At 70.4% G+C, this 230,686-nt stretch carries 193 protein-coding genes, 4 tRNA genes, 1 pseudogene and 1 riboswitch (2 of these 199 running past the window's edge); of the genes and pseudogenes, 91 read left to right on the forward strand and 107 right to left on the reverse strand.

The annotated features are described in order from the left end of the window. Window positions 1–745 carry the 3' portion of a M28 family peptidase gene (locus BZB76_RS11570; protein ID WP_211342946.1) on the forward strand. Its footprint begins 200 nt before the window's first position, so the window shows 745 of its 945 coding nt (coding positions 201–945); its start codon lies beyond the left edge, outside the window; the stop codon is at window positions 743–745. A 10-nt stretch (window positions 746–755) separates the two neighbouring features. Then, window positions 756–2,033 (forward strand): M14 family metallopeptidase, encoded by a 1,278-nt coding sequence (locus tag BZB76_RS11575; RefSeq protein ID WP_121434651.1) that lies wholly within the window; start codon window positions 756–758, stop codon window positions 2,031–2,033. An 80-nt stretch (window positions 2,034–2,113) separates the two neighbouring features. On the opposite strand, the gene BZB76_RS11580 is transcribed toward BZB76_RS11575, so the two are convergent. The 5 genes from BZB76_RS11580 to BZB76_RS11600 all read right to left on the reverse strand — a co-directional run bounded on the left by BZB76_RS11580 (window position 2,114) and on the right by BZB76_RS11600 (window position 12,402). After that, a complete protein-coding gene (locus tag BZB76_RS11580) occupies window positions 2,114–3,505 on the reverse strand; it encodes a hypothetical protein (RefSeq protein WP_121434258.1) in 1,392 nt (463 codons plus the stop codon). Between the two features lie 2 nt (window positions 3,506–3,507). Further along, entirely contained in the window at window positions 3,508–4,893 is a 1,386-nt protein-coding gene (locus tag BZB76_RS11585; RefSeq protein WP_170180588.1) for a transaminase, read from the reverse strand. A gap of 32 nt (window positions 4,894–4,925) precedes the next feature. Beyond that, on the reverse strand, window positions 4,926–5,888 hold the full coding sequence (locus tag BZB76_RS11590) for an LLM class flavin-dependent oxidoreductase (protein ID WP_170180589.1): 963 nt from the start codon (window positions 5,886–5,888) through the stop codon (window positions 4,926–4,928). Window positions 5,889–6,189: 301 nt separating this feature from the next. After that, window positions 6,190–6,819 carry a hypothetical protein gene (locus BZB76_RS11595; RefSeq protein WP_121434261.1) on the reverse strand — a complete coding sequence of 210 codons (630 nt, stop codon included), beginning with the start codon at window positions 6,817–6,819 and terminating at the stop codon, window positions 6,190–6,192. An 87-nt stretch (window positions 6,820–6,906) separates the two neighbouring features. Further along, window positions 6,907–12,402, reverse strand: coding sequence for an ATP-binding protein (locus BZB76_RS11600; RefSeq protein ID WP_121434262.1), 5,496 nt, complete (start codon window positions 12,400–12,402; stop codon window positions 6,907–6,909). Window positions 12,403–12,590: 188 nt separating this feature from the next. Between BZB76_RS11600 and BZB76_RS11605 the strand changes: the two genes are divergently transcribed. Then, the gene (locus BZB76_RS11605; RefSeq protein WP_121434263.1) at window positions 12,591–12,932 is read left to right on the forward strand and encodes a HEAT repeat domain-containing protein; all 342 of its coding nucleotides are present in this window, start codon (window positions 12,591–12,593) and stop codon (window positions 12,930–12,932) included. Window positions 12,933–13,044: 112 nt separating this feature from the next. Here the strand turns inward: BZB76_RS11605 and BZB76_RS11610 are convergent, their stop codons facing one another. Beyond that, complete coding sequence (locus tag BZB76_RS11610) at window positions 13,045–14,310, reverse strand: RNA polymerase sigma factor (RefSeq protein WP_121434264.1); 1,266 nt, start codon at window positions 14,308–14,310, stop codon at window positions 13,045–13,047. 207 nt (window positions 14,311–14,517) lie between these two features. After that, window positions 14,518–15,684 carry a serine hydrolase domain-containing protein gene (locus BZB76_RS11615; protein WP_121434265.1) on the reverse strand — a complete coding sequence of 389 codons (1,167 nt, stop codon included), beginning with the start codon at window positions 15,682–15,684 and terminating at the stop codon, window positions 14,518–14,520. Window positions 15,685–15,897: 213 nt separating this feature from the next. On the opposite strand from BZB76_RS11615, the gene bioB reads away from it, so the two are divergent. Further along, window positions 15,898–17,031, forward strand: a complete 1,134-nt coding sequence (gene bioB, locus BZB76_RS11620) for a biotin synthase BioB (protein ID WP_211342947.1) — start codon at window positions 15,898–15,900, stop codon at window positions 17,029–17,031. A gap of 6 nt (window positions 17,032–17,037) precedes the next feature. On the opposite strand, the gene BZB76_RS11625 is transcribed toward bioB, so the two are convergent. From BZB76_RS11625 to BZB76_RS11635, 3 genes are read right to left on the reverse strand one after another with little or no spacing between them, the layout of a single operon-like run. Continuing rightward, window positions 17,038–17,952 carry an ABC transporter permease gene (locus BZB76_RS11625; protein ID WP_211342948.1) on the reverse strand — a complete coding sequence of 305 codons (915 nt, stop codon included), beginning with the start codon at window positions 17,950–17,952 and terminating at the stop codon, window positions 17,038–17,040. Beyond that, window positions 17,949–18,893 carry an ABC transporter permease gene (locus BZB76_RS11630; protein WP_121434267.1) on the reverse strand — a complete coding sequence of 315 codons (945 nt, stop codon included), beginning with the start codon at window positions 18,891–18,893 and terminating at the stop codon, window positions 17,949–17,951. Before BZB76_RS11630 ends, BZB76_RS11625 begins: the two co-directional genes overlap by 4 nt. A gap of 6 nt (window positions 18,894–18,899) precedes the next feature. After that, a complete protein-coding gene (locus BZB76_RS11635; protein ID WP_121434268.1) occupies window positions 18,900–20,543 on the reverse strand; it encodes an ABC transporter substrate-binding protein in 1,644 nt (547 codons plus the stop codon). Between the two features lie 256 nt (window positions 20,544–20,799). Here BZB76_RS11635 and BZB76_RS11640 point away from each other — a divergent pair, with 256 nt between their 5' ends. The 6 genes from BZB76_RS11640 (at window position 20,800) to BZB76_RS11665 (ending at window position 29,730) form a co-directional block, all read left to right on the forward strand. Continuing rightward, complete coding sequence (locus BZB76_RS11640; RefSeq protein ID WP_121434269.1) at window positions 20,800–22,749, forward strand: ABC transporter ATP-binding protein; 1,950 nt, start codon at window positions 20,800–20,802, stop codon at window positions 22,747–22,749. A gap of 18 nt (window positions 22,750–22,767) precedes the next feature. Beyond that, a complete protein-coding gene (locus BZB76_RS11645; RefSeq protein ID WP_121434270.1) occupies window positions 22,768–23,745 on the forward strand; it encodes a helix-turn-helix domain-containing protein in 978 nt (325 codons plus the stop codon). 58 nt (window positions 23,746–23,803) lie between these two features. Continuing rightward, on the forward strand, window positions 23,804–26,383 hold the full coding sequence (locus BZB76_RS11650; protein ID WP_121434271.1) for a N,N-dimethylformamidase beta subunit family domain-containing protein: 2,580 nt from the start codon (window positions 23,804–23,806) through the stop codon (window positions 26,381–26,383). Next, a complete protein-coding gene (locus BZB76_RS11655) occupies window positions 26,376–28,127 on the forward strand; it encodes a CocE/NonD family hydrolase (protein ID WP_121434272.1) in 1,752 nt (583 codons plus the stop codon). The genes BZB76_RS11650 and BZB76_RS11655 overlap by 8 nt, the downstream gene beginning before the upstream one ends. A 2-nt stretch (window positions 28,128–28,129) precedes the next feature. Beyond that, entirely contained in the window at window positions 28,130–29,128 is a 999-nt protein-coding gene (locus BZB76_RS11660) for an aldo/keto reductase (RefSeq protein WP_246006884.1), read from the forward strand. 131 nt (window positions 29,129–29,259) lie between these two features. Then, window positions 29,260–29,730 (forward strand): cupin domain-containing protein, encoded by a 471-nt coding sequence (locus BZB76_RS11665; protein ID WP_121434273.1) that lies wholly within the window; start codon window positions 29,260–29,262, stop codon window positions 29,728–29,730. A gap of 108 nt (window positions 29,731–29,838) precedes the next feature. On the opposite strand, the gene BZB76_RS11670 is transcribed toward BZB76_RS11665, so the two are convergent. From BZB76_RS11670 to hemE, 5 genes are all read right to left on the reverse strand, one after another. Continuing rightward, complete coding sequence (locus BZB76_RS11670) at window positions 29,839–30,549, reverse strand: permease prefix domain 1-containing protein (protein ID WP_121434274.1); 711 nt, start codon at window positions 30,547–30,549, stop codon at window positions 29,839–29,841. Further along, complete coding sequence (locus tag BZB76_RS11675; protein WP_121434275.1) at window positions 30,524–30,862, reverse strand: PadR family transcriptional regulator; 339 nt, start codon at window positions 30,860–30,862, stop codon at window positions 30,524–30,526. The genes BZB76_RS11670 and BZB76_RS11675 overlap by 26 nt, the downstream gene beginning before the upstream one ends. Then, on the reverse strand, window positions 30,859–33,006 hold the full coding sequence (locus BZB76_RS11680) for an MMPL family transporter (RefSeq protein WP_246006923.1): 2,148 nt from the start codon (window positions 33,004–33,006) through the stop codon (window positions 30,859–30,861). The genes BZB76_RS11675 and BZB76_RS11680 overlap by 4 nt, the downstream gene beginning before the upstream one ends. A gap of 144 nt (window positions 33,007–33,150) precedes the next feature. Next, window positions 33,151–34,095 carry an oxygen-dependent coproporphyrinogen oxidase gene (gene hemF, locus BZB76_RS11685; protein ID WP_121434277.1) on the reverse strand — a complete coding sequence of 315 codons (945 nt, stop codon included), beginning with the start codon at window positions 34,093–34,095 and terminating at the stop codon, window positions 33,151–33,153. Next, on the reverse strand, window positions 34,092–35,183 hold the full coding sequence (hemE, locus tag BZB76_RS11690; RefSeq protein ID WP_211342949.1) for a uroporphyrinogen decarboxylase: 1,092 nt from the start codon (window positions 35,181–35,183) through the stop codon (window positions 34,092–34,094). The genes hemF and hemE overlap by 4 nt, the downstream gene beginning before the upstream one ends. A 242-nt stretch (window positions 35,184–35,425) precedes the next feature. Between hemE and hemA the strand changes: the two genes are divergently transcribed. Genes hemA through BZB76_RS11715 form a run of 5 tightly spaced genes read left to right on the forward strand, consistent with a single transcriptional unit; the run spans window position 35,426 to window position 41,862 of the window. Then, window positions 35,426–36,700 carry a glutamyl-tRNA reductase gene (hemA, locus tag BZB76_RS11695; RefSeq protein ID WP_121434279.1) on the forward strand — a complete coding sequence of 425 codons (1,275 nt, stop codon included), beginning with the start codon at window positions 35,426–35,428 and terminating at the stop codon, window positions 36,698–36,700. Beyond that, window positions 36,697–37,731 carry a hydroxymethylbilane synthase gene (gene hemC / locus BZB76_RS11700; protein ID WP_121434280.1) on the forward strand — a complete coding sequence of 345 codons (1,035 nt, stop codon included), beginning with the start codon at window positions 36,697–36,699 and terminating at the stop codon, window positions 37,729–37,731. The genes hemA and hemC overlap by 4 nt, the downstream gene beginning before the upstream one ends. 34 nt (window positions 37,732–37,765) lie before the next feature. Beyond that, complete coding sequence (hemB, locus tag BZB76_RS11705) at window positions 37,766–38,776, forward strand: porphobilinogen synthase (RefSeq protein ID WP_121434281.1); 1,011 nt, start codon at window positions 37,766–37,768, stop codon at window positions 38,774–38,776. Then, window positions 38,773–40,200: a protoporphyrinogen oxidase gene (hemG, locus tag BZB76_RS11710; protein WP_170180591.1), complete on the forward strand. Its 1,428-nt coding sequence runs from the start codon at window positions 38,773–38,775 to the stop codon at window positions 40,198–40,200. The genes hemB and hemG overlap by 4 nt, the downstream gene beginning before the upstream one ends. A 24-nt stretch (window positions 40,201–40,224) precedes the next feature. Beyond that, window positions 40,225–41,862 carry an MFS transporter gene (locus BZB76_RS11715; protein ID WP_121434282.1) on the forward strand — a complete coding sequence of 546 codons (1,638 nt, stop codon included), beginning with the start codon at window positions 40,225–40,227 and terminating at the stop codon, window positions 41,860–41,862. Window positions 41,863–41,872: 10 nt separating this feature from the next. Here the strand turns inward: BZB76_RS11715 and hemL are convergent, their stop codons facing one another. From hemL to BZB76_RS11750, 7 genes are all read right to left on the reverse strand, one after another. Continuing rightward, a complete protein-coding gene (gene hemL / locus BZB76_RS11720) occupies window positions 41,873–43,165 on the reverse strand; it encodes a glutamate-1-semialdehyde 2,1-aminomutase (RefSeq protein ID WP_121434283.1) in 1,293 nt (430 codons plus the stop codon). 19 nt (window positions 43,166–43,184) lie between these two features. After that, the gene (locus BZB76_RS11725; protein WP_121434284.1) at window positions 43,185–43,820 is read right to left on the reverse strand and encodes a hypothetical protein; all 636 of its coding nucleotides are present in this window, start codon (window positions 43,818–43,820) and stop codon (window positions 43,185–43,187) included. After that, complete coding sequence (locus tag BZB76_RS11730) at window positions 43,817–44,299, reverse strand: transcriptional regulator (protein WP_121434285.1); 483 nt, start codon at window positions 44,297–44,299, stop codon at window positions 43,817–43,819. Before BZB76_RS11730 ends, BZB76_RS11725 begins: the two co-directional genes overlap by 4 nt. Further along, a complete protein-coding gene (locus tag BZB76_RS11735; RefSeq protein ID WP_170180592.1) occupies window positions 44,292–45,428 on the reverse strand; it encodes an IS701 family transposase in 1,137 nt (378 codons plus the stop codon). Before BZB76_RS11735 ends, BZB76_RS11730 begins: the two co-directional genes overlap by 8 nt. A gap of 548 nt (window positions 45,429–45,976) precedes the next feature. After that, complete coding sequence (locus BZB76_RS11740; protein ID WP_121434287.1) at window positions 45,977–46,654, reverse strand: LuxR C-terminal-related transcriptional regulator; 678 nt, start codon at window positions 46,652–46,654, stop codon at window positions 45,977–45,979. Between the two features lie 561 nt (window positions 46,655–47,215). Continuing rightward, the gene (locus BZB76_RS11745) at window positions 47,216–47,569 is read right to left on the reverse strand and encodes a hypothetical protein (protein WP_121434288.1); all 354 of its coding nucleotides are present in this window, start codon (window positions 47,567–47,569) and stop codon (window positions 47,216–47,218) included. A 135-nt stretch (window positions 47,570–47,704) separates the two neighbouring features. Next, window positions 47,705–48,304: a TetR/AcrR family transcriptional regulator gene (locus BZB76_RS11750; RefSeq protein ID WP_170180593.1), complete on the reverse strand. Its 600-nt coding sequence runs from the start codon at window positions 48,302–48,304 to the stop codon at window positions 47,705–47,707. 83 nt (window positions 48,305–48,387) lie between these two features. On the opposite strand from BZB76_RS11750, the gene BZB76_RS11755 reads away from it, so the two are divergent. From BZB76_RS11755 to ccsB, 3 genes are read left to right on the forward strand one after another with little or no spacing between them, the layout of a single operon-like run. Further along, window positions 48,388–49,416 carry an ABC transporter ATP-binding protein gene (locus BZB76_RS11755; RefSeq protein ID WP_121434290.1) on the forward strand — a complete coding sequence of 343 codons (1,029 nt, stop codon included), beginning with the start codon at window positions 48,388–48,390 and terminating at the stop codon, window positions 49,414–49,416. Then, window positions 49,413–50,195: an ABC transporter permease gene (locus tag BZB76_RS11760; protein ID WP_121434291.1), complete on the forward strand. Its 783-nt coding sequence runs from the start codon at window positions 49,413–49,415 to the stop codon at window positions 50,193–50,195. The genes BZB76_RS11755 and BZB76_RS11760 overlap by 4 nt, the downstream gene beginning before the upstream one ends. A gap of 9 nt (window positions 50,196–50,204) precedes the next feature. Continuing rightward, window positions 50,205–51,227 carry a c-type cytochrome biogenesis protein CcsB gene (gene ccsB, locus BZB76_RS11765; protein ID WP_121434292.1) on the forward strand — a complete coding sequence of 341 codons (1,023 nt, stop codon included), beginning with the start codon at window positions 50,205–50,207 and terminating at the stop codon, window positions 51,225–51,227. Here the strand turns inward: ccsB and BZB76_RS11770 are convergent. Next, window positions 51,212–51,460: a hypothetical protein gene (locus tag BZB76_RS11770; RefSeq protein WP_121434293.1), complete on the reverse strand. Its 249-nt coding sequence runs from the start codon at window positions 51,458–51,460 to the stop codon at window positions 51,212–51,214. The genes ccsB and BZB76_RS11770 overlap by 16 nt on opposite strands. A 95-nt stretch (window positions 51,461–51,555) precedes the next feature. Then, entirely contained in the window at window positions 51,556–52,461 is a 906-nt protein-coding gene (locus BZB76_RS11775) for a LysR family transcriptional regulator (RefSeq protein WP_121434294.1), read from the reverse strand. Between the two features lie 61 nt (window positions 52,462–52,522). Here BZB76_RS11775 and BZB76_RS11780 point away from each other — a divergent pair, with 61 nt between their 5' ends. Genes BZB76_RS11780 through BZB76_RS11790 form a run of 3 tightly spaced genes read left to right on the forward strand, consistent with a single transcriptional unit; the run spans window position 52,523 to window position 54,508 of the window. Continuing rightward, window positions 52,523–52,978: a nuclear transport factor 2 family protein gene (locus BZB76_RS11780; protein ID WP_121434295.1), complete on the forward strand. Its 456-nt coding sequence runs from the start codon at window positions 52,523–52,525 to the stop codon at window positions 52,976–52,978. Further along, the gene (locus BZB76_RS11785) at window positions 52,975–53,655 is read left to right on the forward strand and encodes an SDR family NAD(P)-dependent oxidoreductase (protein WP_121434296.1); all 681 of its coding nucleotides are present in this window, start codon (window positions 52,975–52,977) and stop codon (window positions 53,653–53,655) included. The genes BZB76_RS11780 and BZB76_RS11785 overlap by 4 nt, the downstream gene beginning before the upstream one ends. A gap of 22 nt (window positions 53,656–53,677) precedes the next feature. Further along, complete coding sequence (locus BZB76_RS11790; RefSeq protein WP_121434655.1) at window positions 53,678–54,508, forward strand: NAD(P)H-binding protein; 831 nt, start codon at window positions 53,678–53,680, stop codon at window positions 54,506–54,508. A 113-nt stretch (window positions 54,509–54,621) separates the two neighbouring features. Here BZB76_RS11790 and BZB76_RS11795 read toward each other — a convergent pair whose 3' ends face one another. Next, the gene (locus BZB76_RS11795; protein ID WP_121434297.1) at window positions 54,622–55,038 is read right to left on the reverse strand and encodes a winged helix-turn-helix transcriptional regulator; all 417 of its coding nucleotides are present in this window, start codon (window positions 55,036–55,038) and stop codon (window positions 54,622–54,624) included. Window positions 55,039–55,428: 390 nt separating this feature from the next. Between BZB76_RS11795 and BZB76_RS11800 the strand changes: the two genes are divergently transcribed. Continuing rightward, window positions 55,429–57,117, forward strand: coding sequence for an MFS transporter (locus tag BZB76_RS11800; RefSeq protein ID WP_246006885.1), 1,689 nt, complete (start codon window positions 55,429–55,431; stop codon window positions 57,115–57,117). 7 nt (window positions 57,118–57,124) lie between these two features. On the opposite strand, the gene BZB76_RS11805 is transcribed toward BZB76_RS11800, so the two are convergent. From BZB76_RS11805 to BZB76_RS11830, 6 genes are all read right to left on the reverse strand, one after another. Next, window positions 57,125–59,983, reverse strand: coding sequence for a DUF5682 family protein (locus tag BZB76_RS11805; protein ID WP_246006886.1), 2,859 nt, complete (start codon window positions 59,981–59,983; stop codon window positions 57,125–57,127). A gap of 11 nt (window positions 59,984–59,994) precedes the next feature. Further along, a complete protein-coding gene (locus tag BZB76_RS11810; protein ID WP_121434298.1) occupies window positions 59,995–61,113 on the reverse strand; it encodes an ATP-binding protein in 1,119 nt (372 codons plus the stop codon). 189 nt (window positions 61,114–61,302) lie between these two features. Continuing rightward, window positions 61,303–62,634 carry a vWA domain-containing protein gene (locus BZB76_RS11815; RefSeq protein WP_121434299.1) on the reverse strand — a complete coding sequence of 444 codons (1,332 nt, stop codon included), beginning with the start codon at window positions 62,632–62,634 and terminating at the stop codon, window positions 61,303–61,305. Further along, window positions 62,631–64,025 carry a hypothetical protein gene (locus BZB76_RS11820; RefSeq protein ID WP_121434300.1) on the reverse strand — a complete coding sequence of 465 codons (1,395 nt, stop codon included), beginning with the start codon at window positions 64,023–64,025 and terminating at the stop codon, window positions 62,631–62,633. Before BZB76_RS11820 ends, BZB76_RS11815 begins: the two co-directional genes overlap by 4 nt. Continuing rightward, entirely contained in the window at window positions 64,025–64,603 is a 579-nt protein-coding gene (locus BZB76_RS11825) for a hypothetical protein (protein WP_246006887.1), read from the reverse strand. The genes BZB76_RS11820 and BZB76_RS11825 overlap by 1 nt, the downstream gene beginning before the upstream one ends. Window positions 64,604–64,948: 345 nt before the next feature. Beyond that, on the reverse strand, window positions 64,949–65,581 hold the full coding sequence (locus tag BZB76_RS11830) for a pyridoxamine 5'-phosphate oxidase family protein (RefSeq protein ID WP_121434301.1): 633 nt from the start codon (window positions 65,579–65,581) through the stop codon (window positions 64,949–64,951). Window positions 65,582–65,662: 81 nt separating this feature from the next. On the opposite strand from BZB76_RS11830, the gene BZB76_RS11835 reads away from it, so the two are divergent. From BZB76_RS11835 to BZB76_RS11855, 5 genes are all read left to right on the forward strand, one after another. After that, on the forward strand, window positions 65,663–66,436 hold the full coding sequence (locus tag BZB76_RS11835) for a helix-turn-helix domain-containing protein (RefSeq protein ID WP_121434302.1): 774 nt from the start codon (window positions 65,663–65,665) through the stop codon (window positions 66,434–66,436). Window positions 66,437–66,665: 229 nt separating this feature from the next. After that, complete coding sequence (locus tag BZB76_RS11840; protein ID WP_246006888.1) at window positions 66,666–67,697, forward strand: iron-siderophore ABC transporter substrate-binding protein; 1,032 nt, start codon at window positions 66,666–66,668, stop codon at window positions 67,695–67,697. Window positions 67,698–67,729: 32 nt separating this feature from the next. Then, window positions 67,730–68,761: a FecCD family ABC transporter permease gene (locus BZB76_RS11845; RefSeq protein WP_246006924.1), complete on the forward strand. Its 1,032-nt coding sequence runs from the start codon at window positions 67,730–67,732 to the stop codon at window positions 68,759–68,761. After that, window positions 68,758–69,807, forward strand: coding sequence for a FecCD family ABC transporter permease (locus tag BZB76_RS11850; protein WP_121434304.1), 1,050 nt, complete (start codon window positions 68,758–68,760; stop codon window positions 69,805–69,807). The genes BZB76_RS11845 and BZB76_RS11850 overlap by 4 nt, the downstream gene beginning before the upstream one ends. Then, a complete protein-coding gene (locus BZB76_RS11855; RefSeq protein WP_121434305.1) occupies window positions 69,804–70,616 on the forward strand; it encodes an ABC transporter ATP-binding protein in 813 nt (270 codons plus the stop codon). The genes BZB76_RS11850 and BZB76_RS11855 overlap by 4 nt, the downstream gene beginning before the upstream one ends. 24 nt (window positions 70,617–70,640) lie before the next feature. On the opposite strand, the gene BZB76_RS11860 is transcribed toward BZB76_RS11855, so the two are convergent. Further along, window positions 70,641–71,855, reverse strand: coding sequence for an MFS transporter (locus tag BZB76_RS11860; RefSeq protein WP_246006889.1), 1,215 nt, complete (start codon window positions 71,853–71,855; stop codon window positions 70,641–70,643). 84 nt (window positions 71,856–71,939) lie between these two features. Here BZB76_RS11860 and BZB76_RS11865 point away from each other — a divergent pair, with 84 nt between their 5' ends. Beyond that, window positions 71,940–72,392 carry a winged helix-turn-helix transcriptional regulator gene (locus BZB76_RS11865; RefSeq protein WP_121434307.1) on the forward strand — a complete coding sequence of 151 codons (453 nt, stop codon included), beginning with the start codon at window positions 71,940–71,942 and terminating at the stop codon, window positions 72,390–72,392. Between the two features lie 68 nt (window positions 72,393–72,460). On the opposite strand, the gene BZB76_RS11870 is transcribed toward BZB76_RS11865, so the two are convergent. The 4 genes from BZB76_RS11870 to BZB76_RS11885 all read right to left on the reverse strand — a co-directional run bounded on the left by BZB76_RS11870 (window position 72,461) and on the right by BZB76_RS11885 (window position 77,961). Next, entirely contained in the window at window positions 72,461–73,456 is a 996-nt protein-coding gene (locus BZB76_RS11870; protein ID WP_121434308.1) for a sigma-70 family RNA polymerase sigma factor, read from the reverse strand. Window positions 73,457–73,581: 125 nt separating this feature from the next. Continuing rightward, complete coding sequence (locus BZB76_RS11875) at window positions 73,582–74,574, reverse strand: NADPH:quinone oxidoreductase family protein (RefSeq protein ID WP_121434309.1); 993 nt, start codon at window positions 74,572–74,574, stop codon at window positions 73,582–73,584. Between the two features lie 470 nt (window positions 74,575–75,044). Beyond that, a complete protein-coding gene (locus tag BZB76_RS11880; RefSeq protein WP_211343001.1) occupies window positions 75,045–76,040 on the reverse strand; it encodes a hypothetical protein in 996 nt (331 codons plus the stop codon). A gap of 388 nt (window positions 76,041–76,428) precedes the next feature. After that, on the reverse strand, window positions 76,429–77,961 hold the full coding sequence (locus BZB76_RS11885) for an ABC transporter substrate-binding protein (protein ID WP_121434310.1): 1,533 nt from the start codon (window positions 77,959–77,961) through the stop codon (window positions 76,429–76,431). A 383-nt stretch (window positions 77,962–78,344) separates the two neighbouring features. Here BZB76_RS11885 and BZB76_RS11890 point away from each other — a divergent pair, with 383 nt between their 5' ends. Both BZB76_RS11890 and BZB76_RS34730 read left to right on the forward strand, forming a co-directional pair. Continuing rightward, a complete protein-coding gene (locus tag BZB76_RS11890) occupies window positions 78,345–79,094 on the forward strand; it encodes a DUF4286 family protein (RefSeq protein WP_121434311.1) in 750 nt (249 codons plus the stop codon). A 26-nt stretch (window positions 79,095–79,120) separates the two neighbouring features. Continuing rightward, window positions 79,121–79,285, forward strand: coding sequence for a hypothetical protein (locus BZB76_RS34730; RefSeq protein WP_170180595.1), 165 nt, complete (start codon window positions 79,121–79,123; stop codon window positions 79,283–79,285). A 312-nt stretch (window positions 79,286–79,597) separates the two neighbouring features. Here the strand turns inward: BZB76_RS34730 and BZB76_RS11900 are convergent. The 5 genes from BZB76_RS11900 to BZB76_RS11920 all read right to left on the reverse strand — a co-directional run bounded on the left by BZB76_RS11900 (window position 79,598) and on the right by BZB76_RS11920 (window position 81,855). Next, a tRNA-Lys gene (locus tag BZB76_RS11900) sits at window positions 79,598–79,670 on the reverse strand. Between the two features lie 71 nt (window positions 79,671–79,741). Further along, window positions 79,742–80,311: a response regulator transcription factor gene (locus BZB76_RS11905; protein ID WP_121434313.1), complete on the reverse strand. Its 570-nt coding sequence runs from the start codon at window positions 80,309–80,311 to the stop codon at window positions 79,742–79,744. Window positions 80,312–80,426: 115 nt separating this feature from the next. After that, window positions 80,427–80,499: transfer RNA gene (locus BZB76_RS11910), tRNA-His, on the reverse strand. A 56-nt stretch (window positions 80,500–80,555) separates the two neighbouring features. Continuing rightward, complete coding sequence (gene orn, locus BZB76_RS11915) at window positions 80,556–81,152, reverse strand: oligoribonuclease (protein WP_121434314.1); 597 nt, start codon at window positions 81,150–81,152, stop codon at window positions 80,556–80,558. A 52-nt stretch (window positions 81,153–81,204) separates the two neighbouring features. Next, on the reverse strand, window positions 81,205–81,855 hold the full coding sequence (locus BZB76_RS11920; RefSeq protein ID WP_121434315.1) for a pyridoxamine 5'-phosphate oxidase family protein: 651 nt from the start codon (window positions 81,853–81,855) through the stop codon (window positions 81,205–81,207). 117 nt (window positions 81,856–81,972) lie between these two features. Here BZB76_RS11920 and pdxR point away from each other — a divergent pair, with 117 nt between their 5' ends. Next, the gene (pdxR, locus tag BZB76_RS11925; RefSeq protein WP_121434660.1) at window positions 81,973–83,403 is read left to right on the forward strand and encodes a MocR-like pyridoxine biosynthesis transcription factor PdxR; all 1,431 of its coding nucleotides are present in this window, start codon (window positions 81,973–81,975) and stop codon (window positions 83,401–83,403) included. On the opposite strand, the gene BZB76_RS11930 is transcribed toward pdxR, so the two are convergent. The 4 genes from BZB76_RS11930 to BZB76_RS36360 form a co-directional block, all read right to left on the reverse strand. Next, on the reverse strand, window positions 83,352–84,047 hold the full coding sequence (locus BZB76_RS11930; protein ID WP_147449412.1) for a hypothetical protein: 696 nt from the start codon (window positions 84,045–84,047) through the stop codon (window positions 83,352–83,354). The two genes, pdxR and BZB76_RS11930, sit on opposite strands and share 52 nt — an antisense overlap. A gap of 477 nt (window positions 84,048–84,524) precedes the next feature. Further along, complete coding sequence (locus BZB76_RS11935) at window positions 84,525–85,997, reverse strand: sigma-70 family RNA polymerase sigma factor (protein WP_170180596.1); 1,473 nt, start codon at window positions 85,995–85,997, stop codon at window positions 84,525–84,527. Window positions 85,998–86,221: 224 nt separating this feature from the next. Further along, window positions 86,222–87,709, reverse strand: coding sequence for a sigma-70 family RNA polymerase sigma factor (locus BZB76_RS11940; RefSeq protein WP_121434318.1), 1,488 nt, complete (start codon window positions 87,707–87,709; stop codon window positions 86,222–86,224). A gap of 285 nt (window positions 87,710–87,994) precedes the next feature. Next, window positions 87,995–90,508, reverse strand: a complete 2,514-nt coding sequence (locus BZB76_RS36360) for a substrate-binding domain-containing protein (protein WP_121434319.1) — start codon at window positions 90,506–90,508, stop codon at window positions 87,995–87,997. Window positions 90,509–90,707: 199 nt separating this feature from the next. On the opposite strand from BZB76_RS36360, the gene BZB76_RS11950 reads away from it, so the two are divergent. Continuing rightward, window positions 90,708–91,520, forward strand: coding sequence for a TrmH family RNA methyltransferase (locus tag BZB76_RS11950; protein WP_121434320.1), 813 nt, complete (start codon window positions 90,708–90,710; stop codon window positions 91,518–91,520). A gap of 10 nt (window positions 91,521–91,530) precedes the next feature. Here BZB76_RS11950 and BZB76_RS11955 read toward each other — a convergent pair whose 3' ends face one another. The 4 genes from BZB76_RS11955 to BZB76_RS11970 form a co-directional block, all read right to left on the reverse strand. Further along, on the reverse strand, window positions 91,531–92,544 hold the full coding sequence (locus BZB76_RS11955) for a hypothetical protein (protein WP_121434321.1): 1,014 nt from the start codon (window positions 92,542–92,544) through the stop codon (window positions 91,531–91,533). A 112-nt stretch (window positions 92,545–92,656) separates the two neighbouring features. Continuing rightward, a complete protein-coding gene (locus tag BZB76_RS11960; protein ID WP_121434322.1) occupies window positions 92,657–93,025 on the reverse strand; it encodes a hypothetical protein in 369 nt (122 codons plus the stop codon). Then, window positions 93,022–96,789: an SseB family protein gene (locus tag BZB76_RS11965; protein ID WP_121434323.1), complete on the reverse strand. Its 3,768-nt coding sequence runs from the start codon at window positions 96,787–96,789 to the stop codon at window positions 93,022–93,024. The genes BZB76_RS11960 and BZB76_RS11965 overlap by 4 nt, the downstream gene beginning before the upstream one ends. A 72-nt stretch (window positions 96,790–96,861) precedes the next feature. Further along, on the reverse strand, window positions 96,862–98,169 hold the full coding sequence (locus BZB76_RS11970; protein ID WP_121434324.1) for an aminotransferase class V-fold PLP-dependent enzyme: 1,308 nt from the start codon (window positions 98,167–98,169) through the stop codon (window positions 96,862–96,864). A 41-nt stretch (window positions 98,170–98,210) separates the two neighbouring features. Continuing rightward, a riboswitch (SAM riboswitch) is annotated at window positions 98,211–98,328 on the reverse strand. Window positions 98,329–98,377: 49 nt separating this feature from the next. Here BZB76_RS11970 and BZB76_RS11975 point away from each other — a divergent pair. Next, window positions 98,378–98,755 (forward strand): hypothetical protein, encoded by a 378-nt coding sequence (locus tag BZB76_RS11975; RefSeq protein WP_121434325.1) that lies wholly within the window; start codon window positions 98,378–98,380, stop codon window positions 98,753–98,755. Window positions 98,756–98,809: 54 nt separating this feature from the next. Here BZB76_RS11975 and BZB76_RS11980 read toward each other — a convergent pair whose 3' ends face one another. Then, on the reverse strand, window positions 98,810–101,065 hold the full coding sequence (locus BZB76_RS11980) for a transglycosylase domain-containing protein (RefSeq protein ID WP_170180597.1): 2,256 nt from the start codon (window positions 101,063–101,065) through the stop codon (window positions 98,810–98,812). A gap of 463 nt (window positions 101,066–101,528) precedes the next feature. Beyond that, the gene (locus tag BZB76_RS11990; RefSeq protein WP_121434328.1) at window positions 101,529–102,692 is read right to left on the reverse strand and encodes an FKBP-type peptidyl-prolyl cis-trans isomerase; all 1,164 of its coding nucleotides are present in this window, start codon (window positions 102,690–102,692) and stop codon (window positions 101,529–101,531) included. 279 nt (window positions 102,693–102,971) lie between these two features. On the opposite strand from BZB76_RS11990, the gene BZB76_RS11995 reads away from it, so the two are divergent. Then, complete coding sequence (locus BZB76_RS11995; RefSeq protein ID WP_121434329.1) at window positions 102,972–103,811, forward strand: exodeoxyribonuclease III; 840 nt, start codon at window positions 102,972–102,974, stop codon at window positions 103,809–103,811. Between the two features lie 42 nt (window positions 103,812–103,853). On the opposite strand, the gene BZB76_RS12000 is transcribed toward BZB76_RS11995, so the two are convergent. From BZB76_RS12000 to BZB76_RS12025, 8 genes are all read right to left on the reverse strand, one after another. Further along, entirely contained in the window at window positions 103,854–104,615 is a 762-nt protein-coding gene (locus tag BZB76_RS12000) for a class I SAM-dependent methyltransferase (protein WP_158581600.1), read from the reverse strand. A 26-nt stretch (window positions 104,616–104,641) separates the two neighbouring features. After that, window positions 104,642–105,688: a hypothetical protein gene (locus tag BZB76_RS34735; RefSeq protein ID WP_170180598.1), complete on the reverse strand. Its 1,047-nt coding sequence runs from the start codon at window positions 105,686–105,688 to the stop codon at window positions 104,642–104,644. A gap of 176 nt (window positions 105,689–105,864) precedes the next feature. Continuing rightward, window positions 105,865–106,032, reverse strand: coding sequence for a hypothetical protein (locus BZB76_RS34740; protein ID WP_170180599.1), 168 nt, complete (start codon window positions 106,030–106,032; stop codon window positions 105,865–105,867). Beyond that, complete coding sequence (locus BZB76_RS12010) at window positions 106,029–106,547, reverse strand: ATP-binding protein (protein WP_158581602.1); 519 nt, start codon at window positions 106,545–106,547, stop codon at window positions 106,029–106,031. The genes BZB76_RS34740 and BZB76_RS12010 overlap by 4 nt, the downstream gene beginning before the upstream one ends. Before the next feature lie 225 nt (window positions 106,548–106,772). After that, entirely contained in the window at window positions 106,773–108,935 is a 2,163-nt protein-coding gene (locus BZB76_RS12015; protein WP_246006891.1) for a transcriptional regulator, read from the reverse strand. Window positions 108,936–108,955: 20 nt separating this feature from the next. Then, window positions 108,956–109,027, reverse strand: a tRNA-Gly gene (locus BZB76_RS34745). Between the two features lie 47 nt (window positions 109,028–109,074). Further along, entirely contained in the window at window positions 109,075–110,136 is a 1,062-nt protein-coding gene (locus BZB76_RS12020; RefSeq protein ID WP_121434333.1) for a restriction endonuclease subunit S, read from the reverse strand. Next, a complete protein-coding gene (locus BZB76_RS12025; RefSeq protein WP_121434334.1) occupies window positions 110,129–111,547 on the reverse strand; it encodes a type I restriction-modification system subunit M in 1,419 nt (472 codons plus the stop codon). Before BZB76_RS12025 ends, BZB76_RS12020 begins: the two co-directional genes overlap by 8 nt. Before the next feature lie 69 nt (window positions 111,548–111,616). Between BZB76_RS12025 and BZB76_RS12030 the strand changes: the two genes are divergently transcribed. The 7 genes from BZB76_RS12030 (at window position 111,617) to BZB76_RS12065 (ending at window position 121,456) form a co-directional block, all read left to right on the forward strand. Then, the gene (locus BZB76_RS12030) at window positions 111,617–112,780 is read left to right on the forward strand and encodes a glycosyltransferase (RefSeq protein WP_121434335.1); all 1,164 of its coding nucleotides are present in this window, start codon (window positions 111,617–111,619) and stop codon (window positions 112,778–112,780) included. A gap of 71 nt (window positions 112,781–112,851) precedes the next feature. Continuing rightward, window positions 112,852–113,226, forward strand: coding sequence for a DUF6221 family protein (locus BZB76_RS12035; RefSeq protein WP_147449413.1), 375 nt, complete (start codon window positions 112,852–112,854; stop codon window positions 113,224–113,226). 179 nt (window positions 113,227–113,405) lie between these two features. After that, window positions 113,406–117,008 (forward strand): methionine synthase, encoded by a 3,603-nt coding sequence (metH, locus tag BZB76_RS12040; RefSeq protein ID WP_121434337.1) that lies wholly within the window; start codon window positions 113,406–113,408, stop codon window positions 117,006–117,008. A 19-nt stretch (window positions 117,009–117,027) separates the two neighbouring features. Continuing rightward, window positions 117,028–118,338, forward strand: coding sequence for a HEAT repeat domain-containing protein (locus BZB76_RS12045; RefSeq protein ID WP_170180600.1), 1,311 nt, complete (start codon window positions 117,028–117,030; stop codon window positions 118,336–118,338). 75 nt (window positions 118,339–118,413) lie between these two features. Beyond that, window positions 118,414–119,262 (forward strand): hypothetical protein, encoded by an 849-nt coding sequence (locus tag BZB76_RS12050; protein ID WP_147449414.1) that lies wholly within the window; start codon window positions 118,414–118,416, stop codon window positions 119,260–119,262. Between the two features lie 284 nt (window positions 119,263–119,546). Then, window positions 119,547–120,365: a hypothetical protein gene (locus BZB76_RS35255; protein WP_211342952.1), complete on the forward strand. Its 819-nt coding sequence runs from the start codon at window positions 119,547–119,549 to the stop codon at window positions 120,363–120,365. Between the two features lie 122 nt (window positions 120,366–120,487). Then, window positions 120,488–121,456, forward strand: coding sequence for a suppressor of fused domain protein (locus tag BZB76_RS12065; RefSeq protein WP_121434340.1), 969 nt, complete (start codon window positions 120,488–120,490; stop codon window positions 121,454–121,456). Between the two features lie 586 nt (window positions 121,457–122,042). Here the strand turns inward: BZB76_RS12065 and BZB76_RS12070 are convergent. Next, window positions 122,043–122,471: an ATP-binding protein gene (locus tag BZB76_RS12070; protein ID WP_337959747.1), complete on the reverse strand. Its 429-nt coding sequence runs from the start codon at window positions 122,469–122,471 to the stop codon at window positions 122,043–122,045. A gap of 104 nt (window positions 122,472–122,575) precedes the next feature. On the opposite strand from BZB76_RS12070, the gene BZB76_RS12075 reads away from it, so the two are divergent. Genes BZB76_RS12075 through BZB76_RS12095 form a run of 5 tightly spaced genes read left to right on the forward strand, consistent with a single transcriptional unit; the run spans window position 122,576 to window position 124,133 of the window. Next, window positions 122,576–123,391 carry a helix-turn-helix domain-containing protein gene (locus tag BZB76_RS12075; protein ID WP_170180601.1) on the forward strand — a complete coding sequence of 272 codons (816 nt, stop codon included), beginning with the start codon at window positions 122,576–122,578 and terminating at the stop codon, window positions 123,389–123,391. Beyond that, window positions 123,388–123,570 carry a DUF397 domain-containing protein gene (locus BZB76_RS12080; RefSeq protein ID WP_121434343.1) on the forward strand — a complete coding sequence of 61 codons (183 nt, stop codon included), beginning with the start codon at window positions 123,388–123,390 and terminating at the stop codon, window positions 123,568–123,570. Before BZB76_RS12075 ends, BZB76_RS12080 begins: the two co-directional genes overlap by 4 nt. Window positions 123,571–123,572: 2 nt before the next feature. Then, on the forward strand, window positions 123,573–123,746 hold the full coding sequence (locus BZB76_RS12085) for a DUF397 domain-containing protein (protein WP_121434344.1): 174 nt from the start codon (window positions 123,573–123,575) through the stop codon (window positions 123,744–123,746). A gap of 2 nt (window positions 123,747–123,748) precedes the next feature. Next, window positions 123,749–123,937 carry a DUF397 domain-containing protein gene (locus BZB76_RS12090; protein WP_121434345.1) on the forward strand — a complete coding sequence of 63 codons (189 nt, stop codon included), beginning with the start codon at window positions 123,749–123,751 and terminating at the stop codon, window positions 123,935–123,937. A 4-nt stretch (window positions 123,938–123,941) separates the two neighbouring features. After that, entirely contained in the window at window positions 123,942–124,133 is a 192-nt protein-coding gene (locus BZB76_RS12095; protein WP_121434346.1) for a DUF397 domain-containing protein, read from the forward strand. Between the two features lie 1,364 nt (window positions 124,134–125,497). Here the strand turns inward: BZB76_RS12095 and BZB76_RS12100 are convergent. Next, a complete protein-coding gene (locus BZB76_RS12100) occupies window positions 125,498–126,412 on the reverse strand; it encodes a hypothetical protein (RefSeq protein WP_147449415.1) in 915 nt (304 codons plus the stop codon). Window positions 126,413–127,368: 956 nt separating this feature from the next. Between BZB76_RS12100 and BZB76_RS12105 the strand changes: the two genes are divergently transcribed. Continuing rightward, entirely contained in the window at window positions 127,369–127,740 is a 372-nt protein-coding gene (locus tag BZB76_RS12105; protein ID WP_121434348.1) for a hypothetical protein, read from the forward strand. A 309-nt stretch (window positions 127,741–128,049) separates the two neighbouring features. On the opposite strand, the gene BZB76_RS34200 is transcribed toward BZB76_RS12105, so the two are convergent. The 3 genes from BZB76_RS34200 to BZB76_RS12115 are packed head-to-tail and all read right to left on the reverse strand — an operon-like array spanning window position 128,050 to window position 130,503. Beyond that, window positions 128,050–128,463: a hypothetical protein gene (locus BZB76_RS34200; protein WP_147449416.1), complete on the reverse strand. Its 414-nt coding sequence runs from the start codon at window positions 128,461–128,463 to the stop codon at window positions 128,050–128,052. After that, window positions 128,460–128,909, reverse strand: coding sequence for a hypothetical protein (locus BZB76_RS12110; protein WP_121434349.1), 450 nt, complete (start codon window positions 128,907–128,909; stop codon window positions 128,460–128,462). The genes BZB76_RS34200 and BZB76_RS12110 overlap by 4 nt, the downstream gene beginning before the upstream one ends. Next, window positions 128,893–130,503: a hypothetical protein gene (locus BZB76_RS12115; protein WP_121434350.1), complete on the reverse strand. Its 1,611-nt coding sequence runs from the start codon at window positions 130,501–130,503 to the stop codon at window positions 128,893–128,895. Before BZB76_RS12115 ends, BZB76_RS12110 begins: the two co-directional genes overlap by 17 nt. 484 nt (window positions 130,504–130,987) lie before the next feature. Between BZB76_RS12115 and BZB76_RS12120 the strand changes: the two genes are divergently transcribed. After that, a complete protein-coding gene (locus BZB76_RS12120) occupies window positions 130,988–131,515 on the forward strand; it encodes a macro domain-containing protein (RefSeq protein WP_121434351.1) in 528 nt (175 codons plus the stop codon). 83 nt (window positions 131,516–131,598) lie between these two features. Here the strand turns inward: BZB76_RS12120 and BZB76_RS12125 are convergent, their stop codons facing one another. Then, complete coding sequence (locus BZB76_RS12125; RefSeq protein ID WP_121434352.1) at window positions 131,599–132,441, reverse strand: hypothetical protein; 843 nt, start codon at window positions 132,439–132,441, stop codon at window positions 131,599–131,601. Window positions 132,442–132,772: 331 nt separating this feature from the next. Between BZB76_RS12125 and BZB76_RS12130 the strand changes: the two genes are divergently transcribed. The 4 genes from BZB76_RS12130 (at window position 132,773) to BZB76_RS12145 (ending at window position 136,967) form a co-directional block, all read left to right on the forward strand. Next, window positions 132,773–133,129, forward strand: coding sequence for an effector-associated constant component EACC1 (locus BZB76_RS12130; protein WP_147449417.1), 357 nt, complete (start codon window positions 132,773–132,775; stop codon window positions 133,127–133,129). Continuing rightward, window positions 133,113–134,582 (forward strand): caspase, EACC1-associated type, encoded by a 1,470-nt coding sequence (locus tag BZB76_RS12135; RefSeq protein WP_121434354.1) that lies wholly within the window; start codon window positions 133,113–133,115, stop codon window positions 134,580–134,582. Before BZB76_RS12130 ends, BZB76_RS12135 begins: the two co-directional genes overlap by 17 nt. Window positions 134,583–134,915: 333 nt before the next feature. Beyond that, window positions 134,916–135,467 (forward strand): hypothetical protein, encoded by a 552-nt coding sequence (locus tag BZB76_RS12140; protein WP_246006892.1) that lies wholly within the window; start codon window positions 134,916–134,918, stop codon window positions 135,465–135,467. A 96-nt stretch (window positions 135,468–135,563) separates the two neighbouring features. Then, window positions 135,564–136,967, forward strand: a complete 1,404-nt coding sequence (locus BZB76_RS12145) for an MFS transporter (protein WP_121434355.1) — start codon at window positions 135,564–135,566, stop codon at window positions 136,965–136,967. A gap of 126 nt (window positions 136,968–137,093) precedes the next feature. Here the strand turns inward: BZB76_RS12145 and BZB76_RS12150 are convergent, their stop codons facing one another. The 6 genes from BZB76_RS12150 to BZB76_RS12175 form a co-directional block, all read right to left on the reverse strand. Then, complete coding sequence (locus BZB76_RS12150) at window positions 137,094–137,672, reverse strand: snapalysin family zinc-dependent metalloprotease (protein WP_121434356.1); 579 nt, start codon at window positions 137,670–137,672, stop codon at window positions 137,094–137,096. An 84-nt stretch (window positions 137,673–137,756) separates the two neighbouring features. Next, window positions 137,757–138,503 carry a S1 family peptidase gene (locus BZB76_RS12155; RefSeq protein ID WP_170180602.1) on the reverse strand — a complete coding sequence of 249 codons (747 nt, stop codon included), beginning with the start codon at window positions 138,501–138,503 and terminating at the stop codon, window positions 137,757–137,759. A 311-nt stretch (window positions 138,504–138,814) separates the two neighbouring features. After that, window positions 138,815–140,041 carry an acyltransferase family protein gene (locus tag BZB76_RS12160; protein WP_211342953.1) on the reverse strand — a complete coding sequence of 409 codons (1,227 nt, stop codon included), beginning with the start codon at window positions 140,039–140,041 and terminating at the stop codon, window positions 138,815–138,817. 327 nt (window positions 140,042–140,368) lie between these two features. Continuing rightward, window positions 140,369–142,663, reverse strand: a complete 2,295-nt coding sequence (locus BZB76_RS12165) for a hypothetical protein (protein ID WP_121434358.1) — start codon at window positions 142,661–142,663, stop codon at window positions 140,369–140,371. Beyond that, the gene (locus tag BZB76_RS12170) at window positions 142,660–143,052 is read right to left on the reverse strand and encodes a hypothetical protein (RefSeq protein ID WP_121434359.1); all 393 of its coding nucleotides are present in this window, start codon (window positions 143,050–143,052) and stop codon (window positions 142,660–142,662) included. The genes BZB76_RS12165 and BZB76_RS12170 overlap by 4 nt, the downstream gene beginning before the upstream one ends. After that, the gene (locus BZB76_RS12175) at window positions 143,053–143,664 is read right to left on the reverse strand and encodes an AfsR/SARP family transcriptional regulator (protein ID WP_170180603.1); all 612 of its coding nucleotides are present in this window, start codon (window positions 143,662–143,664) and stop codon (window positions 143,053–143,055) included. It abuts the gene before it with no gap. A gap of 162 nt (window positions 143,665–143,826) precedes the next feature. On the opposite strand from BZB76_RS12175, the gene BZB76_RS34750 reads away from it, so the two are divergent. Continuing rightward, on the forward strand, window positions 143,827–144,132 hold the full coding sequence (locus BZB76_RS34750) for a DUF397 domain-containing protein (protein WP_170180604.1): 306 nt from the start codon (window positions 143,827–143,829) through the stop codon (window positions 144,130–144,132). 70 nt (window positions 144,133–144,202) lie between these two features. Here BZB76_RS34750 and BZB76_RS12185 read toward each other — a convergent pair whose 3' ends face one another. The 7 genes from BZB76_RS12185 to BZB76_RS12215 all read right to left on the reverse strand — a co-directional run bounded on the left by BZB76_RS12185 (window position 144,203) and on the right by BZB76_RS12215 (window position 154,399). Then, window positions 144,203–145,153: a helix-turn-helix domain-containing protein gene (locus BZB76_RS12185; protein ID WP_121434362.1), complete on the reverse strand. Its 951-nt coding sequence runs from the start codon at window positions 145,151–145,153 to the stop codon at window positions 144,203–144,205. 361 nt (window positions 145,154–145,514) lie between these two features. Further along, a complete protein-coding gene (locus tag BZB76_RS12190) occupies window positions 145,515–148,079 on the reverse strand; it encodes a glycosyl hydrolase family 18 protein (protein WP_121434663.1) in 2,565 nt (854 codons plus the stop codon). A gap of 9 nt (window positions 148,080–148,088) precedes the next feature. Then, on the reverse strand, window positions 148,089–148,721 hold the full coding sequence (locus tag BZB76_RS12195) for a DUF305 domain-containing protein (protein ID WP_170180605.1): 633 nt from the start codon (window positions 148,719–148,721) through the stop codon (window positions 148,089–148,091). A gap of 190 nt (window positions 148,722–148,911) precedes the next feature. Next, a complete protein-coding gene (locus tag BZB76_RS12200; RefSeq protein ID WP_121434364.1) occupies window positions 148,912–149,784 on the reverse strand; it encodes a lytic polysaccharide monooxygenase auxiliary activity family 9 protein in 873 nt (290 codons plus the stop codon). Window positions 149,785–149,890: 106 nt separating this feature from the next. After that, window positions 149,891–151,657, reverse strand: a complete 1,767-nt coding sequence (locus BZB76_RS12205) for a chitinase (protein WP_121434365.1) — start codon at window positions 151,655–151,657, stop codon at window positions 149,891–149,893. A 28-nt stretch (window positions 151,658–151,685) separates the two neighbouring features. Next, window positions 151,686–153,233: a chitinase gene (locus BZB76_RS12210; protein WP_170180606.1), complete on the reverse strand. Its 1,548-nt coding sequence runs from the start codon at window positions 153,231–153,233 to the stop codon at window positions 151,686–151,688. Window positions 153,234–153,508: 275 nt separating this feature from the next. Then, window positions 153,509–154,399 carry a phosphorothioated DNA-binding restriction endonuclease gene (locus BZB76_RS12215; RefSeq protein WP_121434664.1) on the reverse strand — a complete coding sequence of 297 codons (891 nt, stop codon included), beginning with the start codon at window positions 154,397–154,399 and terminating at the stop codon, window positions 153,509–153,511. Between the two features lie 240 nt (window positions 154,400–154,639). On the opposite strand from BZB76_RS12215, the gene BZB76_RS12220 reads away from it, so the two are divergent. Then, window positions 154,640–155,113, forward strand: coding sequence for a nitroreductase family deazaflavin-dependent oxidoreductase (locus BZB76_RS12220; RefSeq protein WP_121434367.1), 474 nt, complete (start codon window positions 154,640–154,642; stop codon window positions 155,111–155,113). 105 nt (window positions 155,114–155,218) lie between these two features. Here the strand turns inward: BZB76_RS12220 and BZB76_RS12225 are convergent, their stop codons facing one another. Next, window positions 155,219–156,166, reverse strand: a complete 948-nt coding sequence (locus BZB76_RS12225; protein ID WP_121434368.1) for a chitinase — start codon at window positions 156,164–156,166, stop codon at window positions 155,219–155,221. Between the two features lie 441 nt (window positions 156,167–156,607). Here BZB76_RS12225 and BZB76_RS12230 point away from each other — a divergent pair, with 441 nt between their 5' ends. Then, window positions 156,608–157,447, forward strand: a complete 840-nt coding sequence (locus tag BZB76_RS12230) for an N-acetylmuramoyl-L-alanine amidase (RefSeq protein WP_337959748.1) — start codon at window positions 156,608–156,610, stop codon at window positions 157,445–157,447. Between the two features lie 57 nt (window positions 157,448–157,504). On the opposite strand, the gene BZB76_RS12235 is transcribed toward BZB76_RS12230, so the two are convergent. Further along, window positions 157,505–157,942 carry a MarR family winged helix-turn-helix transcriptional regulator gene (locus tag BZB76_RS12235; protein ID WP_211342954.1) on the reverse strand — a complete coding sequence of 146 codons (438 nt, stop codon included), beginning with the start codon at window positions 157,940–157,942 and terminating at the stop codon, window positions 157,505–157,507. Window positions 157,943–158,007: 65 nt separating this feature from the next. On the opposite strand from BZB76_RS12235, the gene BZB76_RS12240 reads away from it, so the two are divergent. From BZB76_RS12240 to BZB76_RS12250, 3 genes are all read left to right on the forward strand, one after another. Beyond that, on the forward strand, window positions 158,008–159,057 hold the full coding sequence (locus tag BZB76_RS12240) for a substrate-binding domain-containing protein (RefSeq protein WP_121434370.1): 1,050 nt from the start codon (window positions 158,008–158,010) through the stop codon (window positions 159,055–159,057). A gap of 48 nt (window positions 159,058–159,105) precedes the next feature. Next, window positions 159,106–160,113 carry an alpha/beta fold hydrolase gene (locus tag BZB76_RS12245; RefSeq protein WP_121434371.1) on the forward strand — a complete coding sequence of 336 codons (1,008 nt, stop codon included), beginning with the start codon at window positions 159,106–159,108 and terminating at the stop codon, window positions 160,111–160,113. Between the two features lie 134 nt (window positions 160,114–160,247). After that, complete coding sequence (locus BZB76_RS12250) at window positions 160,248–160,916, forward strand: peptidylprolyl isomerase (RefSeq protein WP_121434372.1); 669 nt, start codon at window positions 160,248–160,250, stop codon at window positions 160,914–160,916. A 62-nt stretch (window positions 160,917–160,978) separates the two neighbouring features. Here BZB76_RS12250 and BZB76_RS35260 read toward each other — a convergent pair. The 5 genes and pseudogenes from BZB76_RS35260 to BZB76_RS12280 all read right to left on the reverse strand — a co-directional run. Then, window positions 160,979–161,311: pseudogene (locus BZB76_RS35260) on the reverse strand (aldo/keto reductase); the annotation flags it as partial. Window positions 161,312–161,390: 79 nt separating this feature from the next. Beyond that, window positions 161,391–162,854: an aldehyde dehydrogenase family protein gene (locus tag BZB76_RS12260; protein ID WP_121434374.1), complete on the reverse strand. Its 1,464-nt coding sequence runs from the start codon at window positions 162,852–162,854 to the stop codon at window positions 161,391–161,393. Window positions 162,855–162,893: 39 nt separating this feature from the next. Further along, on the reverse strand, window positions 162,894–164,009 hold the full coding sequence (locus tag BZB76_RS12265; RefSeq protein WP_121434375.1) for an NAD(P)-dependent alcohol dehydrogenase: 1,116 nt from the start codon (window positions 164,007–164,009) through the stop codon (window positions 162,894–162,896). Next, window positions 164,006–165,343 (reverse strand): amidase, encoded by a 1,338-nt coding sequence (locus BZB76_RS12270; protein ID WP_121434376.1) that lies wholly within the window; start codon window positions 165,341–165,343, stop codon window positions 164,006–164,008. The genes BZB76_RS12265 and BZB76_RS12270 overlap by 4 nt, the downstream gene beginning before the upstream one ends. Before the next feature lie 253 nt (window positions 165,344–165,596). Beyond that, complete coding sequence (locus BZB76_RS12280; protein WP_246006893.1) at window positions 165,597–166,430, reverse strand: IclR family transcriptional regulator; 834 nt, start codon at window positions 166,428–166,430, stop codon at window positions 165,597–165,599. A gap of 107 nt (window positions 166,431–166,537) precedes the next feature. Between BZB76_RS12280 and BZB76_RS12285 the strand changes: the two genes are divergently transcribed. Then, window positions 166,538–168,028, forward strand: coding sequence for an aldehyde dehydrogenase family protein (locus BZB76_RS12285; protein WP_121434377.1), 1,491 nt, complete (start codon window positions 166,538–166,540; stop codon window positions 168,026–168,028). 4 nt (window positions 168,029–168,032) lie between these two features. Here the strand turns inward: BZB76_RS12285 and BZB76_RS12290 are convergent, their stop codons facing one another. Together BZB76_RS12290 and BZB76_RS12295 are read right to left on the reverse strand one after the other, a co-directional pair. Further along, window positions 168,033–169,331 carry a sulfite oxidase gene (locus tag BZB76_RS12290; RefSeq protein ID WP_121434378.1) on the reverse strand — a complete coding sequence of 433 codons (1,299 nt, stop codon included), beginning with the start codon at window positions 169,329–169,331 and terminating at the stop codon, window positions 168,033–168,035. A gap of 193 nt (window positions 169,332–169,524) precedes the next feature. Then, entirely contained in the window at window positions 169,525–169,872 is a 348-nt protein-coding gene (locus BZB76_RS12295; protein ID WP_211342955.1) for a hypothetical protein, read from the reverse strand. A gap of 346 nt (window positions 169,873–170,218) precedes the next feature. Between BZB76_RS12295 and BZB76_RS12300 the strand changes: the two genes are divergently transcribed. The 8 genes from BZB76_RS12300 (at window position 170,219) to BZB76_RS12335 (ending at window position 180,909) form a co-directional block, all read left to right on the forward strand. After that, the gene (locus BZB76_RS12300; RefSeq protein ID WP_121434379.1) at window positions 170,219–170,989 is read left to right on the forward strand and encodes a uracil-DNA glycosylase family protein; all 771 of its coding nucleotides are present in this window, start codon (window positions 170,219–170,221) and stop codon (window positions 170,987–170,989) included. Continuing rightward, entirely contained in the window at window positions 170,989–172,539 is a 1,551-nt protein-coding gene (locus BZB76_RS12305) for an amidohydrolase family protein (RefSeq protein ID WP_121434380.1), read from the forward strand. The genes BZB76_RS12300 and BZB76_RS12305 overlap by 1 nt, the downstream gene beginning before the upstream one ends. 503 nt (window positions 172,540–173,042) lie before the next feature. Further along, the gene (locus BZB76_RS12310) at window positions 173,043–173,888 is read left to right on the forward strand and encodes a hypothetical protein (RefSeq protein ID WP_121434381.1); all 846 of its coding nucleotides are present in this window, start codon (window positions 173,043–173,045) and stop codon (window positions 173,886–173,888) included. Then, window positions 173,885–174,889 carry a hypothetical protein gene (locus BZB76_RS12315; protein WP_121434382.1) on the forward strand — a complete coding sequence of 335 codons (1,005 nt, stop codon included), beginning with the start codon at window positions 173,885–173,887 and terminating at the stop codon, window positions 174,887–174,889. The genes BZB76_RS12310 and BZB76_RS12315 overlap by 4 nt, the downstream gene beginning before the upstream one ends. 135 nt (window positions 174,890–175,024) lie before the next feature. Next, window positions 175,025–178,591 carry a CHAT domain-containing protein gene (locus BZB76_RS12320; RefSeq protein ID WP_121434383.1) on the forward strand — a complete coding sequence of 1,189 codons (3,567 nt, stop codon included), beginning with the start codon at window positions 175,025–175,027 and terminating at the stop codon, window positions 178,589–178,591. A 4-nt stretch (window positions 178,592–178,595) separates the two neighbouring features. Continuing rightward, on the forward strand, window positions 178,596–179,285 hold the full coding sequence (locus tag BZB76_RS12325) for a hypothetical protein (protein ID WP_121434384.1): 690 nt from the start codon (window positions 178,596–178,598) through the stop codon (window positions 179,283–179,285). Beyond that, on the forward strand, window positions 179,285–179,932 hold the full coding sequence (locus BZB76_RS12330; RefSeq protein ID WP_121434385.1) for an RES family NAD+ phosphorylase: 648 nt from the start codon (window positions 179,285–179,287) through the stop codon (window positions 179,930–179,932). The genes BZB76_RS12325 and BZB76_RS12330 overlap by 1 nt, the downstream gene beginning before the upstream one ends. A 335-nt stretch (window positions 179,933–180,267) precedes the next feature. Continuing rightward, entirely contained in the window at window positions 180,268–180,909 is a 642-nt protein-coding gene (locus BZB76_RS12335) for an NPCBM/NEW2 domain-containing protein (protein WP_170180607.1), read from the forward strand. Window positions 180,910–180,913: 4 nt separating this feature from the next. On the opposite strand, the gene BZB76_RS12340 is transcribed toward BZB76_RS12335, so the two are convergent. The 6 genes from BZB76_RS12340 to BZB76_RS12365 all read right to left on the reverse strand — a co-directional run bounded on the left by BZB76_RS12340 (window position 180,914) and on the right by BZB76_RS12365 (window position 189,844). Next, window positions 180,914–182,059: a macro domain-containing protein gene (locus BZB76_RS12340; protein ID WP_121434387.1), complete on the reverse strand. Its 1,146-nt coding sequence runs from the start codon at window positions 182,057–182,059 to the stop codon at window positions 180,914–180,916. A 36-nt stretch (window positions 182,060–182,095) separates the two neighbouring features. Next, window positions 182,096–182,878, reverse strand: a complete 783-nt coding sequence (locus tag BZB76_RS12345) for a hypothetical protein (protein ID WP_121434388.1) — start codon at window positions 182,876–182,878, stop codon at window positions 182,096–182,098. A gap of 278 nt (window positions 182,879–183,156) precedes the next feature. Next, window positions 183,157–186,759, reverse strand: a complete 3,603-nt coding sequence (locus BZB76_RS12350) for a CHAT domain-containing protein (RefSeq protein ID WP_121434389.1) — start codon at window positions 186,757–186,759, stop codon at window positions 183,157–183,159. A 77-nt stretch (window positions 186,760–186,836) separates the two neighbouring features. Then, on the reverse strand, window positions 186,837–187,577 hold the full coding sequence (locus BZB76_RS34205) for a hypothetical protein (protein WP_147449418.1): 741 nt from the start codon (window positions 187,575–187,577) through the stop codon (window positions 186,837–186,839). A gap of 426 nt (window positions 187,578–188,003) precedes the next feature. Next, window positions 188,004–188,138, reverse strand: coding sequence for a hypothetical protein (locus BZB76_RS36365; RefSeq protein WP_281273866.1), 135 nt, complete (start codon window positions 188,136–188,138; stop codon window positions 188,004–188,006). 1,629 nt (window positions 188,139–189,767) lie between these two features. Beyond that, window positions 189,768–189,844 (reverse strand) — tRNA-Arg (locus BZB76_RS12365). Window positions 189,845–190,069: 225 nt separating this feature from the next. Here BZB76_RS12365 and BZB76_RS12370 point away from each other — a divergent pair. From BZB76_RS12370 to BZB76_RS12385, 4 genes are read left to right on the forward strand one after another with little or no spacing between them, the layout of a single operon-like run. Further along, window positions 190,070–190,753 (forward strand): aminoglycoside phosphotransferase family protein, encoded by a 684-nt coding sequence (locus tag BZB76_RS12370; protein ID WP_246006894.1) that lies wholly within the window; start codon window positions 190,070–190,072, stop codon window positions 190,751–190,753. Further along, window positions 190,737–191,624 (forward strand): cobalamin biosynthesis protein, encoded by an 888-nt coding sequence (locus BZB76_RS12375; RefSeq protein ID WP_121434391.1) that lies wholly within the window; start codon window positions 190,737–190,739, stop codon window positions 191,622–191,624. Before BZB76_RS12370 ends, BZB76_RS12375 begins: the two co-directional genes overlap by 17 nt. After that, window positions 191,621–193,123 (forward strand): cobyric acid synthase, encoded by a 1,503-nt coding sequence (locus BZB76_RS12380; RefSeq protein WP_121434392.1) that lies wholly within the window; start codon window positions 191,621–191,623, stop codon window positions 193,121–193,123. Before BZB76_RS12375 ends, BZB76_RS12380 begins: the two co-directional genes overlap by 4 nt. Before the next feature lie 39 nt (window positions 193,124–193,162). Then, window positions 193,163–193,837 (forward strand): DUF1444 domain-containing protein, encoded by a 675-nt coding sequence (locus BZB76_RS12385; RefSeq protein ID WP_121434393.1) that lies wholly within the window; start codon window positions 193,163–193,165, stop codon window positions 193,835–193,837. Here the strand turns inward: BZB76_RS12385 and BZB76_RS12390 are convergent, their stop codons facing one another. Further along, window positions 193,838–195,379 carry an ArnT family glycosyltransferase gene (locus tag BZB76_RS12390; RefSeq protein ID WP_121434394.1) on the reverse strand — a complete coding sequence of 514 codons (1,542 nt, stop codon included), beginning with the start codon at window positions 195,377–195,379 and terminating at the stop codon, window positions 193,838–193,840. Between the two features lie 146 nt (window positions 195,380–195,525). On the opposite strand from BZB76_RS12390, the gene BZB76_RS12395 reads away from it, so the two are divergent. Next, window positions 195,526–196,167, forward strand: coding sequence for a LysE family translocator (locus BZB76_RS12395; RefSeq protein WP_121434395.1), 642 nt, complete (start codon window positions 195,526–195,528; stop codon window positions 196,165–196,167). A gap of 17 nt (window positions 196,168–196,184) precedes the next feature. Here the strand turns inward: BZB76_RS12395 and BZB76_RS35835 are convergent, their stop codons facing one another. Then, window positions 196,185–197,879 carry a serine/threonine-protein kinase gene (locus BZB76_RS35835; RefSeq protein WP_121434396.1) on the reverse strand — a complete coding sequence of 565 codons (1,695 nt, stop codon included), beginning with the start codon at window positions 197,877–197,879 and terminating at the stop codon, window positions 196,185–196,187. Between the two features lie 129 nt (window positions 197,880–198,008). On the opposite strand from BZB76_RS35835, the gene BZB76_RS12405 reads away from it, so the two are divergent. Next, complete coding sequence (locus BZB76_RS12405; RefSeq protein ID WP_211342956.1) at window positions 198,009–198,962, forward strand: alpha/beta hydrolase; 954 nt, start codon at window positions 198,009–198,011, stop codon at window positions 198,960–198,962. Window positions 198,963–199,129: 167 nt separating this feature from the next. Here BZB76_RS12405 and BZB76_RS12410 read toward each other — a convergent pair whose 3' ends face one another. From BZB76_RS12410 to BZB76_RS12425, 4 genes are all read right to left on the reverse strand, one after another. Beyond that, window positions 199,130–200,854 carry a serine/threonine-protein kinase gene (locus tag BZB76_RS12410; protein WP_121434397.1) on the reverse strand — a complete coding sequence of 575 codons (1,725 nt, stop codon included), beginning with the start codon at window positions 200,852–200,854 and terminating at the stop codon, window positions 199,130–199,132. A gap of 92 nt (window positions 200,855–200,946) precedes the next feature. Then, on the reverse strand, window positions 200,947–202,299 hold the full coding sequence (locus tag BZB76_RS12415) for a DUF4389 domain-containing protein (protein WP_121434398.1): 1,353 nt from the start codon (window positions 202,297–202,299) through the stop codon (window positions 200,947–200,949). A gap of 72 nt (window positions 202,300–202,371) precedes the next feature. Next, window positions 202,372–203,334, reverse strand: a complete 963-nt coding sequence (locus BZB76_RS12420; RefSeq protein ID WP_121434399.1) for a quinone oxidoreductase family protein — start codon at window positions 203,332–203,334, stop codon at window positions 202,372–202,374. Between the two features lie 85 nt (window positions 203,335–203,419). After that, the gene (locus BZB76_RS12425; protein ID WP_121434400.1) at window positions 203,420–204,097 is read right to left on the reverse strand and encodes a TetR family transcriptional regulator; all 678 of its coding nucleotides are present in this window, start codon (window positions 204,095–204,097) and stop codon (window positions 203,420–203,422) included. 346 nt (window positions 204,098–204,443) lie between these two features. Between BZB76_RS12425 and BZB76_RS12430 the strand changes: the two genes are divergently transcribed. From BZB76_RS12430 to BZB76_RS12440, 3 genes are all read left to right on the forward strand, one after another. Beyond that, window positions 204,444–204,716 carry a hypothetical protein gene (locus BZB76_RS12430; protein WP_246006896.1) on the forward strand — a complete coding sequence of 91 codons (273 nt, stop codon included), beginning with the start codon at window positions 204,444–204,446 and terminating at the stop codon, window positions 204,714–204,716. A 114-nt stretch (window positions 204,717–204,830) separates the two neighbouring features. Beyond that, window positions 204,831–205,106: a DUF6504 family protein gene (locus tag BZB76_RS12435; RefSeq protein ID WP_121434402.1), complete on the forward strand. Its 276-nt coding sequence runs from the start codon at window positions 204,831–204,833 to the stop codon at window positions 205,104–205,106. A 1-nt stretch (window position 205,107) separates the two neighbouring features. After that, window positions 205,108–208,485, forward strand: coding sequence for a DNA polymerase III subunit alpha (locus tag BZB76_RS12440; RefSeq protein ID WP_246006897.1), 3,378 nt, complete (start codon window positions 205,108–205,110; stop codon window positions 208,483–208,485). A 439-nt stretch (window positions 208,486–208,924) separates the two neighbouring features. Here BZB76_RS12440 and BZB76_RS12445 read toward each other — a convergent pair whose 3' ends face one another. The 4 genes from BZB76_RS12445 to BZB76_RS12460 all read right to left on the reverse strand — a co-directional run bounded on the left by BZB76_RS12445 (window position 208,925) and on the right by BZB76_RS12460 (window position 212,003). Next, window positions 208,925–209,629 carry a DUF4328 domain-containing protein gene (locus tag BZB76_RS12445; protein ID WP_121434404.1) on the reverse strand — a complete coding sequence of 235 codons (705 nt, stop codon included), beginning with the start codon at window positions 209,627–209,629 and terminating at the stop codon, window positions 208,925–208,927. 100 nt (window positions 209,630–209,729) lie between these two features. Then, window positions 209,730–210,053: a hypothetical protein gene (locus BZB76_RS12450; RefSeq protein WP_246006898.1), complete on the reverse strand. Its 324-nt coding sequence runs from the start codon at window positions 210,051–210,053 to the stop codon at window positions 209,730–209,732. 90 nt (window positions 210,054–210,143) lie between these two features. Then, window positions 210,144–210,791: a response regulator gene (locus BZB76_RS12455; RefSeq protein ID WP_121434406.1), complete on the reverse strand. Its 648-nt coding sequence runs from the start codon at window positions 210,789–210,791 to the stop codon at window positions 210,144–210,146. Window positions 210,792–210,809: 18 nt separating this feature from the next. Then, window positions 210,810–212,003: a sensor histidine kinase gene (locus tag BZB76_RS12460; protein WP_121434407.1), complete on the reverse strand. Its 1,194-nt coding sequence runs from the start codon at window positions 212,001–212,003 to the stop codon at window positions 210,810–210,812. A 113-nt stretch (window positions 212,004–212,116) separates the two neighbouring features. On the opposite strand from BZB76_RS12460, the gene BZB76_RS36370 reads away from it, so the two are divergent. From BZB76_RS36370 to BZB76_RS12470, 3 genes are all read left to right on the forward strand, one after another. Then, window positions 212,117–212,248: a hypothetical protein gene (locus BZB76_RS36370; protein ID WP_281273867.1), complete on the forward strand. Its 132-nt coding sequence runs from the start codon at window positions 212,117–212,119 to the stop codon at window positions 212,246–212,248. Between the two features lie 166 nt (window positions 212,249–212,414). Then, complete coding sequence (locus tag BZB76_RS12465) at window positions 212,415–212,645, forward strand: hypothetical protein (protein ID WP_147449419.1); 231 nt, start codon at window positions 212,415–212,417, stop codon at window positions 212,643–212,645. Window positions 212,646–212,787: 142 nt separating this feature from the next. Next, the gene (locus tag BZB76_RS12470; RefSeq protein ID WP_121434409.1) at window positions 212,788–213,588 is read left to right on the forward strand and encodes a methyltransferase domain-containing protein; all 801 of its coding nucleotides are present in this window, start codon (window positions 212,788–212,790) and stop codon (window positions 213,586–213,588) included. Between the two features lie 165 nt (window positions 213,589–213,753). On the opposite strand, the gene BZB76_RS12475 is transcribed toward BZB76_RS12470, so the two are convergent. The 3 genes from BZB76_RS12475 to BZB76_RS12485 all read right to left on the reverse strand — a co-directional run bounded on the left by BZB76_RS12475 (window position 213,754) and on the right by BZB76_RS12485 (window position 216,639). After that, window positions 213,754–215,439: an acetolactate synthase large subunit gene (locus BZB76_RS12475; RefSeq protein ID WP_121434671.1), complete on the reverse strand. Its 1,686-nt coding sequence runs from the start codon at window positions 215,437–215,439 to the stop codon at window positions 213,754–213,756. A 157-nt stretch (window positions 215,440–215,596) separates the two neighbouring features. Next, window positions 215,597–215,797 (reverse strand): DUF397 domain-containing protein, encoded by a 201-nt coding sequence (locus tag BZB76_RS12480; protein ID WP_121434410.1) that lies wholly within the window; start codon window positions 215,795–215,797, stop codon window positions 215,597–215,599. Further along, a complete protein-coding gene (locus tag BZB76_RS12485) occupies window positions 215,794–216,639 on the reverse strand; it encodes a helix-turn-helix domain-containing protein (protein WP_117401833.1) in 846 nt (281 codons plus the stop codon). Before BZB76_RS12485 ends, BZB76_RS12480 begins: the two co-directional genes overlap by 4 nt. A 259-nt stretch (window positions 216,640–216,898) precedes the next feature. Here BZB76_RS12485 and BZB76_RS35270 point away from each other — a divergent pair, with 259 nt between their 5' ends. The 10 genes from BZB76_RS35270 (at window position 216,899) to BZB76_RS12535 (ending at window position 228,798) form a co-directional block, all read left to right on the forward strand. Then, window positions 216,899–217,621, forward strand: coding sequence for an ATP-binding protein (locus BZB76_RS35270; protein WP_211342957.1), 723 nt, complete (start codon window positions 216,899–216,901; stop codon window positions 217,619–217,621). 68 nt (window positions 217,622–217,689) lie between these two features. Continuing rightward, a complete protein-coding gene (locus tag BZB76_RS12495) occupies window positions 217,690–219,066 on the forward strand; it encodes a cobyrinic acid a,c-diamide synthase CobB (RefSeq protein WP_121434411.1) in 1,377 nt (458 codons plus the stop codon). Continuing rightward, on the forward strand, window positions 219,063–219,659 hold the full coding sequence (locus BZB76_RS12500) for a GNAT family N-acetyltransferase (RefSeq protein ID WP_121434412.1): 597 nt from the start codon (window positions 219,063–219,065) through the stop codon (window positions 219,657–219,659). Before BZB76_RS12495 ends, BZB76_RS12500 begins: the two co-directional genes overlap by 4 nt. Then, complete coding sequence (locus BZB76_RS12505) at window positions 219,659–220,183, forward strand: hypothetical protein (RefSeq protein WP_121434413.1); 525 nt, start codon at window positions 219,659–219,661, stop codon at window positions 220,181–220,183. Before BZB76_RS12500 ends, BZB76_RS12505 begins: the two co-directional genes overlap by 1 nt. A gap of 19 nt (window positions 220,184–220,202) precedes the next feature. Continuing rightward, complete coding sequence (cbiE, locus tag BZB76_RS12510) at window positions 220,203–221,510, forward strand: precorrin-6y C5,15-methyltransferase (decarboxylating) subunit CbiE (RefSeq protein WP_121434414.1); 1,308 nt, start codon at window positions 220,203–220,205, stop codon at window positions 221,508–221,510. Window positions 221,511–221,586: 76 nt separating this feature from the next. Then, window positions 221,587–222,624: an Rv2231c family histidinol phosphate aminotransferase CobC gene (gene cobC, locus BZB76_RS12515; RefSeq protein ID WP_121434415.1), complete on the forward strand. Its 1,038-nt coding sequence runs from the start codon at window positions 221,587–221,589 to the stop codon at window positions 222,622–222,624. A 10-nt stretch (window positions 222,625–222,634) separates the two neighbouring features. Next, entirely contained in the window at window positions 222,635–223,714 is a 1,080-nt protein-coding gene (cobT, locus tag BZB76_RS12520) for a nicotinate-nucleotide--dimethylbenzimidazole phosphoribosyltransferase (RefSeq protein WP_121434416.1), read from the forward strand. Between the two features lie 154 nt (window positions 223,715–223,868). Continuing rightward, window positions 223,869–225,107: a uroporphyrinogen-III C-methyltransferase gene (cobA, locus tag BZB76_RS12525; RefSeq protein ID WP_246006900.1), complete on the forward strand. Its 1,239-nt coding sequence runs from the start codon at window positions 223,869–223,871 to the stop codon at window positions 225,105–225,107. Beyond that, entirely contained in the window at window positions 225,104–227,089 is a 1,986-nt protein-coding gene (locus BZB76_RS12530) for a dynamin family protein (protein WP_246006901.1), read from the forward strand. Before cobA ends, BZB76_RS12530 begins: the two co-directional genes overlap by 4 nt. Beyond that, a complete protein-coding gene (locus BZB76_RS12535) occupies window positions 227,086–228,798 on the forward strand; it encodes a GTPase family protein (RefSeq protein WP_121434418.1) in 1,713 nt (570 codons plus the stop codon). Before BZB76_RS12530 ends, BZB76_RS12535 begins: the two co-directional genes overlap by 4 nt. Window positions 228,799–228,810: 12 nt before the next feature. On the opposite strand, the gene BZB76_RS35275 is transcribed toward BZB76_RS12535, so the two are convergent. After that, complete coding sequence (locus BZB76_RS35275; protein WP_211342958.1) at window positions 228,811–229,116, reverse strand: hypothetical protein; 306 nt, start codon at window positions 229,114–229,116, stop codon at window positions 228,811–228,813. A 373-nt stretch (window positions 229,117–229,489) separates the two neighbouring features. Between BZB76_RS35275 and BZB76_RS12545 the strand changes: the two genes are divergently transcribed. Next, complete coding sequence (locus tag BZB76_RS12545; protein ID WP_121434419.1) at window positions 229,490–229,954, forward strand: single-stranded DNA-binding protein; 465 nt, start codon at window positions 229,490–229,492, stop codon at window positions 229,952–229,954. Window positions 229,955–230,238: 284 nt separating this feature from the next. Next, window positions 230,239–230,686, forward strand: the 5' end (the start) of a protein-coding gene (locus BZB76_RS12550) for a sensor domain-containing diguanylate cyclase (RefSeq protein WP_121434420.1). Its footprint extends 842 nt past the window's final position; only the first 448 of its 1,290 coding nucleotides appear in the window; its start codon is at window positions 230,239–230,241; the stop codon falls past the right edge of the window.

The raw sequence follows: 230,686 nt of genomic DNA on the forward strand, positions 1-230,686 counted from the left end.
CCGGGCGCACGGCAGGCCCGGCTACCGCGCCTCGGCCGACTACGTGAAGGCCAAGCTGGACGCGGCCGGGTTCCAGACCACGCTGCAGTCCTTCACCCACCAGGGCGCCACCGGCTACAACGTGATCGCCGACTGGCCGCACGGGGACGCCAACCAGACCGTGTTCCTCGGCGCGCACCTCGACGGCGTCACCGCCGGGCCCGGCATCAACGACAACGCCTCGGGCTCCAGCGCCGTCCTGGAGGTCGCGCTCGCCGTCGCCCGCGCCGACGCCAGGCCCACCAAGCGGCTCCGCTTCGGCTGGTGGGGCGCCGAGGAACTCGGCCTGATCGGCTCCAAGTACTACGTCTCCAGGCTGCCCGCCGCCGACCGGCGGAAGATCAGCTCCTACCTCAACTTCGACATGGTGGGCGCGAAGAACACGCGGACCTGGGGCATCTACACCGAGTCGGCGTCGCTCGGCGCGACGTTCCGGGAGTACTTCACCGCCAAGGGCCTGGCCACCCGCGGGATCAACGTCGCCGGACGGTCCGACCACTCCTCGTTCGCCAACGCCGGCGTCGAGGTCAGCGGCATCTCCAGCGACAACGACCCCTGCTACCACCAGCGCTGCGACGACATCAACAACATCGCGGAGTCGGTGCTCGGGCACGCCACCAACGCCGCCGCCCACGCGGCGTGGAAGCTCGCGGGCATTCCCGGCCGCGTCCCGGTACCGGTGACGCCGCTGCGGCCGGCCGCCTGAGGTGCCCGTGATGAGGACACCGACCCTCAAGGCCGCGCTGCTCGCGGCCTGCCTCGTCGGCGCGCTGCTGCCCGCCGTCCCGGCGTCCGCGACGTCCGCGTCCGGATCTCCGGCGACGGCCGCGCAGGCCGCACCGGCGAGCGCCGCGAAACGCTACCTCGTGACCGGGCCCGACTCGGCGCGGGAACGGTCGCGGGTCGCCCGTACCGGCGCGTCGATCGACCTGCTGCGCCCCGACGGCGCGCTGGAGGTCAGCGCCATCCCGGCCGAGGTCGCCGCCATCAAGCGGCTCGGCTTCACGCTCACCCCGCTGGAGGGCTTCCCCCGGTACCGGGAGACCGCGCAGTCGTACCACACCCACGCGGAGACGATGGCCGAGCTCGACCGGGTCGTGGCCGCCTACCCGCAGATCGCGAAGAAGTTCAGCATCGGCCGTACCTACGAGGGCCGCGACATCGTCGGCGTCAAGATCAGCGACAATGTCGCCACGGACGAGGACGAGCCCGAGGTCTTCTACCAGGCCAACATCCACGCCCGCGAGCGCATCACCAACGAGCAGGCGCTGTACTTCATCGACGTCCTCACCAAGGAGTACGCCACCACCGCGCGGATCACCAAGCTGGTGAACGAGCGGGAGTTCTGGATCATCCCGATCCTGAACGTCGACGGTCAGATCTACGACATGACCAGCGACACGCAGGCGGGCCGGATGTGGCGCAAGAACCGCCAGGGAGTCGACCTCAACCGCAACTACCCCTACAAGTGGGGGTGCTGCGGCGGCTCTTCCGGCACCCCGTCCAGCGAGACCTACCGGGGTCCGTCGGCGGGTTCGGCGCCCGAGGTCAGGGCCGTCACCAGCTTCATCCGGAGCCGGAACATCGGCGGCAAGCAGCAGATCAAGATGTTCCTCGACATCCACTCGGTGGCGAACCTGGTGCTGTGGCCGATGGGCTACACCTACAACGACACCGTGCCCGGTGAGTTCACGGCCGACGACGAGGCGGCCCACCGGACCATCGGTCGCGAGGTCGCGCGGCACAACCGCTACACCCCGCAGCAGTCGAGTGACCTCTACATCACCGACGGCAGCTCCAACGACTGGACGTGGGGAGACCAGCGCATCTTCTCCTACACGTTCGAACTCGGAGGCGGCAGCTTCTACCCGGCGCCTTCGCAGATCGAGTCGCTGACCCAGGTCAACCGTGAGCCGCTGCTGCTCCTCGCCGAGTACGCGGACTGCCCGTACCGCGCCATCAACAAGCAGGACCAGTACTGCAAGTCGCTCTGAACCGCTGAGAAGCGGTAGGTGACAAGGCCGCGGCCCGGGTCTTCTGGACGAACCGTCCAGAAGACCCGGGCCGCGCTCGTTCAGCCCGCGAGGACGTCGCGCGCGACGGCGCGGATCTCCTCGTCGGTGAGCGGCCGCCCCCCGCGTGCGCCGAGTTCCGCGCGGCACCGTTCCGCGATGGCCGGGACCAGCGCCGGGTCCACGTCGACGCCGAGGCGTTCCAGTGCGGCGGCGGTGGCGCGGGGACCGCTCTGCGAGGTCAGCGGGATCCGGCGTTCGTTGCCGAACAGGGCCGGTTCGACGCTGTTGTGCAGCAGCGGGTCCACCTCGCGTTCCACGAGGACCCAGTCGGCGCCGCCCCAGCAGAACGCGTCCCGTCCGGTGATCGGCTGGTTCGCCGCGGAGGCCCGGCCGGTCAGCCCCGCCGCGGCCCGTGCCAGCCCGGTCAGCGTGTCGAGCCGGAGGCCGGTGCGCACCCCGTACAGCGCCTCGAACGCGGCCGCGGTCGCGGCGAGATCGGCGTTGCCGGTGCCGCTGCAGTATCCGTTCACCGACGACTCGACGACGGCCGCCCCGGCCCGCGCCGCGCTCACGGCGCACGCGACCCCGAGCCCGAACGTGTTGTGCGGGTGGACGCCCACGCGAAGGTCCGGCGCGGCCGACCGGGCGACCTCGACGAGCCGACCGTACGCCTCCGGGCCGACACCGCCCGGTCCGTCGAACAGGATGACCTCTTGCGCGCCCGCGTCCGCCATGGCCGTCACCGTCTCGGCCAGCGTCTCCTCCGAGAGGAAGGACACCATGGTGATCGGGGCGGCGACCCGCAGCCGCCGGGCGCGCGCGTACCCGACCAGTTCGGCCGTCTCCGCGACGAGCTCCGTCCGGGACGCCGGAGCGGACGCGCGGTAGATCCCCGCCGCCGGTCCGAAGGGGGGCACGGGGACCTGGACGGCGTCGAACCCGACGTCCGCCGCACGGTCGATCCCGTCCATGGTGGACACGAACGGGCAGTGCACCACGCAGTCCGGGTGTTCCTCCCTGATCACGGCGACTTCGGCGCGGACCGCGTCGGCGTCGCGGCCGGCCGGATGCGCGCCGCGGCCGCCCGGACGCCGGCCGTGTCCGCGCGGATGCCGACCGCGTGAACCGGCCTGCCGCTCGCGTCCACCGGCCTGCCGCGCGCGGCCGCCCGGCCCCGGCGCGGCGAGCACGATCTCCGGCACCCGGGACCGCGCCAGCATCCGCAGGAACGCCAGCTTCGCCTCCGCGGACGGGGCCACCCCGGGCAGCGACTCGATCGCGCGCATCGAGGCGTCCCGTAGCCGGATCTGTTCGGGCAGGTCACCGGTCACCGCCGGGTCCCGGTTCGCCGGGGCCACCGACCAGCGGCCCGGCTCGTACGCGCCCGGTGTCCGCGACCGGTCGACGTCCTCGCGGAACCGTGCGATCTGCGCCTCGGTCACGTCGTCCACGGCTACCGCCCGCTCCTTCCGGTGAGCGCGCCGATCGCCTCGGCGAACAGCGCGCCGTGCCGCTCCACGTCCGCCTCGGCGGTCAGCGGCGACATCAGCCCGCCGCCGCTCATGGCGTTGACGACGATGCCCCGGTTGGCCATGTACAGCCACAGTGCCTTGCGCGCCGCGGAGCCGACGCTCGGATACAACCGACCGGCGTTGCGCGGGGGCCCGGGCGTGAACGCGTACGACACGCGACCGCCGAGCCGTCCGACGTGCCAAGGCAGGTCGTACCGGGCGATGACCGCCGCGATGTCGCGTTCGTAGCGCTCGCCCAGCCGGTCCAGGCGGGCGTAGGTGTCGTCGGTCATCACCTCGCCGAGGACCGCCCGCATCGCCCGCACGGCCAGCGGTCCGCTCGCCATCGTGCTGCCGAGACCGCCGTCTCCGTGTTCGGTGTAGCGCGCCGCGGCGGCGGCCACCGTGTCGGACATCCCGTACAGACCGGCCGGGACGCCGCCCGCGATGCACTTGCCCATGGTGATCAGGTCGGGTTCCAGCCCGAACTCGCGGGTGCAGCCGCCGGGACCGGCCGGGATCGTCTGGGTCTCGTCGATGATCAACAGGGTGCCGGTGCGGCGGGTGAGGTCGCGCAGCGCGGCATGGAACCCCGGCTCCGGGCGGATCACCGCACCCCCGTTGGTCATCACCGGTTCGGCGAGGACCGCGGCGACGTCACCGGGGGCAAGGGCCCGTTCCAGCGCGTCGAGGTCGTTGAACTCCACGACCTTCGTGGTCTCCCGGACGTCCACGCCGTTCGGTTCGACGCCGGGTTGCGGGATCACCTCGCCGTCCGGGGACAGGACGGCGGCCGTCTGCTCCAGGGACCCGTGGTAGGCGCGGTTGAAGATCAGGATCCGCCGCCGTCCGGTGGTCACCTTGGCCAGTAGCAGGGCGAACCGGTTCGCGTCGGACGCCGACACGGTGAACTGCCAGAACGGGAGCCCGAAGCGGTGCCGGAGCTCCTCGGTCACCCAGACGTGGTCCTCGTGCGACCAGAGCGTGACGCTGCCCCGGCCGAGCTGGTCCCGCAGCGCCGTGACCACCGCCGGATGGTCGTGGCCCCACAGCGCGGCCGTGCCCGCCAGCCCGAAGTCGGCGTACTCGTGCCCGTCGACGTCGTACAGGCGGGCGCCCGCCGCGCGCTCCACCGTCAGCGGCACCGGCGGCGGGAACTGGTTGATCCAGTGCTGCGGGGTGCCGTGGATCTGGGAGCGGCGCGCCCGTTCGCGCAGCGCCGCGGATCTCGGCCGGGCCTCGATCCAGCGGGCCCGTTCCTCGTCCAGCAACTCGCCGAGCCGCTTCGGATCGAGCCCCGGAGGTGCCTCGGTCGGCTGGTCGCCCATCGTCGCTCCCGGACGGCGTGCCCGCGTCGTCATCAGCGGCGTGCCGCGGTCAGCGCGGACGCCACGTCCCCGAACGCCTCCAGTTGGGTCGTCCGGTCGTACATCGGGTAGAGGATCAGCTCCTCCGCCCCGGCGTCGAACAGTTCACTCAGCTGCCGGGCGCAGCGGTCCGGTGGGCCGTACACCGCGACCCGGTCGACCATGCTGGACGCGTCGTACACCGGGTTGCCGCCGAAGGCGCGGTCGAACGCGGGGACCAGGTGCCGCCGCGCCTCCTCCTCGGTGTCCTCGACGGCGATGTAGACGCTCTTGGAGACGGTGAAGGTCGCGGGGTCGCGTCCCTGCTCCTCCATGGCCTGATGGACGATCTTCAGCTGGTCCAGGAAGTCCTCGGTGGCGGCGGGCCCGGCGCCGGTCCAGCCGTCGGCGATCCGCACGGCGCGCCGCAGCGCCGGTTCGGCGCGGGCACCGATCCAGATGGGCGGGGCGGGCCGCTGGACCGGCTCCGGCTGCGACCGGATGCCGGAGAACTTGTAGATCTCACCGTCATAGTCGGCCTCGGTCCCGCTCCACAGGGCCCGCATCACGCCGATGCCCTCGATCAGACGGCGGACCGGCCGATCGGTCGGAATGCCCAGTGCGCTGAGGGTCTCCCGGTGGTAGTCGAGGCCGACGCCGAGCCCGACCGTGAGCCGCCCGCCGGAGAGCTGGTCGATGGTGGCGAGCTCGCGGGCCTGCACGGCCGGGTTCCGCCGGCCGGAGTACAGCACGCCGATGCCCAGCCGCAGCCGGGAGGTGACGGCGGCCAGGTACGACAGCACGTGCAGCCCGTCGAGGGAGAAGTTCTTGGCGCTCAGGGTGTCCTGCGTCCAGATCCCGGTGAATCCGAGTTCCTCGGCGCGCCGTGCGAACGGCACCAGCGCCTCGGGGTCGGTCGGCGCCCCGACCGACAATCTGGGCGCCCGCGACTCGGCCTCGTTCGTTCCGGACTTCACTACCCACCGCCCCGTCTCGTCTGTTTTCGTGGGAGCGGCTCCGAGTATGCGAGCGCACTGTTGTGATTGTCAACAGTAAGGGCTGTGGGAATTTGATCGGTTTCGCCAAGAATCCGCTGCGGACTGGTTGGGGCGATGTTCGTGAAACGCCCGTGTGTCAGCGGTTTCGCGCGTTCTCGTGGATCTTCGAATATATCTCTGTTGGTGCTTCGGAAGGGTCTACGGCCGTCTCAGGACCGAGACGCTTTTCCCTGGCCAACTGTTGACATCGGCAACACAATGGAGCTTTTGTGTCGGTGGATCACTCCGGTGACTGCAACCAGAAATCGCGCAGATCGTAGAACTCGGCCTCCTCGTCGAAATGCGTCATCTGCTCGTCCCGCCAGGCCTTGTAGTCCGGTGGCATCTGCGTGCGCTCGCCCTCGCGGGCCGCGTCCCGGGAGGTGAAGTAGGCCACGCCGGTGACGAAGCCGTCCGGACGGACGCAGAACATGCCGCCGATCATGTCGGGCCGCAGCCGGTCCAGGGTCCGCTGGGCCTCCTCGGGCACGAACGGGCGCACCGCCTCCCGGTCGCGGAGCCGTGTCTCCAGGATCTGCACGAAGCCCGTCCGGTACGTGCCGCGCCGCCCGAACGTCTCCACGTCGGTGCACTCGTGGACGTCGACGTCGCCGTCGGACAGCTCCTGGAGCCGGTTCCACCACCAGACCTGCTCGCGCCGCCTGTCGTTGCGCCGCGCCGCCCGCTCCGAAGCGAAGCGCGCCAGGTTGAAGAAGACGCCGTCGTCGGTCACCCCGCCGGTGGTGCCCAGCCATCCCCGCGCGCCCGGCGCGGCCTCCCGGTGCCAGCGTTCGGCGGCCTCCTTGAGGGCCGCCGCGTCCCGCGTCCGGCCCTTGATGACCTGGACGCACGGCTTACGCTGGCCGAACACCGCTCACCCCCGGCCCCACGATACCGATCGGCGGGCAAACCGGAGGCCATCGCCGGTCGACGATCGCGCCGACCGGCGATGGCGCGTTCAGCGCAGCCGGGCCTCGATGGCCTCGATGATCCGGGGACGCAGTTCCGCGGCGCGGACCACGGCGTCGACGGAGCCCACCTCGACCGCGCGCCGGATGTCGTGCACGCGGTCGAACTCGGCGGCGACCTCGCCGAGCTTCTCCGCGCGGACCGACGAGCGCAGCTCGTCCAGCTCGGCGGTCAGCGCGGCACGGTCGGCGCCGGTGGCCGTGGCGACCCGTGCCTCGAGGTCCCGGACGCGGGGATCGGTGGCGGTGCGGGCGTCGACGTCGCGGGAGAACACGACGGCGGCGGCCGGGGCGCCGCCCAGCACCGAGGCGAAGGAGCCGTCGACGGCCAGGACCGTCATCGTGGGGTTGAGGGTCTTGGAGAACACCACGAACGCGCCGCCGTGGTAGCGGGAGATGACGCAGAACACGATCGGGCCGCGGAAGTTGACGATGGCCCGGCCGATCTCGGCGCCGTACTCGAGCTGGAGCTTGCGGAGCGACTCGGGCGAGCCGTCGAACCCGGACAGGTTGGCCAGGACGACCAGCGGACGGTTGCCGGACGCGGCGTTGATGGCGCGGGCGGCCTTCTTCGACGACTGCGGGAACAGGGTCCCGGCGGTGTAGGAGTCGGGGCCGTCGGTGGGCGGGAAGCCGCGGCGTGGGACGGGCCGCGACTCGATGCCGAGCAGGCAGACCGGGATGCCGCCGAGGTGGACGTCCTGGACGACGGCGGTGTCGGCGTCGGCCATGGCGGCCCAGCGTTCCAGAACGGGATGGTCCTGGTCGGACAGCGCGCGCATCACGGTGCGGATGTCGAAGGGCTTCTTGCGGTCCGGGTTGGTGTCGGCGGAGAAGATCTCGCCGACGGTGGTGAAGTCGCTGCCCTCGACGGTGTGCGGGAAGTCGCGGATGTCGCGGTCGACGGGGTCGGTGGTCGGCGCGCGGCGGGGCGTGCTCTCCCCGGGCGCGATGTAGGTGTGGTCGTAGTGGGACATCAGGATGTCGCGGGCGCCGGTCAGGTTGGGGGCCCAGTACTGGGCCTGGCCGTTGGGGCCCATGACCCGGTCGTGACCGCCGATGCCGAAGTTGTCCTCGGCGGACACGCCGCCGGAGAAGTCGAGGGCCTGCTTGCCGGTCAGGACCATGGCCGAGTCGGGCGTCATGACGAGGACGCCCTTGGTGTGCATGAGCATGGTCGCCTCGGCGTTCCAGTAGGGTTGCGCGCCGACGTTGATGCCCGACACCACGACGTTGATCTCGCCGCCGTCCTGGGTGAACTCCACGATCCGTTTGAGCGCGGCGGCGACCCAGTCCATGTTCTCGGTGCCCGAGTCCATCGAGATCCGGGCGCCCGACGACAGCGCGTACCACTCCACCGGGACCCGCATCCGCTCCGCCAGGTCAAGCGCCGCGATCACCCGGCGGCACTCCGGCTCCGACAACGCCCCCAGCGACTTCGTGGGGTCCCCGAGCAGCACGACCCGCGTGACGCCCTCCGGGTAGCGCGGGGTCGGCGTGCTGACCACACCGGCGACCATCGCCGCGGTGTTGCGTCCCTTCGGCCGGTCGACCGGCACCAGCGCGTTCGCGTCGTCGAGGTCGTGCTCGACGAAGTCGCCGAGCAGGCCCGTCAGCTCGTACGGGTACACGGTGTTGCGGCTGCTCGCGCCGAGGACCTTCTGCCGGTAGGCGTCGACGGGTTCGACCGGCTCGTCCGACGGCGCCCCGACCGTCAGCTCGGCGCCCCCGGTGACGTCGAACGCGATCCGCACCGCGATCTTGTCGAGCCCGCCGGTCCGCGGATCGCGCTGCCGCGCGATGAACAGGATCTCCTCCAGCCCGGCGCCCACGGTCGTCGGCAGCACCCGTCCGGCGATCATCTCCAGCTCGGTGCGGGCGAGGTGGCTCGGCGGCCACACGTAGACGACGATGCGGTTGGTGTTGAAGCGCTTCTTGGACGGACGCAGCGCCTGCGCCCGGCGGATCGAGTCGAGGCAGGCCGCGACCGTGTACTCGGCCGTCGGCAACGCCAGCAGCCTGCCCTCGTGGTCGCGCAGCTCGGTCAGGTTGCGCACCTGCGCGAACGCCACGAGCCGTTCGTCCGACGGGTTCTCCCGCGCCACGCCCCGGAAGAGGTAGACCTCCTCGTCCGCCGACGGCAGCCGGGTGAGGTCGAACCCGCTCCACCGCTCCATCTGCATCCGCTGCGCGATGTACGGGTGCAGGCCGCGGATCAGCCGCTCCTCGACCATCCCGCCGGCCCCCGGACGGAACGTGAAGTGGTGGTGCATCACCGCGCCGCCGCTGCCCGCGACGGTCGTGGTCACCCTGCGGACCCGGTCGGGCAGCGGATGCGCGTTGACGACCTCGTGCAGCGCGGCCGCCATCGCGTCGAAGTCCTCCGGCTGGTTCTCCCAGGCCACATAGATGTCGGCGTCGGTGTCGGCGCGGGAGGCGTCCGCGCCACCGGTCAGCTCCGCGAGCCCGCGCAGCGCCCCGCCGAGCGCGTCGAAACCGACCGCGGCGGAGACCACCCGGTCGTCCGCGCGATCGGCGACCACGAACGCGCAGCCCCCGACCTCGCGGGTGCGGACGCCGGTGAGGCCCTTGTTGCCGTAGTAGCGCCGGGTCAGGACCTCCAGCATGACCGTGTTGTCCCGGTCCTGGCGGACGATCCGCCGGCCGAGCAGCCGGACCAGCGGCTCGGTGCTGCGCACCATCTCGGCGATCCGGTCGGCGCGGTCCGGCGCGTCCGGGTGCGTGTCCAGATGGTGCAGGTGCCTGCGGACGTCGGCGTACACGCGGGCGCGGTTGCGGCGCAGCAGCGGTTGGGCGAACCAGGCGAACACGACACCGCGGGCGAGGTCGGCGACCACGGGGAAGCGGACCTGTGTCGCGGCCACCAGCCGCTCCAGGGCGAGCCCGATCGGCTCGTGCATGGCCTGGTCGGGCGGCGGCTCCCGCAGCCAGGTGCGCAGCAGCGCCGCGAGCACCCTGACGTCGGCGGACGTGCGCTGCTGGGCGAGGAAGAGCCGGAACACCGCGGTCTCCAGCTCGGGCGAGCGGTCCAGCCCGGTGACGCCGTAGTGCCCGAGCGCCCTGGCGAGCTTGACCTGGAACGCCTCGGGGAGCCCGGCCCGGTCGACGTCCAGGCTCTTCAGATAGGTGTGGAAGTACTCGCGGTCGCTGTGGACGTGGCTGCCGTCCCCGCCGCCGGGCCCACCGACCTCGATGCCCGCCGGACGGTTGCGGCCCAGCTCGGCGAGGTCGGTGAACACCTCGACGAGTTCGAGTTCCCCGGCGAGGGTGCGGTCGCCGGCGCTCTCCGCCCGCGTGGCGAGATAGTCGTCCAGCACCCGGCCCTCGTCATGCGGGTCGACGTCGAAGCCGAGGAGCAGGCTGCGCAGTTCCTCCTGGCAGCGGGCGGCGCGTTCCCCGGCCGAGACCGTTTCGGGCGCGTCCGGCAGGTCCAGTTCGACCGTTCCGGTCGCCGTGTCGTCGGCGTCCTCGGCGTCGTCGGCGAGCGGCTCCAGCCGCAGCAGCGCCGCGCCGGTCTCCACCTGGGCGCCCACGGACACGACGCATTCCTTCAGCCGCGCCTTGAAGGGCGCCCGCAGCACCGTCTCCATCTTCATGCTCTCCAGCACCAGCACCGGAGCGCCCGCCTCGACCTCGGCGCCGACCTTCAACGGGGTGGCGACGACCAGCGCCGGGGCGGGGGAGCGGACGACGCCGCCCTCGTCGCGGCTGACCCGGTGCGTCACGCCGTCCACCTCGACCAGGTGGACGGGCCCGTGCGCCGCGGTGAGCAGCCGGTACCGGGTGCCGTTGACGACGATCTGCCCGGTGTGCCGGTCGAAGCGGTCGAGTTCGACGACGGCGGTACGGGACGTCCCCTCGCCGCCGCCCACGACCTCGACGCCGACGCGGAACCGGTGCGCGCCGACCCGCGCGACGCGCAGGCGGTAGCCGACGCCGCGCAGCTTGAGGTCCAGCGGCCGGCCGCTCTCGTGCCGGACCTGCGGACGTCCGCCGAACGCGGTCGACAGCAGCCGCTGCCGTTCGGCGCGCTCCTCCTCCTCGTACGCGTCGATGGCGGCGGCGGCCAGCGCGACGGCGGAGTGCCGGTGCGAGACGAGTTCGCCCTCGGCGCGAACGCGGTCGATCCAGCCGGTGTCGGCGGTGGCGTCGATGACCTCGGGCCGGTCGAGCAGGTCGAGCACGAAGCTCTTGTTCGTCGCGCCGCCCTCGATGACCACCGTGGTCTGCGCCATGGCCCGGCGCAGCCGGGCGAGCGCCTCGGCCCGGTCCCGGCCCACCGCGATGATCTTGGCGATCATCGAGTCGAAGTCGGCGGGAATGGTGTCGCCCTCGCGGACGCCGGTGTCCACGCGGACGCCAGGCCCGGCGGGCAGGGCCAGCTTGGCGATCCGGCCCGGGGACGGCGCGAAGTCGCGGTCGGGGTCCTCGGCGTTCAGCCGGGCCTCGATGGCGTGCCCGCGCTCCACCGGCGGCCCCCCTTCGAGCCGTCCGCCGGACGCCACCCACAGCTGCGCCCTGACCAGGTCGAACCCGGTGGTCGCCTCGGTGATCGGATGCTCCACCTGCAACCGGGTGTTGACCTCAAGGAAGGCGAACAGCCGGTCGCCCGGGTGGTACAGGAACTCGACGGTCGCCGCGCCGCGGTAGCCGACCGCGACGGCCAGCCGCTCGGCGGACGCCTTCAGCTCGGCGGCCTGCTCGGCGCTCAGCACCGGCGAGGACGACTCCTCGATGACCTTCTGGTTGCGGCGCTGCACCGAGCAGTCGCGGACGCCGAGCGCCCACGCGGTCCCCGCGCCGTCGGCGATCACCTGGACCTCGACATGCCGGGCGCCGGTGACCAGCCGCTCCAGGAACACGACGCCGCTGCCGAACGCCCGCGCCGCCTCCTGGCTGGTGCGCTCGTAGGCGTCGATCAGCTCGGCCTCGTTGGAGATCACCCGGATGCCCCGGCCGCCGCCGCCCGCGGTCGCCTTCAACATCAGCGGGTAGCCGACCTCGGCCGCCGCCCGCAGCGCGTCCTCCAGGGTCTCCACCGCGCCGCGGCTCCACGGCGCGACCGGCACCCCGACCTCCTCGGCGATCAGCTTCGCGCCGATCTTGTCGCCGAGCTTGCGCATCGCCTCCGCGCTCGGGCCGACGAAGGTCACCCCGATCCGGTCGCACAGCTCCGCGAACGCCGGGTCCTCCGCGACGAAGCCCCAACCGACCCATGCCGCGTCCGCCCCGGTCTCCACCAGCGCGCGCTCCAGCACCTCCAGATCGAGGTAGGGGCGTGCCGCCGCGGGACCGAGGTCGTAGGACAGGTTCGCCTCGCGGACGAAGGTGGCGGTGCGGTCGACGTCGGTGTGCAGCGCCACCGTCTCGATCCGTGTCCCGGTCTCCGCTGCGATGTCCCGTACGGCATGGATGAGACGCATGGCGGCCTCACCACGGTTGACGATGGCGACACGACTGAACACCGGACAGGCCCTCCAGTAGACGACGAAGCGCGCGCCGGGACGCGGGGACCCCCGACGATGATGTTCACTGTTCCGCGAACCGCCCTCCGGCGCCATGTCGGAGACATCGCACACTGAGCGCCTTCAGTTGTGGGAAACGTGCAAAAGCCACGTCAGCGCGCCCGCCCGCGCCCCCTAAGATCTTGGCCATGTCGCGGCGCCGTTTCGAGCTCGCCATGCAACGCATGCGGGAGCGGGATCCACAGACAAGGGAGAACGCGTTCGATTTCCTCCGCGAGCACGCCGACGCCTACGTCGACGACCTGATCGCGGAGTTCGCCGCCGAGGACGACGACCACGACCTGCGCTGCCGGTTGCTCGAACTGCTCGCGGAGGCCAGGTCGCCGAAGGCGCTGCCGGTCTTCGGCGACCAGTTGGAGTCCTCGGACGAGTCCCTGCGGTTCTGGGCGGTGCGCGGTCTGGAGATGCTCGACAGCCGCGAGGCCGACCAGGTCCTCGACGAGGCGCGCGCGGACGGCTGGATCCCCTGAGCGGACCGACGGAGCGACCGAACGGCGACGGGTCTTTTGGAGGGATTCCACAGCGAAACCGGGCCCCTCGGACGGTCGTCCCGTCCGGGAGGCCCGGTCGCCTTCGGTGGCCCTAGCTCGCCAGCCCCCCGAAGAGCGGGGAGGTGACGGAACCGATGGTGTCGATGACGGGCTCCGACGGGGCGCTCGTCGGGTTGGTGTCGTCTTCCGGCGGCTCCAACGGCTCCTCCGGGGTAGGGGTCTCCTCCGGGCCCGGTGTGGACGGTGTGGGCGTCGGGGTGCCGTCCGTCGGTATCGGCGGGGGAGTCCGCTCCGGGCGGGTGGGCGTGCCGCCGCCGCCGGGAACCCGTGACGGCTGGGTGCCCGGGGCGGGGGGCCGCGCCGTCGGGGAGTCCCCGGTCTTCGCCGGCGGCGCCTGCGGGACGACCGGTGCCGGGTTCAGCACCTGTTGTGTGCCGCCTCGCGGGGCCACGGCGCTCGGATCGCCGGCGTCGCCGTCCGTCGGGGCGGGCGCGGCGCGGGTGCTGCCGCCCGCCGGGCCGGAGCCGGTGCGGCCGTTGCCGTCGAACGGTCCGAGGGCGTTCAGCGAACCCTCGCCGGCGGACGGCCAGGTCATCATCAGCCCGACCGTGATGGTGGCGGCCACCCCGGCCATGCCGCCGACGCCCTTGAGGGCGGTCCTGCGGCGGCGGGCGCGGTCCCGTCCCCGGTCGGCGAACTCGGAGTCGGGGCCGATCACCACGAGGAGGTCGTCCGGGGCGGCGGGGACCACGGGCTCGTCGGGGATCGGCTCGGGGTCGGGTTCCCGGTCGAGGTCGGCGGTGGCCAGCACCCGGTCGCGCAGCGGCGCGGGGGCCAGGGCGGGCGCCCGGCGGGCCAGCAGGTGCGGGAGCCTTCCCTTCTCGAACGCCGTGATGACGTCCATGTGCTTGGCGGCCTCGGCGGTGCCGCGCATGAGCGCGTCCAGGACGAGGCGTTCCAGCGCGGTGCGCGCCTGGTGCAGGAGCTTGCGCACATCGTCGGGCGTGACGCACAGGACCCGGGCGATGTCGCGGATCTCCAGCCATTCGCCCGCGTACAGCAGCAACGCCTCGCGGTGGTCGGGGGCCAGATGGCCCGCGGCGTTCAGCAGCGGGTCGGTGGCGGACTGGGCGAAGGCCAGGTGGCCGTGGTGGTTGAACGCGCCGCGCTCGGAGCAGACGGTACGGGCCAGGTGGTGGAGCCACAGCACCGTCTCACCGCGGGGCGGATGCCGCAGCGCTTCGAGGAAGACGCTCGTGAGCGCGTCGGCCGCGCCCTGGTCGCCGACCAGGGACCAGCAGTGCGCGTAGAGGCGGTGGGCGTGAGCGTCATAGAGAGTTTCCAGGTCCCCAGGCATGTGACCTCCTCGTGAGGGGCCGTGGGAGCAGCCGTTCTGGAGAGCGGACAGGGGGACGGCCCGTTCGGGGCACGCCAGGGCACAGGACTCTAGTGCAATGTATGTCGGCTGAGAAGAGAATGATGTCTGAGAGTAGTGATATTCCACGCAGAGTAAGGCGATGATCGTAATCTGTGATCTCCGACACATCGCCCGGCCGAATAACGTTCAGTCGCGGGCGTGTCGTTCGATTCCGAACGTCAGCTCCTTGTTGCGTTCCACCAGGTTCCATTCGCCCTCGCGAAGCGCGTGATTGCTGATCCAGAACACCATCACGCGATGGTCGGGGAAGCGGGCGAATTCGCCGAACGACCAGTCGTTGCCGCCATCATGTTCATTGATGACGCGGCCGTTGGCACGTACCACTCCCCAGCCGTAGCCATAATGCATTTCTATACCGTCCGCGGCGCCGACGAACACGTGCGGCGTGAACATCTCGCGCTTGGCCCGTCTGGACAGGACGCCGTTCCCCGCCAGGGCCCGGTGCCAGCGGAACATGTCGCGCGGGGTGGACAGCAGCCCACCGTTGCCGCGCAGGAACCAGTAGGGCCCGTCGGCGGCCCAGGGATGCTCGTACGGCCTGCCCTGCGGGACGCCGCGCTCGTCGTACTCGACGGCCACCTCGTCCCGCTTCCAACGCGGCAGCACGTACCCGGTCCGTGTCATCCCCGACGGCTTGAACAGGTGCTCGGCCAGGAAACGTTCGTAGCCGACGCCGGAGACCTTCTCGATGATCGCCGCCAGAACGCTGTATCCCAGGTTGGAGTAGTGGAACTCGGCACCCGGGGCGGACCGGAGCCCGGACCTCAGCGCGACCTCCAGCATCCGGTCGCGCGAGACCGGGTCGTAGTCGTCGCCGCCGGCGCCCTCGTCGTCGAGCCCCGCCGTGTGCGTCAGCAGGTGATGCAGCGTGATCCCGCGCTTGTCCGCGGGAACCCCGTCGAGATGGGCGCCGATCGGGTCGGACACCCGGAGCCGGCCCGTCATCTCCAGTTTCATGACCGCGGCGGCGGTGAACTGTTTGGTCATCGACATGATGTCGTAGACGGTGTCGCAACGCGCCGGAATCTTCTTCTCGCGGTCGGCGAGGCCGAATCCCCGGCAGTGCACGAGTCCGCCGTCGCGGGCGGCGACGACAGTGCCGCCGGGCCCTTCGGGCAGGGCGCCGTCCAGGAAAGTCCGAATGGACCGGTCGACGGGTTCCCGCGTTTGCGTCGCGAGCGGACGACCGTCGCCCTGAAGTGCGGCGTCGCGACCGTCGACGCGGAGGCCTTCACCGCATCCGCCGATCGCCACGACGCCGATGACGGCGACCGTCGCGATACCGATTTTCATACCTGGTGCGAAATGGTTGGCTCTCACCCGCCGAAACGCTACGGAGATCGGCGCCTGGAGTCGTCCCTCGACCGGGGGAAATACGCGTCCATCTCACCGGGGACACCGTGCCCCCCGCGCCGGTGAACCGGGTCCGGTCACCAAGGCGACCCCGGCTGATTTGTCGGGTGCCGTCCTTGTGGTCGGGACGAGCGCCGACCGATCATGACGGCCATGACGACGACCGCGCTCGACGCGCTGCTCGACTCCCTGGTCCGCAAGGCCCTCGCCGGTGAACGTCCGACCCGGGAGCAGTTGCTGGAGGTGTTGCGCGCGCCCGACGAGGACGTGCTCGACGTGGTGACGGCCGCGTCCAAGGTGCGGCGGCGCTTCTTCGGACGGCGCGTCAAACTGAACTACCTGGTCAACATGAAGAGCGGTCTGTGCCCGGAGGACTGCGGCTACTGCTCGCAGCGGCTGGGATCGACGTCGCAGATCCTCAAGTACTCGTGGATCTCCACGGCGGAGGCGACGGAGAACGCGACGCGCGCCGTCGCGGCGGGCGCCCGGCGGGTGTGCCTGGTGGCCAGCGGGCGCGGACCGTCCGACCGCGACATCGACCGGATCGGCGACACGGTCGCCGCCATCAAGGAGGCCGCGCCGCGGGTCGAGGTCTGTGTGTGCCTCGGACTGCTCAGGTCGGGCCAGGCCGAGCGGCTCAGCGAGATCGGCGCGGACGCCTACAACCACAACCTCAACACCAGCGAGCAGACCTACGGCGACATCTGCTCGACCCACACCTTCGACGACCGGGTCCAGACCGTGGAGCAGGCCAAGCGGGGCGGACTCTCCCCGTGCTCCGGCGCGATCTTCGGGATGGGGGAGAGCGACGACGACATCGTGGACGTCGCCTTCGCCCTGCGGAAGCTGGACCCCGACTCGGTGCCCGTCAACTTCCTGATCCCCTTCGAGGGCACGCCGATGGCGGGACGGTGGGAGCTGACCCCGCTGCGCTGCCTGCGCATCCTGGCGATGTTCAGGTTCCTGTTTCCCGACGGCGAGGTCCGGGTGGCCGGGGGGCGCGAGATCCATCTGCGCGGGCTCCAGCCGCTGGCCCTGCACCTGGCCAACGCCATCTTCCTCGGCGACTACCTCACCAGCGAGGGCCAGCCGGGCGAGCGCGACCTCGCGATGATCGCCGACGCGGGGTTCGTCGTCGAAGGCGCCGAGGAGACCGGCGAGACCGGGGAGGCCGGGGAGGCCGGGGACGCCGGGCGCGGCGACGACGGCGCGGGCCCCGCCGCGCGGCACGACCTCGTCGCGCTGCGCAGGCGGGGCCCGGGCTCCTCGCTGCCGGCCAACACCTGACGGGTGTTACGCCCTGACCTTCCGGCGCCGCCGCTGCTGCGTGAGCAGCAGCCGGGCCCGGGGGTCGACGAACGCGCGCAGGCTGCCGCCCGCCACGTTCAGCAGGAACACGAAGATCGCGATGGACAGGCCGGGGAACAGCACCATCGTCGGATGCTCCTGTAGGTACGTGCGCCCGTCCGCGACCATGTTCCCCCAGGTCGCGGTGGGCGGTGAGATGCCGAGCCCGAGGAAGCTCAGCGTCCCGTCGATCAGCATCGTGCCCGCCGACAGCAGGACGCACTGGACGACGGCGAGCGGCAGCGTGTTCGGCAGAACGTGCACCGCCAGCGTCTTCCAGGGCCCCATCCCGGACACCCGTGCCGCCTTCACGTACGTGCGGGTGGCCAGGCTCAACGTGCGGCTGCGGATGATGCGCGCCGTGTAGGGCGTGAAGATGATCGTCACGGCGAGCAGTTCGCTGAGCATGCCCGGTCCGATGACGACCGCGAACACGATCGCCAGGATGATGGACGGGAACGCCATCCACGCGTCCACGATCCGCATGATCACCGAGCCGAAGCGGACGAAGTAGCCCGCCACCAGCCCGATGAACGTGCCGAGACTCGCCGCGCACAGCGTGATCAGCAGGGTCATGCCGATCGACACCCGTCCCGCCGCCGCCCACCGGGCGAACAGGTCCCGACCGAACTTGTCGGTGCCCATGGGATGGTCCAGCGACGGTGACAGCAGCCGCCGCGCCGGGTCCGTGGCGTTCGGGTCGGTCAGCGCCAGCGGCAGTAGCAGCACCAGCACGGTGATCGACACGAGCAGGGTTCCGGCGACGACGAGCGTCTTGTTGTGCCGGGCGAAGGACGCGACCGGCGCGAGGGGACGCCGCCGTGGCGGCGCCCCGGCCTTCTTCACGAGGGTCGCCGTCACGCGACACGCACCTTCGGGTTGACCAGCGAATAGGTGAGGTCCACCAGCAGGTTGACCGCGACGAACAGGAACGCGATGAACATGACCACCCCCTGGATGAGCGGGAAGTCGCGGGCGTACACGGCGCCGAGCAGCGTCGTGCCGAGCCCGGGGATGACGAAGATGCTCTCGATGACGACCACCCCGCCGATCAGCGAGGCGAAGTTGAGCCCCACCGTGGTCAGCACCGGCAGCATCGCGTTGGGCAGCACGTGCAGGATGGCGATCCGCCGCTCGGTGACGCCCTTCGCCCGCGCGGTGCGCAGGTACGGCTGGCTCAGCTCACCGAGCACGCCCTCCTCCATCGTGATGGTGAAGAACGCCGTCTGGCCGATGACGAGCACCGCCACCGGGAGGACGAGTTGCGGGACGGCCGCGACCGGATCGGCGAAGAACGGCGTGTAACCGCTGGTCGGGAACCACCCGAGGTTCAGCGCGAACACGTACACGACCAGCAGGGCCAGCCAGAACTCCGGCAGGGCGAGGCCGAACTGGGTCGCCCGGTTCACGAACCGGGCGGCCCAGTTGTGCGGCGACACCGCGGCCCAGCTGACGATCAGCACGGTCAGCACGAAGCTGATCGCGGTGCTCGTCACGGCCAGCGTCAGTGTCGGCGCGATATGGTCCCCGATCACCTGGAGCACCGGTTGCTGGTAGTGGATCGATGTGCCGAAGTCACCGGTGACGACGTTGCCCAGCCAGTTCAGATACTGCTCGTACTTCGGTCCGGTGAGCCCGAGGTCCGCCCGCAGACGTTCGAGTTGTTCCGGCGAGGCCTTGGTGCCGAGCAGCACCTGGGCCGGGTCGCCGGGGATCGACCGCAGCAGGAAGAACAGGGTCGTGCCGACGACGAACAGCACCAGTACCAGGTCACGCAGTCGACGCAGGATGACGAGGACCATGGCCGCCTACTTCTTGATCCACACGTCGGCGAACTCCATGCCCCAGCCGTCGTAGCCACCGACGTTCGGCCGGTGCGCGACATAGTTCTTCGCCATGTAGAGGGTGATGGTCGGCAGGTTCTGGCTGGTGAAGCCCTGGATCGCGTCCACCGCCCGCTTGGCCTCCTCCGGTGTCGTGGCCCGGTCGTAGGCCTCCAGCAGCGGCGCGAGCTTGTCACGCGGGTAGCCGGAGTTGTCGAGGCCGTTGACGTTGTCGGTGTACGAGGGCACCGGCGGGTTGCCGTCGTCCATCAGGGCGAGGACGTCCCAGCTGTTCGGCTTGTTGTTCTTCCTGCCCATCAGCGTGGCGAAGTCGTAGCTCTCGATGCTCGACTTGATGCCGATCTTCTTCAGCTGGTTCTGGATCACGAGCAGCGCGTCCTTGAACTGCGGGAACTCATCGGTCGTGATCATGCGGATGGTCTGGTCGGGACGCAGCCCGGCGGCGGCGAACATCTGCTTGGCCTGCTCGGGGTTGTTCTGCTCCCACTTGGCCTTGCCCGCGTCGGAGTACAGGTTCTTGTTGGTCTGCGTGGCGAAGGCCCCGTTGCTGGGCTGGGTCAGTTCCGGCACGCCCTGCGCGGCCATGATCGCCTTCTTGTCGATGAGCAGGTTCATGGCGTCCCGGGCCTCCGCCTTGGAGAAGATCGACCCGGAGTTGTGGTTCAGCGCCACGTACTGGACGTTGGCCGCCGCCTCGACCTTGATCTTCAGTTGGGCGTCGTTCTTGATCTGGTCGTACTGGTCGTGCGAGGGCTCGGCGACGTCCCACAGCCCGGTCTTCAGACCGTTCAGCACGGCGTCCTCGTCCGCGACGATCTTGTAGGTGATCGTGTCCAGGAAGGCGCGCTTGGCACCCGCGTACCCGCTGGACGGGCCCTTCGGCGGCTTGTAGTTCGTGTTGCGTTCGAGGACGATCTGCTGCCCGCGCGTCCACGACTTGACCTTGTAGGGGCCGGTGCCGATGATCCGCTCGTTGGGGATGCCCGTCGGACCGGAGGCGGCGATGTCGGCGGCCTTGTGGATCTCCGAACCCGCGCTCGCGGCCATCAGCGCGATGAGGTTGAACGGCCGCTTGAGCGAGACCTCGACGGTCGCGTCGTCCTTCGCGGTGACGTCCTTGAGCACCGGCTTGAGCGATCCGGCGTAGCTGCCGTTCTCCACCCAGTACTTCAGCGAGGCCACCACGTCGGCGGCCTTCAGCGGCGTCCCGTCGGAGAACGTGACGCCCTGACGCAGGGTGAAGGTGAAGGCCAGCCCGTCGTCGCTCTTCTTGTACGACTCGGCCAGCACGGGTTGCGGCTGGTAGTTCTTGTCGATGGTCACGAGCTGTTCGAACACCTCGTGGCTGATGTAGCTGACGCCCGCGTTGGTGTTCTTGACCGCGTCCAGCGAACCGGGGTCCTGGGCGATGCGCACCGTGAGGTTGCCGCCCTTGACCGGCGGGCCGTCGGCACCGTCCTTCGTTCCCGTCGCCTGTGAGTTGCAGGCCGACGCCAGTCCGGCGGCGACCAGGACGGCCGCCGTGGCGGCCAGGATGCGGCGAGGAAGTTGGCGCTTCCGGTGCCGTCGTGAGGGGAGCTGTTGGTTGAGGGGGGTGTTACTGATCATGGGTGGGCTCCTCACCCCAAGTCCGGCCTCGTGGCGGTAAAAGGTAATCGCGGTCACGCCGCCGCAGTAGGCGCCAGCTTCCGTGATTCTGTCACTGATGAGAACTTTCGCCTGTCCAGTAAATCCTCGTCCGGTTCGCCCCTTGTCGGCACGGTAGCGGTTGGCGCAAACTTGCCCGTACTCAGAGTTTTCGCTGCTCATGGCGCGCGCCCGTCGGATGGTGCGCGGTGCCGGTCGGGCGGGAGGGATGGCACACATGTCGTTGCTTGAGATCGATGATTTCTGTGTCGGAGTGGACACGGGGGACGGCAGTGTGGAGCTGGTTCGCGAACTCTCGCTGAGTCTGGAACGAGGCGAGACCCTGTGCATCGTCGGCGAGTCCGGCAGCGGCAAGACGGTCACCGCGCTGTCGGTGATCCGGCTGTTGGAATTCGTCACGCCGACCCGGACGACCGGCGAGGTCCGGCTGGAGGACGTCGATCTCACCGCGCTGACCGCCGAGCAGATGCGCGCCATCCGGGGCCGGCGCATCGGCATGGTGTTCCAGGAGGCGATGGACTCCCTCAACCCGGCGCAGCGGATCGGCGCGCAGCTCGTCGAGGCGTACCGTCCGGCGGGCGGCCCGGTGGGCACCTCCGCCCGCGACCCGCGTCGGCGCGAACTGCGCGAGAAGGCCGAGGCCCGCGCCCTGGAGCTGCTCGGCGAGGTCGGGTTCCCCGACCCGGCGGGGATCATGAACCGCTATCCGCACCAGCTGTCGGGCGGGATGCAGCAGCGGGTGATGATCGCGATGGCCCTGATGTCCGGGCCCGACCTGCTGCTGGCCGACGAGCCCACCACCGCGCTGGACGCGACCACGCAGAAGGAGATCCTGCGGCTGTTCCGCGACGTACAGCGCGCGCACCAGATGGCCTGCGTGTTCATCACCCACGACATGGGCGTCGCGGCGGAGATCGCCGACCGGATCGCCGTTCTGTACGCGGGCCGGCTCGTCGAGATCGGTCCGGCCGCGCAGGTGCTCGGCGCGCCGCGACACCGCTACACCCGCGCGCTGGTGGAGTGCGTCCCGCAGGCACGGGTGCGCCGCACCGAGAACCTGCCGTCGATCTCCGGCTCGGTGCCGGGGCCCGCCGAGACGCTGCCCGGCTGCCGGTTCGCGCCGCGCTGTGCGCACTCCGTGGACCGGTGTGTCAGCACCGAACCCGTGCTGAGCCCGCTGGACGAGCCGGGCGGCGGCGAGGTCGCCTGCTGGAACCCCGGCGACGGCCCGGTGATCGCGCTGGACGCTCCCGCCACCGACGCTCCCACCACCGACGCCCCCGTCACGGAAGCCCCGGCCACGGACGCCCCGGCCACGGAGACCGCCGAGCCGGTCCTGGTGGTCGAGGACGTGCGCAAGACGTTCACCACCCGCGGTGGTCGTGGAGGTCTGCTCGGGCTGCGCCGCCGTGAGGAGGTGGCCGCGGTCGACGGGGTGAGCCTGGAGATCCGTCCGGGAGAGTTCTTCGGCCTGGTCGGCGAGTCGGGCAGCGGCAAGACGACGCTGGGCCAGCTCGTCACCGCCCTGGACGACCCGACCAGCGGTCGGATCACCGTCGCCGGATGGCGGCACGATCCGAAGGGCGTGGACGGTGGCACCCGGGACTTCCGCCGCACCGTGCAACTGATCTTCCAGGACCCGGGGAACTCCCTCGACCCCCGGCACACCGTGGAACGGATCATCGGCGAGCCGCTGCGCGAGCTGACCGGCCTGCGCGGGGAGCCGCTGCGCCGCCGGGTGGCCGAACTGCTGGAGGAGGTGGGACTGCCCGCGTCGATCAAGGACCGGATTCCCGCCCAGATCTCCGGCGGCCAGTGCCAGCGGGTCGCGATCGCCCGCGCCATCGCGCCCGAGCCGCGCCTCATCGTGGCGGACGAGCCGACCTCCGCGCTGGACGTGTCCGTCCAAGGGCAGGTCATCAATCTGCTCTTGGAGCTGCGCCGCGAACGCGACCTCGCCTACCTGTTCATCTCCCACAACCTGAGCCTCGTCCTGTCGGTCGCGGACCGGGTCGGGGTGATGAAGGACGGCCGCCTCATCGAGGTCGGCACCGCGGAGGAGATCGCCTCCCGTCCCCGGCACGAGTACACCAGGCGGCTGCTGGCCGCGAGTCCGGACCTGGCGCCACGACAGGACCGAGCCACACCGGACGCCGCACGGTCCTGAACACGGAGGTGACGGAGGATGCGTGAGCGAAGGCCCCTGCCGACGCACAAGTTCGACGACCCGTTGATCGCGTCCGGGCCGCCCGGTTTCGCGATCGCCTCGTTCGGCGACCTGGCGCCGTGGTCGTACGCGTCGTTCCCGCACCGGCACGAGTTCTACGAGCTCGTGTGCGTGACACGCGGATCCGGCACCCATGTCATCGACTTCGTGCCCTACGAGGTGGCGCCGGTGACGCTGTACTTCGTCGCCCCCGGCCAGGTGCAGTTCTGGGAACGGCGCTCCCCGCTCGAAGGGTTCATCATCGTCTTCCTGGAGGAGTTCCTGGCCGCCCAGTACGGCGACCGGGTGTCTCCGCGCCGGTTCCTCGCGCTCGACCCGCTGGAGGTCGGGCACGCGCTCCGGCTCGAACCCGACCAGGTCGAACCGATCATGGGGTTGTTCGCCTCGATGGACCGCGAGTACCGGCGCGCCGCGGGCGCCGACGTCTCGGTGCTCCAGGCGTACCTGCACATCCTGCTGGTCGAGATGCGCCGGGCGCACAAGGAGGCGGGGGTCGGCACCGTCGAGGACCGCCGCACCGCGCTGGCCCGCAGGTTCCTGCGCCTGGTCAGCGACGAGATCATGCAGGAGCAGACCGTCGGCGGGTACGCCGCGCGCATCGGCATCACCCCGAAGTACCTCGCGGACGTGGTGAAGCGCTCGACCGGCAGGACCCCCGCCGAGATCATCCGGGCGGCGCTGACCGTCGAGGCCAAACGGCTGCTCGCGCACACCGATCTGAGCATCGCGCAGATCTCCAAGCGGCTGTCGTTCGACAACCCGTCCTACTTCGGCCGGTTCTTCAAGCGCGAGGTCGGCACGAGCCCGGGGCAGTTCCGGCGCCAGGCGGCGGCCACCGCGGGCGGGGCGGTCCTGGCGTCCGCGCCGTCCATGGCGGCCATGCCTCCGATGTCACCGATGTCGGTCAACGGCGCAGGTGTGACCTCGGTTCCGTGACACACTCACCGACCCCAGTAGCTGTCAGGGCCACGACGCCCGCGCTTAGCGTGACCACATGGAATCGACAGTTCCGGCCGTCGAGGCCCGGTTCGCCGAGCGCCGCGCGGCACGGCTCCGCACACTGATCACCGACGACCTGGTCACCGCGTGGGTGCGTGACCCCGACACCGGCAACCGCGAACCGATGTCCTGGATCCTGCGGTTCCTCGACCGGCGCCCGCCGGGTGAACGGACCACCGTGTACGAGGCGGTCCCCGGCGCCGAATATCTGCTGGTCCACCCGCCGGCGCGGCGCGGTGGGCCGTTCCGGATCGCCGACCGGCGCCGCTTCACCGACCTGGACGCGGCGCGCGAGGCGCGGCTGCGCCGCGAACTGCACGAGGTGTTCGGCTGGGGCGAGGCCCCCACGGACACCGTCGACGGCCCCGACCTGGTGTCGACGGAGCCGGTTCTTCTCGGCTACCCCGACCGGGTCAGCGTCGCCCCCGGCGAGGACATCACGTTCATGGTCAGCGCGGAGGGCGTCGAGGAGTACACCACCGAGCTGGTCAGGCTCCGGCACGTCGACGACGACCCCGAAGGTCCCGGCGTCCGCGTCGACGTCGTGCCCGGGGCGTGGCGCGGACGGCACCGGGGACGCGCGCAGGTCATCCGGCCCGGCGCGCACATCGTCGTGACGGACCCCGGCGGCGTCACCGGGGGCGCCGCCGGCTTCACCATCGCCGCCGCCGTCCACCCCACGATCGTCACCGGCGCGCGGCAGGCGATCGTGGCCCGCTGGGGCGACGGCCCGCGCGGCCACGCCCTCGGCCTGGACGGGGAGGGACGCCTCACGCTGTGGCTCGGCGACGGCACCGCCGAGGAGGCGGCCCGTCTCGACGAGCCGCTCGACCCGCACCTGTGGTGGGGCGTCGGCGCGAGCTACGACCCGGCGACCCGGCAGGCGACACTCGTCGCCCGACCGCTCGTCACCAGCGTCAACAGCCGGGTGAGCCCGATCGTCGTGGACGACCGGCCGCGGGTCGCGCGGCACCGGTTCGACCTGGAGATGGCCCCGGCGACGGGCGGCGAGCTGCTGTTCGGCACCCTCACCCCCGAGGAGGGCCATTTCAACGGCAAGATCGAAAGTCCCGGTCTGTGGCCGTATCCGCTCACCCGGGAGGCGCTGCTCATCGCGGTGGACGAGCACGAGGCGCCGCTGCGCTGGTGGTTCGGCCCGCCGGAGGGCAGCGGCAACGCCGCGTCCCTCACCGTGCCGTGCCTTGGGCACCCCGGCCTGGACGGGCGTCTCGTCAACCTGCCGGTGCGCGGGGTGACCGGACGCCACTTCACCGGACGGGCCGAACACTACGCCGTCGACCCGCGCGGCTACGGCGCCGTCCACTTCCACGACGACGCCGTCACCGACGTGGACTGGGCGCCGTCCCACGAGCTGACCGTGCCCGATGACCTGCGCAGCGGCGTGTACGCGCTGAAGATCACGGCCGCCGACGGCTCCTGCGAACGCTCCGTTCCGTTCTTCGTCCGGCCACCCCGTGGGCAGGCCACCGGAGACCTGGCGTTGCTGATGCCCACCGCCACCTACCTGGCCTACTCGAACGAACGCGGCCTCGGCTATGTGCCGCTCGTCCCGCCGGGCACGGCGTTCCTCGAACACCGCTACGACCTCGGCCTCTCCATGTACGCGAGCCACACCGACGGCAGCGGCGTCTGCTACGCGTCCTGGCGGCGGCCGATCCTCACGCTGGCGCCGGGCTTCGACATCCACCTGTCGCCGTTCACCCTGGCCAACGACCTGTACGTGCTCGACTGGCTCACCGAGCAGGGCTACTCCTTCGACGTCATCACCGACCACGACCTGCACGCCGAGGGGGTCGAGCTGCTGCGCCGCTACCGGGGCGTGCTCACCGGCGCGCACCCGGAGTACGCGTCCGAGCAGATGCTGGACGCGCTCGAACAGTACGCGGACGGCGGCGGCAACATCGGCTACCTCGGCGGCAACGGCTACTACTGGATCGTGTCGTTCCACCCGGAACTGCCGCACGTGATGGAGTTGCGGCGCGGCGAGGGCGGCACCCGGAGCTGGCAGGCCCGCCCCGGTGAGTACCACCACGCCACCACCGGCGAACGCGGCGGGCTGTGGGTCAACCGCAACCGCGCCCCGCAGAAGCTGTTCGGGGTCGGCTTCAGCGCCCAGGGCGGCGTGCCGTCCGGGCACTACCGGCTCGGCCCGGACCTCGACGACGACACGGCCAAGCGGCTGGTCGACGGGGTCCCCGACGTGTTCGGCGACGCCGGTCTGGACGGCGGCGGCGCGGCCGGCGGCGAGATCGACCGGTACGAGCCGTCCCTCGGCAGCCCACCGAACGCGCTGGTGATCGCCACCTCCGAAGGGATCGGCGACGGCTACCAGTTCGCCGTCGAGGAACTCGGCGGCACCAATCCCGGGCAGGGCGCCACCGAACACCCCGGCGTGCGGTCGGACATCGTGTACTTCCGCACCCGCGGCGGCGGCTCGGTCTTCTCCGCCGGATCGATCGCCTACATCGGCGGGCTGTCCGCGAACGGCTACGACAACGGCGTCTCCCGACTCACCCGAAACGTCATCGAGCATTGGTTGGCCGCCCATGACTGAAATCCACAGCATCACCGTCGACCGGATGGTCCCGGTCCCGATGCGCGACGGCACCGTCCTGCGTGCCGACGTGTACCGGCCCGCCGGGCAGCGCTGCCCCGCGCTGATCTTCCGCACCCCCTACGACCGCACCGGCCTCGGCATGTACGGCACGTTCGCCATGCGGGCCGCGTCCGCCGGATACGCCGTCGTCTTCCAGGACACGCGCGGACGCGGCGCCTCCGGGGGCAAGTTCACCCCGTTCTTCCACGAACGCGAGGACGGGTACGACACCATCGACTGGGTCGCCGGCCAATCGTGGTGCGACGGCGGCGTCGGAATGTTCGGCGGCTCGTACGACGGTGTCACTCAGTGGCAGGCCGCCATGTCGGGGCATCCGGCACTGAAGGCCATCGCGCCGAACGTGACCGCCGCCGACTACCACCACGGCTGGGTGTACCGAGGCGGCGCGTTCCAACTCGGCTTCAGCCTGGGCTGGACGCTGTCACTCGCGGCGCACAACGCGGCCCGCGACCCGAACTTCGCGTCGATCCGCGGCGGCATCACCGACGCCCTCGACGACCTGCCCGGAAGCGCGCTGCGGCTGCCCCTCGACGACCACCCCTATCTCGAACGCGTCGCGTCCTACTACCGGGACTGGCTGGACCACCCCGCGTACGACGAGTACTGGGAACGAATCGACGTGTCCCGCGCCTTCCCCGACATGGACGTGGCCGCGTTCAACATGGGCGGCTGGTACGACACGTTCCTCGTCGGGACGCTCGCCAACTTCACCGGCCTGCGCGAACAGGGCCGGGACCCGGTCCGGTCACGGCAGCGGCTGCTGGTCGGGCCGTGGCCGCACGAAGGACTGTTCTCCGGCAACCCGGTCGGCGAATGGAACTTCGGCGGGCGCTCGACCGGCCCCGCCATCGACGCCGACGGCCTGCAACTGCGCTGGTTCGACACGTGGCTGCGGGACGCCGACACCGGTATGGCCGACGAACCGCCCGTCCTGCTGTACACCATGGGCGCGGCCGAATGGCGCGTCGCCGACTCCTGGCCGCTGCCCGGCACCGAGTTCCAGGACTGGTACCTGCACAGCCGCGGCCGAGCCAACACCCTCGACGGCGACGGCGTGCTGCGCCGCGACAAGCCGGACGGTCAGCAGCCCGACACCTTCCTCTACAACCCGCTCAACCCGGTGCCGACGCTCGGCGGCGCCCTGTGCTGCAACTCCGTCCACTCCCGCGCCGGGGTCTTCGACCAGCGGCCGATCGAGGCCCGCGAGGACGTGCTCGTCTACACCTCGGAGCCGCTGACCGAGCCGCTGGAGGTCACCGGGCCGGTCAGCGTCGTCCTGCACGCGAGCACGTCCGCACCCGACACCGACTGGACCGCCAAACTCGTCGATGTCGAACCGTGCGGGTACGCGCGCAACCTCACCGACGGCATCATCCGGGCCTCCTACCGCGACTCCACCCGGGAGCCGCGTCCGGTCACGCCGGGCGACGTCGTGGAGTACCGGATCGATCTCGGCGCGACCAGCAACGTCTTCCTGCCGGGGCACCGCATCCGGCTGGAGGTGTCGAGCAGCAACTTCCCGCACTTCGACCGCAACCCCAACACCGGTGAACCGGCCGGCCGTTCGGACCGCGTGGTGAGCGCGTTGCAGACCGTCCACCACGACGGCCCGTACCTGTCGCGCGTGGAGCTTCCGGTCGTCCCGGAAGGCGCGGCGACCCCGTACAAGAGGGAGTCCTGACCATGCGCACCAGGCCGTTCGGCAAGACCGGCATGGACATCACCGTCATCGGGTTCGGCAGTTGGGCCGTCGGGGGACCGGGGCTCATGGGCTGGGGCGCGCAGTCCGACGACGAGTCCGTCGCCGCGATCCACCACGCCGTCGCCCTCGGCGTGAACTGGGTCGACACCGCCGCCGTCTACGGCTTCGGCCACTCCGAGAAGGTCGTGGGGCGGGCACTCGCGGAGCTGCCCGCCGCCGACCGTCCGCTGGTCTTCACCAAGTGCGGACTCGTCTGGGACGAGAACGGCGTGGAGAGCAACGACCTGCGGCCCGAGTCGATCAAGCAGCAGTGCGACGACTCGCTACGACGACTCGGCCTCGACCACATCGACCTGTACCAGATCCACGACCCCGACCCGGACGTCCCGATCGAGGACTCCTGGGGCGCGATGCTGGAACTCGTCGAAGCCGGAAAGGTCCGCGCCGCGGGCGTCTCCAACTTCGACGTCGCGCTTCTGGACCGCTGCGCGGTCCTCGGTCCCGTCGAGTCCCTGCAACCGCCGCTGTCGCTGCTGCGCCGGGAGGCCGCCGCGGACGTCATCCCCTGGTGCGCGGATCACGGCGCCGGGGTCATCGTCTACAGCCCGCTGGCGTCCGGGTTGCTGTCCGGGTCGTTCACGCGGGAACGCGCCGAGCGGTTGCCGGACGGCGACTGGCGGTCCCGCGCCGCCGCCTTCAGGCAACCCGCGCTCGACCGCAACCTCGCCCTCCAGGACGCCCTGCGCCCGGTGGCGGCCCGGCACGGCGTGTCCGTCGACGCGGTCGCGATCGCCTGGACGCTGGCCTGGCCCGGTGTCACCGCCGCGATCGTCGGCGCCCGCACGCCCGCCCAGGCGGACGGCTGGCCCGAGGCCGCGGCGCTGCGCCTCACCGGCGAGGACCTGGCCGAGCTGGCGGCGGCGGTCGAGACCACGGGCGCGGGCGGCGGCCCTGTCACACCCGGCGCTCGAAACGAGTGACAGGGCGCCGGGACGAGTGACAGGGCCGCTGTCACCAGTGCCTTACCGCAAAAGCGCACTCCCAGAAGACTTGTCAGTAACGGTCGGGTAGGCGAGGCGCCACCCGTTCGGTCCGTAGATCGAGGAGAGGCATGGGCAAGTACGACCACCTGTTCATCACGGAGATGCTCGAGTGCGGCGACGACCTCGTGAACGAGGGCGCCGCCGCGGGCGGAGAGCGCCCGGCGAACATCGGCCTCCCGTTCGGCCTGATGCGCGGCGCCGACGTCGAGGCCAGCCAGGTCCACATGGCCTACAGCTGGATCAACCCCACGTCCAGCAAGATCCACTGGGTGAACGACCATCAGCACACCTACGACGAGGTGCTGATGTGGATGGGCAACGACCCTGACGACGTCCACGATCTGGGCGCCGAGTTGTACCTCGACATCGAGGGCGAGCGGCACACCGTCACCACCACCGGCGCGGTGTACATCCCCGCCGGGATCAGGCACTGTCCGCTCGGGTTCAACTACGTCAACAGGCCCTTCACGTTCATCTCGCTGTCGCTGAGCCCGACGTACTCGTCGGACGAGAACATGCCTCGTCCGGCGCACACGTAGCCCGGCGGCACCCAACGGCCTCCCGGCCGTCGCCCCGAATTTTCGCGGGGAGGGCGGCGGCCGGGACTCCACCGGCCAGGCGCCGCGTCTCGCCTCGCTGACCGTTGCTCAGCGGGATCGGACGAGGCATCGGCGAGCCGAGACGGCGAGCAGGAGACACAGCGTCACGGTCACCACGGTCGCCGCGGCCACGGCGGGAGCGAGGAGCGGCTCCCAGGAGACCCGGGCCGTGGTGGCGGCGATCAATGTCATGGCCGCCGTGTAGCAGCCGAGCGCGGCCAGCACGAACACCCCCAGCAGCCGGCGACCACGTGACGGCCGCCGGAACGGGCGCGGGTGACGGTCGACGATCAGCCGGACGTACCACACCACGCCGATCGCGACGAGGTTGACGGCGTCGGCGCCGTGACCGAGCGCCCTGATCACGTCCGCCCACGCGGGTTCGATCGCGGGCCAGTGCGTCGTCCAGTGCGCGAGCCGCCACACGACGAGCAGCAGCGGAAGACCGGCCGAGGCGTGCAACGCGGTCCTGCGCCCCTGGACGACGTCGAGTTCCTCCTGGAACTCCGCGGAGACGACGTCCAGGCCACCGAAGTCGGCGACGGCCAGGCGCTCCGCCTCCCCGGCGGGACGGCCGCCGAGCCGGTACGCCTCGGCGGCGTCCGCGAGACCGTCGCCGGCCTCCCGCAGCAGTTCGTCCTTGACGCGGCCCGGCCCGGTGAGCCGGTCGCGCAATTCCAGGAGATAACCGTCGATCGACGGAGCGTCGTCCCCGGCGACCGCGCGGCGCGGCTCAGGTCGGCCGGGTTCGGAGTTCATTGCCGAGAATGCCCTCCATGGCGCCCGCGAGGGAACGCCACGACTCGCGTTCCTTCGCCAGCGCCCTGCGGCCTTCGGACGTGAGCGTGTAGGTGCGGCGGTCGCGTCCCGCCACGTTGCTCCACGCGCTCCGGACATGGCCGACGCGCTCCAGCCGCCGCAACGCCGGATAGATCGTGCCCGCGGGGAGGTCCACCACTCCGCCGCTACGCCGGTGCAGCGCCTCCATGATCGCGTAGCCGTGCCGGGGTTCGTGTTCGATCACGGCCAGGATCATGGCGTCGAGATGTCCGCGCACCGCATGCGGCTTCACGCGAGCGAGTCTACCGGCGCCTCCTCGGGGACCGGCTTCCTCGTGCCCTCGACGTGCAGGTCCGGAAGCCGGCGCAGGGCTCGGGGCAGCCACCACGCGCGGGAGCCGAGGGCGCCCAGCACGGCCGGTGCCACGGTCAGCACCAGAACCGCCTGGACCAGGATGGCGACGGCCAGCCCGAGGCCGAACTGCTTCATGATGCGGTCGGGCGACAGTGTGAAGCCGCCGAAGACGGCGGCCATGATGAGCGCGGCGGCGAGGATCACCCGGCCGGACGCGCGCAGCCCCTCGGTGACGGCGTCGCGGGCGTCCCGCGCCGTCCCGGCCGCCTCCTTGATCCGGGAGAGCAGGAACATCTGGTAGTCCATGCTCAGGCCGAACAGGAGCGCCATCAGCGTCATCGGCGTGTAGCTCTCCAGCGGCCCGGTGCGTCCGAGGCCGAACAGGCTCATGGCCCATCCCCACTGGAACACCGCGACCAGCACCCCGTACGCGGCGCCGAGCGACAGCACGGTGAGCGCGACCGCGAGCACGGGCACGACGACCGATCGGAACACCAGGATCAGCAGGACGAACGACAGGCCGAGGACGGCGGCCACGAAGACCGCGAGCCGGGAGGCCATCCGGTCGGCGAGGTCCTCGAAGGTGGCGGTCACCCCGCCGACATGGAGCCGTGCCCCGGTGCTCGCGGCCGCCCAGGGCAGGATCTCCTCGCGCACCTCCCGCACGAGGGCGGCGGTCTCGGGGTCCTGGGCGGCGGTGTCCGGCTTCACCGTGAACATCACGGCCCGGCCGTCCGCGCTCGTCACGGGCCGGCTCACGGCGTCGACGCCGGGGGTGGCCGCCAGGCGCCGCACGACGGGGTCGAGGGCGCGCGGGTCCGTCCCGTCGAGTTCGGCGGCGACCGTGAGGGGCGCGGTGGAGCCGAGGCCGAACGCCGCCTGTTTGAGGTCGTGCGCCCGCCGGGTGGTGTCGGACGTCGGCAGGTTGCCCGCGTCGTTGCTGCCGAGCCGCATGGCCAGGGCGGGCAGGGCCACCGCGCCGGTGACGACGACGCCGAGCACGACGAGCACGGCCGCGCGGCGCTGGACGAACCCGTTCCAGCGCACCCAGCCCGCGCCGGAACCGTCGCGGCGGTCGGCCCACCGCCGCAGCCGCCGCTCCCCGAACAGGCCGAGCAGGGCGGGAACGAGCGTGACCGCGACGATCATGGTGATCAGTACGCCCAGCGCGCAGCCGAGGGCCAGCCCGTGCACGAAGCCGACGCCCATGAAGAGCATGCCCATCAGCGAGATGATCACCGTGACGCCCGCGAACAGCACGGCGCGGCCCGCGGTGGCGGTGGCCTCGCCCGCGGCCTCCTCGGGAACGCGGCCCGCCCGCAGGGCGGTCCGGTAGCGGGTGACGAGGAACAGCGCGTAGTCCACCCCCACCCCGAGGACGATCATGATGGCCACCGACATCGTGAAGTCGGGCACCTCCATGACCTTGGTCAGCAGCATGACCAGCCCGAGGGAGCCGAACAGGCCGACCAGGGCGGTGAGGAGCGGCATGCCGACGATCAGCAGGGAGCCGAAGGCCACCAGCAGGATGACGACGGCGGCGGTGAGGCCCACGGTCTCGCTCAGCGAGGTGTCCGGTACGGGGGCGAACATCGTGCCGGACAGTTCGACCTGGAGCCCGTTACCGTTCTGCTCGGCCGCGCGGGCCCTGAGTTCGTCGCGCACCTCGTCCGGTACCTCGGTGCGCGCGGTGGAGAACCAGATCTGGGCCCGTCCGGTGCGTCCGTCGACGCTGGTCGTTCCACCTCCGGCCTCGTCGAACGGGCTGACGACGCCGGTCACCGTGGGGTCGGCGGCGCCGAAGTCGCGGACGATCCGCTCCACCCGCGACCGCACGGTGGGGTCGGCGAGCCCGGATGGGGCATGGAAGACGATCTCTCCCATGCCCGTGGACCGGTCGGGGAAGTGCTCGGCGAGCACCTCGTAGGCGCGCTGGGAGTCGGCGTCCCGGAGCGCGAACTCGGAGTCGAAGTCGGGTTTGACCATGCCTCCGACGCTCACCAGCGTGAACGCGAGCAGGATCCAGGAGACGACCACGGTCTTGCGTCGTCGGTGACACCAGCGCCCGAGCCGTTCGAGCATCGTCCGCACACCTCCACCACAGTCTGGTACTACGGGCTGTAGTACTACTACAGGTAAAGGGTGTATGTATAGGAGACGCATATATAGCGTGTCTACACATCGCGGAACGAGTGCATGGAAACCTTGCTCGGACGACTCGAACGATCAGCCGGTCTGCATCAGGGACGGAGCCTCCCGCTCCGCCCAGTCATGTGGTTGCAGGAACCGCGCGACATCGCTCTCCGGACTGCCCGGCGGCGGCTTGATCTCGAAGCCCCAGCGCGCCAGCGGCGGCATCGACATCAGCACCGCCTCGATGTTCGCCTTGGTCTGGAGGCCGAACAGCGTGCCGCGGTCGTAGACGAGGTTGAACTCCGCGTACCGGCCCCGCCGGGCCAGTTGCCACGCCCGTTCGCGCTCGCCGTACGTCATGACCGAACGGCGCCGGACGATCGGAAGGTAGGCGTCGAGGATGGTCCGCAGCCCGTCCTCGACGAAGGGAAGGTACCTGAGCGGCCCGTCCGGCGCCCCGTCGGTGATCCGATCGAAGAAGATGCCGCCGATGCCGCGCATCTCCGCCCGGTGCTTGATGTAGAAATACTCGTCGCACGCGGCCTTCCATTCCGGATACCGGGCGATCTCGTGCCGCCCGCACCACTTCTTGAGCGAACGGTGGAAGTGGACGGCGTCCTCCTCGAACCCGTACATCGGAGTGAGATCCATTCCGCCGCCGAACCACCATTCCTCGCCGTCGATCTCGAAATAGCGGAAGTTGGCGTGGAACGACGGCGCGTACGGGTTCAGCGGATGCAGGACCATCGAGATCCCGGTCGCCCGGAACGGCTTGTCGGCCAGCCGGGGCCGCGACCGGCTGACCGCGGACGGCACGTTCGAGCCCGCGACCAGGGACACGTTCACACCGGCGCGTTCGAACACGCGCCCCTGCTCCAAAATCCTGGCCCGCCCGCCGCCCAGGTTCGGGCGCGTCCATTCCGAGGTCAGGAAGCGTCCCATGCCGTCCTGTTCCTCGAAGGCGGCGACCAGACGGTCCTGGTGCTCGCGCAGCGCCTTCGCGATCGTCTCCGCGTGCGCGGGTCCCGCGTGACTCATCGCTCCTCGTCCTCTCCGTCCTTCCCTTCCGCGTCCGCTTCCTCGTGCGTGGCGGTGTCGGTGTCGCGGGGGAACTCGTGAACGAGATCCACGAGGCGGGCGACGTTGTCGGGTGGCGTGCCCGGCAGGACGCCGTGACCGAGGTTGAAGATGTGGGCGCCGCCGAGCCCGTCGCGCAGGACCTGGCGTCCGGCGGCGAGGACGGTCTCCCGGTCGGTGAGCATCACGGTCGGGTCGAGGTTGCCCTGCAACGCCTTGCCCGGAAGCGCGGCGCGGCTCACGTCCAGGGGCTGCCGCCAGTCGACGCTGATGACCTCGGCGGGCAGCCGCGCGATCTGCGGGTACAGGTGCGAGGCGCCGACGGCCAGGTAGATGCGGGGAACGCCGGTGTCGGCGAGTTCGTCGAGGACGCGCCGCGCGTACGGCATCCCGAACGTCGCGTAGACCCGGCGGTCGTGGATGCCCGCCCAGCTGTCGAAGAGCTGCACCGCCCCGGCCCCGGCGGCGATCTGTTCCCGCAGGTACGCGGCCGTGACGGCGGCGAGCTTGTCCAGCAGCCCGTGCGCGGCGAGCGGCTCCCGGCGCAGCCACGACCGGAACTCGGCGTAGTCGGCGGAACCGGCGCCCTGCACCGCGTACCCGGCGACGGTCAACGGGGCTCCCGCGAACCCGATCACCGGGACCGGAATCCGCTCGCGGACCAGCCGGATCGCCTCCCCGACGAAGGGCGCCAGCTCGGCGCCCGGCGGAACGGCCAGCCGCGCGACGTCCTCGGCCGTACGGACCGGCGTCCGGATCACCGGCCCCGGCGCGAAGTCGACCGGCACGCCCATCGGCGGCAGCGGCGTCATGATGTCGCTGAAGATGATCGCGGCGTCCAGCGGGAACCGCCGCAGCGGCTGGACGGTCACCTCCGCGGCGATCTCGGGGGTGCGGCACATCTCCCAGAACGAGTGGCGCTCCTTCAACGCCCGGTACTCCGGCAGGTAGCGCCCGGCCTGCCGCATGAGCCAGATCGGCGCCCGCGGCGTGGACGCGCCGCGGGCCGCGTCCAGAAAGACGCTCGTCGCCTGTTCGGTGGTGGTCACCCGGCCCTCCAGGAATTCCGTTGGATCGTCGCGACGCTAACAAGCGCGCCGATGCGGAATCCATACGGCGCATCGCATTACCGCACTTAGTCCCCTTTAGTACGGGGACCGCGGGCGACTACGGCGGTTACCTGGACGGCGCCGAAAACGCCGACCTACGTTCGGGTGGCCCCGCCCCGGTATTTCGCCGCTCCAGCGAACAGGGCGGCGGTCCAAGAAATGTGAGGCTGATTGAAGTCGTGATGCGTATTCACAACATCGGGATCGATCACAGGACCGCGCCCATCGCGCTGCTCGAACGGTTGGTGATTCCACGGGCCCGGCTCCCCGAGGCGCTGCGGCGGATCTCCGCTCATCCGGCGATCGGGGAGGTCGTGCTCCTGACGACCTGCCACCGGCTGGAGGCGTACGTCGCCACCGACCGGCACAGCGAGGCCACCTGCCATGTCGTCGACGCCTTCGCCGAACTGGCGGACGTCCCCGCCCACGCGGTCTGGGAGTCGGCGTCGATCCGCCGCGAGACCGAGGCGGTCACGCACCTGTTCCGGGTCGCCTGCGGGCTGGAGTCCATGGCGGTGGGGGAGGAGCAGATCGTCGCGCAGGTGCGGGCGGCGCTGCGGAGCGCGCGGGCCGCGTCGACGGCGGGCCCGGTCCTGACGGTACTGACCGAGAGCGCGCTGCGGGTGAGCAAGCAGGCGCGCACCGAGACCAGGGTGGGGCAGGCGGGGGTGTCGCTCGTCCACGCCGCCTTCGACGTCGCGGCCAGGGAGCACGGCGGCCTGGCGGGCCGCACCGCGCTGGTCGTCGGGACCGGGACGATGGGCGCGCTCGCGGCTCGGCTGCTGCGCGAACGGGGCGCCGGGGAGGTGCACGTCACCAGCCGGACGCCCGCCAACGCCGCGCGCCTCGCCGCGGAGATCGGCGGCACGGCCACGACGTCCGACGCGTGGGACCCCGTGCTGGAACGGTGCGACCTCGTCGTCACCTCGACCGGGGCGCAGGGGCACGTGCTGGACGCCGACCGGCTCCGCGTCGCCCGGAAAGCGGCGGGCAACCGGCCGATGGTCGCCCTCGACCTGGCGATGCCGCGCGACATCGACCCCCTCTGCGCCGACGTCGAAGGCGTACGGCTCATCGACATCGAGGAACTCGGCCGCCTGCTCACCGGCCACGGCGCCGCGGGCGACCTCGCGCGGACCGAGGAGATCGTGACCGGGCAGGCGGCGGACTTCCTCGCCCGCCGCCTGGAGGCCACGGTCAAGCCCCTGATCGTCGCCCTGCGCGGCCGGGCCCGCGAGGTCGTGGACCAGGAGCTGGCCCGGCTCGCGCACCGGCTGCCCGACATGGCGGACCGGGAGCGCGCCGAGACCGTCGCCGCCGTCGACCGGATCGTCGGCAAGCTCCTGCACACCCCGATCGTCCGGGCGAAACAGCTGTCCACCACGCCCGAGGGGCGCCTCTACCTGGAGGCGCTGTTCCGACTCTTCGACCTGGACGTCAGTGAGGCGAACGCATGACCAGCAACGACACCGCCAACCACACCGCGTTCGGCGACCGCCGCCCGCTGCTGCTCGGCACGCGCCGCAGCAAACTCGCGGTCGCGCAGGCCGGCTGGGTGGCCGACCGCGTCACCACCGCGACCGGACGTCCCGTCCGGCTGGTGACCCTGTCCACGGAGGGAGACGAGACGACCGCCCCGATCGAGCGGATCGGGTCGACGGGCGTGTTCGTCACGGCGCTGCGCCGCGCGCTGCTGGCGGACGAGGTCGACTTCGTCGTCCACTCCTACAAGGACCTGCCGACGGCGCCGGAGCCCGGCCTGTGCGTGGCGGCCGTCCCGGAACGGGAGGACCCCCGTGACGCGCTCGCGGGTCCGGCCGGGCTGCCCGGCTCCCTTCCCGAACTGCGGGCGGGCGCCAGGATCGGCACCGGCTCGCCGCGCCGGGCCGCGCAGTTGCGCGCCTACGCCCCCCACCTGGACATCGTCCCGCTGCGGGGGAACGTCGACAGCCGGTTGCGCAAGACCGTCGACGGTGAACTGGACGCGGTCGTCCTCGCCATGGCCGGGCTGTCACGGCTCGGCCGCCTGGACGACGTCGCCGCGCCGCTGTCCCCCGACGTGCTGCTGCCCGCCCCCAGCCAGGGCGCCCTCGCCATCGAGTGCCGGGCGGACGACCCGGGCACCGTCGCGCTCCTCGGCACCATCGACGACCCGCGTTCCCACCGGGTCGTGGCCGCCGAACGCGCCTTTCTCACCGAACTCGCGGCCGGCTGCACCTCCCCGGTCGCCGCCCTCGCCGACCACACCGGCGCCGGGACGCTGCGCCTGGAGGGCCTGATCGCCGCCCCCGACGGTTCCGCCGTCGTGCGCCGTGCCGTCTCCGGTTCCGCCGCCGACCCCGGCGAGCTGGGCAGGAGCCTCGCCCGGACGCTCCTCGCGGACGGCGGCGCGGAACTGCTCGCCCTTCCCGGCGAGGTCGCCGCCGATCCCCACGGCGACCCCCGCGCCCGACCCGTGCACGTCTCGCAACCGCTCGGCCGGAGATGACCGGCCGACGTCGACAGCGCTGGAGGACCGACACATGACCAGCCCACCGTCCCCGACCCCGTCCGAGTCCGTGACCCGTCCCCGCGTCAGGCCGAGGCGGCTGCGCCGGACCGCTCCGCTGCGCCGCCTGGTCGCCGAGACCCGGCTGTCGGCGGCCGACCTCGTCCTGCCGCTGTTCGTCAAGGAGGGGGTGAGCGCGCCCGTCCCGGTCGGCTCGATGCCCGGCGTCCTGCAGCACACGCGCGACTCGCTGCGCAAGGCCGCCCGTGAGGCCGTCGAGGCGGGAGTGGGCGGGCTGATGCTGTTCGCCGTCCCCGCGACCAAGGACCCCGTGGGTCGGGCGGCCACCGACTCCGACGGAATTCTGAACGTCGCCGTGGCCGACCTCGTCGCCGAGGTCGGGGACGCGACGACCGTGATGGCCGACCTGTGCCTGGACGAGTTCACCGACCACGGGCACTGCGGCGTCCTCACCGACGACGGGCACGTCGACAACGACGCGACGCTGGACCACTACGCGCGGATGGCCGTCGCCCTCGCCGAGGCGGGCGCGCACATGGTCGGCCCGAGCGGCATGATGGACGGCCAGGTCGCCGCCATCCGCGCGGCCCTCGACGCGGCCGGGCACACGGACGTGTCGATCCTCGCCTACGCCGCCAAGTACGCCTCCGCGTTCTACGGGCCGTTCCGCGAGGCCGTCGACTCCTCCCTCACCGGGGACCGCAAGACCTACCAGATGGACCCGGCGAACGCCGCGGAGGCGCTGCGGGAGATCCGCCTCGACGTCGCCGAGGGCGCCGACATCGTCATGGTCAAACCCGCCATGGCGTACCTGGACGTCGTCCGCCGCGCCGCCGAGACCGTCGAGGTCCCCGTCGCCGCGTACCAGGTGTCCGGCGAGTACGCCATGATCGAGGCCGCCGCCGCCAACGGCTGGATCGAACGGGACCGCGCCATCACCGAGACGCTCACGTCCATCCGCCGGGCGGGCGCCTCGATCGTCCTCACCTACTGGGCCACCGAGGTCGCGAGGAGGCTGCCGTGACCGCTCCGAACGGATCCCACGACGTCGTCGTCATCGGCGGCGGGATCACCGGACTCACCGCCGCGTACCAGATCACCAAGCAGGCGCCGGGACGTTCCGTCGTCGTCCTGGAAAGCGCGGAACGGGTCGGCGGCATCGTCGGCTCCCGCCACCAGCAGGGCTTCACGGTCGACACCGGCCCGCACGGCTTCGTCGTCTACGGCCCCGGCGGCGTCGGCGACCTCGCCGACGAACTGGATCTCGGGAACGAACTGCTGCTCGCCACCGACGAGGCGCAGAAACTGTTGCTGCTCCGCAACGACGCGGAACTCCTCACGCTGCCGACCACACCGCGCGAGTTCCTGCGCAGCCCGCTGCTGTCGGCGCGCGGCAAGCTGCGGGTGGCCCTCGAACCGTTGGTCCGGCGGGACCTGCGCGAGGAACCGGTGTACGAGTTCACCGCGCGGCGCTTCGGGTGGGAGCTGGCCCGGACGCTCGCCGTCCCCGCGGTCCTCGGCGTCACCGGCGGCGACGCGCGGCGGCTCAGCATCGACGCCAAGTTCGCCTACGTCCGCTACCTGGAGGAACGGTACGGCAGCATCCTGCTCGGCGCGCTGCGCGTCCAGTTGCGCGGGACGCAGACCGGGCGGTTCTACATTCCGCGGCTGCCCAAGTTCGGCGAGTTCGGCATGCGGCTCCACACCTTCCGCGGCCACGGCATGCAACGGCTGATCGACGCGCTGGAGAAGGCGCTCGCCGGGCAGATCCGCCTCGGCACCCGGGCGGAGCGGCTGGAACGCGGGACGGCGGCGGACGGTCGCCGCTGGAAGATCGCCCTGGAGGACGGCACCGCACTGGAAGCCGACCACGTCATCCTGGCGCTGCCCTCGTACACGACCGCCGGGTTCCTCGAACCGCACCTGCCGGACGCGGCGTCCGCGCTGGCGTCCGTCCCGCATCCGGACGTGCGCGTCGTCGCGCTGGCCTACCGGCGCGCCGACGTCCGGCGCGAACCCGAGGGCATCGGGTTCCTGACGATCCCCACCGACCGGACCCGCATCCTCGCCACCATCCACACCTCCACGATCTTCCCCGAGCAGGCGCCCGAGGACATGGTCCTGATCCGCACGCTCGCCGGCGGCGTCCAGGACCCGGCGTTCTCCTCGCTGTCGTCGGACGAGGCCGTCCGCATGGTGCACCAGGACCTGGTCCACATCTTCGGCGTCCACGGCGAGCCGGTGTTCGCCTTCGACCACCTGTGGCGCCGCGCCATCCCCGAGTACCCACTCGGGCACCGCGACCGGATCGCGGACGTGCTGCGCGACGTCGCCGGGAGCGGCGGGCTGCATGTGGCCGGGAACACCTACCACGGCGTGGGTATCAACGACTGTGTCCGCGACGCGCGCCGTGTCGCCGCGGACGTCGCCGGAGAGTTGACCGGCTGACGAACCGTGTCCGGGAGGGCAGCAGTGTCGCGACCTCGCCCCGCTCACCGGTGGCTGTGCCTGGCCACGCTCAGCGTCGGCATCTCGTTGATCATGGTGGACGGCACGATCGTCAATGTCGCGCTGCCCACCCTGATCACCGACCTGCGGATCACCGCGACCGAGGCCGAATGGGTCAACGCCGGATACATGCTGGTGTTCGCGGCCCTGCTGCTTCCGGCCGGACGGCTCGGCGACGTCCTCGGGCACCGCCGCCTCTTCGGCCTCGGCGTGGTGACGTTCGTCGTGGCCAGCGCCCTCGCCGGGCTGGCCCAGGGCGGAGCGACCCTGCTCACCGCGCGCCTCCTGCAGGGCGTCGGCGCGGCGATGATCCTGCCCGCCACCCTCTCCACGATCAACACCGCCTTCCGCGGCCGGGACCGGGCCATGGCCTTCGGGGTGTGGGGCGCGGCCATCGGCGCCACCGTGGCGATCGGCCCGGTCCTCGGCGGCTGGCTCACCGACGCCTTCGGCTGGCGCTGGATCTTCGTCGTCAATGTGCCGCTCGGGCTGCTGGTCCTGGCGGGCACCGCGCTGTGGGTGCCGGAGAGCCGCGACCGCACGGCGGCGCTGCGCACCGGCGTCGTGGGCACGCTGTCGGCGAGCGCCGGTTTCGCGGCCCTGGTCCTCGTGCTGATCGAGGGGCAGCGGTACGGCTGGTGGACGCCGACGCGTCCCTTCGAGGCCGGTTCCTTCACCTGGCCGTTCGACGCCGTCTCGCCCATCCCGCCGGTCGCGGCGCTGGGCGTGCTGCTCATCGGCGTGTTCGTCGTCGCGACCCGGCGGCGGCGCCGGCGCGGTGACCCGGTGCTGCTGGACGTGACGTTGTTCGCCATTCCGAGTTTCCGTATCGGCAACGTCGCGATCGCCATCGTGGGTCTCGCCGAGTTCGGGCTGGTGTTCGTCCTGCCGCTGTACCTCCAGGCCGCCCTCGGGCTGAGCCCGTTACGCGCCGGGGTGATCATCCTCGCGCTCGCCCTGGGATCGTTGCTCGCCGGGCCCGGCGCCGGGCCGCTCACCCAGCGGTACGGCCCCCGCAGGGTCGTGCTGGCCGGGCTGCTCCTGGAGACGGTCGCGATCGCGGCCATCGGCGTCGTGATGAGCCCGTCCGGCAACCTGTGGCCGATGGCGCTGCTGCTGTTCGTCTACGGCGTGGGCGTCGGTCTGGCCAGCGCCCAGCTGTCGAACATCGTGCTGGCCGACGTTCCCGTCGAACGCTCCGGGCAGGCGTCCGGAGCGCAGAACACCACCCGGCTGCTCGGGTCCGCGCTGGGCATCGCCGTGCTCGGCACCGTCCTGGTCTCCCTGCTCGGCACCAACGTCGACGACCGGCTCCGCGCGATGGAGAACCTGCCGCCACAGACGCGGGAGGCCGTGTCGGCGTCCGTGCGCGACAGCCTCGGCGCCACGATCCCGGACCTTCGGGACGCTCCCGAGACCGCCCCGGCCGCCGTCGAGGCCGAGCGCGCGCTCACCCGGGCGGCCCGGACGGTCACGTTCCTGACGGCGCTGTTCATGCTCGCCGGGTTTCTGCTGAGCCTGCGGCTGCCCCGCGACGCCGGACTCCGCGGACACGCGGGGAAGGCGCCGGGGGGCACGCTCGAAAAGACCGCCGAACACTGACTTGGCAAGGTCATGCAGTCTGCGCCGCCGCGCGGGCCGCGTGCGGCAGGGCGTCGACCACCCGCTCCAGCGCGGCGTCGTCGTGCGCGGCCGACACGAACCACGCCTCGAAGCTCGACGGCGGCAGGTACACGCCGCGTTCGAGGGCGGCGTGGAAGAAGGCCGCGTACCGTGCCGTGTCCTGCGCCCGCGCGTCGTCGTAGTCGTGGACGTCCGCGTCGCGGAAGAACACCGAGAACAGGTTGCCGCCCCGCTGGACGCGGTGCGGGACGCCCTCCTTGTCCAGGGCCTCGGTCACGGCGGACGCCAAGGTCGCCGAGGCCCGGTCCAGGTGGGCGTAGACGTCGGGGGTGGCGTGCCGCAGCGTCATCAGCCCCGCCACGGTCGCCAGCGGATTCCCCGCCAGGGTCCCCGCCTGGTAGACGGGCCCGGCGGGCGCCACGGCGTCCATCAGGTCGGCGCGGCCGCCGAACGCGGCGGCCGGGAGCGCGCCGCCCATGACCTTCCCGAAGGTCATCAGGTCGGCGTCGACCGGGTCCAGGCCGTGCCAGCCGGACGGCGACACCCGGAAGCCCGTCAGCACCTCGTCCATGACGAGCAGGGCGCCGTCGCGGCGGCACAGGTCACGCAGCAGCGCGTTGAACCCGGGCCGTGGCGGCACCACGCCCATGTTCGCCGGGCACGCCTCCGTGATCACGCATGCGATCTCGCCCGGGTACCGGGCGAAGGCCTCCGTCACCGTCGCCTCGTCGTTGTAGGGCAGGACGATCGTGCCCGCCGCGGCCGCCGCCGGGACGCCCGGCGAGTCGGGCAGCCCGAAGGTCGCGACCCCGGAGCCCGCCGCGGCCAGCAGCCCGTCGGAGTGGCCGTGGTAGCAGCCCGCGAACTTCACCAGCCTGGCCCGGCCGGTGACGCCCCGGGCCAGCCGGATCGCCGACATCGTCGCCTCGGTCCCCGAGCCGACGAGCCGGACCTTCTCCACGGGGGTACGCCGCACGATCGCCTCGGCCAGCTCGACCTCCTCGCCGGTCGGCGCGCCGTACGACGTCCCCCACAGCGCGGTGTTGCGCACCGCCTCCACGATTACCGGATGGGCGTGCCCGAGCAGCGCCGCGCCCCAGGAGCAGACCAGGTCGACGTACTCGTTCCCGTCGACGTCCACCAGGTACGGTCCGCGCCCGGAGGCGACGAACCGCGGGACGCCGCCGACCGCTCCGAACGCCCGGACCGGGGAGTTGACCCCGCCGGGGATCACCCGCCGCGCGCGGTCCCACAACCTCTCCGAACACTCCGTCCGGCTCATCGCGTCTCTCCCGTCCGTCCTACTCGTCGGCGTCCGCGACCTTGACCGTGCCGGGCGGCGTCCGGTACCAGTCGTGGACATCGGAGATCTCGGCGATATGACCCTTGACGACCTCGCCGGGCCGCTCCTCCTCGCCCACGGCGAGCACGAACCGCGCGGGCACCGGACCGGTGATCTCCATCGTGTAGGTGCCCTGCTCGGCCGACATGCGCCCGACGCTGTAGCTGATGTACGACGTGTCGGTGTACGGCTCGTCGAACACCTCACTGCGGTTGGCGGTGAACATCTGCGTCTCCCCGGACGGCGACACCAGCGTGAGCGTGGGCAGCCGCTCCGGCGGGACGTCGGTCTCGGGCGGGAGCTTCGGAATGAGCATCTCCACGTAGAGGACGTCGTCCTTTTCCAGGTCGGCCTGGACGGCGCGCTTCTCACCGGGCTCGTCGATGACCCCGTAGAAGGCGAAGGACACCTTTCCGTCCGGGAGCTTCGGCGCGGCGAGCGCGTCCTTGTTGAGGCTGGTCAGCACCACCGGCAGATGGGCGGCGAGGACGCCGCCGCGCACATCGCCCGCGGCGGCGACCAGGGCCCCGAATCCGGCGACGGCCGCCTGCGCCCACCAGCCCAGCCGACGGGGGATGGTCAGTTCGAACTTCATGATGTCTCCTCCAGATCGGGGGTGTCGCGGGAGTAGCGGAAGACACAGACCCGGGCGCCCTCGGCCCGCCGCGCCAGCGCGCGGACGCGCAGTCGCGGGAACGCCCGCCGGGTGGCCTCCAGTTCGAGGTCGCACAGCAGGGGTTCGGTCTCCGCCGCGGCGAGGCCCAGTTCCTCGGCGGCGGTCACACAGGTGCAGGTCAACGCGATCTCGATGGCCGCGTCCTCGTCGGGGCGGGAGTCGTCGACGACCTCGTGGACCAGGCCGGCGGCCGCCAGCCAGGGCAGGGCGCGGGCCATGCCCTCGGCGAGCGAACCGGCCGCCACTGCGGGGCCGAGCCGGGCCGCCTGTTTCTCGGGCAGACCGTCCAGCATCGCCTCCCGGGCCCGCTCCGGGCCCTGTTCGGCGCGCAGTTCGAGGTGGCGGCGCAGCTGGTCGCAGAGCCCGCGCCGGAGTCTCGGGTCGGTGATCTCAGGCAAGGCGAGCCCCTCTCAGTCGAGCCGTGTTCAGGGAGGTCGCGTTCAAGGGCAGGGCGTCGTCGGTGGCGAGCGTGACGCAGGCGTGGGCGAGGAGCGCCAGGGTGATGTAGCGGTACCAGGCCTTCCACAGCCGGACCTCGTAGTGGTCCAGGCCGACCTCGTGCCTGGCGGACTCCACGCATGAGGGCGCCCGTTCCGCGCGGCGCGCCACGTCGGCCAGTTCGCGCAGGGACGCGGACGGGGGAGCCGAGCAGAGGTACAGCCGCGTCCGGCGGATGTCCCTGCGGACCAGCAGCCACTGCGCGGGACGCCGGTCGCCGCCGCGCCGGAGCAGGGCACGCGCCGAGTAGCACGCGCTGCTGCGCCGTACCGGGTCGTCATGGTCCGGGGTCGGCAGCCAGTCACGCGGCGGGATGCCCGCGATGATCTCCTCGGGCACGACCTGGACCGTCCGGCCGTCCAGCGGCAGCGGCAGCCGCTCGTCGGGCCGCACGCCGAGGACGTGGGGGACGCCGCGTTCGGTGAGCCACCGGCGCAGCTCGGCGTCATGGCCGTACGGGCTGGACGCGGCCACCCAGGAGGCGGGCGTGCGCGCCGCCACGGCGCGGCGGATCATCTCCCGGCCCAGCAGCCCCCGGTCGCGGTACGGCATGTCGGCCGGTACCCGGGCACGGGCCCGCCGGGCCGGGTCGCGCGCCCACTGCGGCGGCAGGTACAGCTCGCGGTCGACGATCGCCTGCGCGCGGGGGGCGGAGTAGGTGAGAAACACGGCGACCTGGCAGTTCTCCACGACGCCCGTGGACGGGGAGAGCTGTGGTGACACGCCGACCGAGCGGTCGCCCTTCTTGCTGAACCCGGCCTCGTTCAGGACCAGCACGGATCGTGGGTCACCGAGGTGTTCCACGATGATGTCGCGCAGGTCGTCCCTGAGCGCGTCGGCGCTCCACCGCGCCGAGGTCAGCAGCCGCTGCATGCCGTCCGGCCGTGGTTCCCCGGCGTTCTCGGCGAGCCGCCGGCCGTTGCGGCGTTCGGCCGAGGACACCATTCCGCGGAGGAAGGCGAAGGCGCGGTCACGCGGTTCGGCACGGGCGAAGCGGGGGGCGATCGACCGGTGCAGGCGTCGCAGCATCAGCTCCGTCCGGTCGGCGTACGCCCCGTGCGGCACCGGCGCCCGAGCCGGGCCGAGGCCGCGGAGGGCTGCGGGACGAACCCATAACCGGTCCGCGGCGGGTGCGGAATTCCCTGGAGTCGAATGTGGGGGAAGGTCTTCCTTACAAGAGCCCGTTTTCACAGTTTCAACCATTCACCCTGACGGTTTCGTTGTTCGCCTGTGAAGGCGGCTTCGTCATAGTAATCTGGCCGGCGATCAGCTGTCTTCCGTCAGAGGTTGATCTTTGGTTGGGGAAATCGGACCGCCATGGACGCGCCGGCGAATCGCCGTGGAATGCGGGGCGAAGTTGATCAACGCGCGGTTCGCGTGCGCCGCGCCGAGTTCCTTGTTCGTGGAGCGGGCGCGGGGTATGGATCAACATATGTGGATCGCGGCCCGGCTGGCCGGGGCGCCCGTCGGCGCGCGAACATATATGCAGACTAAACGCATTTGCGAACCATTTGCAATAGCGATCGCGCGGCAGTCGGCGCGCCAAGACGGTTCTGAAGATTCTTCGGCGTCTTCGATCAGCACGCGGTGGACGGCGCCTCCACCACCAGGCCCTGCCGGTAGGCGAAGGCGACGACCTGCGTCCGTCCGGACATGCCGAGCTTGGAGGTGATGTGATGGATGTGGGAGCGCACGGTCGCCGTGGAGACGTGCAGTTCGGCGGCGACCTCCTCGTCGGACATCCCGCTGGAGACCAGTTCCAGGACGGTCCGTTCGCGCCGGCTCAGGGCGTCCACGACCGAGTTCTGCGCCCGGGAGGCCATCGGCACCCGCGACGCCCACTCCAGCAGATGCCGCGTCATCGTCGAGGTCAGCACGGCCCCGCCCGCCGCCACCGACCGGATCGTGTGGACGAGCTCGGACGGCGGGCTCTCCTTGCTCGCCACCCCCCGGACACCGGCTCGCAGCGCGTCCAGCAACGAATCCTCATGCGTGGGCGTCGTCATCACGATGACGCCCGGAGCGCGCTCCTCGCCCTCGTCGAGGATGCGGCGCACCAGGTCAAGGACGTCGGTGCCCTGTAACGGCAACCCGACGAGGACCACGTCGGGAGCGTGCTCGCGCGTGAGCGCCACGAGCCGGCGGGCGTCGCGGGTCTCCCGGACGACCTCGATGTCGCGTTCCGCCTCCAGAACGGTGCGCACGCCGAGCAGGGTGAGCGTCTGCTGGTCGTGGACCAACACGCGCACGGTCATGCGCGCCTCCGACGAAGCCCCCGTGGAGGCCTCCGAAGAAGCCCCCGCCCGCCGTCCCCGCACGGCGCCCCCCGACGCCTTGGTCGGGCCGCGACCCCCATGGACGGTCGCGGCCCGCGTTCACCGGCATGGTTCATCTTCCCCGGCCGCGTTCCGCGCGCCACGATGGTCGCCCCTCCGCACGATGCCCCTGGCCATATCCGTCCGGCTCAGCCCGGACCTTTGCCGAGAACACGGTGGGCGACCACTCCTTGCACCCCCGAGTCACTTTCCGTAATCACCCCTGTCGTGCCCCTTGTCACTGTGTATACATGCCGGTCAGTGCATAGGCAATGCGTTCGAGGGTGCGGGACGCCTGTCCGAAAGTCGATCAAGAGAATGGCGATTTGGATCCCATGGTCATGTGCGGGACCCGAGGGGTGTGATGGCGGGCGAGGGCCTTGTGCCGCGTTGGGGGCCGCTGCCGCAGATGTGCTCCACTGCCGCACATCCGCGGCTCTCCGAAGGAGATGGTTGGCTTTTGAAACATCCCGGGAAGGGATTCTCCGGCCGTGCGGATGTTCAGGTCCAGAAAACCGCCACCGCGACGTTCGCGACGGCGAGTGCCCCGATCGCCATGAAGACCGGCTTGTCGAGCGGGCGCCTGCGTCCCAGCAGAATGAGGCCGAGCGCGACGAGTACGACCAGCAGTTTCACGCTGATCTTGAATTGGTTCATATCGTTGTCGAGCGCGCCCTCGTTCACCCCGACGAGGGCGACGCCGGTCACGAACTGGGTCAGCGCGCCGTGCAGCATCCCGGTGCCCGGCCGGACCTTGCCCGACCGCGCCTCGGAGAGCTGGGCGAGGAAACCGCCGATGAGGACCGACAGACCGACGAAGTGAAAGAACAGCAGCAGGAGCCGGACGAACTCCATGGCGACCTCCGTTGGGCGGCACGGCGAGAACGCGGATCAACGCGGGCAGGGCGACACTACAACACGTAGTACTTCGATGCGCCCCCGACGCCGTACGACCGACCGGCGACGGGAGGCGACCCTACGGATGCGTTCTCAGGACTTGTCGGCCCCCAGGCTCCTGAGCACGAACGTGGTGACCCTGTCGGTCGTCTCGTCCACGTCCCTGGTGCCCTGCCCCAGCGGGTAGCGTTCCGCGCCGAGGCAGGCGTGGATCAGATGCGCCGTCGCCGTCGGGTCGCACGGAGCGAACTCCCCGCTCTTGACCCCGTCGTCGATGATGTCGGTGAGAAGCCGCCCCAACGGGCTCACGTGCGCGTGCATCTGCCGGTACCCCTCGGGGCCCAGCAGCGTGGCGAGCTCCGGCCCGGCGGGCTGCGGGTAGGCGGCGAAGTCGGCCAGTTGCCGCCGCACGTAGACGACGATCCGCTCGGTCGGTGACCCCGCCGGCTCCAGGGCGCGGTGCAGTTCCTCGGTGAACCGGGTCGTCTCGTACTCGGCGTGCGCGATGAGCAGTGCCCGGACGTCGGCGAAGTAGTTGTAGACGACGCTGCGGTTCAGTTCCGCGCGCCCCGCGACCTCCGCCATGGACAGTTTGTCGACGCCGTCCGTCGTCATGATCTCGCGCACCGCGATCAGGATGCGCTCGCGCATGGCGGCGCGATGTTCGTCCAGGGAACCGGAGATTCGAGGCACGATCTGCATGGTAGGCGAAGTCTTTGGGGGATCCGGAGCGGCCGACAACTCGGTACTACAACACGTAGATACAAGATGTCGGTATGGTGTCCCTCGTGCTGATCAACGGCAGGGCGGCCCTCCGGCCGCCGTCCCCGCCGCCGTCCAGGCCGCCCGACACCGGCGGACCGGACGGCGACCGCGCGGCGGCCGTCTGCGTGGCCGACGGCCTGACCAGGAGTTTTCCCGGCGCGTCCCGGCCCGCGGTCGAGTCGGTCACGCTCGCCGTACGGCCCGGCGAGGTGTTCGGCGTCCTCGGACGCAACGGCGCGGGCAAGTCGACGCTGGTCAAGATGCTCATGGGGCTCCTGCGTCCGGACCGTGGCACGGTCCGGCTCATGGGCGCCGACGTCACCGCGCACGCCGCCCACGCCGCCGCGCACGTCGCGTACCTGCCGCAGCGCGAGTCCGCGCTCGGCGACATGGACGTGCGCACGGCGGTGGAGATCACCGCGCGCCTGCGCGGGTTGTCCCGGGCCAGGGCCCGCGCGCAGCGCGCCGACGTGCTCGCCGAGCTCGGCCTCACGGGCCTCGCCGGGACGCGGGTCGCGCGGCTGTCGGGCGGGCAGCGCAGGCTCGTCGGTGTCGCCACCGCCCTCGTCGCCGACCGTCCCCTGCTCGTCCTCGACGAACCGACCACCGGACTCGACCTCGACGCCCGCCGCGCCGTCTGGGACGCCCTCGAACGCCGCCGCGACGGCGACGGCACCGCGGTCGTCCTCGTCACCCATGACGTCCGGGAGGCGGAGACGGTACTGGACCGCGTGCTCGTCCTGAGCACCGGCCGGACCGCCGCCTGCGACACGCCCGGCCGGTTGAAGGAGCGCCTCGGCGGATCAGTACGCCTCGAACTCGCCTGGCGGGACGACCCGCCGATCGACGCCCGCGACATCGCCGACGACATCGCGGTGCGGGGGCGGCGCTGGTCCGTCCGGCTCCCCGTCGACGAGGCGCGGCGCGTCCTCGACGAACTGCTGGCGGGCCCCGCCTACGCGGCACTCGACGACTTCGCCCTCGCCCCGCCCTCCCTGGAGGACGTGCTCCTCGCCGACGGCACCGAGGAGGACCGTTGACGATCGCCTGCCGCCGGAGCCCGGCGCCGAAGGCCCGCACACCCCTGCCCACCACGCTCGCGGCCGTCTACGTCGCCCAACTCGGACGGGCCCGCGCGGGCGGCGGCGCCGTCGTCGTCATCGCCACCGTGCAGTCCCTCGCGATCCTCGTCCTGCTGCGCGGACTCGGCGGCACCGCCGCGCCGGACGCCCGGGCCGCCATCGTCTCGGGCGCGATCCTGACCGTCGTGGCGTTCATCGCCTGGAACCTGCTCGCCCAACGCCTCTCCGCCTTCAAGGCCGGTGGGGGACTGGAATACTTCGGCGCCCTTCCCGTCCGGCCGTCCGCGGTCATCCTCGGGTTCTGCGCCTGCTACACGACGTTCGCCATCCCGGGCGTCGTCGTCACCGCCGTCGCCGGAACCGCGATGTTCTCGCTGCCGATCACCCATCTGTGGGTCCTCGTCCCGGCGGTCCTCGCATCCGGGGTGGCCCTCGGCGGGCTCGGCGCGCTCAGCGGGCTCGGCCCGTCCCGCCCGGAGTTCGCCGCGCTGGCGGGCCAGTTCGGGCTGACGCTCGTCATCTTCTTCGGGCTCGTCCCGCCGCAGACGCTGCCGGACTGGTTGCGGGCCGCGCGGGCCGTCGCCCCCCTCGCCTACGACATCGACGCGCTGGCCTCGGCGCTCACCGCGACCCCCGACTGGCCGGGAATCGCCCTCCGGCTGGTCGGGTCCGTCCTGTTCGGCGCGTGCTGCCTGGCCGCCGCCGCCCGCTCCTACCGCATCTCACTCGACCGCTGAGGAGAACCCATGCCATCCGACTCGACCCTGGCGACGCTGAGCGACAACCTCACCAACGGCGCCACCGCGCTCTACCTGTTCGCCGCGCTGGCGTTCGCCGCCGTCTTCGCCTACCGCCGCACCCGGGAGACCGTCCAGGCCGAGGCGCCCGCGGAGATGTCCGCCGAACGGGTCCTCGTCGGCGTGGGCGGCGGCGTGGGCGGCGGCGCGGCCCCCGCCGAGAGCCCGCCACCACCGCCCGAGGTCCCCGAGCGGGGCACCGTGTTCACCGCCGACTCCCTGAGCCGCTGGGCGGTCGGCCTCACCGTCGTGGGCTGGGCCGTCCACCTGGGCGCGCTCGCCGCACGCGGGTTCGCCGCCGACCGCGCGCCGTGGGCGAACATGTACGAGTTCGTGTGCTCGGTGGTCTTCGCCGCCGTGACGGCGCTGCTCGTGCTGTTCACCCGGAACCGGGCGTACTACCTCGGCGTCTTCGTGATGTTCCCCGCCGTGCTCGGCATGGGTCTGGCCACCACCACGCTGTACACGCCGGTCAGCGCGCTCCAGCCCTCACTCCAGTCGTACTGGCTGGCCGTCCACGTCCTCGCCGCCATCGTCGCCAGCGGCGCGTTCACCGTGGCCACCGCCCTGACCGCCCTGTACCTGTACCGCGACAGGAACGCCGGAGCCGAGCCCGCCACCGGCCTCTCCACGCTCGCGTCCCTGGCCACCCGGCTTCCGTCCGCCCGGACCCTCGAACGGCTCGCCCGCCAGACCGTGGTGTTCGCCTTCCCCATCTGGACGTTCGCCATCATCGCGGGCGCCATCTGGGCCGACAGCGCCTGGGGCCGCTACTGGGGCTGGGACCCCAAGGAGGTCTGGGCCTTCATCACCTGGACCGTGTACGCCGCCTACCTGCACGCGCAGGCCACCACCGGCTGGCGCGGACGCCGGTCCGCCATGATCTCCCTCGCCGGTTACGGCTGCCTGATGTTCAACCTCGTCGGCATCAACATCTGGGGTTCGGGCCTGCACTCCTACGCGGGCCTGTGACGACCACGGCTGCCGCCCCACCACGGGGCGGGGCGGCAGCCGTGCCGAAGTCGCCGGACGGAATTCAGCCTGCGGGCCGGTAGGTCACGAGGATCGTGCCGCTGCTCCAGCGCCGCGGACAGCGCCGCGGACAGCGACGCGGCCATCTCCTCGTCCCACGCGAACTGCCACGTGTCCGGAGACTCGACGACACCGTCCACCGTGCTGAACAAGATCGACGAAATGCTGCGCATGGTGCGCACCTTCCTGACCGAACCCCGATGTGTGCACCAGGGAGGTCAGGAGGACGCGCGGAGCCGTGGCTTGTACGGAAGCGACAACCGTCCCCTCAGGCGCGGGCGGTGGAGGGGCGCGGCTCCGGTGCCAGGGCGTCGATCAGGTCGCGGATGAGGCCGCGATGGTCGTCGGCGCGCCAGGCGACGGCGAGTTCGGTCGGGGACAGGTCCGTGACCGGGACGGCCTTGATCCCCGGCCGCCGGTAGATCTCGGCGTTGCCGGCGGCGAGCAGGACGACGGCGCCGCTGCCCTCCAGCGCGGCGAAGGTCTCCTCGGCGTTGGTCACGGTCGCGCAGACGATCGGCGGACGGCCGCCGCGCTCGTCGATCGCGAGCCAGTGGTCGCGGAGCGGGCCGGCGCTCTCGGGGAGCGCCAGGAACGCCTCGTCCAGGAGTTCGGCGAACTCGACCTCGCTGCGTCCGGCCAACCGGTGGTCGTGCCGGAACGCGACCCAGCGCGGCTCCCGGGCCACGACCCGGACGTTGAGGTCGTCCTGGCCGGGGAACGGCAGCCACACGAACGCCACATCGACCTCGCCGTCGGCCAGGCCCGCCGTGGGATCGGTCCAGTTGACCTGCCGCACCCGCAGCTCGCAGCCGGGACGGCGCTCGGTGAAACGGCTCCGCAGCGTTCCGAGGAGGCCGCGTCCGACGCTGGTCGACATTCCCACGGTCAGCCGTGCGGACTCGGCCGCCGCGACGTCGCCGACGGCGCGCTGCACCTCGTCCCACCGCTGGAGCAGTTCGCGGGCGGCGGGCAGCAGGGTCTCGCCCGGCCCGGTGAGCCGCACCTCGCGCCGGTCGCGGTCCAACAGCCGCACCCGCATCAGCTCTTCCAACTGGCGGATCTGCTTGCTGAGCGCCGGCTGTGAGATGAACAGGCGCTCGGCCGCGCGGGTGAAGCTGAGCTCCTCCGCCACGGCCACGAAATATCTCAGGTCCCGCAGATGAGCATCCATAACCGCTGGTTATTACACCAGGTATTGGACGTGTCCGGAAACTCGACGCCAGGATGGCCGCATGAGCGACACCGCGGATCGCCTTGCGATCATCGAGACCTGCACCCGGCTGGCATGGCACGCCGACCAGCGTGAATGGGACCGGCTGGGCGAGGTGTTCGCGGACTCGGTGACCCTGGACTACACCAGCCTGAACGGCGGCGAACCAGCGGTCCTGACTCCCGCGCAGATCGTCGAGGCGTGGTCGGGCGTCCTCGGCGCCTTCGACGCCACCCAGCACCTGATCACGAACCATCTGGTCACCGTCGACGGGGACACCGCCGTCTGCACGGCCGCGTTCCAGGCCACCCACCGCCGCACCGACCCCTTCGGCTCGTCGCTGTGGACGCTCGGCGGCACCTACCGCTTCGAGCTGGTCCGGTCGGACGGCACATGGCGGATCGGCGTCGTGGTGATGACCGCCACCTGGGGCGACGGCAACAGGCACCTGATGACCCTGGCGGCGGGACAGGGATGATCGCGCTCGTGACCGGCGGCAACCGGGGGATCGGCCGGGAGGTGTGCCGCGCCCTCGCCGCGCTCGGGCACACCGTCCTGCTCACCGCCCGATCGCCGGGGGCGGCCGAGCGCGCGGCCGGGGAACTCGACGGCGATGTCGTCCCGCTCCGCTTGGACGTGACCTCCGCGGTCGGCATCGAGGAGGCCGCGGCCACCGTCGCGGAACGGTACGGACGCCTGGACGCCCTGGTCAACAATGCCGCGATCACCTACGACACCTGGCAGGGCGCCGTGTCGGCCGACCTGGACGTCGTCCGCGAGGCCGCCGAGACGAACCTGTACGGGCCCTGGCGACTGACCCAGGCGCTGCTGCCGCTGCTGCGCGGCAGCGCGCATCCCCGGATCGTGAACGTGTCCAGCGAGGCGGCCTCGCTGACCAACATGGGCGGCGGCACCCCGGCGTACAACACCACGAAGGTGGCCCTCAACGCGCTGACCCGGATGCTCGCGGCCGAACTGCGCGGCGACGGCGTCCTGGTGAACGCGATCTGCCCGGGGTGGGTCGCGACGGACATGGGCGGCCCCGGCGGCCGTCCCGTCTCCGCGGGCGCGGCCGGTGTCGTCTGGGCGGCCACGCTCCCCGACGGCGGCCCGACCGGCGGCTTCTTCCGCGACGGCCGCCCCCTCCCTTGGTGACCCCCTGATGAAGGACGATGCGATGATCTTGGTGACGGGCGCGACGGGCAATGTCGGCTCCGAGGTGGTCCGGGCCCTGGCCGCGGCCGGTCGACCCGTCCGGGCGCTGGTGCGTGACCCGGGCGCTGCGCGGCTGCCGGACGGCGTCGAAGCCGTGACCGGCGACCTCAACCGTCCGGAGAGCATGACCGGGGCCCTCGACGGCGCCCGCGGGGTGTTCCTGCTCCCCGGGTACGCGGACATGCCGGGCCTGCTGGCCGAGGCTCGCCGCGCGGGAGTCGAGCACGTCGTGCTGCTGTCGGGCGGCTCCGCCGGACTCGGCGACATGACCAACGCGGTGACCCGGTACATGGCCGCGTCCGAGGCCGCCGTGCGGGAGTCCGGGCTGCCGTGGACGTTCCTGCGGCCGAGCGCGTTCATGTCCAACGCTCTGCGCTGGCTGCCACAGTTGAGGTCTGGTGACCAGGTGAGAGTCCCGTTTCCGGACGTTCCCACGGCGAGCGTCGACCCGTACGACCTGGGCGCCGTGGCCGCCCGCGCGCTGCTGTCGGACGAGTACCACGGCGAGATCCTCCGGCCGACCGGCCCGGTCGCGATCCGCCCCGCCGAGCAGGTCGCGGTACTGGGCGAGGTCCTCGGCCGCGACCTGACGTTCGTGGGCCTGACGAACGACGAGGCACGCGCCGACATGCTCACCGAAATGCCCGCCGAATACGTGGACGCGTTCTTCGACTTCTACGTGAACGGCTCGCTCGACGAGTCGATCGTCCGTCCGACCGTCCGCGAGGTCACCGGCCACGAGCCCCGCACCTTCGAGCAGTGGGCCCGAGCCCACGCGGACGACTTCCGCTGAAACCCCTCGCCACCCACAAAGAATCTCGATTTACGTCCGCGACTGACCGGAACCATGGTCACCCGCGGACGTAATGCCTTTGTGGGGGCGGGTGTATTTCGAGTGTGCTCGGGTCAGCCCGCTCCGTCGCCGACGGCGACGGGCTTCGCGCGCGCCCGGTCATAGGCTTCCCGGGCGGCTCCGATCGCCTCCTGGTGGCGTAGCGCCCACGCAGCCAGTTGTTCGAAGGCGCCCTTCAGTTCGCAGGCCATTTCGGTGGCGCTGTACTCGACCTTCGGTGGGACGGTCGGGTACACGGTGCGGATCAGCAGCCCGTCCCGTTCCAGGTTGCGCAGCGTCAGGGTCAGCATGCGCCGGCTGATGCCCTCGATCGCCCGCTCGAACTCGGTGAAGCGGACGGGCCCCTTGGACACCGCGAGCAGCACGATCTGTACGCTCCACTTTCCCGCGACGCTGTCGATGATCTCACGGATCGGGCATGCCACCGGGTGCACGTCCTCCGGGGAAACACGCGAATTCCTCTGTGGCAAGAAAATGCCTCCTTCCGTCTCCGCACAGACTGCCAGAGCACGAAGGACGTAACAAGGGATGCCCTGAGGGTAGAAATGGTGACCCTCGACCTCGCTCGGTGCGACTCGGATGCCCCACGCGTCCCGTGGGCGGCCGTTCGCATACGAGAAGATGATCTTTGGAATCCGATCCTCCACAGTTGGGATGTCCTGGTCGGTCACATGGGAGTTCCTCTGTGACAGGAAACTTCCTCCTTCCGCGTAGCGCCGACGGTGACGGAAGATGTGCCGAGCCCGGCCCCGCGCGGCGGGAGCACGCGCGGCCACCAGGACGCGCGGACTTCGTTCACACCACCGCCACCGGAATTCACAGACAGAGACGGCGCAAACGGAAGAGGAAGAGGCAGACCAGTGGTCGCTTCCACCGACTCGGCGAAAAGCGGGCCAGGGCAGCGGATAGCGCTCCTGGCGCTGGCCCAGTTCGTCATCACGCTCGATTTCAACATCGTGTTCGTCGCCCTGCCCGATATCGGCAGGGAACTGAATTTCGACGCGCACAATCTGCAGTGGGTGGTCAACGCCTACGTGGTCGCGCTCGGCGGCCTGCTGCTGTTCGGCGGCCGCGCGGCCGACCGGCTCGGCGCCCGCCGCATGTTCATCGTCGGCCTGCTGGTCTACGCGGTGTCCTCGCTGGTCGGCGGGCTCGCCGGGGGGACGGGCGTGCTCGTCGCCGCGCGCGCCGCGCAGGGGCTCGGCGGCGCGCTGCTCACCCCCGCCACCCTGCGGCTGATCTTCATCGGCTTCGACGAAGGGCCCATGCGCAACCGCGCGCTCGTCGTCTACGGCTCGATCGGCGGCGCCGGGCTGTCGGCGGGCGCGCTGCTCGGCGGCGTCCTCACCGACTACGCCGGCTGGGAGTGGATCTTCTTCGTCAACATCCCGCTCGCGGTCGCCGGCGCGCTGCTCGCACCCGCCGTGCTGCCCGCGTCCCCGCCGCTCGGAGCGGGCCGCGACTTCGACGTCGTCGGCGCCCTGCTGGCCACCGCGGGCGCGACGCTGATCGTGTTCGGCCTGGCCAGCGGCCCGGACGTGGGCTGGGGAACGCCGGAGGGCGCCGGCGCGGTCGCCGCGGGCCTCGCCCTGCTCGCCGCCTTCCTCATCGTGGAGGGCCGCAGCCGGGACGCGCTGATGCCGCTGCGGCTGCTCAAGCACCGCAGCCTCGCCGTCACCATGGGCGCCGCGTTCTTCTACCAGGGCAGCCTCGTCGGCGTGTACTACCTGTTCACCACCTACCTGCAGGACGTCCTGAACTACAGCCCGATGTCCGCCGGCCTGGCGTTCCTGCCGCCCACGATCATCTCCATGGTGTTCGCGCTGAAGTTCAGCACCGTCATCATGAACAAGCGGGGGCTGCGCACCACGATGTTCCTCGGCGTCCTCGTGACGGGCATCGGCGCGGCGATCCTCGCCACCGCGTTCGTCGCCGACGGCTCGTACTGGCTGCTGCTGCCGGGGCTCGCCGTCTGGTCCATCGGCGGCGCGCTGGCCATCCCCGCCGTGCTGGCGGGCGCGGGCGCGGGCGTCTCCCCGCTGGAGCAGGGCGTCAGCGCCGCGATGGCCATGACCACGCGGCAGGTCGGCGGCGCGGTGGGCCTGGCGGCGCTGATCGCGGTCGTCACCGACGGCCTGCACGCCGGGCCGGACGGGCGCCTGCCCACGGCGGACGTCCTGGACGGCCTGCGAGCCGCCGGCTGGGTGGCCGGCGGCGCCGTCGCCGCCGCGGCGTTCCTGTGCCTGCTGCTGAAGAAGCCCGAGCCCGCTCCGGCGCCCGTCCAGAAGTCCGCGGAGCCCTCGGACGCCGCCGCGCCTCCCGGCCGTCGCCCCCCCCGTCGCGGCCGGGACCCCTGGACCACCGGCTCCGTCGTCCCCGGACGAAGCCGGTGGTCCCGCTCCAGGTCAGGTGCTCGACGCGGACACCGAGGTGAACTCCTCGATGCCGCCGACGCCGAGTTCGCGGCCGTAGCCGTTCGCGTCGAAGCCGCCGAACGGCGCCGTGGGTCGTGGCCGCGCCCGCGAGGCCGTAGGGCGGTCGACCCGTGACAACGGATCAGGAGTCGGCAAGGAGTGCGGCGGTCGCTTCGGCGGTTTCCGGGTGGGCGCGTATCAGCGAGTCGACCGCGGGTGAGTGTGCGGTCGTCGTGGGTTCCGCCGGGTCCGGCCAGGACGGGTCGTAGCCCAGCAGAGTCGCTGTCGCGGAAACGGGCTCGCCGTACGTGGCCAGGAACGATGCCATCGCCGTGTTGGTCGGCGCGGGTCGCCGGGACTCGGGAGGTTCTGGAGAAGTAGTCCAGGGAGGTGTCCAGGCGTCCACGGCCGGGAGGGTGGCCGGGAAGGTGCGGTCGGCCTCGCGGATCAGGACGGGGAGCATCTCCGCGGCCTGGTCCTTGAGCGTGGTGATCAACCTGGGCAGCCAGGGCAGCAGGACCGTGTCGGGCAGGCGTCCGAACGCCTTGGACAGCAGCTCCACGACCAGCGGGGAGAGCGACGGGACGGCGTCCAGGGCCTGCACGAAGCCGCTCAGGTACTGCGGGAACGCACCGACCAGCATGGGGTTGTCCAGCAGTTCGTCGCAGCGCCGACGCAGGTCGGCGAGCGGGAGCAGGCCCAGCTGCGACTCGGCCGCCCACAGCAGGGCGACCTTGGCCGGATCCTCGGGATGGGACTGCTTGACCGCCAGTTCCAGCTGGGTGTGGTCGCACCCCAGCGAGATCGCCAGGCTTTCCAGGCTGACCAGGAAGCCCAGCATCGCCGCGACCTGCCGTACGCCGGTGTCGTCGGCGGTGAACGCCGTGGGCAGCAGCGTGCAGTAGTGGGCGTAGCCGGTGGTCACAAAGTCTTCGCACCAGCGCGGAAGAGCCGGTTCCGTCGCCCTGTAGTGGGTGAGGAGCCGCCGGACACGGCGCAGGACCTCGGGGGCGTCGTCCACGGTGCGTTCGCTCGAGAGCAGCTCGACCGCGCGGGTGCCGAGCTCGTTCGTGAAGCGGCGACTGCGCAGGTAGAGGAGGGACTCCTCGACCGCTTCCAGTGCCGTGGCGGCCGTCGCCTTCGGGCTGTGGACGGACTTGCGCAGTCGCTGCTCCAGAACCTGCTCGACGGTGACGCCCTCGTAGCCGAGTTCGACGAGATGGCGCTGGTTGCGGCCGATCGCCAGGTCCCAGCTCTCCTGGACCGGGCGTTCGCCCAGGCGGCGCGAGCCCATGATCGGGCGGACGGCGTCGTCGGGCAGGAGGCGACGCAGCACCCACAGAAGGTCGGAGCAGGGTGCGAGGTCGGGTTCGGTCGCGAAGTCGAGCAGGGCCCGCTGGATCTGGCGTTTGTCCAGGGCGAGGCCCAGCGGACGGAGCCGGTCGAAGACGTCCTTCGCCAGTGGCGGCAGCGCCTCGTAGCCGACCTGGCCGATCCGGTCGCCGCCGAGCAGGATCTCGCACAGCCGCCGGACGTCGCGGCGGCCGGGCACGGAGTCCTTCTCGATACAGGTGATCGCCGCGTCCTGGAAGTCGTACGGCGTGGGACGGGCGCGCCCCCGCAACGCGGCCAGCAGCATCGACGTCTCGTACACCGCGATCGCGTCGGCCGTGCTGGACAGGTAGCCGTTACGGCGCGCCAGCCGGACGATGTCCACGCACCAGCCGAGCAGCTCGGCCTCGTCCGGGCCGTCCGGCGCGGGCGCGTTCGACAGGAACCCGCTCAGCCGGTCGGCCACCGGAGCCGCGGGAACGGGCGCCGCCGGCTTCGGCGCGGCGGTCTTGCGCGTGCCGCGCTGCCCGGCCAGGCGGAACGGCTTGACCCGCGTACGCTTGAGCGCCTTCTCCCAGGTCGTCGCGGCGACCGACACCGAACCCGGCGCCAGCCCGAACTGCGCCTCGATCGCCGAGTGGCTGGACGGGATCAGCCCGTACTGCCACCGGGTCGCGGTGCGCGGCGTGATGTCGAAGCCCGCCGTGGACCGGAGCCCGAACTGCTCCACACGGCTGGCGGCGTGGAAGGCGCCGCACACGTGCAGGCAGCGGGACGGGTCGGCGCCCGACGAGGCGAGATGCTCGCGGATCCGCGTCCACATGTACCGCTCGCGGTCCTCGTCGGTGGCCAGGCGCCGGTCGTCGCCGGGCCGCAGCCGCCGGAACAGGCTGCCGATCAGGACCATGACCTGCCGGTAGGTGTCGTGGTCGGCGCCGGTCAACGGCTGCTCGACGTACTGGTCCCACCATTCGGACCAGTGCCGCACCTTGCCGTGCCGCAGCAGATGCTCCTCCAGTTCGGCGAACCCGGGACGCAGCTCGCCGATCTCGATTCCGATCGCGTCACCGTGCAGGGCCCCGTCCTCCTCGTCCTCACCGGCTCGGGCGGGCGACTCGTCGGGACGCTCCAGAGGTTCCCACTGGAAGACGTGGTCGGACGAACGGTCGACCAGCACCAGCTCCACGTCCGGGGTCTCCAGGGCGTAGGCGATCGCCTGGTACTCGGCCGACGCCTCGGTGATCGGCGCGACCACGCTCAGCGGCGCCTGGTCCTGCGGGAAGCCGTCCACTTCGGACGCGAACGCCTGCAGCGCCACGGGCAGCCGGCAGTTGCGCAGCTCGTCCAGCAGGGGGCGCAGGTCCTCGCACAGCTCCAGGTAGATCACCCGCGGCTGCTTCTCCCGCAGCCGCCGTGCCATCGCCAGCGCCGAGGCGGGCGAGTGGTGGCAGACCGGGAAGATCTCCAGCTCCTCGCGCAGCGCCCGGTCGACGTCGTCCACCAGCCCGGCGAGAATGTCCGGCAGCCCGCGCGGCCCACCGGCGAACTCCTCGGCGGCCCCCAGCAGCTGCTCCCGCAGCGCCCCGAACGGCCCCGCGGTCTCGACGGCTCCGACCTCGCTCACACCCGCCCCACTCTCCCCGGCCCTGCTCGTGTCGTTCTCGGTCATGTGGGGCCCGGTCACGACAGCTTCGCGATCGCTTCGCGGCCGCCTTCCAGGAAGCCCTCCCAGGGGCCGCCCTCGTCCTTGCGGCCACGGGGCTCGACCACGCCGTGCCAGAACTTGTTGAGAATGGCCAGGTCCTCGGGGGAGCGGCGGGCGAGCGAGCCGACGAGGGAGCTCGCCAGGGTCTCGGCCTTCAACGCGCGGTCGCCGAAGAACTGGCTGTGCAGGATCGCGTCCTCCAGCACGCCGATCTGCTCGGCCGTGGACAGCGCCGACTCCAGTTTCTCGTCGTCGCTGGTCGCCGAGGTGGACGCGGCGCGCAGGTCGGCGAAGCTCTGCAGCAGGATGTCCAGCAGCGTCGGCGGGACGTCCAGCTCGATCGAGTGCCGCCGCATCAGCTCCGCCGTGCGGAACCGGACGATCTCCGCCTCGCTCTTCTTGTTGGTCACCACCGGGATGCGGACGAAGTTGAACCGCCGCTTCAGCGCCGACGACAGGTCGTTGACGCCGCGGTCCCGGCTGTTGGCCGTCGCGATGATCGAGAAACCGGGCTTGGCGAAGACGATGTTGTCATCGTCCAGCTCCGGGATCGAGACGTACTTCTCCGACAGGATCGAGATCAGCGCGTCCTGGACGTCACTGGTGGAACGGGTCAGCTCCTCGAACCGGCCGATCACGCCCTGCTCCATCGCGGTCATGATCGGGGACGGGATCAGCGACTCCCTGGACTGCCCCTTGGCGATCACCATGGAGACGTTCCACGAGTACTTGATGTGGTCCTCGGTCGTGCCGGCCGTGCCCTGGACGACCAGGGTGGAGTTACGGGAGATCGCGGCGGACAGCAGCTCGGCCAGCCAGCTCTTACCGGTGCCGGGGTCGCCGATCAGCAGCAGGCCGCGGTCGGACGCCAGCGTCACGATGGCGCGCTCGACGAAGCTCCGGTCGCCGAACCACTTCTGGTCGATCTCCCGGTCGAGGCCGTCCGAGCGTTCGGACCCGAGCACGAACAGCCGCACCATCCGGGGGCTGAGCCGCCACGCGAACGGCTTGGCACCGTCGTCGACCGACTCCAGGTAGTCGAGCTCCTCGGCGTACTTGGCCTCGGCGGGCGCGCGCAGCAGTTCGTCGGACATGGCTCTCCTCGTCTTTCGGGACGTCGGGCAGATCAGGTTTCCCGGTGCGGCGGCGTTCTCCGGCAGGTCGGGCCTCCGGATACGGCAGCGCTCTCGGGCGGTCAGGGTTCTTGCAAGGCTGGTTCTTGTTCGGGACGGTTCTTGCCCGGCGGCGCGAGCACGCGGCTCAGGGCCCGGCCGCCGCGGGGGTCACGGGAGGAAGTTCTTCAGCTCGTCCACCAGCTTCTGGATACGGCCGGAGATCACCGGGGTGCCGAGCCTCTTGAAGCGCTCCCGGAACCACGGATTCACGATCTGGGTGCCCGAGCTGGTCACCGACCCGACCGGGATGAACTTCACCCCCGACCGGTGCACCGCCTCGATCCACTCGAAGAGCTGCGGGGGGTCGGACTCGTAGAAGTCCGAGATCCACACCATCACCGTGTCGCGCGGATCGGTGATCTTCGGACGGGCCATGTTCATCGCCACCCGCCCGTCGGTGCCACCGCCGAGTTTGGTGCGCAGCAGCATCTCGAACGGGTCGTGGACCCATGGCGTCAGGTCCAGCGCACGCGTGTCGTAGGCGACCAGGTGGACGTCCACCTTCGGCAGCCCGGCGAAGATCGACGCCAGGATCGTGCAGTTCACCATCGAGTCGACCATCGAGCCCGACTGGTCCACCACCACGATCATCTTCACGGGCGTGGTGCGCTTGGCGGTCTGCTTGTAGAACAGCCGGTCGACGTAGAGCCGCTCGTCCTCGGGGCTCCAGTTGGTGAGGTTCTTCCAGATCGTGCGGTCGATGTCGAGGTTGCGGAACACCCGCTTGGGCGGGACGGAGCGGTCGATGGTCCCCGACGAGGACTTCTCCACCTGTGTGCGCAGCACCTGGGCGACCTCGTCGACATACCGGCGGATCAGCGACTTGGCGTTGGCCAGCGCCACCCCCGACAGGTTGGCCTTGTCCCTTAGCAGCTGCTCGATCAGCGACATGCTCGGCGAGAGCTTGCCCGCCAGCTTCGGATCGGCCAGTACCTCGCGCAACGCCATCCGCTTGACGAGGTCACCCTCCATCTCCGACAGGGGCCCCGCGAGTTCCTGCGCGCCCTCCTCACCGAGCGCCGCCTTCAGACATGAGGCGTCCTTCTGCCAGGCCGCGAGCTGGGTCGCCGTCACATTGCCGTTGTCATTACCGGGCCCGAACACGTTGAGCAGCAGCTTCGACACCAGCGCGGCCCGCCGCACCTGCATGGCGGAGCCACCGGAGTCGTCCGCGGGCGCCATCAGGCCGTCGAACTCCGGCTCCAGCTCGGGGAACCGCTGGAAGACGTTGTCCATCGAGACGCCCGGGTCGAGCAGCGCCGGAGGCAACCCGAGGTCGTCGACGATCGCGACGCTGGCCGATTCGAGCGCGGGCTGCTCATCGGACGCGAACAGCCGCGCCATCAGCCGCCAGTAGAGCACCTGCCGCCGGTTCGCGTCCGGCCCTTCCCCGGCCGCGGACGTGCGGACTCCGTGCGTCCCGTCTTCACCGCCGGTCATTTCCGCAGCAGCCTTCCCGCGCGTTCGCGCAGCACGGCCACGGCGTCACCGGCGCGGGCCTCGGCCTTCACGACCTTCGGATCCGTCGGGCCGAGCGCCCAGTCACCCGTGTGCGCCTCGACCGGCTTCTTCTTGATCGTGGCCTGGAGCGCGAGGGGCTGGAGCAGCCACCGGCCGCCGTCCCGGCGCACCAGCCCGATGCAGGCCGTGGACGCCTTCACCAGCGCTGGTGTGATCGGTCCGCACGCCGGCAGCCGACCGCCGTCGATCTCCAGGGTGGTGCCGTCGAGCGAGACGGCGCCGTCGCCGTACTTATAACCCTCCAGCAGCACCGGCTCGGCGATGCGCACCGGATGCCGGTCCAGCGGCGGGACGGGTGGAGCGGTCGCCTCGCCCAGCCGGACCCGGGCCGTGGTGAACGGGTCGGCGGGCTCTCCGGCCCGCGCCGCGTCCTCTCGCCAGAGGAGGTCGCCGCCGGTGGTCAGCGGCATGTCCGCGACGTCCAGGACGCGCCGTTCGGCCAGCGCCGCCAGGAGCACGGGATAGGCGTTGAGCAGCCGCCACACCGCCGGGCCGACGATCGTGTCGACCTTCGCCGCCGCCACACCGGTGCGCACCAGCCGCGCTTCGCCGCCGTCCGCGGGCTCCAGCACCCCGTGGACCTGCACCTGGACGGCCGTCCCATGCTCCTGCACGTCCACGCCCAGCACCAGTAGCCGTCCCGACACCGGCTCCGCGCCGCCCGTCCACGACCCGGCGCGGGCGAGCAGGACGGCCCGCGTCCACAGGTCGGCCCAGCGCCGCTCGGGTACGCGATCCATGGTCGCGACCGGGCAGGACGCCCGCAGCTCCGAGGCAAGACCGTCGAGCAGCACCGCGAGCCGCCGCAGCGACGGTTCACCCCACAGCCCCTCGATCGTCTGACCGGCCGCCGAGACCAGATCGTGGTCGACCCCGCGCCACCCGGCGATCGCCAGCTCGTGCAGCCACGACCGCGCCCCGGCCAGCAGATTCTCCGGCGCCGTCCCGGCGCCGGGCTCGCCGGCGCGCTCCGCCCAGGGCGACCTCGACCTGCCCAGTGCGCCGTCGAGGCGTTCCAGCAGGGCGTCGTGGACGGCGCCGAGCAGCGCGGCCCGTCCGCCCGCCAGCGCCGCGAGCCGGTCGTCGCCGATCGACCCGGCGGCCACCTTCTCGGCCGCCTCGCCCACCGGTCCGCCGAGCGGCGAGCCGGCCAGCGCGCCCGCGAACGCCGCCAGCGCCGCCGCCTGCCGGTCGCCCATCCGCCCCAGACCGCCGGTGAGCGAGCCGTCGAACCCGGCCACAAGATCGAGCGCCTCGTCGACGGCCTCGGGCGCGCCGCCGACCAGTTCCCCCAACTGCACCGCGAGCATCAGCCCACCGCCCCCGCCGCCGGAAACCAGTGCAGCTCGGGGACCGGCTCGGTGCTCTCCGGTACCTCCAGGTAGGCGAGATGCCGCAGGAACCGGCTGAACACCGCCGCAGCGGGTGCCGGGTCCTTGTGACTGTTCAGGCAGTCGATGAGGTCCTTGCCCTCACCGACCTCGACGCGCAGGTAGCGCGCGACCCGTTCCTGCCCGTACTGGCGGATTCCCTCCGTCACCAGGGCGTCGAGGTGCTTGCAGAGATAGAAATCGGTCAGCCCGCCGCACGGCCGGTTGTTGTTGGTACTGCAACTGTTGCCGTGCGTTCCGGCCGTGATGGACGAGACGTACACGCGGGACACGTCGGACCCGCTCGACACCACGCCCTGCAACCGACCGTCCGCCATTTCGACGAACGGCACCTTCGCAAGCTTCCGTGCCTGGACGGGCGGCACCACCCGCACGGTACTGCGCCGCTCCCACGCGCCGTCGTCCTCGTCCAAGACCCATGACCTCCAACCGGCCGTCGCGATGATGCGCCCGATGATGTCGACCGCCACCGACAGAATCCGGCGTCCGTCTGTCATGGATCTTGAGCCGGTCGGCCGTAGAACACGCGGAGGTCGACGAGCAGCAGGTCAGGGGTCTCCAGCGCCGCGTACTCCCGCCCGCAGGCTACCGGTGAGCAAGGTGAGAACGTCCCTTGTCAACGCCGTACCTCGTATGAGGCGACGCCGGTGGACGAGGCGCCGTCCTGGATCGGGGCCTACGGCGCCGGGCTCGTCGATCTGACGGCCTCCGCCGGGCTCCGCCCGGTAGGCCGCGCCTTTGGCTGAGCGGTCGTCCGGCGGCGACCGCGATGCTCCGGGGCGGCGGGTCCCTGCCTGGCCCGGAGCAGGCACGCCCAGTCGAGCCGCTCGTGGAGCCGGAGGTCAGTACTGGTTCGTTCGGGCGTCCTGGGCGAGGGCATCGTCGATCGATGCCGTGGACATCTCCTTGAGGCCCAGGTGGTCTTTGGCGATCCGTCCGAGAGTGGGCAGGGTGCTGCGGTCCGGCCAGGTTTCGGGATCCCACAGGGACGCGCGCAGGAACGCCTTCGCGCAGTGCATATAAAGCTCGTCGACCTCGACGAGGAGGGCGAGGCGCGGTCGCTTGCCCTTGACGGTCAGGTCGTCGAAGAACGGCGCGTCGGAGACGAGCGTCGCGCGTCCGTTCACGCGCAGCGTCTCGTTCATTCCCGGCACGATGAACAGCAGCCCGGCGTGGGGGTTGTGCAGCACGTTGCGGAGACTGTCGACCCGGTGGTTGCCGGGACGGTCGGCGAGCGCCAGCCGGTGGTCGTCCAGGACCAGCACCGATCCGGCGGGGTCCCCGCGAGGCGAGACGTCGCAGGTCCCGTCCGGGTTGGAGGTCGCCAGCAGGACGAACGGCGAGTGCGCGATGATCGTGCGCGCGTGTTCGTCGATCCGGCCGATGTCCTTGTCCCAGATGAGCTGCGCGGGCGGTTCGATGATCTCCCGGAGTTCCGCCTCGGTGCGCACCGTCTGGATCTTGGAGGGCTTCACGGCCCAACAGTATGCGGGCCCACGCCGCCACCTTGCCGCCAGGGTGCCTAGAATGCCGCTTATGTCCGACCGTGTACTTCCGTGACCAGGGAGTTCCGCGCGCTGCCCACCCTGGCGGCGGGACCGGTCGAGATGCCGTCGGCGATCCAGAGCTGGGCCGAGGACTTCACCCGCGACATCGTCTGGAACGAGCATTCCCATCCGTTCCATGAGCTGCTCTGGAACGAGCGGGGTGCGTCGACGTTCGTGGTGGGGTCGCGGATCTGGACGGTCACCTCCACCGTGGGCCTGTGGGTGCCCGCGGGCACGCTGCATTCCGGCTCGGCGTCCGCGGGCACTCGGTGTCGGGCCGGATTCTTCGGGTTCGGCGCCACGTCCTCGATCTCCCCGACACCGGTCGGTGTCGAGATCACACCGCTCCTGCGGTTGCTGCTGGAGCGGCTCGCCGACACGGAACTGGCACCCGAGTCGCGGGCGGTGACCGAGGCGATGGTGGTGGACGTCCTGGTCCCGTCCCCGCGCGAGCTGCTCGTGCAGATGCCCGCCGGCGGGTTGTTGCGGCCGATCGCCGACGCCGTCCGGAGGCATCCGGGCGACCAGCGGACGCTGGCGGACTGGGCGGTCCGGCTCGGGGTGAGCGCTCGTACGATCAGCCGCGCGTTCAACGACGAGACGGGCATGAGCTTCGTGCGGTGGGTCGCGAGGGTACGCGCCCAACACGCGATCGAGTTGCTCGCCCGGGGCTGGGAGATCGACGCCGTCGCCGAGGAGGTCGGCTACCGCTCGGCGAGCGCGTTCGGCGCAGCCTTCCGGCGGACGACCGGGCTGACCCCGGGAGCGTTCCGCGCGCGCTGACCCGTCCGGGACGCCGGTACCCGCACCCCACGGTGTCCGAAGCTCTACAACGGATGTCCGAAACGGCTGATTGCGACAGACCGTACGCCTCTTCTAAGGTGCGAGCAAGGTAAGGCTTGCCTAACTAGCATCGTCTTGCGGCGGTACGGTGGACCGCTCCACGGACGCACACCCGCGATCCAGACGTGCGAGGGCCGGCACCAACGGATTTCTGGAAGTGGAGTACGGAGTGAAGCGGCTACACGGCCTTCGCGTCATCGCGGTGCTGGTCGTCCTGCTGGGCGGCCTCATGGCCTGCGGCGACTCGAAGGAGACGAAGAAGAGCGGCGCGAGCGCCGACGCCGGCACGTTCCCCATGACGATCAAGCACGCGCTGGGGACGGTCACCATCAAGGAGAAGCCGAAGCGGGTGGCGACGGTCAACTGGGCCAACCACGAGGTGCCCCTGGCGCTCGGCGTCGTCCCGGTCGGGATGGCCTCCGCGGACTTCGGCGACGACAACGGCGACGGTCTCCTGCCGTGGGTGGACAAGCGACTGAAGGACCTCAACGCCAAGACGCCCGTGCTGTTCGACGAGACCGACGGCATCGACTTCGAGGCCGTCGCCGACACCAGGCCGGACGTGATCCTGGCCGGCTACTCGGGTCTGACCAAGAAGGACTACGACACCCTGAGCGAGATCGCTCCCGTGGTGGCCTACCCGGACGCCCCGTGGGCGACCCCGTGGCGCGAGATCATCCGGATCAACAGCAGGGCGATCGGGCTCGCCGCCGAGGGCGAGAAGCTGATCACCGACCTGGAGGGCCAGATCAACGGGGTCGTCGCGAAGCACCCGCAGGTCAAGGGCAAGTCGGTGATGTTCCTCGCGCACGTCGACGTCAACGATCTGAGCCAGATCGGCTTCTACACCACCCACGACACCCGCACGCTGTTCTTCAAGGATCTCGGGATGACGATTCCGGGCAGCGTCGCCGAGGCGTCCAAGGGCACCGACAAGTTCCTGCTGACCCGTAGCGCCGAGCAGATCGACGCGTTCGACGACGTCGACATCATCGTCGGGTACGGCGACGACGGCCTGCTGCAGAAGCTGCGCAAGGACCCGCTCCTGTCGAAGATCCCGGCGGTGGAGCGCGGCGCGGTGTACATGCTGCCCGGGAGCAAGCCCCTCGGAACCGCCGCTAACCCGACGCCCCTGGCGATCTCCTGGGTGCTGGAGGACTACGTCACGGCGCTCGCCGAGGCCGCCGGCAAGGTCAAGTGACACCGTCCGTCCACACCGACCGGTCGGTCTCCATCGACCGTCCGCCGGACGCCGCTCTCCTCGTGCGGCGTCCGGCGCGCGTCCGGGTCCTGTGGCTCGCGGTCCTGCTCATGGTCCTGGCGGTGCTCATGGCGGCGTCCGTGGTCTTCGGGTCGCGCGACGTCGCCTGGTCCGACGTCTGGACGGCGCTCGGCGGCGCGGACGAGTCCCTCGGGCAGGCGGCGGTGGCCAAGCGGATACCGCGCACCCTGCTCGCGGTGACGGTCGGCGCCGCCCTCGGCCTGTCCGGCGCCGTCATGCAGGGCGTGACCCGCAACCCGCTCGCCGACCCCGGGATCCTGGGCATCAACATGGGCGCGTCCCTGGCCGTGGTCACCGCGGTCGCGTTCTTCGGGCTCGCGTCCCCGACCGGGTACATCTGGGTCGCGATGGCGGGCGCCGCCGGCTCGGCCGTCTTCGTGTACACGGTCGGATCCCTGGGACGCGGCGGCGCCACCCCGTTCAAGGTCGCGCTCGCCGGTGCCGCCACATCGGCGGCGTTCGCGTCGCTGGTCAGCGCGGTCGTGCTGCCGCGCAACGACATCGCCGGGGGTTTCCGGCTCTGGCAGATCGGCGGGGTGGGCGGCGGGTCCTACGAACGGATCGGGCAGGTGCTGCCGTTCCTCGCCGCCGGGTTCGCGCTGTGCCTGCTGTCCGCGCGGGCGCTGAACTCCCTGGCCCTGGGCGACGAACTCGCCGCCGGGCTCGGTGAGCGCGTCGCCGTCGTCCGCGCCGTGGCCGCCCTCGGCGCCGTCGTGCTGTGCGGCGCGTCCACGGCCGTCGCCGGGCCGATCGGTTTCGTCGGGCTCGTCGTCCCGCACGCGTGCCGGCTGCTCGTCGGCGTGGACCACCGCTGGCTGCTGCCGTTCTCCGCCCTGGCCGGCGCCGCGCTGCTCACCGCCGCCGACGTCGTCGGACGCGTGGTGGCCCGTCCCGCGGACATCGAGGTGGGCATCGTGACCGCGCTGATCGGCGGCCCGTTCTTCATCCATATCGTCCGCCGGCAGAAGGTGCGTGAGTTGTGACCGCCACCGGTGTCCCGGTGTCCGCAGTCCGGGCCGTCGCCCACGGCCGTCGCCGGCGCGCCACCCGCCGCCGACTGGTCGTCGTGACGCTGGCGCTGCTCGTCGCCGCCGGGTTCGCCGTGACCCTCATGGTCGGGCACACCTTCTACCCGCCCGGCGAGGTGGTCCGTGTCGTGCTCGGCGAACAGGTGTCCGGGGCGTCCTTCACGGTCGGACGGCTCCGGCTGCCACGAGCCGTCCTCGCCGTCACCGCTGGCTTCGCGTTCGGACTCGGCGGCGTCACCTTCCAGACGATGCTCCGCAACCCCCTGGCCAGCCCCGACATCATCGGCATCAGCTCGGGGGCGAGCGCCGCGGCGGCCATCGCGATCGTGTCGCTGTCGCTCGGCGGAACCCAGGTGTCGGTCCTGGCGATCGCCGCCGCGCTCTCCGTCGCCCTGCTGATGTACACGCTCGCGTTCCGCGACGGCGTCGCCGGGACACGGCTCATCCTGATCGGCATCGGGATCTCCGCGATGCTCGACAGCGTCACCTCCTATGTCCTGTCACGGGCCGCCGAGTGGGACCTCCAGGAGGCCATGCGCTGGCTGACCGGCAGCCTCAACGGCACCACCTGGGCGCAGGCGCTGCCCGCCGTCGTCGCGGTGGCCGTGCTCACCCCGGTCCTGCTGTCCCTGGCGCGCGACCTGTCGGCGCTGCGGCTCGGCGACGACACCGCCGCCGCGCTCGGCGTCCGGACCGAACGCACCCGCCTCGCGGTCATCGTCGCCGCCGTCGGCCTGATCGCCTTCGCCACCGCGGCGGCCGGGCCGATCGCCTTCGTGGCGTTCCTGTCCGGCCCCATCGCGGCCCGGCTCGTCGGCGTGGGCGGCTCCCTGCTCCTGCCCGCCGGACTCGTCGGCGCCCTTCTCGTCCTCGCCGCCGACTTCACCGGGCAGTTCGCCTTCGACACCCGCTACCCGGTCGGGGTCGTCACCGGCGTCCTCGGGGCGCCGTACCTGGTGTTCCTGATCGTCCGCACCCATCGGGCCGGAGGCTCGCTGTGACCACGTCCCACACCCTGGTGGCCGAGGGCCTCACCCTCGGCTACGGTGACCTCGCCGTCATCGACTCCCTCGACCTGACCGTGCCGCCCGGCGAGATCACGGTCATCGTCGGCGCGAACGCCTGCGGGAAGTCGACGCTGCTGCGTTCCCTGTCCCGGCTGCTCACGCCCCGGGCGGGCCGCGTCGTCCTGGACGGCCGGCAGGTGCACCGCACCCCCGCCAAGGAACTGGCCCGCACGCTGGGGGTGCTGCCCCAGTCGCCGGTGGCGCCCGAGGGCATCACCGTGCTCGATCTCGTCTGCCGCGGACGCCACCCCCACCAGGGACTCTTCTCCCGCTGGAACGGCGGGGACGACGCCGCGGTGGCCGAGGCGCTGGAGGCGACGCAGACGACGGACCTGGCCGACCGGGCCGTGGACGAACTGTCCGGCGGCCAACGCCAACGTGTCTGGATCGCGATGGCACTGGCCCAGCAGACCGACCTGCTCCTCCTGGACGAGCCCACCACCTTCCTCGACGCCAGCCACCAGATCGAGATCCTCGACCTGCTGACCGACCTCAACCGCACCCGCGGCACCACCATCGTGATGGTCCTGCACGACCTCAACCTCGCCGCCCGCTACGCGGACCACCTCATCGCACTCGCCGACGGCCACGTCCATTCCAACGGCACCCCGACCGAAGTCCTCACCGAGGACACCGTCCGCACCGTATTCAACCTCGACAGCCGCATCATCGAAGACCCCCTCACCGGCCGCCCCCTGATGCTCCCCATCGGCCGCCACCACATCCGCCCCTCGAACCCCTGACCGGACGGCGACACCCCCTCGTCATCAGGCCTTGGTCCGGTGACGTGGGACCGGTGTGAGGCTTTTCGGAGGCAATGGCCTTGCGGCGGGCGCGGGGTCGGGACTGAGCGCCCAGGCGGCGAGCGCGCAGAGTGCGAGTGTCGCGCCGAGGACGGTGGGGCCCGTCCAGCCCACGACGTCGTACAGGGCCGTGGTCGCGGCGGCACCGGCGGCGGAGCCGAGGGAGTAGAAGACCATGTACGCGCCGATGGCGGTGCTGGTGTGGCCGGGGTAGGCGCCGGCGAGGGTGTGCTGGTTGCTCACGTGCACGGCCTGGACGGCGAAGTCGAGCAGGATCACGCCGAGGATCAGCAACGGCAGTGACCAGGTGAGCTGTCCGATCGCGGCCCAGGAGGCGAGCAGGAGCGCCAGCGCGAGGCCGGTGACCCGGCGCGCGTGCCCGCTGTCGCCCCAGCGTCCGGACCGGGCGGCGCCGAGCGCTCCGGCGAGTCCGGCGACGCCGAACAGCCCGATCTGCGTCTGGCCGAGGTGCCAGGGCGCGCCGGCCAGCGGCAGTGCCATGCCGCTCCACAGCGTGCCGAACGAGGCGAACAGGAAGAACGCGATCAGCCCGCGGCCGAGGAACACCGGCCGGGTGAACATCACGCCGAAGGACCGGAGGAGCCGCCCGTACCGCACGGCCGTGTCCTGGCGGGCGTCCGCGGGCAGCGCGGTACGGACGAGCACCGCGAGGACGGCGGCGAGGACCGCCAGGGTCAGGTAGATGCTCCGCCATCCCCACACGTCCGCCAGCACTCCCGCGATGATGCGCGCGCCGAGGATGCCGACCACCACGCCCGAGGTCACGATGCCGAGATTTCGACCGGCCTCGCCGGGCGGGGAGATGGACGCCGTGTACGCGACGGTGGTCTGCACGACCACCGCGAACACCCCCGCCGCGGCCAGTCCGGCGAACGCCGTCCAGGCGAACGGGGCGACCGCGGTGACCGCGAGCCCCGCGGCCACCAGGGCGAGGTGGACGGTGATCAGGCGCCTGCGGTCGAGGACGTCGCCCAGCGGCACCAGCAGCACCAGCCCGGTCAGATATCCGAGCTGGCCGATGGCCACGAACCAGCCGAGCGAACCGGTCGGCACGCCCAGATCGCGTCCCATCGGACCCAGAACCGGTTGCCCGGCGTAGACCCCGGCGACCGCGACCCCGCACACCGCCGCCAGCAACGACCTCGTTCTCCAGTTCACCGACACTCCTCCATTTGGTTGCACTTTGCAACTGATCGGAGGGTAAGGCAGAATAGTTGCATTCTGCAACTCATTGGAGGAGTGATGACGCGCGACGACCCGCAGAGCCCCACATGGACGGACCCGAACTGCCCGGTCGCCCGGACGGTCGATCTCGTCGGCGACCGCTGGAGCCTGCTGATCATCCGCGACGCCATGGACGGCGCCCGCACGTTCACCGACTTCCAGCAGCGCACCGGCATCGCCCGCAACATACTCACCGACCGGCTGCGCAAGCTCACCGCCCGTGGCCTGCTCACCCAGGTCCGGGCCGAATCGGGCAGGCGCGGTCTGTACGCGCTCACCCAGGCGGGCAAGGACCTGTTCCCCGTGATCGTCACCCTGCGGCAGTGGGGTGAGCGCCACGCCTTCGAGGCGGGCGAGAAGCACTCGGTCCTGGTCGACGGCGACGGCGCCCCCGTCCCCGACCTCCTGCCCGCAACGGCGGACGGATCACCCCTGACGAGCGACACGACCTCGGTACGACGCCACCCCTGACCGCTACTCCACCGATCTCCAAAAGGAGTTCCCTTGCGAAACGCCCGGAGTTCGAGCAGGCGGGCGGGTCAGTGCGCGAGCACGTCCGGGAGACCGAACGTCGCGGCCAGCGCGGGATCGTGGAACTTGACCACCCGGGAGACGCCGGTGGCGGTGGGGGCCAGCACCACGGCGCCGTCGGCTCGGAGGGCGCCGTCCGCGTCCCGGTGATACACGACGGCGGCGGGTTGGCCGTTGGCGGTGGTGGCGATCATCCGCCAGTCACCCGGTGTGCCCAACACGTACGCGTCGAGGATGTGGACGCACATGTCCCGTCCCGCCTGCCAGTCGCGGAACGGCGTGGCCTCCAGCGTGGCGTCGGTACGAAGCACCCGTTCCAGCAGGCCGGCGTCGGAGCGTTCGAAGGCCGCGATGTAGCCGTCGAGCAACGCGCGTGCTCGCCGGTCGGTCGGTTCGAGCAGTTCCGCGGGCTCGGGCTCCAGCTCGTCGAGGCGGGCGCGGGCACGTTGCAGACCGCTCTTGACCGCCGCGGTGGTGGTGTCGAGGATCTCCGCGACCTCGGCCGCGGAGAACGCCAGGACTTCGCGCAGGATGAGGATCGCACGTTGGCGGGAGGGCAGGTGCTGCAGGCCGGCGATGAGCGCCAGCCGCAGCGACTCGCGTTCGATCACCACGGCGGCCGGATCGTCGGCCGGTGGAGCGATCCATGCGTCCGGCAGCGGTTCCAGCCACGAGACCTCGCCCGCCGCGACAGGACTCGGCGGACGATCGGGTCCGTCGTACGGGCCTGTCAGACCCGAGGGCAGCACCCGGATCGGGCGCGGTTTCAACGCCGTCAGACAGACATTGGTGGCGATCTTGTAGAGCCAGGACCGAAGCGATGCCCGGCCCTCGAATCCGGAGTAGGACCGCCACGCCCGCAGATAGGTCTCCTGCACCAGGTCCTCGGCGTCGTGCGCCGAGCCGACCATGCGGTAGCAGTGCGCCAACAACTCCCGGCGGAACCGCTCGGTCTCGGCGGCGAACCGCTCTCGATCCGGTGCTGCCCGCGGATGCGATGTCACGCCGCGAGCCTATGGATCTGGTCCACGAGGCGTCCGCGATCAGACCGGTCGAGCTGCGGGATCATGCCGCGAAAGTCGCGTAGCGGTCATCTGTTTCGACTCCTGTCCTGGGAACTGTGCGTGGGTCATGGCAGCAGGGCCAGTTTGCCGATGGTCGCCCTGGCTTCCAGCTCCGCGAGCGCTTTCGGGCCGTCGGCCAGTTCGTACGCGGTGGACTGGCCGGGAGTGAGCACGCCGGCGGCGATGAGCGCGGACAGCTCACCCATGACCTCGCCGAAGATCTGCGGCGCGGTCTGGATCAGCACGCCGATATTGAAGCCGATGACATGGACCTGATGCCTGTACACCAGCTCCCAGTTGGTGATCGAGGCGTCGCCACCCGCCACCCCGTAGACGACGACCCGGCCGGTGACCCGCTTGGCCGCGGCCAGGCTCACCTCGAAGGTGGCGCCGCCCGCCGACTCCAGCACCACATCCACGCCCGCGCCGCCGGTCAGCCGCGACACCTCGGCGGCGATGTCGCCGTCGCGGGAGTCCAGGACGTGTTCCGCGCCCAACGCCAGCACCGTCTCATGCTTGCCCGGCGAGGCGGTGGCGATGACCGTCGCACCGTAATGCCGGGCCATGGTGACCGCGGCCTGTCCGGTCGCGCCCGCCGCGGCGTGGATCAGCACGGTCTGCCCTGCGGTGATGCCGCCCAGAGGCTTGAGTGCGGCCAGCGCGGTGGGCCAGTTCACCACCAGGCCCAGTGCCTGCTGCTCCGTCCAGCCGGACGGCACCGGCATCGCCGTTGTCGCGAGCAGGACCATGTACTCGGCGAAAGCGCCGGTTCCGACGCCGACGACGCGGGCCCCCGGTCGCGGTCCTGTCACCGCCTCGCCCACCGCGACGACCTCCCCGGCGGCCTCGAAACCGGCCAGGTACGGGGGCCGCGGGCCGTCCAGAAACGTGCCGTGGGCCTTCGAGATGTCGGCGAAGTTGACCCCGGCGGCGGTGACGCGAATCAGGACCTCGCCCGGCCCGGGCGTCGGCACCGGCGCGTCGGTGACCAGACGCATGTCCTGCGGCCCGTCGAGGGATGTCTGCCGCAACGCGCGCATGGTCGCGGGAACGCCCATTAACGATCAGCCTTCCTTTCCCGGTCTACATGAGAGAGACCGGCCACATGCGGGCCGGCCCACCCATGTAGACCCCGTCCACCACGAAAAGGAATCGGCCGATGCCGGCACCGCGACCGTCCACAAGGGCCTGCTGGCTTGACTCGGTCCCCACCACCGTCCTCAAGGCATACCGAGAGCAGCGGTGCAGAACGTCCGAGTAGCGGGGGAGCGCCTGGGAGACTCGGGCTGCTTCTTCACCCCGAGAGGATGGCTCGCCCCTACATCCCGCGCACGTGACCGACCAGTTCGGACGACCGGCCTTCGAGGCCGGACCGCCAGCACGACCACGTGACGACTCTCAGAAGGGCAAGCAGATTATCCGCGTCCTTTGCGGCGCCCGCCTTGGTCGAGGCGAAGACCGAGGCGTCCAATGTGCGCAGCCACGGGCCGATGCCGTTGGGATGCCGTCCGTTGGTGCTGCGAATCGGCTACCCACGCGAGCGTGCAGCGGTGGGCGAGGGCGCTCGGCCGTTCTGGGGAAGTCGCACGATGACAATGCCTGCAACGTTGGCGGGCATCTCCGCAGCCAAGCCGTCCTCGTCGAAGTCGCCGGACATGACCTCCAGGACATACCAGGGCGGAGCGTGAAGTAGAGGGGTCAGCATGTGCTTGAAGTAGCTCATTCCCCAGTGGCCGGTGTCGTGCGGCATCCGTCCGAAGACCGGGCCGAAACCGTCATGTGCGCCATCTCTGCGCACCTCCGCATCACCCCTGGCTGGGGCACTGAACTGCCCGAAGCGAGCGCGCAGTACACGGTCGATCATGGCGCGGGTCACGGCGCGCGAACCGTCCTGCCGGGTCGACAGAAAATCCAACAGCTCCGGTGCCAGTTGCTCCTGAACCGCCGGGATGATCAGCGCCCCCGTCGTGGACGGCGCCCATAGCTCCTCAAGTGCCACCGACCGCTCATAGGTTGATGCCGCATCGTCCACCACGAGCGCTTCGGCGAGTAGGGCCGGCATCAAGGAGACCGAACGCTTGACGCACTCGATGCACCTTCCGCTCCGGTGCCCCCTTGTGCACGGCTCCCAACTCCGGTAGTCGCCGGTCCCGAGATAAAGCGCATAGGCCGGCAGCAGCCCCAAGGTCGCCGCCGCTGACATCAAGGTGGAACGCTGAGCGCCTGTGCCGCCCGGGTAGTCGAAGTCGAACGTCCACTTGCCCCAGCTCACGGTCGCGCGCTTCGCCTGGATGAGCATCCCGTACGCACCGCGGCCATCCACCCACCACCAGATCCAGTCAGCACCGCTGAGGGCTTCGGCTTGCTGGGTGAAGGGTACGACGGTCACGGCCTTGGCCGCGTGGGAGGTCACGATCTCGGTGATCGACGTCTCGCCCCATCGCAGACCAGCCTGCTCGCACGCGGCCATGTGGCGCACAGCATGGATGCGAGCCCACCTGAACGCACCCTCGACCGTCGTCACGGAGCCATCGTCCCACGGGTGAATCGGACGTCGATCACATCGGCCAGCGCCTCGGGCACCTTTTCGTCCTCTCCGCGGACACCGAAGATCCTCTGCGCCGCCCCCCGACTCTCACCGCGGCATCGGCCGCCTGGTCCCTGCGTGCGCGCCGCACCGCGCCCCATGGGCGTCCGCCGCCAAGGTCACGTACCCGCTCACGTCCCCGGACAGCCCTGCGCCTCCGCGAAACGATCAGCGGTGACCGTCGGGCCACTGACCGTAACTTGGGAGAAAGGGGCACCGCCTTCCGTCCCGACGCAAACACCTGCCACGACCGAAACCGGTCCCCACGCGGAGAGTTCTTCGCGTGGGGGCCGGTTTCGCGTGGAGGGGCTGGCGTTCTAGCTGCTCACTGGTCGATGGTGACCTTGGTGAAGTGGTACAGGTTCCCCGAGGGGAATTCCGGTTCGAGGCCGTGCACCTTCGAGGAGTACACGCTCACGACGGGGTTGGACGCGGCGAGGATGCTCGCGCCGCGCTCGTACTCGATCTTCTTCAACTTCTTCTGGATCTCGCATTGCTCCTGCGCGTCGGCGGTGGCGTAGAGCTTCTCGGCCAGCGATTCGAACTCAGGGTCGTGCCAGTGCTGGTGGTTGAACGCGGCGTCCGTGCTGATCTGCTCGTCCACGGCCTCCAGGTAGGGACGCGTGTCGTAACTGGTGTAGAACGTCCGCTCGCCCCACTTCTCCAGGTAGGCGCCGAGCTCCATCTTCTTCACGTTGATGGTCACGCCGATCTTCTTGGCGTCCTCGGCCAGGATCTGGACGAGCTGGAGCATGCCGGGTTTGTTCGCGGGCGTCTCCAGGTCGACGGTGAGATTCGATTTCCCGGCGTCCGCGAGCAGCTTCTTGGCCCGGGGGAGGTCCTGTACTCGCTGGGGGACGTCAGGCAGGCAGGTGCCGAAGCCCGGATGGTCGTTCGCCGGCACCCCGAGGCCGTCGAAGGCGTTGGACAGCGCGAGCTTGCGGTTCATGATCAGCTGCATCGCCTGGCGGACGCGCACGTCGTTGAAGGGCGGCTTGTCGACGCGCGTGTAGATGCCGACCTTCAGGACGTTGTCGCTCTTCATGACCTTCAGACCCGGCGTCTTCTCGATCCTCGGCAGCGAGGTCTGCAGGACGTTGGAACTCGCGTCGATCTGCCGGCCGATCAGCGCGTTGGTCGCCGACTCCACGCTCTTGAAGCTGATGACCTTGACCTTGTCGAGTTTGGGCTTCGGCCCCCAGTAGCCGTCGAACCTCTGGAGTTCCGTCTCCCGTCCGGGGGTGAACTTGGAGAGTTTGAACGGACCCGTCCCGATCGCCTGCTCGGGCTTCGATCCCTTCCTGTCGAAGATGATGGTGCGGTTGGTGACGGCGAACTCGAACGGCCCGTACGGCTTGGGCAGCTTGAACTTCACCGTGAGGTCGTCGACCTTCTCGATGCCGTTCGGGTCCATGAAGTCGATGAAGTTGCGCTCGATGAGCCCGTTCTTCTTGTCGAGGAGCCGCTTGAAGACCGCGATGACGTCGTCCGCGCCGAACGGGGACCCGTCGTGGAACTTGACGTTCGGACGGAGCTTGACCGTCCACTCGGTGTTGTCCTTGTTGTGCGTGATGCCGGTGGCGAGCGCCCACCTGGAAGGCCCCTCCTTCGTCCGGTGGGCGAGCGGCTCGAACATCCCGGCGTTGCGTACGTAGAAGTCCTGCGACCGCAGGTTGGTGTAGGCGCCGAGAGTGGAGATCGTGCTGGCGACCACGCCGACGCGCAGCGTGCCGCCGGACGAGCCCCCGCCTCCGTCCGCCGATCCTGACGAACATCCGACCGCGAGGGCGGCGGCCACCATTGCCGCGAGTAACCGGGGACGTCTCCTCTGCCCCTTGCCGTCCGATCGACTCAACATCCTTCCTCCTTAGAAAGACGCTGGCGGGGGTGGGATCGGAGCTTTTGCCCGAAACGATGCCGGTGGCCGTCCGTGGGTGCGGCGCTCCGCGAACGTACGCGGACAGAAGGTCGTCCTGCCCGGCAGAGTCGGACACTTTGTATGACGTACGAAAGCAGACGTACTATGCAGCGTCAATGACAAGGCCGGACAAGGACTCCTGAGAAGGTCACGCCGACTTCTGCACGAGGAAGGCCCGACACCGCTGGCGATCCCGCAACCACTGGACGATCCCTCAAGTTCGCCGTCGAGCACCCGGAGGCCGTCACATGAGCACACATGCGAGCGAACCACTCGTCCCACGGGAAGAACCCAGCGGCGATCTATCACCAGGCCCGAGCGCAGTGCCCGCGGCACCCTTCTCCAGCGATTTCCTGTACTGGATCGCACTCGACTTCGCTGGCTCAGACCCAGCGGACATCGAACGCTTCAACCGCTTCCACGACGAGACCCACGTCCCCGAAGTCCTTTCCAGGCATCCGGGCTTCGCGGCTGCGCACCGCTATGCCCTTCGCCGGCCAGACCCACGTGGTGACTTCGGCGGAGGGTACCTGACGGCCTATGAGGTCCAGGACGAGCAGGCGGTCACCGATTACCTCACCGCAACGACCGCCGGCGAGCCCTATTCGACAGACCCGCCGTTCTGGCCGGAGCTGCTCACCAACCGATGGCGGGTCGTCTACGAGAAGCTCGCGGAGACCGGGCCCTCGACGGGCACCCCGGACCTGATCTACATCATCGGGATCGACCCGCCCAGCGACATCGCCGACGACGAACTGGCCGAGTTCGACGCCTTCTACACCAACACCCATATGCCCGAGGCAGTGTCCAACGCGGGCTTCAGCCGCGGGACCAGATACAAGGTGCGGCACACACTGGAGCATCCGGCCCCCGGCTGCCCGTTCTACCTCGTCGTCTACGAACTGGCAGGCGACACCGACGAACTGCTCGCCGAAACGCAGCGCAAATTGGGCTGGGAAGGCCCCTGGTGGACCCAGGGCCCCACCTCCTGGACCAGACGCACAACACCGTGGCGACTCTGGTACCGCCACATCTCGTCCACCTCCCCACCTGGGGCCCATCGGCATCCGTGAACTAAGGCGTCATCTCATTTTGTGTATTGCGCGAAGCAGCCGAGGCCAGTGACGCCACCATCGCGCTTGACTCGATCACCATCGCCGTCCTCAAGGCGTACCGGGAGCAGCAGCGCAGAGCGGCCGGGGAGTGGGGCTGCCACCGGTCCGGTCGCACGACCTGCGGCATGGCACGGCGACCCTGCATCTGAAGGTGGGCCGAGATGAAGATCGTCCAAGTGATGCCGCTTCGGCTTGACTCGGTCACCATCACGGTCCTTAAGGGAAACCGAGAGCGCCTGGAGAGACTCAAACTCAACAAAGATCGCGAGCACATCCGGCTTAATAGTTCGAGCCCTCACAACTGCGACGGGCATGGCCCACAAAGTATGTCCCGATGCCCGGTTGGGCCCCAGGGGGCCTGGGGGAGACCCCAGATCGGGGGGTTTGGGGGGTCGTCCCCCCAAAGGACACCACAGAAACGGGAAGCCACCCCAAAGGGGTGGCGAACAGGACTGGGCGAGTGCGCCGTCAGGGACTTGAACCCCGAACCCGCGGATTAAGAGTCCGCTGCTCTGCCAATTGAGCTAACGGCGCGTGTCGGTGGGCCTTCGGCCCGCTGCGACAGGAAGAACAGTATCAGGAGCTGTGGACCTGTGCGAATCGGTTTAGTCGCGGGCGGGCAGGACGCTGACCATGCCGCGCCAGAGGGCGATGGCGGTGGCGCGGGAGCTGACGCCGAGCTTGGAGTAGATGCGGTTGACGTGGTTCTTGACGGTCTTCTCGCTGAGGAAGAGCTGGCGGGCGATCTCGCCGTTGGAGCGGCCGGTGGCGATGAGGTCCATGACCTCGGATTCGCGGGCGGACAGGCCGAGGGAGGTCCGGGAGGCGTCGCGGACGCTGCGGATGAGGTCGGGGACGGTGAAGGAGCCGGGGACGAGGTGGCCGCAGGCTCCGGCGCGGAGGGCGTCCTGGACGGCGGGGTGGTCCTGGGCGGCGAGGACGAAGACGCGGGCGGTGTGGCTGAGGGGGCCGGCGTGGTCGGCGGCGGCGGCGTCCAGCAGGACGATGTCGGGCCGTAGGCGTTCGGCGAGGGAGAGGGCCGTGGCGGGGTCGGGAGTGTCGGCGACGACGCGGAGTTCGTCGCCGGCGTCGAGCAGCGCGGTCACGTCAGCGCGGACCTGGGGGTCGCCGTCCACCACGAGGACACGCAGTGGGGCGGTCTCGTCGACACTCATCCGTTGCCTCTGGGTTGGCTTTTATAGGGACGGAGCATAACGGGCCGATCATTCTGAGTCGATGGAGCCGGAACGCGAAAGGCCCCGGCCGGGTGGGGCCGGGGCCTGCGATGAGGGTGAGTGAGGGGACTTGAACCCCCGACATCTTGGACCACAACCAAGTGCTCTGCCAGCTGAGCTACACCCACCATGGCCGGGATCGGGTACCCGGCTCCCAGTAGTGTAGCGGTTCCGGGAGGGTGGGTCAGCCGGAGGCGATCCTGGCGGCGACGGCGCGGGCGGTCTCGGAGTCGGGGCCGGGCTGCGGAACGAAGACGGCGGCGCGGTAGTAGCGCAGTTCCTGGATGCTCTCGGTGATGTCGGCGAGGGCCCGGTGGCCGCCCTTCTTCTCCGGGCTGGCGAAGTAGACGCGCGGATACCAGCGGCGGGCCAGTTCCTTGATGGACGACACGTCCACCATCCGGTAATGGAGGTGGCCGTCGAGGGCGGGCATGTCCCGGGCGAGGAACGAGCGGTCGGTGGCGATGGAGTTGCCGCACAGCGGCGCCTTGTTGGCCTCTTTGACATGGCCCTTGATGTAGCCGAGGACGATGTCCTCGGCCTCGGCGAGGGTGACGCCGGAGGGCAGCGCCTCCAGGAGACCGGACGTGGTGTGCATGTCCCGCACGACCTGCGTCATCTGGGCGAGCGCCTCCGGCGGGGGCTTGATGACGACGTCGACGCCCTCGTCGAGAATGTTCAGCTCACTGTCGGTGACCAGCGCGGCTATCTCGATGAGCGCGTCCCGGCGCAGGTCGAGTCCCGTCATTTCGCAGTCGATCCAGCAGAGCCGCTCGTTCATGGGTTCACCCTACGGCCATGAACGGTCCTGTGGGTCACCGAGTTGGAACGAATTAACTGGTCACGCGGCGGGCGATGTGCCCGGGTACGGGGATTCCGGGACGCAGGGCGGGATCGGGGACCGGGGCGCCGATGGACTGGTGTACGGGTAGCGTCCCGGCCCAGATGTCGAGCGCGTAGTCCTCGTCCTCGTCCTTGGGGCCGCCCTCACGGATTTTGACGGACGCCTCGTCCAGGGAGAGGGCGAGGACGGCGACCGCCGCCATTTCCTTACGGGTGGGCAGGCGGGCGATGTCCCATTGGCCGGGGGTCAGGTTCTCGGTGATGGCGCGGAGACCGGCCGTCTTCTCGTCCTCGTCGTCCACACGGCGGGGCCTGCCGTAGATCACCGCGCTGCGGTAGTTGACGGAGTGGTGGAACAGGGAACGGGCGACGACGAGGCCGTCCAGGTGGGTGACGGTGACGCAGATGTCGTCGGACGGCCCGGCCCGCAGGCTGCTCGCCCCGGTGGACCCGTGGACGTAGAGGGTGTCGTCCAGCCGCCCGTAGCCGGTGGGGATCACCCGCGGGGAGCCGTCGACGATGACGCCGAGGTGGCAGATCATGCCGTCGTCGAGGATGTCGTAGAGGACGGAGCGGTCGCCGGTGGACCGTTCGGGGAGCCTGCCGAGCCTGGTCCGGGCGGTCGAGGAGAGTGCCTTCATGTCCGTTTACGCTAGGAAGGAAGTGGCCTGGTCGGTAGGGCCACTCGGGGCGTACAACGGGAGACCACTTTGTCGATCGACCTGCCGCTCGTCGTCGACCGGGACGCGGACGAGCCGATGAGCGCGCAGCTCGCGGGCCAGTTGCGCGCGGCGATGGGCGAGGGACGGCTGGCGGCGGGGGAGCGGCTTCCGGCGAGCAGGGCGCTGGCCGGGTTGCTCGGGGTGAGCCGGACGGTCGTGACGGCCGCGTACGAGCAGCTGTACGCGGAGGGCTGGCTGGAGGGACGGCACGGCTCGGGGACGTATGTGACCGACGGCGTCGTCGCCTCACGGGCGCCGCGGCGGACGCCGAAGACGAGGACCCTCCGGCGGGCGGCGTCTCCCGGGGAGATCGACCTGAGACCGGGCCTGGCCTGGGTGGGGGCGCTCGACACCCCGGCGTGGCGGCGGGCGTGGCGGCTCGCGTCCGGCATGCCGCCGCAGCAGCGCCAGGATCCGCACGGCCTGCCCGGCCTGCGGGTCGCGCTGGCCGACCACGTCAGGCGCAGCCGGGGCGTGGCGTGTCCGGTGGACGGGCTGCTGGTGACGAGGGGCGCGACGAACGGGCTGGACCTGCTCGCCGCGACCGTCGTGCGCGCCGGCGACCGGGTCGGGGTGGAGGAGCCCGGCTACCTGCGGGCACGGGCGGTCCTGGCGGCGCGGGGCGCGGAGCTGGTGCCCTGCCCGGTCGACGAGCACGGCCTCGTCGTCGACGGCCTCCCGGACGATCTGCGGCTCGTCTACACGACGCCGTCGCACCAGTTCCCCATGGGGGGCGTGCTGCCCGTTCCGCGCCGCCGGGCCCTGCTGGCGTGGGCGCGGCGCACGGGCGCGATCGTCGCCGAGGACGACTACGACGGGGAGTTCCGGTACGACGTGGCGCCGCTGCCCGCGCTCTACGGCCTGGACCCGGAGGTCGTCGTCTTCCTCGGCACGACGTCGAAGATCCTGACCGCGGACATGGGGGTCGGCTGGCTGGTGGGCCGCCCCGACCTGGTCGCCGACATCGCGCTGCGCCGCGAGGAGCTGAACGACCGGACGGCCGTCGTGCCGCAGGACGCGCTGCGGATCCTGCTGGAACGTGGTGATCTGGACCGGCATGTCCGCCGGATGCGCGGGGAGTACGCGCGGCGGCGGAACGTGGTGGTCGACACGTTGGAGGGGGTGCCCGTGCGCGGTGACACGGCCGGGCTGCATCTCGTCGTGGAGGTTCCGGCGCCGGTCGCACGGTGGGTCGTCGGAGCGGCTGCGGAACGGGGCGTCCTGGTGGAGACCCTGGAACATCACCATCTGGGGCCGTGGCGGGCGTCGGGCCTGGTCATCGGGTACGGCACGGCCGCCGACCCGGCGGAGCTGCGCAAGGGCTGCGCGGTGGTCCGCGAACTCGTGGAACGCGGTCAGGTGGGACGCGGTCAGGTGGGACGCGGTCAGGTGGGACGCGGTCAGTCGGGACGCGGTCAGTTGGACATGGCCGGCGGGCCGACCGGCACGGGCCCCGAGGCCGGTTGACGGCGTGCGGGAGGCGGCGAGTCGCCCTGCGGCGGACGGACGGGCTCCGGCGCGCGTCCGGACAGGGGATGGCGGCGCGTCGTGGTCGCGGGATCCGGCAGGCGCGGACGGGGCTTCGGGATGGGGGCGACCGGGGTGTCCGGGCCGGTGATGCGGCGGATGTCGATGGCACCGGGGTCGGGACGGTCGAGGAGCGGTACCTGGGACGCTCCATAATGACCGCCGCGCGCCCAGTCCTTGCGGCCGCGGCTCGCGTGGTAGGACTGCGGGGACGGCAGGGGCGGTCCGGCGGGCCAGCGGCGCCCGACGCCCCAGGCGTCCAGCCACTGGACGATCGCGTCCAGGCCGCAGAGCGGCGCCCCGGTGAACGGGACCCGGGACTGGCCGATCACCATGATCTGCACGCAGACCCGGCCCTCGCGGCCGACGGGCGCGCCGAGCAGCCGGGCGGCCCGGGTGGCGGGCAGGAGTTGGACGATGTCGCCGGTGCCGGGATGCCAGACGAGATGCGACGGCCGGTCCTCCTTGATCAGGTCGGCGGCCGCCGAGCGGGCGGAGACGGCGCGCGGGTCGTGCTCGCCGACGCACCACACGGCCCGTGGAGCACCCCCTTTGAGCGCCCCGCCGTCCTGTCGTGCCGGCATGCGGCCGGCTCCTGGCAGCCATGCGTCTGCCACGGTGCGTCCCCCCAATCGGGCGGTCTAGCCCCGAATGGTCTAGTCCTCGTCGATGACCCGGCGGGACCTCAGTAGTCCAGCTCGCCGCCGTGGGCCGGATATGACGGCTATCGACCTCCGCGCGGGGTAGAGACCACTCTGCTCGGGTGTCGTCGCAGATGCGTACCCCGGGCGCCTCTTAAATCCACCTGGTCTCCCCCTTTTCCTGAGAGATTCTCGCGGAATCGCCCGGCCTGCCCGGGTTGTCATGACATTGTCGCAGGTCAATGCCAAAACTGAAGGTCAGGTGGAGCCTCGCTGCAAGTCGGCCGGAAGTGGCCGACGGAGGACGGGCCCGCGCGGGCGGACCCGGGGCGTCCACGCCTGTCACCTGCGAAGGGTGACCGTCGGCGAGCGCTCCGACCCGGTCGGCGCCGCACCTCCGCCGACCCGGGCCTCCGGGGGTCAGCAGAAGTAGGACGCGGACGCCGAATCGCCGGACGAGAAGCGCACGTATCCGGTCTGGCCGCCCAGGCAGAGGGTCGGCTCGTCGCGCGCCACCGGAACGCCGCGGGTCTCTCCGGCGGCGAGGCGCCCGGAACCGCCCGCCTGGACGGGCCCGGACGTGCCGGTCACCCGCCAGCTCACGGGCCCGCCGACCGCGGTGATCGTGATCATGCAGAATTCCCTGCCCCGCATGTCACAGCCCTCCACCGACAGATCGCCGGGCGTCGGAGGCCGGGGCGCGTCGGTGTTCGGAGGCGGTGACGGGGCCTTGGTGGTCGGCGTCTTCGACGGGGTCTTGGAAGGCGTCTTCGACGGCGACTTCGACGGAGACCTGGTCGGCGACGGCGAGCCGATCGTGGGGGACGGGTCGGTCGGTGTCGGCTCGACGCCACCCGAGCTCGGCGCACCGCTGCGGGACGCGCCCGGACCGGTCGCCGAGGCGCTCGTGCCACCGTCGCCGCCGAGCCACGACAGGGCGCCGACGACCAGGACCGCGCCCCCGAGGGCCACGGCGACGGCGCCGATGAGCGGGCCGCGCCGCCGCGGCGACCGTTCGCGGGCGCGCGCGGGCGACGGCTCGTAGGGGAGCGGCCAGCCGTACTCGTCGAACGGCTCGGTCCAGGCGGCGATGGCGCGCCGGTTCCCGGCCCGGTCCTCGGCGGTCGCGGCGGTCAACACGTCCAGCCGCAGATCGGCGGGGATCGCCGCGATCGGCAGGACGGACAGCAGCCGGTCGGCGGGCAGCGCCGGCGTCTCGCGCTCGCCGCACACCGGGCAGCTCGCGACATGCCGGACGAGCGACGTCGAGGTCTGCGGGGACAGCGGCCACGACTCGGTCAGCGCGGAGACGCTGGGGCAGTCCTTCCAGTGGTTCTGCGCGATGAGGGCCGCGTGCAGCGCGGCGGCGAGGTCCTCACGGGCACGCTCCACCAGCGCGAGGGTCTCCTCCAGGGGGATGCCGAAGACACCGGCCAGGTCCACCTCGTCCAGCTCGTGCCGCACCGACAGGTCGATCGCCTCGCGCTGCCGCCCGCTCAGCGCGGCGAGCGCGCTGTGCGCGAGCAGCCGCCGCTCCTCGCGGCGGGCGAGCTGCTCGTCGGTCAGATGGTCGTCGGCCTCCGGCGCCTCCTGCCCGGTGTGCCGGTTCGGGCTGTCGCGGCGGCGCATGCACTCCTTGCGGGCGACCGCGTACAGCCAGCCGCGGAGCCGGTCCGGTTCGGTGAGCCGGTCGATGTGCTCGCGGGCGGCGATGACGACGTTGCGCAGCGCCCCGGCGGCCTCGACCCGGTCACGGAGCAGCCCATGGCAGTAGTCATAGAGGAACGGGGCATATGTGTCGTAAACCTCGGTCAGCGCGATGACGTCCCCGGCTCGCAGCGAGTCCGCGAGCCTGAGGTCGTCGTCCCGCCCGGGTCCTGGCTCACCGGCCACGGAACCCTCCCAGTCGAAAATCTCGGCGTCGTTGATCGAGCCCCCGTGAGCGCCGGCATCCGCCGGGTCACTCTTGGTTGCCTGATCTTGCCACCAAGTGACTGGGATATCTCCCCTATGGGGGGATTTAAGTGACGATGACGGCACATTCCGTGGCCATCTCGCCTAGTCAACGGCCGGTTCTGGCCACCGACGTGATCTACATCACATCGGTCTCCATGGCCTCAGTCGTTACCGGATTCGGGATTCTCGGGGCACTGCCAGCTGATGGAGCGGGTCACGCCGCCGGGGGAGAAGACGACGTTCGCGGAACCCGAGCCCGGCTCGTTGCAGGTGAGGGTGAACGTCGCGGCGCTCGACTCGCCGCTCGGAATGCGCCCGCCGCCCCTGCCGCTCAGCGGGGCCCCGGCCGATGCCGACCACCGCACCGTCCCGCCGGACGCGCTCACCGGGATCGAGCAGGAGTCACCGGGGCCGAGAACCCCACAGCTCGGGCTGCCCACGACCAGCGTTCCGGTGCGGGGTGTGGTGCGCGTGGGCGTCGGCGTGGGCGTGCGGCGGGTACGCGTCGGGGTCGGGGTCGCGCTGGTGGGCGTGGGCGTCGGGGTCTCGCTCTCCATGGGCGTCGGCGACTCCGACGGTTCCTCGCTCTCGGTCGGCAGGCTCGAGTCGGGCGGGGACACGACCGGTCCGCTCGGCGCGCCGTGCGCGCTGGTCTTGGTCTCGGGCGAGCCGGACATGACGTAGTACGCGCTCGCCACGACCACGACGATGGCGGCGACGGCGGCGAGGATCGGCCACAGCGCGCGCGGGCCGCCATGCCCGGACGAGGGCGCCGCGGCGACCATGTCGACGGCGACGGGCCAGCCCCAGGCGTCGAACGGTTCGGCGCGCCGCGCGATCGCGGCCAGGTCGCCGGCGAGCGCCGGATCGGTCGAGGTGGCCATGACCCGGCCGCGCAGGTCGGTCGGCATCATCGCGACGGGCAGCACCTGGAGGAGCCGCGGCGCCGACAGCGTGCGGTCGCGCCGCGCGATGCAGGCCGGGCAGGTCTCCATGTGGTGGACGAGTTTGCGGACGGTCTGCGGCGGCATCGGCCATCCGCCGTCGTCGGCGAGCGCGGCGACGCTGGGGCAGTCGCGGCCGTTGCGGGCGATGGAGGCCGCGGCGAGGGCCTCGTCGAGGCGGACGCGGGCCTCCCCGGTCAGGTCGGTGGCCGCCTCCGCGTTGATGCCGAGGACACCGCCGATCTCCACGACGTCCAGGCCGTGCCGCAGCATGAGGTCCAGGGCCTCGCGTTCGCGTCCGCGCAGCCCCGACAGGGCGCCGTGGACGAACTGGCGGGTCTCCCGCCGCTGCGCCTGCTCCGCCTCGTTCAGGAAGGCGTCCTCGACCTCGGGGGCCTCGCGTCGTTCCGGGGAGCGGTGCGGGTCGCGCAGCCGCCGCATGCACTCGTTGCGGACGAGCGCGTACAGCCAGCCGCGGAAGCGGTCCGGCTCGCGCAGGAGCGACACGTGCGCGTACGCGGCGATCAGCGCGTCGTGCAGCGCGCCCGCCGCCTGGTCCTGGTCGCGCAGCAGCGCGTGACTGTAGTCGTACAGGCGTGCCGCGTAGCGGTCCATGACCTGGATGAGGGCGCTCGGATCACCTGCGGCCAGCGACCGCGCCAAGCGCTCGTCGTCGGCTCGATCGAGATTGGGCCAACCGGACACACGGTCCTCCCGCGGGCTGGGTTCAGAATCCTCGTCCGCATCAGGGACGGGTTTGAAGATTCGATGGGGAGCGACGCGCTTCCCGGCCAGGGCTCCAGCCGGTGGCCTGTGAGCCGTTCTTCGTCCGGCGGCTCACTCTCCCCGTGTCGGGCCAGGAGGGAAGGCGGTCGGAGGCCCGACGGCCCCGCTCCCCGTCGGGCCTCCATATGAATTGACGATCGACCCCCGCGATGGGTTGACACCGATCGCGGGAAAAATCCGGAACTACCTGGCGCGACCACATGATCACTGGATGCGTCGCGACAGCATCTGAAGGAAGATCCTCTTGATCTCCCCGGGTGTCATCGCGACCTGGACGCTGCCGTTCGTGACCCTGGCGATCTGCTCGAGTTCGTTGCGGTCCACCCCGCCGCCGAACCCGATCATGTTGACCTGGATCGGCTTGTTCGGGTCCTGCATGTCCCTGAGCTGCTTCAACGTCGTGGCCAGCGACGGGCCGCCGGGATCGTCGTTCTTCCCGTCCGTCAGCAGCAGGATGGAGTTGCCGAACTCCGGCTTGTACGTGTCGTTCATCATCTTGTACGCGGCCAGCATCGTCCGGTACAGGCCGGTGTCGCCGTTCGGTTTCGGCCGCATCTGGTTGAGCGTGGACAGGACGAGCCCGCGCCGCGTGGTCGACCCGACACGGTCACTGAGCGGGCCCATCGGCACCACTTCCTTGTACGGCGTCTCGCCGTTCATGTTCGTGGAGAAGAGCCACTGGCCGATCTCGGTGTCGTTCGACATCATGCTCAGCCCGCCCTGGGACACCTGCGCGATGGCCTGCAACCGGTTCACGTTCGGCGCGACCGGTTCGGCCATCGAGCCGGACACGTCGATCAGCGAGAGGATGCGCAGCCCGAGCGTCAGCTTCGACCACGCCTGCATGATCCGCGCCACGTCCGGGTCCTTCGGCGCGGGCAGCCGCCGCGGCCGGGCCGGGTCGACGCCGGTCTTGTCGGTGAAGCCGGTCGGCGCCCGGCCGTCCGATGCCCGGAACCCCTCCTGCTGGATCTCGTTGCGGGTCGCCTCGGTCGTCATCGCCTTCTCCAGCAGGCGGGCGCCCTCCTGCTTACCGGCGTCCTCGCTGGTGACGGTGAACGGGTAGTCCAGCGGCAGCGTGCCCTCGAGCGGATACAGCGCGACCGCGGGCTCCTCCGGCCCGGTCTGGTTGTACTTCCACAGCGCCTGCTCGGACGACAGCGTGATCGGCTGTTTGCCGCCGCGCCCCTTGCGGAATTGCGTGAACTCCGCGTTCACCGTGGGGACGGTGCTCTCCCGGACGGTGCGGACGATACCGGTGAAAATCGAATTCCGATTCGGATCGTTGGCCAACAGCGCACTAGTGATCATCAACGCGCCCATGCCCGCCGCGTTCTTCATCGGGTCGGGCATGACCAGCCGGACGGACCCCGCGGGAATGACCTGGTTCTTGGTCACCGCGCCGCCCGCGTCGGCGCCCGCCGCCTGGAGCAGGCTCTCCCAGGTCGGGGCGGCGGTGATACCGCGCTGTTTCAGCCCCGCGGCGAGCGTCCGCGGCAGCCCGACGACGATCGGGCTGGACGCGACCGACGTGCCCGTCGCGACGACGCCGCCCTTGTCGCCCCTGCCGCCTACGTCGCTCGACCGGGCCAGCGAGAGCCACAGTGAGGAGTCGGGGATCCACACGTCCGGACGTTCGTTGGACGGGTTCGCGACGCCCTGCCCCGACAACAGCGTCGACACCACGGACGGTTCGACCTTCTTCACGGTGGCCGTGACGCACTTGCCGTCGGCTTTGTGCCTGCCGTTGTTGAAGCGTCCGGCGGCCTTCTCCACGACCGGCGCGATGTCCGGTGCCGCCGCGACCGTCAGGTTCATCGTGTTGTCGCCTGTGCAGGCACTGCCGCTCTCCGCGAACGCGTACACGCCGACACCGAGCAGCACCGCCAGGCCGACCGCCCCGGCCATCGGTCCGACCAGCGCCGACGCGCTCCGCCTGCGCTTGCGGCGCCCGTACTCGTAACCGCCCGTCCCGCCACCGGAACCGCCGCTGCCGCCACCGGAACCGCCACCGCCGCCGTGACCACCACCGCCGCCGCGACCACCGCCGCTGGAACTTCCCAGGGAGTCGTACGCGCTGTATCCGCTCCCGGCGAGTGACGAAGAACTCTCGGAAGGGGAAGGTCCCCGCGGGCTCGCGCCGGACTGCTCGCCGCCGCCGTACCCGCTGCCTCTCAACCTGTACCCGTCGACCTCGTACACGCCGGCCCGGTACTCGCCGGCCCGCGACGTGTCGGGCTGATACGCACCGGGCCGGTACGTGCCGGGCCCAGATCCCTCGGCTTCCTCGGGACCGGTCGTGGGAGTGCCGCCGTACTCGCCGGAGCCCCACACGGGCCGCTCGGCCGACTGTCTCGGGGTGAACCACTCCGGCGTCTCACCCGATGCTCCCGGCGGGCCCGATGTTCCCGACGGGCCGGGCGTTCCCGACGGGCCGGGCGTTCCCGACGGGCCGGGCGTTCCCGACGGGCCGGGCGTTCCCGACGGGCCGGGCGTTCCCGACGGGCCGGGCGTTCCCGACGGGCCGGGCGTTCCCGACGGGCCGGGCGTTCCCGACGGGCCGGGCGTTCCCGACGGGCCCGGCGCCCCGCTCCGACCGTCCCGGGCTCCGAACCAGTCGGCGGACCCGTCGTTCGCGGGACCGAAGACGGGCCGGGACGGATCATGGCCGCGCTCGTCCGCCCCCTCGGGGAAGTCATCGCGATGAGGTCCGCTCATGCCCTGCCTCGATTCACCCGAAACCCGTCGATGTTTGACGGCACTGTAGTAGTACGAACTAGAGGTTACAAAGAACTCAAAAGTGATAATGACGCAGGTCATCAGCGTAAGCCGGGACACTCCCGGCACCCGCCTGCAACGAAATGGATCAAGGACTACGCGTCCGAAACCGGCCGCATTCTGCGGGAGACTTGGGGATATGGCCCGCCTGGTAACCGTGTCCGACCCCGCCGATCCGCGCCTCGCCGACTATGTGCGGCTCCGGGACGTGAACCTGCGCAGGAGCCTGGAGGCCGAACACGGCCTGTTCCTCGCCGAGGGCGAGAAGGTGATCCGCCGCGCGGTCGCCGCCGGTCACCCCGTCCGCTCGCTGCTCATGACGCGCCGCTGGTTCGAGCCGCTCGCCGACGTCCTGGACGGCCTGGACGCCCCCGTCTACGTCACCGACGACACGACCATGGAGTCGATCACCGGGTTCCAGGTGCACCGGGGCGCGCTGGCGTCCCTAGAACGCCTACCGCTGCCGACCGTCGACGCCGTCCTCACCGGCGCGCGCCGCGTCATCGTCTGCGAGGACATCGTCGACCACACCAACATCGGAGCCATCTTCCGGTGCGCCGCCGCCCTCGGTGTGGACGCCGCCGTCCTGGCGCCCCGCTGCGCCGACCCGCTGTACCGCCGGTCGGTCAAGGTGTCCATGGGCGCGGTGTTCGCGCTTCCGTACGCGCGTATGACCGACTGGCGCGACGGGCTGTCGACGCTCCGCGAACGCGGCTTCCAACTCCTGGCGCTCACCCCCGCGCCCGACGCCGAGCCCATCGACGAGGTGAAGACGGCCGACCGGCGTGCGCTGCTGCTCGGCTCGGAGGGGGACGGGCTGTCGTCCCGCTGGCTGCACGAGGCCGACCACCGCGTGCGCATCCCGATGAGCGAGGACGCCCTGACCCGCGGCGTCGACTCCCTCAACGTCGTGGCCGCCGCCGCGATCGCCTGCTACAGCCTCACCCGCTGAACCCGTCGGATCACTTGCCGAACATGCCGTGGCGGGGGCGGCGGTGCGTGCCCTTGGGCTGCTTCGGGGCCTCGGCGGGCATCCGCCGCCGGCCGAGCCGCAGCTGGGTCAGCAGCAGCGAGAACGCCACCAGCAGCGCCGCGAGCCACGCGACCTGCGTGCTCGCCATCCGCTCGAACGTGAGGTCCTGCGCGACGGGCGCCTTGTTGCCCTGCAACCGGCTCTGCGGTGTCATGGACGTGTCCGGCGCCACCGACGGGTTCGGCGCGCCGGGCGTCGCGATCGGCGGCAACGCCACCTGCGGGTTCCGTGGATCGAAGGACGCGTTCGGCGCGGGCGGGATGACCCCGCCCGTCGTCGTCCCGGTCCCGGACGAGCGGCCGCGCCCCGAACCGGAACCTCCGCTCCCGGCCGCCGTGACGGGGGACTTCGACGTCGGCTTGGAACTGGGCTTCGGTGGCTTCGACGAGGGGGGTCCGCTGCTCGGGGGCTTGGACGTCGGGGTGGTCGACGGAGTGGGATCCGGCTCGTCGAAGTCGAACTTCACGGTGGTGGGATCGGCCCTGACGGTCACCGGCTTCTCGTTCACGGTGGTCTCGACGATGACGGTCACCGACAACGTGACGTCCTCGGTGATGGACTCGCCGAGCTTGACGACGGACTCGACCTGCTTGGGAGTCCCTTTCTCGTCGACGAGGACGCAGGCCTCCGCGACAACGGGACAGCCGTCCGTGACCTTGGGAGCCCCCCTGTTGGGCTCCACCCTCAGCCGGACTTCGGTGACCTTGAGCGATGTGGCCGTCTCCTTGTCGACTTCGGCCGTGGTGAGGATCACGGCGGAATCGTCCGTCTTGACGGTGTCATCCTTCGCGGTGACCACGATGCGCGGAGTGGAACCGGCGGCACCGCTCGCGGTGACGGTCGGGGACGGTGCGCCGGCGAGGGCGGTCGCGCCTCCGGCGGCCACCACGGCCGCGGCGCCGAGTCCGATGATGGCGGGTATGGCCGCTGATCGGCAGATCACTGCCGTAGCACCTCCGTTGCGTCGCCTGGGAGCGCGCGTGTCGCTACTGTGAGGGATCGCCTCGGGACACATGCGACCACGGATGCGCGGAGCAAATCAACCCCATCCGAAATCATGTCAACTCTTCCCGAACGTCCTCAACTTCTGTTCTGGGGGCCCACGCCTGCCAGACTCCCTGGTCGATGCGGTCGAGGTTGAGATTCTCCGCGATCGGCGCGCGTCCGCCCGTGTATTCAACGCGCAACCAGCTCTCATGCTCCCCGACGACGATGAAATGTTCACCTCGCCAACGGCATGTGGTTCGAACGTAACGAAGCTCCTCCACCTCGGACCAGGGAACGACGCGCCGGAACCGCCCGGGGCGCAGCTCCTCGAACCCGTCCGTCGGCTCGGGCGCGTACAGCCTGATCTCGCCGTCGGCGCCGGGCGCGGCCTCGAAGTCGCGGCCGAGCCACCGTGCGACGTACCCGTCCCGGATCACTGGGCCGCCTCCGTCCGTCCGCCCTGGGTCTCGGTGTTCGCGTCGGGCCTGAGCCAGGCGAGCCGGTCGGGATCGTACATGGCGACGAACCGCTCGGTCCGGTCGGCGGCGATGTAGTACATCTCCGCCCCGAACGGCAACCGGACGCTGTCCACCTTGTACTCACGGATGGACCCGGCGCTGCCCGGCGCGAAACCGCCACCCTGGAACGGTGGCCGCTCGATCACCCATCCGGCGTCGCCCCAGGCGGCCATCTCCTCCTCGTCCCGTCCGCCGAACGGGATCCGGTAGAGGCTCGGACAGTAGGCGGGCCACCGAATGATGTAGACGCCCTCGTCGGCGGGTGAGAACGGCGACCCCTCGTACAGCAGCCCCAGCGCCTCGTACAACTGGACGGGCGTCTGAAGGTCCGACACGTCGCCCGTCGAGTGCACGAAACCGCCCACCCGGTCGTATCCCTGTTCCAGGTACCAGGGGACGTGCGCGTGCGGCACGACCTTCTGCATGACGGTCGGTGACGCGGCCCTGTCGTCGGGGTCGAACGGCGGCGTCCGTGGCGCGGGTTCACGAAGGTCCACCGCGTCCAGGGCCTGAGCCTCCGGCTCGTGAACCTCCGCCGCCTGCGGTTCGGGAAGCCGCGCCGTCTGCTCGGGACGCGGAGGCGGCGGCGGAACCTCCGGGCGCGCCGGGACGAGCCCCACCCGCGCCGCCCATTCGCCCAGCACCCGCACCTGGTCGCCCCGCAGCGAAGCGCCGATGCGCGTTCCCGGGTTGAGCAGCATCGTCCACTCGTCCCGGGGCCAGGCGCCGATGAGCTCACGGAAGTCGGCGTAGACGAACCGGGATTCCGGCATCACCTCGCGGAGCCGCACCAGCGACGTGAACACCCGCACATCCGACTCGCCGCGCAACGCGGCGTCCCACCGGAACTCCCGCTGGACCGGCGTCACCTCCAGCGGCGCCTCCTCCGGGATCGGCACCAGCACGTTCGCGTTCAGCAGGACCCGCAGAAACGCGTCGGAGTCACCGTCGGACGCCGCCTCGTACAGCTCCTGGTCGATCCGGTTTCCGGGCTCGAACGCGGGCTCCGGAACGGCCCGCAGACGCCGTTCCCCTTCCGGGGAGCCGCTCGGACCCGTCTCCGGCTGCCCGTGCTCCGGCTCGTCGGTCGGTTCCGCGGCATGCCTACCGCGCGCCCGAACGGGCGCGTCCGTTGCCTCCGACGCCGCCTCCTCCGCCACCTCGGACCCACCGGGCGCGCCCGGGCCAGAAGACCGGGCGGGAACAGCCGGTTCGCCGTGGACGGACGGCTGAGCGACGACGGTCGGCTCAGCCGGAATGGTCGGCTCGGCGGCGACGATCGGTTCGGCGGGAGCAGTCGGCTCCGTCGAGGCGGTCGGCTGGACCGGGACGGTCGGTCCTGCGGAACCGGTCGGCTCCCTGGCAACGGTCGGATCAGCGGCTGCGGTCGGCTCCGTGAGAGCGGTGGGCGGGACCGGGACGGTTGGTCCTGCGGGACCGGTCGGTCGGCCGGGGCCGGTCGGCCCAGTGGCGACGGTCGGTTCGGCGGGAGCGGTCGGCTCCGTGGAGGCGGTCAGCGGGACCGGGACGGTTGGTCCTGTGGAACCGGTCGGTCGGCCGGGGCCGGTCGGCTCGGTGGCGACGGTCGGATCAGCGGCTGCGGTCGGCTCCGTGAGAGCGGTGGGCGGGACCGGGGCGGTTGGTCCTGCGGGACCGGTCGGTTGGCTGTGGCCGGTCGGCTCACTGGCAACGGTCGGTTCGGCGGAAGCGGCTGGCTCCGCAGGAGCGGTTGGTGGGACCGGGGCGGTTGGTCCTGCGGGACCGGTCGGTTGGCTGTGGCCGGTCGGCTCGGTGGCGACGGTCGGATCAGCGGCTGCGGTCGGCTCCGTGAGAGCGGTCGGTGGGACCGGGGCGGTTGGTCTTGCGGGACCGGTCGGCTGGCCGGTGACGGTCGGTTGGCCGGGGCCGGTCGGCTCCGTGGAGGCGGTCGGCGGGACCGGGACGGTTGGTCCTGCGGGACCGGTCGGCTGGCCAGGGACGGTCGGTTCGGTGGCGACGGTCGGTTCGGCGGGAGTGGCTGGCTCCGTGGGGGCGGTTGGTGGGACCGGGACGGTTGGTCCTGCGGGGCCGGTCGGCTGGCCAGGGACGGTCGGTTCGGTGGCGACGGTCGGTTCGGCGGGAGCGGCTGGCTCCGTGGGGGCGGTCGGTTGGCCGGGGACGGTCGGTTCCGCGTGGGCGGTCGGTTGACCCGGGTCGGATGGCTGGGCGGCGACGGGCGGCTCGGCCGGGGCGGTCGGTTCGGCCGGGACGGCGGGGGCCACGGGGACGTCCGGTGTGTCCGGCGGTGGCGGTGTGGACGCCGACGGGGGAGTCGCCGCGGTCTCCGGGCCGCGCAACGAACGGACCTGGTCGCCCGGCATCGTCGCGTCGATGGGGGTGCCCGGGTTGAGGACGAGCGTCCAGCCGGTGTCCGGCCAGGCGGCGACCATGTCGGCGAGGCTCGGCATGACGAACCGGGACGAGCCGATGGCCTCGTTCATCCACTTCAGGGACGTGAAGATCTGGATGGACGTCCGGCCGTGGACGGGCACCGGCCGCCACGGGAACCCGGGGTCGCCCGGATCGATGCCCCACGGCGTCTCGGCCTCGGCCGGGACGAGGACCTGCGCGCCGAGGAGGATGGCGAAGAAGGTGTCGGTGTCGCGTCGCCGGGCGGCGTCGAAGAGGCGCTGCTCGATGTCGTTCTGCGGGTCGAAGTCCTCCGTCATGCGCTGCGCGGCGCGCTGGTCGGCCCAGGTGGCGAGCCCGGGAAGCTGCTGGGCGAGGATCGTCCCACCGGCGGGGGAGCCGGAGTTGATGGCGAGGAGCCAGTCGTGGTTCGGCCAGTAGCGCAACGCGACGGTGAACGGCAGCTTGATGTACTCGGTGCCGGTTCCGGCGGCACGGGCGGCCTCGACGAGACGTTCGGGTGAGGTGAAGACGGGCACGACGGTGGCGCCGTCGACCTCCCGCGTCTGCCAGGGGAACCCGGGACGGCCCGGACGCATCGTGTAGTCGGTGTCGTCCGGGACGGGCAGCAGCACCTCCGTCGCCGCGAGGGTCTGCAGGAACAGGTCGTGGTCGTTGTTGGCCGCGGCGCGCAGAAGTTCGCGCTCCACCTCGTTGGCGGGCTGGAACTCCTCCCGCGACGTCTCGCGCGGCGCCTCGGCAGGCGTCTGGGGCGGCGTCTCGGCGGGGGTGTCGCGCGGCAGTTCGCGATGCTGGTCGCGGAGTTCCTCCCAGGGCGCGGACGCGCGGCCGACCTGCGGCGGGCGGCCGTCCCCGCCCGCCACTTGGCGGACGAACCACGACGGCAGCCGCGACTCGATGGGCAGGGCCGAGCCGGCGCCGCGCGCGGGCGTCGCGTCGACGGCGAGCCACCAGCGGTCGTCGGGCCACATCTGGGCGATGTCCCCGAACGCGACCGTCACGAAATGCTGGTAGGACGGGCCCAGGCAGGCGCGCATCGCCGACGCCGACGTGTAGACGAGCACATGGACCCGGCCGTCCTCCTCCTGGGTCGGCCACGACGGCTGTGTCCGGTTGGCGAGCACGCCGTCCACCTGGTCCGGCGGGACGGGGACGAGAAGTTCGCTGTCCGCCAGGAGGCGGAAGTAACTCTCCTGGTCACCGGCCTGGACGGTCTCCTGAAGTCGCCGTTCCAGCTCCGATGTGGGTCGCCACGCGTCGGCCACGGTCGCCACCCCCTGATTCCTCCATGCTCGTCCCCGCGCGACTGCCTACGCTACAGGGGCGAACCGGGCCATCGGGCATCGTCATCCGGCGGCACGGGCGACGGTGCAGGTCAGCTCGGCGAGGGCGGTGAGGAGGCGGTCGACGTGCTCCTCGCTCGTCCCGATGCCGAGCCCGGCGCGGACGGCCGTGTCATGGGTCGCGTCGTCCCCGCCCAGCAGATGCCGGACGAAGGGGTGGGCGCAGAACTTTCCGTCCCGGACGCCGATGCCGTACTCCTCCGACAGCGTAAGCGCCACGTCCCGGGCGTTCCACCCGTCCACGGTGAACGACACGATCCCGACGCGCGGCGCGCGCTCGCCCCACAGGGACAGTTCGCGGACGGGCGCGAGTGCCGCGAGGCCCGACCGCAGGCGCGTCACCAGCGCCTCCTCGTGGGCGGCCACGGCGTCCCAGCGGGCCGACAGGGTCTCGCAGGCGGCCGCGAGCGCGATGACGCCGAGCACGTTCGGGGTTCCGGCCTCGTGCCGGGGTTCGGGGGACGCCGCCCACCGGGTCGTGCGCCCGACCGACGCGCTGGCACCGCCTCCCTTCAGGTACGGGTCGGCGGCGCGGAGCCAGTCGGCGCGTCCGGCGAGGACCCCGGCGCCGAACGGCGCGTACAGCTTGTGCCCGGAGAACGCGAGGTAGTCGAGGCCGAGGGCGGTCATGTCGATCGGGCGGTGCGGGAGGAGCTGCGCCGCGTCCACCGCGATGCGGGCGCCGTTCCGCCGGGCGACGTGCGCCAGCTCCTCGATCGGCCACAGTTCCCCGGTGACGTTGGACGCGGCGGTCACCACGAGCAGCCGCGGCCCGATCGGGGACTCGCGCAGCGCCCGGTCGGCGGCGGACACGGCCTCGGCGGGGGTGGCGGGCGCGGGCAGCCGCACGGCCCGCTTCCACGGCAGCAGGCTCGCGTGGTGCTCGGTCTCGAAGACGACGACGCTGGTCCCGGTGGGCGCGGCGTGCGCGAGCAGGTTCATCGAGTCGGTGGTGTTGCGGGTGAACACGACGGCGGAACGGCGCCAGGCGCCGATGAACGCGCGCACGGTCTCGCGCGCCGTTTCGTACGCGTCGGTCGTGACACGCGACAGGTGGCCGGCCCCGCGGTGCACGCTGCTGTAGTACGGCAGCGCGCGGGTGATGGCCTCGTGCACCGCCTCCAGGCAGGGGGAACTGGCCGCGTGGTCGAGGTTGGCGTAGGGGACGTGCCCGCCGCCCCGGATCGGGACCGGGACGTCCGCGCCGACGACGCGGGGAAGATCGTGAACCGGGACCTCCCCGGCGTGCGTCACAGCAGTCGGGACGTGGGAGCGGGCAGGGGGAACGAGACGGGTGGGCGACGTGCGCATACCAGCACCTTCCGGGTCAGGGACCCCGGAACATCCGCCGGGATCCGCGCTTGCCGGAACGCGGATACGGCGTCCGGCCAGGTCTTCTCCCGGGGCACCCCGTCGCGGACGAAGGGTTGCCGGCCAGCGAGCCGGGGCTTGACGCTGACGCTCATGACCTAGTGCGGAATTATATGCGGGGCCGGACGGGGATCAAGTGGAGGAACCGATGGGACACGGTGGCGTACGGGCGTTGGCCGGAGGCGTGGTGGCGCTCTTCGCGTCCGGTCTGCTCGGCGGCTGCGGCACGCTGGGCGGCGACTCCGCCCAGGTCTGCACCGACACCAAGAAGGCGTTCCAGCAGTACATGACCCAGGTGAAGAGCATCCCGGCGGCCGAGCCCGCACGCTGGCGGCAGGCGACCGAGCAGCTCGCCGGACGGCTCGACGCGCTGGCGAAGGAGACGGACGACGAGGAGTTGAAGAAGGCGCTCACGGCCGAGGCCGGCCAACTCCGCGCCGCCGCCCCGGCCGTCGGCACCGGCGATGTGGCGCAACTCGACACCGTCATGAGGGAAGCCCCCACCCGCGTCGGCAAGGCCTGCTGAGCGTCCGCCAGAGCGCCCGGAAGGGCACTCTGGCGGACGCTCATGCGGTCGCGGTCAGCCGGGGACGCCGGGAACGGTTCCGCCGGGGTCTCCGCCGCCTCCACCGGGATCGCCGCCGTCCCCGCCGTCACCTCCGCCGGGGTCGCCGCCACCACCGTCGCCGCCGGGATCGGGCGGCAGGATGGTCGGCAGATCCGTCGGCGGCGTCGGGAAGTCGGGCTCGTCGGGGCCGGACGGCGGCGGGTCGGACGGCCCGTCGGAGTCCGGCGTCTCCTGCTCGTCGGGTTCGTCGCCCTCCGAAGGGGTGCCCCAGCCGCCGCCCGGCCGCGTCGACGGTGAACCGAACGACTCCGGCTCATATCCCTTGATGTTCACGGCGTCGCTCATGTACGTCCGCCAGATCTGCGCGGGGAGCTGACCGCCGAACGCGCCGTAGCCGGGGATGTTCAGCGGCTTACCGTCACTGCGGAACATCGCCACCGACGTCGCCATCTGCGGGATGAAGCCGTTGAACCAGATCGCGCGGCCCTCGTCGGTCGTACCCGTCTTGCCCGCGACGTCCCGGCCGTCCGGCAGTTGCGCGCCGGTTCCGGTACCGGCGCGGACGACCTGCTGCATCGCGTACGTGGCGTCGCGCGCGTTCTGCTCGTCGAGGGCCCGCTCGCCCTCCTCGGCGAAGGTGCGCTTGTGGTTCTCGTCGTCGGTGACGGCCTTCACCACGAACGGCTGCCGGTGGACGCCCTCGGACGCGAACGTCGCGTACACGCCCGCCTGCTGGACGGGATGCAGCGACACGATGCCGAGCGGGAGCGAGGCGGCGGCGCGCTGCTCGGGTTTCATCTGCGACCGGGGGATGCCCATCTTCACGGCCATCTCGACGATCTTCTCGTTGCCGATGTCCTGGCCGAGGTTCACATACGCGGTGTTGATCGAACGCTGGGTGGCGGTGACGAGGTTCACCATCCCGAAGTTCTCGTTGTCGTTGTTCTTCAGCGCCTTGCCGTTGAAGTACTGCGGTGAGCTTCCGTCGTAGACGGAGCCGAGGGTCTTGCCGTCCTCCAGCGCGGCGGCCAGCGCGATCGGCTTGAACCCCGACCCGGACTGCGCCCAGTCGCCGAAGGAGCTGCTCAGCGCCTCCTCCAGATAGCCGCGACCCCCGTAGAACGCCAGAACCTGCCCGGTGGACGGGTCGACCGACACCGCGCCCGTCCGGATCTTCGTGCTCATTCCCTCGGGGGTGTTCTGGTTCACCGAGCGGCGCAGCGCGTCCATCAACCGCCGGTCGAACGTCGTGGTGATCTTCAGACCGCTGCGGTTGAGCTCGTCCTCGCTGTAGCCACGGCGCTCGATGAGCTCCTTCTTGGCCACGTTGACCATGTAGCCCTTCTGGCCCTTGAGGATGTCGGTGATGTGCTGCTTGCGAGGCGCCGGGAACGTCATCGACGACGCCTCGGCGGACGTCAGGGAGCCGTCCCGCACCATGTTGTTCAGTACGGAGCGCCAGCGCTGCTCGGCGGAGGCGCGCTGCGCGCCCGTGGGGTCGGAGAACTTGCTGGGCTGCTGGATCGCGGCGGCGAGGTAGGCGCCCTCCGCGGGGGTCAGCTTCGAGACGTCCTTGCCGTAGTAGGCCTTGGCGGCGGCCTGCACCCCGTAGGCGTCGCGGCCGAAGTAGATGGTGTTGAGGTACTGCTCCAGAATCCAGTCCTTGGACTTCTCCCGCCCGACCTTCAACGACACCATGATCTCTTTGAGCTTGCGGGTGACCGACACCTCCTTGCCGATGCCGCCGTAGTAGTTGCGGACCATCTGCTGGGTGATCGTCGACCCGCCCTGGAGTTGGCGTCCCGTCACCGTGGACCAGAAGGCCCGCGTCGTCCCGGCGACCGACACCCCGGGGTCGCCGTAGAAGCTGCGGTTCTCCGCCGCGATCACCGCGTCGCGGGTGCTCTCCGGGATCCGGTCGAGCTTGACCGCGTCCCGGTTGACGCCCGTCTTGGCGATCTGCGTCTTCCCGTCGGAGTAGTAGAACGTCGGGCCCTGCGCGATCGCCTGCTCCTGCGGTGACGGCACCGGCGTGAACAGGTAGGCGATGCCGAACGCGGCGATGAAGAAGCCGATGAACCCGAGAAGCAGGAACAGCGCCCGGCGCAGGTACCGCGACCTTCGGCTCCGGGGCTTGCGCGGGCCCTTACCGCCGCCGCGCCCCCCGCCGCCGCGCCCGCCGTCACGCCTACCGTCACGCCCGCCGTCACGTCCGCCGTTGCCGCGTCCGGGCGGTGGCTCTTCTCGCTCGGACCGGACGGCGCGCATGGTTCGAGTATCGCCCCTCGCGGCTTCGATGGAACCCTTGTCGCCGTTCCGAGATCTGTCGTCCCCGCGAGTGAATTCCGCGTCTTGTGTGGATTTTTCCGATTGTTCCGTCAGCGTGGCGGTGCCGGCGCCGTCCTCGCCGTCCGGTGGCACGTCCCGATCTTTCCGCAGGTCTACCCGCTGTGACCCGGTGTGCTCCGCGCCGTCCGGACCCTTCCTTCCGTTGCTCACAAGCCCCCCGTGATGAATGCGTGACCGACGATACCTGAGGGCGTAGGTGGGACGGGCCGCCCAATGCACAGTCCTGAGGCTTCCCTTTAGGAGGACGGGCAATACGCCACTCAGGTTGTCGTGACGGACGTCGCACCGCGGACTTCCCGAAACGCCGAGCGGCGGGAACCCGTCCGGGTTCCCGCCGCTCGGCTGGTCCAGTGAGGGGTCGCGCGGCCGTGCCGCGCCCGCCTCACTTCTTCTTGATCTTGTCGATGACGTCGATGACGAACACGAGGGTGTCATCGCCCTTGATGCCCGCCTGGGGGTTGCCCTTCTCGCCGTAGCCCTCCTTCGGCGGCAGGATCAGCAGCAGCCTGCTGCCGATCTTGGCGCCGGTGAGGCCCTTGTCGAAGCCGGGCACGGTCGCGCCGGTGCCGACCGCGAACTTGGACGGCGCCTCGCCCGCCCAGCTGGAGTCGAACTCCTTGCCGGTCTTCCAGATCCTGCCCTGGTAGTGGACGACCGCCTCGTCGCCCTTGGCGAGCGCCGGGCCGGTGCCCTCGACGAGGGTCTTGACCTGGAGCTTGTCCGGCGCGTCCTCGTCCTTCGGGATCGTGACCTTGGGGGCCTTCCCGGCGCCCTGATCCTCGACCTTCGGCAGCTTCTTGTCGTTGAGCGGCTTCTTGACGCCCTGCGGGGAGGTGTTCTTGGGGACGACGGCCTGGATGTCCACGACGAACACGACCCAGTCTGTCTGGGCGAGGCCGAGCTGCTCGGCCTCCTTGCCGAAGCCCTGCGACGGCGGGATCTGCAACACGACCCGGCTGCCGCTGGTCTGACCGACCATGCCCTGGTCGAAGCCCTTGATGCCGCTCTTGCCGACGATGAGCGGCCGCGTCGGCTGCCCCTGCGCCTCCTGCTGGTAGGACGAGCCGATCTGCTTGTTCTTGCTCTTCTTGGAGCTGTCCTCGACGTCCTTGTCCTTCGACCACTGGTAGAAGGTGTACTGGGCGAACAGCGTGTCACCGTTCGCGATCTTCTGGCCGGTGCCCCTGATCGGCACCGTCACCTTGCGTTCACCCGCGGGAGCGAGATCGGTGGGGATCTTGACCTTGGGCTCGACCCCGAACTTCCCGGACACCTCGATCTTGGGACCGGGCCGGTTCGCCCACCACACGATCACGCCCGCGACCGCCACCGCGACGGCCACCGCGCCCGCGATCATCATCATCCGCCGCTGGCGGGCCTTCTTCGCGGTCAGCGCGGACGGCGTGGACCGCCGGCTCAGGCCGCTGCCGCGCCCGGCGCTGATGCCGTGCGGGGTGAACTCGGGGCTGCGAATGTTCTTGGCGTTCGGGATCTTGGCTTTCGCTTTGATCGCCGGTTTGCCCCCGGGCTTGTCATCCTCGGACATGTTTCCTCACTCGCTCCGGGTTCGACGACATCACGAACGGGACCACCCTTCCAGGGCGGGTCTAAGCACAGCGTGAAAACCACGCAAAAACGGCCGACCCGCAATCTATCGGTCACGCGGCCGTGCGTGGCGCCGTGTGACCGGGACGGAGCCGACCCGCAATCTACCGGTCACCCGGCCCCGTGGGGCCGCGCGCCGGACGGCGGGGGGCCGCCAGGATACCCCCGTCCGAGGCCGCGATCACGTCCTCTCGTCACCCCGCGGTGGCAGGCTTGGAGGATGCGCCTCGCTACCTGGAACGTCAACTCCGTCAAGGCCCGGCTGCCGCGCCTTCTCACCTGGCTGGACGAGCACGAACCCGACGTCGTCTGCCTCCAGGAGACCAAATGCCGGGCCGACCGGTTCCCGGCCGCCGAGGTCGAGGAACTCGGCTACACCGCCGCCGTGCGGGGCGACGGCCGGTGGAACGGCGTGGCGATCCTGTCCAGGGTCGGCGTCGAGGACGTCTCCACCGGATTCCCCGGCGAACCCGTCTACGCGGGCGCCGCCGAGGAGCCCCAGCTCAAGCTGACCGAGCCCGTCGTGCTGACCCCGGAGGCCCGGGCGATCGGCGCCACGTGCGGCGGTGTCCGGGTGTGGTCGCTGTACGCGCCGAACGGCCGCACCCCCGACTCGGCCCACTACGTCTACAAGCTCGAGTGGTTCGCGGCCCTCCGCGAGGCCCTCGCCACCGAACTGGCCACCGGCACGCCGCTGGTGGCGTGCGGCGACTACAACGTCGCCCCCACCGACGACGACGTGTGGGACCCGGCCGTGTTCGCCGACTCGACCCACGTCACTCCGCCCGAACGCCAGGCGCTCGCCGACCTACGGGCGGTCGGCCTCCACGACGTGGTGCCGACCCCCATGAAGGGCCCGCACCCCTTCACCTACTGGGACTACCGGGCCGGCGCGTTCCACAAGAACATGGGCATGCGCATCGACCTGTTCTACGCGAGCGAGGACGTGGCCGCGCGCGTCCGGTCGGCGTACGTCGACCGGGAGGCGCGCAAGGGCAAGGGCCCGTCCGACCACGCCCCGGTGGTCGTGGACCTCGACCCCGCACCCGCCCAGACCTGACACCCGCCCAGACCTGACACCCGCCTGGGACCCGGCGCGCGCCTAGCGAAGCTCCGCGGTCAGCAGGATGAAGATCGCGGTGGGGAATCCCTGGCGCCACCACGGGTCGTCGCGGAGTTGCTCCTCGGTGGGGTGCGGTTCGCGGAGGTCCGCGATGACGAAACCCGCGTCTCGGAGCGTTCCAGCGTAGAACTCCAGCGGTCGGAGCCATGAAGTGATCATGGACGGGGACTCCAGCCCGTCCACGAGGAATCGCTGGTCGATCCCGCGGGCCCCGAAGTACTGCGTCGCCGGGACGCTGTCCCGCGCGCCCCGCTCGGAGTGGTGCACGTAGAAGCAGGGGTGCAGGGTCAGCAGGATCAGCCGTCCGCCGCTCTTCAGGACCCGGGCGAACTCGCGCAGCGCGTGTGTCGGGTCGGGCAGATGGCTGAACAGGTGGTTGCAGACGATCAGGTCGTAGACGTCGTCCTCGAACGGCAGATCGTCGACGCTGGCGCAGACGAACCGCGCCGCCCCGGGCGGGGACGGGTAGGCGTTCGCCGCGTCGATCAAGCTCTGGCAGGCGTCGACGCCATCGACGTCGGCGCCGTCACCGGCGAGTCGCCGGGACAGGTAGCCCTCGCCGCAGCCCGCGTCGAGGACGCGCAGGCCCGCGCAGGGGCCGATGGCGTCGAGGACGGCGGCGTCGGTCAGTTCGGTCCGGTACCGGTCGCGGCCCTCCCTGATGACCTTGACCCAGTAGTCCGCGTTCGCCTCCCATCTCTCCAGCGTCCGACTCGCGATGACCTCGGCGGTGTCCTCCACCCGGCTCCCCAATCTCCAAAGCCGGTTCAGACGATGCTCTTGAGTCGCCGAACCAGCGTGTTGCAGGTCTGTCTGATCCGTCTGTCCTGGCAGTCGATCCCGCGTAGCTCCAGCGCCTGGATCAGCTCGGCGAGCCTGCCGCCGAACGCGAGGTCGCGGTTCAGCGCGAGCGGAATGTACGTCGACACCAGGTAGTAGAAGTAGGCGTCGTTGTACACGGCGATCTCGCGTAACACCTCGGTCGCCGTGTTGCGCAGCGACAGGGAGCTCGGCAGGGTGAAGTCGCTGCTGAGGCGGCCGTCCCGGGTGTAGGTCGGGAAGGCCCACTCCTCCAGCGCGCGGTACACCGGCGTCGCCATCAGCTCCCGGTGGTACTTCTCCGCCAGCTCGATGTCGTTGGAGCTGATCAGAGAGCCCATGACGACGCCGCGGGTCGTGAACGCGGTCTGCCGGGCCGGGCCCTCCGTGCCGAGATCGGCCTCGATTCCGTCGCTGACCTTGCTGACCTGGTGCGAAATGACGTTGACGGCCAGGATCGAATGAAAGGAGTACGTCTTACGGTTCAGCCGCGGCGCCAGATCGATGGACGACTCGCGAAGGATTTGCGGGTCGCGCAGAATTCCCCGACCCGGCTCGTCCGAATAGACCAGTTCCAGGGCGCGGTCCTGTTCGCGTCCCCAGAAACGGGCGATGAAGGACGACGTCTTCTGCGTCGGCTCACCGCGGACGATGCACAGGGCCGCCTCAAGGGCGTTCAGCAGGTGCGGCTGCGGCACCGGTGAGTTCTCCAGGGCCTCCAGGTCGACGATGAGCCCTTCGGCGCGCAGGTGGCCGAGGAGCACGTCGCGGCGTTTCCGCACGGAGTGCGCCTGCGAGTACTCGGCGATGCCGGGTATGGACGACATGAGGCTCTGGAGTGATCGACCGCTGACGCGGTCGAGCCATTCGACATTGTCCCAGAGCCTGAACACGGTGCTCTCGTCGAGGCCGGAGAAGGCCGCGACGTCGGACATGTTGAGGCCCATGTCCTTGGTGATCTCGGAGAGGGACTTCGGCTCGCCGTCCGGGGTCATCGCTCGCCCTAGATGTGGCACGGGTTGGCGCCTCGATCGTAGCGAAGCACCCGGCCTTTCGCGCGAGCCGACGGAGGATATTTCCGTCGTTCTTTCGTCGATGACGGCGATCATGACCGGCCGTCACACCCTTCCGGTCCCGTGGCGGAGCGAAAGGCGCGCGGGACACCTCTCGGTCATCGGGAGGCTCCCGCCGCCGTGCCGTCCAGGAAGCCCCTGTACACCTGGACGAACGGGGCGATGCCGGGGGCCGGCGCGTCGAGCGTTCCGCGGGCGTCCGCCTCGCCCTCCCGCGGGTCGAGCTCCGCCCGGTGGGCGATGCTCGGCGCCGGCCCCTGCGTCACGGCAGTCGCCACCCTTCCCGGACGCCCACCCCGAACCAGAACGTGGCTCCGTTCTTGGTCCGGTGGGTGCCGAAATCGGTGGCGAGCGCCTTCATCAGCTGGAGCCCCCGCCCGTGTACTGGCAGTGGCTCCTGCACGCCGCGCGGACGTCCGAGCGCGGCGCCCCCGTCGGCGACCTCGACCCGGACGTACCGGTCGATGTGCATGACGGAAAGCGTGATGGTCCCGTCCTGACGCGGGCGCGCGTGCAGGACCGAGTTGGTCATGGCCTCACTGGTGAGCAGTTCGAGGTCGCGGAGCTCGGACCGGTCGGCGCCGAAGTGCTGCCCGACGAGTTCCCTGACATAGGTTCTCGCGAGCCGAACCGCGGCGGGGGTCGCGGCGAGATCGAGTTCCCCGATGAGGCGCCCGGACGACTTGCCGTTGTTCCAGGCGGACGGAATTCCGAGCTCCAACGAGGGTGCGGGGGCCGGTACGAGCACGGGAGTCCCGGACCACGCGTCTGATGAGTTCATGGCGGTGTTGGCTTCACGTCTCCGTGTCGGGCTGTATGCGAACATGTGTTCTTCGGCCTGGTCGAAGTGCGGACGTGGAAGTGAGACAACACACACTCTGACGCACCGCGCTCTGCACAGTCACCAACGCTTGCACGCATGCAAGAGCCCTACCGCACGCTGCGAACCCTTACCGTCCGCTCACGTCGTCGTCGCTCTCGGTGATTTTCCATGATGTGGTCTGTGTCATATCACCATCCAGTGCTTGCCGAGCGTCCAGCCGAGGAAGCGGCGACCGTGCGGGTTGGGACCGTCCAGGTCACCGCCGGTGAGCACGTGCCGGAGCCCGGCGAGGACGGGGTCGAGCCGCCGGACGGTGTGCGCGGGCTGCCGGTCCAACTCGTCCTGCATCCACGCGACGACGGCGATCTGCTCCTTCAGCCCGCACAGCGACAAAAAGAAGACCGTCTGCCGCCACGCGTAGGCGGCGTCCTTGACGGTGCGGAGCGGACGCCGGTTCCCCTGCACCCTGCGGACCAGGCGGCAGGTGACGCCGAAGGCCTGGCGGGCGAGTCCGTCCCAGCCGTCCGCGGGGTCGACGCCGATCGGGTCGACCAGCACGGCGAGATTGTGCGTGGTCAGGATCTGCGCCTGTTCGATCACCATTCCGTTCGCGGCGACCGACCAACCCCGGACGTCCTCGGTCCGCTGGCGGCAGAGCCGGTCGAACCCCTTCCTCAGCGCACGGACGGCCGCGTAGTCGACGGCGTAGTACCGGTCGTAGAGCGAGTCTTCGAGAAGGTCGCCCGCGAGCTGGGCGGCGATGAGGAACTTCGGCGTGAACGTGCCCATGAAGATGTCGGCGGCGAGTTCCTCCACGAACGGCACCCGCAGCTCCGCCCGGCGGGCCAGCGCGTCGAACTCGGCGACCATCGGGTTGGGCACGACGCTGCCCGGGAAACCGCTCAGGGTCAGCTCGCCGAGTTGCGCCAGCGTGGCGTGCGCGTTCTGCCTCGCGGCCTCGTCCGCCCGGCGGCGGTGCCTCTCGACGGCCCGCACCCAGGGCAGTTCACTCATCCGCACCTGATGTTCCAGGTTGAGGAGCAGCAGCGACCGCCGGTTCCGGAACGCCCGGTAGACGGCGGCCATCAGCCGACGCAACGCGGAATCGGGGTAGGACAGTGCCGTCGTCGACGCCACCAGTTGCGGCACGAGCTGCGCCAACACCTCCGCCGACGGGACGACGCCGCGCTCGACGAGCGTACTGACCGGCGCCTCCAGGACGTTCTCGACGACGCGCCGCACCGGCTCGGGCACCTCGGTGCGAACGTCGCCGTCCACGACGGGCGCGACGAAGGCGTCGACGGACGGGACGCCCGCGTCCTGCGGAACGTCGGCCAGCCGCGCCGCCACGGTCTGCGCCAGCGCGTGGTGGGTGGGCCGGGCGGCGAGGGCCGCCTGCTCCTCGCGCAGCGCCGTGTGCCCCGCCGAGCCCGGTGTTCCGCGCTTCGCGACCATCGCGTCGATGGAGCGTTGCAACAGCCGGGAGGGCGGCAGCCCGGCGAGAACGTTCTCCAGGGACGTCCGCAGAATGGCGATGTTCTCCCGCGGCCTGCGGTGCTTGCCGCACAGCCCGTGCTTCCGGGCGAGCTTCGTGTAGCGGGCGAGCAGTTCGGCGCCGTCCTCGCGCCAACCCTCGGGGATCTCGGCGAGCACCCGCCCGTCCCGGACGGTCCTCAGCCAATGGGCGAGCAGTTCGTCCGCGAACGGATTCCACACCGAAAGGGCCTCGTTCATCTTCGCCACGTCGGTGTTGGGACGCCTGGCCTTGAGCCGCTCCCTGACCTGCCCGACCGTCTCCCGGCACACCAGGGACGAGTCGGTGGGCGCCTTTCCAGGTCGTGGCAGGAACCGCAGCCGATCCGCGAACGGGCCGATGGCCTCAAGGACGTCCAGGGCCCCGTTCCGGTCACCGGCGCGCAGCAGCCAGGCGACGACGAGCAGCGCCGCCTCCTCGGGCAGAACGATGTCGTAGCGCCCGCTGTCGAGACGTGAATGCAGTTCCCTGAGGCCGGCGTCCGTCAGGTGATGGGCGAAGAGTTCGCGCCGATTCTTGTCGGCCAGGCCGAGGCGACGCGCGAGCTGCCGCTCGTCGTCGGCGAGGGGCCCTCCGGCGGCCGCGTTCCCGGTGGCGAATCCGCCGCGAACGACCTCGGGGGTCACCCAGGCCGGGAGACCTTTGACGGGCGTCCTGGAACCGATGTCCAGGGAACCGTCCTCCATTCCCGAGATGACGCTTTGCCAGCGCCTGACCCTCTGCTCGGCCCTTTTGCGCGTCGCCGAGTCCTCATGGTCCATGGCCGTGACGAGCGCTTTGGCGAGTTGCCCGCCCGCGTAGGCGGGATTCACCTTGACTTCTTTGTTCATAGCCAGCGTGGCGGGTGCCGCCCCCGCTCCCTCCGGGTAGGAAGCCCGGTGCTCTACTGTTGAGCTACACGCTGTCGTCGACAATTGACGGTAAAGGTCGCCAACGCGGTTCGCAACGCATTTATTGAACCGCTCTCGGGATCAGGACGGGCAGGAGCGTGTCGCGGAGATCCACCAGGATCCTGTTCTCGGTCATGGCGGCTTCGACCCTCATGACCAGCGGCCTCACCAGCTCGTCGAACCGGCGGACGCGGTCGTCGCCGGGCCAGGGAACCTCGTAGGCGGCGATGTCCGGCCATTTGGCGCGCGGCATTCGCGTGCCCTCGGAGACGGCCGACGCGTGCGCCACCACGTCGTCGCTCGACAGCGCCGCCAGAAGCCAACTCCGGTGGGCGTCCCGTTCCGGCCGGACGACGAGAATGTCGGTCGACGCCACACCGTCGACGAACGCGAGACCGACCTTGTGGAAGTAGGGGCGGAGCCTCCCGAACAGCACATCACCGGATTCGAAACGCCTTTTCGCGCTCGTCGAAGCGGACGCGGCCGTCCAGGTCGAAAGCCACATGTGCCGTTTCGGCATGTGCTCCAGCGCGATGTAGTTCTCGTCCGCGCGTATCCGCCCGGCGGGGACGTTCGACGTCACCGGCGACCCCAGACTTCCGATGCGGATCGACTCCGTCGCCGTGGCGGCCAGTTCCTCGTGGCGGGCGCGAACGACCTGGTCGGCCAGGTCGGCGATGCGGTCGTTCACGGCGATCTTGTCGTCGAGGGCGCCGAGAAGCGACGCCGCCGAGTCCTGCTCCGCGCGTGCCGCGGGCGCCACGGCGAGACGGCTCAGAATTCTCTGGGTGAGAAGCGGCTGGCCCGATCCGATGCGGTACCGGTTCAGGTCGAGTCTCTTGAGCAGGTAGTAGACATAGCGCGGGTTCACGCCCTCTTTCGCGGTGGCGATGATGGCGTTGTCGGTGACCCAGCACCGGTCACGGCTGTAATGGACGGCTCCGCAGTACGACCCGACACGTCCGACGATGGTGGTGCGGGCGTCGGCGTTGGAAAGTCCGGTCCGGCCGATGACACCGTTGGCGCCATAGGCCGTGTACGCGCCGCCGCCACCGGACGGTTTCGCCTTGCCGTTGGCGAAGTCGACGAGGTCGCCCAACAGCCTCGAAGCCGCGTCACCCATTCAGCCGTCCCAGTTCCGCCCGAACGACCTGGTCGAGGTGCGCCGACTCCTCGAACTGCGCGAAGAGTTCCTTGGTGAGGCGCTCGGCACGGTCGGCGGCGGGCTCCTCTCCGGGATCGGTCTCGGCGGCGCCGACATAACGGCCCGGGGTGAGGACATGGTCATGGGTGCGGATCTCGTCCAACCCGGCCGAGTAACAGAACCCCGGCACGTCCGAGTACGCGCGATCGCGCCAGGAACGGTACGCGCCCGCGATGGCGCCGACATCGGTGTCCGACAGGACGCGTTCCCTCCGGTCGATCATCGTTCCCATGGCCCGCGCGTCGATGAACAGAACCTGGTTCCGCAGCGCCTTTCCCTTGTCGAGTATCCAAAGGCACGCGGGTATCTGCGTGCTCCGGAAGAGCTGACCGGGCAACGCGACGACGCACGACACGAGGTCCGCCTCCACCAGCGCCGCGCGAATGGCGCGCTCGGCGGACTGCCTGGACGACATCGACCCGTTGGCCATCACCACCCCCGCGACCCCGGTGGGGCCGAGCTTCGCGACGATGTGCTGCATCCACGCGAAATTGGCGTTTCCGGCGGGCGGGACACCGAAGCGCCAGCGCGGGTCGTTCTCGTCCCGGTACCAGTCCGACACGTTGAACGGCGGGTTCGCGAGCACGAAATCGGCCTGGAGCGTCGGATGCGCGTCCTCGTAGAAAGTGTCGGCCCACCGGCCGGCGAGGTCGCCGGTGATGCCGTGAACGGCCAGGTTCATCTTCGCCAGCCGCCAGGTGCGCTCGTTCGCCTCCTGCCCGTGGACGGCGATGTCGTCGAGGCGCCCCCGGTGGCTGAGGACGAACTTCTCCGCCTGCACGAACATCCCGCCCGAACCGCAACACGGGTCGTACACCCGCCCCCTGAACGGCTCCAGAATCTCGACCAGGACCTTCACCACGCTGGACGGCGTGTAGAACTCCCCGCCGCGTTTCCCCTCGGCCCGCGCGAACCTCTCCAGGAAGTACTCGTAGACCTCCCCGAGAACGTCACGCGCCGACCTGCGATCGTCCCCACCGAAACGCACGTCACCGATCAGGGCGACCAGTTCCCCGAGGCGCCGCTGGTCCACCTCGTCCCGTCCGAAAAGCCGCGGAAGCACACCGGAGAGCGGGGGGTTCGCCCGCATGACCGCGTCCATCGCCGCGTCGACGCGCATCCCGATCGTCTCCGCACCGGACCCCGCTGCGAGGTCCGTCCACCGGGCCCCCTCCGGCACGCGGAAGGCACCCTCGCCGGACGCGTCCGACACGTACTTGAGGAACACGAGCCCGAGCACGAAGTCTCTGTAGTGCGCCGCGTCGACGGAACCGCGCAGTTTGTCGGCGGCCTTCCAGAGGATCTCCTTGAGGTCCGGCTCAGGGTTCATGCGCTGATTCTCGCGCGCTCGGGCGCGGTCGTTGGACGGACGGCACGGCGTGGTGCGAAGCTGCCGAACGTGGTGGTCCTGGGCGTTCTCGCGCTGGCGGCGCTGACGGGCTGGCTGTACCTGGCCCTCGGCCACGGCCGTTTCTGGGCGCCCGGCCCGGGGCTTCCGCCGGCCCCGGACCCGCCCGCCTGGCCGGACGTGGTCGCCGTCGTCCCCGCCCGCGACGAGGCGGCCGTCCTACCCGAAACGCTGCCGACCCTTCTCGGACAGCACTATCCGGGCCGCTTCCGCGTGGTCCTGGTCGACGACGCGAGCAGCGACGGAACCGCCGAGACCGCCGAACGCCTCGCGGGCGGCGCCCCGACTTTCCATGTCGTCCGGGCGACGGAACGTCCCGCTGGCTGGGCGGGCAAGGTGTGGGCGATGTCGGAGGGCGTCCGCGCGGCGGGCGAACCGGAGTTCCTCCTGTTCACCGACGCCGACATCGCCTACGCGCCCGGCACCGTGACCAGGCTCGTCCGGGCCGCGCTGTCCGGCCGCCGCGATCTCGTGTCGCAGATGGCGACGCTCCGCACCCGCACCGGATGGGAACGGGTGATCGTCCCGGCGTTCGTCTACTTCTTCGCGCAGCTCTACCCGTTCCGCCGTGTCGCCCGTGACGGGGCCCGCACCGCCGCCGCGGCGGGCGGCTGCATGCTCGTCCGCCGTGCGGTCCTCGCCCGCGCGGGCGGACTCGAAGCGATCAGCGGCGCGCTCATCGACGACGTGGCGCTCGGACGTCTGGTCAAACGCGGCGGCGGGCGCTGCCGCCTCGATCTGAGCCGCGACGTCGTCAGCCGCCGCCCCTACCCCCGCCTGGCCGACCTGTGGACGATGGTGGCCCGCAGCGCCTACGTGCAGCTCCGCCGCTCACCGGCGCTGCTGGCGGGCACGGTCCTCGTCCTGCTCCTGATGTACGCGGTGCCGCCCGCCGCGACCCTGGCGGGCCTGACCGGCCTCGCGGTCGGCGCCGCCGACGCCGCGCTCCCCGCCACGGCGGGCCTCCTCGCCTGGACGATCATGGCGGCCACGTACACGCCCATGCTCCGCCACTACCGCCTCTCACCTCTTCGCGCCCCGGCCCTGCCCCTGGTCGCCGTCCTCTACGCGGCCATGACCATCGACTCGGCCCGCAGGCACCACGCGGGCGAGGGCGGCGCCTGGAAGGGCCGGACGGCGCCGTCCCCGCCCTGAACCACCTGGCCCGTTTCAGTCTTCGGAACGGTCGAAGAGCCATCGGAACCCGCGCTGTGCAGGATGGCCGCATGGACTTAGTGGAGTTCCTCCGTGACCGGCTGGCCAAGGACGAGCAGCTCGCGCGGGCCTGCGCCGCCTCCTCATGGACGGCCGAACCGTCCGGCAGCGTCGCCGTGGACGCCGAAGACCCCACTTTCGTCGCGACGGCGGAGAACCAGGCCTACGTCGAGCACATCGCCCGCCACGACCCGGCCCGGACACTGCGCGAGGTCGCGGCCGCCCGTCAGATCGTCGACGACTACGAGAAGGAGAGCTGGATCATCGACCAGGGCCACCGGACCCCGGAACTCGAAGCCGCCCACGCCGCCCGCGAATCGGTGCTGCGCCTGCTCGCCCTTCCACACGCCGCCCACCCCGCCTACCAGGACGAATGGCGTCCCTGACCGGCCCGCGACGACCCGATCGGCCGGCATTGCGGAACGGGCCTGACACATCGGACCATGGCCCTGTAATCTCGTTGGGGGAGCCGAGAGGCGCTGCAACGGGCGAGAGCCCGCCACGCTCGGCCCCGATCTCCGGTACGTGACAAGGGCGCCTCCCACGTCACTGGGAGGTGCCTGAAATGACCGAGAACAAACTCCGTGAGCTGCTGGACGACCGTATCGCCGTCCTCGACGGCGCCTGGGGCACGATGCTCCAGGGCGCGAAGCTCACCCCGGCCGACTACCGCGGCGACCGCATCGGCGACGACCACCCGAAGGACGTCACCGGCGACCCCGACCTGCTGAACCTCACCCGTCCCGACGTGATCCTGGACGTCCACCGGCAGTACCTCGACGCCGGGGCCGACATCACCACCACGAACACGTTCACCGCGACGAGCATCGGCCAGGGCGACTACGGCCTCGAACACCTCGTCCACGAGATGAACGTGCGGGGCGCCCGGCTGGCCCGCCAGGCCGCCGACGAGTTCGGCGGACGCCTTGTCGCCGGCTCCGTCGGCCCCCTCAACGTCACGCTGTCCCTGTCGCCCCGCGTCGAGGACCCCGCCTACCGCGCCGTCACGTTCGACCAGGTCAAGGACGCCTACGCGGGGCAGATCGCGGGTCTGGCCGAGGGCGGCGTCGACTTCCTCCTCATCGAGACGATCTTCGACACGCTGAACGCGAAGGCCGCGATCGCCGCCGCCCGCGAGGTCGCCCCGCACCTGCCGCTGTGGATCTCGGTGACGATCGTCGACCTGAGCGGACGGACGCTCTCCGGCCAGACCCCCGAGGCGTTCTGGCGTTCCGTCGAGCACGCCGGACCCACCGCCGTCGGCCTGAACTGCTCGCTCGGCGCGGAGGAGAACCGTTCCCACGTCGAGGAACTGGCCCGGGTCGCCGACACCTTCGTCGCCTTCTATCCGAACGCCGGTCTCCCGAACGCGTTCGGCGGCTACGACCAGTCTCCCGAGGAGATGAGCCGCAAGCTCGCCGAGTGCGCCACGTCCGGCCTGGTCAACGCGGTCGGCGGCTGCTGCGGGACGGGCCCCGCCCATATCGCCCGCATCGCCGACTCCGTCCGTGGCACCACCCCCCGCACGGTGCCGACGCCCACGCCCGCGCCCCGCTTCAGCGGCCTCGAACCGTTCGAGATCGGCCGTGACACCGGCTTCGTCATGATCGGCGAACGCACCAACGTCACCGGCTCCAAGAAGTTCCGCAACCTCATCGAGGCGGGCGACCACCAGGCCGCCGTGGACGTGGCGCTCGAACAGGTCCGCGGCGGCGCGAACCTCCTCGACGTCAACATGGACGCCGACCTGCTCGACAGTGAGCGGGAGATGACGACGTTCCTGAACCTCATCGCGACCGAACCCGAGGTCGCCCGCATCCCGATCATGGTCGACAGTTCCCGCTGGTCGGTGCTGGAGGCCGGGCTGAAGGCCGTCCAGGGCAAGGGCGTCGTCAACTCCATCAGCCTCAAGGAAGGCGAGGGCCCGTTCCTGGAGCAGGCCCGCCGCATCCGCGACTTCGGCGCGGGCGTCGTCGTCATGGCGTTCGACGAGACGGGCCAGGCCGACACCACCGAACGCAAGGTCGAGATCTGCGCGCGCGCCTACGACCTGCTCACCCGCAAGGCCGGATTCCCCGCCGAGGACATCATCTTCGACCCCAACGTCCTCGCCGTCGCCACCGGCATCTCCGAGCACAACGGCTACGCCAAGGCGTTCATCGACGCGCTGCCGCTCATCAAGGAACGCTGCCCCGGCGCCCGCACCAGCGGCGGCATCTCCAACCTGTCGTTCTCCTTCCGCGGCAACGAGATCGTCCGCGAGGCGATGCACTCGGCGTTCCTGTTCCACGCCGTCCGCGCCGGTCTCGACATGGGCATCGTCAACGCCGGCCAGCTCGCCGTCTACGAGGACATCCCCGCCGATCTCCTCGAACTCGTCGAGGACGTCCTGTTCGACCGCCGTCCCGACGCGACCGACCGGCTCGTCGCGTTCGCCGAGAACGTCAAGGGCAAGGGCACCGCCCGCGAGGTCGACCTGTCGTGGCGGGACGCGCCCGTCGCCGAGCGCCTCTCCCACGCCCTCGTCCACGGCATCATCGACTTCATCGAGGCCGACACCGAGGAGGCCCGCGCCCAGGCCGCCCGTCCCCTCGACGTCATCGAGGGCCCGCTGATGGACGGCATGAAGATCGTCGGCGACCTGTTCGGCTCCGGCAAGATGTTCCTCCCGCAGGTGGTCAAGAGCGCCCGCGTGATGAAGCGCTCCGTCGCCTACCTCGAACCCTTCATGGAGAAGGAGAAGGAAGAGGCCCTGCGCGCCGGACGCGTCACGAGCGACCGCGGCCAGGGCAAGATCGTCCTCGCGACCGTCAAGGGCGACGTGCACGACATCGGCAAGAACATCGTCGGGGTCGTCCTCGGCTGCAACAACTACGACGTCGTCGACCTCGGCGTCATGGTCCCCGCCGCCAAGATCCTCGACACGGCCATCGCGGAGAACGCCGACGCCATCGGCCTGTCCGGGCTGATCACCCCGTCCCTGGACGAGATGGTCTCCGTCGCCGCCGAGATGGAACGCCGCGGCCTGCGACTCCCGCTGCTCATCGGCGGCGCGACCACGTCCAGGCAGCACACCGCCGTGAAGATCGCTCCGGCCTACGACGCGACGACCGTGCACGTCCTGGACGCCTCCCGTGTCGTCGGCGTCGTCTCCGACCTGCTCGACGAGGACCGCGCCGCCGCCCTCGACGCCGCGAACCGCGCCGAACAGGAACGGCTCCGCGAGCAGCACGCGACCAAGCAGCGCAGCCCGCTCCTCACCCTCGGCCGGGCCCGCGCGAACCCCGAGAGGGTCGACTTCGGTGACCTGCCGACCCCCGACTTCACGGGCGTCCGCGTCGTCCGGCCCCACCTGTCGACCATCCGCGAGATGATCGACTGGCAGTTCTTCTTCCTCGCGTGGGAACTGAAGGGCAAGTACCCGGCGATCCTCGACCAGCCCGTCGCCCGCGAACTGTTCGACGAGGGCAACGAACTCCTCGACCAGATCATCGCCGACAACGCCTTCGAGGCCCAGGGCGCCTACGCCTTCTGGCCCGCGCACTCCGAGGGCGACGACATCGTCCTGCCGCAGGCCCGTTTCCCGATGCTGCGCCAGCAGACCGCCAAGCCGGAGGGCCGCCCCAACCGCTGCCTCGCCGACTACATCGCCCCCTCGGGCGACCACCTCGGCGGCTTCGCCGTGACGATCCTCGGCGCCGAGGACCTCGCCGCCAAGTACGAGGAGAACAACGACGACTACAAGGCCATCATGGTGAAGGCCCTGGCCGACCGGCTCGCCGAGGCGTTCGCCGAGTACGTCCACCTGGAGGCCCGCCGCGCCTGGTTCGAACCGGACGCCGACCCCGCACTGGAGGACCTGCACGCCGAACGCTTCCGCGGCATCCGCCCCGCGCTCGGCTACCCGGCGAGCCCCGACCACAGCCTCAAGCAGACCCTGTTCGACCTGCTGGACGCGGGCCGCCTCGGCATGAAGCTCACCGAGTCGTTCGCGATGACCCCCGCCGCCAGCGTCAGCGGCCTGATCTTCGCGCACCCGTCGTCCCGCTACTTCACGGTCGGACGCGTCGGCAAGGACCAGATCGAGGACTACGCCGCCCGCTGCGGACTCCCCGTCCCCGAGGTCGAACGCTGGCTCGCCCCGAACCTCGCCTACGACCCGGAGTGATCCTGGAATCATCCACTTCGTGGAAAAACTGATCACCGAACTGGCCGGACCCGACCCCCGCCCCGCGTCCGACGCCCTGGTCGCCCTCGGCGCCGCCGCCGTCGCCCCGGTCCTGGAGGTCCTCTGCGACGAGGACTCACCCGTGGACTGGGGCACGAGCGCCGTGGTCCTGCGCCGCATCGGCCTACCCGCCCTCGAACCCCTGGTCGAGGCCATGGCGACGGCCCCCACCGCCGAGGTGGCCCGCCGCTGCGGGTGGGCCCATTGCGGCCTGGAGATCGACGACCTGTCGGCGTTCGTGCCCGGCCTGCGACACCCCAACCCCAAGGTGCGCGACAGCACCGCCTACGTCCTCCAGCTCAAGGGCACGGCCGCCCTGCCCTACGCCCCCGATCTGATCGCACTGCTGGACGACCCGGACAAGGACATCCGCCAACGCGTCCGCTGGGCCCTCCAGGAAATCGGCCCCGACGTCCTACCCCTCCTCCACGAGGTCCGCCGCTCCCGCGGCACCCGCGCCCGCCGCCAAGCCCTGATCGCCCTCGCCGACGTCGGCGGCCCCTCGGCACTGGACGAACGCGACCAGGCCCTCATCCGACGCCTCATTCGTTACAAGACCGCCACCGAGACCCCCGAACCCATGCACCTGTGCGGCACCTGGTTCGCCGTCCCCACCGACGACCGACAGGCCGTCCTCGACGCGTTCGACCTGTCCGACCCCGAACCGGTCACGATGCGGCTCGGCGCGCTCGCCTGGAACCACGACCACCACGCCTGGGGCCGTGACCACACCCAATGCTCCCGCGTCTACGTCACCCCACTCCTGGACGGCTGGACGCTCCTGTTCGGCGACCCCTTGGACCCTCACGAGGACATCGAGACCGAAAGGGTCCTCGGCCATTGCCGCGACCTCAGCCGCCGCCTCGGAACCGTCCACTGGTACGGCGCCAGTTGCGGCGACGAATGGACGGCCTGGTGCGTCGCCGAGAAGGGCGAGATCATCCGCTACTACGACATTTTCGACCCCGACGACCAGATCGGCGCCCACCCCGCCGAGGACGGCTACCTACTCCCGCACATCGACGGCTTCCCCGAGGACGCCTTCGACGGCATCGACATCGGCGACAACGCCGCCTTCCAGGCCCGCTACAACCAGGTCAAAAAGGCCCTCTCCATCCCCGACGACTGCCACTCGACCCTTTTCGCGGCCCGTGCCTCCGTCGACCCGTCCGCCCTAGGCCCCCAAACCACCGTCCAGGGCCAAGCCCTCCTAGCCCTCACGGCCTGCGGCCGCCAACACGGCCACCCCCGCGGAGCAGTGGAGATCTGACGCCCCCTCGAACTTCTGTTTGCTAAAGCGGTCGAAAACACTACGTGACCATCCCATTACTTATAGTCTTCTCTCGTGCCAACGTTCGAACACGAGCTGCCGCTGGATATGGTCCGCGCCCGGCCGCAGTTCGCTCCCGACATGCTGCGAGCCGTCTTCGGCCTGGAGCTACCTGAAGGAAGAGCGGCCAAGCTGGGCTCGGAGAATCACACGAACATAAGACCGACCGAGCTGCTTTGCGACGCCACCGTCATGCTGGAGGATCCAACTGGAGGCTACGTCCACGGCATCATCGTGGAGTCGCAACTGCGCTACGACGGCCACAAGGCTCTGAGTTGGCCCGCCTACCTGGCCTCGCTGCGGCTCCGCCACAAGTGCCCGGTGACCCTGCTGGTCATCTGCCCCAACCAGTCCACCGCCAGGGCCTGCGAGGCACCGATCCGCATGGGACATCCCGGATGGGTGCTCAAGCCGCTGACCTTCTACCCCGGAATGCTCCCGCCCATCACGGACGTCGAGGCAGCTCGCAAGGTCCCCGAACTCGCCGCCCTGAGCGCCCCTCACTACGCCGACGGTCCAGATGGCGAAGCCGTCTTGGACGCCGCAGCCGTGGCTCTCGGATTCGGAATGGACCCCGCCTACCGTATGTACTATGACGTCATGAGAGCACAGCTCTCTGATGCCGCCCGCGAACTCATGGAGAAAACCGTGGACCTCAAGAACTACGAGTGGCAGTCAAAGTGGGCTAAAACCCACATCGCCGAAGGCGAGGCGAAAGCGATTCTGCTTGTGCTCGAAGGGCGTGGCGTGGAGGTTCCCAATGACGTTCGCGAGCGCGTCACTGGTTGCACGGACACGGAGCAGCTGGAGCGCTGGGTCAGGCGGGCGGGCGTCGTCGACAAGGCGGAAGACCTGCTCGACTAAGGCTGCACGTTCTTAGAGGTCAATGTGGACCTCTAAGAACTACGAGTGGCAGTCCGACTTCGCCAAGTCCCACATCGCCCGGGGCAGAGCCGAAGGACGTGCCGAGGGTGAGGCCGAGCGCTCCTGGTCGTCTTGGAGGCGCATGGCATCGCCGTTCCCAACGATTTCCGCGAGCGTGTCATGGGCTGCACCAACGTCGACCGGCTTGACGGTTGGCTCAGGCGCGCCGCGGTCATCGACAACGTCGAAGGTCTCTTCGAGCCTGAGCGTTCTTAGAGGTCAATGTGGATATCAAGGACTACGAACGGGAGTTAGAGCAGGTCAAGTCGCACATCGCCGTAAGTGAGGCTGCGAGCAAGGCGAGAGCGATTCTGCTTGTGCTCGAAGGGCGTGGCGTGGCGGTTCCCGATGAGGTTCGCGAGCGTATCACCGGCTGCACGGACACTGAGCAGCTGGACTGCTGGATCAAGCGCGCGGGCACTATCGACATCGCCGAAGACCTTCTGAGTGTGCCCAGCGAGAAGAGAGATGGCCTGTTCAGCAGAAGGTACAACGGGAGGTTGCGCTGGCATTCTGATTTCGCCAGGCAGCATTTGTCCAACGGTAAGGTGCACGGCCTGATTCGGGGCCACCGCAGAGGCAAGGCGAGGGGGCTGGCGAAGGGTGTGCTCATCATCGTGGACGCCCGCGGGCTCGACGTCTCCCACGCACTCCGGGAACGTATCCTGAACTGCACGAATCATGAGCAACTGGAGCGCTGGGTGGAGCGCGTTCGCTTCATCGACGCCGCCGAGGAACTCTTCGAGGTGGACCTCCAGAAAGCGGTGACACCCAGGCTGGTCCGTCCCCGGCCCGGGAATTGGATGGAAGACCACGCCGAGGGGCATTGGTGCGAAGGTTTGTGGACCGGCCTGTCGGATGGGCTCTGGCGCGGCGAATTAGGCGGTATGCAGACGGTGCTGTTCCGCCTTCTTTGGGCTCGCGACCTTCGTCCTCCGGACCCGGACATGCAGCGCATCCGCGGCTGCAGGGATCAGGCCGAGCTTGAGCGGTGGATTCGGCGGGCCGTGTTCATCGACGACGTGGAGCAACTCGTCACCTGATCCCACCGGTGGGGTCAACGCCAGTTGGCTGGGCGGTCGGGGAATCGGTCGCCCAGTTGGTGTTCGAGGTGAAATCCTGGGTTGCGTCGGTCGGGGGACATGCAGGTCTGCGAAGGGATGCGATGCTGAACGTCCGCGGCTGGGAGGCGATCGATGCGGTGCTGAAGGCTCGGTACGGGGACGTGGAGCGGTTGGAGTGGGACGCGCCGATCGCGTATCGGCCGTTGCCGGTGGGACGGTTCGTCACCAACACCATCGCGATATATCCGCGGGACGAGCCGGTGCCGCACTGGCATCTGATCGGCTACGCGTTGACCGCCCCGCCCGAGGAACGCGGGTACGAGTTCACGCTGCGCGTGCCGCGTCGTACGGAGGACCGCCAGCCGCCGAACTGGGCGCTCTTCCATCTGGAGAACCTGGCGTCGTACGTGTCCAAGAGCGGCAACGACTTCAGGACCGGTCATTACGTCGAGTTCCCGGACCCGATCGACCCGGATCGTCCCGAGTCGGCGATCCGGGCGGGCGCGTTCGTCGTCGATCCCGAGCTCGGCGGCGCGCGAACGTCCCTCGGCGAGGTCGAGTTCCTCCAGTTCGTCGGCATCACCACCGACGAACTCCACGCGGCGCAGTCGTGGAACGTCCTCGGATTCGTCGACGCACTCGCACCGCACCTACCGCACCTGGTCACCGACCTTGACCGCACATCCCTGGCAGGACTCCCGGACGTGGCCCGCACCGTCCGGGAGGGCTCCGCCCGCGACGGGTCCGGCACCGGTTTCCTGTTCTTTCACCGGTTGGCCGCCGACACGTCCGATGGCGTCGCCCTGGAGGTAGGTGAGCAGCACGTCCCGCAGCTCATCCGGGTGCTGCCCGCGCGCATCCCACACGGCAACCAGCTGGTCCTGCGCGGCCCCGACAAACCCGTGGTCCTCCTGCCGGGGGAGGAGTTCACACACCGGCAGACCGACCAGGCCCTGGAAATCACCCTCCCGGACGCCGTCAGCCACGCCATCGCCGCCACCGTCCGCCCCGCCCCAGGCACCTACCGCATCCCGACCGCACCCGCCCTGACCGTCACCGTCGTCCCCTGACCGTCCGTCGAGCCCCTGGACGGACGGGTCAACTCGCTGGACCGGCCCGCCGCGGGCCGCCGGGCACCGTCGCCCGCGCGCTCGCCGCGCTCCGCGTGCCGATCGAGGCGGGGACAACGTAGGAGTCTGACCGTAAGCCCGGCCGGGAGTGCCTGCGCCAGCCGCGCGCACGACGGTGCGGCGAACCCGTTCGAGGTGTGTCCGCTCGCGAATGTGTCGTCCCATGGATGCGTGGCGCGAAGGCGCAGCGGCTCCTCCGAAGGCTCGCGTAGCACACGGCTTTCGGGCGAGTTAGGCCGCGCTGCTGCGAGTCCACCCCCTTGGACGAGTGATGCGGTGCAGCGCTGGGGCTGGTTACTTGCGTTGCAGCGTGAGCGGTACCGGGCGAGGCGGAGGCCGGGGTGCGTGACAAGAAGGGGAATACGGCGGGCTCGTGGCTTCGTGCGGGACGACTTCTTCTAGCTGCGCGGCTCTGTTTCGTCGTCCAGGGGCGGTGGGGTGAGGAGCGGCGTGTTGCCGTCACGCCCCCTCTGCATGACGGCAACACGCCGCTGGTCGATATGGCCGGACTTCGGGCGTATCCCTTTTAGGGAAGCATTCGCGCCCAGACCCATTTGCCTCCGGCCGGGTCTCGTGTGGCTCCGCACCGGACGGAGAGAGCGCGGACGATGTGCAGGCCCCAGCCGCCGTTGTCGTCGAAGGCCTCTTTGGAGAGGTCGAGGTCTTCGAGGCTGAAGACGACGTGCGGCCTGGGCTGAGGGTACGCCGGGTCGCCGTCCCACACGGCGAGGAGGAGGCCGTCCGCGTCCCGGCTGACCTGGACACGGATCTCCTTGTTCGGCGTCTGCTCGCTGGCATTGGTGACGAGCTCCGACACGATAAGAAGTGCATCGTCGACAATGTGGGAATAGTCCCAATTGCTCAGCCGTGAGGCCGTAAGTGTCCTTGCAAGCCCTACCGAGGCGGGTGTTCCCATGAGGGGAAAGATCATTTCCCCCGTCGCCGTGATCACCATCGTTCCTGTCCTTGCCTGAGATTCCGATTTCCCGTGACAAGGATCACTGGGATGTTCTAAGTTTCGGCTGTAGTCATCCGAGATGGATACAGCGGAGGATGCAAATGCCGATCGTACGCGAGCCTCTCGACCCCAAGATCTCTATGTGGGTCTTTCTAGCCTTCTACCTGCGGTTCTGGCGCGAGAAGATGGGCCTCTCGCTCACCCAGTGCGGGCAGATCATGGGGGTGACGCGCGGCACTGTATCCAATATCGAGGCGGGTCGGCGACGTCTCCAGGACGATCACGCGCGTGCACTCGACCGACATTACGGAACGGGCCTGCTATTTCAGCTCTTGCTCTGGTTTGCCCGAATGGCCCACGACCCCATGTGGGGAAAGCAGCTCGTCAAGTACGAGCAGGAGGCCGCATTGATCAAGAGCTACCACGGGCAAGTGATCCCGCTCGCACTCCAAACCGACGAGTACACCTGGGCGTACGTCCAGTCAGGAACTCCCAAGGACTTCGAGGCAGAGATGGCCGAGCGCGTCGACCGGAAGAAGTCCTTTTTTGATCGAGGGACCGAGGTCGAGATGTGGGCAACCCTCGACGAGAGCGTCCTGATGCGTGAGGTCGGCGGCCCAGAGGTACACAAGGCCCAGTTGGAGCACCTGCTCGCCATGGCCGACTTGCCGCAGGTCAGCCTCCGCATCGTTCCCTTCAAGTCAGGCGCTCACCTGGGTGTTGACGGATCACTCCAGCTCCTCAGCCTGGAGAGCCGCGACATCGCCTATTCGGGCGCCCAAAACGGTGGCCGTTTGATCGAAACTCCTGGCGAGGTTCGGGAATTGTCGGTTAAGTTCGATCGTATCGGTGCGAAGGCTGCCTCCCTGGAAGTCTCTCGCGAGATCATCAAGCGATACTTGGAGAGTTACGAATGAGCATTCTGTGGCGCAAGAGCACTCACAGCGGCGGAGCAGACGACCAGCACTGCGTTGAGCTGGGACGTCTCGTGCCGGGCATCGGTGTGCGGGACTCGAAGGCTCCGGAATCGGGACACCTCACTCTGACCACCAGTCAGTTCGCCAACCTGGTCAAGCAGATCAAGCGCGAGCGGTAGCCATGCCCGTCCAGTGGCGCAAGAGCACTCACAGCGGCGGAGTAAACGACCAGCACTGCGTTGAGCTGGGACGTCTCGTGCCGGGCATCGGTGTGCGGGACTCGAAGGCCGGTCACCTCACCTTGAGCGCCGCCCAGTTCGCCGAGCTGGTGAAGCAGATCAAGCGGGAGCGCTAACCATGGTTGTCCAGTGGCGTAAGAGCTCGTACAGCGGGTCGGCGAACGACGACGTGTGCGTTGAAGTGGGACGTCTGACGTCCGGTGCCAGCGTCGGTGTGCGTGACTCGAAGAACCCGGAAGCGGGCCATCTCACCTTGACCGTCGTCCAGTTCGCCGCCCTGGTGGAGCAAATCAAGCGGGAGGAGTAGAGCCATGCCTGTCCAATGGCGCAAGAGCACCCACAGCAGCGGAGTAGACGACCAGCACTGCGTTGAGCTGGGACGTCTCGCGTCGGGTGTCGGTGTGCGTGACTCGAAGGCTCCGGAAACGGGTCACCTCGCCCTGACCGCCGCTCAGTTCGCTGTCCTGCTCGCTGAACTCAAGCAGGGCGGCTCGCCCCACTGATGACCGGCTTGGTCCCGACCGCCGTGCCGCGCGTTCCCTGCGCCCCGTGCGCACACGAGGCGCAGGTGGCGCGCTGACCGTCCTCGGTGCCGCCCTCGTCGTAGGCAACGGGGTTAGACGGGCGGACGAGGGCGGCCGGTCCTGGACGTGGCTCGCCTATCGCCCAGTCACCGTCCGACCCGAGCAACTCCGGCAGGCACCGGCGAGTGCGCGAGGCAGGCTCGATACTGGGTCGGTGGGGCTCGGCCAACGCACCTACTGGGAGATCTGAAGCCAGACGTCGGACCGGCGGGCTACCTCTTCCATCCCGTCCTTTGCACGTTCGACAAGGGCGACGACTTCAGGGCTTTTGTTGATCGACGTGACCGCGCCGCGTGCTCGCTCCCTCGGGCAGTGTGGCGTGGTCGGGCCGTCCATATCGGTGTCTTCGCCGTACGCGCCAACCGGCCCGTCTACCTGGTACGCCCCAAGGTCGAATTCAAGCGGTCCCTTACCCCGGGGCGGCTTTCCAGGGGGTGCCGCCCACCAACCACCACCGTTTGCCGGATTCGTGCTCGCGCCCCCTCGACCGCCCCGAGGCCCTCGCCGACCTGGGCGAACCGCACTCACGACCATCTCCTCGACCGCGCCCTCGACCACGACCCGGGGCGTCACCCCAGCGGGCCGCCGCCGCCCGCCAGCTTCGCGCCTACATCCTCGACTGCGCCGAGACACTCGTCGACCTGCGCGTCCGCGCTTACGATAACGCTCGCGTCCGAAGCTTCAACCTCGCCTGCGGCCTGTCGGCACTATCGGTGAAAGCTTCGGGGTCGGCCTGACCGGCCTGGACCTGTCCGAATACGCATTGCGGGACGGAGTGATGTGGGACGGGCGCACCCGCTGGTCCGCCGCCCTATACCGGCGGGTCGCGGCGGCGGGTCGCCGACCGTCTGGCGGAGATCGGGCCCGGGTGTACCGGGTGCGCGGTGACACCGAACGCGGCCCGCACGCGGTGCCTGGACCGTAGGCGGACAGCGCCGTCCCACGGAGGCGGAGCTGCCCGCTACCTGGCTGACCGTGGCGGCCTGTCCGCCCGCCCGTGCGGTTGCCGAGCACCGCGTGGATGAGGGGTCCGCCTCAGTGTGTCGGGGCTGTCTCGGCAGGCCGCGTCGGCGAGCGTCCGGGTGGGCCACTCGGCGTGCAAGCGGCCGCCACGCAGCGGCGTGCGGGCGGGATTCGACTCCCCACCACGTCCCTCTGGGGAGGTTGCCGTGCCCCGACATGCCGTTTGCCATCTGATCACGCCACCGCCCTAGCCACCATTGTGTGGCCGTTGGGTCGGCGGTGACGGTGGCTTGGCTTGGGTTCAGGCGGTGTGAGCGTCATCAGTCGAGGGTGGCCTGTTCCAGCCGGGTGACGCCGACGACGATGCCTCGGAATGGGGCGCCGGGGGCTGGGGTGCGGGCGGCCTCCGCTTCGCGGGCCAGGCACAGGGCCAGCAGCCGGATCGCGGTGGCCTTGTGGGGCGTGAGCGGCTCCTGCTGGGCGAACACCGGGGTCGCGAGCGCTTCGAGTCGGCTCACTGCCTGCCGCCCCCATGCGCTTTGTGCCGTGCCGTCGAGCGTTCGGCGTCCGTTGCGGATGTTGACAGCCAAGTCGGCCGCGGTGGCCTGGTTACCGCGATCCAGCTTGACGCACGCCGCAGCGTGCAGGACGCCGGTGACGCGGCGGCGCCACTGACGTTCGGGCTTCGCGCTGAACAAGTAGTAGCGGGTCTGGTAGTACATGCCCCGTTTGAAGACCCGGTCGAGAGCGCGGTCCAGCAGCACGCAGCCGATTTCGCCGCTACCCAGACCCGTGGGCATTCCATGGCGGGTCCTGCGAAGGTGTCTCCTCTGCTCCTCCCACTCGTCGCCCAGCTCACCGGCCCGCTTCTTGTCGATGGAAATGTCGGGATCGGTGGCCATCGAATATCTCGCGTATGCGTCGTCCTCACTTCTGATGGCGTGGCTCAGCCCCCGGGTCGCGTCGATCGCGGGGGTGAGGTCGCGGTCGGTGTCATGGTCGGGGACCAGCGCGCGGGCCAGTTCCCGTGTGGTCGCCCCGGCCGCCTCGAGTTCCGCGCCACAGTCGGCGGCCATGTCCCTCGCCACCCAGAGGGCATGCCCGCCGTGGTTGTAACGGATATTGGAGACCGCGCGGAGAAGCAATATCCGCGCGAGCAGCGGCGCCGCCCGGTCGACGTCGGCGGCGATGTGGCGGGCGAGCGTCCTGCGGTCGATCCCACTTGGCCCGTCCATGAAGGCTCCCATCCGCTGGGCGAAACCTCGCCTCTGTCGAAATCCTAACCACCGACCAAACCGGCGGCCCGTTGCCGCAGGCCGCTACGCCTGCCCATGTCCCGGCTCCCGCTGCTGGGCAGGCACCGGCAATGCTCGTCAACCCGTCTCAGCGGAAATCGGATCGGACTCCGGGCGATCCCGGCGGGAGCTGGGTGATTCGGGGGCGGGACGTCAACAGCCGGGCGATGACCTCACTCTGACCGCCACTCAGTTCATTGTCCTGCTGGCCGACCTCAGGCAGAACGGCCCACCCCCGATCGCCCACGCCTTCCCCAGCTTGACCAAGGCCCCCCGGGCTGCCGTTGTTGCGGCAGTGGTTCGGGGGCGGCCGGTATCGGGTGAGGGGCAGGAGGCCGGCACCGCCGACTGCGCGAGAGGCTCGGTACCGGGTCCGTATGGCTCGGTCAACGCGTTGATCAGGGGATCCAAGACCAACCGGATGAGCCTCAGCCGGGCGGGTTGTTCCCTGCGCGCATTTCCCGACGTCGAGAGCTTCAGGCCTCTCGTGGATCGGTGAGACCGCGCCGCACTCAGCGGATGCCGCTCGGCCCAGTCCCTCAAGGCGCCGCCTACACCCATTCGCCCTAGACTCCGGTTCGCCCGGCGGCAACCGTCGCAGCGACACGAGTGCCATGGCTGACCGTATTCGGACGGCCGCTCAATGTTTGACTCGGCGTTGTCGCAGGCTAGAAGCCATTTCGCTTCGAGACGTCATCCGTGCCCATCCGGTGGCGACCCTGTGTGGCTCCGAGATTACGGAAAGTGTGCAGACACTCACTGTGATCACGTGAATACTTGTCGTGTCCAACCCCCAGTGGTCTACTCGCCCGCCAGAGGTCACGGCACACCCATGGGTCCCAGGTGTGTCGCCCAGGCCGACCGGCGGCGCGGAGGCCACCGACGAAGGAGAGCACATGCCGTCCATGAAGACCACCGCTCTGGCTCTGGTCACGGCAACCGCTGCGACCTGCCTGGCCACGGCCGGGGTGGCCGCCGCGCAGAGCACTCAGTCCCCGGCCAAACCGACCGCGCCGCAGGCCGCCGCCGTCCCGCCCGGCTACCAGATCGTCACCCTGCCGAACGCCAACGTCCCCAACTTCCAGCGCCGGACGGTCTACTGCCCCAGTGGCAAGTACGTCCTCGGCGGCGGCGGCGAGGCGCAGGGCAACGGCGCCATCCTGGTCGGCTCGTTCCCCACCCCTGACGGCCGCGGCTGGATCGCGCTCGGCCGCCAGATCGGCTACGACTCCGTAGGCATCAGCGTCTACGCGATCTGCGCCAGCTAACAGATCCGCTTCATACGCCGGTCCCGTGCCGCCCACCGCTGCGGCCGGGACCGGTTGCGTTCTCCACCGATTTCCCCAGCCATATGACCAACCCGCCGGACCCGCCGGCGTCCTTCGATTTGATCACTGCCTGAAGCCGCGGCCCACCTGCTCAACCGGCCGTGCCTGGCCCGCACCTGCCCGGCCCGCCTCGTCCATGGCACCCACGCCGTCTACCCACTGATGAGGTCAGCTCACCTCGCCGCCGCCTGCTGAACCGCCAGCCATCGCCGGGCATAGTCCGCCGACTCCCGCAGGAACTCCTCTACCTCAGGCCGGTCGAGCTTCGCCTGGTGGAAGAGGTCCAGCAGTATGAGGAAGCTGGCGCTGGCCATGGTCTCGTTGTCGGCCAAAGGGAGCGGTGTCCGTGAGGGTCTTGTCTTGAAGGACCTCGCGTATCAGGGCCTCCGCGACACGGGGATTGAGTTGCAAGGACTCGTCCCCGATCAGGGCTTTTCGTAGGTCGGTGACATACCGGATGATCTCCGGGACCGAGTAGGTCGGGGAGAACTTCCGCAGCACCGCAACCGCGAACGCCGAGTAGCCCATCAAGTTGTGAGCGATGATCTCGTCTGCGTCGGTTGGCTCCTCGAACTGCTCGGCCCAATCGCTGTCCTCGGTGAGGAAGAGACGGAGCATCTCAACGTGCTCGGCTCCTACCTCGACACTTGAGAAGTCGGTCATGAGAAGACTTCGTCCGCCATACCTCGTGCCGTGGCCAGGAAGGCATCGAGTTCCTCAGCGTTGAACTGCGCGTCCGCGACCAGCCCGGCTAGCAAAAGTATCTTGCTTCCGTGGGACGCCCCACCACTGATGCCCTTTCGGGCTTCGGGCGGCAGTTTACCAAGAGCAATGTTAATCAGGGTCTCGCCCACCTGCGGGTCGAGCAGCTCGGGATCGGCCATCCGTAGGCGCACGGAGGTGACGAACTCGATGACCTCCGCATCGTCGGCTACCTCCTCGTCCTTCATGAACCGCCGCCTGGTGGCCTCGAAGAACGCTGCGGTGACCAGGGAGGCGTACTGGTTGGACGCCTTCTTGTCCAACCGGTTCAACAGTCTGGAGTGTTCGTCACCATGCCCCTGGAGTTGCGCGCGAAGGGTCGCGACCTGCTCATCCGTTATTGTCATTGCTCCTCCGGAAGACTCTGTTGTAGGTATTCGTCGCCCCGTGCTTCAACGCCATCCCGATCATGACGAACGCAACGAGCCCGAGCGCCCCGCTTGGGCCGTTGATCGTATCGTTCGGTGTGCCGCCGGGGTAAGGGTTGTCATGTCGAACGCCGGGCTGGTAATCGCTGGGCGGTCGATGATCAAGTATTTCCTGTGCGTTGTTGTTGAACTTGGAGAATTCTTTGGCCGCATCTTCCAAGTTATCGTCCAAGCTCCGCATAGCCCGCCTCCAACCAGAATCCCGGTCGCGTTCGGGTTCGCGCAGGTCTTGGTTCTCATCGACCGGGGAGAGGAGTTCGCCGCGGTCGGCGGTGAGTTCTCCGGCGGTGGCGGGGTCGAGGTCGGCGCGGGTGGGGAGTCCGGCGAATCGGTTGCTTTCGTTCTCCTCGGGCGCCGGGGGTTCGGGCTGGTCGTCTGCGTTGCTATCGCGATCGGTCTCGTCGGCGTGTTCGTCGGGGCGTTCCTCTTCGCCGTCCGGGAGCGGCTGGGGATCGTCGTGGTCGGCGGGCCGGTCGTCGGTGTCGGGGACAGGGGCAGGGGTGTCCTCGCGGTCGGGTGGGGTGGCCTCGCCGGTCTGGTCGCCGGGCCGGTCGGCGTCCTCGCCCGGCGGCTCGGATTCGGGCGCCGGTCCGGGTTCCGGCTCCTCGGCCTCGGCGGTGTCGGACGGCGATTCCGCGCTGTCCTCGGCAGCGGGCTCCGGGTCCGTGTCCAATGGCTCGGCGCCTTCGGTTCCGGGGTCGTCGGCGGCGCGCGGCTCCTGGTCGGGGGTGTCCCGTCCACCGGTCTGTTCGTCCTGCTCGTCCGGTCGGTCGGCGGTGCCGGTCGGGACATCGGGTTCGCGGTCGGTGGGCTGGGCCGCGACCGGCTCGGTGTCCTCGCCCGGCGCACCGGGACCGTCCGAGCGGTCTTCCGTGTCGGCTGCCTGCCTCTCCTCTAACGCGGCCTTCTGCTCCGCGATGGCGCGTGCCCAGGACTCGGCACGTCGCCCCCGGGGCGCCTCGGACGCTTGCCCGGTGTCCGGCCTGCCGGGTTCCGCCGTGTCGTCGGCCCGTGCGTCGGACGACTCGGTGGCGGCATCGCCGGTGACAGGGTCGCGGTCGTCGCCGTCTCGTGGGCCGGTCTCGTTGTCCTCGGTCCGCCGGTCATCTTCCTGACCGTCATCCTCCACCCGTCCGGCCTCGGCTGTCGGCTGGTCCGTGTCCTGCCGGACCCCCATCGCGCGGGCCCAGGATTCGGCGCGTGGGCGGCCGACCGTGTTGGGATCGTCGTTGGGGTCGCCGGACCTCTCCGGGCCTTGCCGCGCCGCCGTGCCGGGTTCGTCGGTCTTCTCCGCACCGGACTCCTCGGGCCGCGTCGCGTCCCGCTCCTCCGCCTTCGATTCGCCCTCGCCGCCGGTCTCGGTGGTGGCCTGCGCGGCGGCCCTGCTCTCCAGCCGGGACGGCTGCCCCGGGGAACCCGGCCGGTCCGGGGGCGGCCGGTCGTCGTCGGGCGCCTGGGGCTTGTCGGTGGTCTCCACTTTGGTGTCGGTCCCGCTGGTGTGGTCGACGCCCACCCTCAAGCCCTTTCGCTGGACGGCACCGGGAACAAAGGCCCGGCAAAGGTCGGACGCCATCCAGAACGTGCGGGGCCAACGCCCAGGTAACGTCGCCCGTCAATGAAACCGAAACCGCCGGAGAATTGCACCCCTCCCGACCAATCCACCGAAATCGATCACACGAATCCACGCCACCAGGCCGGATGGCCCTCGCCCTTCGTCTGCTGAAGCGGAACGCACCAACGAACAATGTGTCAGTGGACGGATATCCCCCAAATCCGCAACCGTCCATCGCGCGTTCCACGACCTTCCGGTTCCTTCTCTCAGACCTCGGCGAACTGGGCCTGGCCACGGGCCTCCACCTTCCGCGCGCATTCCACTGCTTCTGCCAATGGACTCTCGCGCGCCTCACCCGCGTCTGGAAGCGAAGGCGCGGCGATCGAGGCGGCAGAGGGGTGTCAGTGGTTGTCGCTACGTTCGCCTCGAACACCGGGGAGGCCACATGATCGTTGAGCGGGCGGGCGACCTTCTCCGGGACGACGCGCAGGCGCTCGTCAACCCGGTCAACACCGCTGGAGTCATGGGTAAGGGCCTCGCTCTCCAGTTCAAGCGCGCCTTTCCGGACGTCTTCACCGTCTACGCCGAGGCGTGCGCCGCCCGTCGGATGAGCCCCGGGAAGATTCTGCCTGTTCAGATCGACGGTGACCGCTGGGTCCTCAACTTCCCGACGAAGCGCCACTGGCGGAGTCGGTCCCACCTGAACGACATCGAGACCGGCCTGGACGACCTCGCCCGTGTCCTCGTCGAACTGAAGATCGTCAGCGTCGCCGTTCCGCCCCTCGGCTGTGGCCACGGCGGTCTCGACTGGGCGGCCGTCCACCCCCTGATCACCGCGAAGCTCGACTCCTTGAATCTGGCCGTCCACCTCTACGTCCCCGAACCAGGCGAGCGGTCAACAAGCTCGTCCGCGGGGCCCGAACCCGATCCTGCGGAGTCGAACCGTTCGTCCACACGCGAGAAGACTTCATAAGGAGTATTTCCCCATCGCCTGTCTTCGGCCGTCAGGGCCGGCGCCGACCGCCTCAGAACCGGACGAGGGCGCTTGTGAGCTCGTCATTTCTGACGGGGCGGCGTCGGGCGTCTGTGTTCGACCGGGGTGGCCGTGCGCCACGGCCACACCTGCACCATGTGTTCTTCCTGGGGGCTGCCGTTGCCACGGACGCACAGCCGCACTCGGTACACCACATGCGGCCACACGTGGGTGGACAGGGGCCAAAGTTCCGTGCCCTCCTGGTCGGGGACGGCGAGAATCAGTTCGGGATAGGGGTGGCCGACCCACTGTTGGCTGATCTCCCCGACGTAGTCCCACTGCGTGACGTCGAGGTCCGGGGCGGCGGGCACCGTCTGCACCGTGACGTCGACGGTGGGAGTGCCCGTGGCGACGGCCAGGCCCCGGCCGGGCACGGCGGACCGGATCGGCGGACCGGTGGTGGTGTCCGGACGTCCGTAGGTGAAGCCGGTGCGCCACCCACGCCGGGGAGGCTGGAACAGCGTGTAGTAACCGGCGTCGCCGGGCTCCAAGTGCTGCCGCGCGACGGCGGTCGGCCCGGGATGTGCGGGCAGGTTTCGTCCGACCTGGGCGAGCACGGCGTCCCGCACCCGCATGCACTCGTCCGCCTCGCGCTCCTTCCCGTTGTGCAGCAGGGTCAGGGCGTCCCGGTCGAGTTCCGCGACGACCACGTCCCACTGCCGCGCGGTGAGCGTCACCCGCACCTCCCGGCCGCCGGGGTCGTGCCGGCCGAGGATCTTCGTGGCGGCGAGGCAGTCGCCCTGTCTCCGGCGCAGGCCAACGCGATCGTGTTGGCGCTCGATTCGGGTAGCGGCGCCGAGCCGCAGTGGGGTGATCCGCGCGGCGTCTCCGGCGACGGGCAGCACGTCACCGAGGGCAGGGGGCATGCGCATTCCTCTCGCCGACGGCAGGCCCTCAACGGCCGCGCACCCACCTCACTGGCACCGCGGCGAGATACGGCCACCAAAGGGCATCAAATGGAGAATCTACTTCAAACCGTTACCGTGCCGAACGTGAAATGGGAAACAAGCTCGGCATCTCGACCGACTTCATCGCTCGACGCACCTGCGTGTCCGAAAGCGGCCATAAGAGAATGTATGTCATTGCTCTGTGCGGAACGTCTCACTCCTGCGATGCTCGGGGCGATGAATGAGGGACCGGTCCCGAATGCGAATCGTGATCGAAATCGCCGTGGCCAGGGCGGGGGAGTGGGGAAATATGGATCTTCAGATCGGGGTCACCGGCGGTGACGAGGTTCACGAGTGTGCCCGGCTCTTGGAATGGCTACGTGCGGATCGGCGACTGGCCGGACACGTTCGGGCCCGGCGGCGGGCGCCGGGGCCCGAGGAACTGGGCGGGGCGCTGGACGTGGTGATGGTCGCGGTCGGATCCGGCGGTGTGGCCGCAGCGTTGGCGCAGACCCTTCCGGCTTGGATCCAGAGCCGCCGACCGCAGGTGAAGTTCATCCTCACCACCAGAAACGGCGACCGCGTGGAATTGGAGACCGCCGACGCCGCCGAAGCCTCGCGCCTCATCGCCGAGCTGCTGAGCCGCCACGATGCGTCCGCCGAGTGAGCCGCGCGCCGATCTGGCGGGCTCGCACGCTCTTCTGATCGGCACCTCCCGATTCCACGAGCGCGCCTACACCGGAGTTCCTGCGGCGGCCAACAGCCTGACGGGCATGTACGAGATGCTGACGGAGCCGTCCTGTGGAGGTTGGCCGCCCGACCAAGTCACCGTCATCGCCGACCCCGAGGGTGCCGCACAGTTGATCCAGCGGATTCGGCGGCTGGCCGAAACCACGACCGGCACCCTCCTGCTGTACTACGTCGGCCACGGGGTCATCAGCGAACGAGGGAACCTCACCCTAACCCTGACCGACACCACCGCCACCGACCCCGATCTGACCGGTGTCGAGTACGACCACATCGACCGCGCGTTGCGCGCGAGCCCCGCCCGTGTCTCGATCGTCATCCTGGACTGCTGTTACTCGGGACGGGCCATCAGCGCGCTGAGCGGGCCCGACACCGTTGCCGACAGCACCAGCGTCGAGGGCGTGTACACCCTGACCGCGGCGGAGGGCCCCGCCCACGTCGTCCCTCACCACCAGCAGCACACCACCGGGACGTCCTTCACCCAGGAACTCCTGGGCCTGATCACCGAGGGCCTCCCCGACGGCCCCGAGATGCTCAGCTTCGACCTCCTGTACGGCCACCTGGCCCAGCGCCTCCGCCGCCGCGGTCTGCCCCGGCCCAACCAGCGCGGGACCGACACCGTCCACCACTTCGCCGTGGCCCGCAACCGCGCCTACGGCGGGTCGTCCAGGCCGCAGAACGAAGGCGAGGAGCGAGCGCCCACCGCCTCAAGTGACGCGGGTTCCCGCCATGAGCCTCCTCGATCCGAGAGGCCGACCACGGTGGCCCCTTACCGTGCCGTGCCCCGGACGGCGCTGCGGCTTCCCACTCCCTCCGCGACGGCCACCGGGAACGACACACTGGCCTTCCAGAGCCGTATTCGGGCCGGGAAGGTGCTGACCTCCTACCTGGGGTTTCCGCACGTCGCCTTCGTGGTTGTCATCTGCTTGTTCGCGATTGTCGTCTCGATCGGCTCGCCGCGGGTCGTCAGCTTGATCGCGGCCGGAATCCTGCTCGGCATCGCGGTGGCGCTGTTGCTGATCATCCTGATGCACTTCGTCATGATCGTCGTCGACCTCGTCGGTCCGCGTCGGCTGACCATCGGCCCTGAAGGAGTCGCCATCGTGTGGGGGCGGCGGCGAGCCATCTATGCCTGGGAGGAGATCGCCGCCCTGGAAGTGGCGCGGACAGGTCGACTCCGTCCCCGTCCGACGCTGATGCTGTGGACGAGCCCGTCCCCGCGGAGGGTTCCCGCACCTGAGGTGCCGCGCCTGAGCAGGAACCCTCGGCGTCCACCCTGGCGTGATCGAGGCACCGGATGGATCCGAATCTGCTATCTCGACCAACTCCAGCGCGGCCGTGAACTCGAGCGACTGCTGACAAAGGACGCCTGATGAGTGCAGCCGAACTAGTACTGATCATCGCGATCATCGTTGCCTTCGTCACGACTCTTGTTCTGGCGATCATCATGAGGCGACCGCGTTGATCTCCGGTCGTGATCGCCCGAAAACAACATCGATGGGAGCGCAATGGGTGTAATGATCGTCATCCTTGTTGCAGTGCTGGCGTCGGTCGTCACGCTGCTGCTGATCGGACGTTTCCGCAGACGGTGAACCATGTGAGCGGCGATGGGCGCCGGGCGAGGCCCCGCTGACACTCGACGTAGGCCACTGACAGGTGGCGCCGGCCCCCGGGGTGGACGAGGGCTTCGCGATCCAAAGCGGCGCGTGCGGTTCGGCGGCGTGCCGACCGATGCCGGTGGCCGGATGCTCCCGAGCGTCCATGAGCCCGCGGAGCGCATCAAGGGTGTGTTGCGGGGTAGCGGGGGTGTTGTGCGTACTTTCATTAACGGATTGATTGCGGGGGCCGTGGGGACCAGTGCGCTCAATGCCACGACGTACCTCGATATGGCCGTGCGGGCGCGTGGGGGGAGCAGCACGCCGCAGGACACCGTGCAGAAGATGGCGGACGAGGTGCACGTCGATCTCGGCGAGGGGGAGAAGGCCGAGAATCGGAAGGAGGCGTTCGGGGCGCTGCTCGGCTTCGGGACGGGGCTCGGCGCGGCGCTGTGCTACGCGCCGTTGGCCCGGCGGCGGGTGCCGTGGCCGGTTGGTGTGCTCGCGCTGGGGGCGTTGGCGATGGCTGGGTCGAACGTTCCGATGACGGCTCTGGGTGTGACGGATCCGCGTGAGTGGTCCGCGTCGAGTTGGGTGTCCGACGTGGTGCCGCATCTGGTGTACGGGGCCGCCACTTACGCGGCGTATCAGCGGCTGCGCTGAGCCCGGGGGCGTCGGAGGTCCTACGTCCATGTGACCTTGTGGTTTGGGTCTGGGGGAGGACGCGGGGGAGGGGTGGGGTGGTGCAGCCTGTCAGGTATGACCACGACCCATGACCCCCAGATCGCCGGGAAGGCGGTGGAACGTCCGTCCACTCCCGGTTGGGCGGCGCTGCTGGCCGCGTCCATCGGGCAGTTCCTCGTCGTCCTCGACATCTCCGTCGTCAATGTCGCGCTGCCCGAGATGCGCGCCGGGCTCGGGCTCGGCGCTACCGGCCTGCAGTGGGTCGTGAACGCCTACTCGGTGACGTTCGCCGGGTTCCTGTTGCTGGGTGGGCGTGTCGCTGACCTGTTCGGGCGCAGGAACGTCTTTCTCGTGGGTCTTGGGCTGTTCACCGTGGCGAGCCTCGCGGGCGGGTTCGCGCAGGACGCGGGGACGCTGATCGGTGCCCGTGCCGTGCAGGGACTCGGCGCGGCGATTCTGGCGCCGGTCACTTTGTCGCTGGTCACCGCCACCTTCCCGGACGGGCCCGCGCGGACCAGGGCGATCGCCATGTGGACGGCCGTCGGAACCGCGGGCGGCGCCACGGGCGGGCTGGTCGGCGGGCTGCTCACCGACTATCTGAGCTGGCGCTGGGTGTTCCTCATCAACGTGCCCGCCGGGGCCGTCGTGGCGGGCATCGCGCTGATGTGGCTGCGCGGTGACCGTCCCGCCGCCGTGCGGCAACGCCTCGACCTGCCGGGGGCCGTGCTCGTGACGTCGGGGGTGGGGCTCGTCGCGTTCGGTATCGGCCGGACGGAGGAGCACGGCTGGTCGGCGCTGCTTCCGCTCGCGGCGGGTCTCGCGCTGCTGGGCGCGTTCGTGGCCGTCGAGGCGCGGTCGGCGCAGCCGCTCGTCCGGTTGGGGATGTTCCGGCTGCGGAGTGTGGCGGTCGGGAATCTCACCACGCTCGTCATCATGGCGGCCGGGTTCGCGTTGTGGTACTTCCTGTCGCTCTACATGCAGAACGTCCTGCACTTCAGCGCGGTCAAGACGGGGTTGTCGTTCCTGCCGCACACCATGGGGATCATCATCGGGTCCCGGTTGGTGCCCACCCTCATGGCCCGGATGGATCCCCGGTTCCTCGCCGGCGCGGGCGGGCTGCTCGCCGCCGCCGGGTTCGCGTGGCAGAGCGTCGCCCTCGACGAGGACGGGACGTTCCTCGGCTCGATCCTCGGACCGGGCGCGGTCATGGCGTTCGGCTTCGGGCTGTTGATGACACCGCTGGTGGAGGCGTCGACCGCGGGCGCTCCGTCGTCGGAGGCGGGTGCCGTGGCGGGAGTGGTCAACACGTCCCGCGTCATCGGCGGCGCCATCGGCCTCACCGTTCTCGGCACGGCCGCGGCCCGCTCCGGCACCGACCTCGTGGCCGGGTACTCGACCGCCTTCGTCGTCGCCGCCGTCATCACCGCCGTCGGCACGGCGCTCGTCCCGTTCCTGCCCCGACCTGAAAAGCGGACCTGAGGGCGTCTGCCGGAAGGAACGGACGCCCTCAGGTCCCGTCAAGAGGCGGGGATCGGTGAACCCTCCTCATCCGGCGTCACGCGGGGGCACGGCTCCAGTGCGCCCCGGCCGGACACGGAGAACGGTTCAGTGGCGGGTGAGGACCGGCGCCTCGCTCAGGACGGTGCCGGGCTTGATGCCCGAGCGGCCGAACTGGAAGTTGCGCTCGACCTCGGCGATCTCCGCCGGGTTGGGGTTGGGGTTCTTGCAGGCCGTGCCGGCGCTGGCGCCGGACATCAGGTCATCGCAGCGGCCGGTGCGTCGGTCCGGGAGACCGAGGATGTGACCCAGTTCGTGGGAGGCGATCCGGATCACGTAGTGGCCCTCCTGGGTGGCCTGACGGCCCATCCAGACCGTGCCGCGGCCGAGACCCTGCACCTGGGCGCGGGGCCAGCCGTTGTCGGCGAGGATGGTGATCTCGGCGGGAGATCCGGGAACGAGCTGGACGTTCTTGACGTGCTCGTTCCAGATCTTCGCGCCTTCGTCCCACGCCTCCTTGAACTCGGCGGCACGGCTCGTGTCGTACCGGAGGGTGCGGACGTTGACGGACTGCTGGGTGGACTGCTCCGGCGCGGGCGCCGCCGAAGCGGACACGCCCGTGCCGGTCACGAAGGCCAGGCCGAGCAGTGACGCGGCACAGACCCTCAGAATCTTTCTGGCGACCATGAATACCTCAAGGTGGGGGAGCAGGGTGGGTACCCTCCGCCGGGCACCGCGCTCCGGCGGAGGGCACGTTCGGTTCCGCGAAGGTCAGCGAGCGACGGTCGCGGTGCCACCGGTGATCCGGAGGATCTGGTCGCGGTAGTAGGCCGTGTCGCTGTAGATCGCGGGGCCCTGCGCGCACGTCTGGCCGCCGCGGCTGGTCGCGCCGACGAGCTCCCAGGCGCCCGGTCCGCCGGTCACGGCGGGGCCGCCCGAGTCGCCGTAGCAGGCGCCCTTGCCGTTGCCGCCGTCGGTGCAGATCTCCTTGGCGGCGTCGATGCCGGAGCACCGGCTGTCGGCGACGATGGTGGTGTCGAGCTGCTGCAGCTGGACGGGAGCGCCGCCACAGCCTCGGGTCGGACAGGTCTGGCCCCAGCCGATCAGGCGGGTCGCGGACCCGACCGGAGCGGTGGAGGCGATGGGGATGGGCGTCATCGTCGACGGGCTGGACAGGCGGAGAATGGCGAGGTCGCCGCCGATGACCTGGCGGCTCGCGACCTGGCGGGTCTCACCGCCGGCGTTGTAGGTCTTCGTGCCGATCCGGACGGACGAGGGCTGACCGCAGTGCGTCGCGGTGATGACCCACTGCGGCGCGACCAGGGAGCCGCCGCAGCTGTGCCGTCCGTTGTTCTGCAACGAGGTCATCCAGGTGTACGTCTCCGTGGCGGGCACGCCGCCGACGATGTTGGTACGCGGGGGCGGCGACGGCTGCTCAGCCGCCGCGTTCGCCACCGACGTACCGGTCAGAGTCAGGACCGCGATGGGCATCGCGACCAACAGTCTGCGCTTCCTCATGAGCGGGGGGTCCTTTCAGGGGGTGGAAGAAGAAACGTGGCGACCGCCTGGCCCTGCCGGTCCCCGGCCGATGACACGTCAGGGCGTGGCACCGGCCTCGTACAACGACTATTGACCACCCATACGGAAATGACCACATGCGAATTCGGCGTCGGAGCCCGAATAGAACGCGTTCTAGCCGGAGAACAGAGACGACCTGCGACGCTTCTAGCGTTATGACATCGCACTGAACGCAGGCCCATTTTTTCAATATGGGCGCTGAGCTGTGAAAACGGGGTCGGGGGCCGTCCTCACCAGGGAAGGCGGGCGGCTCAGGAGGCGAGCACCTGCGGTTGGACGGTCGTGTCCGCTCGCGCGGGACGGCCGAGGCGGCGTCCGAGACGCCGTCCGAGACGTTGCGCGGGCGCCTCGATCCAACGCTGCGACGCCCAGCTCAGCGCCAGCAGCACCAGGACGAAGACCGTCAGACCCACCAGGTCCTGTCGTGCCGACACGTCGAGGAACTGCACGACCACCATCAGCAGCAGCGGATGCACCAGGTAGATCGAGAAGCTGATGGTGCCGAGACCGGTGGCCCAGCGGGGGAACCTGCGGTGCCGTGCCCGCCACGCCACCGCGAACGTCAACGCCGCCGCCAGCAGCGTGGCGCTCCAGGAGAACTGCGCCCCCCAGCCGTAGGGCGCCGACTGCCACAACCCGTTCCCGAGCGCCCCGGCCAGGACGACCAGCGCCGTCGTGGCGCCCACGCGCCGACTGATCTGGCCGTGCTCGGCGCGGTACACGGCCGTCCCCGCGAACATGATCGCGAGCATGGTGAGGCCCTCCCATGTCTCGAGGCGCCCGTTCGCGGCGACGAGCAGGGCGGCGAGCAGCCCGCCGAGCAGGCCGCCCGCGACGCGCGGCGCGGAGCTGTTCGACACGGCCGCGGCGATCGCGACGACCAGCACGACGGCGGTCACGGCGACGACGGGCCCGGTCCCGGCGTTGCGCGACAGCAGCGTGACGGGGCGCCCGTCGGTCAGCACACCGGCCGCGGTGAGCGCGGTGGCGGCGACCGCGACGAGGGTGAGGACGGTGGCCGCCGACGCCGACCGGCGATGCCCGCCCACCACGAACAGCGCGACGACCAGCAGATAGAACGCCATCTCGTAGGACAGCGTCCACAGGACGTTCATCACGTTGGGGACGTTCAGGATGTCCTGGAGCATCGTCAGGTGCGCCAGGACGGCGGTCACGGGGGAGTACTGTTCCAGCCCGCCGCGGAGCCCGAGCACCCCGAGCAGGAACGGCAGGATCGCGAGAAGGCACGTCACGGCCAGCAGCGGATAGATGCGGAAGAAGCGCCCGATCCAGAATCCCCGCACGCTTCCGCGCCGCTCCAGCGACGCGGGGATGATGTACCCGCTGACGAGGAAGAACACCAGCACCCCGTACGAGCCGGGATCGAACCAGCCGATCAGCTGAATCCGCAGCGACGGCAGGTAGATGTAGCTGGCGTGATGGAGCGCGACGGCCAGCGCCGCGCCTCCACGAAGCACATCAAGCCACCCGAGACGGGATGTGGCGGGGGAAACGCCCGAAGCGGGAACCATTCCGACAGAGTAGACGGCCCTGTGACCTGGGTCGGCGGCGTTCGCGGGGAAAGGGCGGCGACGCCACGTGACCCTCAAGGGAACCGCTGACCACTCGCGTCCCACCGCGGACGATCGACGCGTGGACCCATGGGCACCTCGAAGAGATCGCCGCCGAGCGACGACGCCCGGCCTGGCGCCCGGCCTGGCGCCCGGCTCTCCTCAGGCTCGGTGCCGTTCGCCACCTCCTCGCCTCGTCCCGCCGGCTGGGCCCTCGGCGCTCCTCCCGCGTTGTCAGCCTTCGAGTTCGCGCGGCTTCGGTCCGCGGTCGGCGGGGCCGGGGAGTTCCCGCCGGGCCGCGAAGTCCCGGTTGAAGTCCAGCAGGCGCCGGGTGCGGCGGATGCGTTCCTGGACGAGCCAGTCGCGGCCCTCGGCGGCCACCGACTCCAGGACCCGTAGCGCGCCCTTCACCCCGGAGCTGTCCATGGCCAGTTCCAGTAGGCTGTTCTCGTCCTCGCGCAGCCGGTCGAGGAAGCCGTGGTCGAAGTTCTCCACGACGATGTCGATGTAGTGGCCGTCGTCCAGCGAGAGCCGGAACGCCTGGCTCAACAGCAGCGAGTCGAGGTCCTTGGGCGCCTCCCGGTCACCGTTCCCGTCGTCGATCACGATCACCTTGCGGCGGCCGGAGTCGAACCGGACCCCGACCTCATGCACCCGTGCCGACGCGATCTTGACGTACTGGAAGCTGTTGCGGCGCTGGTTGGAGACCGTGCCGTCGAAGAAGTCCAGGTTGACGCCGACCTGCCGCACCCCCGCCTCGGTGAGCAGGAAGATGATCACTCGGTAGCGCGAGTAGCGCGGCGGTCCGAACAGCACCCGGGCCCGCTGGCACGGGTACAGGGCCTCGGTGAGGACGGCGTGCGCCACCAGGTCGCGGTTGGCGAGGCCGCAGGCCTTCATGGCCAGCTCCTTGGCGTAGAACTTGTCGTAGTCCAGCCAGCGGGCCATCTCCGCGTCGGTCGGACGGTCCGCCAACACCGCCGTCCACTCGTCGAACGCCTTCCGCGCCTCGGCGAACTCGGCCTCGGCCAGCGCCGACTCGGACTCGTGCACGTCCCGCGACACCACGTACACGTCGAAGTCGGCGCCGTACACGATCCACGCGCCGAGCGCCACGACCGGGATCGTCAACAGCGTGAAGCCGATCCCCGAGGCCAGCACCGCGACCAGCCCGCTCATCAGGCCCACCGCCGCCGCGGCGGCTCCGAGGAACACCGCCCCGTCGCCGGGCGCCGTGTCCGCCAGCTCCTCGCGGCGGGCCCGCAGCGTCCCGGCCTCCCAGCGTTCCTTGGCCCGCACGGCCTGCCAGATGATCAGCCAGGCGAGGTTGTCCGCCATCAGGTCGGGGTCGGTGTAGCGGCGCCTGAGGTCGGTCACCAGCCGCTCGCGCATCCCCTTGGTCGCCTCCCACCACTCGTTGCGCTTGGTGGAACCGTCGGGGTTCTCGTTCGCGAAGCAGGCGGTCACGTACAGGTCCACGAACCGGTGGAACAGGTCGCGGCGCCGTTTCTCGTCACGTTGCTTGTCGTCGGCCTTGTCGCTTTCACCCCAGACGTGCTCGTCCGGTTCCTCCTCGGGGGTTTCGAGACGACGGCACGCGGCGAACCGGCCGGCGGCCGTCTCCCGCGGCTTCTCGCCGTAGCGCAGCGCGTCGATCGCGATCAGCTCCCGGGAGACCACCCATGCCCTGCCGGACGTGGCGAGAAGGTAACCGCCGCCGACCGTCCCGGTGAGGAACAGCAACCCCAGCCAGGGATGCGCGGTGACCGTGAGAAGTAACGCGACCAGCGCCCCACCGCCCGCGAGGACGGCGCCGGTGACGGCCGCCACATGGCGGCCGGTGCCGAACTCGGGCGCGTCGAGGGTGACGGCCCGCGGCGGCTCCGGGACGGGCGCGAAGAACTTCCACGCGCGCTCCGTGCGGTCGCCGCCCATCCTGAGCCTGCGCACCTCCTCGGCGTCCCTGGCGGCGAGCTGGTCCTGCAACGCCCCGGTCATGATCAGATCGAGATGCCGCCGGATCTCCTCACGGCGCTCGGCGGGCAACCGGCCGTACTCGTCGGTGACCAGGTCGAGCTCCTCGTCCGCCGGCATCCCGTCGCGTTCCTGCCGGACCAGGCAGTTGATGAACTGCGTGATGACGTTGAGGGCCTCGACCCACCCGTCCACGGCCTCCGGCACGACCATCAGCGAGCAGCTCTGCAACGCGCCGAACTCGTCGGTGCCCAGATGGTCGAACGACCGGCCGCTCAGCACGGCCAGCGCCCAGTAGTAGGCCACCTTGTGGGAGCGCAGCCCGGCCTCGGCGGCCTCCCTGATCAGCTCCTCCGCGCGGCGCGGCATGCTGCCGTCCAGCAGGTGCAGCGCCGTGGCGAAGCGCTTCTCCGGCGTCGCCGAGGGATCGACGTCGTAGATGTGCACGTTGCCGTTGACGACACCGAACGCGTCCCTGACCCGGGCGTGGTCGTTCACCTGCATGTTGATGGGGCCCCAGCCCGACGAGGACGGACGGCCCGACCCGGCGCTCATGCCTCGTCCCGCCTTTCGGGCCGGCCCTCGGTCTCGGGCCTGTCGTCGTTCTCGGACGGGTCGGGCTCCGCGCCGATGTGGACGTCGCCGTCGACGCGTCCGATCATGTTGGTGACCCGGGACTTCCCGCGGGCGGTCTGGTTGATCGGTGGTTCTGTCATGGTCTTCCCAACGTTGGAGGGACCTCGGGACGGGGCGGGAGCGGGGGCGGAAAGGGCGGCCGGGGCGTCCGGGCCGTGGAGCCGGGGATCCTCGTCGCGGATCAGCTCGGCCAGGCGATGCAGGCTCCGCCGCAGCGGCACGTCGAAATGACTCGCCGCGGACCCGGTGGACCGCTTGTAGATCTCCAGCGCGCGTGTCCGGAGGCCCGCCCGGTAGGCGGCGAGCATCTAGAGTTCGACGAAGTCCTCGTCGTGGAGGGCGTCCAGGTCGGTGGCGAGCCGGTCGCACTCCCAGACGAGCTGCTCGTAGCGGTGTTCGCGCATGTCCGCCTGGACGCAGCGGAAACGGGCGTCCCGGTACGCGCTCCGCAGGGCGGACCGGGTCTGTTCCGCCCAGGCGCCGCCCAGCCCGGCGAGCGGCTGACCGCCGTACAGGCCGCTCGCGTTCGCGCCCCATTCCCGCAGGGCCGCCCGCAGCAGCGGGACGGTCTCACCGGCGTCGGCGTCCCGGGCCGCGCGTAACCGGGCCGCGAAGCGCAGCGCGTCGGCGCCGTCCTCGTCCATCGGAAGCACGTAACCGGCGGCGGTCGCGGGAAGCGGGTCGGGGGCGTCCTCGGGAAGCAGGGCGCGCAGCTGGAAACGCACCTCATGGGCGACGCGCTTCAGGCCGGTCTCCGGCTCGGCGCCGTCCCAGACGGCCCGTTCCAACTCGGCGCGGGAGACCTCCCGACCGCCCGCGACGACCAGCCTGGCCAGCAGCAACTGCTGGACCGGCTGCAACTTCGCGACCCTGTTCTCCCGCCAGGCGGTCACCCTGCCGAGAACCTCAAAGTTGATCATCTCTACTCCCGTGGGCCGGGCGGAACGGGCGGCGGACCGGACGAGGACCGAGGACGGACCGAAGGCCGATCGGGCGCGGACGGGGGCTGTTCGAAGCTCGATCTCAACGCCGATCCGGCGCCGAGACACGGCGGGATCCGCGTGGAAAGGGAAGGGATCGACATGGTCGAGACGACCGGTTGGCCGGAGCTGGAGTTCGTCTGCAACGGCGGTGGCGGTTGCGTGCTGGTCGAGGTGGTCGCGGGCGCGGTGGTGATCCGCGACTCCAAGAACCCGTACCAGGCGGGGCTGGTGTTCAGCCGGCGGGAGTACGCCGACTTCCGCCGCCGGGTGCGCGGCGGCTCCCTGCCGCGGCGCGCCGTCCGGAGGGCGACGCGGGTGCTGCGGCGCGTGGCCTCCCGCATGACGGTGGCGGCGGACGTCGCCCGGGGCTGGATCCGCGGCTGGATCCGGGACCTGCTCGGCTGAGTCAGGGGGCCGAGGCTCCGCGTGCCACCGGTCGTCGGACCGGTGGCACGCGGAGCCGCCCCCGCCCCCATCATTCGTCCTCCGCGAGCGCTCGGATGTCGGCTCCGATCGAGGCCAGCAGGTCACGGGCGTCGTCCCCGTACACCGCCGCCTGTTCGAGCCGCGCCCACTGCCGCTGGTAGAGGGCGATCTGCAGGGGGTCGCCGACGGTGAGGTTGGCGTGCACGGTCTCCACCAGGGCCAGTGCGGCGGCCTCGTCGGCCTCGAAGCCGTCCCCGTCCCCGTCCCCGGGCCCGTCCCTGTCGCCGTGCCCGCCGCTGGGCGCCGCCTCGATGGACTCCAGGACGACGAAACCGTGCGGGGCGTGCGTGCGGGCCGGGGCCGAGTGCGGGATCAGACCGATGGAGACGTTCTCCAGGGTGCTCAGCGAGGCGATCCGGTCGAGCTGGGCGAGCAGCACCAGGGCCGGGCCGACCCGCCACCGCAGCGCCGCCTCGGTGATCAGGAACTCGAATCTGGTGGCCGGGTCGAACAGCGCGGCCTGGCGGTCCAACCGGGCCGTGACCACCACCGGGAGGTCGGTCTCGAGGTACGGGGGGTCGAACATGGCGAAGACCCGGCGCGCGTACTCCGCGGTCTGGAGCAGACCCGGAACGAGCGAGGGTTCGTAGATCCGCTTCGTCCTGGCCCGGCCTTCGATCTCCTGGATGTCGTCCTGGAGGTGGCCCTGATCGCGCAGGGCCGTGGACCAGGGATGGACCTCGGTGTAGGCGGCGTCGGCCAGGACGCCCAGCATGGCGCCGACGTTCTCGGAGCAGCCCACCGCCGCTCCCCAGGAGGCCACCTCGACGGCGGTCGGAATCGTGATCGCCGACTCGATGCGGGAGACCTTCGACTGGCTGATCCCGATCCGCTCGGCGAGCTGCCGCCCGGAGAGCCCGGCCTGGTCACGAAGCCGCCGCAGCTCTCCGGCCAGCCGCCGGCGGCTGCTGAGAAGGGTCCTGTCGTCCTCCGTGACCACGAAGCCCCCGAATTCACGTGCATCATGCTGAATCGCTGATCTTTCGCCGAATTCTCGGACGGTTTCGACTTGGAGCGAGTCAACAGCGCTGCGGAACCGGATGTCAACGGCTGATTCCGGTGCCGGATGCCCGCATGTGGACACGAAGATCGTTATCAACTGATGCAGATCTTGATTCAGAACTATTCAGCCAGCTGAGCGGCATGAACCGAGATCAAGATCGATTAATGGCGCTTCGGGTTGTGTGGAAAATTGCGCTTTCCGTCCCGGACATGGGTCAGGGCCGGTGCCGCGCTGTTCGCAGCCGGCACCGGCCCTGGGTTCAGCGGATCAGCCGATCAGTGATCGGCGGATCGGTCGATCATTTACCGAGGCTCTCGTCGAGAGTCTTGGTCAGGACGCCCGGGTCACCGGACATCTCCCAGATCATCGCGCCGAGCATGTTCTTCTTCTTGAGCCAGTCGACCTTCTTCTGGATCGACCACGCGTCGTCGAACGTCCACCACTGGCCGTTCTCACCGGTGTAGCAGGACGTCGCGACCGCCTGCTCGTCATGGACGATCCGGCAGTTCGGGACGCTGGCGAGCAGGTTGCTGTACCCGCGCGTTCCGGCCTCCTCGGCGAACTGGCCGGGGGCCGCGCCGTTCGCGTCCTGCCACTCGCCGCCCTTGCCGCCGTCCTTCACTTCCTTCCAGCCGCGGCCGTAGTAGGCCAGGCCGATCGTCAGCTTCCGCGGGTTGATCCCGGCGTCCAGATACGGCTGCACAGCGTTCTCGACGCTGAAGTGGAACGAGTACGGGTCATCTTTGTCGGTGTACAGGTTGCCCTGGTGGCCCGTCCGCTTGGGCTCCCAGGAGTCGTCGCTGCCCGCGCCGTGGAAGTCGTAGCCCTGGATGTTGAACATGTCCATGGACTTGGCGACCTCCGCCAGTTCCCAGCCGGCCTCGATCTTCGCCGGGTCGGCGGGGGTGAACGCGGTGAGCAGGTAGCGCTGGCCGGTCGACTTGGTCATCTCGTCGAGCTGACGCCGGAACTCCTCGATCAGCAGCGTGTTATTGCGCTTGTCGTCCGGGCTGACGTGGTTGCCCGGGTGCCCCTCGGCGCCCGGCCACTCCCAGTCGAGGTCGATGCCGTCGAAGATGCCCGCGCCCGTCCCGGGGCCGCCCGCGCCGTTGTACACGGGCAGGTTGCCCTTGATGTAGATGTCGAGGCAGGACTCGACGAACTTCTTCCGGGACGCGTCGGTCTTGGCGACGTCGGAGAAGTACTTGGAGTACGTCCAGCCGCCGAGCGAGATCAGCACCTTCAGGTGCGGGTACTTCGCCTTGAGCTTCTTCAGCTGGTTGTAGTTGCCGCGCAGCTTCTCCCAGCCGGTGTCGCCGACGCCGTCGACGGACTGCCCGGCGCTGAACGGACGCCCGTAGTCGGCCTCGGCGTCGCCCGCGCCGTCACCCTGGTTCGGGTCCTGCGGGTTCTGCGAGGTGCCCTTGGTGACACCGTGCAGACACGTCAGGTTGCGCGGGTCGATGTTGCCGAACGCGTAGTTGATGTGGGTCAGCCGCCGCGCGTTCCCGGTGGTGTCCAGGTTCTTCACGAAGTACTGGCGACCGTAGATGCCCCACTGGACGAAGTAGCCGACCTTGGCGTAGCCGTCGCCGACCACGTCGGCGGTCTGCACCTCGATGGCCGAGCTGGCCTCGGACACGTTGTCGTACTTGTCGCGGGCCTTGACGCTGAAGCTGTACTTCGTGGACGGCGACAGCCCCGCGACGTTCGCGGACGTCTCCGTCACGGTCGTCGCGACCTTGCCGTTCACCAGCACGTCGTAGTTCGCCACGCCGCTGTTGTCGGTCGAGGCGTTCCACGCCAGCTTCACGCTGCCGGAGTCCTTGCCGGTGCTGCGCAGCCCCGTCGGGACGGACGGCGCCACGGTGTCGTCGGCCGGGTTGTTCGTCTTGACGGTGAGGGGCGAGCTGGCGGGGGACAGGGTTCCCTTGCGGTCCCGCGCCTTCACCGTGAAGGTGTACTCGGTGTTGGGCGTGAGGCCCGTGACCGTGGCGGCCGTGTCCGGCACCGTCGTGGCGAGCGTGTCGCCGTTGTACACCTCGTACGCGGTGATCGGCAGGCTGCCGGCCTTCGCCTCGTCCCAGTCCAGCGTGACCGTCTTGGTGGTCTTCACCGGCGAGGTCAGGTTGCCGGGCGCCGCCGGGGGCGCGTCCGCCGAACCGTCGCAGTTGACGTCGTTGACGCGGCAGGTGGCCGGCTGCGCGCCCGACCTGCTCACGGTGAACGTCGGGCTGTACGGCTCGGTGGTCCGTCCGGCGCCCACGGTGCTGTTGTAGTGGGCGGGGGACAGGGTCCACGTGTTCCCCGTCTGGCTGAGCGACCCGTTGTCGGCGTTGCTGGCGGTGACGCCGGCGGGCAGGGTGAACACGATCGACCAGGACTGGATCGTCGCCGAGGAGTTGTTCGCCACGATGAACTTGGCGCGCGATCCCTCGACGGAGTACGCGGCGGTGACGCCGTCCGCCGTCGGCGGCGCCTCACCCGTGCCGTCACAGTTCGCGCCGTTCAACTTGCAGTTCGCCGGCTGGGCCGCGGAACTCAACGTGAACGTCGGGCTGTACGGGTCGGTGGTCGCGCCGCCGCGAAGCGTGTCGATGTAGAACAGCGGGCGGAGCGTCACCTTGGTGCCGTCCTGCGACAACGTGGCGTTCTGCGGGCTGCTGGCGGTCACACCCGCGGGGAGCTCGAACGTCAACGTCCAACCGCTGATAGAGGACGAACCGGGATTGGTAACCACATATTTTCCGGTCGTCCCGGACAAGCTGAAGGTCGCCGTGAGGCGGTCCGCCGCGCGCGCGGGAGCGACGGCGAGCGCGGCCACGACGACGAAGGTGAGCAAGATTCCGATCATTCGGCGCATGCCGAACACCTACTTCCGGTGGGAGTCTTCCGGGGGTCGGGATCCTTCCGAGGATGGGGGGCCGAGTATCGCCAGCATCTGATCTATCTGCGCCGACCGTGACCGGTCGACGCGTGCCGCCAGGTTCCGCGTCCAGGCGTCCTCGCCCTTGCCGGTCTCCAGACGGGCCATCTGGAGGGCGTCGTCCTGGTGGCCGATCAGCAGGTTGAGGAACGCGCGCTCGAAACGGTCCGGCGGGTTCCGCACCAACACCGCCAGTTCGGCGTCGGTGGTCTGGGGCATGCCGCCGTGCGCGGCATGTTCGTGCGTCTGCGCGCGCAGCGGTCGTCGCCACTCGCGCAGGCGTCGCTGCATCTGTTCCGCCTCGGCGATCTGCGTGCTCTCGATCGCCAGGGCGAGCGTCCGCACCTGCGGACTGACCGGATGCTCCTTCGCCAGGCGCACGAGCTTCACGCCCTGTTCCTGGTGCGGCAGCATCATCTGGAGGAACATCACGTCCTGGGAGTTGAAGCCGTCTCCGCCGCGTGACGCTGGGGCGGGGCCGCCGGACGGCGAACCGCCGGCGGCCCCGCACTGGGCGAACACCAAGGCGACACACGCGATGAGGAGCGCCACCGCGCCGTATTTGACTACGCCGCGCATAGCCGCGGGACGTTCCGACGGGTCGCCGTCCGTCACAGGGGGTGCGGCCGCAGGGGAAACGGCCGTATGACGGTCGGTCGCAGGGAGGTCGGTCGTCCGGGGGCCGGCCGCGGGAGGTACGGCCGCGGGGCGTTCGGTCGCGTGGCGCTTCATGGGAGGCAACTCATCGCGTTCGGTCATCCTGCCGCGCTCAGACCTTCTGCCAGAGCGCGGTGGTGTTCGCGGGTTCCCAGCCCGCGAGCGCGGTGTGCGCTTGCAGGCACTTGTAGGACACGCCGCCGTACGTCACCTGGTCGCCCGCCTTGTAGGCCGTGCCGGCGGTCCAGGAGCCGCTGCTCGGCGGGTCGGTCGGCGGGTCCGTGGGCGGGTCGGTCGGTGGGTCGGTGGGCGGGTCGGTCGGTGGGTCGGTCGGGGGTGTGCTCGTTCCTCCGAAGTCGACGTCGGAACAGGTGTAGAACGCCTCCTCGCTGTACAGCACCCGCTGCCAGATCGAGTAGAGGACGTGCCTGCCGGTACGCGGCGGAATGTTGATCGTCCACTTGGTGAAAGTGGTCGGGTTCTGGCTCTTGAACGTCTGGATGTGCTCCAGGTCCGACCAGCGCAGCGGCTGCGTCGGGTCCCAACCCTGACGGGTGATGTAGAACTCGAAGTTGCTGCCCCCGTGCGGGGCGGTCGCGTGGTACGTGATCGTCTGCGGGCCGGACGACATCGGCTTGGCGGGCCAGTCGGCGCGCGGGAGGTCCAGGCCGCGGAACTTGGCCCGGCCGGCGCTGCACAGCTGCCCGTCCGGGATGAGTTCCCGGTGCTTGCCGCCGGCGTTGATCAGCGACACCTCGTTCCAGTCGTAGAACGGCTGGGCGCCGCTGACGGCCACGGCCGCCTTGCACGCGTCGGACTTCGGGCTCTCCGGTCCCTCGTTCTTACAGGCGTACACGCGGCTCGGCGGGTCGGACATCGTGCCGTGCGCGCTCGCGCCGGTCGCGGTGCCGAGCACCACGAGCACGGACGCCGCCGGGACGGCGACCGTGACCGCGGCCGCCTGTCTCGCTCGGTTCGATCTCATCGGGGTTCCTTCCGGTGGGGTGGGTTTCTCCGAGGAGGCCCGGACGCGGAGGCCCGGGGCCTCCTCGGAGGTACGGGGACGGCTCGCGAGACGCGAGGCCGAGGGGTTACGGAAGGCCGTTGAGGAAGGGGCGGTGGCTGTTCATGAACTCCCACTTGTAGTAGCGGTCCCAGTTGATCGACCAGGTCATCAGCCCGCGGAAGGCCGGGGACGTCCCACCGCGGAGCTGGTACGAGCCGCACCCCTGCCCCTTCACGAGGCAGTTCACGGCCTGCTGCACCTGGGCGGGCGGCGTGTGACCGTTGCCCGCGCTGACCGCGGCGGGCAGGCCGATGCCGATCTGGTCGGGGCGCAGGCCGGGGAACGTGTGACCGGTCTTCGCGACCGGGAACCCGGCCTTCACCATGTCGGTCATCGCGATGTGGAACTGCGCGCCGCCCATGTTGTGGTACTGGTTGTCCAGCCCCATGACCGGCCCGGAGTTGTAGTCCTGGACGTGCAGGACGGTCAGCGCGTCCCGCATCGCGTGGATCACCGGGAGGTAGGCGCCCGTCCGGTTGTCCGCGCCGCCCGAGCCGCCGTAGAACTGGTAGCCGACCTGCACGAAGAACGTCTCCGGCGCCATTGTCAGGACGAAGTCGTTCCCGTACTTGGCCTTCAGCGACTTCAACGCCGAGATCAGGTTCACGATCACCGGGGTGGTCGGGTTCCGGAAGTCGGTGTCACCGCTGTTGAGGTAGAGCGAGTGGCCCTCGAAGTCGACGTCGAGACCGTCCAGCCCGTACCTGTCGATGATCGCCGACACGGACCGGACGAACGCGTCCCGCGCGCCCGCCGAGGTGAGCTGCACCTGGCCGTTCTGGCCGCCGATCGAGATCAGGACCTTCTTGCCCTGCGCCTGCTTCGCGCGGATCGCGGCGGTGAACTCCTCCTCGCTCTCCACGTTCGGGCATTCGCTCACCGGGCAGCGGTTGAACCGGATGTCACCGGACGTGGACGACGTCGGCTCACCGAACGCGAGGTTGATGATGTCCCACGAGTCCGGGACGTCCGCCATCCGCACGTAGCCGGACCCGTTGGCGAAGCTGGCGTGCAGGTAGCCGATCAGCGCGTGCTTCGGCAGACCGGTGTCGACGCAGCCGCTCGTCCGGCCGCTGACCGCCGCCGACCTGGACGACTCGCCGACGTCGTTGTACGCGACGACCGTGTAGCTGTGCGAGCTGCACGCGTCCAGGCCCGAGATGGTGGCGCTCGTGCCGGTCACCGTGGCCCGGACGGCGGAGGCCTCGTACACGCGGTAGCCGGTGACCGTTCCGGGCGCCGGTTCCCACGACAGGGCGATCGAGTCGTCGGTGACCGTCCCGACCCGCGGGGACCCCGGCGCGCCGGGGACCCCGGGCTGGGGTTCGCCGCCCGGACCGTCCAGCACCACGTCGTCGGCGTGGTACGCGCCGTTGCCGTACCAACCGTGCAGGTAGATCTCCACGGTCTTCTGGTCGGCGCCGGTCGTGAACGACAGCGACAGCTTGGTGTAGTCGGACGCGGACGGAGCCCACGTCCGACTGCCACCGGTCACGCCCATGTACACGTAGCTGCCGCGCACCCACGCGGACAGCTCGTACGCGGTGTTGGGCTTGACGCTGACGGTCTGCGAGCACTGCCCGGTGCTTCCGGCGCTCACCCCGCCCGCGAGGGCGTACGAGCCCGTCCGCACGGGGGTGGTCACGGTCGTGCCGCCGCCGGCGCAGGTCCAGCCGTTCAGCGACCCGCTCTCGAAGCCGGCGTTGGCGAGCACGTTGGCCGCCTGCGCCGGGTTCGGGAGCCCGATGAGCAGCCCGGCGGTCAGCACCGCCGGGGCCCAGATCTTCTTCATGTCCGTCCCTCTGGGAGAGCGTGTCCGGCTACGGAAGCGTGTCGAGGTGCGGGCCCACCGTGCTGGCGAACCTGCCGCCGTTCGAGAGGTCCCAGTTGATCGACCAGGTCATCGCGCCGCGGATACCGGGGTAGGTGCGGGACGGCTTGTAGGAACCGCAGTTCGTGCCCTTGGCGAGGCAGTCCAACGCGTTGTTGACCATCCCCGGCTGGACGACACCGCCGCCCGCCGCGCCCGCTCCGGCCGGCAGGCCGAGCGCCACCTGGTCGGGACGCAGCCCGTTCTCCAGCTGGATGCAGGCCAGCGCGGTCAGGAAGTTGAGCGTTCCCTGCGAGTACACCTGCTGGTCACAGCCGAGCATCGTGCCCGAGTTGTAGTACTGCATGTGGACGACGGTGAGGATGTCCTTGATGTTCAGCGCGAGCTGGAAGTAGCCCGCTCCGGTGTTCTGCATGTCGACCGTCTGCGGCGCCATGGTGATGATCAGGTCGTTGCCCACCTTGGCGTGCAGCGCCCGCAGCGCCTGTCCCATGTACTGGGCGCTGATGCCGTTCTCCAGGTCGATGTCGACGCCGTCGAAGCCCCACTCGTTGATCAGCTCGTACATGGAGTTGGTGAACAGGGTCGCGGCGCCGGCGTTGCCGACCCAGATCGCGCCCTTCTCACCGCCGACCGACAGGATGACCTTCTTGCCCTTGGCCTGGAGCGCCTTGATGTCGGCCTTGAACTGCTCGTCGGTGTAGCCGCCGACCGCCTTGGCCAGTTCGGGGTCCACCCGGAACGAGACCTCTCCGTGGCGGCTGGTCGACTCGCCGAACGCCACCGCGATGACGTCGTACTCGTCGGGCACCTGGGAGAGCTTGATCTCACGTGCCGCGTTGACGAAGTCGTGCCAGTAGCCGGTCAGGAAGTGCTTGGGCAGCGGGCCGGTCGCGCATCCGTCGGTCGTCCCGGTGACGGCGACGCTGGCGGGGGACTCACCGGCGTCGTCGTAGGCCTTGACCGTGTAGCTGTGCGTGGCGCACTTGGCGAGCCCGCTGATCGTGGCGGTGGTGCCGGTGACGGTGGCCCGCAGGTCGGAGCCCTCGTAGACGCGGTAGCCGGTCGGCGAGCCGGTGCCCGCCGCCCAGCTGAGCGTGAGGGAGCTCTCGGTCCTGGCGCTGATCTTGGGGGTGCCCGGTGTGCCGAGCCGGTCGGGCTCGCCCGAGCCGCCGGTACAGGGGCCACCGTTGAAGGTGCAGTTCTCCGGGACGTCGGGACCGTTCCCGAGGAACCCGAACGTGATCGAACCGCCGGCCGGGATCGTGGCGTTGTAGTCGCGGTTCTGGAACGTGTGGCGCTGGCCGTTCTTGGTCAGCAGCGCGTCCCAGTACGAGCCGACGGAGGAGCTTGCGGGCAGGTCGAACTCGACGCGCCATCCGTTGATCGCGGTGTCGGACGCGTTGGTGAGGGTGAATCGTCCCTCCCATCCGGCACCCCAGGTGGAGGGCTTGCTGAACGTTGCGGTCGGCGCCTCGTCCTGCGCGTAGGAGGCGCCGGCGAGCGGTGCCACGAGCGCGAGCAGGAGGACGGTCAAGACACTGAGAACAGAGCGGGGGCTCAAATCTCACTCCATCGGTCGGAAGCTGGCGGATTCCCCCGAACCCCGAGTAGAGCGTTATTCGATAGGAAGGTTTCCTATCAGTTTTGAAGCAAGGTAACCAGCGACCGTGACCCGGGCAAGCCCTTCGTCGAACCTCGTCCATTTGCGCAGGCCAACCACCCCAGCTTGTACACCGAACCAGCCTCAGCGCGCGCGAATATCGGCACTAGTCGACAATGCCGCGCCCTTTCGCGGGCGAAACTCGACAGTCAGGCCGCTCGGGCCGGGCCGCGGAAGACCTGACGGGCATGCCAGTCGATGTGCGTGGACCCCACCGGGAGCAGGCCCGGCTGCGGGTCGCGTGCCGGTCGTCCCACCAGTTCAAGGACCAGATTCTCGGACGCGGCCGTCCGGCCGACGTACTTGCGCGACACGGTGATCAGGCGGTCGCCGGTCAGCCCGACGACACCCCGGTCGAACAGCCGATGATGCAGCGCGCACAGGCAGATGCCGTTGTCCAGCCGGTCCGGGCCGCCATAGGTGCGCCAGCGCACGTGCGCGGCGTCCAGGCCGACGGCCGCGCCGTTCAGCCAGCCCTCGTAGCCGCAGAAGGCGCAGCAGAACTCGTACGCCTCCAGCACCTCCAGCCGGAACGCCGGATCACGACGGCCGAGCTCCTCCTGGACGTCGGTGGGCAGCTCCGCGTCCTCCAACTCCAGGCCGACCATCTGGCAGATGTCGGCGTGCAGCGACGGCGCGAAGTACGTCTCCAGCAACGCCCGGACCAACCGGGGCAGCAACGCCGAATCGTCGGCGAGCGCCGCCGCGAGTTCCGGATGCAACCGGCCCGCCGCGCCCCGGGAGCGCAACGCCCCGACCGCGGAACCCGGGCTCGGCCCGCCGTCGGCCGTCCTGACCTCCCAGAGGCCGTCGTCATTGGTCAGATGGTGAAACGGATAACCGGGACTGGTCTTTCGGGGCGGCCCGAACTCGGCCAGCAGTCGCCGCAGATCGTCCTCCGCCGCCGAGAACTCGATGGCGCGCGGACCCTCATGTCGGAATCGTCCGAGCGCGTACAACAACAGCAGGGGTTTGTGCGGGGCGCGTACCCCGTCGTGCGAGTGTCTGCGGACCTTCAACACCCGCTCGACCCATTCCACGCCCGCCACCCTAGCCCGGTTCGCACCGCGTGTGACGTGCGGCGGCGGGGGTACCGGCCCCACGTGGCCGGACCGGTCAGGAATCGAGAAGCGCCCGCTCGGGAGCCGCGACTAGCGTCACCGTCATCGACCTGGGGATTCCTGACCGGGCGATATCGGAGGCATTGTCGGACCCCGTGGTCCGGCGATGTCGCGGGAGATAACGGTGCACGAGATGAATGGACCGATCGGAGGCGTCCGATGACGCGGAATCAGCAGGCGGAGCGCGGCGAAAAGCGCAGGCCCGGTACGCCGGGCGCGTTCTCGCGGTGGATGCAGCACCGGATGAACGCCCGGGTGAACCGCAAGGTCCGGCGTGGCCGTGGCACGTTCATGAAGATGGACGTGCTCATCCTGCACACGGTGGGCCGGCGGAGCGGGGAACGGCGGGAGACGCCCGTGGCATGGTTCACCGACGACGAGGGCGCCCGGCTGGTCGTCGCGTCGGGCGGCGGAAGTCGGAACCCCGACTGGTACACCAACCTGATGGCGCATCCGGACCGGGCGTCGATCGAACTGCCCGACCGCGACCCGGTCCCGGTGACGCCGCACCGGCTGGAGGGCGAGGACCGCGAGCGGGCCTGGCGGAGCATCGCCGCCGCACAGCCACGAATCGCGAAATATCAGAGCAAGTCGGAGCGGGAGTATCCGGTCGTCCGGCTCACTCCCCGGTGAGCGGCACGGGCCCCGACACGGGCCCCGACACGGGCCTCGACAAGGGCCTCGACAAGGGCGCGGCCCGCGTCCCCGGAGCTGGGACGCGGGCCGCCTGGGGGTTGGTCAGAAACCGGCAGTGATCTTGGAGAATTCCCAGTTCTGCTGGTCGGTGCCGCTGCCCGGACGGTCACGGTTGACCGCCCAGAACGTGAAGCGGGACAGGCCCTTGGCCTTGGCCCAGTCGCGGATCTGGGTCCAGATCGCCGTGGTGGTGATCTCCCCGACGTCGGACTTCCCGTTCATGCCGGAGATGCCCATGTGGGAGTAGGCGACCTCGTCCGACCACTTGAACGCCGCCTTCAGCGTCTCCTTGAGGCCCTCGGACGACTTGACCGTGAAGCCGTACATGTCCGAGTGGCCGCTGAAGTTGAACGGCATGATCGTCCACACGTCCACGGGGACCTGCAGCTCGGCCGCGCGGTCGATGAGGCGCTTGCCCCAGGAGTTCGGGCCGCTGTTGAGGGTCGGGAACGTCATGATCGTCTGGATGCCGGGGTTCTTCTGCTCGACGATCTTCAGGGCGCCGAGAATCCGGTCCTGGACGGCCGCGCTCTCGAACTCGTCCTTGTTCTCGATGTCGATGTCGATGGCCTTGAGGCCGTAGGCGTCGATGACCTTCTGGTAGGCGCCCGCCAGGGCCTCGGCCGTCTGGCAGTTCGGGCCGAGCTTGTTGCCGGACCAGCCGCCGATCGACGGCATGATGTCACCGCCGGCCGCGCGGATCTTCTCGATCGTCCGGTCGTCCACGCTGCCCTTGAGCGGACGCTGGCTGTCCCACGCCGGGTTACAGCCGTTCTGGGCCAGGATGAAGGCCATCGTGAACATCTTGGTACCGGACGCGTTCATCACGGTGACCGGGTCCGGCGGGTTGCCCCAACCCATGTAGAGGTAGGGCGCGGCGTGCTTGGTGACGTCCGCCGTGGGCGCGGCGTTCGCCGAGCCCGGGACCAGCAGGGCCGCGACGAGGGAGCAGAGCGCGCTGATCAGGACGCCTGGGAGCAGTCTTCTCATTTCTTACTCCGGGTGGGAGGTGTGGACACGTGGGAGACCCCGAACCCCGAGATACGTCGCGAGAACGACATGGCGAAGTGACCTTGGCGGGGGGCGATCGGGGCACAGATGTGACCTCGAATCTTTAGGAAACTTTCCTGTTAATCGACTGAACCGTAACCAGACCGAGGCCGCCCGGCAACCCCCGGGTCCAAAAGACGTCCCAAGCCAGCCCAGCTAATGGACCGAACCACGCGCACGTCCAAAGAATGTCGGCACTTCTCGCCAATTCCCACCCCGCTCCCTCGGCAAGATCATCTGACCGCTTTTCCGGTGTTCTCGGCACCGGCACAGGTCGGCGGTGTGCGTGGTGTATGGGGGTGGTCCCGGTCGTTGTTTAGGCGGCTCTCGGACGCGCAGATTGGGGGAGGGGATGCGCGAGCTGTCACGGGGGGATGGCCGGTGCGGATTCATGGGTACGGGCCCGCGGTCGCCGGGCTGTGTCTGGTGATGCTGGCCGCGTGCGGCGGGGGTTCTGACAACGGAGAGTCACCGCCCGCGACGACGGGCGGCACGCCGACGTCCACGCCCGCGACGACGGGTGGCGCTCCGACGTCCACGCCCGGGACCACCGAGACGGGCGGTTCCGCGGTGAAGGGAAAGGTCATCGTCATCGACCCGGGTCACAACGGCGGGAACGCCGACCACCCGGAGGTGATCAACAAGCGGGTGTTCGTCGGGAACGGCTACAAGCCGTGCAACACGGTCGGCACCACGACACGGGACGGTTACACCGAGCACGCCTTCGCCTGGGACCTGGGGGTTCGGCTGGCTGGTGTGCTCCGGCGGCAGGGCGCGAAGGTGACGTTGACCCGCGAGAACGACACCGGGGTCGGTCCGTGCATCACCGAGCGGGCGGCCATCGGCAACCGGGCTCGCGCGGCCGCCGTCGTGTCGATCCACGCCGATGGAGCGCCCAGGTCCGGGCACGGGTTCCACGTCATCGAACCCGCCCCTGTGGGGAGGAACGCGTCGATCGTCGAGCCGTCCCACCGGCTCGGCGTGGAGATCCGGGACGGATACCGTTCCGGCACCGGCATGCCCTACTCGACCTACCGCGGGGAGGACGCGCTGGACCGGCGGGACGACCTCGGCGGGCTGAACATGTCCACCGTCCCGGCCGTGTTCGTCGAGTGCGGCAACATGCAGAACCCGGGCGACGCGGCGAAGCTGTCCAGCGCGGCGTTCCGGCAGCGCGCGGCCGAGGGCCTGGCCACCGGTCTCGGAAACTACCTCCGGTGAACCAAAGTGATTTCGCAGAGAAATATTCTGCGTTGAACTAGTCGCTTCGGCGGGGGGTCAGGCGAGCCGCGCGGACATCCGGGTGAGCAGGACCTGGAGCAGCGCCAGCTCCTCCCGGCCCACCGCGTCCTGCACGCGCCGCCACTCGTCCTCGATCGCGGTGGTCAGTCTGCCCAGCGTCTCGCGGCCGTGTTCGGAAAGGAACGCCAGCACCCTGCGCCGGTCGGCCTCGTCCACCCGCCGGTACACCAGCCCCGCCGACACCAGACGGTCGACCACCTTGGTCAGGGTCGGCGCCGGGAGCAGCGCGAACTCGGCTATCTCGGTCATCGTGTGCCCGGCGCCGTCGGAGAGCAGGGAGATCACGCGCCATTCCTCGACGGTGGAGCCGGCCGTCTTGAGCGCCGTGCCGAGCCGGGCCGCGATGCCGCGTTCGACCCGCGCGAGCACCCTCGGCAGGTCCAGCTCGTCCTGCGCCATACCTGTTGTAGTCATCGCGAGACCTAAGATTACCGTCTCTTCGAAACTATTTTGGTCGAGGATCCACTAACGTCCAGGCTATGGACGACTTGGGCGTCGCCCTGGTGGTGCCGCGCCAGGGGCCCGCGGGACTCTTCGGGCCCTCCGCCGAGCTGTGCGCTCGGCTCGCCGAGGAGGAGATCAACGCCGAGGACGGCGTGCACGGCCGCCGGCTGCGGCTCACCGTCGTCGACGGCGGCGCGCCGCCCGACCGGGTGGCCGACGAGGTCGGCGAGCTGGTCGTCTCCGGTGCCGTGCAGGCGGTCACCGGCTGGCACGTCTCGACCGTCCGGCAGCGGATCGTCCCGCGGGTCGCGGGCCGTGTCCCGTACGTCTACACCGCGCTCTACGAGGGCGGCGAACGCTCGCCGGGCGTCTTCCTCACCGGCGAGACGCCCGAGGGGCAGTTGCGTCCGGCGCTGGGCTGGCTGTCGTCGGAACTCGGCGTCCGGCGGTGGACGATCGTCGGCGACGACTATGTGTGGCCGCGCGACACCGCCCGTGCCGTCCGGTCCTATCTGGCCGAACTGGGCGCCGTCCTGTGCGACGAGATCTATGTCCGGCTCGGGACGAAGGACTTCTCGGAGCCGCTGCGCCGGATCGACGCGAACGGCTGCGAGGCCGTTCTCATGCTCCTGGTCGGGGACGACGCCGTGGCCTTCAACCGGGCGTTCGGGGCCTCGGGGCTGCCGCACCTGCGCTTCAGCCCGCTGATGGACGAGAACATGCTGCTCGCCTCGGGTGTGGAGGGCACCCGCGGCCTGTTCTCCGCCGCGGGGTTCTTCGAGACGCTGCCGACCGGCGACGGCCTGGACTTCGGTGCCCGCTACCACCGGCGCTTCGGCCCGCAGGCGCCGCCGCTCAACAGCATGGGGGAGTCCTGCTACGAGGGGGTGCGGCTGCTCGCCGAGCTGTTCCGCCGTAGCGGGGGCGAGCCGGACGTCCGCGCGATGACGGCCGCATCGGAGGGGCTCGGCTACGACGGCCCGCGCGGCCCCGTCGAGGTCCGCGACCGGCATCTGCGGCAGAAGGTCTTCCTCGCCGCCGCCGACGGGCTGGAGTTCGACGTGTTGTACCAGCTCACCCCTTGACCATTGATTCCAGAAGAAATATTTTCAGCGGGAACTTAAGGGGGGCTTATGGCCACGACATTCGAACTGGGCGACTTCGTCCTGCAGGGCGGCGCGACCCTGCGCGGTGCGCAGCTCACCTACGAGACCTACGGTGAGCTGGCGGCCGACAAGAGCAACGCGATCGTCTATCCCACCTGGTACTCGGGCCGCCACCAGGACAACGAGTGGCTCATCGGCGAGGGCATGGCGCTGGACCCGTCCCGGTACTTCATCATCGTGCCGAACATGCTCGGCAACGGCCTGTCCAGCTCGCCCAGCAACACCCCGCCGCCCTACGACCGGGGTCGCTTCCCCAACGTCACCATGTACGACAACGTCGAGGCCCAGTACCGCCTCGTCACCGAACATTTCGGCATCGAACGACTGCCCCTCGTCCTCGGCTGGTCCATGGGCGCGGGCCAGACCTACCAGTGGGCCGTCAGCCACCCCGAGATGGTGGAGCGCATCGCCCCGTTCTGCGGATCGTCCCGATGCAGCTACCACAACAAGGTCTTCCTCGAGGGTGTGAAGGCCGCGCTCACCGCCGACGACGCCTTCCAGAACGGCTGGTACACCAGCATGCCCACCAAGGGCCTCCGCGCCGCCGCCCGCGTCTACGCGGGCTGGGGATTCTCGCAGGCGTTCTACTGGGACCGCCTCTACGAACGGCTCGGTTTCAGCTCCCTCGAAGACTTCCTCGTCGGCTTCTGGGAGGGCTTCTTCCTCGACGACCGTGACCCCAACAACCTGCTCACCATGCTGTGGACGTGGCAGAACGCCGACGTGGGCCGCACCCCGGGCTTCAACGGCGACACCAAGGCCGCGCTCGCGTCCATCAAGGCCCGCGCCATCGTCATGCCCGCCGAGAAGGACCTGTACTTCCCGCCCGAGGACGAGGCCTGGGCCGTCCAGCACATCCCCAACGCCGAACTCCGCGTCATCCCCGGCGTCTGGGGCCACTTCGCCGGCAACGGCATCAACGCCGAGGACACCACCTTCATCGACAACGCGCTGAAGGAACTCCTCGCGACCTGACCCCGACGGGCTTCGGCCACGTCCGTGTTGCGGCCTCCGCGCTGGCCGCAACCGGACGCCGATCTCGTGGTCACAAGGCTTCGTCGGATTTTGCCACTACTCCGGTTGCGAGTTGATCACTACGGTGGGGCGGCATGAGACCGCGCTGGACCGTCACCGCCCTCGCCGTCGTTCTCGCCGCCGCGCTCGTTCCCGCGGGGACGGCTCAGGCGGCGCCCTCCGGTGGCGGGCACAAGGCCCGGTGCGAGTTCAGGCCGACGCCGAAGAAACCGCCCGCGAAGACGGTGCGGCTGCCCCGGCCGACGGCGCCCGCCCGTGGTGACGTGGACGTCGTGATCGCCACCAACTTCGGTGACGTCGTCATCGAGATGGACCGGCGGAACGCCCCGTGCGCCGTGCACAACTTCGAGAGCCTGTCCCGGCAGCGGTTCTACGACCGCACCCGGTGCTGGCGGCTGACGAACTCGCCTCGACTCGGCGTCCTGCAGTGCGGTGACATCTTCGCCGCGGAGGAGGGCGGCCCCGGCTACGAGTTCGACGACGAGCTCACCGGCAAGGAGACCTACCCGCGCGGGACGGTCGCCATGGGCAACTGGGGCCCGGACACCAACGGAAGCCAGTTCTTCCTCGTCCACTCCCGGGCCGACATCCCGCCCGCCTACACGGTCCTCGGCAAGGTCACCCGGGGCCTCTCCGTCCTCGACCGGATCGTGAAGGGCGGGATCACCCCCGGCCCGAACGGGCCCAACGACGGTGAGCCCACCAAGCCGGTCAAGATCCACCGCGTCCTCGTCCACGGCTGACCTGCGAAATCAGTAGCGGTCACCGGACACGTGGTCGGCGAGGGGGCCAGCGCCTCCAGGTTCGCGGCGGTCAGGCGCAGGTCGGCGGCGGCGTGGTTCTCCTTCAGCCGGGTCAGGTGCCGGGTGCCGGGGATCGGCACGATGTCCTCGCCGAGGGAGAGCACCCGGGCCGGCGCCACCTGGGCGGGGGTCGCGTTCCGGTGCCGCGCCACGTCGGCGATGGCGGCGACGATCCCTTGGTTCCGGACGATCGAAGCCTCTTGGGAACGGAAATTTCCGGCGGCGCGGATCTGGTCGGGGCGGCCGTTCGGCGTGGTCTGCCCGTTCCGCGTCACCAGCCCGTATTCACCTTCTTGTCGAGCTGGAGCGCCGACACCTCCGACCACACCGAACACGCGTCTGGGTGCTGAGGATCGGACCTGACCCGGGTGGGCGTGGCCGGAGTGGCCACGCCCGTGGGCTCGGCGTGGTGGGTCAGAGCGGGTAGTGGGCGGGTTCGCCTCGCATGGTGATCCAGCGGGTTTCGGTGAAGGCCTCGATGTTCGCGGCGGCGCCGCCGAAGCGGGAACCGGTGCCGGAGGCGCGGACGCCGCCGAAGGGCACGTTGGCCTCGTCGTTGATCGTCTGGTCGTTGATGTGGACGATGCCCGTCGGGATCTGCTCGGCGACGGCCAGCCCGCGCATCGCGTCCCGGGTCACGATGCCGAGTGACAGACCGTACTCGCTCGCGGCGGCGAGTTCCACCGCCTGCTCGACCGACGACACGCGGGTGACCGGGGCGACCGGGCCGAAGACCTCCTCGGCGAACGCGGGTGCGGTCAACGGGATGTCGGCCAGCACGGTCGGCCGGTAGAAGAGTTGCTCGTAGGTTCCGCCGGAGGCCAGCTTGGCGCCCTGGTCGACGCTGGTGGAGACCAGGCCGTGGATCTTGTCGCGCTGGCTGGCGTCGATGACGGGGCCGAGCGCGACCTCGCCCGCGGCGGGGTCGCCGACCACGAGCCCGCCCGCCTTGGTGGCGAGGCGTTCGACGAAGTCGTCGTAGAGACGGTCGGCGACGAGGTGGCGGCCGGTGGTCATGCAGATCTGGCCCTGGTGGAAGAACGAACCCCAGGTGGCCAGGTTCACCGCCGCGTCCACGTCGGCGTCGTCCAGCACCAGCAGTGCGGAGTTGCCGCCGAGTTCGAGGTGGGCGCGCTTGAGGTGTTTGCCCGCCAGTTCACCGATGCGGCGGCCGACCGGGGTGGAGCCGGTGAAGGAGATGACCCGCACGTTCGGGTCGGTGATGAGCGCCTCGCCGACGTCCGCGCCGCCGGGCAGCAGCTGCAGGAGGCCCGGTGGCAGCCCCGCCTCCTCGAACAGCTGGGCCATCAGGGCGCCGCCGGTGACCGCGGTGCGCGGGTCGGGCTTGAGGAGGACGGCGTTGCCGAGCGCGAGCGCCGGGGCCACCGAGCGGATGCCGAGGATGATGGGCATGTTGAACGGTGAGATCACCGCAACGACGCCGGCGGGCATCCGGCGCGCCATCGACAGCCGCGGCTCCTCCGAGGGGAGGACCTCGCCGATCGCGCGGGCGGGCAGGCCCGCCGCCTCGTAACACTCCTCGGCCGCCACGTGCAGGCCGAACCCGGCCACCGGCGGGACGGCTCCGACCTCGCGGATGTTCCAGCCGCTGATCTCCTCGGCGTGCTTCTGCCAGAGGTCACCGGCCCGCCGGAGAACCGCGGCGCGGGCGGTGTGCGGCAGGGCGGCCCACTCCCGCTGGGCCCGTGCGGCGCTCGCGGCGGCCTCGGCGACGTCCTCGGGCGTCGCCTGCCCCATCCGGCCGAGTTCGGCGCCGGTGGCGGGCTCGACCACGGCGTAGTCGCCGCCGCGTCCGGCCGTCCACGCACCGTCCTTGAAGATCTTTCCTTGCCAGTCGACGCTGTCGAGCAGTCCCACGGGTCGGTCCTCCTTCTCTCTGTCGTGTCTAAGGGTCTTTCAGTGCTTCATGCGCAGGACCGGTTTGAGCACCTCGCCGCGGCGGCTGTCGTCCAGCGCCCGTTCGATGTCGTCCAGCTCGTAGAAGCGCACCAGCCGGTCGAACGGGAACCGGCCCTGGCGGTTCAGTTCGACCAGGGTGCCGATGAGGACCTGGCTGCGTCCGCCGCCGCCGAGCGTGCCGACGATCCGTTTGCCCCACAGCGTGTCCAGATGGTCGAGGGCGAACTCCGCCCCGGCGGGCGCGCCGCCGATGAGCACGCAGGTGCCGAGCATGCCGACGCTGTCGGCGGCCTGCCGCACCACGTCGATCACGCCGGTGCACTCCAGCGCGTGGTCGGCGGGGCCGCCGCAGATACGGCGCACCTCCGCCACCGGGTCGGTCTCGCCGGCCTGGACGGTGTGCGTGGCGCCGAACTCGGCGGCCAGCGCGAGCCGGGAGGGGTGCCGGTCCACGGCGATGATCGTCGTGGCGGGCGACAGCCGGGCGGCCATGACGGCGGCCAGCCCGACCGCGCCGACGCCGTACACGACGAGGCTCGCTCCGGGACGCGGCCGGAGGGTGTGGAACACCGCGCCGGCGCCGGTGGAGATCCCGCAGGCCAGCGGGCCGAGCATCTCCAGCGGGGCCGTGCCGGGCACCACGACCAGGGCCTCCGCCCAGGTCAGCGCGTACGTGGAGAACGACGACTGGCCGAAGAAGTGGCTGTGCACGGAGGAGCCGTCGCCGCGCCGAAGCGCGCTCTGCCCGGCGTGCGGACCGAGCAGCCGCCCGCCTCCGCACAGGGCCTCGCCGAGCCGGGCGCAGTAGCGGGGCTCGCCGTCGCGGCAGTTGCGGCACGACCCGCAGGACGGCCAGCCGATGACGACGTGGTCGCCCGGCCGCACGGCGGTCACCCCGTCGCCGACGGCCTCGACGACGCCCGCGCCCTCGTGGCCGAGCACACCGGGGAACGGCATCGGCAGATCGCCGTGCCGGGTGATCTCGTCGGTGTGGCAGATCCCCGAGGCGACCACCCGCACCAGGGCCTCACCCGGGCCGGGCTCGTCGAGTTCGAGCTCCTCCACGCGGAACGGACCGCCCAGCTCGTCGACGACGGCGGCGCTCACTCTCATGACGGGTTCCTCCCCTGGACGAGGTCCGGACGGCGCGGCCGCGGGACCAGGCGTTCGACGAGCCGGGCCGCGTCGAGGACGGCGTCGTCGCGTCCCGCGGCCCCGGCGAGCTGGAGCCCGACGGGCAGACCGTCGGCGAGCGCCACCGGCACCGAGACCGCGGGCAGTCCGGCGGCGTTGAACAGCGAGGTGAGCCGGGTCAGCACCAGCTCGACGGGCCACTCCCGGCCCGCGACGTCGACGGTCATCGCGCCGATCGGCGGCGCCGTGATCGGGACCGTGGCGCCGACGAGCACGTCGTGGGCGCCGAGCGCCTCGGTCAGGAAGGCCGTTGTCCGGGCGATGGCCGCCTCGTCCTGCGCGGCGTCTTCGGCGGTGCGCGCTGGTAGGCGCATCAGTTCGGCGATGTCGGGGCCGAACAGGGCGGGGTTCTGTTCGAACGCGTTTCGGTGGTAGGCGCCGGCCTCGGCGAGGATCCTGTTCAGGACCGCCTCCGGCATGCGCGGTTCGTCGGGGACGGCGACGTCCTCGACCCGGACGCCGTGCCCCTCCAGCCGGGCGCGGACGTCGGCGAGGGCAGCGCGAACCTCGGGTGCCAGGACCGCGTCGAACCAGCCGCCGAGCCAGCCGACCCGTGGCGCCGGAGAGCCGTCCGGGGCCGCCCCAGCGAGCGGCGTCGCGGTGAGCGCGGACGCCAGGAGCGCGGCGTCGTGCACCGTGCCCGCGAGGACGCCGAGGTGGTCCAGGGACGGCGCGAGCGGCAGCACCCCGTCGAGCGGGATCAGGCCGCGGGTCGGTTTGAACCCGACGCACCCGCTCAGCGCGGCGGGAATGCGCACGCTGCCGGCCGTGTCGGAGCCGACCGCCCCCTGGGAACTGCCCACGACGACGGACGCCGCCGACCCGCCGGACGAGCCGCCGGGAATGTGCCCCCGCCGGTACGGATTGTGGGTGGGCCCGAAGAACGGGCTGTCGGTGCGCCCGCCCCAGGCCAGCTCGTGGGTGGTGTGCTTGCCGAGGATCACGGCGCCCGCGTCCCGCAGGCGCCGTACGGCCTCCGCGTCCCGCGCCGGGACGTGCCCGGTGAAGCGGGGCGACCCGTAGGCGGTGGGGACACCGGCCGTGTCGATCAAATCCTTGATGCCGACGGGAAAGCCGTGCAGGGGGCCGCGCCGGGTACCGCTCTCCAGTTCGGCGGCGAGTTCCGCGGCGCGGGCGCGGGCGGCCTCGGCCGTGACGGTGGCGTAAGCGTGCAGAAGCGGCTCGGTCGCCTCGATCGCGGCGAGCATCCGCTCGGTCAGGTCGACCGGCGATTCGGGCTCAGCCGAGGACATCGGGCCTCCGCACGTGGTCGCCGACGGGGTACAGGCTCATATCGGTCCTTCCCCGTACCATGCCCCACAGGCCGCCCGGCAGCCACGATGCCACCACGAGACCGACGGCGCCCAGGAGTACGAGACACCAGGAACGCGAGGGTCTCGACGGTCCGCGCCCGCCGATCACCCTGCCGAAGACCGTAGTCGGGAGGAATTCGGTGGAGCAAGCAGATGTTCCGATGGCTGAAACGCGATTTTGTCATCTGGAACATCATTTGGCGGTGGGTCGGTGACCCAGGCGCTTGGAGATCTCGGCGGCGGCGTGCCGTAGGGGCGGTTCGACGCGTCCGGCCAGCGCCTCGACGGTGGTGGGCGCTACGGTCAGGTGGACGGCCACGTTGACCGCCGCGACGACCGTCCCGGACCGGTCGCGCACCGGCGCCGCGAACGACCGCAGGCCCGGCGCGAGTTCCTCGTCGTTGACCGCGACGCCGGACTCGCGGATCCGGGCCAGCGCCGCCGTGAGCTGCTCGCGGTTCGTGATCGTCTTCGGCCCCCGGCGGGCCATGTCCGTGCGGTCGAGGATCTGCCGCAGCTCCGCCGCGTCCTTGTGGGCCAGCAGCACCTTCCCCATCGACGTGCAGTACGCCGGCAGCCGCGACCCCACGTGCAGGTTGAGGTCGACGGCCAGCGCGCTGCGCCGTCCGCTGCGCCTGCGGTCCACGTAGACGACGTCCGGACCGTCGCTCAACCCCATGCTGGCCGTGTAGCCGGTCTCGTCGGCGAGCGCCTGGAGCGGGGGACCGGCGAGCCTCGTCAGCTCCATCGAGTCGATCGCCGCGAACCCGAGACTCACCGCGCGCGGGCCGAGGAGGTACTTCCTCGTCTCCGGGTCCTGCTGGAGGTACTCCAGCTTGGTCAGCGTCGCGACGTAGCGGTGCGTCGTGCTCTTGTTGAGGCCCACCGCCCGGGCGAGGTCGGCGATCCCCAGCACCGACCGCTCGCCGGTGAAGGCGGACAGGACGCGCAGCCCGCGCTCCAGCGAGGCGGAGAAGGACGGATCGGCCGCCGCGCGGGCACGGCGCTGGACGGGATTCTCGCTCACAATGCTCAGAATACGTCGTCATCGTTCCAACAATCGGAACGCTCGTTCGTCGAACGGGCCCGTGATGGCAGTCTTTCAAGGTCGACGCCGGCGAAAGCGAGAGCCTCATGTCCGAAACGGAGCCCACCGGAAGCGGCTGGCGCAGACCACGCGTCGGTCACTTCATCGGCGGCGACTGGACGGAGTCCGCCTCCGGCCGCTCGTACTTGAACCGTTCTCCCTGGTCGGGCGAGACGCTCAGCGAGGTCGCCGCGGGCGATGTCGAGGACGCCGACCGGGCCGTGTCCGCCGCCCACGCCGCGTTCGACGGGTGGGCGCGGACGCTGCCGCACCGGCGCCAACAGGTCTTCCTGCGCGCCGCCGACGTCCTGGAACGCCGCCGCGACGAGGTCCTCGCCGCCCTCGCCGCCGAGACCGGCTGCGGCCGCGTGTTCGGCGGTGTGCAGCTCGACTTCGCGACCCGGCTGCTCCGCCAGGCCGCCCAGCTCGCCTACCGGCCCGCGGGGGAGTTGCTGCCGTCGGACGTCGAGGGCACCCGCGCCATGGCCGTGCGACGTCCCGTGGGCGTGGTCGCGGCGATCGCCCCCTGGAACGCGTCCCTCACCCTCGCCGGACGCGCGATCATCGGGCCGCTGGCGCTCGGCAACACCGTGGTGCTGAAACCGTCCGAGGACGCCCCCTACACCGGCGGCGCGCTGTGGGCGGAGATCCTCCACGAGGCCGGTCTGCCCGCCGGGGCGCTCAACGTCGTCACCCACGCCCCCGGCGAGGCGGGCGGGATCGGCGACGCGCTGCTCGCGAGCCCGCTGGTGAAACGGATCAACTTCACCGGCTCCACCGCGACCGGCCGCCGCCTCGCCGAGAAGGCCGGCCGGCATCTGAAGCGGATGGTCCTCCAGCTCAGCGGCCAGAACCCGCTGATCGTCGCGGGCGACGCCGACCTCGACTACGCCGTGAACGCCGCCACGTACGGCGCGTTCATCCACCAGGGCCAGGTGTGCATGTGCGCCCGGCGCGTCTACGTCGAACGTCCGCTGGCCGAGGAGTTCGCCGCACGGTTCGCGGCCAGGGCGGCGGCGCTGCCGACCGGCGACCCGTCCGATCCGGCCACCGTGGTCGGCCCGGTGATCAACGAGTGGGCCCTCGCGCTCATCGACCGCCGGGTGCGGGAGGCGGTCGAGCTGGGCGCCCGCGTGCTGGCGGGCGGCGTTCCCCGGCCGCCGTGTTATCCGGCCACGGTTCTCGCGGACGTCCCGGACGAGGCCGAGATCGCGCAGGGCGAGACGTTCGGCCCGGTCGTGGTCCTGGAGACGGTCGACTCGGCCGAGGAGGCCGTGACCCGCGCCAACATCTCCGACCTGGGTCTCGTCGCCTCGATCATCACCGGTGACCGGTCACGGGGCCTTCGGCTGGCCTCCTCGCTCGAGGTCGGCATCGTCCACGTCAACGACCAGCCCGTCAACGACGAGCCGCACATGCCGTTCGGCGGCGTCAAGGACACGGGGTGGGGACGGTTCGGCCTCGAGTTCGCGGCCGAGGAGTTCTGCGAACTTCAATGGATCACCGTCCGCGACCAGGACCGCGACTTCCCTCTCTGACCCGTCACACGTCCTCCACGACATGAACGGGATGGCGCACGACGGCCCCGAACAGGTAACCGAACGTGTTGAAGGTCGTCCGCTCCGGCTGGACCGTACCGGCCGAGTCGGTGACCCGGGCCAGCAGCGTCGTGGGCCCGGTCCGGCGCGGATGCCAGGCGATCTCCCACCGGCGCCAGCCCCGCTCCTTGCCCAGCAGCCGCGCGTGCCGCCAGGTCGCCCCGCCGTCGGTGCTGACCTCCACCTTTTGGACATGCCGGCCGGGCGCCCAGGAGCGTCCGCGCAGCACGAGCGGACGTCCGGCGCGGACGGTGGCGGGCCACGGCAACTCGAAGGCGCTCTTGGCGACCTGTCCGGTCAGCGGGGCGCTGCCCTCCGGCGGGTAGTCGGGACCGAAGAACCGGTAGGTCTGGGTGTTCCACGGAGAGAACAGCGGATGGTCGGCGACCTCGATGGACCCGAGCCACTTCACCGACGCGATCCCGACCCAGCCGGGCACCAGCAGCCGCACCGGGAAGCCATGGTCGGGCGGCAGCGTCTCGCCGTTCATCTCGTAGACGAGCAACACGTCCTTGAGCGCCTTCGCGACCGGCAGGGGGCGCCGGACATGGCCGAGGTCGACGCCGCCGCTGACGACGTTCGGATCCAGGCCCTGAGGGAGGACGTCCACCGCAGAGCGCAGGAGCCCGGCACGTTCCAGCACGGTCGCGAGCCGCACCCCGCGCCAGCGTGCCACCCCGACGCCGCCGAGCCGCCAGGGCGTGCCCTCCGCGGGCCGCCCCTGCTGGACGCCGAAGAACGAGCGCCCGTTCCCGGCGCACTCCACGGCGGCGCTCACCGTCACGGCCGGCAGGCGTCGCAGGTCCTCGTACCGGAACGTCACGGGACGCTCGGCCGAGGGCGCGCCGCGCAGGCCCGTGCCGTACAGGCGCAGCCGCCAGGTGCGGACGTCGATCCGCGGGGTCCGTGTGTGGTTGCGGACGAAGAACCGGTCGTTCGGGACGTACAGCCCCTGACCGCGCATGGCCTCCCAGCGCATCTCGGCGTTGGACCCGTGGACGACGAACAGTTCGGGGGGCAGCGGCTTGACGATCGGACCGTCCCCCGACACCGGCCGCGTGGACGCCTGTGCGGCTCCGGGCCGCGTCCAGTGCCCTGTCGCGTGCCAGGTCGCGGCCGCGCCGCCGGTGAAGGCCAGCGCGCGCAGCAGGTTCCGGCGGTCCCGGACGTCGCCGGAGGCGAGCCACTGCCGCATCCGTGTCCGGTCGTAGTGCGCCTCGGTGGTCGACTCGTCCTCGTCCATCCGACTTTCCCCCATAATCTACCTATTAACTAGGAATTTAGCCCTGGACCTCGGCCAGGGCAAGGAGAACGTCGGACTCGATGTCGAGGCACCCGCGGCAGGAGCGCGTAGTGAAGCGGACGCCGTCATCGTGTGGCCGCTACCCCGACCATGGACGATGACGACGCCCGCTCCAGCCCCCGTTACCGGTAGGTCACCCTTCCAGCCAGGTGACGCTGCCCACGCCCGTGCCGCCGAAGCAGCGAGCGCTCGACAGGCCGGACTGGCCGGGGTTCAGCGTCCGCCACGCGCCGGTGGCGTCCGGCCATCCTCCGCAGACCACATAGGCGCGGAAGGCGCGCACCACATTGGTGTTGTTGGTGCAGTGCGCGTGACCCCAGTAGCCGTCGGTGTCCGTACGGCACGTGAGAATCTTCGCGGCCGTGGCGCTTTCCTGCGGTATCGCCGCGGCGGAGGGCGCCATCGCGAGCATCGGCAGCGCGGCGACCGTCGCCGCCAGGAGATTGCGGCGCAGTTTGTGAGTGGACCTATTATCGGTCATTTGAATCTCCTTGGTTCTTTTGGCGGCGCACCTGGCGGGCGCCGTGAGACAAGGAGATCCCAGGTGTGAAGGTGTCCAACAGGGCGGCGGACGGACCCGTCCGAACAGGGCCCGATCCCGGACGTCGAGCGGCCGCCCGGCGCCACGGTCGGACGCGTTCGGCAGCCGCTCGGACACTCTCGGACAGCACCGCCACCAGAAAATCCAACAACTCCACAAATCCGCACCACTTCTCGACCCCGACACTCGTCCCCCCGCGTACGAGCGGCCCAGAAGGGTATTCACCGGCGCGGAAGTAGGCGATCTCGGCGAAACCTGCGCGCGTATTTCACGGGGGAGAAAGCACATGCGGGAATTCGACCGTGGGCCGACGGATCGGCTCGCCGAACTGTTCGCGCGGGTGCCGGACCCGCCGGTCGAGTCGGCGTACTGGACCGACTGGGGGCCGATCTTCTACCGCGGCCGCCTCGACGGTTCGGCCCGCGTGCTGGTCGTGGCGTCCGACCCCGGGCCGACCGAGCGGATCGCCGGGCGCAGCCTCGTCGGCAACGCGGGCCAGCGGGTCCAGGGCTTCCTCGCCAAACTCGGGTTGACCCGCTCCTACGTCTGCCTGAACGCCTGGGCCTACGCGGTGCATCCGGGCCAGGCCCTCGCCATGAAGGACCGGCTCGACGACCCCGACCAACTTCGGTGGCGCAACGAGGTCTTCGACCGGGCGGTCGGCCCATCGTTGCAGGCCGTCATCGCGATGGGCTTCATGGCCCGGGAAGCCGTACGGCTGTGGACGACCCGCCCCCCGGCGCCCCTCGTCGAGGTCCCCCACCCCTCGAGCCACGAGTCGGACGAGCTGCTGAACGCCTGGCGCGACGCCATCACCCGACTGCGTCCGATCGTGACCCCGGACGACGACGGCGACAACACCGGCCCCAACTACGGAACCGAGTTCAGGGAGTCCGACCACAGCCCCATCCCACGCCGCGACCTGCCGTTCGGCGCGCCCACGTTCCTCGGCGACGACGCCTGGGTGCGCGCACGACCGGGCAACGCGCAGAACTCCGTCAGCCGGCCCAGGCCGGACGACGAGCACACACTGATCTGGAAGGCCCCGGTGACCTGATGGCGCTCGTCCTCCACGGGACGGTCGTCACGTTCGACGACGACCACCGAATCCTCGACCCCGGAGCCGTGTACATCGGCGACGACGGCCGCCTGGCGGCGCTGCGAACCCCCACCCAACGACCACCCGCCGGCTTCTCGGACGCCCCCCACGTCGACACCGACGCGCTGATCCTCCCCGGCCTGATCGATCTCCACAACCACATCGCCTACAACACGCTCCCGCTGTGGGAGGCGGTCGGCGTCCCCTACCTGCACCACGACCGCTGGGTCGACGAGCGCCGCCCACCCGACTACTCCACCACCGTCACCTGGCCCGCCCGCGTCCTCGGCCAGGCCGCCCCCGAGGCCCTGATCAAATACGTCGAGGTCAAGGCGCTGGTCGGCGGCACCACGGCCATCCAGGGCGCCCCGCGCTCCACCCGCTCCGTGGACGGCTGGCTCCTGCGGATCATCGACAACGAGAAGCTCCCCCTCGGCACCGACATGGTGATGACCGCCGCACTCCAACAAGACGCCGACGAACTCCGCGACGAACGGGCACCCCTGCTGGACGGCACCCGTGTCCTCATCTACCACGTCGCCGAGGGCATCACCGGCTCGACCGTCCACCGCGAGTTCGACGACCTCGAACCCTGCCTCAAACCGGGCCTGATCGGCGTGCACGGCACCGCCCTGACCGCCCCCGACTTCAAGAAATGGCGCGACGCCGTCGCGTCGATCGACCCCACCGAGAAGGGCACGGTCGTCTGGTCACCGTTCTCCAACCTCTGGCTCTACCACCAGACCACCAACGTGCTCGAAGCAGACCGCAAGGGCCTGCGCATCGCACTCGGCTCCGACTGGTCTCCATCAGGTACCAAACACGTCCTCGGCGAACTCAAGGTCGCCGACACCGTCAACCGACACGCCCTCGACGGCCGCTTCACCGACCGCGACCTGTGCGACATGGTCACCGCCAACCCCGGCGACGCACTCGCGACCGCCTGGGGCCCCCAGATCGGCCGCCTACGCCCCGGCTCCGCCGCCGACCTGCTCGTCCTCGAGAGGCACGACCCGTCCGACGACCCCTACCGCAACTTGATCAACGCGACCGAACGGCACGTCCACCTGGTCCTGGTCCGCGGCCACCCCTACTACGGAACCCCAGAACTCATGACCGCCGCCAAGGCCACCGCCCCCGACTCGATCACCGTGGCCGGAACCCAACGCCACGTCACAGTACGCCAACCGAACCGCCCCGACGCCCGCCTCACCTGGCCCGACGTCGAACAGGAACTCGCAAGAGTCCTCGACGACCCGACCACGGCCTGGCACGAGTCCCAACGCACCCTCGCCGCCTGGTCCGGCCCCCTCGACGCCCCCGGCACCCCCCTCCGCCTGTTCGGCGACATGCCCGACGGCGCCCCGACCACATTCGCCCCCGGACAAATCCCTCCCGACCTGACCATCCCCCCACTCGACTCCCTGACCCACGACGACGACTACTTCGCCGCCATAACCCGCACCGGCATCCCCGACCTCCAACACCTGGCCCCCTACTACACCTGACCCGCACAAATACATCCGGCAAGCAAAACAGCTCGACCTGACCGACCCTTTCGGCAGGTAAGCGCGCCGGGCACTCGATACAACCGCTTGTCTCGGGTATCAGGGTCAGCCGCTCACCTTCGCATGGGACATGGCAGCGCTCTCGACGGTCGGGCGCGCACCGTCCTGTCTGGCCCGGTTCGGCGAGGCCAGTGCGCCGAAAGCGGGACGATCGCGCTGACGGCGAAGCACCCGGTGACGGAGCTTCTCGATGAGCAGGCGGAGTATGTGGCCGGCACCACGCCAGCGGATAGATCAGCCGGGTGAGGAGAGTCGGGTTCAGCGGGGGGCTCGGTTCAGAGTCGAGTGACGGAGAGGTTAGACACAGAAAGCCGATAGGTAAGCTCCCCACGCTTCCGGGCCGGCGTCTTAGATTCAGAGGGCAGGCGCACAAACCCCAGCAGGCGTGTGTGGGGCTCTGGAACGCAGGTGACTAGTCGCAGGATGGCCGAGCGAGGTTCTGGATGCTCGAACTGGTGACGGAACTGCAACGGACGTCCATCGCGCGGTGGACCGTGGAGGCGTTCGGTGAAGAGTCGCTGCACGGCTCCGCGCCGGAGGGGCGAAGGCGCAACCCGCGTCATACGTTCTGCAGGGCCGCCTATGCGCACCTTGCGGGGCTGGAGGCCGACGTCGACTTCGCCGCCGTGCAGGTCACACGCGCCGACCTCAAGCGCCTGACGGGGCATGGGGGCGAGGGTGCGCTCTACAGGACCTTCCGTGAGTCCGAGCAGTCCCTGGCGAACCTGTTGGGCCGCGAGATGGACGGTGAGTTCGGGGGAGGGGCGCCCGAACTCGTGATCACGGAGATGAAGGTCTGGAGCCACTGGCCATATCGGCGGGGATGGCTCGAGGCGCTGGAGACCTCGGCACCGCTCTCGCGGCGCTTCGCGGCGGAGACGCTCGTCCGGGTGCTGGTCGAGTGGGCGATGCACAACCCGAGGGCGGCGCAGGTCCTGGAATGTCTCCCACCCCCGAGCGTAGTGGAGGACCTCTGTGTCATCTCCGGTCGGCAGGTCTCCCCGCGCCAGGCTGTGGAGGTCCTGAGGCACGCGGTGAAGAGCGCGATCGAGTTGGAGGGGGCGCCTGCGCTCGAGGTGCTGAACGTCGTTCACGAGGACCTGATGCGCGCCTTCGCCACCGGACATCTGTCCTACGTCGACGAACTGGCCGGCATCACGAGGAATCTGATGGAGGAGATCGAGTACCTGTGGCCGCGCCTCGGAGCGGCGGAGCGCGAACGCCTGGCCAAGGGGCTGAGACCGATGGTGGCCGAGTTGCACCGCCGACTGGAGAAGGAGCATCGGTGACCGTGCGGGACGACGAGGCGGTCCTGGCGGCGCGGTACGAGACGCTGATGCACAGGGCCGAGGCGGCGGGGGACGTCAGCGGTCTGGAGACGCTCCAGGCCGACGCCGAGCGGGAACTCGGTCCCACCCACCGGATCGTGTTCCTCGTGGAGTGCGGGATCGAAGACATCAGAAGTCAGACCAGGCCGGTCCTCCACTCGGTGCAGGTCTGGAACAGGCTGAGCGAACGCGCCGCGGCCGTCCTAAGCCCGGACGACCCCACGCTGATGACGATCGAGGGGTTCAAGGCCCGCCACGGCAGACGGCGTGGACGGCCGGAGGACCTGGACGCGGGGGTCGAGGCGTACCGCCGGAACTGGCTTCGGCGCCGGGAGGGCCTTGGCGAGGACCACTACCGCACCCGGACCATGCACGCCAACCTCGCGGTAGCGCTGCGCGAACGTGACGGCGAAGGTGACCTGGACGAGGCGCTGGGCATCCTCCGGGAGGAGATCGCGCATCGCACCGAACGCTACGGGGAGTTGCATCCCTTCACGTGGATCGCTCGCCTGGTGATGGCGCAGACGCTGGTGCGCGCCGCGGAAAAGGCCGTCCGGCCCGACGAGCGGCACCGTTACGCGTGGGAGGCGGCGCGGGTCGCGGAGCTCCTGATCGGGCGACGTCGGTTCAGGTTCGGCGTCGCCGACCTGTCCACGCTGCGAGCGCACCTCGTGCACGCCCACGCGTTGCTCATGCTGGGAAGGGCGGACGAGGCGATTCCCGAGATCCGGCATGTGCGGGCCAGGGCCATGTTGACTCGGGTGCCGCTGGAACCGGGCTGGCCCGAGTGGCTGCTCGCCCGTGCCCACACGGCGGCCGGGGAAGTGGCGGAGGCGCTGCGGTGGGCCGAGCGGTCCCACCTGCAGAGGGCGGCGTATTTTCCGCGGGGCGGACGCAAGGGCGCGGAGACGCGCCGCCTTCTCGCCGAACTGAAGGAGGCGGCGCCCGATTCCACCTCGTAAGGTGTTTACATGGAATTGGGCATTCCACTTGTGATGTCAATTTCATGGAACTTGTGCAATTGCCGTTGCGATCTTGACCTTGTGTCCTAATATCCCCATATCGACGTCCCTTTGAGGTGCATTGGTGGGGATTGAGTGGGCGGCTTCGCGGAACAGGATGATCCCGATGCCGGTTGGGGCGCGGTTCACGCGTCCCTGAACCGGTATGCGGAGCAGGGGGGCGCCGCGAATCTGGCCGCGGCCATCGACGCGCTGAGAGGCCATGCGGAGCCGGGCGGCGAGGAGCATGGGGCGCTGGCGAACCTGACGCTGGGCATACTGCTTCTGCTTCGCATCATGCCCGAAGGCATGATGACCCTCGGAGAGCCCGATGCCGCATCCGCTCTGAGGCTCTTTTCCGATTGGACGCCGCTCAAGGACGATGCCGCGCGAGGCGATCTCAAGGAAGGGATCTTTCGCCTGCGGCGTGGCCTGGACGACGACCACCTTCCTGCCGGGGCACGCCCCTTGGGTCGGATGTGCCTGGGGACGGCTCTGATGCTGCGTGCCGGCTTGGGCATGGAAGGAACCGATGCTTCGGCCGACTTCGGGCAGGCTCTCTCGCTCATCAGGGAGGCACAGTCGGCCGGAAGCCTGCCTGACTCCATCGCTGGCATTCGTCCACACGGGTTGCTGCAGACCCTGACCGGACTCACCGCGGGGAAACTCGCCGCCGACGAGAGGGAACGAGGCATTGACCCCGCTATCGTCCGAGCACGGCTCGAAACGTCCCTGGATGCGCTGGGTAAGGCGCAGGCGGAGTTGGCCGACCACGCGTTCGGTGCCTTTGTGGCGAGTGAGCTTGGAGCCACGCTGGCCCAACGTGCGGTCATCACCGGTCAGGTGAACGATCTGGACAAGGCCTGGAAACAGGTTTCCGATGCCCTCGCCGAGATGGATCGGTCCGACCATCTGCTGCACGGTCACCCGGTGCACGACGATGTGCTGCGCACCCTGGCCGGCCTTGCGGTGTCGAACGCGGCGTACACGTTCGAGCCGGCAAGGATCGACGAGCTCGTCGAGCTGAGCGCGCGCGTCAGGAAGCGCACGGTTTCCAGCGACCCGCGGGTTAAGGCCCGCGATGACTTCCTCGCGGGGATGATCTGGATGCTGCGCTCCCTGCGCGACGGGAGCCGCGCCGACGAGTCCGTGGCGATCGAGCACCTGCGGAAGGCGGCCGAGGGAATCCACCCGGACGACGACCTCGCGCTGAGCGTCGTCGGAGTGCTCGGAGCCCTCCTGTTCGACCGGCACGGGCGTAAGGGCGGGTTCGATGACGCAGCGGCGGCAGGCCTGTACTTCGAGACCGCCGCCAGAGTCCTCCGGGAGAGGGAGGACGGAGAGCGGGGTCTCGGCTCGCTGGAGGAGGTGGCCGTCCTAGGGCTCGGCACCTATGTCCGGGTCGTGCGCGGCTGGCGGGTGAGAGACGCTGACCTCGTGGAGGCTGCGCTGGCCGACCTCCGCCCGCTCGCGGCCGGACTTCCGGACGACCATGCCTGGCGTGCCGTCGTACGGACCGCGCTCGGCATCGGCACCATCGCGCGCGCGGTGCTCCGTCGAGAGTCTGAGGGGATCGGCGTGGGGGCCGGCATTCTCGCCGAGGAGGCGGAGCGGGCCGCCGCCGGTGTTTCGGAAGGATCCATGCCAGGGCGGATGGCAGCGCTCGTCGCCGACACGGCCGGACGGCTGATGCGGGGCGGCGGCGCGCTCGCGGCCTGGGCGATCATCAGCGATGACGGCCCACGCCTCGATCGCGCGATCGAGCTGATCGAACTGTCGCTGGACGAACGCCTCGCAGCGGGCCACCCGGCACCGGCAACCCCGGCCCGCCTCCACTGGGCGCTCGCAGTGGCCCGTCTCGTACGGCGTGACCGGCTGCGCGGGCTTGGACAGGATGCGCAGGATGATCTGTGGTCCGCGCTCGCCTCCCTTGAGCGAGCGCGGGAACTGACCGATGGGCACCCCGGTGATCCCGCCAGAGCCGCCGTCCTCCAGCGGCTGGCCCGGCTGTACCGTGAAATCGGCGACACGGACCGGGCGACGGATGCCGGGATGGCGGCCATGCGGGCGCACGGACAGGACGTCCTTGTGCAGTCCGACCCAGAGAGCGCGCTGACGGTCGCTCGGGGTGCGGCGCCGCTGGCCCGCGCCATGGCCGCCTGGTGCTTGGCCGTCGGGAGACACGAGGACGCGGTCGCCGCTCTGGAACTCGGCCGGGGCCTCGTCCTACACGTTGCGACCGAGACCCGGACGCTGCCTGAGGTTCTCAAGCCGATCCGTCCCGACCTGGCCGAACGATGGCAGGTAGAACTCGCCTCCGCACCCTCTACCGCGGCGTGGGAGAACAACGGCGAGGAGACTCCCGCGACGGAGCTGCTCGGCGAACTGCTCCAGTCGGAACCGCCGAACGACCTGCGAAGCCAAACTGTCGAGGTACTGAACGACCAGGTCAGGACGGCGCCTTCCATCGAGAGCATCGCGCGGGCGCTGCGCCTCGTCGATACCGACGCCCTCGCCTATCTGATCCGCGACCCGGACGGGACGGCCGGCGCGCTCGTCATCCGCGCGACAGGCACGACGTCCTGGGTACCCCTGCCCGCCCTGAAGGATGATGGGGCCGGCACACTGGCGGAGTTCGTCTCCGCGGCGGACGCGGTGCGGATGGCCACGGCAGATGACGCGGCGGTGGCTCGGCGTGATGCCGCGATCGGCGCACTTTGCGGATGGGCGGGCGCCGCCTTTCGGCCCCTGCTGGACGAGGTCCTCGGCTGGGGGCTCGCCGGCACGCCACGGCTGACGCTGGTGCCCTACGGTGACCTCGGTTTGGTGCCCTGGCACGCCGCCACGCTCGGCGCGGACGGACGTCGGGTCGTCCTGCACGAGGCCGTGATCACCTATGCGGTGTCGGCCCGCCAGCTCATCGATGTGGCCGGGCGGCGCGGACCCGATCCGGACGCCCCGCGCGTATTCGTCGCGAACCCGTCCGGCGACCACTTCTTCTGGAACGCCCGCGCCGTCGGGGGCTTGGTGAAGCACTACTATCCGAGTGCCGTCCGTTACGGACGCCCGCGGGGGACGGCGGACGGAGCAGGCACGCCGGACGAGGTGCTGTCCTGGCTACCGGGAGGCACACGGTCCCCGGTCGCGTCCGTTCTGCATTTCGGATGCCACGCCGCCGCGATCCAGCCGGCCGCCCGCTCGTACCTCGAACTCGCCGGAGGAAAGCGGCTGGAGGTCCGCCGCATCTTGCACCTGGCCAGGAACCGCCGGCCCGGAAAACCCGGCGGCCTGATCATTTTGTGCGCCTGTTCGTCTGACCACGCCCGGCAAGATTACGACGAGGCCCTCACGCCCGCCACCGCGCTGCTGGAGAGCGGAGCGGCAACCGTGATAGGCGCGCGCTGGGAGGTCTTCGACCGCCCCACCGCGCTGCTGATCTTCACGTTCCACCACCATCTCCACGAGGGCCATGCCCCCGCCGAAGCGCTGCGCCTCGCCCAGTTGTGGATGCTCGACCGACAGCGCCGCCCTCCGCCCACCATGCCACCCATGCTCGCGGACGAATCCGCCTCTGACGACCTCGCCAATCCCGCCACCTGGGGCGCTTTCGTTCTACTCGGAGCGCCTTCCCCTGCAATACCCGAGGAACACGACCCACGCTGAGGACATGGCAAACCTTAATCCGATCGAAGAAGTTCTGGGCGCGCTGCGTGACCACTGGCTCGACGTCATGGAAAGGCTGGACGAGGAGGCCCGCGTCATGCTGATGGCGCTTCTCCGACAGTATTCCGACGCGGACCCCGATGATCGGCCCGATATCGCGCTCGAAGTCGTGCTGCACCTGGGCGATTCGCTTCCCGCCGACCATCCGGTCCGGCGGGCGGTGGTTCGGGCTGATTCGCCCATGCGCGCGGTCGGCACAGCCGACCCGCCGCAGGTCGACTTCGACGACCTGTTCGCGGAGTTGCAACGCCGGATGGCGGTTGTCGACGAGTCGGCGCACCGGGTGACCGGTGTCGACGAGGTGAAGTCGCGTCTGTTTGCCGCCCCGTCTCTCAGCCCGCGGCAGGTACGCGAACGCGGTCACGATCCGGACGATCCCGCCTTGATCAGGCTTACGCCCACCGGCGGTGAGACGAGGCTGCCTGGCTTCCAGTTCGACGAGTCGGGCGCGCCCCGTCCGGTCGTGCTGCGGATCAACGCGATGCTGGGGGCCGACACCGACCCGTGGGGAACGGCGAGTTGGTGGCTCGAGGACAACGCCCGGTTCAACGAGGCCCCGTCCCGGCTGCTGGGGCGCATGGCGGACGAGGACCTGACGACCGCTGCCGCCGCCGTCATCGAGGACGGTGACTGATGGACGTCGTCGCACCGCCTGAGAATTACGTTGGAACGGCGAACTTCCACGAGCTCAAGAAGGGCGCCGTTCTGTATCGCCTGCATAGCGCGACCCGGCCGGCCACGAAGTTCAACACCAAACCCGCTCGGTCCCCCTTTGAAGGTGGACGTTTCGATGCGACTCCCGACGACCTGTACAGCTACCTGTATGCGGGCACAAGCCGGACGACCGTCTTGGCGGAACGTCTCCTGCGAAGCGTCCGCTTCGACAGCAATGGCCGGCGGCTGCTGCAGCGCCGCATGGTTGCCGGGCGCGCGCTGTCCAGAGTAGAGGTCATCGCCGACCTCACACTGCTGGCGCTGGTCAAAACATCGGATCTGGCCGCGGTCGCGCAGACTTCCGCGCTCGTCCAGTCGACCGACTATGCCCGGACGCGCTACTGCGGTCACTGGCTGCGGGAGCGTTTCCCGGCCGCGCAGGGTTTCATCTGGCAGTCGAATCGGGATGTCCCGCATAGCACACTCGTGCTGTTCGACGATCGAGGTGACACCGCAAACGCGCTGGCGTGCTCGCCGGACGGTCCCTTCCCGCTCGACACCCCCAAGGGAATCGAGGAAATAAACCGCCTCCTCGGGCCTTACAACGCCTACATAGAACTACCCTGACCGGGAGAAATTCCACGGAACTCGGCCACTTCATGGAATGGCATCGACTGAACGGACATTCTTTTATTGGATTTGGTGGAGCATTGTCTGTTGTGCAATAATTCCGGTATTGGTGGTTGGTCCGTCCCGCGTGGAGCAGTAGAGGGCGTTGGCCAACCGGAACATTCACCCATGCCATGCCTGCGACCGGTGTGGCGTGTTCTCGCCCGCACGCATCGTCTGCACGTATTGCCGTGCCGGTCGTGGACGGATAGGCCGAGGTAGAAATGGTTTCCTTTGACAAGGAATCGCGGGGCGGACGGCGTAAGACGCTCCGTAGGCGGACGTTCGATCTCATGATGCTGTTGACCATGCTCGGGGTGCTGGTCGGCCTGGCCAACTGGCTCTTTCCCCGCGACCGCGGTTCGGTTGGCCGGCCCGGCGAGGCGGCGACGACATCGGCGCCGACCCAGGCGGCGACGCAACTCCCGGCCACGCAACCTCCGGTCACTACGCCGCCGCCCACCTCGCCCCCGGTGCTTCCGGTGACCGGCTGGCTGGCCGACATGGAACCGGTGTCCGACAGTAGCGATGTCGACCCGGGACCGGTCACGATGGGCGGGAAGGATTTCCTTCGTAGCCTGCACGTCACATGCACCTCCTGGTGCAACGATGGCAACCGTCCCGCCGAGGTGTACTACCTCGGCGGCAAATACCGCACCTTCGAGGTCACCGTCGGGGTGAACGACCGCGCCGAAGAGGAGCAGGTCGGGGTGTTCCAGATCACCCGGGACGGGCACAACGAGCCGGACATCCGTGTGTCGTCCGGCAAGCCGAAGAAGGTCACGATCAACGTGACCGGCGTGCTGCGGCTGAGGCTGGAAGCCTTCCGACCGGGCACCACCGACGACCCCGCGATGGCGGGCGCCCGGGCGGCGGGCGGCGAGTCCAACCTGATGCCCGACCTGGCCTGGGGTGACCCTAGCGTCTCCGAGTGAGCCGTCAGAGCGGGGGACGGCCGAAGGCCCTGAGGACGGCGGAGGCGCTTCGCGCCGAACGCGTGATCACGTGCAGTTCCCAGGGGAACGGCCCCGTCCAGGGGTCGCCGCGAAGGGCCGTGTTCCGCTCGATCGATGACCACAGCCAGGCGAAGCTCTCCTCCGGCGCGAGTCCACCCCGACCGGCGCCGAACAGCGGGAACGCGATGGACCGCAGCGGCGGCGTCACCTGCCGCCGCTCCTGTGCCGCCAGCCTGAAGACGTTCTTCACGGCCCGGGCCACGGCGTCCGGAGCGACCCGGTACGCGAGGCCGCCGGCCTCCGGAACCGCCACCGCCGCGTGATAGACGCGGCGCACACCCGCGTCCCGCATCTCTCCGGAGCCCGTTGCCGCCACGGTGCCCGGAGCCACGGACAGCCCGATGCGTCCGTGCTCACGCCGCCACTCCGTCAGTTCGCGATGCACCGTGTCGTCCAGGACCTCCCCGGATTCCCCGAGCCGCGCCCCCGCCCGGCGGACGGCCGCCGACTGCGTGTCGCGGAAGAACCGGGACATCTCCAGGTACGTGTTCTCAGACGTGACGACGACGTCGACGTCGCGCAGCAATTCCACCGGGCCCACGTGCAGCGTGAGAGGTTTTCCTCCGGTGTCGATCTTCAGGACCGTCAATGGCGTGACGGGCTTACCGAGGGGCTCGCGATGATGCTTCGACCCCTCCTTGTCCCTGTCGGCTTCCGCCCGACAGAGGCGCAGCATGGCCTCGGCGGTCTGCTCGACGATCAATTGCTCGTGGCGCTTGCGGAACCGTTCGGTGGAGATGCCGTAGACGGCCGCGGCCCGCTTGCGGCGATCGCCTATGGGCCAGTCGCGGGTTCCCTCGGCCAGGCCGAAAACGTACTCGGCCGCGGTACTGAGATTCCCGCCGCCGAGTAAGTCGACCGCTTCACGCAGGATCTCCTCCAGCACGGTCGGCCGGAATTCGCCCGACTCCTGGCCGTCCCCCTCGTCGGCGACCTCCCCGGCCGTGTGGCGGCACACCGCCGCGACGGCGTCAAGAGCCGCCAGCGGGAGATCTCGCACCTGGGTGAGACCCTTCCGACGCAACAGGTGAATGTCGGCGACGAGATTCCAGTGGGCAGGAGCCTGCATGGCTCCAGTTTGCCATCGGATGTGCAGCCGAGTGTGTCAGGTGACATCATCTGTCTGAAACGGCGCCTCCCGCGCGGACCCCCAGATATGTTCGAACTGTCCAAGCCAATATTCGTACCAGCTTCCGCCGTCGCGCCGGGTGAGCGTGAGGTGCATCCGGTCAGCGGTAGAGCGATTGTGTGCGCCGTGGAACTCCACGATCAGCGATCCACCCGGTGAGGAGGGATCCAGTGCGATAAGGCTGAATCCCGGGTTGTAGGGCAGTAACCGGCAGGAGAAATGCCCGCGGCACCCCCATCGCCGCATCACGGTGAGCCGTTCCAGGCTTCTTTCCAGTGATAGCGAAAAGGGCTGCCCGGGGAAATCAACCGCGTCGGTCAGTTGCCGGGTGGCCAGTGCGACCGCCTCGGGACGTTCTGGATCCAGCAGGACGATCCGCACGGAGCCGTCGTCCCGGTCGAGGACATGACGCCGAAGCGTGTCACAACGCGTGGAGGTGAGAAGGTGCGCGCCGGAGGGGGCGAACAACCACAGTTCTCGCGCCCGGCGCAGCCTCGCCTCCAGCGGAACGTCTTCCTCGAACGCCGTGCGGTCCTTCAGTAGATCATCGAGTATGACGGCGTTCCCTTCCGGCACGGTGACCTGGTAGACCATCAGCCCGATTCCGGCGATGACTACCGACCAACGCACATCGTCGTCCACCAGATCGGTGAAGAGGGACAGGGCCGAGGTCGCGGTGGCGGCGAGCGCGACGACATACGACTCGACATGGCGCTGGTCGCGAAGATCCCGGCAGATGCGGCGAATCGTGGGGTTCATACCACTCATCCTGCGGTCGCCCGGCCGGTCCGGCGAGGGGACGCCCACGAAACGCCCAGATCGCGACCGTGTTCACAGCCGCTGGGTACCCGGACATCCCCTCGCCTCACTGCGTCACGGAACCGTGATCGTCTTCGGTTCCTCGCTCTCCCCATCGGGTGGGCCGCATCGCATGGCGTCCTCCTCGTAGAACGGTCTTCGATGCCCTCGACGATGCGCCTGCTTCGGCGGAACTCGTAAGACGAACACAAGGACAGCTTCGGGACAGTAGCCGGACATCACAGTCCGTGATGCGTGAACGCGCCCCAGGTGAAGGTCGCGGTGAGAGACGCCTCGCTCATCGTCTCCAGCAGTTCGGTCATATCCCTGGGCATTGTGCCGGGCACGCTTCTAGCGGAGTCGAGCATCCACAGCTGCGCCGAGCGAAGTGCGTCCATCGGCCGGAGGCCGCCGTCCACAAGGAAATGGTGGAACATGAACATCATCACGGCAGTGGAGGCGTCGTTCACGGCCCAGCGAGAACCGATCACGCCCCCGGATCCCGCGACGAGGAACGCCGTCGCCGGTGTCAGCGCCTCGTCGTGATCGCGTACGGTCAGGTCGCTTCCGCACGCGCTCAGCACCACGAGCCCGCCACGCGCGTTCTCAGGATGTCGGTTCGCCCGCTCGATGATCCCACCGACTCTCAGTCGGCCGTTCCCGTCCGCGGCGTGAAGGTACAGCGCCGACTGGGTCGGAGAGTGGCGGGCCATGGCATGGCAGGCCAGATGCAGTACGGGCGCGCCAGAGTTTCCGGAATGGGGAAGGGCGTTCAGTACGCTCTCGACATCCCCCTGCCCCGTGGTGCGGTCTTCCAGCTCGCCCAGGACGTCCGACGTGGGGTAGAACGCATCGACAATGGCGCGAACCTCCAGTTCGGCGTACTTCAGCGGGTGCTCCTTCGGGCATGGATTCGCCACGAAGGTAGGCGCACTGACCGGAACCGCCGAAGGGCGCCATGCGACGTCCATGAACTGCCGTCCGGTGGCCGCATAGGAGATGACGAGGTCGTGAACGGCATACCGACGACGCCCGTCCCGGTCGGTGGCGGCGGCGTGCCACGGAACAAGGCCGAGCGCTCCGCACGGCACCAGCACCACGCGGGGGACGTTCTCGGGGGCGAGTGGGGTGAACAGCTTCAGTAGCGGATTCATCGCTACGTTCCAGGCCCAGTCGCAAAGGCTTTCCAAGCTTTCCGGACTCGCCTGCCGGGGCCGGTACTTCTTGAGTGGAGTGGCGTCGAGCACGAGCCCGGGCAGGGCGAGGATGTCGACCCGTCCGTTCGCCCATACGATCAGAGCCCTTCCGGGAGCCGTCTCGTCGCCGTGAAGCAGGTAGATGAGGGCGTCCATGGAAGCCTCGTCCAAGGCGTCGCCGATGTCGTCCGCCTCGGGCGGCTCGAATAGGGGCTCTGCGCCGGGAGACAGCGTCAGCTCCAGGAGAACACGGTGGCGGAGATCGCTCGGGACGCGCCTGCGGGACAGGCCCTCGAGGAGGTCCCTCAGCGCCTGCGCGCTGACCAGCCGAAATTCGCTCCCTGTCGCCTCCCGGGGGTCAGCGTTGAGCGCCAGCAGGTCGGAGAAGGCCGGCCCGGCGGTGTTCCCTGCCACCGAGCGCCATTCGTCCGCCAGGTCGGGACGTCCACGATCGAGGAGGAGTTCCGGAACATCGGCGCTGATCGTCGCGGCGTAGAGCACTAGCCCGCGCCCCATCTCCAGGGCACGGACGGCCGCCTTCAGCCGCCCGTCCTCCAGGCACCAACCGGCGGTCCGCCGGGCGAGTTCCGCGGCGCCGCGAGCCGCGAAGAGGGCGTGATCCGGGCTTACCTGGAGCAGCACCTCGGCGGCGAACGACCAAAGCGCCTCCATGCCGGCGTTGACCGCCCGCCTCAGGTCGCCCGCTGCCGCGTACGCGTCCGCCAGGTAGGCCGGAAGCGCGGGCCCCTGTAGCCACCGTGGACGGCGGGCCGCGAGCGCCCGTGCATCCTCCAAGACCCGGATCGCTTCGTCGAGCGCGTCGCGTCCCCCATTGAAGAGTTGGCCGCGTAGCAGGTGAGAGTATCCGATCGCCCGTAGCAGGGTTTCGCGGTCGTCATAAGGCGACTGAAGGAGGTCGGCCGCCGATTCCAATGACCGGAGGGCACCGTCGAACAGGGTGGTGTCGCGCTCCAGCACTCCTAGATAGAGGCGTCCGAGCGCTGCGAGAACGGCGCAATAGTTGGCGTACGGTCCGGCGGCCCGCTCGTTCGCGTGGAAGCCTTCAAGGAGATCGACCGCCGAGCGGACGTACGCGCCTTCGTTCGCCTTGATGCCGCGTAGCATGCGCGCACTGGCGAGTCCGGCCACCAATATGGGCCGGACGGCACTGGATTCCGGAAGCGCCTCCAATGCCGCCGTCAGGAGCCTGTCGGAGTTCTCCCAATGGGACGCCTCGTCCACGTCGTCCCCATTAAGCAGGAACAACAGTCCGCGTACGCCAAGTAAGAGGGGCGAGGTCTCGTCGGCTCCTCCAGTGGGCAGGGCATGAATCTCCATTCCTCTCAGCATCAGATCGTGGCTGAGATGCTGATCCGCGAGCCCACCCGTCGCACGGCGAATGAGGTTGGCGCCGAGGACGGGCAGAATGAGCGCAGCCAATGCGGCATCATGCGCCGCGAATGGTAGTGCCTCCTCCAGGCGCCGCCAGGCCTCCGCGAGGACGGCGTCGTCATTGTCCAGCATTCCCTGCAGCGACCTTATGGAAGAGAGAATCGTCAGCTTCCACGCGTCCCCTGTGTCCACGGGCGGTCCTGCAGGGAGCTCGAGGTCGCGAGCCGTGAGCAGCATCTCCTGCACGGCCTCCGGAGTCGGATCGAGGGCCACGCCGACGTACTGTAGCCCGACCATCGACAGGAGAATTTCCTCACGTCGAGGATCGTCCTCGTCGAGGCTTTCAATTGCCTCCGCCAGTGTTTCGCGTGCCCTTTTCAGGCCCTCGAGTGAAAAAGTTTCGTCGCCGATGGCGTAGGCAAAGGCCAACTCCTGAACAAGGAAACCATCGCCCCTTTTGAGTGACAGGTCTTTCAGTGGTTCGAGTTCTCTTACCACTTCTCCAGCGATTGCTGCGTTCGGTTGTAGGCGCATCTCCAATCCGGCGGCCACACCACGCACGACGCTTGCGATCTGTCCGAGCGACCCCTTACCGGTGACGTCACCGAAGGCTGCGCGCAATTGCTTGATCATTGTTCGGAAGTCAACGGTGGTGAGGGCGCCGGTCCTTCCCTGAAGCAGCATGCGGGACGCCATCAGCATCATCCGCAGGGGGGAGGGCAGCGGACGAATCTCGGTGGGCAGAAGCGACTCCTCGATTCGCCCCAGCAGGTCGATGCCCTTTTCGTAGTCCTCGAAGTGACCGGTCACGAGTTTGACGAGAGCCAAAGGGCCCTTTGCGAGGTGGCGGTCCAGCAACCTCTTGATCAGCAGGAGGCCCAGCAGAAGCCGCGCCGCCTCACCCTTCTCGGTTTCGAGAACACCAGCGGGGGTCACCTCGCGTAGCAGCTCGATGACTCGATCCAGTTCATGTGGGTCGTCGAGCGGCGCGGCCCGCCCCACCAGACCGGCTATCAGCCGCAGTGTGACCTTGGCACGCCGCTCGTCCTCCGGCGGCAGGGACTCGCGGGCCTCCGTCAGCGTCTCAACCGCCTCGTCCCAAAGACGGTGGCGTACCGCCTCGTCCTCAGTCGCCACGGCAAGCCTGCCAAGAGCCCTGCCAAGGTCGATCAGGGCAGGAACACGCTCACGGCCGCCGACCTCGGCCGCCCTGCGGCGCAGCTCGTCGATGTCGGGCCGGAACTCGTCGTCCATTCGCAATCCTCCCGTTGGCGCCAAGTTTCCCGCGCACCCTCGTTGCGATCCGGACCTTTCCACCAAGGGTGCCGAAATCATGGAATTCTGTGTAACTCCCACCGCACTCCATAGCCCGAACCGACCTGCAATCCCGTGAAACGCACCTCGGCCAGCCCAAGAGAATCGATCTCCACGCTCCGCAACCCCATGACCGGCCGCTCGATCAGGCCAGGTGAAACCCCATCCATCAACCAGAGCGCCCGCGGAACCGCCGTACCATAAAAGTGAACACGCAGCCCGAACTCATCGCATCGGCATGACGGAACAAATGCGTAATACGGTACTTGGGAGTAACAGTTGAACCGGCTGTCGTTGACGGGCATGCGGCCCGCACCGCAGGCGACGACACGGCGCTCCTCGCAAAACTCCGGTGCTGGTCCGCCCAGCCGCAACAGGGTGTTGACAGATGCGTAGTACCAGCCGGGAGAGGCGATGTCGATTGCCTCGCCCATTAGGTCGATCGCCTCTTCCAGCCGTCGCCGTACAGTTCGCGCGTCTCTTTCTATAAGTGTGGCGAGCCAGTCGAGCCGATCCCGTAGAAAACGCTGTCGCGCCCGAGCGTCCAGGCCGAAAGCCACCCGCGCGACCAGTTTGAGATCCGGCGGAAGCAACTCGATCGAGGTCTCCAACAACGCGATGAGCCGAACCCGCCGTCCTTCCCCGTCAGCGTCCGGAGCAGTCCCGGCGAGCTCGTTCAGGCGCGGCCCCAGGCGCTCGGCGAGATCGGACGAGTAAACACCTCGGCCTCGGCAAATCGCCCGCAATTCTTGGCGCATGTCCCCAAGCTACAAAAGCACGACTTAGAAGATGGAGAACAACCGATTTGCGCCCAGTAAACGCCCTCGATACGACCACGGCGAAGAGGCAAGACTCAGAGCCCGCCCCCAAGTGGGTCTGCTCGTCGGAAGCGACGCCCGAAGAATGGCCTCGCTTAATGTTCTGCGATCGGGATTCGGAGGTTCCGGCCGGCAGCGGCGGGCTTCGGTGCGGCCCCAGTCGCTCCGGACATGCGCACTATGGTGAAGGGGACATCCGCCCATGCCGATGTCAGGGCGGTTTGTCCGCGTGTCCCGCCAACGACGATCAGGTGCGGCAGAGGGTGGCCCTTCCCCCGCCGAGGCCCTGGAAGGCGTAGTCGAGCAAGCCGGCACCCCTCCTATGCAAGGAAATACGAACGTCGGCACAGGTGCTGTCGGGATCGCTCACGACGTCCTCGCGTATCTCGATGTGGGATCGCTGAAGTCCGTAAGGGTGAGTTCGCAGGAGCAGCGCAGCAGGCCGTAGTAGGTCTTGCCGACCGGGTCGTCGAGTTCGCCGCCGTGCAGTGTTAGCGACACCGGGTACTTCTGGAAGTTGAGAGCTTTGGCTGGGTGACGATGCCGGTCCAGGTGCCCAGAAAGGAATCAACATCTCCGGAGCCTCGGTAGCTGTCGGCGTCGGGGTGACCGTTGGGGATGCGGTCAGGGTGACCGTGGCGGTGGGCATCGGCGACAGCGTCACGCGCACCGTCACGGTGATGGCGGACGTCGCCAGAGCGAGCACGACCGCAGCGGCCTTGCGCGGTGCCGACCATTTGTTGAGCGGCCCCGCCTTCCTGGCGACAGAGGTCGCGACCGTTCGTGGAGCATCAACTTCCCGTGCCGGGCGTCGCGATGCCGCCTGGCCAAGCCGTACCCGGGAGGGGCGCCGGGGACGGCTCCACCAGGGGGCGCTGAAACGGTGGAGGCTCATACTCATAAAGCGTGGCGACGACGGCCGGTGGGAACCAGGAGCCGAGTGTCTCCGGGGCGTTGGTGCCGACGAAGTCGACGATCTCAGCGAGAGTGGGCCGGTCAACGGGATTCAAAGCGAGACAGCGCTCCAGGAGGCCGGTCAGTTCCCGGGGGCAGCCGGTCAGTTGGGGCGGCTCGTGGTCCCATCCTCAACACCCGCGCCCGACCCGAGCCGGTCGACCTGTTGGATGCGGGGGCCGAGGAGACGCTGACCGAGCGATGCCTTGCCATTCGGTAGTGGGCTTGAGTTGCGGCTCGCAGATGACCACCACCGAGGCCGCCTGAACGTTCAGCGGTCGACATCCTTGAAGCTGACCTGGCTCGTGACGTGATCTCTCGCCGAGCGAGAGCGTCTCTGGTCCTGCGACCCCGATCAATCCTGGTGCCGTTGGCGACAGCGACCTCCAAGTCTAACTCGCAACTCTTCACCACCCCGGAAACCAGTTGGTCCAGGCGCGTCGGGTGGTCGAGCATAGAGCGTGTGGACGTTCCCAAGCTCGCGCCTGAGGATGTGGGTTTCCTACTTCGTGACCTGTGCATCCGCCTGGGGTTCTGCCTGTCTCCGGCAAACCAGGCGGCGCTCTGCGCAGCGCCACCGGCGGATGTGGACTCGTTCACAGATGCGGTTTTTCGAGCCGAGGGCTTGGACGCATTGCTTCACAGGAGGCTACGAGGTCAGGTTCGGGAGATGGTGGCACGGGCTTTCGAGGCGGGCGGCACGACCCCGTGACGCGATGAGCCGGCGGATGAGGCGGACGCGTCGCGATGCGGGGCCACGCTGGGGACGGCCTCTAGGGTTTCTCGCCGTCGATCGGGTGTTCGATCGCTCGGCGGTCGTGAGAAGAGCGAAGGCTTCGACAAGGCACGCCTGAGGCGGCGGATCCCGCAGGGTGTGGGGTGGACGTTCCCTGGTGTCTGTTTACGCTAAGTGCATAGGTGGGCGACGAGACGTCGCTAACCAGCGCATCGAGGACGCGTTGGCGGCATGAGCGGCAACTGCGGTGGGGAGGCTCCGGAGCGTTCCGGGGCTTCTCTTGTCTTGTGTGCTGACCTGGGCAAACGCCGCACGGGTCATTCCGCGTACGTTCCGGGAACGGTGCCGTGTGGCTGCCTTCGGTGGCATCCGGCTGCATCCCGCCCGAAACGGGGTACGAGGTGTTCTCGCAGTTCAGGGGCGGGATGGGCTGATCAGGGTGGCGCGCCCGGCAGGATTCGAACCCGCGACCGTCGGATTAGAAGTCCGATGCTCTGTCCAGCTGAGCTACGGGCGCATGGCGCCCGGCTGGACGCCGGGACACAGTGTATGGGGGCTGGTCCCCGGGCTCCACATCTATACGTCGTTACTGTGAGTGAGGGCGCGGAGGGGGGGCGGAGTCTTATCTTTGGTCGGTGTGGTGGTGAACATCGAGGTTCCGCTCTCCGGCGGGGGTGTGTCGGAGGGTGTGGTGCGGGTCGGGGACACGGTGCGGAGGCCGAGGCGGGCGCACAGTGCGGCCGTGCACGGGGTGTTGCGGCATCTGGAGGCGGTGGGGTTCGACGGGGCGCCGCGGGTGTTGGGGGTCGACGTTCTGGGGCGGGAGGTTCTGAGTTGGGTGCCGGGGGAGGTGCCGCGGCGGCCGTTGCCTGAGTATGCGGCGTCGGAGGAGGCGCTCAGGGGCGTTGGACGGTTGTTGCGGCGGTACCACGAGGCGGTGGTGTCGTACGGGGTGCCGGAGGGGGCGGTGTGGGACGGGGAGACGTCGAATCTCGACGGGGAGCCGGAGGTCATCGGGCACTGTGATGTGACGCCGGACAATGTGGTCTTTCGGGGTGGGGCGCCCGTTGCGCTCATTGATTTCGATCTGGCCCGGCCGACGACGCGGTTGTTCGACGTGGTGACGGCGTTGCGGCATTGGGGGCCGATCGCCGATCCGGCCGATCGGGACGCGGTGCTCTACCAGGTCGATGTGGGACGGCGGTTGCGGGTTCTCTGCGACGCCTACGGGGTGGATCGTGGGATGCGGCGGGACGTCCTGCCGGCCGCCCGGGTAAGGTTCGAGCGGTCTTATCGGGCGATGCGGGCGCGGGCCGAGCGTGGTGGGGGCTGGGCGCGGATGTGGCCCGGGGCGGGGCAGCGGATACGGCGCGCGCAGGACTGGTTGGAGCGGAACTGGGATGAGCTCGATGCGTGTCTCTGGTGAAGGGCTGCTTCTCGGGGTGGCGTTGGACGCGCTTTTCGGGGATCCGAAGAGATGGCATCCGGTCGCGGGGTTCGGGCGGGTCGCTTCGGTGACCGAAAGGGTTCTGTACGGGGATTCGCGGTGGCGTGGGGTTGTTTTCGCCGGGGTTCTCGTGGGGGGTGCGGGCGTCGGCGGGGTCGTGTTGGAGCGGCTTGGGCGCGGGAGTGTGCTGGTGACCGCCGTGTCGACGTGGGTCGTGCTCGGAGGGACCTCGTTGGGGCGGGAAGGGCTCGTGATGGCGCGGGCTTTGGAACGGGGGGATTTGGCGGCGGCGCGGAAGCGGCTGCCGCATTTGTGTGCGCGGGATCCTCAGGGGTTGGACGAGGCGGGGTTGGCGCGGGCGGTGGTGGAGTCCGTTGCGGAGAACACGTCGGATGCGGCGGTCGCTCCTTTGGTGTGGGGGGCGGTCGCGGGTGTTCCGGGGTTGCTCATGTATCGGGCCATCAACACGTTGGACGCGATGGTCGGGTATAGGAATCCGAGGTATGAGCGGTTCGGGTGGGCGGCGGCGAGGTTGGACGATGCCGCCAATTGGGTTCCGGCGCGGTTGACCGGCGCTTTGGTGGGGTTGTGTTCGGGGCGTGAGGCCTGGCGGGTGTTCCTGCGGGATGGGAAGAAGCATCCGAGTCCGAATGCGGGGCGTGTCGAGGCCGCGTTCGCCGGGGCGCTCGGTGTGCGGTTGGGCGGGGTGAACGAGTACGGCGGACGGGTCGAACGGCGTCCCGAAATGGGCGACGGGCGGGCCCCCGAAGCGCGGGACATCCGCAGGGCGGTGGGTCTTTCGGCGGTGGTGACGTTCGCGGCGGCGGCCGTGGTCCGGAGCCTGCGGTGAGCGGGCTGCTGGTCGCCGGGACGACGTCCGACGCGGGAAAGAGCGTGGTCACGGCGGGGTTGTGCCGGTGGCTCGCGAGGCAGGGCGTGCGGGTCGCGCCGTTCAAGGCGCAGAACATGTCGCTGAACTCGATGGTGACGAGTGACGGCGCGGAGATCGGGCGGGCCCAGTACATGCAGGCGCAGGCGGCGGGGGTCGAGCCGCGGGCCGTGATGAATCCGGTGCTGCTCAAGCCGGGCAGCGATCGGCGCAGTCAGGTGGTGGTTCTGGGGCGTCCGGTGGGGGACGTCGACGCGCGGCGGTACGGGGAGTACAAGGAACGGCTTGCGGGAGTCGTGCGGGAAAGTCTCGCGGAGCTGCGGGACGAGTACGACGTCGTGATCTGCGAGGGGGCGGGGAGCCCGGCCGAAATCAATCTGCGGGCCGGGGACATCGTCAACATGGGGCTGGCGCGGGCCGCCGAACTGCCGGTCGTGGTGGTGGGGGACATCGACCGGGGTGGGGTCTTCGCGTCGCTGTTCGGGACGGTGGCGTTGTTGGAGCCCGAGGATCAGGCTTTGATAGCGGGCTTCGTCATCAACAAGTTCCGCGGCGCCCGGGAACTGCTGGAGCCGGGGCTTGAGCAGTTGGAGAGACTGACCGGGCGGCCGACGCTGGGCGTGCTTCCCTGGAAACTCGGGCTGTATCTGGATTCCGAGGACACTTTGGCCTTGGACGCGCCCCGCCCCGACTCGAAAGGCCCGGTCGGAAGGGAGACCCTCCGGATCGCGGTCGTGAGGTTTCCACGGATTTCGAATTTCACCGACCTGGACGCGCTGGCCTGCGAACCGGGAGTCGTGGTCCGTTACGCGGCCGGTGCCGGGGATCTGGCGGAGGCCGATGTGGTCGTCCTGCCGGGAACGCGGGCGACGGTGCACGATCTGGCGTGGCTGAGGGAACGGGGAATGGCCGACGAGATCGTCCGGCGCGCGCGGGAAGGATGGCCCGTGCTCGGTATCTGCGGCGGCTACCAGATGCTCGCCCACGAGATCGTGGATCACGTCGAGTCGGGCGCGGGACGGGTCGAGGGGCTCGGGCTGCTTCCGGCGACGGTCGAGTTCGGGCGGGAGAAGACACTCGGGCGGCCACGCGGGCGGGCGTACGGCGAGGACGTCCAGGCCTACGAGATCCACCATGGCGTGGTCGCGGCGGAGGGCGAACCGTTCCTCGACGGGTGCCGGCAGGGCTCGGTTCTCGGGACGACTTGGCACGGCGCGATGGAGAACGACGGGTTCCGGCGCGCCTTCCTCCGGGACATGGCCCGCAGGAGCGGCCGCGCCTTCACCCCCGCGCCCGACATGTCGTTCCAGGCGGTGCGGGAGGCGACGCTGGACGCGCTCGGCGACCTCGTCGAGGAGCATCTCGACACCGACGCCGTGTGGCGGATCATCGAGCGCGGCGCGCCGCGCGACCTTCCCGTCGTCCCACCGGGCGGAGCGCCCCCCACCGCTGTAGGGTGATCCATTCGAGGGCACCGGGCGCGCAACAGGAGGACTCCCGTGACGGAGACGCGGTCCAGTCTGATCGTCCCGCTGATGAGGGCGCGGGTGCCCGCGGAGATCCAGCTGGAGTTCCCGCTGCCCCCGGACGAGGAGCCGATCCGCGACCCGTTCGCCGCCGACCTCTACGTCACCTACGCGCTGGAGATCGCCGACGAAAGCGTGCCGTCCGGCCGCCGGCATGAGCAGGTGGCGCGGCGGCACTGCGACGAACTGGGCGTACCGCCGGACGAGCTGCGCCGCCGCGCGGTGCTCAACCTGCGGGACCTGCGTCCCGGCCTCGGCCTGAACTGGTATCCGGACGTGCGCGCCGTGACGGTGTCGCTCGGCGGCGGGGACGGGACGGCCGCCGCCCGGCGCACGGCCTCCCGCGGAACGCTGGAGTCGGGCCTGCTGCTGGACGACGGTTTCCTGGAGAAGCTCGCCCAGGACGTGGAGGGCGACCTCGTCGTCGCCGTCCCCGCGCGGGACGTGTTCGTCGCGTCCGGTACCGGCCACCCCGACGGTGTCGACAAGCTCCGTTGGACCGTGGCTCAGGTCTGGGCCGGCGACCGCGCCGACCGGGGGGACACCGGCGTCCCGGCCGACCCGGCGTGGGACGTGCCCGCCGGGAGCCTGCTCACCCACGACCTGCTGGTCCGGCGCGGCGGCGTCTGGGACGTCCTCCCCTCCTGATCACGACAATGTCTTGAGCCGCGGCCACAGCTGAGGCCACGGGGCGCGCTGGCCGCGGCACACCCAGATCGGCTTGCCCTGCTCCTGGTTGTCGAGGCCGACGCCGTTGTCGACCTGGCCCACGGGACGCACGTCCGTCCAGAACTGACGCAGGTATGACGCGCCCGCGACCGTCTCGGGCCCGACGACGACGGCCGGTCCGCCGGTGTCGGGCGGACGCCCGAAGTACCAGTAGCCGTTGTGACCGCTGTAGGCGCGGGGCAGGCCGAGATCGGGCCCGTACCTGTCGAGCGCGCCGGCCTCGCCGTAGTTGCTCACGACGATCACCGCCTTGGAGCGTTCCTCCGGCGGCAGGGCGGCGTGGACCCGCGCGACCTGCGCGGCGAACCGCGGCCAGCCGACCGTCTCGGCGGTGTCGGCGTTGACGGCGGGCTGCGGAGTGTCGGCGAGCCGCGCGACGGGATACACGGGCAGGCTGAGCAGGACGGTCACGACACCGGTGACCGCGTACACCGGGACGGACGCCGCCCACCTCCAGCCGCGCGGCGCGCCGGCGCGCTCGATCTCGACGGCGCCCGCGGCCCACAGTGCCGCCCAGAGTCCGGCGAGATAGTACGGCTTGCCCGCCGTGATCAGGAACAGAATCGTCAGCAGCACGTACGCGTACCCGAGGAACCGGAACGTCCGCAGGTGGTCCGACCGGAACATCCGCCACAGCCCGTAGATCCACAGCCAGGAGAGCAGCACTCCGGTCAGCAGGATCTGGAACGGGACGAATCCGGGCCGTCCCCCGAAGTCGGCCTTTCCGGCGATCGCGTCCGCCATGTCGAGTTGCGGCCAGCCGTGGTCGGCCTGCCACAGCAGCCCGGGGACGAGCCCGGCGACCGCGACCAGCGCCGCCGCCGCGAGCATCGGCCGCCGCAGGAACTCGCGCGGTCCCGCCACGAGCAGCCCGGCGACGAGACCGACCAGCAGGAACGCGGCCAGATACTTGACGTTCACCGCCAGTGCCGCCATGGCCCCGACGGCGAGCAGGAGCCGCTGGTCGCGGGTCCGCGCCCAGCGGACCGTGAGCCACACGATCGTCGTCGACAGCAGCAGGTCGAGCGTCGCCGTGGAGAACAGGTGACCGGCCGAGACGACGAACGGGCACACGGCGTACGCGGCGGCCGTCAGCAGTTGCGCCCGCCGCCCGCCGCCCATCTCCCGGGCGGTCAGCCCGGCGACCACCACCCCGGCGGCGGAGAACAACGCGGCGGGGACGCGCAGCGCGACGAGCGAGTCGCCGAAGACGGCCGTGACCGCGCGGGCGAGCAGCGGCACGAGCGGCGGCTGGTCCGGGTACCCCCACGCCGGATGGCGTCCGGCGACCCGGAAGTACAACTCGTCGCGGTGGTAGCCGTACCGGGCGCTGACGGCCACCAGCAGGATGCCGAGCCCGGCGGCGATCAGCAGTACCGGTCGCCGGGCGAACGCGGGCGGCGAGGACGGCGGGACGATCGCGGCGGGATGGTCGGACGCCGCGGAGGCAGGGGCGGACATGCGACCGAACCTATGCCCCCCATGTCCACCAAGTCACGATCTTGGTTTCGGCCACCCTTGGACAGTGTCCATCCGGGTGAGGGGCCGCGGTCGGGGTTCGGAGAATTCGGTGGGCGGGGCGGGGCGCAACGCGTAATGTCGCGTTCATGGTGTCGACCGATCAGTTGCTGGGATTCTCGGCGATGGCGTTGGCCATCATCATCATTCCGGGCCCGTCCGTACTGTTCGTCGTCGGACGGGCGCTGGCGCACGGTCGTCGCACCGCGCTCGCCGGTGTCGTCGGCGGGGTGCTCGCCGCGCTCGTGCTGACCGTGGCCGTCGCGGTCGGCGTCGGCTCGATCGTGGAACGCTCCGCCGTCGTCTTCACCACCCTGAAGATCGTCGGCGCCGTCTACATCGTGTACCTCGGGGTGCAGGCCATCCGGCACCGCAGGTCCCTGCAGGAGACGATCGGCGCGGACGAGCGAAGCCACGGCGGCGACCTGCGGGCCCTCGCGCAGGGCTTCGTGGTGGGCGTCACGAACCCGAAGACGACCGTGTTCTTCGCGGCCGTCCTTCCGCAGTTCGTCGTCCGGGAGCACGGGCACGTCGCCCTGCAGATGATGGTGTTCGGGCTGATCTTCGCGGTGATCGCGCTGCTGAGCGACAGCGTCTGGGGCCTCGCCGCGGGAACGGCCCGGGACTGGTTCGCCCGCTCGCCCCGCCGTCTCGCCGCGATCGGCGGCACCGGTGGGCTGATGATGATCGGTCTCGGCGTCACCGTCGCGACGACCGGCCGCAAGGACTAGCCGCGTCCGGACGGATGTCAGACGGAGCAGAGGGCGAAGTCGTCGAACGTCGCACGCGGATACCCGGCGGTGCCGTTCTCGGGACGGCGCAGGATCAGACCGCTGGCTCCGGGGGCGCCGTTCGGGGCGGCGGCGGAGGCCTGCGTGACGGGCTCGCCGTTCACCCACATGCCGAGCCGCACGCTCGACCCGTCCGCCACGCACGCGGCCTGGATCCTGTTGTCGCCGTCGGCGAGGTCGGTCGCCATCCCCGCGGCCAGCTCCGTCACCTTGGGGCCGTCGAGGACGGCGATGCGGGCACGGCCGTCCGCGTGGAGCAGGAACGCGAAACCGGAGTCACGCCCACGGCAGAAGACCCCGGCCTCACCGTCCTCGGATTCGACCTTCACATCGATCAGCTGGGACGCGGGCATCGCGGAGACGGGCGCGTCGACGAGGGTCGCGGTCGTCGTCGGGAGAACGTTCAGCACGTACTTCTTGTCCTCATAGCCCGCGTCGGAGGCGGCGGTGGCGGCCGTCTTCCAGCCCGACTCCTCCCGGTCGAAGTCGTCGTCGACGAGCTTCCGTTCGACCTCGGGAGGCCGCCGGGCGAAGGAGTCGACGGCCCCGGTGGTCGTGGCGCCGTCCGGTGCGCCGTTCTCTCCCATCACGTCGAACGCGGGCATCATGACCGCGATACCGGCGGCGAGCGCCACGGCGGCGACGGGCAGCCGCCACCAGCGTTTGCCGTGGACCGTCGAGACGGGACCGGTCGGTGGCGGCGCGCCCATCTGCCTAGTCGGCGGAACCGAGTCGACGGTGCTCCGCGGCGTCTCCACCGGCGGCCCCTGGGGACGCGCCTCCCGCTCGGGCTTCTCGTTCCGGAGTGCCAACGTCGGTGCGGAGGCCGGTGCCGAGGGTGGTGTCTCATCGCCGGTCAGTGCCTGAATCAGCTGCCTGACCGGGGGACGTTCCGCCGGATCCTTCGCCAGCGACCGCGCGACGAGGTCGTACACGGACGGGTCGAGGCCGTCCAGGTCGGGATCGGCGGACGTCACCCGGTTGATGACCTCCGGGAGCGTCGCGCCGGGGAACGGGACGCGTCCCGTCCCCGCGTAGGCGACGACACAGCCCCAGGAGAACACGTCCGCGGCGGGCGTGACCTCCCGGCCGTGCATCAGCTCGGGCGCCATGAAGGCGGGGGTGCCGATGAACTGGCCGGTGCGGGTCGGGCCGTCGGGGGCGTCGAGGGCGCGGGCGATGCCGAAGTCGATGACGCGGGGGCCGGTGGACGACAGCAGCACGTTGGACGGTTTGAGGTCGCGGTGCACGATCCCGGCGCCGTGGACAGCGCTCAGCGCGGTCGCGACGTTGACGGCGAACGCCTCCAGATCGCCACCGCGCAGCGGGCCGTGCCGCTTGACGGCGTCGTCCAGGGACGGGCCCGCCACGTACTCGGTCACCACGTACAGCGGCTCGCCGTCCAGCCGGGCGTCCAGGACGGCGGCCGTGCAGAACCGGCTCACCTGCCGCGCCGCCGTCACCTCGCGGCGGAACCGCTCGTGGAACGCCTCGTCGTCGGCGAGCTCCGCGTTGATGACCTTGACCGCGACCTGGCGGCCGGTGTCGTCCTCGCCGAGGTACACGGTGCCCATGCCGCCGCGGCCCAGCCTGCCGGTGAGGCGGTACGGGCCGAGCCGCCTCGGGTCACGGTCGCGAAGTGGGGCCTGCATGGCTCGACTCCCGGGGGCCGGAGGGCACTGCCGTTTCAGTCTGACGTACGGTTCACTCATTTCGATGCGCGAACCAGGGCGAGAAGTTCGCCCGATCTAGTGGAGTTCGTGGAATTTGGGGGAGACGGCGTGGACGTGACGACCGATGTGCTCGGCCCCGGGTACGAGGCGATCGAACTGCCGATGGGCCGGGACGCCGAGGGTGAGGTGGTCGCGACGCTCGTGCGGCGGCGCCGTACCGATCCGTCGCGCCGGGCGGTCCTGTACCTGCACGGGTTCGTCGACTACTTCTTCCAGCGGCACCTGGCCGACTTCTACGTGAAGCTCGGTTTCGACTTCTACGCGCTGGACCTGCGCAAGTACGGTCGGTCGCTGCGCCCGCACCAGACGCCCAACTACATCGAAAGCCTGTCGGACTACTTCCCGGAGATCGACGAGGCCGTCCGGATCGTCCGGGACGTGGACGGACACGACACGCTCCTGCTGAACGGCCACTCGACCGGCGGGCTCATCGCCGCCCTGTGGGCCGACACGACGAAGGAACGCGGCCTGGTCGACGGCCTCTTCCTCAACAGCCCGTTCCTCGACATCGCGGAACCGCTGGTCATGCGCAAACTCGGCGCGGGCCTGGCGAGGGCCCTGCGGCCGGGATTCCCGAAGGCGAAGCTTCCGGCGGGGGTGTCCGACCGGTATCCGCGGAGCATCCACCGCGACCACGAGGGCGAATGGGACTTCGACCTCGGATGGAAACCGATCCTCGGTTTCCCGGTCCGCGCGGCGTGGCTGGCGGCCGTGCGGCGCGGGCAGCTCCGGTTGCACCGGGGCCTGGACGTCGACGTGCCCGTGCTGGTGATGGCGTCCAGACGAAGCGTCCGGCCCACCCGCAAGGCGCTGGACGTGACCGGGGCCGACGCCGTTCTGGACGTGGAGCACATGGCGCGGTGGGCGCCCAGGATCGGGCGGCACGTCACACTCGTCCGCATCGACGGCGGCCTGCACGACCTGGTGCTGTCACCCGAACCGGTCCGCGGACAGGTGTTCGCCGAACTGACCCGCTGGACGAACGCCTACCTGCTGTGTTGATTGCAGGCGTGTTTATTGCAGGCCCGGCCCACTGCCTTGCGGCTCGCTGCGTGACCGGGCCTGTGCGGACGCGCATCGCTTCGCGATCTGAACGGTTTGCTTGCCTTCGGCGTTGCGCCGGGCGGGTCACGCGTTCGTGTGCGGGCTGAGGCCGGTTCGTGCAGGTTCTAGTCGAGGATCTTCGACATGTCGAAGTCGTCGAAGTGGACGTTCACCGCCTGGGTCTCGTTGCCGCCCTGCTGGATCTCCATTCCGACCCAGCCGTTGCCCAGCGGCTGGTCGGTGTCGGTGACGTCGATGACCTGTTCGCCGTTCACCCAGAGCCGGAGCCTGACCCGCTTGCCGTCGTCCTGACCCGCGCAGGCGATCTGAATCTTGTTCGCGCCCCCGGCGTCGAAGCCGGGAACGGAGTCGGGGGCGGCGAGTTCCTTGCTGCCGCGGTCCCCGTTGACCTTGCGGAGCACCGCGCCCTTGCCGTCGCTGCGGACCAGGAACAGGTACTGGGTGATGACGTTGCGGTTGTTGTTTCCGCGGCACAGCATCCCGAACCGGGCGTCGGCGGGCCCCTCCGCGACGGTCGCCGTCACGGTCGCCAGCACCGGGTCGGGGAAGGCGCTCACATCCTTCTTCGGCACCCACCGGGTGACGGACTTGAGGTACCGGCTGGTCTTCATCGAGTACTTGCCGTCACGGTAGCCGTAGTCGTCGCCGAAGCTGTCCCAGCCGGACTGGTCGTTGGCGAAGTCGTCGCTGAACGTCGTCGCCAGGTTCTCGGGCGGGCCGTCCGAACGCAGCACGGTGAACGCGACGACGGCGAGGACGGCTAGCGCCGCGACGGCCGCGCCGGCGATGAGCAGCGGGCGGCGCGGCCCGTTCCGTCCGCCGGGCGCGGGACGGGCGGAGTCGCTGCGCGTGACGTCGGTGCCTCGCGTCGGCGTGGGCTCCGGCCGGGGCGTGCCCCGCGTGGGCGGTCCGGTCCGTGCCTGTACGGTCGGGTCGGTCGTGGTGCCGTGCCAGCCCGCCTGGACGGTCTGGGCCAGTGTCGCCGGGTCGGCCTTCTCACCGCCGCCGACCAACCGCCCGAGGAGGTCCTGGACGGACGGCCGCTTGCGTGGATCCTTGTCGAGCGCGGCGGCGACCACGTCGCGCAGGTCGGGGTCGAGGCCGTCCAGCCGCGGTTCGTCGTGCGCGACCCGGTAGAAGATCTCCGGGACGGTGTTGCCCGCGAACGGCGCGCTGCCCGTCCCGGCGTAGGCGACGACGCAGCCCCAGGAGAACACGTCCGACGCGGGTGTGACCTGCTCGCCGCGCAGCAGTTCGGGCGGCAGGTAGTTCGGCGTGCCGACGAACTGGCCGGTGCGGGTGGGGCCGTCGGCGGCGTCGAGGGCGCGGGCGATGCCGAAGTCGATGACGCGGGGGCCGGTGGACGACAGCAGCACGTTCGCGGGCTTCAGATCGCGGTGCACGATCCCGGCGCCATGGATGGCGGCGAGGGCGGTGGCGACGCCGACCGCGACGCCCTCCAGGTCGGAGCCGGGCAGCGGGCCGCGGTCCGCGACCGCCCGCTCCAGGCTCGGACCCTCGATGTACTCGGTGACGACGTACAGCGGGTCGTCGTCGAGTTCGGCGTCCAGCACGGGCGCGGTGCAGAACCGGCGGACCTGCCGGGCCGCCGTCACCTCACGGCGGAACCGGTCGCAGAACGCCGCCTCCCCGGCCAGCTCCCGGTTGATCACCTTGACGGCGACCCGGCGGGTGCCGGTGCGGTCCTCGCCGAGATAGACCGTCCCCATGCCGCCGCGGCCGAGCCTGCCGACGATCCGGTAGCGGCCGAGTTCGGTGGGATCCTCGGGGCGCAGGGCCTCGCCGTTCTCTCCTGCATGGGTGGTCATCGTGGTCCTGAACTGGATATGGGGGGTCGTTTCCGGAAAACCCTAGTGGGCCGCGCCGTTTCCTCGAACGAAGCCTTGGACGTACGAAACGGTCAACGCGTTCGGCGTGCCCGCGGAAGAGTCCGGAACGGCGGGAGCGTCTCGCCGGTGAGTCCGAACGCGTAGGCGATGACGCGGCCCGACCAGCGCTGGCAGCCGACGACCAGCCGGTACAGCGTCCGCGGATAGCGGCCGGTGAACGGGATGAGCAGCCAGCTCACCGGCATGGCGACCACCAGGAACGCGAACATCCCCATCATCACGAACAGGTGCGGGAGGACCAGAACGCCCCTGAGCAGGGTGAACCAGCGTCGCGGGCCCTGCCATTCGGTCGGGTACGGCAGGTCGACCACGACGGTGTCGGCGTCCGCGGCGGGTTCGCGCCGGGCGAGGGAGGCGGCGGGACGGGTCGGCTCCGCCGTGGGAGCGTTCCGCCCGTTCCGGTTGATCGTTCCGTTCGACCGGTTCGTCCGGTTGGGCTCGGGGGTGGGTCGAGGGGGCGGGACGTTCGCGTCGTTGCTCGACGCGGTGTTCGGCAGGGGGCCCTGCCAGGTCGCCGAGAGCGCCTCCAGGGCGTGCTCGGGGCTCTCCTGACCGACGAGGCGGGTGAGGATCTGCCGGGCGGTCGGCCGTTTGCGCGGGTCCTTGCCGAGGGCGGCGGCGACGATGTCGCGCAGTCGCGGGTCGAGGCCGTCGAGGTCGGGCTCGTCGTTGCCGATGCGGTGGAACGTCTCCGCGACCGTCTTGCCCTGGAACGGTGGATGGCCCGTTCCCGCGTAGACGACGACGCAGCCCCACGAGAACACGTCCGACGCCTGCTCGACGGGTTCGCCGCGCAGTACCTCCGGCGCGATGTAGGCCGGGGTCCCGACGAACTGGCCGGTGCGGGTGGGGCCGTTCGGGTTGTCGAGGGCGCGGGCGATGCCGAAGTCGATGACGCGGGGGCCGGTGGACGACAGCAGCACGTTCGCGGGTTTCAGGTCGCGGTGGACGATCCCGGCGCCGTGGATGGCGGCGAGGGCGGTGGCGACACCGACCGCGACGCCCTCCAGGTCGGAGCCGGGCAGCGGCCCCTTGGCGTGGACGGCGCTCTCCAGGCTCGGCCCGTCGATGTACTCGGTGACGATGTACGGCGGATCCTGGTCAAGCCCGGCATCCAGCACAGGAGCGGTACAAAAACGATGAACGCGACGGGCCGCGGTCACCTCGCGGCGGAAGCGGGCGAGGAACGCCGCCTCCCCGGCGAGGTCCCGGTTGATGACCTTGACGGCGACACGGCGGCCGTCGGGCTCCGCGCCCAGGTAGACCGTTCCCATGCCACCACGGCCGAGACGTCCGAGCAGGCGGTAGGGCCCGAGAACACGTGGTTCGTCCTGCTCCAGGGGTTCGGCGGCGTATGTGGTCATGGCGGGCGGTCTCCTCGAAGATCGTCTATTCCGAGGCCAGCCTAAGGGAGTCGGCGCGTCCCGACTGCCGGGTCAGGGGATCAGTAGAAGCTTGCCGGTGGTGCGCCGCGCCTGAAGATCGGCGTGCGCGGTGCCGGCGTCGGCGAGGTCGTGCCGGTGCCCGACCCGGATCTCCAGGTCGCCGGACGCCACCCATCCGTAGACGTCGGCGGCGCGTTCCAGCAGCTCCTCACGGGTGGCGACATAGTGGGCCAAAGTCGGACGGGTGAGGAACAGCGACCCGGCCGGGTTGAGGCGCTGCGGGTCGAACGGCGGCACCTTCCCGCCCGCCGCCCCGTACAGCGCGAGGACGCCGCGCCGCCGCAGGCTCGCGAGGCTCCCCTCGAACGTGGGCGCCCCGACACCGTCGTACACGGCGGCGACGCCCTCTCCGTCGGTCAGCTCCCGTACCCGGTCGGCGAACCCGTCGTAGCCCATCGTGACGTCCGCGCCCGCGTCCCTGGCGAGCTTCTCCTTCTCCGGCGTCGACGCCGTCGCGAACACCCGCGCGCCCAGCGCCTTGGCCGTCTGCGTGAGCAACAGCCCCATGCCGCCCGCCCCCGCGTGCACGAGGACGGAGTCGCCCTCCTGGATCGGGTACGTCGACCGCGTCAGGTAGTGCGCGGTCATGCCCTGGAGCAATGCCGCCGCCGCGTCCTCCAGGCTCACCTCGTCCGGGACGGGGACGACCCTGTCCGCCCGGACGAGGGCCCGCTCCGCGTAGGCGCCCTCCACGTCGGTGCTCGCCACCCGGTCGCCGACCGAGAGATCCCGGACGCCGTCCCCGACCGCCGCGACCGTGCCCGCCGCCTCGATGCCCGGCGTGAAGGGAAGCTCATGCGGGTACGCGCCGGTCCGGAAGTACACGTCGATGAAGTTGACCCCGGCCGCGGCCACATCGATCACCACCTCCCCGGGACCCGCTTCCGGCACGGAACGTTCCGTGACCGTCAGGACCTCGGGGCCGCCGTTCTCGGTGATGACGATCGCGCGCATGCCGTGCTCCTACTCCTGCTGGTTCCCTGGGCACATTGATCTTGGCAACCCGGCCTTCGGGCGGCCTATTCCACCGCTGGAACGGTCAAACCCAGTCGCGCATGGTCTCGCTGACCAGCGCGACGGCCTCCTCGACACGCGCGGCGACCTGTCCGATGTCCCAGATGTCCTGTCGGGCGCAGTCCTCGAACGCGATCTTGGTCGCGGACATGAAGAACGCGACGACGATCTTCGGGCGCAGGTCCGCCACCGGGTCCACGTCCTCGCGCCGCGCGATCTCGGCGGCCAGCGTCTCCGCCGCCACCCCGTGCCGGGCCATCTGCGCCGCCACCAGCGACGGCGTCGCCTCGATCACCCGCCGGACGCGGCGGAACCGGGCGCTGTCGGCCGGGTCGCCCGTGGCGATGCTGCGGAGCACGACGCGCATCGACTCGTACAGCGCGGTGAACGGCCGCTCTCCGGGCGGACGCGCGGCAAGAGCCTCCGTCAGGGTCCGGTCGTGTTCGCCGAGGAAGCTCATCACGACGTCCTCCTTGGTGGCGAAGTAGCGGAAGAACGTCCGCTGCGACACCTCCACGGCCGCCACGATCTCGTCGATCGTCGTCGCCTCGTACCCCTGGGAGACGAACAGCTCCAGGGCCGCGTCGGTGAGCGCGAGCCGGGTCCGCTGCTTCTTGCGTTCGCGGAGCCCCGCCGACTCGGCGCCCTCCTGACCGGGCTCCCGAGTGGTGCCTGACGGGTCGCCGACGGGGGCGGCGCTCATCGGCTCGCTCCTTCTCTGCGCGTGACGCGGGCGCGTTGGGCCCGTCCTTCAGAGGCTTCTATCACGGACGGAGCCTCCGCGAGAGCGGGAGGGGTGTCGGCGCCCCGAACAGGGGGCGTCCGCCGCGGCGGACCGGTCCGTTCCGCGATTGGCGCACACGGAGGCGGCACGTTGTCCCGGTTCATACGGACCATCCTCGGCGAATCGCGAATCAGTCGCTCCACTCTCGCAATTTCCCTGCACAGCCCGGGGATTCGGGTCATGCTGATGACCGGTCACCAACTGTCGCCGGACGATCGCCCTTGGTCATCGCCCGGTGGACCTCGGACCACTGGAGGCGGCTGATGTGTCTGTAGTGGGTGGGCGGGAGACCGCCGAGACGCGCCGACGGCATCTCGCGGCGCTGGCGTACGAAGTCGAGGTCCGCGGGCTCTCCTGGAGGCTCGCGGGCCCGGAGGAGTCACTGCTGAGCGTGTCGGGTCCGCGGGTGCGGGGCCGGATCATGGTCGTCGCCACCCCGTCCGGCGACGGCTGGTTCTACCTCTGGCCGGGCGGGGGCATGGCCGATGTCGCCGAGGTCGCGGCGGTCGCCGACCGGCTGGCCCGCATGCTCGCGTGACCGGGCCCCGCCTTGCTCGCGCGGCGACGGTGTCCCTAGACTCGGGTGGCGAACGTTTGTTCGAATCTTGTCCGCATGTCCTTCCCCCGTGCGGTGAGCCCGAGGGGGAGGCAGATGACACGCGTGTTCGGCGACCCCGTGGACGTCTGGGTGAACGACGGACGTCCCGTCAGGTTCGTCTGGCGCGGCCGGCTCTACACCGTGCGGCGGGTGTTGGAGCACTGGGTCACGACCCGTGACTGGTGGCGGGAGCGGCATCCCGACGGCGAGGCCACCGGCGAGCGGGAGTTCTGGCGGGTCGAGGCGACCCCGGGCCGGGAGATCGGCGTCTACGAGCTACGTCATGACGTGGCGGCCGACAGTTGGCTGCTCTCCCGGGTATGGGACTGACGTGCACATTCATGTCGCCTCGTGCTATTCGCTGCGGTACGGCGTCGCGCCGCCCGCCGCGCTGGCCGAGCGCGCGGTGGACCTCGGCATGCGGACGCTCGCGCTGACCGACCGCGACGGTCTGTACGGCGCCGTCCGGCACGTTCGCTCATGCGCCGACGCGGGCCTCGGGGCCGTCGTCGGCGCCGACCTCCGGGTCGCCTCCACCGGAGAGGAACGGATCGTGGTCCTCGCCGAGGGCCGCGCCGGATGGCGGTCGCTGTGCCGGCTGGTGTCGGCGGCGCACGCGGCGGGCGAGCGCGGGCATCCCGTCGTGACGCGGCAGATGGTCGGCGCGCACGCCGAGGGCCTCGTCGTCCTGCTCGGACCGGCCTCCGACTTCGGCCGCGCCGTCGCCGGACGACGCCCCGACGTCGCGGCGGCGCGGCTGGAGGCGTGGCGCGCGACCGTCGAGACCATGGTCGAGATCGTCGACCACCATGACCGGGGCGACGGGCACCGGGCGGCCCGGATGCTCGCGCTCGCCCGCGCGGCCGGGGTGCCCGCCGTGCTGGGCAACGCCGTCCGCTACCTGGATCCGGCCGATCATCCGGTCGCGCAGGTGCTGGACGTGACGCGCCGCCTCGTCCCGCTCGACCGGCGGCACCTCGACGACCGGACCGGCCACGCGTACCTGAAGTCGATCCCCGAGATGCGCCGCGTCGCGGAGCTGAGCTGCGGCCCGGACGAGGCGGACGCGCTGCTGGCCGAGACCCGGCGGCTCTCCGAACGCTGCGTCCTCGACCCGGGTCACGACCTCGGCATGGACGAGGTGCATCTCCCCGCCGTCGACGGTGACCCGTACGCCCTGCTCGTGGCCCGCTGCGCGGACGGAATGGCCCGGCGCGGTCTCGACGGGTCGTCGGAAGCGGTCGCGCGGCTGGACCACGAACTCGGCGTGATCGCCCGGAAGGGCCTGGCGTCCTACTTCCTCACCGTCGCCGACGCCGCCGCGCTGATCAGGTCGCGCGGCATCCGGTGCGCGATCCGCGGCTCCGGCGCGGGCAGCCTCGTCAACCACCTCCTCGGCATCGGCGACCTCGACCCGCTGCGGCACGACCTGGTCATGGAACGGTTCCTCGCCGACAGCCGCGACGGCCTGCCCGACATCGACCTGGACGTCGAGTCCGCCCGGCGGCTGGAGGCGTACCGGGCGCTGTTCGACCGCTTCGGCGCCGAGAGCACGGCGTGCGTGTCGATGATGGAGACCTACCGGGCGCGCAGCGCGATCCGCGACGTCGGCAACGCCATCGGGCTGCCGCCGCTGGAGATCGACGCGGTCGCCAAGGCGTTCCCGCAGATCAGGGCGAGCCAGATCCGCTCGGCGCTGACCGACCTGCCCGAGCTGCGGCAGAGCGGCCTGGCGAGCGGGCGGCTGGAGGTCCTGTTCCGGATCGCCGAACGGCTGGACGGCATACCCCGCCATATCGCCATGCACCCGTGCGGCATCCTGCTGTCGAACCCGACCCTGCGCGACCGGACGCCCGTCGAACAGGCCGCCGTCGGCTTCCCGATGAGCCAGTTCGACAAGGACGACGTCGAGGCGATGGGCCTGCTCAAACTCGACGTGCTCGGCGTCCGGATGCAGTCGGCGATGGCGCACGCGGTGGCCGAGGTCGCCCGGGTGACCGGCGAGGAGATCGCGCTGGAGGACGTACCGCGCGACGATCCCGCGACATACGAGCTGATCCGCACGTCCCGGACGCTCGGCTGCTTCCAGATCGAGTCGCCCGGACAGCGCGAGCTGATCGGCCGCCTCCAGCCCCGCGACCTGGACGACCTGGTCATCGACATCTCGCTGTTCCGTCCCGGACCGGTCAACTCCGACATGGTGACGCCGTTCCTGGAGGCCCGTGCCGGTGTCCGGGAACCCGTCTACCCGCATCCGGACCTCGAACCCGTCCTGCGGGAGAGCCTCGGCGTGATCGTCTTCCACGAGCAGGTGCTGCGCGTCATCGACGTGATGACGGGATGCGGCCTGTCCCAGGCGGAGGCGGCGCGCCGGAGCCTCGGCCACGAACGCGGCCAAGCCGTGGTCGGCGCGTGGTTCCGGGAGAAGGCGGTGGCGCGCGGCTACGACGAGGCGTCCGTCGGACGCGTCTGGCGGCTGCTGACCGCGTTCGGCGCGTTCGGGTTCTGCAAGGCGCACGCCGCGTCGTTCGCGCTGCCCACCTACCAGTCGGCGTGGCTGAAACGGCACCATCCCGCCGCCTTCTACGCGGGCGTCCTCACCCATGACCCCGGCCTCTACCCCAAACGCGTCATCCTGGACGACGCGCGGCACTTCGGCGTCCCGATCCTGCCGCTGGACGTGAACCGCTCGTCCGCGGAGTGGCACGCCGAGCCCGTCTCCGCGGGCGGCCCGACCGGCATCCGGGTGGCGCTCAGTGAGGTCAAGGGCATCTCCGACGCCGAGGTCACCACGATCGTCGAGACCCGCCCCTACGCCTCCCTGACCGACTTCTGGCGCCGGGCCCGCGCGTCCCGATCGACGACCGAGCGGCTGGTCCTGGCCGGGGCGTTCGACACCGTCCACGGTGGCGTCCCGCGCCGCGATCTCCTCTGCCGGGTGGGCGCCCTGAGCCGCCTCAGCGTCCGTCCCGCCCACGTCCTCGAAGGGCAGCTTCCCCTGGACGACGACGGTGCCGTCCCCGGCCTGACGGAGGACGTCCCGGCGGGCGGGCTGCCCCCGATGACGCCCGCCGAGGTCGTCGAGGCGGAGCTGGACATCCTCGGCATGGACGTCAGCCGCCACGTCATCACGTTCTACGACGCGCTGCTCACCGGGCTGGGCGTCGTCCGCGCAACAGACCTGCCAGGCCGTCCCGACGGAAGCGAGGTCCTGGTCGCGGGCGTCAAGGTCGCCACGCAGACCCCGGCGGTCAGGTCCGGCCAGCGGGTCATCTTCGCCACGCTGGACGACGCGACCGGCCCCGTCGACCTCACCTTCTTCGAGTCGGTGCAGGACCGGTGCGCCGCGACCGTCTTCGGCTCCTGGCTGCTCGTGGCCCGGGGCCGGGTCCGCCGCGCCGGGGCCCGCGCGGTCTCCATCACCGCCGACGCCTGCTGGGACCTGAACGCCCTCCACGAGGCGTGGCGCCGCGGCGGCCCGGACGCCGTGCGCGCGGCCATGGCGGTGCCGTCCCCGCCGAACCGTCCGGTCGGCCGCCGCGTCGTCCAACCCACCGGCTTCGCGATGTCCCCGTACTCCGACATCGGCCACGCGGGGGCGGCCGTGAAGCGTCCGCCCGCAGCGCGTCTCTGGCACTCCAGCCGGGGCAGTACCGGCGTGTTATTGCAGTACCGGCCCACTGCGCTCGCCTGGCGGCTCGCTGCGTGACCGTTCCTGGGGCGAACGCGGCATCGCTTCGCGATCCGCCCGGTTCCGCTCGCCTTCGGCGTCGCTGCACCGGGCGGGTAACGCGTTCGCGTGCGGGCCGAGGCCGCTGTGTTGATTGCAGGACCGGCCCACTTCGCTCGCCTGGCGGCTCGCTACGTGACCGTTCCTGGGGCGAACGCGGCATCGCTTCGCGATCCGCCCGGCTGCGCTCGCCTTCGGCGTTGCTGCACCGGGCGGGTAACGCGTTCGCGTGCGGGCTGAGGTTGCTGTACTTATTGCAGGAACGGCCCACTTCGCTCGCCTGGCGGCTCGCTGCGTGACCGTTCCTGGGGCGAACGCGCATCGCTTCGCGATCCGCCCGGCTGCGCTCGCCTTCGGCTTCGCTGCGCCGGGCGGGTAACGCGTTCGGGCGCGGGCTGAGGTTGCTTCGAATCAGGCCCTAGGCGCCGGGGGTCTGTGCGGAGCGGGCCATCGGGAGGCACTGGAGTCGGGTGATCTGGAAGACCGTGGCCATGCAGAGGGTCGCGGCGATGGCCTGGAAGGCCGCGGCGGCGACACCGACGTGGACGTCGAAGCGGGCGTCGGCGAGGGTCTCGACGCTGCCGTGGGTGAAAGCGCGGCCGAGCAGTAGACCGATGAGCGCGCAGACCCACCAGGCGGCGACGACGAGACCCGCCGCCTGCCGTTCCGCCGTCCGGTATCGGCCGCTGTTGACCCACACCTCGTAGACCACGCGCGGCGGAATCCACAGGTTGACGATCGGGCAGACCCAGCCGAGCAGCACCCACGCGCGATGGTGCCGGTGCGGGCCGGGTGACTGCCGGTAGGCGCGCCACAGCCAGATCAGGTACAGGACGCCGGTGACCACGGCCATGATCGCGCTGACCGTGAACACGTCGGCGTACGGGGCGAGCGCCTCGCCGGTGGCCACGGGATCGTAGCCGTCGTGCGTCTCGTCTCCCAGGGGACGGGCGAGCCGGAGCAGGCTGATGCCGGAACCGAGGGCGATGAACGCGTTGAACCCGAGCAGCATGAACACGGCGACGCCGACGGCGCGGAAGTCACGGCGCCGGGCCCAGGCCCCACATGCCGGGCAGCGTGCGACCTCGGCCGGGATGATGTCGCCGCACAACGCACACGGCATGGTTCACCTCCGACGGCCTTTGCGCTTCCCTGCTTTGGATACTACGTACGTTTGACTGACCCGTCCGCACACTTGTTCACGGTCTCCGAGGTGTGGATCTTCACACCTGGAAGACGAGCCGCGTGGCGGTCCAGGTGCCGAGGACGGTGACGGCCGCCCACGCGGCGAGGCGTCCGAGACCGCCGGTGACGAGGAGCCGTTTGGGACGGAACCCGGTGACCAGGAGCAGCGCCCACCACTCGGCGGCCAGCGCGATCGTCGCGTACAGCGACCCGAAGCCGAGCAGCGAGAACGTCAGGACGACGCCCGCCGGGGTGATCGCGTGCGCGAACAGGGAAGGCCCGCGGGCCGCCCCGTGGACGCCGTTGCGCAGGCCGGCGAGGACGGCGCCCCAGCCGAGGGCGCACAACACCCAGACGGCCACGACCGTGACGGGCAGGCCGCTCAGCGACTCCGGTGCCAGTGCCTCGTCCTTCCCCCGCGTTCGTGCCGTCCCCTCGATGCCCTGTCCGGATCAGGTCATGAGGCCCGACTCCCAGGCCCAGGCGGCGGTCTCGACCCGGTTCCGGGTTTCGAGCTTGCGGTGGACGCTGCCGAGATGCGTCTTGACGGTGGACAACGCCACGTACAGTTCCGCGGCGATCTCCTCGTTGGTCAGACCGCGGGCGACGAGGCGCACGACCTCCAGTTCCCGGTCGGTCAGCGGCTCACGGGGTGGGGGAGCGGTGGCGGGTGGTCGCGCCAGATGCTCCAGCAGCCGGACCGTGATCGAGGGAGACACCAGCGACTCGCCGTTGGCCGCCGCGCGGACGGCCTCCACGAGCAGCGCGGGCCCGCCGTCCTTGAGCAGGAACCCGACCGCGCCGCCGCGCAGCGCCCCGTACACGTACTCGTCGAGGTCGAACGTGGTGACGATGACGATGCGCGGGGGATCGGGGACGCCGGGGGCCGTCAGCGCGCGGGTCGCCTCAAGACCGTCCATCACCGGCATCCGGATGTCGAACAGGCACACGTCGGGGCGGAGGCCACGGGCCAACTCGACCGCCATGGCGCCGTCGGGGGCCTCCCCGACCACCTCCATGTCGGGCTGCGAGTCGACGATCATCCGGAAACCGGTCCGGACCATTTCCTGGTCGTCGGCGATCAGTACGCGGATGGGCACATCGTCGATTCTGTCAGGTCATTCGTCCCCGGCGGGCAGCACGGCGACGACCTCCCAGCCGCCCTCGGGGCGCGGGCCCGCGCGCAGCCGTCCGCCGAGCGCGCCGATCCGCTCGGACAGGCCGGTGAGCCCGAACCCGCCGGACGGCAGACGCCTGCCGCGTCCCCGCCCATCGTCGCGGACGCTCACCTGCACCTCCCCGCCGACGCGGGTGAGGCTGACCTGGACGGTGTCGGCGTCGGCGGCGTGCTTGCGGACGTTGGTGAGCGCCTCCTGCACGACGCGGTGCGCCGAGGTCGCGACCTCCGGTGGCAGCGTGCCGAGGTCGGGCGCGAGCGTCAGCGCGGCGGGCGGGTGGTCGAACGCGGCGACGAGATCGCGCAGCTGTGACAGGTCCCCGACGGGACGGGTCACGGCGCCCGCGCCGGGATGACCGTCGCCGCCGACGTGCTGGGCGTCCCGCAGGAGCCCGACCATGCGGCGCATCGAGGTGAGCGCCTCGGTCCCGGCCTTCTCGATCCCGCCGAGCATCGCGTCGATCTCCTCGGGCGTCGGCACCCGCGCGGATCCCGCCTGTGCCGCGAACCGGGCGGCCTGCGCCTGAACGACGATGCCCGTGACATGGTGGGCGACGAAGTCGTGCAGGTCGCGGGCGAGTTCGAGCCGTTCGTCCCGCCGTGCCGCCACCAGTGACCGGGCCCGGCGGGCGTCCGCGGCCCGCAGGTACAGCCCGATCCCGACGGCGATCGCCGCGGCGATGCCGAGCGGCGGGGTGTACACCGACGCCTCGACCACGCTCGAGCGCAGCGGCGCCACCAGGATCGCGACGATGAACAACACCGCCATCGGGACCAGGAGCCGCCGCTTCGCCTTCCACACCGTCCGGGCGAGGAGGATCAGCAGGCCGCCGGCCTCGGCGTACATGCACCCATCGAGCCATAGGAGCTGGTCCGACAGCCCCAGACGGAGCGTCGTGGCCGCCGACAGTAAGGCGGCGAGACATCCCCAGACGAGGAACCGGCGGCCGGAGATCGCGGCGACGTTGGCCGCCGCCGCGACGAACACCGTCCACAGAATGAGCTTGGTGATGGTGTCGGCGATCAGGAAGGTCGTGAGGAACAGCCCGGTGAACCCCGCATACGCGAGCCGCGCCATGCAGCCGCCCACCGAGTGAATGCGATCCAGCCTTGCCCCGGTGTCACTCACGCCCATGGAGCGTACGACCCGAGGTCGATCACCGGATCGGCCGATCGGCCGATACTCCGCGTCCAGGACCGGCCCCCGGCCCGATGTGGGCGGGGAGTGGCGCGGCGGACGCTGGGGACATGCACCTCTACCTGGTCTATGGAGTCATCATCCTCGTGTTCGCCGCTTTCGTGATCTTATGCGGCGTCATGTTACCCGCCATGGAGATCGTGAAGTCGATCCGGGACCGTCGCTCGGACGCGGTCGAATAAGGGTTCGAGAATGTCAGTGGTGAACCGTAGCGTTGACCACGTGATTCAGGCGACATCCGGGAACAGATGTCGAACCGAGTCGCTTGTAGTGACGTAGTTACGGGTATGTGGTCACCGGTGGCACCGCACAGGCGCGGCCCACCGGTTCGCAGGAAGGGGTGTTGGCATGAGTGCAGTGACTGGCACGTTCCATCTCTCCCACCCACGGCTGGACGGGCCCGCTGAGCGGACCGTCGTGGAGCCGTGGCTCACCGAGCTTTCCCATGCGGTGCTGAACGCCTACGCCGACATCACCCCCGACCTGGCCCCCGTCGAAGCGCTGCCCGTGCGGCCCGCACTCACCGCTCGCCCCGTGCCCGCCCGCCCGGCGCCCGCCTCCGTGGCCGTGGCCGCCTGACCGACCGAACACCTTCCAAAGACAAGGGACCGAGGAGCGCCTCGGTCCCTTTCCTTTGGGGTGGCTGTCTCATATAATGAGAAATAGTTCTCATATTATGAGAAGCGTCGTAGGGTGAGGACTCGTACTGAGAGGTGATCCGATGTCCCCCGAAGCGACCTACACCCATGGCCACCACGAGAACGTCCTGAGTTCGCACACATGGCGGACGGTCGAGAACTCCGCCGCCTACCTGGTCGAACATCTACGTCCCGGCGACCGCGTGCTGGACGTCGGCTGTGGCCCCGGCACGATCACCGCGGGCCTGGCCGCACGGGTCGCCCCCGGCCGGGTCGTCGCCGCCGACTCCGCCGCGAGCGTGCTGGACGAGGCGCGCAAGAACACCGCCGCGCTGGACAACGTCGACTTCGCCGTCGCCGACGTCCACGCCCTGGACCACGCCGACGGCACGTTCGACGTCGTCCACGCCCACCAGGTGCTCCAGCACGTCGCCGACCCCGTCCGGGCGCTGCGGGAGATGCGCCGCGTCACCCGTCCCGGCGGGATCGTCGCCGCGCGCGACGCCGACTTCGGCGCCATGGCCTGGCACCCCGACCCGCCGGGCATGGACGCCTGGCTGCCGATCTACTACGCCGTCGCCCGCGGTAACGGCGGCGAACCCGACGCGGGCCGCCGCCTCGTCTCCTGGGCCCGCGCCGCCGGGTTCACCGACATCACCGCGTCCGCCTCGGCCTGGTGCTACGCCACCCCCGACGAACGCGAATGGTGGAGCGAATCCTGGGGCGGGCGCCTGCTGCGGTCGTCCGTCGCCGACCACGCCGTGAACGGCGGCCACGCCACCCGTGAGGATCTCCGACGCATCTATGACGGGTGGAAGGCGTGGGCCGCCGCGGACGACGGCTGGTTCGCCGTCACCCACGGCGAGATCATCTGCCGGGCCTGACCGATCGGCGGCGAGAGTATTCGGCTGCGAAATCGTCCGTGGGAGGTCGACCACCGAAGAATCTCGCGCGTTGTGCCGGTCAAGCTCGCATTTCTCCGTGTCGGCGGCGAGATTTGGACGTCGTCCGAGAACTCACGGCATTTCGCTGCTCATCCCTTGTTACGGTCAGAAGGGGTCGGTGAGGTCGCCCAGTTTGTCGGTCAATTGAAGGTTGTGGGAGTAGTCCACCGGAACCGTGATGACGGAGACCGCGTCGTCGGCCAGCGCCTTACGGAGGGTCGGGAGGAGTTCCTCCGCCGAATCGACGCGGTAACCTCGGGCGCCGAAGCTCTCCGCGTACTTCACGAAGTCGGGGTTGTCGAACCGGATGTGGGAGCTTTTCCCGAGTTCGAGGTCCATTTTCCACTCGATCAGGCCATACGCGGAGTCGTCCCAGATCAGAACCGTGATCGGGATGTTCTCCCGGACGGCCGTCTCCAGTTCCTGCGAGTTCATCAGGAACGCGCCGTCGCCGGTCGCGGCCAGGACCCTGCGGTCGGGGTGGGCGAGTTTCGCCGCGATCGCGCCCGGCACGGCGAACCCCATGGACGACAGGCCGTTGGAGACCAGCAGCGTGTTCGGCTCGTACGTCGGGTACATGCGCGCCATCCACATCTTCACCGCGCCGGTGTCGGCGAGGACGATGTCGCCGCGGCCCATCGCGGCGCGCACGTCGGAGACGATACGGCGCGGTGACAGCGGATGACCGTCCTCGGTCGCGCCCTCCGCCAACTCCTCCCGGATCATCTCGCGGATTTTCCGGTTGGTGGAGCGGGGCCCGTCCTCCGATCTGTCGAACCGGCGGTGGACGGAGTCGGCCAGCGAGCGGAGCGTGCGGGAGATGTCGCCCTGGATGCCGACCTCGACCGGATAGTGGTCGTCCACCTCGGCGGGGAACTGGTGGACGTGAATGATCTTCTTGTCGGCGTTCGGGTTGACCTTGGCCGGGTCGAACTCCTGGAGTTCGTAGCCGACGGCGATGAGGACGTCCGCCTCGTCGAAGCCGAAGTTGACGTAGTCGTGCCGCATGAAGCCGACCGCGCCGAGCGCGTTGGGATGGTCGTCGGGGAACACGCCCTTGCCGTTGAACGTCGTCGCGACGGGCAGACCGAGGCGCTCGGAGAAGTACCGCAGCGCGTCGCTCGCGCGGGCGCGGGTCGCGCCGTGCCCGGCCAGGACCACCGGGCGGTCGGCGAGCGCGAGCACGTCTGCGGCGCGGGCGATCTGCGCCGGGGACGGCTCCTGCGGACGGACGACGTTGACCGGCAGCGGCCGTAGCCCGGCGGGGACCTTCGCGGCCTCGACGTCCTCGGGAATCGCCAGGTAGACGGCGCCGGGACGTTCGGTCTGCGCGGTCTTGAACGCCTTGCGCACCATCTCCGGCAGCGCCTCGGCGGTGGGCGCCATCTCCGACCACTTGGTGATCGGACGGAACAGCGACACCAGGTCGACGATCTGGTGCGACTCCTTGTAGATGCGGTCCAGACCGACCTGCGCGGAGATCGCCACGACGGGGGTGCTGTTGGTGGTGGCGTCCGCCACGCCGAGCTGGAGGTTGATCGCGCCGGGGCCGAGCGTCGCCGACGCCACGCCCGCCTTGCCCGTGAGACGGCCGTAGATCTCCGCCATGAACGCCGCGCCCTGCTCGTGGCGGACGAGGACGTAGCGGATGGACGAGTCGTTCAGGGCGTTGACGAAGTGGATGTTCTCCTCGCCCGGGATCCCGAAGACGTATTCGACGCCCTCCGCCTCAAGGGTCCGGACGAGCAGCCGGGCCGCGTCCTCCCGGGCGGGGGCTTCCTGCGTGGACATCGTGTGTCCCATCTCCAGTCTGCTGTTCGCTGGGTGCTGCCTCGTGCAGCGCCCACGACCCCGCCCGGCATTCCGGACCCCACTGTGCGATCGCTCTCAGCGGGCCGGAAAGGGGAGGGGCCGCGGCGTGGCACGCCGCGGCCCCTCGCCACCGTCGCTACGCCTTCTTGATCGCGCTCATCAGGTCCCGCAGAGCGGACGTCGTCAGCATCAGCGCCGGACCGCCGGGGTCCTTGGAGTCGCGAACCGCGCACAGTGACGTGGACAGTGGCGCCACCTCGACGCACTGGTCGCCGCTTCCGCTGTGGGACGACTTGCGCCAGACGGCACCGGTGAGTTCGCGCTGGGGGTTGGTCACGGGCTGCTCCTTGCTGCCTCGGCTATGAGGTGCGCGGATTCCTCGGGGGTCAGGGCGGCCGCCTCGATTCGATCGAAGCGATCCCTATGTTTTGCTATTGCCTCCGCACTCTCGAGGTAAACGTCGCCCATGGTGCCCTCCACATAGGCGATATCGGGGTCTGCGGGGTCTGGATACGACAATATGGTGAATCGTCCGTCGAGGCCCGCATGCTCCCGTGCTGTATATGGAAGTACCTGAATGGTGACGGATGGGCGAGTTGTCATGGCGGTGACGAGGGCCTCCAATTGGGCGCGCATCACCTTCTCACCGCCGATCGGTCGATGCAGCACCGCCTCGTCGAAGATGACGTGCAGGCGCGGCGCGTCCGCCCGGTCCAGGAGCGACTGGCGGATCTTGCGGGCGGCGATGCGGCGTTCGATGTCCTCGGGGCCGGGCAGCAGCCGGCCCGCGGTGATCACGGCCCGGGAGTACTGCTCGTTCTGCAGCAGGCCGTGGACGAGTTGCGGATCCCAGGTGCGGATGTGCGACGCCTCGTCCTCCAGCGCGACATAGCTGCCGGAGAAGACGTCCTGGTAGGCCGTCCACCAGCCGCGCTGACCGGCCTGCCGGGCGAGGGTGATGAGCGCGTCGCGCGCGGGACTCGGCACACCGTAGAGGTCGAGGATGTCGGCGATGTCGCCGGGCTTGGGGCGGGTCTGGCTGGTTTCGAGGCGGGAGACGGTGGCTCGCGACCAGTCGAGCCGGTCCGCCACCTCCTGCAAGGTCAGGCCCTGCTCCTCACGGAGCTTGCGCAGTTCCCTCGCCAGGCGGCGGCCGCGGACGGTGGGGCGGTAGGTCATGGGAGTGGAGTCTTACCACTCTTGACGTCCGTCACAACGCGATTGACGAACACGGCAGGAAGGGCAGAGCAATTCGCCGAAGACAGTTGCGGTCGTGAGAATCTCACGACACGCTTGGATGCGTCACGACTCCGGAACTGACAGTGAACACTGATCATTCCGGTGACCCGTACGTTCGGTACGAGTTGATCGTGATCGACCATGTCCAGGCCCGACGGGCAGGCCGCGCGCCCGTGCACGCAGAACGCGGGAGGAACCCGTGAAGAGCACGACAGCCGACCTCATCGCGGAGGGCTCCGCCGACCTCGCGGCGGAGACCTTCGCCGACGCGCTGGCCGACGGCGCCGGTGCCGCCCCCGGTACGGGCACCCTGCCCGGCTGGGTCTGGGCGCTGCCCGGCGGCCCCGGATGCGCGGGGCACGCGCGTCGCGTCCTGCGCGAGGCGCTCACCACGCTGGGCGCGCCGCCGGGGGCGATCGCCGACGCCCAGATCATGGTGAGCGAGCTGGCGACGAACGCGCACCAGCACGCGGGCGACCACGGCCCGCACGAGCTGTGGCTCTACGTCGGCGGCACCGAGACGGCCGAGGGCACGACGGCCGATGCGGGAGCCGCGCCGGAAGGGGGCCGGTCGGAAGGGCGCCGGTCGGAGGCGGGCGGCGAGGTCCCGGTGGACGACGACGTCGGGCGTGAGGTCGCGGGGGGTGAAGTCGTCGGCGGTGAAGTCGTCGCGGGTGAAGTCGTCGGGAGTCGGGCCGTGGGGGGTGAGGTTCGATGCGCCGTGTTCGACACGTTCGCCGAGGCGCCGCTCCCCGGCTACTCGTGGACGTCCGGCGACTGCGGGCGCGGGCTGAGCATCGTCCGTGAACTGTCGGGCGGGCGCTGGGGCACGCGCCGGACGCGATCGCGGCTCGGGCCGTCCGTCCGGGGCAAGGCCGTCTGGTTCGCCGTCCCCGGGGCCACCGCCGCCGCGCTCCACTGACCGGGCGCTTCGTCCGACGCGGATCCGGCGGGCCCGGACCACGCGGCGACGGCCTATGCTGGGCACACGTGGTACATGTTCCGCGGCTCGTCGTGGCCGCGCCCTCCACGGGAAGCGGCAAGACGACCGTCGCGACGGGGCTGATGGCCGCGTTCGCGGCCCGCGGCCTGAGGGTCTCGCCCCACAAGGTCGGGCCCGACTACATCGACCCCGGTTACCATGCGCTCGCCACCGGACGCCCCGGACGGAACCTCGATCCGTGGCTGACGTCCGAGGAACGTGTCCTGCCGCTGTTCCTGCACGGCGCGAACGCCGCGGACATCGCCGTCGTCGAAGGCGTCATGGGTCTGTACGACGGCGCCCCCGGACCGTCCGACTCGGCGGGTGGCGGTGACTTCGCGTCCACGGCCCACATCGCGACCCTGCTCCGCGCACCCGTCATCCTGGTGGTGGACGCATCCACGGCCGCGGGACGTTCGGTCGCCGCGCTCGTCCACGGGTTCCGCTCCTACGGGACGGTCGAGGTCGCCGGTGTCATCCTCAACCGGCTCGGCTCGGACGGTCACGAACGCATCTGCCGCGACGCCGTCGAGGAGATGGGCCTGCCCGTCCTGGGCGCGCTCCGCCACCACGAGGACGCGGCGGCACCGTCCAGGCATCTCGGGCTCGTCCCGGCGGCCGAACGGCACGCGGACGCCGTCCGGACCGTCCGGCGGCTCGGCGACCTGATCGCCGCGTCCTGCGACCTGGACGCGATCCTCACCCGGGCCCGCGCGGCCCCGCCGCTCGCCGCCGAACCGTGGGACCCGGCGGACGCCGTCCGGGGGAGGGCGGCGGGGCGGCCGCGCATCGCGGTCGCCGGAGGGCCCGCGTTCACGTTCGGCTACACCGAGAACGAGGAACTGCTCACCGCCGCGGGCGCCGACGTCGTCCGGTTCGACCCGCTTCGAGACGAGAGGCTCCCCGAAGGGACGAGCGGCGTCGTCATCGGCGGCGGCTTCCCCGAGATGCACGCGGCGGAACTCTCGTCCAACGAACCCCTGCGCCGGGAGCTTGCGGCGTTCGGGAAGGCGTCCCGGCCCGTGTACGCGGAATGCGCGGGCCTGCTGTATCTGGCGCGGGAGTTGGACGGCGCGCCCATGTGCGGCGTCCTGGCCGGAGTGAAGGCGACCATGGCCTCGCGGCTGACGCTGGGCTATCGTGCCGCGGTGGCGGTGGCCGACTCGGTCGTCGCCCGCGCGGGCGAACGGGTACGCGGACACGAGTTCCACGGCACGGTCACCGAACCCGTCCACGGGGAGACGGCGGCCTGGCAGTGGGAGCGGTCCGGTCCCGTGGGATTCGTGCAGGGCGGCTGCGTGGCGTCCTACCTTCATCTGCACTGGGCGGGATCGCCCTGGTTCGCCGGCAGGATGGTCGACGCCTGCGGAGGGGAGGACGCGTGAGGGCCTTCACGGGCGATGTCCGCCTGGAGGGGGAACGACTCGTACTGCGTCCCTTCGGCCTCGACGACGCGGCCGCGCTGATCGAGGTGCTCCGCGCCGGGGAGGACTTCCTGCCGCCCAACTTCCCGGGCGTGCTGGAGGCCGAGCCCATCGCCTGGTTCCTGCGCGAGGGCGTCCACAACGTCCAGCGCCACGGCCTCGGCATCCATCTGGCGGCGATCGGCAGGGACGGCGGCGACCTGCTCGGCACCATCGGACTGTTCACGGTGAACTGGGACCATCTGACGTGCGAGGTCGGGTACGGCATGCGACCCGGGGCGCGCGGACGCGGCCACGCCACCGAGGCGCTCTCGCTCGTCACCGGCTGGGCGCTGCGCGAATGCGGGCTGTTCCGCGTGGAACTGCGCGCCATGGTCACCAACCATGCGTCGGTCCGCGTCGCCGAGAAGGCCGGATACGTGCGTGAGGGCGTCGCTCGGGGCGCCGAACGCGATGCGGGAGGAGTGCGGCAGGACATGATCGTCTTCAGTCGGATCGCGACCGACCCGGCGGCCCCCGACAGGCCGGCCGGGGACGAGCGGGGACGCTTCTGATGATCACCGCGGAGGGAACGCTGGTCCTGTACGGGGACGGCGCGGGCGAGGCGGCCCGCCGGATGCTGCCGGGGCTGCCGGACGCGTGTTTCATCCCGTTGCCCGAGGCGGTGGGGGAGGCGGTCGCGAAGGCGACGAAGAACGGATCCACGCGGGTCGTCCTGGTCGCGGGCGTGGAGGACCAGACCCGGATCCTCGGCGGCGTGCCGGGCGTCCTCGTCTCGATCACCCTCGACATGGACGGGGGCGGCGCGCTCGCCGCCGAGGTGGCCGCGGCTGCGACGGCGCGGGCCGTCTACGACCTGTGGGAGGCCGCCGGGAGGCTCGGTCCGTGCGGCCGGGAACTGTGCCGCCGGACGGCCGGGGAACTGGAGCGTCTCGCCGCGGCGGCCCTGGGCTCGGCGAACGACGCGTCGAACGGCCCGGCGAACGGCGGGGCGAACGGCGGGGTCGCCGCGCAGGTTGTCCTGGTCGATCCGGCGGGTGAGCGCATGGTCGGCATGTTCGGGCGAATGGCCCGGTAGGCGAGTGGCGGTGTAGGCGATGCTGACGGTCGTCGGCCGCACCGGTTCGTCCCTCAGCGAGGCGGCCCGTGCGGCGGTGGAGAGCGCCACGGTGGTGATCGGCGAGCCGGGGCGGCTGGACGGTCTGCCGTCGGCGCCGGACGCGGAGAAGGTCGTCACCGACGACCCGGTCGACGCGCTCCAGGACGTCGACGTCACCGACCAGGACGTCGTGCTCGTCGTCGACGGCGACCCCGGCTGTTTCGGAGTCCTGCGGGTGCTGCTCGAGAAGGGGCACGCCCCGGAGGTCGTGCCCGCCGTGCCGCTGGTGGCACGGGCCTTCGCCCAGGCGGGGCTGCCCTGGGACGACGCGCTCGTCGTGTCGGCCCGCGACGGTCACCTGAAGCAGGCCGTCAACGTGTGCCGGGCCCATCCGAAGGTGGCGGTGCTGACCGGGCCCGGTGCGGGACCGGCGGAACTGGCGCGCGCCCTGTTCCCGGTGACCCCACGTTCGTTCATCGTCTGCGAGGACCTGGACGGGCCCGAGGAGCGGGTCGTCCACGTCCGTCCGGCGGAGGCCACGACCCGTCCGTGGAACGACCCCGTCGTGGTGCTCGTCCTGGACAACCGGCACGCGCTCGGCGAACCGACCTGGATCTCCGGCGCCGCGCCCGGCCCCGCCGGGTGGGCGCTGCCCGCCGACGCCTTCGGCGGCGGGGACGGGCTCCGTCCGGACGTCCGCGCCTTCGTCCTGGCCAAACTCGGCCCCCGCGTCGGCGACATGGTGTGGGACGTCGAGTCCGGCGACGGTTCGGTCGGCATCGAATGCGCGCGCTTCGGCGCGGCCGTGGTCGCCGTCGACCGCGACTACGCGGCGTGCGAGCGGATCCGGGCGAACGTCCGGCTGCACGGCGTCAAGGTCGCGATGGCCTCGGGGGACGTGCGGTCCACCGCCGGTCACCTGCCCGCACCCGACGCCGTGTTCGTCGGGCCGGGTTTCGCGGGGCCGGGTGGACCGGACGCCCTCCGGGTGTGCGCCGCTCTCGATCCGTCCCGGCTCGTCGCCGTGGTGTCCGACGCGGCCACGGCGGAACCGATGCTGGACGTGCTGGTCGAGCACGGTTACACGGCGTCGGCGGTCCGACTCCAGGCCACCCCGCTGACCGAGCCCGCCGAGCCGGCCGAACCCTCCCGACCGCCCGGCGCCCCCGTGATCGTCGTCTGGGGAGAACGGGACGTTCCCGCCCCGGGCCGTCCCGCGTCCCGGACGATCCGTCCCGTCGAGACCATCCCCGCCCTGCCCGGCGACCCCGACGATCCCGCCACAGGACCAGTACAAAGGACGTAATTCCGAGCAAGCCATGAAACCCTGACCGTTCGGCCCGGAAGCGACCCAGGAGGCGCAGTTGACCGTCCGTACGCCCATGACCGGTTCCCCGGACGGCGACCCGGACATCGATCTGAGGCATCACGGGGACGCGGAGGTCGGCGGCGGGCTCGCCGACTTCGCCGTGAACGTCCGGACCGGCACGCCCCCGCCCTGGCTGGCCGAGCGGCTCCGCGCGTCCGTCGCGGACCTCGCCGCCTACCCCGACCCGCGGCCGGCCCGGCGCGCGGTCGCCAGACGGCACGGCAGGTCCGCGGACGAGGTACTGCTCACCTCCGGCGCCGCGGAGGCGTTCGTCCTGCTCGCCCGGGTCCTCGCGCCGCGCGCCGCGGTGGTCGTCCACCCGCAGTTCACCGAGCCCGAGGCGGCGCTCAGGGCCGCCGGGCACCCCGTACGGCGGATGATCCTCGGCAAGGACTTCACGCTCGACCCCGCCGCCGTCCCGGCCGACGCCGACCTCGTCGTGATCGGCAATCCGACGAACCCGACCTCCGTGCTGCACCCCGCGGACACGATCGCCGCACTGGCCCGGCCAGGCCGGACCGTCGTCGTCGACGAGGCGTTCATGGACTGCGTCCCGGGCGAACCCGAGACCCTGACCGGTCGGCTGCCCGCGGGCGTCGTCGTCATCCGCTCCCTCACCAAGACGTGGGGCCTCGCCGGGCTCCGCGCCGGATACGTCCTGGCCGACCCCCACCTCGTCGGCCGGCTCGCCGAGGCGCAGCCGCTCTGGGCGGTGTCCACCCCGGCGCTCGTCGCCGTCGAGGCGTGCTCGGCCCCGGACGCCGTCGCCGAGGCCGAGGCGTGGGCCGTCGAGCTCGCCGCCGAACGCGACCGGCTGGCCGCCGAACTCACCGCGCGCGGCATCTACGTCGTGCCGGAGGCGCGGGCGTCCTTCCTCTGCCTGCGCGTGCCCGACGCCCTCGGCCTCAGGGCCCTGCTGAGGCAGCGCGGCTACGCCGTCAGGCGCGGAGACACCTTCCCCGGGCTCGGCACCGACTGGCTGCGCGTCGCCGTACGCGACAGGGCGTCCAACGACACTCTGCTGGACGTGCTCGGTGACCTGGGCATCTGACGGAGGAACCATGAACCCGATCGACGAGACCATCGCCGCCATCGCGCCCCTGGACGAGGCCGCCATGCGGGACGCCCGCGACCACCAGGCCCGCCTCACCAAGCCGCCCGGGTCCCTCGGCGTCCTGGAGGAGGTGTCGATCAAGCTCGCCGGGCTGGCCGGGCACTGCCCGCCGCCGCTGCCCGAACCCGCCGCCGTCGCCGTGTTCGCCGCCGACCACGGCGTCCACGCCCAGGGCGTCACCCCGTGGCCGCAGGAGGTCACCGCCCAGATGGTGGCCAACTTCCTCGCGGGCGGCGCCGTCGTCAACGCCTTCGCCGCCCAGGTCGGCGCCGCGGTCACCGTCGTCGACGTCGGTGTCGCCGCCGACCTGGAGCCCGCCCCCGCACTGCTCCGCCGCAAGATCGCGCCCGGCACCGCCGATCTGACCCTCGGCCCCGCGATGACCATGGACGAGGTCCGCGGCGCCGTGGCCGTGGGCATCGACGTGGCCCGCGGTCTGGTCTCGGCCGGCCACCGCTGCCTGATCACCGGGGACATGGGGATCGCCAACACCACCGCCTCCGCGGCCCTGATCGCCGCGTTCACCGGGCTGCCGCCCGAGCGCGTCACCGGCCGCGGAACCGGTGTGGACGACGCCGTCCACGCCCACAAGGTCGAGATCGTCCGCACGGGCCTGGCCCGGCACGGACTGCCCGCGGGGGAGGGGGCCGACCCCCTGGAGGTCCTGGCGGCGGTCGGCGGTCTGGAGCACGCCGCGCTCGCCGGGTTCGTCCTCGGCGCCGCGGCGCTGCGCGTTCCCGTCGTCCTCGACGGCGTCATCGCCGGGGCGGCCGCGCTGGCGGCGGCCGCGCTGTGCCCGGACGCGGTCGGCGCGTGCGTCGCCGGACACCGCTCGGCCGAGCCCGGCCACGGCGCCGCGATCACCTCGCTGGGCCTGCGGCCGCTGGTCGACCTGGAACTCCGGCTCGGCGAGGGCACCGGCGCCCTGCTGGCGTTGCCGCTGGTCCAGGGCGCGGTACGGGTCCTGCACGAGGTCGCCACCTTCGACTCGGCGGGCGTCAGCGGCAAGGACGCCGAGCGCCCGTAACCGAACGATCACGGAAGATGTCACGCTCGGCTATCGACTGGCCCTTGGCCCTCTCCATGCACTCCGGAACACGAGTACCGTTGTTCCACGAAGCCACCTGTCCGCCGGCGGCGTCGGCAGGATGATCCGCACCAATGATCGAAAGAACCACCACGTGCCCCCGTACCTGCTAGGCCTTCGACTCGGCGGCCGGCGCGTCCTCGTCGTCGGCGGGGGCCGGGTCGCCCAGCGCCGCGTGCCCGCGCTGCTGGACGCGGGCGCCGAGGTGGTGCTGGTGTCCCCTCAGGTCACGCCCTCCCTGGAGGACCTCGCCGCCCGCGGGAAGATCACCTGGCATCGGCGGCCCTACCGGGCCGGCGACTGCGCCGGGGCCTGGCTCGTCCAGGCCGTCACCGACGACTCCAAGGTCAACGGCGATGTGGTCGCCGAGGCGGAGGAGGCGCGGATCTGGTCCGTCCGGGCCGACGACGCCGAGGCCTCGCCCGCCTGGACGCCCGCCAGCGGCCACGCGGGGGACGCGACCGTCGGGGTCCTGCTCGGCGGCGACCCGCGGCGCGCCGCCGGCATCCGCGACGCCGTCGTCGACGGCCTCCGTGACGGCGCCCTCGAATCGCGGCACTCGCGGCGCAAGCCCGTCGGCGTCGCCCTCGTCGGCGGCGGCCCCGGCGACCCGGGGCTGATCACCGTCCGCGGGCGGCAGCTGCTCGCGATGGCCGACGTGGTCGTCACCGACCGGCTCGCCCCCGCCGGCCTGCTGGACGAGCTGGCCCCCGATGTCGAGGTGATCGACGCCGCCAAGATCCCCTACGGGCGGACGGTCGCGCAGGACCGCATCAACGAACACCTCGTCGAGCACGCGCGGCGGGGACGGTTCGTCGTCCGGCTCAAGGGCGGAGATCCGTTCGTGTTCGGCCGCGGCGGCGAGGAGGCCCTGTACTGCGCCCGGCACGGCGTGCCCGTCACGGTCGTGCCCGGCATCACCAGTGCCGTCGCCGTCCCGTCCGCCGCCGGGATCCCGGTCACCCACCGGGGCGTCGCCCAGGAGTTCCACGTCGTCTCCGCGCACGTCCCTCCCGACCATCCCGACTCGACGGTCGACTGGTCGGCGCTCGGCCGGGCGAAGGGCACGATCGTCCTGCTGATGGCCGTGGAGCGCATGGCCCTGATCGCCGCGGCCCTGATGCGCTATGGTCGAGCGTCCGACACGCCGGTCGCCGTGATCCAGGACGGTACCCTCCCCGGGCAGCGGGCGCTGACGGCGACGCTGGACACGGTGGCCGACGCGATGACCGCCGCCGCGGTCCGGCCCCCGGCGATCATCGTCGTGGGCGACGTGGTCGACGTGGCACGAGAGATCGACATGATTCGAGCGGACATGGGACGGGATCCGTGACACCCCCCGCAGAGCAGAGCGCGATCCACGACGAGACGACCGGCACCGACGACTCCGCCGCCCCCGGCGAGACCGCGGACGCGCGGCCCGACGACGGCCAGACCACCGCAGGGGCCCGCGAGCGTGCCAAGGGGAGCGGACGCGGCCGTTACGCGCGCCCCACCACGGAACCGCCGTCGACCGAACCCGCGCCGCCCGTCCAGGCCGACGACTCCGGCGACGACCCCCGGCCGGGAAAGGACACGCGACCGGGCCAGGGAAGGAAGAACCCCGGGGCGGGCGGCGGCACCGTGCACCAGGGCCAGTTGATCCGGGCCGTCACCAACCTGCGCGAGCACCTCGGCGCGTTCGACCTCCTGCTGGACGTGCCGGGCGTCGAGGAGGCCCGCGAGGCGCGCGACGAACTGCGCGACCAGCTCCAGGACTATGTCCTTCCCCGCATCCAGGCCGCCGGGACGCCGCTGCTCGTCGTCCTCGGCGGATCCACGGGCGCGGGGAAGTCGACGCTGGTCAACACCCTCGTCGGCGCCCGGGTCAGCGCGACCGGCGTGCTGCGCCCCACCACCAGCAGCCCGATCCTGGTCTGCCACCCCGACCACGCGCGGTGGTACCTGGAGGGCCCGCTGCTGCCCGGGATGGGACGGGTCCGCGGCCCCGCGCCCGACGCCATCGCCGGTGACCAGCTCGTCGTCATCACCAGCGACGTCCTGCCACCCGGCCTCGCCCTGCTCGACAGCCCCGACTTCGACTCCGTCTTCGAGGACCACTTCGAGTTCGCGACCAAGCTGATGGCCGCCGCCGACCTGTGGCTCTGCGTCACCACCGCCGCCCGCTACGCCGACGCGCAGGTGTGGCAGATGATCCGGCGGGCCAAGGAGAACGGCGCGACGATCGGCGTCGTCCTGTCCCGGATCCCGCCGGGCGCGGGCCCCCAGGGCGAGGAGGTCATCGAGCACTTCGGCGCGATGCTGGACGAGCACGAGGTCGGCGAAGCGCGGCGCTTCACCATCCCCGAGACCCGGATCGAGGACAGCCGCCTCCCCGAGGAGACCGTCGAGGAGCTGCGCACCTGGCTCACCGGGGTCGCCGAGGACGCCGAGGACCGCGAGGTCGTCATCGGTGACACCCTCGCCGCCGTCCTCGACAGCTTCCGCACCCGCGTCCCCGAACTCGCCCGGCACGTCGAGGCGCAGGTCGAGCAGCGCGCCGAACTGGCCGCGCAGGTCGAGGCCGGCTACGGCACCGCGCTCGCCGAACTCGACGAGGCCACCCGCAACGGCTCCCTGCTGCGCGGCGAGGTCCTCGCCCGCTGGCAGGACTTCGCCGCCACCGGCGACCTGCAACGATCGCTGCGCGTCCAGCGGCCCCGGCGCGGCCGGTCCGCCAACCGCAGGCGCCGCAGCCCGACCCGCGTCCGCGCGCTCAAGGCGGCGCTGCGCAGCGGCCTCGAATCGCTGATCATGGCGTCCGCCGAGCACGGCGCCGAACAGGTCATCGCCCGCTGGCGCGACCATCCGGCCGGCCGACAGGTCCTCGCCGCGGCGGACACCGAACTCGCCCATGTCTCCCCGGAGCTGTCGCGCCGTGTCACCCGGGCCGTCAGCTCCTGGCAGGACCACGTCCAGGAACTGATCCGCACCGAGGGCGTCACCAAACGCTCCGTCGCGAAGCTGGTGTCGTTCGACACCGAGGCGGTCTCCCTCGTCCTGATGATCGGGCTGCTCGGCTACGGCACGTCGGACGTGGCCGTCGAGGGCGGCAACAGCGCCGTCCCGCAACGGCTGCTGAAGGCGCTGTTCGGCGCCGAGTCGCTGCGCGGCATGGGCGCCAAGGCCCGCGCCGACCTGCGCAGCCGCATCGGGATGCTGTTCGACGAGGAGGCCATCCGGTTCGGTCAGGTGCTCGACTCCGCGGGCATCCCCGACGAGACCGTTTCCGTCCAGCTGTACCAGGCCACCTACAACCTCGAGGTCGCCCGATGACCACCTCGGCCATCCCCGCGAACGTGCCGCCGGGAGCCGGCGGCGCCGCGCCCCTCACCACGTCCGGACCCGGCTCCGCGGGCCCGGCCGGACTGACCACCCGCCTGGGCGGCCTGGAGCGGCTCGTCCAGGTCGGCGGGGGACGGCTCGACCAGCCCGTCCTGGACGAGGCCGGAGCCCTGCTCGACCGGGCCGGCCAGCGGCTGCGGCTGTCCGGCGAGCACACCGTGGTCACCCTCGCCGGTGGCACGGGCAGCGGCAAGTCGTCCCTGTTCAACGCCATCTGCGGCCTCGAACTGTCGCCGACCGGGCTGCGCCGCCCGATGACGTCGCAGGCGCACGCCTGCGTCTGGGGTCTGGACGGCGCGGGCCCCCTGCTCGACTGGCTGGACGTGGACAAACGCCACCGCTACGCCCGCGCCGGCGCCCTCGACCTGAACCGCGCCGAGGCGAGCCTGCAGGGCCTCGTCCTCATCGACCTGCCCGACCACGACTCCGTCCAGGCGATGCACCGCGCCGAGGTCGACCGGTTCGTCAAGATCGCCGATCTGCTCGTGTGGGTCGTCGACCCGCAGAAGTACGCCGACGCGGCGCTGCACCGCAACTACATCGTCCCGTTCGCCGGCCACACCGGCGTCTCCCTCATCGTCCTCAACCAGGTCGACCGGCTCGCGCCCCACGAGATCGACGACTGCGTCGCCGACCTGCGCCGCCTGCTGGAGGCCGAAGGGCTCGCCGACCCCCGCATCGTGACGACCTCCGCCGTCGCCGAGGACGGCGTCTACGGTTTCCGCGACATCCTCGTCGACACCGTCGCCGCCCGCCGCGCCCGCACCGAACGGCTGTCCGCGGACGTCGACCGGGTCGCCGAACGCTTCGCCGCCTACCGTCTCGACGCCGAACCCCCGACCACCGTCGACGACGGCCGCCGCGGCGACCTCGTCCAGGCCCTGACCGACGCCGCCGGCGCCCCCGCCGTCGCCGAGGCGATGGAGAGCGCCTACGAACTGCGCGCCTGCGACTTCGTCGGCTGGCCCGTCGCCGCGCTGATCGCCCGGCTGCGCTCCGACCCGCTGCGCCGGATGCGCCTCACCGAACTGCGCGAGGAACTCCGCGACGCCTTCACCGGCCCGATCGGCGCCCAGCAGGGCGACGTCGACAACGCCCTCCAGGCCGTCACGGAGGGCATCACCCCGGAACTCCCCGCCCACTGGGCCCGCTCCGTCCGCGCCGCCGCCCGCTCCCACGCGACCGAGGTACCCGAGGCCCTCGGCGAGTCGCTCAAGCAGGCCCTGCCCACGTTCAACCAGGTGCCGCGCTGGTGGTGGCTGGTCAAGACGTGGCAGTTCTTCCTGGTCCTGGTCGCCGTCCTCAGCGTCGCGTGGATCGGCCTCCTCGTCGTCTACGGCCTCCTGGACGCGGGCGGCCAGAGCTCCAGCCGCCTCGTCGCGGACGCCGGCCTCATCCCCTACGTCGCCGTCCTGGTCATATGCGCCCTCGGCATGGGCTGGCTCACCGCGGCGGCCTGCCGCAACCTGGTCGCCCTGTCATCCGCCAAACACGGCGACGACATGGAACACCACATGCGCGCCGGCATCGAACGCGTCGCCCACGAAAAGGTCATCGTCCCCATCGAAGAGGAACTCCAGACCTACATCACCTTCCGCGACGACGTCGCTGTGGCCACCGGCCGCGCTCAGGCCACCTGACATCTCAACGGCCTAGCCGAGAAGTCGGGTGTGGAGGGCGTCGGTGTCGTCGGGGGTCCAGCTCGCTGGGAGGCGACGACCCGGTGGGTGAGGGCGGGGGCGCCGCACACGTCCATCACGGCGAGGGCGAGCGGCATCCCCGCCGTCGGCACCTACCTGGCGGGCGCCGTGCCCGTACTGATCGCGCTGACCGTCGCGCCGTCCCGTGGAGGGTGGGCGGGCGTTGCCGGGGGTGACGGTCCAGTCGGGCCCGTTGTCGATGTCCAGGCACAGCGCGTCGTAGCGGGCGGTTTGGCGCAGGGTCGGGGTGGTGGTCATGGGCGTGGTGGTTCCGGGGGCGCAGCTCGCGGCCAAGGCCGATGTGAAGGCCATGGCCCGGGAGAAGGCCGCGCAGCCGGCCGACCCGAGACCGCTTCGCAGCGCGCGCCGGGTCGGGGCCGGCCGGGCACCCGGTGCGTCGCCGGGTCCGGGCCTCACGGCCACCCGCTCGCGGACCGCTCCGACCTGGCATCTGGAATTTCCTGCTGGTCGTGCCGCTGCCGTCGCTCCCGATCACCAGCGAGACGCTTCCGGAGGACCTCCCGCCACTCCGAGACACGGCGAAGTTATCCACATTCTCGCCTTGGTGCCCGCCGGTGGCTCCCCGCCCGGCATCGTTGGACTCGTCACAGCGAGACAACGGAGGGTAACGATGAACGAGGCGCACATCACCGTCACCGGCTGGGTCGCCGCCGAACCCCGCTACGCCGTCACGACCAACGGAACCCCGTTCCTGTCCCTGCGGGTCGGCTGCACGCCTCGCCGCTACGACCGGCAGACCGGCCAGTGGCAGGACGTCGAGACCCTGTTCCTGACCGTCAACTGCTGGCGGCACCTGGCCGACAACGTCAACGCGTCCGAGTTCCAGCGCGGCACCCCGGTTCTCGTGACCGGCCGCCTGCGCATCCGGCAGTACGAGCGTGACGGCCAGTGGCGGTTCTCCGCCGAGATCGAGGCCACCACACTCGGCCCCGACCTCGTCCGTGGCACCGTCGACTTCCGCCCCGTCCAGCGCGGGGGCCCCCTCAGCGACGAGGACCGCCAACTGGCCCGCGACACCGCCGACGAATGGGCCCTCGCCGCCCCCACAGAGCAGGAAGAACCCAAAGCCGCCTGACACACCCACCACGACCCGGGGGTGCGTGCGTGGGCGGGTGACGGAGTCGCCGTCGCGGGGCGGCTTCGCCTCTGGTGGAGTTGTGCGGCCTGGTCAGATCCAGGAAACGCCGCGCATGCTGCCATCCCCCTCAGGACGTGCCTGGGCCGCGCATCTGCGGGGCCCGATGCGTGGTGACGCAGCCGGTCACGCGCATGTGCCTTCCCGAAGGTACCTGTTTCACGCTCCTTCCGCACACCTTGCAACTATCGTGTTACACAACGTGATGCGCGTAAGGGGGAAGGATGACGGCAGTGCAGTCGTCCGCCGAGGACCGTGGTGGGGAGCTGGCTCGCAGGCCCAGGCCCCGAGCGCGACTGGGGCGTCCGTCCCTGCTCGTGATCTATGTGCCGGCGATCGTGGCCGTCCATCTGGGGTTGACCGTCGTGGGGCTGCTCACGACGACGCCGCGGGCCGACGATGTGACCGCGTTCGTGGCCCTGCTGGTGTGCGGGGCGGTGTGCATCGAGGCCACCCGGCGGCTCGGGATGCCGGCGGGCGTGGCACGAGATCTGCTGTCCGCGTGGTGGTTGCCGGTCGCGCTGCTGCTTCCCCCGGTATACGCCCTGCTGATACCGGTGCCGATCCAGGCGCTGCTCCAGTTCCGCGTCCGCCGGACCATGATCTACCGCCGCGTGCTCGTCGCGGGCGCGTACGGCATCGCCGGAGCGTGCGCGTCCATCGTCTTCCACC

The organism is Actinomadura pelletieri DSM 43383, from assembly GCF_003634705.1.
In the GTDB taxonomy this organism is placed as follows: Bacteria; Actinomycetota; Actinomycetes; order Streptosporangiales; family Streptosporangiaceae; genus Spirillospora; species Spirillospora pelletieri.

What these genes read in the sequence shown, in the direction of transcription:
- BZB76_RS11575 (WP_121434651.1), top strand. Translation starts at nt 756, where the DNA reads ATGAGGACACCGACCCTCAAGGCCGCGCTGCTCGCGGCCTGCCTCGTC.
- BZB76_RS11585 (WP_170180588.1), bottom strand. Translation starts at nt 4,893, where the DNA reads ATGGGCGACCAGCCGACCGAGGCACCTCCGGGGCTCGATCCGAAGCGG.
- BZB76_RS11605 (WP_121434263.1), top strand. Translation starts at nt 12,591, where the DNA reads ATGTCGCGGCGCCGTTTCGAGCTCGCCATGCAACGCATGCGGGAGCGG.
- BZB76_RS11610 (WP_121434264.1), bottom strand. Translation starts at nt 14,310, where the DNA reads ATGCCTGGGGACCTGGAAACTCTCTATGACGCTCACGCCCACCGCCTC.
- BZB76_RS11615 (WP_121434265.1), bottom strand. Translation starts at nt 15,684, where the DNA reads ATGAAAATCGGTATCGCGACGGTCGCCGTCATCGGCGTCGTGGCGATC.
- bioB (WP_211342947.1), top strand. Translation starts at nt 15,898, where the DNA reads ATGACGACGACCGCGCTCGACGCGCTGCTCGACTCCCTGGTCCGCAAG.
- BZB76_RS11630 (WP_121434267.1), bottom strand. Translation starts at nt 18,893, where the DNA reads ATGGTCCTCGTCATCCTGCGTCGACTGCGTGACCTGGTACTGGTGCTG.
- BZB76_RS11635 (WP_121434268.1), bottom strand. Translation starts at nt 20,543, where the DNA reads ATGATCAGTAACACCCCCCTCAACCAACAGCTCCCCTCACGACGGCAC.
- BZB76_RS11640 (WP_121434269.1), top strand. Translation starts at nt 20,800, where the DNA reads ATGTCGTTGCTTGAGATCGATGATTTCTGTGTCGGAGTGGACACGGGG.
- BZB76_RS11645 (WP_121434270.1), top strand. Translation starts at nt 22,768, where the DNA reads ATGCGTGAGCGAAGGCCCCTGCCGACGCACAAGTTCGACGACCCGTTG.
- BZB76_RS11650 (WP_121434271.1), top strand. Translation starts at nt 23,804, where the DNA reads ATGGAATCGACAGTTCCGGCCGTCGAGGCCCGGTTCGCCGAGCGCCGC.
- BZB76_RS11655 (WP_121434272.1), top strand. Translation starts at nt 26,376, where the DNA reads ATGACTGAAATCCACAGCATCACCGTCGACCGGATGGTCCCGGTCCCG.
- BZB76_RS11660 (WP_246006884.1), top strand. Translation starts at nt 28,130, where the DNA reads ATGCGCACCAGGCCGTTCGGCAAGACCGGCATGGACATCACCGTCATC.
- BZB76_RS11665 (WP_121434273.1), top strand. Translation starts at nt 29,260, where the DNA reads ATGGGCAAGTACGACCACCTGTTCATCACGGAGATGCTCGAGTGCGGC.
- BZB76_RS11670 (WP_121434274.1), bottom strand. Translation starts at nt 30,549, where the DNA reads ATGAACTCCGAACCCGGCCGACCTGAGCCGCGCCGCGCGGTCGCCGGG.
- BZB76_RS11680 (WP_246006923.1), bottom strand. Translation starts at nt 33,006, where the DNA reads ATGCTCGAACGGCTCGGGCGCTGGTGTCACCGACGACGCAAGACCGTG.
- hemF (WP_121434277.1), bottom strand. Translation starts at nt 34,095, where the DNA reads ATGAGTCACGCGGGACCCGCGCACGCGGAGACGATCGCGAAGGCGCTG.
- hemA (WP_121434279.1), top strand. Translation starts at nt 35,426, where the DNA reads ATGCGTATTCACAACATCGGGATCGATCACAGGACCGCGCCCATCGCG.
- hemC (WP_121434280.1), top strand. Translation starts at nt 36,697, where the DNA reads ATGACCAGCAACGACACCGCCAACCACACCGCGTTCGGCGACCGCCGC.
- hemB (WP_121434281.1), top strand. Translation starts at nt 37,766, where the DNA reads ATGACCAGCCCACCGTCCCCGACCCCGTCCGAGTCCGTGACCCGTCCC.
- hemL (WP_121434283.1), bottom strand. Translation starts at nt 43,165, where the DNA reads ATGAGCCGGACGGAGTGTTCGGAGAGGTTGTGGGACCGCGCGCGGCGG.
- BZB76_RS11725 (WP_121434284.1), bottom strand. Translation starts at nt 43,820, where the DNA reads ATGAAGTTCGAACTGACCATCCCCCGTCGGCTGGGCTGGTGGGCGCAG.
- BZB76_RS11735 (WP_170180592.1), bottom strand. Translation starts at nt 45,428, where the DNA reads ATGCTGCGACGCCTGCACCGGTCGATCGCCCCCCGCTTCGCCCGTGCC.
- BZB76_RS11740 (WP_121434287.1), bottom strand. Translation starts at nt 46,654, where the DNA reads ATGACCGTGCGCGTGTTGGTCCACGACCAGCAGACGCTCACCCTGCTC.
- BZB76_RS11745 (WP_121434288.1), bottom strand. Translation starts at nt 47,569, where the DNA reads ATGGAGTTCGTCCGGCTCCTGCTGCTGTTCTTTCACTTCGTCGGTCTG.
- BZB76_RS11755 (WP_121434290.1), top strand. Translation starts at nt 48,388, where the DNA reads ATGGTGTCCCTCGTGCTGATCAACGGCAGGGCGGCCCTCCGGCCGCCG.
- ccsB (WP_121434292.1), top strand. Translation starts at nt 50,205, where the DNA reads ATGCCATCCGACTCGACCCTGGCGACGCTGAGCGACAACCTCACCAAC.
- BZB76_RS11770 (WP_121434293.1), bottom strand. Translation starts at nt 51,460, where the DNA reads ATGCGCAGCATTTCGTCGATCTTGTTCAGCACGGTGGACGGTGTCGTC.
- BZB76_RS11775 (WP_121434294.1), bottom strand. Translation starts at nt 52,461, where the DNA reads ATGGATGCTCATCTGCGGGACCTGAGATATTTCGTGGCCGTGGCGGAG.
- BZB76_RS11780 (WP_121434295.1), top strand. Translation starts at nt 52,523, where the DNA reads ATGAGCGACACCGCGGATCGCCTTGCGATCATCGAGACCTGCACCCGG.
- BZB76_RS11785 (WP_121434296.1), top strand. Translation starts at nt 52,975, where the DNA reads ATGATCGCGCTCGTGACCGGCGGCAACCGGGGGATCGGCCGGGAGGTG.
- BZB76_RS11790 (WP_121434655.1), top strand. Translation starts at nt 53,678, where the DNA reads ATGATCTTGGTGACGGGCGCGACGGGCAATGTCGGCTCCGAGGTGGTC.
- BZB76_RS11805 (WP_246006886.1), bottom strand. Translation starts at nt 59,983, where the DNA reads ATGACCGAGAACGACACGAGCAGGGCCGGGGAGAGTGGGGCGGGTGTG.
- BZB76_RS11810 (WP_121434298.1), bottom strand. Translation starts at nt 61,113, where the DNA reads ATGTCCGACGAACTGCTGCGCGCGCCCGCCGAGGCCAAGTACGCCGAG.
- BZB76_RS11815 (WP_121434299.1), bottom strand. Translation starts at nt 62,634, where the DNA reads ATGACCGGCGGTGAAGACGGGACGCACGGAGTCCGCACGTCCGCGGCC.
- BZB76_RS11820 (WP_121434300.1), bottom strand. Translation starts at nt 64,025, where the DNA reads ATGCTCGCGGTGCAGTTGGGGGAACTGGTCGGCGGCGCGCCCGAGGCC.
- BZB76_RS11825 (WP_246006887.1), bottom strand. Translation starts at nt 64,603, where the DNA reads ATGACAGACGGACGCCGGATTCTGTCGGTGGCGGTCGACATCATCGGG.
- BZB76_RS11865 (WP_121434307.1), top strand. Translation starts at nt 71,940, where the DNA reads ATGACGCGCGACGACCCGCAGAGCCCCACATGGACGGACCCGAACTGC.
- BZB76_RS11875 (WP_121434309.1), bottom strand. Translation starts at nt 74,574, where the DNA reads ATGGGCGTTCCCGCGACCATGCGCGCGTTGCGGCAGACATCCCTCGAC.
- BZB76_RS11885 (WP_121434310.1), bottom strand. Translation starts at nt 77,961, where the DNA reads ATGTTGAGTCGATCGGACGGCAAGGGGCAGAGGAGACGTCCCCGGTTA.
- BZB76_RS11905 (WP_121434313.1), bottom strand. Translation starts at nt 80,311, where the DNA reads ATGAGTGTCGACGAGACCGCCCCACTGCGTGTCCTCGTGGTGGACGGC.
- orn (WP_121434314.1), bottom strand. Translation starts at nt 81,152, where the DNA reads ATGAACGAGCGGCTCTGCTGGATCGACTGCGAAATGACGGGACTCGAC.
- BZB76_RS11920 (WP_121434315.1), bottom strand. Translation starts at nt 81,855, where the DNA reads ATGAAGGCACTCTCCTCGACCGCCCGGACCAGGCTCGGCAGGCTCCCC.
- pdxR (WP_121434660.1), top strand. Translation starts at nt 81,973, where the DNA reads ATGAGCGCGCAGCTCGCGGGCCAGTTGCGCGCGGCGATGGGCGAGGGA.
- BZB76_RS11930 (WP_147449412.1), bottom strand. Translation starts at nt 84,047, where the DNA reads ATGCCGGCACGACAGGACGGCGGGGCGCTCAAAGGGGGTGCTCCACGG.
- BZB76_RS36360 (WP_121434319.1), bottom strand. Translation starts at nt 90,508, where the DNA reads ATGAGCGGACCTCATCGCGATGACTTCCCCGAGGGGGCGGACGAGCGC.
- BZB76_RS11950 (WP_121434320.1), top strand. Translation starts at nt 90,708, where the DNA reads ATGGCCCGCCTGGTAACCGTGTCCGACCCCGCCGATCCGCGCCTCGCC.
- BZB76_RS11970 (WP_121434324.1), bottom strand. Translation starts at nt 98,169, where the DNA reads ATGCGCACGTCGCCCACCCGTCTCGTTCCCCCTGCCCGCTCCCACGTC.
- BZB76_RS11975 (WP_121434325.1), top strand. Translation starts at nt 98,378, where the DNA reads ATGGGACACGGTGGCGTACGGGCGTTGGCCGGAGGCGTGGTGGCGCTC.
- BZB76_RS11980 (WP_170180597.1), bottom strand. Translation starts at nt 101,065, where the DNA reads ATGCGCGCCGTCCGGTCCGAGCGAGAAGAGCCACCGCCCGGACGCGGC.
- BZB76_RS11990 (WP_121434328.1), bottom strand. Translation starts at nt 102,692, where the DNA reads ATGTCCGAGGATGACAAGCCCGGGGGCAAACCGGCGATCAAAGCGAAA.
- BZB76_RS11995 (WP_121434329.1), top strand. Translation starts at nt 102,972, where the DNA reads ATGCGCCTCGCTACCTGGAACGTCAACTCCGTCAAGGCCCGGCTGCCG.
- BZB76_RS34735 (WP_170180598.1), bottom strand. Translation starts at nt 105,688, where the DNA reads ATGACCCCGGACGGCGAGCCGAAGTCCCTCTCCGAGATCACCAAGGAC.
- BZB76_RS12010 (WP_158581602.1), bottom strand. Translation starts at nt 106,547, where the DNA reads ATGAACTCATCAGACGCGTGGTCCGGGACTCCCGTGCTCGTACCGGCC.
- BZB76_RS12020 (WP_121434333.1), bottom strand. Translation starts at nt 110,136, where the DNA reads ATGGGTGACGCGGCTTCGAGGCTGTTGGGCGACCTCGTCGACTTCGCC.
- BZB76_RS12025 (WP_121434334.1), bottom strand. Translation starts at nt 111,547, where the DNA reads ATGAACCCTGAGCCGGACCTCAAGGAGATCCTCTGGAAGGCCGCCGAC.
- BZB76_RS12035 (WP_147449413.1), top strand. Translation starts at nt 112,852, where the DNA reads ATGGACTTAGTGGAGTTCCTCCGTGACCGGCTGGCCAAGGACGAGCAG.
- metH (WP_121434337.1), top strand. Translation starts at nt 113,406, where the DNA reads ATGACCGAGAACAAACTCCGTGAGCTGCTGGACGACCGTATCGCCGTC.
- BZB76_RS12065 (WP_121434340.1), top strand. Translation starts at nt 120,488, where the DNA reads ATGCTGAACGTCCGCGGCTGGGAGGCGATCGATGCGGTGCTGAAGGCT.
- BZB76_RS12070 (WP_337959747.1), bottom strand. Translation starts at nt 122,471, where the DNA reads ATGGTGATCACGGCGACGGGGGAAATGATCTTTCCCCTCATGGGAACA.
- BZB76_RS12075 (WP_170180601.1), top strand. Translation starts at nt 122,576, where the DNA reads ATGCCGATCGTACGCGAGCCTCTCGACCCCAAGATCTCTATGTGGGTC.
- BZB76_RS12080 (WP_121434343.1), top strand. Translation starts at nt 123,388, where the DNA reads ATGAGCATTCTGTGGCGCAAGAGCACTCACAGCGGCGGAGCAGACGAC.
- BZB76_RS12085 (WP_121434344.1), top strand. Translation starts at nt 123,573, where the DNA reads ATGCCCGTCCAGTGGCGCAAGAGCACTCACAGCGGCGGAGTAAACGAC.
- BZB76_RS12090 (WP_121434345.1), top strand. Translation starts at nt 123,749, where the DNA reads ATGGTTGTCCAGTGGCGTAAGAGCTCGTACAGCGGGTCGGCGAACGAC.
- BZB76_RS12095 (WP_121434346.1), top strand. Translation starts at nt 123,942, where the DNA reads ATGCCTGTCCAATGGCGCAAGAGCACCCACAGCAGCGGAGTAGACGAC.
- BZB76_RS12100 (WP_147449415.1), bottom strand. Translation starts at nt 126,412, where the DNA reads ATGGACGGGCCAAGTGGGATCGACCGCAGGACGCTCGCCCGCCACATC.
- BZB76_RS12105 (WP_121434348.1), top strand. Translation starts at nt 127,369, where the DNA reads ATGCCGTCCATGAAGACCACCGCTCTGGCTCTGGTCACGGCAACCGCT.
- BZB76_RS34200 (WP_147449416.1), bottom strand. Translation starts at nt 128,463, where the DNA reads ATGACCGACTTCTCAAGTGTCGAGGTAGGAGCCGAGCACGTTGAGATG.
- BZB76_RS12110 (WP_121434349.1), bottom strand. Translation starts at nt 128,909, where the DNA reads ATGACAATAACGGATGAGCAGGTCGCGACCCTTCGCGCGCAACTCCAG.
- BZB76_RS12120 (WP_121434351.1), top strand. Translation starts at nt 130,988, where the DNA reads ATGATCGTTGAGCGGGCGGGCGACCTTCTCCGGGACGACGCGCAGGCG.
- BZB76_RS12125 (WP_121434352.1), bottom strand. Translation starts at nt 132,441, where the DNA reads ATGCCCCCTGCCCTCGGTGACGTGCTGCCCGTCGCCGGAGACGCCGCG.
- BZB76_RS12130 (WP_147449417.1), top strand. Translation starts at nt 132,773, where the DNA reads ATGGATCTTCAGATCGGGGTCACCGGCGGTGACGAGGTTCACGAGTGT.
- BZB76_RS12135 (WP_121434354.1), top strand. Translation starts at nt 133,113, where the DNA reads ATGCGTCCGCCGAGTGAGCCGCGCGCCGATCTGGCGGGCTCGCACGCT.
- BZB76_RS12145 (WP_121434355.1), top strand. Translation starts at nt 135,564, where the DNA reads ATGACCACGACCCATGACCCCCAGATCGCCGGGAAGGCGGTGGAACGT.
- BZB76_RS12150 (WP_121434356.1), bottom strand. Translation starts at nt 137,672, where the DNA reads ATGGTCGCCAGAAAGATTCTGAGGGTCTGTGCCGCGTCACTGCTCGGC.
- BZB76_RS12155 (WP_170180602.1), bottom strand. Translation starts at nt 138,503, where the DNA reads ATGAGGAAGCGCAGACTGTTGGTCGCGATGCCCATCGCGGTCCTGACT.
- BZB76_RS12165 (WP_121434358.1), bottom strand. Translation starts at nt 142,663, where the DNA reads ATGAGCGCCGGGTCGGGCCGTCCGTCCTCGTCGGGCTGGGGCCCCATC.
- BZB76_RS12170 (WP_121434359.1), bottom strand. Translation starts at nt 143,052, where the DNA reads ATGCTCGCCGCCTACCGGGCGGGCCTCCGGACACGCGCGCTGGAGATC.
- BZB76_RS12175 (WP_170180603.1), bottom strand. Translation starts at nt 143,664, where the DNA reads ATGATCAACTTTGAGGTTCTCGGCAGGGTGACCGCCTGGCGGGAGAAC.
- BZB76_RS34750 (WP_170180604.1), top strand. Translation starts at nt 143,827, where the DNA reads ATGGTCGAGACGACCGGTTGGCCGGAGCTGGAGTTCGTCTGCAACGGC.
- BZB76_RS12190 (WP_121434663.1), bottom strand. Translation starts at nt 148,079, where the DNA reads ATGCGCCGAATGATCGGAATCTTGCTCACCTTCGTCGTCGTGGCCGCG.
- BZB76_RS12195 (WP_170180605.1), bottom strand. Translation starts at nt 148,721, where the DNA reads ATGCGCGGCGTAGTCAAATACGGCGCGGTGGCGCTCCTCATCGCGTGT.
- BZB76_RS12200 (WP_121434364.1), bottom strand. Translation starts at nt 149,784, where the DNA reads ATGAGATCGAACCGAGCGAGACAGGCGGCCGCGGTCACGGTCGCCGTC.
- BZB76_RS12205 (WP_121434365.1), bottom strand. Translation starts at nt 151,657, where the DNA reads ATGAAGAAGATCTGGGCCCCGGCGGTGCTGACCGCCGGGCTGCTCATC.
- BZB76_RS12220 (WP_121434367.1), top strand. Translation starts at nt 154,640, where the DNA reads ATGACGCGGAATCAGCAGGCGGAGCGCGGCGAAAAGCGCAGGCCCGGT.
- BZB76_RS12225 (WP_121434368.1), bottom strand. Translation starts at nt 156,166, where the DNA reads ATGAGAAGACTGCTCCCAGGCGTCCTGATCAGCGCGCTCTGCTCCCTC.
- BZB76_RS12235 (WP_211342954.1), bottom strand. Translation starts at nt 157,942, where the DNA reads ATGACTACAACAGGTATGGCGCAGGACGAGCTGGACCTGCCGAGGGTG.
- BZB76_RS12240 (WP_121434370.1), top strand. Translation starts at nt 158,008, where the DNA reads ATGGACGACTTGGGCGTCGCCCTGGTGGTGCCGCGCCAGGGGCCCGCG.
- BZB76_RS12245 (WP_121434371.1), top strand. Translation starts at nt 159,106, where the DNA reads ATGGCCACGACATTCGAACTGGGCGACTTCGTCCTGCAGGGCGGCGCG.
- BZB76_RS12250 (WP_121434372.1), top strand. Translation starts at nt 160,248, where the DNA reads ATGAGACCGCGCTGGACCGTCACCGCCCTCGCCGTCGTTCTCGCCGCC.
- BZB76_RS12265 (WP_121434375.1), bottom strand. Translation starts at nt 164,009, where the DNA reads ATGAGAGTGAGCGCCGCCGTCGTCGACGAGCTGGGCGGTCCGTTCCGC.
- BZB76_RS12270 (WP_121434376.1), bottom strand. Translation starts at nt 165,343, where the DNA reads ATGTCCTCGGCTGAGCCCGAATCGCCGGTCGACCTGACCGAGCGGATG.
- BZB76_RS12285 (WP_121434377.1), top strand. Translation starts at nt 166,538, where the DNA reads ATGTCCGAAACGGAGCCCACCGGAAGCGGCTGGCGCAGACCACGCGTC.
- BZB76_RS12290 (WP_121434378.1), bottom strand. Translation starts at nt 169,331, where the DNA reads ATGGACGAGGACGAGTCGACCACCGAGGCGCACTACGACCGGACACGG.
- BZB76_RS12295 (WP_211342955.1), bottom strand. Translation starts at nt 169,872, where the DNA reads ATGACCGATAATAGGTCCACTCACAAACTGCGCCGCAATCTCCTGGCG.
- BZB76_RS12300 (WP_121434379.1), top strand. Translation starts at nt 170,219, where the DNA reads ATGCGGGAATTCGACCGTGGGCCGACGGATCGGCTCGCCGAACTGTTC.
- BZB76_RS12305 (WP_121434380.1), top strand. Translation starts at nt 170,989, where the DNA reads ATGGCGCTCGTCCTCCACGGGACGGTCGTCACGTTCGACGACGACCAC.
- BZB76_RS12310 (WP_121434381.1), top strand. Translation starts at nt 173,043, where the DNA reads ATGCTCGAACTGGTGACGGAACTGCAACGGACGTCCATCGCGCGGTGG.
- BZB76_RS12325 (WP_121434384.1), top strand. Translation starts at nt 178,596, where the DNA reads ATGGCAAACCTTAATCCGATCGAAGAAGTTCTGGGCGCGCTGCGTGAC.
- BZB76_RS12330 (WP_121434385.1), top strand. Translation starts at nt 179,285, where the DNA reads ATGGACGTCGTCGCACCGCCTGAGAATTACGTTGGAACGGCGAACTTC.
- BZB76_RS12335 (WP_170180607.1), top strand. Translation starts at nt 180,268, where the DNA reads ATGATGCTGTTGACCATGCTCGGGGTGCTGGTCGGCCTGGCCAACTGG.
- BZB76_RS12340 (WP_121434387.1), bottom strand. Translation starts at nt 182,059, where the DNA reads ATGCAGGCTCCTGCCCACTGGAATCTCGTCGCCGACATTCACCTGTTG.
- BZB76_RS12345 (WP_121434388.1), bottom strand. Translation starts at nt 182,878, where the DNA reads ATGAACCCCACGATTCGCCGCATCTGCCGGGATCTTCGCGACCAGCGC.
- BZB76_RS12350 (WP_121434389.1), bottom strand. Translation starts at nt 186,759, where the DNA reads ATGGACGACGAGTTCCGGCCCGACATCGACGAGCTGCGCCGCAGGGCG.
- BZB76_RS34205 (WP_147449418.1), bottom strand. Translation starts at nt 187,577, where the DNA reads ATGCGCCAAGAATTGCGGGCGATTTGCCGAGGCCGAGGTGTTTACTCG.
- BZB76_RS12375 (WP_121434391.1), top strand. Translation starts at nt 190,737, where the DNA reads ATGCGTGTCTCTGGTGAAGGGCTGCTTCTCGGGGTGGCGTTGGACGCG.
- BZB76_RS12390 (WP_121434394.1), bottom strand. Translation starts at nt 195,379, where the DNA reads ATGTCCGCCCCTGCCTCCGCGGCGTCCGACCATCCCGCCGCGATCGTC.
- BZB76_RS12395 (WP_121434395.1), top strand. Translation starts at nt 195,526, where the DNA reads ATGGTGTCGACCGATCAGTTGCTGGGATTCTCGGCGATGGCGTTGGCC.
- BZB76_RS35835 (WP_121434396.1), bottom strand. Translation starts at nt 197,879, where the DNA reads ATGCAGGCCCCACTTCGCGACCGTGACCCGAGGCGGCTCGGCCCGTAC.
- BZB76_RS12410 (WP_121434397.1), bottom strand. Translation starts at nt 200,854, where the DNA reads ATGACCACCCATGCAGGAGAGAACGGCGAGGCCCTGCGCCCCGAGGAT.
- BZB76_RS12415 (WP_121434398.1), bottom strand. Translation starts at nt 202,299, where the DNA reads ATGACCACATACGCCGCCGAACCCCTGGAGCAGGACGAACCACGTGTT.
- BZB76_RS12420 (WP_121434399.1), bottom strand. Translation starts at nt 203,334, where the DNA reads ATGCGCGCGATCGTCATCACCGAGAACGGCGGCCCCGAGGTCCTGACG.
- BZB76_RS12425 (WP_121434400.1), bottom strand. Translation starts at nt 204,097, where the DNA reads ATGAGCGCCGCCCCCGTCGGCGACCCGTCAGGCACCACTCGGGAGCCC.
- BZB76_RS12435 (WP_121434402.1), top strand. Translation starts at nt 204,831, where the DNA reads ATGACACGCGTGTTCGGCGACCCCGTGGACGTCTGGGTGAACGACGGA.
- BZB76_RS12445 (WP_121434404.1), bottom strand. Translation starts at nt 209,629, where the DNA reads ATGCCGTGTGCGTTGTGCGGCGACATCATCCCGGCCGAGGTCGCACGC.
- BZB76_RS12460 (WP_121434407.1), bottom strand. Translation starts at nt 212,003, where the DNA reads ATGGGCGTGAGTGACACCGGGGCAAGGCTGGATCGCATTCACTCGGTG.
- BZB76_RS36370 (WP_281273867.1), top strand. Translation starts at nt 212,117, where the DNA reads ATGCACCTCTACCTGGTCTATGGAGTCATCATCCTCGTGTTCGCCGCT.
- BZB76_RS12465 (WP_147449419.1), top strand. Translation starts at nt 212,415, where the DNA reads ATGAGTGCAGTGACTGGCACGTTCCATCTCTCCCACCCACGGCTGGAC.
- BZB76_RS12470 (WP_121434409.1), top strand. Translation starts at nt 212,788, where the DNA reads ATGTCCCCCGAAGCGACCTACACCCATGGCCACCACGAGAACGTCCTG.
- BZB76_RS12475 (WP_121434671.1), bottom strand. Translation starts at nt 215,439, where the DNA reads ATGTCCACGCAGGAAGCCCCCGCCCGGGAGGACGCGGCCCGGCTGCTC.
- BZB76_RS12485 (WP_117401833.1), bottom strand. Translation starts at nt 216,639, where the DNA reads ATGACCTACCGCCCCACCGTCCGCGGCCGCCGCCTGGCGAGGGAACTG.
- BZB76_RS12505 (WP_121434413.1), top strand. Translation starts at nt 219,659, where the DNA reads ATGATCACCGCGGAGGGAACGCTGGTCCTGTACGGGGACGGCGCGGGC.
- cbiE (WP_121434414.1), top strand. Translation starts at nt 220,203, where the DNA reads ATGCTGACGGTCGTCGGCCGCACCGGTTCGTCCCTCAGCGAGGCGGCC.
- cobC (WP_121434415.1), top strand. Translation starts at nt 221,587, where the DNA reads ATGACCGGTTCCCCGGACGGCGACCCGGACATCGATCTGAGGCATCAC.
- cobT (WP_121434416.1), top strand. Translation starts at nt 222,635, where the DNA reads ATGAACCCGATCGACGAGACCATCGCCGCCATCGCGCCCCTGGACGAG.
- BZB76_RS12535 (WP_121434418.1), top strand. Translation starts at nt 227,086, where the DNA reads ATGACCACCTCGGCCATCCCCGCGAACGTGCCGCCGGGAGCCGGCGGC.
- BZB76_RS35275 (WP_211342958.1), bottom strand. Translation starts at nt 229,116, where the DNA reads ATGACCACCACCCCGACCCTGCGCCAAACCGCCCGCTACGACGCGCTG.
- BZB76_RS12545 (WP_121434419.1), top strand. Translation starts at nt 229,490, where the DNA reads ATGAACGAGGCGCACATCACCGTCACCGGCTGGGTCGCCGCCGAACCC.